This is a genomic window from Faecalicatena orotica (assembly GCF_003149245.1).
GTDB lineage: Bacteria > Bacillota > Clostridia > Lachnospirales > Lachnospiraceae > Faecalicatena_A > Faecalicatena_A orotica.
Window position 1 is genome coordinate 1 of sequence record NZ_QGDL01000013.1, and the last position, 186,749, is coordinate 186,749.

At 46.0% G+C, this 186,749-nt stretch carries 152 protein-coding genes, 1 tRNA gene and 2 pseudogenes; 113 read left to right on the forward strand and 42 right to left on the reverse strand.

Annotated features, from left to right (window positions below; translation table 11 throughout):
* Positions 1-522 precede the first annotated feature (522 nt).
* Positions 523-1,476 (reverse strand): Rpn family recombination-promoting nuclease/putative transposase, encoded by a 954-nt coding sequence (locus tag A8806_RS19040; RefSeq protein WP_109732758.1) that lies wholly within the window; start codon positions 1,474-1,476, stop codon positions 523-525.
* A 437-nt stretch (positions 1,477-1,913) separates the two neighbouring features.
* Here A8806_RS19040 and A8806_RS26670 point away from each other — a divergent pair, with 437 nt between their 5' ends.
* The 27 genes and pseudogenes from A8806_RS26670 (at position 1,914) to A8806_RS19170 (ending at position 33,754) form a co-directional block, all read left to right on the forward strand.
* The gene (locus A8806_RS26670) at positions 1,914-2,108 is read left to right on the forward strand and encodes a phage holin family protein (protein ID WP_242996197.1); all 195 of its coding nucleotides are present in this window, start codon (positions 1,914-1,916) and stop codon (positions 2,106-2,108) included.
* Between the two features lie 88 nt (positions 2,109-2,196).
* On the forward strand, positions 2,197-3,732 hold the full coding sequence (locus A8806_RS19050) for an RCC1 domain-containing protein (RefSeq protein ID WP_109732759.1): 1,536 nt from the start codon (positions 2,197-2,199) through the stop codon (positions 3,730-3,732).
* A gap of 491 nt (positions 3,733-4,223) precedes the next feature.
* Entirely contained in the window at positions 4,224-4,952 is a 729-nt protein-coding gene (locus A8806_RS19055; protein ID WP_146203314.1) for a hypothetical protein, read from the forward strand.
* The gene (locus A8806_RS19060; protein ID WP_109732761.1) at positions 4,949-6,202 is read left to right on the forward strand and encodes an Mbeg1-like protein; all 1,254 of its coding nucleotides are present in this window, start codon (positions 4,949-4,951) and stop codon (positions 6,200-6,202) included. Before A8806_RS19055 ends, A8806_RS19060 begins: the two co-directional genes overlap by 4 nt.
* A 173-nt stretch (positions 6,203-6,375) precedes the next feature.
* On the forward strand, positions 6,376-8,055 hold the full coding sequence (locus A8806_RS19065) for a trypsin-like peptidase domain-containing protein (protein ID WP_242996188.1): 1,680 nt from the start codon (positions 6,376-6,378) through the stop codon (positions 8,053-8,055).
* 66 nt (positions 8,056-8,121) lie between these two features.
* Positions 8,122-8,904 (forward strand): PP2C family protein-serine/threonine phosphatase, encoded by a 783-nt coding sequence (locus tag A8806_RS19070; RefSeq protein WP_109732762.1) that lies wholly within the window; start codon positions 8,122-8,124, stop codon positions 8,902-8,904.
* Positions 8,905-8,915: 11 nt separating this feature from the next.
* A complete protein-coding gene (locus tag A8806_RS19075; RefSeq protein ID WP_109732763.1) occupies positions 8,916-10,673 on the forward strand; it encodes a serine/threonine-protein kinase in 1,758 nt (585 codons plus the stop codon).
* Positions 10,648-11,190, forward strand: coding sequence for a hypothetical protein (locus A8806_RS19080; RefSeq protein ID WP_109732764.1), 543 nt, complete (start codon positions 10,648-10,650; stop codon positions 11,188-11,190). The genes A8806_RS19075 and A8806_RS19080 overlap by 26 nt, the downstream gene beginning before the upstream one ends.
* 22 nt (positions 11,191-11,212) lie before the next feature.
* Positions 11,213-11,698: a hypothetical protein gene (locus tag A8806_RS19085; RefSeq protein WP_109732765.1), complete on the forward strand. Its 486-nt coding sequence runs from the start codon at positions 11,213-11,215 to the stop codon at positions 11,696-11,698.
* A gap of 4,054 nt (positions 11,699-15,752) precedes the next feature.
* Positions 15,753-17,135, forward strand: a pseudogene (locus tag A8806_RS27145) (Ig-like domain-containing protein); the annotation flags it as partial.
* A gap of 972 nt (positions 17,136-18,107) precedes the next feature.
* Positions 18,108-20,003 (forward strand): serine/threonine-protein kinase, encoded by a 1,896-nt coding sequence (locus A8806_RS19095; protein WP_109732767.1) that lies wholly within the window; start codon positions 18,108-18,110, stop codon positions 20,001-20,003.
* A 4-nt stretch (positions 20,004-20,007) separates the two neighbouring features.
* Positions 20,008-20,142: a hypothetical protein gene (locus A8806_RS26785; RefSeq protein WP_278321129.1), complete on the forward strand. Its 135-nt coding sequence runs from the start codon at positions 20,008-20,010 to the stop codon at positions 20,140-20,142.
* Between the two features lie 17 nt (positions 20,143-20,159).
* Positions 20,160-21,776 carry a carboxypeptidase regulatory-like domain-containing protein gene (locus tag A8806_RS19100; protein WP_109732768.1) on the forward strand — a complete coding sequence of 539 codons (1,617 nt, stop codon included), beginning with the start codon at positions 20,160-20,162 and terminating at the stop codon, positions 21,774-21,776.
* Positions 21,777-21,793: 17 nt separating this feature from the next.
* Entirely contained in the window at positions 21,794-22,306 is a 513-nt protein-coding gene (locus tag A8806_RS19105) for an FHA domain-containing protein (protein WP_109732769.1), read from the forward strand.
* Positions 22,307-22,330: 24 nt separating this feature from the next.
* A complete protein-coding gene (gene essC / locus A8806_RS19110) occupies positions 22,331-27,058 on the forward strand; it encodes a type VII secretion protein EssC (RefSeq protein ID WP_109732770.1) in 4,728 nt (1,575 codons plus the stop codon).
* Positions 27,033-27,761 (forward strand): LytR/AlgR family response regulator transcription factor, encoded by a 729-nt coding sequence (locus tag A8806_RS19115; RefSeq protein ID WP_109732771.1) that lies wholly within the window; start codon positions 27,033-27,035, stop codon positions 27,759-27,761. Before essC ends, A8806_RS19115 begins: the two co-directional genes overlap by 26 nt.
* Position 27,762: 1 nt before the next feature.
* On the forward strand, positions 27,763-28,179 hold the full coding sequence (locus A8806_RS19120; protein WP_109732772.1) for a hypothetical protein: 417 nt from the start codon (positions 27,763-27,765) through the stop codon (positions 28,177-28,179).
* On the forward strand, positions 28,166-28,414 hold the full coding sequence (locus tag A8806_RS19125; protein ID WP_109732773.1) for a hypothetical protein: 249 nt from the start codon (positions 28,166-28,168) through the stop codon (positions 28,412-28,414). Before A8806_RS19120 ends, A8806_RS19125 begins: the two co-directional genes overlap by 14 nt.
* Before the next feature lie 1,432 nt (positions 28,415-29,846).
* Positions 29,847-30,149, forward strand: a complete 303-nt coding sequence (locus A8806_RS19130; protein WP_181368795.1) for a WXG100 family type VII secretion target — start codon at positions 29,847-29,849, stop codon at positions 30,147-30,149.
* Between the two features lie 52 nt (positions 30,150-30,201).
* Positions 30,202-30,516 (forward strand): WXG100 family type VII secretion target, encoded by a 315-nt coding sequence (locus A8806_RS19135; RefSeq protein ID WP_109732775.1) that lies wholly within the window; start codon positions 30,202-30,204, stop codon positions 30,514-30,516.
* A gap of 80 nt (positions 30,517-30,596) precedes the next feature.
* Entirely contained in the window at positions 30,597-30,959 is a 363-nt protein-coding gene (locus tag A8806_RS19140; RefSeq protein ID WP_109732776.1) for a hypothetical protein, read from the forward strand.
* A 30-nt stretch (positions 30,960-30,989) separates the two neighbouring features.
* Complete coding sequence (locus tag A8806_RS19145; RefSeq protein ID WP_109732777.1) at positions 30,990-31,292, forward strand: WXG100 family type VII secretion target; 303 nt, start codon at positions 30,990-30,992, stop codon at positions 31,290-31,292.
* A gap of 36 nt (positions 31,293-31,328) precedes the next feature.
* Positions 31,329-31,646 carry a WXG100 family type VII secretion target gene (locus A8806_RS19150; protein ID WP_109732778.1) on the forward strand — a complete coding sequence of 106 codons (318 nt, stop codon included), beginning with the start codon at positions 31,329-31,331 and terminating at the stop codon, positions 31,644-31,646.
* Positions 31,647-31,696: 50 nt separating this feature from the next.
* On the forward strand, positions 31,697-32,431 hold the full coding sequence (locus tag A8806_RS19155; RefSeq protein ID WP_146203316.1) for a hypothetical protein: 735 nt from the start codon (positions 31,697-31,699) through the stop codon (positions 32,429-32,431).
* Positions 32,432-32,477: 46 nt separating this feature from the next.
* Positions 32,478-32,786 carry a hypothetical protein gene (locus tag A8806_RS19160; protein WP_109732780.1) on the forward strand — a complete coding sequence of 103 codons (309 nt, stop codon included), beginning with the start codon at positions 32,478-32,480 and terminating at the stop codon, positions 32,784-32,786.
* On the forward strand, positions 32,783-33,346 hold the full coding sequence (locus tag A8806_RS19165) for an FHA domain-containing protein (RefSeq protein WP_109732781.1): 564 nt from the start codon (positions 32,783-32,785) through the stop codon (positions 33,344-33,346). The genes A8806_RS19160 and A8806_RS19165 overlap by 4 nt, the downstream gene beginning before the upstream one ends.
* A gap of 87 nt (positions 33,347-33,433) precedes the next feature.
* Positions 33,434-33,754: a hypothetical protein gene (locus A8806_RS19170; protein WP_109732782.1), complete on the forward strand. Its 321-nt coding sequence runs from the start codon at positions 33,434-33,436 to the stop codon at positions 33,752-33,754.
* Positions 33,755-33,791: 37 nt separating this feature from the next.
* Here the strand turns inward: A8806_RS19170 and A8806_RS19175 are convergent, their stop codons facing one another.
* Positions 33,792-35,252: a helix-turn-helix domain-containing protein gene (locus tag A8806_RS19175; RefSeq protein ID WP_109732783.1), complete on the reverse strand. Its 1,461-nt coding sequence runs from the start codon at positions 35,250-35,252 to the stop codon at positions 33,792-33,794.
* 266 nt (positions 35,253-35,518) lie between these two features.
* Here A8806_RS19175 and A8806_RS19180 point away from each other — a divergent pair, with 266 nt between their 5' ends.
* Complete coding sequence (locus A8806_RS19180) at positions 35,519-38,290, forward strand: cation-translocating P-type ATPase (protein ID WP_109732784.1); 2,772 nt, start codon at positions 35,519-35,521, stop codon at positions 38,288-38,290.
* Between the two features lie 22 nt (positions 38,291-38,312).
* Here A8806_RS19180 and A8806_RS19185 read toward each other — a convergent pair whose 3' ends face one another.
* Genes A8806_RS19185 through A8806_RS19215 form a run of 7 tightly spaced genes read right to left on the reverse strand, consistent with a single transcriptional unit; the run spans position 38,313 to position 43,265 of the window.
* The gene (locus tag A8806_RS19185; protein ID WP_109732785.1) at positions 38,313-39,368 is read right to left on the reverse strand and encodes a type IV pilus twitching motility protein PilT; all 1,056 of its coding nucleotides are present in this window, start codon (positions 39,366-39,368) and stop codon (positions 38,313-38,315) included.
* A gap of 50 nt (positions 39,369-39,418) precedes the next feature.
* Positions 39,419-39,913 (reverse strand): hypothetical protein, encoded by a 495-nt coding sequence (locus tag A8806_RS19190; protein WP_109732786.1) that lies wholly within the window; start codon positions 39,911-39,913, stop codon positions 39,419-39,421.
* Positions 39,900-40,364 (reverse strand): hypothetical protein, encoded by a 465-nt coding sequence (locus A8806_RS19195; protein ID WP_109732787.1) that lies wholly within the window; start codon positions 40,362-40,364, stop codon positions 39,900-39,902. Before A8806_RS19195 ends, A8806_RS19190 begins: the two co-directional genes overlap by 14 nt.
* Positions 40,365-40,396: 32 nt before the next feature.
* Positions 40,397-40,885, reverse strand: coding sequence for a DUF4860 domain-containing protein (locus A8806_RS19200; protein WP_109732788.1), 489 nt, complete (start codon positions 40,883-40,885; stop codon positions 40,397-40,399).
* Positions 40,886-40,887: 2 nt separating this feature from the next.
* On the reverse strand, positions 40,888-41,217 hold the full coding sequence (locus A8806_RS19205; RefSeq protein ID WP_109732789.1) for a G protein-coupled receptor family protein: 330 nt from the start codon (positions 41,215-41,217) through the stop codon (positions 40,888-40,890).
* 36 nt (positions 41,218-41,253) lie between these two features.
* A complete protein-coding gene (locus A8806_RS19210; RefSeq protein ID WP_109732790.1) occupies positions 41,254-42,306 on the reverse strand; it encodes a type II secretion system F family protein in 1,053 nt (350 codons plus the stop codon).
* Positions 42,307-42,326: 20 nt separating this feature from the next.
* The gene (locus tag A8806_RS19215) at positions 42,327-43,265 is read right to left on the reverse strand and encodes a transglutaminase-like domain-containing protein (RefSeq protein ID WP_109732791.1); all 939 of its coding nucleotides are present in this window, start codon (positions 43,263-43,265) and stop codon (positions 42,327-42,329) included.
* A 267-nt stretch (positions 43,266-43,532) separates the two neighbouring features.
* On the opposite strand from A8806_RS19215, the gene A8806_RS19220 reads away from it, so the two are divergent.
* From A8806_RS19220 to A8806_RS19260, 9 genes are all read left to right on the forward strand, one after another.
* Positions 43,533-44,891 carry a Wadjet anti-phage system protein JetA family protein gene (locus tag A8806_RS19220; protein WP_109732792.1) on the forward strand — a complete coding sequence of 453 codons (1,359 nt, stop codon included), beginning with the start codon at positions 43,533-43,535 and terminating at the stop codon, positions 44,889-44,891.
* Between the two features lie 10 nt (positions 44,892-44,901).
* On the forward strand, positions 44,902-45,546 hold the full coding sequence (locus A8806_RS19225; protein ID WP_109732793.1) for a DUF4194 domain-containing protein: 645 nt from the start codon (positions 44,902-44,904) through the stop codon (positions 45,544-45,546).
* Positions 45,497-48,859, forward strand: coding sequence for an ATP-binding protein (locus A8806_RS19230; protein WP_109732794.1), 3,363 nt, complete (start codon positions 45,497-45,499; stop codon positions 48,857-48,859). The genes A8806_RS19225 and A8806_RS19230 overlap by 50 nt, the downstream gene beginning before the upstream one ends.
* A gap of 105 nt (positions 48,860-48,964) precedes the next feature.
* Positions 48,965-49,681 carry a FadR/GntR family transcriptional regulator gene (locus A8806_RS19235; RefSeq protein ID WP_109732795.1) on the forward strand — a complete coding sequence of 239 codons (717 nt, stop codon included), beginning with the start codon at positions 48,965-48,967 and terminating at the stop codon, positions 49,679-49,681.
* 236 nt (positions 49,682-49,917) lie between these two features.
* Positions 49,918-50,904 (forward strand): ketol-acid reductoisomerase, encoded by a 987-nt coding sequence (ilvC, locus tag A8806_RS19240; protein WP_181368796.1) that lies wholly within the window; start codon positions 49,918-49,920, stop codon positions 50,902-50,904.
* A 66-nt stretch (positions 50,905-50,970) separates the two neighbouring features.
* Positions 50,971-52,305, forward strand: a complete 1,335-nt coding sequence (locus tag A8806_RS19245) for a GntP family permease (RefSeq protein WP_242996200.1) — start codon at positions 50,971-50,973, stop codon at positions 52,303-52,305.
* Between the two features lie 195 nt (positions 52,306-52,500).
* Positions 52,501-53,178 carry a TIGR00266 family protein gene (locus A8806_RS19250; RefSeq protein ID WP_109732798.1) on the forward strand — a complete coding sequence of 226 codons (678 nt, stop codon included), beginning with the start codon at positions 52,501-52,503 and terminating at the stop codon, positions 53,176-53,178.
* Positions 53,179-53,267: 89 nt separating this feature from the next.
* Complete coding sequence (yfcE, locus tag A8806_RS19255; RefSeq protein WP_109732799.1) at positions 53,268-53,822, forward strand: phosphodiesterase; 555 nt, start codon at positions 53,268-53,270, stop codon at positions 53,820-53,822.
* Positions 53,798-54,769, forward strand: coding sequence for an NYN domain-containing protein (locus A8806_RS19260; RefSeq protein ID WP_109732800.1), 972 nt, complete (start codon positions 53,798-53,800; stop codon positions 54,767-54,769). The genes yfcE and A8806_RS19260 overlap by 25 nt, the downstream gene beginning before the upstream one ends.
* Before the next feature lie 100 nt (positions 54,770-54,869).
* Here A8806_RS19260 and A8806_RS19265 read toward each other — a convergent pair whose 3' ends face one another.
* The 7 genes from A8806_RS19265 to A8806_RS19295 all read right to left on the reverse strand — a co-directional run bounded on the left by A8806_RS19265 (position 54,870) and on the right by A8806_RS19295 (position 61,699).
* Positions 54,870-56,276: an aldehyde dehydrogenase family protein gene (locus A8806_RS19265; RefSeq protein ID WP_109732801.1), complete on the reverse strand. Its 1,407-nt coding sequence runs from the start codon at positions 56,274-56,276 to the stop codon at positions 54,870-54,872.
* A 64-nt stretch (positions 56,277-56,340) separates the two neighbouring features.
* The gene (locus A8806_RS19270) at positions 56,341-57,231 is read right to left on the reverse strand and encodes a dihydrodipicolinate synthase family protein (protein WP_109732802.1); all 891 of its coding nucleotides are present in this window, start codon (positions 57,229-57,231) and stop codon (positions 56,341-56,343) included.
* A 33-nt stretch (positions 57,232-57,264) separates the two neighbouring features.
* Positions 57,265-58,431, reverse strand: coding sequence for an NAD(P)/FAD-dependent oxidoreductase (locus A8806_RS19275; protein ID WP_109732803.1), 1,167 nt, complete (start codon positions 58,429-58,431; stop codon positions 57,265-57,267).
* A gap of 1 nt (position 58,432) precedes the next feature.
* Positions 58,433-59,266 (reverse strand): (2Fe-2S)-binding protein, encoded by an 834-nt coding sequence (locus A8806_RS19280; protein ID WP_109732804.1) that lies wholly within the window; start codon positions 59,264-59,266, stop codon positions 58,433-58,435.
* Positions 59,266-60,351, reverse strand: a complete 1,086-nt coding sequence (locus A8806_RS19285) for an NAD(P)/FAD-dependent oxidoreductase (protein ID WP_109732805.1) — start codon at positions 60,349-60,351, stop codon at positions 59,266-59,268. The genes A8806_RS19280 and A8806_RS19285 overlap by 1 nt, the downstream gene beginning before the upstream one ends.
* The gene (locus A8806_RS19290; protein WP_207657872.1) at positions 60,348-60,668 is read right to left on the reverse strand and encodes a (2Fe-2S)-binding protein; all 321 of its coding nucleotides are present in this window, start codon (positions 60,666-60,668) and stop codon (positions 60,348-60,350) included. Before A8806_RS19290 ends, A8806_RS19285 begins: the two co-directional genes overlap by 4 nt.
* A 23-nt stretch (positions 60,669-60,691) precedes the next feature.
* A complete protein-coding gene (locus A8806_RS19295; protein ID WP_109732806.1) occupies positions 60,692-61,699 on the reverse strand; it encodes a proline racemase family protein in 1,008 nt (335 codons plus the stop codon).
* A gap of 570 nt (positions 61,700-62,269) precedes the next feature.
* Here A8806_RS19295 and A8806_RS19300 point away from each other — a divergent pair.
* From A8806_RS19300 to metG, 7 genes are all read left to right on the forward strand, one after another.
* A complete protein-coding gene (locus A8806_RS19300; RefSeq protein ID WP_109732807.1) occupies positions 62,270-62,851 on the forward strand; it encodes a helix-turn-helix domain-containing protein in 582 nt (193 codons plus the stop codon).
* A gap of 218 nt (positions 62,852-63,069) precedes the next feature.
* Complete coding sequence (gene nadA, locus A8806_RS19305) at positions 63,070-63,975, forward strand: quinolinate synthase NadA (protein WP_109732808.1); 906 nt, start codon at positions 63,070-63,072, stop codon at positions 63,973-63,975.
* Positions 63,976-63,997: 22 nt separating this feature from the next.
* On the forward strand, positions 63,998-65,176 hold the full coding sequence (locus tag A8806_RS19310; RefSeq protein ID WP_109732809.1) for an L-aspartate oxidase: 1,179 nt from the start codon (positions 63,998-64,000) through the stop codon (positions 65,174-65,176).
* 17 nt (positions 65,177-65,193) lie between these two features.
* Complete coding sequence (nadC, locus tag A8806_RS19315) at positions 65,194-66,045, forward strand: carboxylating nicotinate-nucleotide diphosphorylase (RefSeq protein WP_109732810.1); 852 nt, start codon at positions 65,194-65,196, stop codon at positions 66,043-66,045.
* A gap of 50 nt (positions 66,046-66,095) precedes the next feature.
* Positions 66,096-66,605, forward strand: coding sequence for a transcription repressor NadR (locus tag A8806_RS19320; protein WP_109732899.1), 510 nt, complete (start codon positions 66,096-66,098; stop codon positions 66,603-66,605).
* Positions 66,606-66,993: 388 nt separating this feature from the next.
* Complete coding sequence (locus A8806_RS26300; RefSeq protein ID WP_181368797.1) at positions 66,994-67,140, forward strand: hypothetical protein; 147 nt, start codon at positions 66,994-66,996, stop codon at positions 67,138-67,140.
* Positions 67,141-67,493: 353 nt separating this feature from the next.
* Positions 67,494-69,395, forward strand: coding sequence for a methionine--tRNA ligase (gene metG, locus A8806_RS19325; RefSeq protein WP_109732811.1), 1,902 nt, complete (start codon positions 67,494-67,496; stop codon positions 69,393-69,395).
* Positions 69,396-69,455: 60 nt separating this feature from the next.
* On the opposite strand, the gene A8806_RS19330 is transcribed toward metG, so the two are convergent.
* Both A8806_RS19330 and A8806_RS19335 read right to left on the reverse strand, forming a co-directional pair.
* On the reverse strand, positions 69,456-70,388 hold the full coding sequence (locus A8806_RS19330) for a glycosyltransferase family 2 protein (protein WP_109732812.1): 933 nt from the start codon (positions 70,386-70,388) through the stop codon (positions 69,456-69,458).
* Between the two features lie 3 nt (positions 70,389-70,391).
* The gene (locus A8806_RS19335; protein WP_109732813.1) at positions 70,392-73,040 is read right to left on the reverse strand and encodes a YfhO family protein; all 2,649 of its coding nucleotides are present in this window, start codon (positions 73,038-73,040) and stop codon (positions 70,392-70,394) included.
* 178 nt (positions 73,041-73,218) lie between these two features.
* Here A8806_RS19335 and A8806_RS19340 point away from each other — a divergent pair, with 178 nt between their 5' ends.
* From A8806_RS19340 to A8806_RS19430, 19 genes are all read left to right on the forward strand, one after another.
* Positions 73,219-73,968: a response regulator transcription factor gene (locus A8806_RS19340; protein WP_109732814.1), complete on the forward strand. Its 750-nt coding sequence runs from the start codon at positions 73,219-73,221 to the stop codon at positions 73,966-73,968.
* Positions 73,961-75,322 carry a HAMP domain-containing sensor histidine kinase gene (locus A8806_RS19345; protein ID WP_109732815.1) on the forward strand — a complete coding sequence of 454 codons (1,362 nt, stop codon included), beginning with the start codon at positions 73,961-73,963 and terminating at the stop codon, positions 75,320-75,322. Before A8806_RS19340 ends, A8806_RS19345 begins: the two co-directional genes overlap by 8 nt.
* A 304-nt stretch (positions 75,323-75,626) precedes the next feature.
* Positions 75,627-76,505: a D-psicose 3-epimerase gene (locus tag A8806_RS19350; RefSeq protein ID WP_109732816.1), complete on the forward strand. Its 879-nt coding sequence runs from the start codon at positions 75,627-75,629 to the stop codon at positions 76,503-76,505.
* Positions 76,506-76,517: 12 nt separating this feature from the next.
* Positions 76,518-78,755 (forward strand): extracellular solute-binding protein, encoded by a 2,238-nt coding sequence (locus tag A8806_RS19355; RefSeq protein ID WP_109732817.1) that lies wholly within the window; start codon positions 76,518-76,520, stop codon positions 78,753-78,755.
* A gap of 34 nt (positions 78,756-78,789) precedes the next feature.
* Positions 78,790-79,773, forward strand: coding sequence for an ABC transporter permease (locus A8806_RS19360; RefSeq protein ID WP_109732818.1), 984 nt, complete (start codon positions 78,790-78,792; stop codon positions 79,771-79,773).
* 2 nt (positions 79,774-79,775) lie between these two features.
* A complete protein-coding gene (locus A8806_RS19365) occupies positions 79,776-80,726 on the forward strand; it encodes an ABC transporter permease (RefSeq protein WP_109732819.1) in 951 nt (316 codons plus the stop codon).
* A gap of 19 nt (positions 80,727-80,745) precedes the next feature.
* Positions 80,746-82,251, forward strand: coding sequence for a sugar ABC transporter ATP-binding protein (locus A8806_RS19370; protein WP_109732820.1), 1,506 nt, complete (start codon positions 80,746-80,748; stop codon positions 82,249-82,251).
* Between the two features lie 132 nt (positions 82,252-82,383).
* On the forward strand, positions 82,384-83,502 hold the full coding sequence (locus A8806_RS19375) for a sugar ABC transporter substrate-binding protein (protein ID WP_109732821.1): 1,119 nt from the start codon (positions 82,384-82,386) through the stop codon (positions 83,500-83,502).
* Positions 83,503-83,527: 25 nt separating this feature from the next.
* A complete protein-coding gene (locus tag A8806_RS19380) occupies positions 83,528-83,845 on the forward strand; it encodes an L-rhamnose mutarotase (protein WP_109732822.1) in 318 nt (105 codons plus the stop codon).
* A 22-nt stretch (positions 83,846-83,867) separates the two neighbouring features.
* Positions 83,868-84,569, forward strand: coding sequence for a D-lyxose/D-mannose family sugar isomerase (locus A8806_RS19385; RefSeq protein ID WP_109732823.1), 702 nt, complete (start codon positions 83,868-83,870; stop codon positions 84,567-84,569).
* A gap of 1,174 nt (positions 84,570-85,743) precedes the next feature.
* Positions 85,744-89,541: a hypothetical protein gene (locus A8806_RS19390; RefSeq protein ID WP_330405409.1), complete on the forward strand. Its 3,798-nt coding sequence runs from the start codon at positions 85,744-85,746 to the stop codon at positions 89,539-89,541.
* A gap of 144 nt (positions 89,542-89,685) precedes the next feature.
* Positions 89,686-91,611 carry a 1,4-alpha-glucan branching protein GlgB gene (glgB, locus tag A8806_RS19395; protein WP_109732825.1) on the forward strand — a complete coding sequence of 642 codons (1,926 nt, stop codon included), beginning with the start codon at positions 89,686-89,688 and terminating at the stop codon, positions 91,609-91,611.
* Between the two features lie 156 nt (positions 91,612-91,767).
* Positions 91,768-93,099, forward strand: coding sequence for an ABC transporter substrate-binding protein (locus tag A8806_RS19400; protein ID WP_109732826.1), 1,332 nt, complete (start codon positions 91,768-91,770; stop codon positions 93,097-93,099).
* A gap of 58 nt (positions 93,100-93,157) precedes the next feature.
* Entirely contained in the window at positions 93,158-94,024 is an 867-nt protein-coding gene (locus tag A8806_RS19405; protein WP_109732827.1) for a carbohydrate ABC transporter permease, read from the forward strand.
* Positions 94,025-94,029: 5 nt separating this feature from the next.
* Complete coding sequence (locus A8806_RS19410; protein WP_109732900.1) at positions 94,030-94,857, forward strand: carbohydrate ABC transporter permease; 828 nt, start codon at positions 94,030-94,032, stop codon at positions 94,855-94,857.
* Between the two features lie 19 nt (positions 94,858-94,876).
* A complete protein-coding gene (locus A8806_RS19415) occupies positions 94,877-96,031 on the forward strand; it encodes an ROK family transcriptional regulator (protein WP_109732828.1) in 1,155 nt (384 codons plus the stop codon).
* 13 nt (positions 96,032-96,044) lie between these two features.
* Positions 96,045-97,253, forward strand: coding sequence for an AGE family epimerase/isomerase (locus A8806_RS19420; RefSeq protein ID WP_109732829.1), 1,209 nt, complete (start codon positions 96,045-96,047; stop codon positions 97,251-97,253).
* A gap of 1 nt (position 97,254) precedes the next feature.
* A complete protein-coding gene (locus A8806_RS19425; RefSeq protein ID WP_109732830.1) occupies positions 97,255-98,205 on the forward strand; it encodes an N-acetylglucosamine kinase in 951 nt (316 codons plus the stop codon).
* A 20-nt stretch (positions 98,206-98,225) separates the two neighbouring features.
* Positions 98,226-99,263 carry an SIS domain-containing protein gene (locus tag A8806_RS19430; RefSeq protein ID WP_109732831.1) on the forward strand — a complete coding sequence of 346 codons (1,038 nt, stop codon included), beginning with the start codon at positions 98,226-98,228 and terminating at the stop codon, positions 99,261-99,263.
* Positions 99,264-99,309: 46 nt separating this feature from the next.
* Here the strand turns inward: A8806_RS19430 and A8806_RS19435 are convergent, their stop codons facing one another.
* From A8806_RS19435 to A8806_RS19475, 9 genes are all read right to left on the reverse strand, one after another.
* On the reverse strand, positions 99,310-99,936 hold the full coding sequence (locus A8806_RS19435) for a V-type ATP synthase subunit D (RefSeq protein ID WP_109732832.1): 627 nt from the start codon (positions 99,934-99,936) through the stop codon (positions 99,310-99,312).
* Between the two features lie 68 nt (positions 99,937-100,004).
* On the reverse strand, positions 100,005-101,381 hold the full coding sequence (locus A8806_RS19440) for a V-type ATP synthase subunit B (RefSeq protein ID WP_109732833.1): 1,377 nt from the start codon (positions 101,379-101,381) through the stop codon (positions 100,005-100,007).
* Positions 101,382-101,396: 15 nt separating this feature from the next.
* Positions 101,397-103,163, reverse strand: coding sequence for a V-type ATP synthase subunit A (locus A8806_RS19445; protein ID WP_109732834.1), 1,767 nt, complete (start codon positions 103,161-103,163; stop codon positions 101,397-101,399).
* Positions 103,156-103,743: a V-type ATP synthase subunit E gene (locus A8806_RS19450; RefSeq protein ID WP_242996190.1), complete on the reverse strand. Its 588-nt coding sequence runs from the start codon at positions 103,741-103,743 to the stop codon at positions 103,156-103,158. The genes A8806_RS19445 and A8806_RS19450 overlap by 8 nt, the downstream gene beginning before the upstream one ends.
* Before the next feature lie 73 nt (positions 103,744-103,816).
* Positions 103,817-104,125, reverse strand: a complete 309-nt coding sequence (locus tag A8806_RS19455; RefSeq protein ID WP_109732835.1) for a V-type ATP synthase subunit F — start codon at positions 104,123-104,125, stop codon at positions 103,817-103,819.
* A gap of 1 nt (position 104,126) precedes the next feature.
* Positions 104,127-104,558, reverse strand: a complete 432-nt coding sequence (locus A8806_RS19460) for an ATP synthase subunit C (RefSeq protein WP_109732836.1) — start codon at positions 104,556-104,558, stop codon at positions 104,127-104,129.
* 14 nt (positions 104,559-104,572) lie between these two features.
* The gene (locus A8806_RS19465; RefSeq protein WP_109732837.1) at positions 104,573-106,519 is read right to left on the reverse strand and encodes a V-type ATP synthase subunit I; all 1,947 of its coding nucleotides are present in this window, start codon (positions 106,517-106,519) and stop codon (positions 104,573-104,575) included.
* The gene (locus A8806_RS19470) at positions 106,516-107,562 is read right to left on the reverse strand and encodes a V0D/AC39 family V-type ATPase subunit (protein WP_109732838.1); all 1,047 of its coding nucleotides are present in this window, start codon (positions 107,560-107,562) and stop codon (positions 106,516-106,518) included. The genes A8806_RS19465 and A8806_RS19470 overlap by 4 nt, the downstream gene beginning before the upstream one ends.
* Positions 107,563-107,565: 3 nt before the next feature.
* Positions 107,566-107,877 carry a hypothetical protein gene (locus A8806_RS19475; protein ID WP_109732839.1) on the reverse strand — a complete coding sequence of 104 codons (312 nt, stop codon included), beginning with the start codon at positions 107,875-107,877 and terminating at the stop codon, positions 107,566-107,568.
* A 329-nt stretch (positions 107,878-108,206) separates the two neighbouring features.
* Between A8806_RS19475 and trmB the strand changes: the two genes are divergently transcribed.
* The 3 genes from trmB (at position 108,207) to A8806_RS19485 (ending at position 109,497) form a co-directional block, all read left to right on the forward strand.
* Complete coding sequence (gene trmB / locus A8806_RS19480) at positions 108,207-108,857, forward strand: tRNA (guanosine(46)-N7)-methyltransferase TrmB (RefSeq protein ID WP_109732840.1); 651 nt, start codon at positions 108,207-108,209, stop codon at positions 108,855-108,857.
* A 161-nt stretch (positions 108,858-109,018) separates the two neighbouring features.
* On the forward strand, positions 109,019-109,159 hold the full coding sequence (locus A8806_RS26305) for a hypothetical protein (protein WP_181368798.1): 141 nt from the start codon (positions 109,019-109,021) through the stop codon (positions 109,157-109,159).
* Between the two features lie 26 nt (positions 109,160-109,185).
* On the forward strand, positions 109,186-109,497 hold the full coding sequence (locus tag A8806_RS19485; protein WP_109732841.1) for a thioredoxin family protein: 312 nt from the start codon (positions 109,186-109,188) through the stop codon (positions 109,495-109,497).
* A 48-nt stretch (positions 109,498-109,545) separates the two neighbouring features.
* Here A8806_RS19485 and A8806_RS19490 read toward each other — a convergent pair whose 3' ends face one another.
* From A8806_RS19490 to A8806_RS19500, 3 genes are all read right to left on the reverse strand, one after another.
* Positions 109,546-110,115, reverse strand: a complete 570-nt coding sequence (locus tag A8806_RS19490; RefSeq protein WP_109732842.1) for a DUF1062 domain-containing protein — start codon at positions 110,113-110,115, stop codon at positions 109,546-109,548.
* A gap of 240 nt (positions 110,116-110,355) precedes the next feature.
* Entirely contained in the window at positions 110,356-110,631 is a 276-nt protein-coding gene (locus tag A8806_RS19495; protein WP_109732843.1) for a CD3324 family protein, read from the reverse strand.
* Positions 110,632-111,001: 370 nt separating this feature from the next.
* Complete coding sequence (locus A8806_RS19500; protein WP_109732844.1) at positions 111,002-111,721, reverse strand: L-2-amino-thiazoline-4-carboxylic acid hydrolase; 720 nt, start codon at positions 111,719-111,721, stop codon at positions 111,002-111,004.
* 229 nt (positions 111,722-111,950) lie between these two features.
* Here A8806_RS19500 and A8806_RS19505 point away from each other — a divergent pair, with 229 nt between their 5' ends.
* The 10 genes from A8806_RS19505 to A8806_RS19550 all read left to right on the forward strand — a co-directional run bounded on the left by A8806_RS19505 (position 111,951) and on the right by A8806_RS19550 (position 122,504).
* Positions 111,951-113,696: a sensor histidine kinase gene (locus tag A8806_RS19505; RefSeq protein ID WP_181368799.1), complete on the forward strand. Its 1,746-nt coding sequence runs from the start codon at positions 111,951-111,953 to the stop codon at positions 113,694-113,696.
* A gap of 47 nt (positions 113,697-113,743) precedes the next feature.
* Positions 113,744-115,198, forward strand: a complete 1,455-nt coding sequence (locus A8806_RS19510; protein WP_181368800.1) for a response regulator transcription factor — start codon at positions 113,744-113,746, stop codon at positions 115,196-115,198.
* 164 nt (positions 115,199-115,362) lie between these two features.
* The gene (locus tag A8806_RS19515) at positions 115,363-116,439 is read left to right on the forward strand and encodes an ABC transporter substrate-binding protein (protein WP_109732847.1); all 1,077 of its coding nucleotides are present in this window, start codon (positions 115,363-115,365) and stop codon (positions 116,437-116,439) included.
* A gap of 46 nt (positions 116,440-116,485) precedes the next feature.
* On the forward strand, positions 116,486-117,574 hold the full coding sequence (locus tag A8806_RS19520; protein WP_109732848.1) for an ABC transporter substrate-binding protein: 1,089 nt from the start codon (positions 116,486-116,488) through the stop codon (positions 117,572-117,574).
* Positions 117,575-117,658: 84 nt separating this feature from the next.
* Positions 117,659-118,426 carry an ABC transporter permease gene (locus A8806_RS19525; protein ID WP_109732902.1) on the forward strand — a complete coding sequence of 256 codons (768 nt, stop codon included), beginning with the start codon at positions 117,659-117,661 and terminating at the stop codon, positions 118,424-118,426.
* 3 nt (positions 118,427-118,429) lie between these two features.
* Entirely contained in the window at positions 118,430-119,209 is a 780-nt protein-coding gene (locus A8806_RS19530; protein ID WP_109732849.1) for an ABC transporter permease, read from the forward strand.
* A complete protein-coding gene (locus A8806_RS19535) occupies positions 119,182-119,985 on the forward strand; it encodes an ABC transporter ATP-binding protein (RefSeq protein WP_109732850.1) in 804 nt (267 codons plus the stop codon). The genes A8806_RS19530 and A8806_RS19535 overlap by 28 nt, the downstream gene beginning before the upstream one ends.
* Position 119,986: 1 nt before the next feature.
* On the forward strand, positions 119,987-120,733 hold the full coding sequence (locus A8806_RS19540) for an ABC transporter ATP-binding protein (protein ID WP_109732851.1): 747 nt from the start codon (positions 119,987-119,989) through the stop codon (positions 120,731-120,733).
* Between the two features lies 1 nt (position 120,734).
* Positions 120,735-122,195 (forward strand): sulfatase family protein, encoded by a 1,461-nt coding sequence (locus A8806_RS19545; RefSeq protein ID WP_109732852.1) that lies wholly within the window; start codon positions 120,735-120,737, stop codon positions 122,193-122,195.
* A gap of 236 nt (positions 122,196-122,431) precedes the next feature.
* Positions 122,432-122,504, forward strand: a tRNA-Lys gene (locus A8806_RS19550).
* Between the two features lie 158 nt (positions 122,505-122,662).
* On the opposite strand, the gene glgB (A8806_RS19555) is transcribed toward A8806_RS19550, so the two are convergent.
* Positions 122,663-124,453, reverse strand: coding sequence for a 1,4-alpha-glucan branching protein GlgB (gene glgB / locus A8806_RS19555; RefSeq protein WP_109732853.1), 1,791 nt, complete (start codon positions 124,451-124,453; stop codon positions 122,663-122,665).
* A 169-nt stretch (positions 124,454-124,622) separates the two neighbouring features.
* Between glgB (A8806_RS19555) and A8806_RS19560 the strand changes: the two genes are divergently transcribed.
* Complete coding sequence (locus A8806_RS19560; RefSeq protein WP_109732854.1) at positions 124,623-125,150, forward strand: TetR/AcrR family transcriptional regulator; 528 nt, start codon at positions 124,623-124,625, stop codon at positions 125,148-125,150.
* 36 nt (positions 125,151-125,186) lie between these two features.
* On the opposite strand, the gene A8806_RS19565 is transcribed toward A8806_RS19560, so the two are convergent.
* The gene (locus A8806_RS19565) at positions 125,187-127,142 is read right to left on the reverse strand and encodes a glycoside hydrolase family 31 protein (protein WP_109732855.1); all 1,956 of its coding nucleotides are present in this window, start codon (positions 127,140-127,142) and stop codon (positions 125,187-125,189) included.
* A 184-nt stretch (positions 127,143-127,326) separates the two neighbouring features.
* Here A8806_RS19565 and A8806_RS19570 point away from each other — a divergent pair, with 184 nt between their 5' ends.
* From A8806_RS19570 to A8806_RS19580, 3 genes are all read left to right on the forward strand, one after another.
* Positions 127,327-128,220, forward strand: a complete 894-nt coding sequence (locus A8806_RS19570; protein ID WP_109732856.1) for a helix-turn-helix transcriptional regulator — start codon at positions 127,327-127,329, stop codon at positions 128,218-128,220.
* Between the two features lie 150 nt (positions 128,221-128,370).
* Positions 128,371-128,754: a DUF3796 domain-containing protein gene (locus A8806_RS19575; protein ID WP_109732857.1), complete on the forward strand. Its 384-nt coding sequence runs from the start codon at positions 128,371-128,373 to the stop codon at positions 128,752-128,754.
* A 1-nt stretch (position 128,755) separates the two neighbouring features.
* The gene (locus tag A8806_RS19580; protein WP_109732858.1) at positions 128,756-128,956 is read left to right on the forward strand and encodes a helix-turn-helix transcriptional regulator; all 201 of its coding nucleotides are present in this window, start codon (positions 128,756-128,758) and stop codon (positions 128,954-128,956) included.
* Between the two features lie 78 nt (positions 128,957-129,034).
* Here A8806_RS19580 and A8806_RS19585 read toward each other — a convergent pair whose 3' ends face one another.
* From A8806_RS19585 to A8806_RS19595, 3 genes are all read right to left on the reverse strand, one after another.
* Positions 129,035-129,622, reverse strand: coding sequence for a zf-HC2 domain-containing protein (locus A8806_RS19585; protein WP_109732859.1), 588 nt, complete (start codon positions 129,620-129,622; stop codon positions 129,035-129,037).
* Positions 129,612-130,100: an RNA polymerase sigma factor gene (locus A8806_RS19590; RefSeq protein WP_109732860.1), complete on the reverse strand. Its 489-nt coding sequence runs from the start codon at positions 130,098-130,100 to the stop codon at positions 129,612-129,614. The genes A8806_RS19585 and A8806_RS19590 overlap by 11 nt, the downstream gene beginning before the upstream one ends.
* Before the next feature lie 183 nt (positions 130,101-130,283).
* A complete protein-coding gene (locus tag A8806_RS19595) occupies positions 130,284-130,970 on the reverse strand; it encodes a D-lyxose/D-mannose family sugar isomerase (RefSeq protein ID WP_109732861.1) in 687 nt (228 codons plus the stop codon).
* A 295-nt stretch (positions 130,971-131,265) separates the two neighbouring features.
* On the opposite strand from A8806_RS19595, the gene A8806_RS19600 reads away from it, so the two are divergent.
* Genes A8806_RS19600 through A8806_RS19610 form a run of 3 tightly spaced genes read left to right on the forward strand, consistent with a single transcriptional unit; the run spans position 131,266 to position 134,823 of the window.
* On the forward strand, positions 131,266-132,177 hold the full coding sequence (locus tag A8806_RS19600) for an ABC transporter permease subunit (protein ID WP_109732862.1): 912 nt from the start codon (positions 131,266-131,268) through the stop codon (positions 132,175-132,177).
* 9 nt (positions 132,178-132,186) lie between these two features.
* The gene (locus A8806_RS19605; protein WP_109732863.1) at positions 132,187-133,059 is read left to right on the forward strand and encodes a carbohydrate ABC transporter permease; all 873 of its coding nucleotides are present in this window, start codon (positions 132,187-132,189) and stop codon (positions 133,057-133,059) included.
* Between the two features lie 27 nt (positions 133,060-133,086).
* Positions 133,087-134,823: a type 2 periplasmic-binding domain-containing protein gene (locus A8806_RS19610; protein WP_109732864.1), complete on the forward strand. Its 1,737-nt coding sequence runs from the start codon at positions 133,087-133,089 to the stop codon at positions 134,821-134,823.
* A gap of 64 nt (positions 134,824-134,887) precedes the next feature.
* On the opposite strand, the gene A8806_RS19615 is transcribed toward A8806_RS19610, so the two are convergent.
* Both A8806_RS19615 and A8806_RS19620 read right to left on the reverse strand, forming a co-directional pair.
* Positions 134,888-136,747 (reverse strand): sensor histidine kinase, encoded by a 1,860-nt coding sequence (locus A8806_RS19615; RefSeq protein ID WP_109732865.1) that lies wholly within the window; start codon positions 136,745-136,747, stop codon positions 134,888-134,890.
* A 12-nt stretch (positions 136,748-136,759) separates the two neighbouring features.
* The gene (locus A8806_RS19620) at positions 136,760-138,349 is read right to left on the reverse strand and encodes a response regulator transcription factor (protein WP_109732866.1); all 1,590 of its coding nucleotides are present in this window, start codon (positions 138,347-138,349) and stop codon (positions 136,760-136,762) included.
* Positions 138,350-138,467: 118 nt separating this feature from the next.
* Here A8806_RS19620 and A8806_RS19625 point away from each other — a divergent pair, with 118 nt between their 5' ends.
* From A8806_RS19625 to A8806_RS19670, 10 genes are read left to right on the forward strand one after another with little or no spacing between them, the layout of a single operon-like run.
* Positions 138,468-139,487 carry a Gfo/Idh/MocA family oxidoreductase gene (locus tag A8806_RS19625; RefSeq protein WP_109732867.1) on the forward strand — a complete coding sequence of 340 codons (1,020 nt, stop codon included), beginning with the start codon at positions 138,468-138,470 and terminating at the stop codon, positions 139,485-139,487.
* Between the two features lie 35 nt (positions 139,488-139,522).
* Entirely contained in the window at positions 139,523-140,401 is an 879-nt protein-coding gene (locus A8806_RS19630) for a D-psicose 3-epimerase (RefSeq protein WP_109732868.1), read from the forward strand.
* Positions 140,398-141,816, forward strand: coding sequence for an L-fucose/L-arabinose isomerase family protein (locus A8806_RS19635; RefSeq protein ID WP_109732869.1), 1,419 nt, complete (start codon positions 140,398-140,400; stop codon positions 141,814-141,816). Before A8806_RS19630 ends, A8806_RS19635 begins: the two co-directional genes overlap by 4 nt.
* Positions 141,817-141,829: 13 nt before the next feature.
* Complete coding sequence (locus A8806_RS19640) at positions 141,830-145,018, forward strand: type 1 glutamine amidotransferase family protein (protein WP_109732870.1); 3,189 nt, start codon at positions 141,830-141,832, stop codon at positions 145,016-145,018.
* Positions 145,000-146,484 (forward strand): xylulokinase, encoded by a 1,485-nt coding sequence (locus tag A8806_RS19645; protein ID WP_109732871.1) that lies wholly within the window; start codon positions 145,000-145,002, stop codon positions 146,482-146,484. The genes A8806_RS19640 and A8806_RS19645 overlap by 19 nt, the downstream gene beginning before the upstream one ends.
* A 29-nt stretch (positions 146,485-146,513) precedes the next feature.
* Positions 146,514-147,212, forward strand: a complete 699-nt coding sequence (deoC, locus tag A8806_RS19650; protein WP_109732872.1) for a deoxyribose-phosphate aldolase — start codon at positions 146,514-146,516, stop codon at positions 147,210-147,212.
* A 41-nt stretch (positions 147,213-147,253) separates the two neighbouring features.
* Positions 147,254-149,815, forward strand: a complete 2,562-nt coding sequence (locus A8806_RS19655; RefSeq protein WP_109732873.1) for a glycoside hydrolase family 2 protein — start codon at positions 147,254-147,256, stop codon at positions 149,813-149,815.
* A 16-nt stretch (positions 149,816-149,831) separates the two neighbouring features.
* The gene (locus A8806_RS19660) at positions 149,832-150,881 is read left to right on the forward strand and encodes an alcohol dehydrogenase catalytic domain-containing protein (protein WP_109732903.1); all 1,050 of its coding nucleotides are present in this window, start codon (positions 149,832-149,834) and stop codon (positions 150,879-150,881) included.
* 13 nt (positions 150,882-150,894) lie between these two features.
* Positions 150,895-152,277 (forward strand): GH1 family beta-glucosidase, encoded by a 1,383-nt coding sequence (locus tag A8806_RS19665; RefSeq protein WP_109732874.1) that lies wholly within the window; start codon positions 150,895-150,897, stop codon positions 152,275-152,277.
* Positions 152,278-152,293: 16 nt separating this feature from the next.
* Positions 152,294-154,741: a glycoside hydrolase family 2 protein gene (locus tag A8806_RS19670; protein WP_109732875.1), complete on the forward strand. Its 2,448-nt coding sequence runs from the start codon at positions 152,294-152,296 to the stop codon at positions 154,739-154,741.
* 98 nt (positions 154,742-154,839) lie between these two features.
* On the opposite strand, the gene A8806_RS19675 is transcribed toward A8806_RS19670, so the two are convergent.
* A complete protein-coding gene (locus tag A8806_RS19675) occupies positions 154,840-156,741 on the reverse strand; it encodes a DUF2961 domain-containing protein (RefSeq protein WP_109732876.1) in 1,902 nt (633 codons plus the stop codon).
* A gap of 222 nt (positions 156,742-156,963) precedes the next feature.
* On the opposite strand from A8806_RS19675, the gene A8806_RS19680 reads away from it, so the two are divergent.
* From A8806_RS19680 to A8806_RS19705, 6 genes are all read left to right on the forward strand, one after another.
* A complete protein-coding gene (locus A8806_RS19680) occupies positions 156,964-157,608 on the forward strand; it encodes a TetR/AcrR family transcriptional regulator (protein ID WP_109732877.1) in 645 nt (214 codons plus the stop codon).
* 153 nt (positions 157,609-157,761) lie between these two features.
* Positions 157,762-159,045, forward strand: a complete 1,284-nt coding sequence (locus A8806_RS19685) for an MFS transporter (protein WP_109732878.1) — start codon at positions 157,762-157,764, stop codon at positions 159,043-159,045.
* Positions 159,046-159,209: 164 nt separating this feature from the next.
* Positions 159,210-160,193, forward strand: a complete 984-nt coding sequence (locus A8806_RS19690; RefSeq protein WP_109732879.1) for a diguanylate cyclase domain-containing protein — start codon at positions 159,210-159,212, stop codon at positions 160,191-160,193.
* A 17-nt stretch (positions 160,194-160,210) separates the two neighbouring features.
* Positions 160,211-160,801 carry a hydrolase gene (locus A8806_RS19695; RefSeq protein WP_109732880.1) on the forward strand — a complete coding sequence of 197 codons (591 nt, stop codon included), beginning with the start codon at positions 160,211-160,213 and terminating at the stop codon, positions 160,799-160,801.
* A gap of 168 nt (positions 160,802-160,969) precedes the next feature.
* Positions 160,970-161,776, forward strand: coding sequence for a helix-turn-helix domain-containing protein (locus tag A8806_RS19700; protein ID WP_109732881.1), 807 nt, complete (start codon positions 160,970-160,972; stop codon positions 161,774-161,776).
* A 141-nt stretch (positions 161,777-161,917) separates the two neighbouring features.
* A complete protein-coding gene (locus A8806_RS19705; RefSeq protein ID WP_242996194.1) occupies positions 161,918-163,024 on the forward strand; it encodes an aromatic acid exporter family protein in 1,107 nt (368 codons plus the stop codon).
* On the opposite strand, the gene A8806_RS19710 is transcribed toward A8806_RS19705, so the two are convergent.
* A complete protein-coding gene (locus tag A8806_RS19710; RefSeq protein WP_109732882.1) occupies positions 162,976-163,416 on the reverse strand; it encodes a metal-dependent transcriptional regulator in 441 nt (146 codons plus the stop codon). The two genes, A8806_RS19705 and A8806_RS19710, sit on opposite strands and share 49 nt — an antisense overlap.
* A gap of 158 nt (positions 163,417-163,574) precedes the next feature.
* Between A8806_RS19710 and A8806_RS19715 the strand changes: the two genes are divergently transcribed.
* Together A8806_RS19715 and feoB are read left to right on the forward strand one after the other, a co-directional pair.
* The gene (locus tag A8806_RS19715; protein WP_109732883.1) at positions 163,575-163,820 is read left to right on the forward strand and encodes a FeoA family protein; all 246 of its coding nucleotides are present in this window, start codon (positions 163,575-163,577) and stop codon (positions 163,818-163,820) included.
* 1 nt (position 163,821) lies between these two features.
* Positions 163,822-166,005: a ferrous iron transport protein B gene (gene feoB / locus A8806_RS19720; protein WP_109732884.1), complete on the forward strand. Its 2,184-nt coding sequence runs from the start codon at positions 163,822-163,824 to the stop codon at positions 166,003-166,005.
* 162 nt (positions 166,006-166,167) lie between these two features.
* Here the strand turns inward: feoB and A8806_RS19725 are convergent, their stop codons facing one another.
* Positions 166,168-167,007, reverse strand: a complete 840-nt coding sequence (locus A8806_RS19725) for a hypothetical protein (RefSeq protein ID WP_109732885.1) — start codon at positions 167,005-167,007, stop codon at positions 166,168-166,170.
* Positions 167,008-167,208: 201 nt separating this feature from the next.
* On the opposite strand from A8806_RS19725, the gene A8806_RS19730 reads away from it, so the two are divergent.
* Positions 167,209-169,647 carry a glycoside hydrolase family 2 TIM barrel-domain containing protein gene (locus A8806_RS19730; protein WP_109732886.1) on the forward strand — a complete coding sequence of 813 codons (2,439 nt, stop codon included), beginning with the start codon at positions 167,209-167,211 and terminating at the stop codon, positions 169,645-169,647.
* 77 nt (positions 169,648-169,724) lie between these two features.
* A complete protein-coding gene (locus tag A8806_RS19735) occupies positions 169,725-171,938 on the forward strand; it encodes a glycoside hydrolase family 3 N-terminal domain-containing protein (RefSeq protein WP_109732905.1) in 2,214 nt (737 codons plus the stop codon).
* Between the two features lie 187 nt (positions 171,939-172,125).
* On the opposite strand, the gene A8806_RS19740 is transcribed toward A8806_RS19735, so the two are convergent.
* Positions 172,126-173,058, reverse strand: coding sequence for a 3-isopropylmalate dehydrogenase (locus tag A8806_RS19740; RefSeq protein WP_109732887.1), 933 nt, complete (start codon positions 173,056-173,058; stop codon positions 172,126-172,128).
* Between the two features lie 531 nt (positions 173,059-173,589).
* On the opposite strand from A8806_RS19740, the gene A8806_RS19745 reads away from it, so the two are divergent.
* The 3 genes from A8806_RS19745 (at position 173,590) to A8806_RS19755 (ending at position 176,985) form a co-directional block, all read left to right on the forward strand.
* A complete protein-coding gene (locus tag A8806_RS19745) occupies positions 173,590-174,975 on the forward strand; it encodes an MFS transporter (RefSeq protein WP_242996195.1) in 1,386 nt (461 codons plus the stop codon).
* A 78-nt stretch (positions 174,976-175,053) separates the two neighbouring features.
* Positions 175,054-176,598, forward strand: a complete 1,545-nt coding sequence (locus A8806_RS19750; protein ID WP_109732888.1) for a family 43 glycosylhydrolase — start codon at positions 175,054-175,056, stop codon at positions 176,596-176,598.
* A 69-nt stretch (positions 176,599-176,667) separates the two neighbouring features.
* Positions 176,668-176,985, forward strand: a complete 318-nt coding sequence (locus A8806_RS19755; protein ID WP_109732889.1) for a topoisomerase DNA-binding C4 zinc finger domain-containing protein — start codon at positions 176,668-176,670, stop codon at positions 176,983-176,985.
* On the opposite strand, the gene A8806_RS19760 is transcribed toward A8806_RS19755, so the two are convergent.
* A complete protein-coding gene (locus A8806_RS19760; RefSeq protein ID WP_109732890.1) occupies positions 176,982-178,100 on the reverse strand; it encodes an AraC family transcriptional regulator in 1,119 nt (372 codons plus the stop codon). The two genes, A8806_RS19755 and A8806_RS19760, sit on opposite strands and share 4 nt — an antisense overlap.
* A gap of 259 nt (positions 178,101-178,359) precedes the next feature.
* Here A8806_RS19760 and A8806_RS19765 point away from each other — a divergent pair, with 259 nt between their 5' ends.
* The 7 genes and pseudogenes from A8806_RS19765 to A8806_RS19795 form a co-directional block, all read left to right on the forward strand.
* Positions 178,360-180,048, forward strand: a complete 1,689-nt coding sequence (locus A8806_RS19765) for a glycoside hydrolase family 3 protein (RefSeq protein ID WP_109732891.1) — start codon at positions 178,360-178,362, stop codon at positions 180,046-180,048.
* A gap of 31 nt (positions 180,049-180,079) precedes the next feature.
* Positions 180,080-182,881 (forward strand): alpha-L-rhamnosidase, encoded by a 2,802-nt coding sequence (locus A8806_RS19770; protein ID WP_109732892.1) that lies wholly within the window; start codon positions 180,080-180,082, stop codon positions 182,879-182,881.
* 28 nt (positions 182,882-182,909) lie between these two features.
* Positions 182,910-183,809 (forward strand): MBL fold metallo-hydrolase, encoded by a 900-nt coding sequence (locus A8806_RS19775; protein ID WP_109732893.1) that lies wholly within the window; start codon positions 182,910-182,912, stop codon positions 183,807-183,809.
* Positions 183,790-184,422, forward strand: a complete 633-nt coding sequence (gene pgmB, locus A8806_RS19780; RefSeq protein ID WP_109732894.1) for a beta-phosphoglucomutase — start codon at positions 183,790-183,792, stop codon at positions 184,420-184,422. Before A8806_RS19775 ends, pgmB begins: the two co-directional genes overlap by 20 nt.
* Before the next feature lie 58 nt (positions 184,423-184,480).
* Entirely contained in the window at positions 184,481-185,437 is a 957-nt protein-coding gene (locus A8806_RS19785; RefSeq protein ID WP_109732895.1) for an alpha/beta hydrolase, read from the forward strand.
* Positions 185,438-185,554: 117 nt separating this feature from the next.
* Positions 185,555-186,139, forward strand: coding sequence for a VanZ family protein (locus A8806_RS19790; protein WP_109732896.1), 585 nt, complete (start codon positions 185,555-185,557; stop codon positions 186,137-186,139).
* Between the two features lie 362 nt (positions 186,140-186,501).
* Positions 186,502-186,749, forward strand: a pseudogene (locus A8806_RS19795) (PD-(D/E)XK nuclease family transposase); the annotation flags it as partial.

Here is a 186,749-nt window from a genome sequence, read left to right on the forward strand (position 1 = left end):
ATCAGTTCCTTGAAACAAAAGTCTACAGTGGGTAACATAATAAAGTTGCTTTGGGTCATAAAATGAAATCTCCTTTCCTGTGCAGAAAACGAATGTTACACATGTAAGGAGTTCTTCTGATTTACTATTATCATATCATGAAATACAGATATGTAAAAGACAGGAATCCCTTCAAAATGTAGTGCAGTGATCGTATTTGTTTTCTGCGGTTCTAATAAGTAATTAATTGGGTAAAACGGCGAATTGCCGATCGAAAAATGAAAGGTGAATACCTTTCGAAGTTTCTTGGTCAGAGTATATCATGAGATAAGGGAAAGGACAATTAGGCAATATGACGAAATTGGAGTTAGATTTTTCCCATTACTGTTAAGCGCGTGAAAATAATTTAATGGACCAGCTATCCTCTTACCAAGGGCAGAGGACAACTGGCAACTATAAATTACTACGATATCCGAAGCATGATAATCTGATGATCAAATGTCTTTTGATTTCGAAGACGTTTGCGTTTGAAAATGATAGAGACTACTCTAATATTTGCCTCACTTTGTTTATACTGATATTACAGAGAACAGCAATTTCTTCGGGAGACTTGCCCTGCATGTATAGTTTGAAAACCTGACGGGCCTCTTGGACTCCTAACTCTTTTCCTAACTCTTTGCCCTTTCGTATTCCAATCTTTTCACCAGCCTTGCGTCCAATCTCTTCGCCGGCCTTGCGTCCAATTTCCTCCCCAGCCTTGCGTCCCATCTCTTCTCCGGCTTTAAGTCCCCTCTTTTCAGCGCTGCTGATCTGGGTATTATAATCATTCAATGCCTTTTCTCTGGCTTCATATTCCAGCCGTTTCTTCTCGTCAGCACTTAGATTGAGCAATGTATTGTAAGCTTCATCGAGATATTCGTTTGTTTTAGCCATATTCTGAAATTCCTCCTTGCTTTTGCTACTGAAGAACTTCATCCATGCAAGAACATCTTCTCCGGTCTTAACCTCAGGAGGCAGTTTTTTCAGCTCCAGTATCTGAAGTTCCATTTTATCGGAATACAGTTGTGATGTCTGATCATCCCGAAAGTGAATTCTGCGGTAACACTTGTTGTCATTGGGAAAATGGATGAAGTCTAAAATACTTACATGGATACACTTCTGCAGCTTTTCATAGGACTCACCTTTACGGATCTGGCTGTCGAACATCTTACTAAGGTAGAACAAGGCGCGTTCATCCCAGTATTCAAAGTATTTGACCTGCATTTCCATGTTCATCTGCGTCCCGTCTCTTAGCAGTACCCGTACATCCATAATTCCCAGCTTGTCATCGGCCGAGTCTCTCGAAAGCAACGTGGGTAAGAGGACTGTGTCTTCGACGTCTTCTGGGGGAAGATTGAGAAGGGCTGAAATAAAGCCTTTCCTGACTTTGGGGTTCTGCATCAGTTCCTTGAAACAAAAGTCTACAGTGGGTAACATAATAAAGTTGCTTTGGGTCATAAAATGAAATCTCCTTTCCTGTGCAGAAAACGAATGGTACACATGTAAGGAGTTCTTCTGATATACTATTATCATATCACGAAATACCGATATGTAAAAGACAGGTATCCCTTCAAAATGTAGTGTACTGGTTTATTTTCTGCGGTTCTAATAGGTAATTAATTGGGTAAATCGACGAACTGCCGATTGAAAAATGAAAGGTGAATACCTTTCGAAGTTTCTGATGAGAGTATAGCATGGGATAAGGAAAAGAGCAATTAGGCAATATGACGAAATAGGAGTCCTAAAATTATGCCAGATTTTCTTGTACATTGTTATTAGGCATTTTATGTCAATCCTTATGTCAAGCAAACCGAACCATCTATCTTTGTGGCATAAAACAAAAGATCAGCAGTTTTGCTTTTCATTTAAGGAAAACAGATGCGGCTGTCAGCCTTGTGACCGTTGGAAGCCGCCAATATTATGTTTACCATTATGAAGGTGCGATTATCTTTACAGATGTTCAGACGATTCCTTTAAGAGAAACAATAATTATGTTCTATATTACGAATGAGACATTAAGCATTATTGAAAATGCCGCTTATTTTATACCAATACCAAAAAAATTGAAAAACTTATTGCTGCATATTTAGAAAAAAAGTAGAATAAAAGAAAACCATACATATAATTACCAGTTAAATTGTTATATTATCAACTCATAGAAGGGAAGGTGAAAACATTGTGTTAAAAAAATCTAAAAGGAAATATGTTGTTATAATACTTTTATCCATTTTATTATTAGTTTTGATATTATTTATATCTGCTCAAAAAACAATGAATTTGTCATATAGGGATCAAAGTGCTGCGACATTCAGGGTCAGGTCAATAGATACGGTAGATTTAGGTAAAAAGTTCAATTTATCCAATTACTATATTACAAATAAAGTAAACATTTTTAATCACTATTATATAGATAGTAATGCAGATTTTTGGGGATATGGCTACAATCAGTATGGGCAGTTGGGAAATGGAATTAACGATGATTTAGATATTTTTTATTCTGTCCCAGTAAAAATTGCCTCTGATGTTGTATCTATGGACTGTTCTGAGAATGGTTATTTTTGCATCTATCTTACTACTGATGGAGAATTATATGGAATGGGGTTAAATATGCTAGGATTGCTTGGGCAGGAGTATAGTGATAATATTTCATATACTATAGAAGACTATGTAAAAGTAGAATCTCCAGTTTTGCTGATGTCTGATGTTTCTTACGCCAGGGCTGGAAGGGAAGCAATAGTTGCGTTAAAAGAGGATGGGACTGTATGGTGGTGGGGACAGTATCGAAGCACATATAGTACGCAGAAACTGAATAAGTATGAAGATTACAAACACTATGCAGATGATGAATTGTCTTGGAAAGTTCAGGAAGACGATAAAAATCCAAAAAAAATGTTATTTCATTCACCCAAAAAAATATTAGAAGATTGTAAATATGTGACAACAGGAAATACAACAGGGGCAGCTATCAGTACAGCTAACGAGTTGTATACTTGGGGATTAAATATCTTTGGAGAGTGTGGAACAACAGTATCAAAAGACGATTATTTGAGACAGCCACAAAAAGTTCTGGACAATGTTAAAATGGTGTGGCCGGAACAAATAACTTTTAATAGCGAAGAGGATGAAATCCCTGATAGGGCACAGAGCGAAACAACATACATTTTTAATACGTTTGCATTACTCAATGATGGAACAATCATGGCAGTCGGCAGAGGACTTGGTGATAAGGAGAAAACAATCGCCATAACAGGAGATTTGGAGTTTGAAACAACGCATACTTATTCAGACATCTTTGTTCCTGTTGCTTTAGCTGAGTATTCTGAACCGGAGACCCGAAGGGTACTCGAGAAATTAAAATGGAGAATGAGTGTTAAAGAGGTAGAATATATCCTGAATAAAAATGGGATTCCATACTCGTGGATTCCGTTTGATAATAAATATTCTATAGAAATTGATTCATCTCAATATTTTTTGGCTTTTAACCAGAATAAAAAATTAACTGAAATATATTTGCAAGTTGGAGGAAGTCGAAATGAAACGTTCACTTTTGGAATGTCAATAGAGGAAATAGAAGAAAAAGCAGGTTGTGATTTAATAGCTAAAGATAATAATGTATATATATGTCAGGAACCAATTGATGGGGTATATTATGGTTTTGTAATTTATAATGATAAATTAAATGGTGTTTATGAATCTGAAACATTTCTGGAATAAAAATTAGTAAGTCAGAATTTTCACCATTTTTAGATTCCTAAAAGAGGGCTGTCGTGTTAGCGATGGCCCTCTTTGGGGAATAAGCAGCTTATCTTCCTGCTATACATAGTATGAACCTCATTTATCTGTCAAAAAATCTCCTCATCTCCATTCACATCTGCCGTTTATCAGTAAAACGGGTCATTTATCAGAAGTCGATCAAATTTCATTAAACATTATTTATAGTAGATTCAAGGCTACTATTCACGGCCAGAGGCCATGCATAGTAACGGCATCTGGTATCATTTTAAGTCGCCTAAAGGCGAGGGGGCTATGCGCCAGTGGCGCATGTTCAGCACGGACCGCAGCGAAGCGTAGATCAGATGCCCGAGGCCATCACTTTATTGGCTCGGATGCCGTGCAGCGCGGTGCACGGCCCCGTGAATAGTAATGATTCAAGGTTACCGTAACACATGCCCTTCGGGCATAGAAAAGCAGAGGTAAGAAAAGTTATGAAGATGTTAAAGAGCATAATAGCGGGGGTGATTGTAATGAGTATTGCAGCAGTGGATCTGACAGCGTGTGTTCCAAAGAGGAAGGAGCAGGAAGCACAGGCAGTTCAAATGCTGAATGAGAAGTACCATGAAGAGTTTGAAATCGAAAAGTATCTGGGGCAGGAAAGCATGAGTGATTATTATGAAGTGCTGGCATTTTCCACCGAACACCCGGATATCTTGTTTGAGGCAAAGGCGGCGGTTGACGGTTCTTTTATTACAGACGAATATGTGGCGTCGAGGGTGTGCCGTGCGGCGGAAGAGCAGATAGAAAGGAATCTGGGCGGCCTTACAGGGTACCTTCAGGTAAAGGTACAGGCGGTTAGTAAATCCATTGATTCGGTTCAGGCAGACATGAGTATGCAGGATTTTATGTCCATAAAAACAAAGAACCGTTTCGCAGTGTACCTTATTTACTATCCGGCAGAAAAAAATATAGCGCAGGCTTATCAGGCACTTGCAAATACATTTGCCGGACTGGAATGTATGAGCGGAAATTTAAAGCTCTATATAACCAACGAAAAGGTGCTAAAACAAGTACAAACTTATCTGACGGAAACCGCAAAAGTGGATTATGAATTTGACGAGGTACTGGAACATACGGAGCCTGTCACACTGCCTTTTGAAAACGGGGTGATTCAGGTGAGTGAAACACAGTTTCGTGAAATGGCAGGTGATTGGTTATGAGTTACCGGGATATTCAGATGATTATAGCATCGCAGATTGCATACATAGATTTTGACCGCGATGCAGTGGATTCCGGACAGTATACGGTAAGGGAACTGCTGGATATGGAGCTGGAGGCGGCGGAAGGGGACAGGAAAGATACGATCCAGAAGCTTCTTGACAGGATAAACGAAAACCCGGTCAGTCAGGAGTGTGGAAACTGGAAGATTCGGGATATACGGGATAACCAAAGCAGCAGTGGTATGTATGCCTGCCTGCTGGACAGTGGGGACGGCGATGCACTGGTTGCCTTCAGGGGAAGTGAGTCTGAAAGCTGGGATGACATCCAGAAGGACTGGATTCAGTCGGATATCGGACTGGCAAATAGTATACTGACGCCACAGCAGGCAACGGCACAAAAGTATATGGAGGATATTTACAGGAAGTACGGCGGTCAGTATGACAATTTTGGACTGACAGGCCATTCACTGGGAGGAAATCTGGCAGAACATGCAGCGATCACGGCGCCGGACGGGATGAGGAATAAAATCAGCCAGTGTGTAAATCTGGACGGCCCTGGTTTTTCAAAGCAGTATTTAATTGCACACGCGAATGATATTGGGAAGTCAAAGGGGATAATCACTCACTATCAGTGGAGCTGGTGCGGCGGCCTTCTCAACCGGGTTCCGGGATCTGATTTCCGGACAATAGAGGCGGATACACCGAAAGGCAAGGGGCTGTTGGAGTCCATGCTCTGGCGTCATGACACATACAATGTTGTGAAATTTGATGAAAATGGAAATGCCGTATCTGGGAAAAAAGACTGGTTTGCCTCTTTGGCAGCCCCGTTGTCAGAGGCACTCGACTATTCCCTATTTTTGATTACGGGTGGAGCAGCCGCTGTTTTATTCAATACAATTGACGCCATCAAAGATGGATTTGAAAACCTGTGGAAGCAGTGGACAGATATCCTTTCTTCAGGAGGCTGTCAGGCACAGTTCGAGGTGAATATATATGCAGTGGACCGGGAGATCGAAGAACTGGCAGAAATCAGTTCCGGTTTAAAAGAGATCAAAGAGGGAGTGGAAAAGATCCAGAGAGAGCTGGCTTTTGATTCCATTGCGGCCGGATATGTAAAGTTAAAGCTGTGGGGGTTAACAAACAGTATTGAACAGGATGCACGGAAAATGGATATTTACTGCCAGACCGGAAGGGATTGTACACAGTGTTACCGGTCTTATGAAGTTAAAATTGTGGATAATTATACCTAAAAATGGAAAATATGTGAAAAAAGTGTGTCCACAAAAGCTGCCACATATTGTAACTTGTGGTTGGCAAATATACGATAAGCATAATCATATCATATCGGGAGATTCACCATAAGATAAGGAATGGTTCATTAAGAATGGGAGATTTCCCAAAAACCATGTAGGAGGGCTAGTTTATGAAAACATTAAGAGAAAAGGCAAGACGGATTTTAACATTAGCAGTTGCACTGTGCATGATGCTGATGATGACACTTCCGGTAATGGCAGAGGATGAAACGAATAATCTGACTGCGACGGATGATCCGAGGGACAGTATCATGCTAATGACACTCGGAATCGAGGATGATAACGGAACTTACCATCCATATAAGGGCGGAACATGTTTCCTGATTAATGATGAATATGTACTGACAAATAAGCATGTTGTTACAGTATTTGATCAGGACGAACTCAATGATCTCAGGGAAATAAGCGGTATTCCTGATATGCAGGCAACTGACAGCCATATCAAATTATATCTTTATGTAAACCGTGATATGAAGGTCGCTGCAACTATGCATGACAGTGTAAACAGTTCCGATATGGATTTCGCGGCTGTAAAGCTTGCGGAAAAGATTTATGACAGAAAGCCGGTTGCACTTGGAGACAGTGATGCTATACAGACTAAAGATACTGTTTATGCAATGGGATTTCCGGCAGACTCAGTCAGCACAAAAAATTACAATACAAAAGATGATGTTTCAACAGTTGAAGGAGCGATATCCAAACTGACGGTTACAGGCAATGTGGATATTATTGAACATACAGCGCCGCTGAACCTTGGAAATTCCGGAGGCCCTCTCTTAGATAAAGATGATAATGTAGTCGGCCTCAATACATTTATTGCAGGAAAGAAAAATTATTCCATTCAGATTAATTACATAAAAAAGGGGCTGGATACATTCGGAATACCTTATGTAACGGGTCAGCAAGGTCCAGTAGAACCGATAGATCCAGTAGATCCGGTGGATCCAGCAGAGATAACCGATAAGCCCGACAACACTGCCATCCTGAATGAACTCCAATCAGTAGTGGATGAGGCGAAAGCTACAGACACAGAGAACTGTACAGAAGAATCTGTAAAAGCCCTCAACGACAGTATTGGGGCAGCTGAGGCAGTATTGGCAAACGATTCCGCAGAGGCAGCTGCAATTCAGGGCGCAACAGATGACCTGAACGATGCAATTACGAATCTTGAGGAAAAATCAGGTCCGAACATGATGATGATTATCTTCATTGTTGCCGCAGTCGTATTACTGGTTGTTATTATCATTGTGGCAGTCGTGATGTCAGGCAAAAAGAAGAAGTCTTCACAGGTTCCGAACCCGGGACCGGCATCTGGGCCAAGGCCGAATCCAGGACCGATTCCTTCAAATATGAACGGCAATGACGGATATGGTGCAGTAGACAGTTTTGCGAAGCCCGGCCCTTCACCACAGCCTCAGACAATGCCGGAAGGGGCAGGGGAAACGACGCTGCTCGACGCAGGGGCAGGAGAGACAACACTGCTGAGCAATGCCGGCAGTGCATATCTGATCCGCAAAAAGAACGGAGAGAAGATTGCAGTCAATGTACAGAACTTTAAGCTCGGAAAAGAAAGAAGAAAGGTGAATTACTGTATATCAGATAATACTTCTGTAAGCCGTGTTCATTGTGAGATAGTGAAAAAAGGCGCCGATTATTATGTAACCGACCAGGGTGCTACAAACTTTACATTTGTAAACGGGATTCAATTGAGCCCTCATAAGGAAACCTTATTATCTGATCAGTCTGTTTTAAAATTATCAGATGAAGAATTTGAATTTCATTTATCATAGGCAAAATAAGAGTAAAGCAGAAGGTACCTGTTCAAGCTTATGAACAGATACGGCAGGAGACTTTAGATGGGGTTTTTAAGTATTGCACACAGCGATGTAGGAATAAAAAAAGATACCAATCAAGATTCTGTCTTAATCAAGCAGGCATCTACAGATTACGGGGAGGTACTTCTCTCCGTCATCTGTGATGGAATGGGCGGCCTTGCAAAGGGTGAGGTCGCCAGTGCTGCTCTGATTAGGGCATTTTCTGAGTGGTTTGAAAAAGAGCTGCCTTTTATTTTATATGAAGAAAGGCAGGCAAAGGAAATTAATTACAATTCTCTGCAAAAGAGCTGGAATGAACTGATCGATCAGGTAAACCACAGGATTGCAGATTATGGCGCCGGATTTCATGCGCCGTGCGGGACGACACTGGTGGCCCTGCTGCTGATAGACCATCAGTATTATATTGTCAATGTGGGAGATTCACGGACTTATATTTTGAATGAAAGCCTGCACCAGATTACCAGGGACCAGACATATGTCCAGCAGGAAATGGACGAGGGGCGCATGACACCGGAGGAGGCGAGGAACCATCCTCAGAGGAATGTGCTGCTGCAGTGTGTGGGAGCCAGCCAGGTTGTGATTCCCGATTTTTATCAGGGAGAGTATCAGAAGGACGAAGTTTTCATCCTCTGTTCTGACGGATTCCGCCATCTCATTACAGATGAAGAATTTGTAAAAATATTAAACCCGCGGTTACTTACGGATGAAAAATCGATGCGGGATGCTGCAATCTACTGTACAGAACTGAATAAGCAGAGAAAAGAAAGCGATAACATTTCCGTAGTAATTATAAAAACGGATTAGAGGAATGAGAGATGCTTGAGATAGGCTCCATCGTAGATGGAAAATACAAAATATTAAATAAGATCGGCCAGGGTGGAATGAGCATTGTCTACCTTGCCATGAATGAGCGGGCGAACAAACCCTGGGCGATCAAAGAGATACGAAAAGACGGAGTATCAAATTACGAGGTAGTTAAACAGAATTTGATTGCCGAGACGGATATTTTAAAGAGACTGAACCATCCGAACCTGCCCAGTATCATCGACGTGATTGACTGTGAGGATACATTCCTGATTGTCATGGATTACATAGAAGGGAAGCCTCTGAGTGAAGCCCTGAACAGGGAAGGGGCGCAGCCGCAGGAAAAAGTCATCGAGTGGGCAAAACAGATCTGTGATGTTCTGGGATATCTGCACTCCAGAGTCCCGCCGATCATATACAGGGACATGAAGCCGTCGAACGTAATGCTGAAGCCGGACGGGAATATCATGATTATTGATTTTGGTACCGCAAGAGAATATAAATCAGCCAGTCTTGCGGATACAACCTGTCTCGGAACACAGGGGTACGCGGCCCCGGAGCAGTTCGGTGGGCAGGGGCAGACAGATGCGAGGACGGATATCTATTGTCTGGGGGCGACATTGTACCACCTGATAACAGGACATAACCCGTGCATGCCGCCCTACGAAATGTATCCGATCCGCCAGTGGAACCCGAATCTTTCATCCGGGCTGGAAGAGATTATTCTGAAGTGTACGCAGAAAAATCCGAATGACCGTTACCAGTCCTGTGCCGAGCTGATGTACGCTCTGGAACATTATGGGGAACTGGACCATGAATATAAAGTAAAACAGAACCGGAAATGGCGGACGTTTCTGGCTACTTCTATACTGACCGTCGTATCCCTTGCTGTATGCGTGGGATTCAAAGTGGCAGAAACATCAACGACGAAGAGCAGTTATACCCAGTATTTAAAAAATGCGGTGTCTGCCGGAACGATAGAGGAACGGATTGAAAATTATAAAAGTGCGATTTATCTGAATCCGGGGGAGGCTCAGGGGTATATAGATCTGCTGAACAAAGCATTTCTGGACGACGATAATTTTACACAGGATGAGGCCGCAAAAATGACAGAAATCCTTGGGTATAAAGGAAGCGGAAACCGGACATGTGAAAGTTATCTGGAAGCGGATAAGGAAGCGTATGACGATTTTGCCTTCCAGATGGGCCTTGCCTATTATTACTATTATGAGGGAAGCGGAAACCAGCAGATGTCTCAGGCATGGTTTGATATCGCTTCAGCCAGCGATACACTCGATAGTAATAAGGTTGAGCGTGCAAAAAGGCTCGGAAGGATTGCAGGGTACTATGCCAATCTGCACAGCAGCAACAAAGCCGGGGACAGTACAACGACTTATAAAGATTACTGGAAAGATTTAACGGAGCTTGTCAGCGGGAACCTTGTTGAAATGGATAATGTGAAGACTGCCCTTGTTATGTACAACGAAGTGGTTTATCAGATCGGGCAGAATCCATTGAGCTTCAAGGCCGCGGGTGTTACCAGCGAGGAACTTACAGCACAGTTGGACAAAACACAGTCCAGACTGGAGACAGATATTATCGTTCTGAATGAAAGTGACCGGACAGATATCGAAAATCTGAAGGAAAAAATACTGGGAAATATTGACTGGGCAAGAACACAGGTGAACATTGCGTACACAGACCGGGGGACGGATATAAATAGTAAAACAGGAGGGACAAAGGATGCAGGAACTGGAGAAAATGATTAATATTTACCATACCGGGTTTACTGTATGTCTGATCCTTGCCTGCATTTTTTTCGCAGTATCATGTGTCCTGTTTTTCAGGTTCAATATCCGTGGAATCATAGACATGAAGACGGGACGCGGGGCAAAAAAGACCATTCAAAAGATGGAAGAGATCAATGCAAAGACAGGAAAACTCAGACAGGACATGGTTTCGCACACACCGTCGTCATTGAGTCCTGAAGAGAGAATAAGCTATCCGGTGACTGCCCCGAATCTGAATGTTCAGGCAGAAGCAAGGGCGCAAGGCAGCACAGGGGTGCATCCGGAGTCAGTTCATGTGGGAGTGCAGTCAGGGCAGATTACGGAACCTCTGGGAGGGGACGGATCTCAGGAGACCACTCTTCTGTATCAGTCAGAAGAGACGACTGTACTGTCACAGAATTTACAGGCGCAGGCGGCAGAGCCGGAGGTTACATTGCCGGGGCCGTTCAAAATCATAAAAGAAACCATGTGGGTACACACGGACGTGGTCTTATAGCAGATAAAGGAGTTGGATAAGGATGAGGACAGCAAGCATAAAAAAACATTTTTTGCTAATTCTGGCGGCATTTATCATATCTGCCTGTATGGTGATACTAGTTCCGTTTTCAGCAGGTGATGAAGGGAACTTAAGTCCGATTGGCTATGTAGCCGGAATTTTATTCTGGGCAGGCCTGATAGCTGGAGTGACAGGTTATCTGTTTTTATATAAAAAGGGAAAAACACTGATAACAGAGAATATTCACGAAAAGAAGATTCCGTCTGCACTTAGGTTTTTCAGTAACCCGCCGGCGGCGGTTATGGATACTGTAATGATCCTGTCAATAGCAGGAACGGTATACTGTGCACTCCATGTAACCATAAGCCAGTATATTGCAGTGTTTTTTCTGCTGATGACACTGGCCGGAGTGTATGCACACTTTTTATTAAACGGGAAAATCTATCAATATATATGGAACTGTAAAAAAGGGCATCAAAGCATGAAACACGATGAGAGAAAGGGATAAGGACATGAAAAGTAAAGGAAAAGAATTAAAAGAAAGGGTCTGTGCGCTGCTGTTGGCAGTTTTGCTGGCATTCTCCGGAATTCTGCCGGAAGCGGTTGTTACTGTACGTGCGGAAGACGCTGCTACGGTAGATGTCGAATTTATCGTAAAAGATACGGAAAAAAACAGCATAACGGAACCTTATATTCTGGTATATAAGACCGGAGATGAGGGGAATGGGCAGACCGTACAACCCAATGATAAACAGGAGTATATCATTGGACTTGAGGCTGGGGAGGAATATTCCTACAAGATTACAAAGAGTGGATATGAGGAATATCTGGGGACAATCACCCCGGACGAAAACAATCAGGATGCAAATCTGGTGTCTGCTGAGCTGACTTTTTCAGCCATACAGGTGAGCCAGACGAACATTGAAATGGATGCAGACGGTACCGCTTCATTTGCGGTAGAGAATGTAGTAGAGAGAGCAGAATATTCTGCGGAGCCAGCAGATCCCACAATCGCATCAGTCACGAAGACGGGCGAAGGAAGCTTCACAATCAAAGCACATAAAGCGGGACAAACGGATATTACCGTTTCCAACAATAAAGGAAGTGGAAACGCCACCGTTTCAGTACAGGTTAACAAAATAGATATTGGAGATATCTCCATCAAAGTACTGCCGGAGGAACGTGAGAATCAGACAACAATAACATGCTCTTTAGAGGGAGCTAACCTGGGAAATGCGAATGGTGAAATTGTATTTGAGATTACAAAAAACAGTGCACAAGTATTTGCTCAGACCGTAACACTCCCGTCTAATAGCGTAGAGTATACCGTGAATACTGATGAATATTTAGGCGGAACATATACAGTCAGTGCAGAATTCCGTAACAGTGATAAGTATCAGGATAAAACAGTGGATCAGGTCATCGGAACATTTACGAAGAATGTGCCGCTTAAATTAATGAAAACAGAGAAAACAGTCACATTCGGGGACCCGGGCGGGAAGGAATTTACGGTTCCGGTTGATCCAGATACGGTAAAGGAAAGAACTCTTACTTATGAATCCAGCAATACGGACCTTGTATCAGTAGGCAGTGACGGCAAGGTTACTGTAAACCATGCAACTGCCGGAGAAACAGACAAGTGTGTGGTGATTAAGGTAACAGCTGCGGCACAGAATGATTACGTGGCCACAACCCCATTGGAATATAAGGTTATCGTAAAACAAAGCGAAATTACTTCTCTGAATCAATTCGACAATTGGACAAAAAGTATCGAGCGTATTTACAGTGAAGATACAGCTCTTAAAATCGAAGGTTCGTTAACAAAAAACAATAACTATAAAGTGGTACTCGACGCAAATCTGGAGGAAGCGGATGCTGGCGAAAACAAAGACTACTCTGTAGATGCTTCAAAATCTTATGACATTAAGGATGCGGCAGGACACGCCGACTATATACTAACAAAAGGATTTACAGACACGGACTCTGTAATGACTCAAGTGACAATTAAGAAACGTCCTGTTTATCTGACATTAGACAACAAGGATATAGCTGTCCAGTATGGAAGAAGCTATGATGATTTAAAGCAGGAGATTGAAAGCAAAGACGGGTTCGTTAAACTGGTTGGAAATAACGGTAAGATTGATGGAGACTCAGGATATATCGGTACAGACAAGCCAGAAAAACTTCCCAATATTACCTTCAGGGCTCCTTTCAACAGCAGTGATTTAAATGTAGGAGAAATCAGAAAAAGCATCATTGTCCCGGCTCTTTTGGATGATGCATTAAAAGGGAATCCGGGAAAAAATTATGAGTATCAGATAGAGGAAAAGGAACAGAACCTTGCTAATCTGAAGGTGGAAGCACAGAAGATCAGCGATGGAGATATCCTAAAATATATTGATGTGACATCGAGTGATTCACGGATCGATGTGAGAAGAGACAGCAGCGGAAACCCGAAAGAAATCTGGGTATCCAAAGACGCAGTTTTAAAGCTGGGTGTAAAATCGGAATATCAGGATTATTATAAGACGGTTATGGTCCAGTATGGTGAAAACGGAGTCAGGACTAATGCTTCGGATGATGGCATAACCTTCACACAACATGCAGATGAAGTACAGTACATTAACTTACAGGACGGCTCCATATGGCTGCAGAAGGGGCCGGATGATTCTGTGACACGCACGTATAGTACATCCGGTACAAATAATGAGGAGAAAGCCAACCGGTTTGACATCGTACGTGTGGATAATCAGTCTCCGGTCGTTGAGTTTACTGGCCTTAGAAATGCGGGCGTTGTAAAAAAGGCTCTTTCTGCCATTACATTTGGTAAATTCGACAACAAGACTTATGTGGAAACGATAGACATTTCTGAAAAAGATGATTCCGGAGAGGGCAGCGGAGTAAAGGAATGGAAGTACTACATCTGGAAAGCAGGCAAAGATATCACGGACGATGACCTGACAGAAGCAGCAGTTAAGGAAAAGATCAGTAGCCTGACAAGCGCTGACTGGGTGACGGGAAGCGGGAATACCATTGCGGTAGGGAGCGGCAGTTCAAAAGAAGAAATAGAAAATAATTATATCGTTTTTGTAAGAACATGTGACAATGTGAGCAACATGGACGTCTATGTATCAAACGGAATGGTCATTGAACAGGAACTTCCGGTGATCAGCCTTGAGATGGAGGAAAAGGCATATTATGACGGTGATGTTCCCTATGATCTGACGGTTACTGATAAGGGAGATTTCCTGTCAGGCCTGGGGCAGATTAAGGTAACAGTTACCTGTGACGGCAAGCAGGTTGCAGGCGGGAAGAACGGTGCAGTCTATCAGAATTCCTATACCATTGATCTGAAAAAGGATAAATATTCTATTCAGGATTTGAAAGATCTTTCGGTGATGTCACTCAAAGGAATGATTACGTCCGATAAGAATAACAGTAATCATGTTTCCATGAGGATAGAAGTTTATGATAATGCATCAAAAGGTGATCCATCTAAAGATGCAGACCCTGTTGTAGATTGTGTAAAGGATATTAAGATCGATACAGTAAATCCTGAAATTAAGGTCACATATAACAAAGAAGATGCAGAAAATGAAAAATATTATCCAATCGGAAAAGACAGCCTCATGACCATTACGTATACCGAGCGGAACATTGAAAAAGATCCGGCTAAAGACGGACTTACATTTGATGTTGTGAAAGATGGTAATCAGTTTACATGTACACTGGATGAATTAGAGGCGCTGGGAATCGAATGGGTTGACCGGAAAATTGAGGATACGCAGGAAGGAACCGAGGATAAGGACTTCACCGACAAAAGAGTCTGCAAGCTTCAGTTAAGGTTTGCCGAAGACGGTGACTACACGATTACCCCACATTGTAAAGACAGGGCGGGCAGGACAGAAGATTCCGCTGCAGTGACAGAGTTTACGATTGACCACACGGCGCCTGTTATCGATGTAATTTATACGGCAGGCGGCACAGGATTTACTACATCAGATAGGGATGGTACGGAGAATAGAACTTATAAAAACCAGACTGTGAATGCAAAGATAACAATCACAGAAAAGAACTTCTGGATGGGCGGAAAAACATTTTCAACAGATCCAGAACAGATCGATTTTTCAGTGACTAAAGGGACAGAGGCCCCAGATGGAATACTGGATTATCAGAAGCTTGCAGAGACCGGCGGTAACTGGTCCTACAATGTAATTACGGCAGAGACGAATCTTACCTTTGAAAAGGATGCCAACTATACCTTCGGTTTTACTTACAGGGACCTTGCGGGAAATGAGGCTGTATATGCACCCCATTACCTGACTGTAGACAAGACGCTGCCAAACGGTACGATCTCTATTGATAAGCAGAGTTTCTGGGATATTGTATGGAATGTCATTACGTTTAATATTTTTAAAAACAGTGCATATCAAGTGGAACTGACTTCAGATGATGTTACAGCAGGTGTGAAGTCCACAGCATATTATAAGACCGCAGAACCGATCTCACAGGCAGAGGTTGAGGGCCTTGCAGATGAGAAGTGGATCAATAGTATGGAATTCATGGTTGAGCCGAATGAACAGTATGTTGTATACGAAAGGATCATTGACAGGGCAGGCAATGTCAGATTCATATATCCGACGAACGGTGCAGTTGCAGACGATGTGAAGCCATTAATCAATATTCAGAATTTGAGTACACCGTATAAGGATGATGTATTTGGCGGTGATGTGACGCTGCATGTAGATGTGTCTGATCCGACAGAAAACGGCACATATTCAGGTTTGGAAAAAGTCTGGTACACAGTCAATGCAACAGGAAATGTTACGGAGAGCATAACGAGTACCCTGCTTGACAACAGTCAGGACAGAAGACAGGGAAATCAGGAATGGAGTGGTAATATTACGATTCCGGCCAGCCAGTTTAACAGTAATGATGTACGTGTACAGGTTCATGCACTTGACTTCTCAGGAAACGAGTATCAGAGTGAAGTGATTCCGTTAAAGATTGATATTACGGTACCGACGATTGTAGTAAAATACGATCTGGAGAATCCATCCAATGGAAAATACTACAATGCGGTAAGAACAGCCACCGTCACTGTAACCGAAAGAAACTTTGATGAGTCTGCCGTACAGTTTGATATAACCAACACAGACGGGGTGCAGCCGTCTATCAGCGGGTGGAGCAGAAGTGCGGATGCAGGGGTATCTGACTACGCGACCAATACATGTACTGTGACATTTGCTGCGGACGGTGACTACACATTGACCTTAAACTGTACAGACCTTGCCGGAAAGCGTTCAAATTACACACAGGTCGACGAGTTCACCATCGACCAGACCGCCCCGACAATCAGTGTGGCATACGACAACAACAGTGCGGCCAATGGAACCTACTACGACAAGCCGCGTACCGCTACGATCACGGTGAATGAGCACAACTTCAACGGTTCCGAGGTACAGGCAGCAATCTTGGCAAGTCTTCAGTCACAGGGTATCAGTACACCGGGAGTGAACGGATGGTCAACGAGCGGCGACAGCCATACGGCAACGATAAATTTCGCTGCGGACGGAGATTATTCCTTCACCATCAACTATACAGACCTTGCAGGAAACCCGGCAACGGCTTACACGCAGGATAAGTTTACGGTTGACCAGACGAAGCCAGAGATCGAAATCTTTGATATTAAGGATAAGTCTGCAAACAACGGCGTGGTAGCGCCGGGTGTGAAATACAGTGATGTAAATTACGATGCATCCGCGGTTAAGCTTACGATCAAAGGACCAAAGCATTCCGAGCGTACAGTCAGCGGAACGCGCTCCTCGATCCCGAACGGCGAGAGTATTAAGATGGCAGACTTCGAGCGTAAGGAGTCAGTGGATGATGTATATACACTGACCGCGCAGGTGACGGATATGGCCGGAAATACAGATGAAAAATCAGTCATGTTCTCAGTAAACCGTTTTGGATCCAACTTTATCTTCGGCGATGCTACAAAAGCATTTCTGGATCAGTACTACTCCAACCAGGAGCAGGATCTGATTGTTACGGAGATCAATGTAGATACACTGGTCCACAATGGAATCTCCTACGGACTGGACGGGGAACTGGTAAATCTTGAAAAAGGTAAAGATTATACTGTGAAGGAAAGCGGAAACGAGGCATCATGGAAGAGCTACCAGTACACAATGAAAGCTTCCAACTTCGAACGGGAAGGTCTCTATAATATTACAATTGATTCGAAGGACCGTGCGAATAATGAAGTAAATAATAAAGTAAAAGAGTCAGATATTGAGTTTGTAATTGATAAGACAAAACCAACGGTAGTTATTACCGGAGTAGAGAATGACGGTCAGTACAGGACGAACAGCCGTGACATTACGATCACTGTTGCCGATAATGTGGCAATGGACAGCCTGAAAGTAGATGTGGACGGAAAAGAGAATACCTCAAAGAGCTACAATGCGAAAGAAATCCTGAAGCAGAAGGGCGAGATTCCGTTCTCACTGACAGATTCCAGTAACTGGCAGGAGATCAGGGCATTAGCCACAGACGCGGCAGGCAATACAGCCGAGACCTCTGAAATCCGCGTGCTGATTACAGCAAACCTTCTGGTACAGTTCTACAGAAACACACCATTAGTAGTGGGCTCATCTGTCGGACTGGCAGCCCTTGTGGCCGTACTCGTTATCCTGATTTCAAGGAAAAAGAAGACGAACCGGAAACCAGCTGAAAAGTAAAATAGTTACTTCGGGAAATGACTTCCACCGCTAGGTGGTATGAAAGAATCGGGCTGCCTGAATCTAAAGATTTGGGCAGCCGTTTTTCATCTTAAGAGCATTCATTGTTACTGTGCACGCCCGTAGGGGGTGAACAGTAACCATTCATCTGGAAAAGTAAGGAGAGGACTTGACATGATTCAAGATGGTGAGATTCTGGACGGGATGTACCAGATCATCCGTGAAATAGGCCGTGGAGGGACTGGAATTATCTATCTGGCGTATCATCTGCGTCTTCAGAAACGGGTTGTGGTAAAAAAGATCAAGGACCATTTTGCAGGCCAGATCAACGGCCGTGCGGAAGTCGATATCCTGAAGCGCCTGCACCATTCTTATCTGCCGCAGGTATATGACTTTCTGGTTGTCGGGACGAGTATTTATACGGTGATGGAATATGTGGAAGGACAGGACCTGCAGCAGTATCTGGACCAGGGATACCATTTCCCGGAACAGGTGATCCGTCAGTGGCTGATACAGCTCTGCGAGGTGCTGGAATATCTGCACACGCAGAACCCGCCGATTCTTCATAGCGACATCAAACCCTCCAACATTATGATTACGTCACAGGGGAATGTATGTCTCATTGATTTTAACATTTCACTGGATGGGGAAGTCTCAAAGGATATTCAGGGAGTTAGTCCCTGGTTTGCCGCGCCGGAACAGTACCAGAAGGCGCAGGACATCTTAAATGGAAGAAAGAATACACAGCTTTTGGATGCCCGGATGGATATCTACAGCCTCGGCGCGGTTTTTTACACAGTGATGACGGGGCAGCTGCCTTCACCCGACCGGGAACAGTACGGGGATATTCTTTCTATGGAAATCCCCTACAGTGACGGCCTGAGGGCCGTGGTGGCAAAGGCGTTGAGAAAAAAGAGAACAGCCAGATTCCAGACGGCGAGGCAGATGAAGAAGGCCCTGTCAGATGTGAGCAGGATGGACCCTTTGTATAAGGGATATACGGCCGCTCAGGCAGGGAGTGTATTTGCATGGATACTGTGTGTGGTGGCCGGGGTGCTGCTGCTCTATTATGGAAACTGGCAAAATAGCGTGGAGAAGTGGCAGCAGGCATACAGACAGTTGTATGTGTCAGCAGAAAATCAGGAAGAGACAGACATCATCTCGCAGGCGACGGAAATTTTGAACAGCCGTACCTATAAAGGGTATCTTGGAAAACATGATGACAAAAAAGCCGGTGTCCTCCGCCTGCTTGGAGAGAGCTACTTCAGGCAGGAAAATTTTGAGGAGGCGGCATCCTGTTACGGGGAAGCATGGGAGCTGATGCCAAAGGACGGCGGTTTATGCAGGGATTATACTGTTGCGCTGGTGCGCAGCGGCCAGATTGGAAAAGCCAGACGGATCATGGAGTCAGCAGACGGGCTCAGGAACCTATCCGACGGAGAACGGCTGCTGATACAGGCGGAAATATCCCGGATGGCTGAGGATGACGAGCACGCGCTGGAGGAACTGGGAGAGCTGTTCGAGAGAGAATCAGACAGGGAGCTTCTGATTTCCGGATATCTTCTGGAAGCATCGATCTATGACGGCCGGGAAGAGTATGGGAACGCCGTCGCGTCACTGGAAGCGGCCAGAGAGCTGGATGGCTCAAAAGAAGTACTGCGGCACATGGGGCAGTCCGCGGTAAAGGCGGCATCCTCAGAGAGCAGGAAAGTCAATGAAAATGCATGGCTCCAGAAAGCACTGGCATGCTACCAGAGCCTGAACGGGAACGGCAGCCCGAGTTATGAGGACCGGCTGAATCTGGCACTGGTAGAGCGTGCGATGGGGAAATATAAAGACAGTAATACACACTTAAACGAGATGAACCAGGTCTACAATGAGGATTATGTGGTCCCGATGTGGATGTGTTATAACTATCTGGATCTGGCGAAGGAACAGGGGGGTTATGAAAATATTCTTGAGGAACTTAAGTTTCGTTTTCAGGACGGCATGCACCGGTACCGGTCTTTCGGGAAGACAGACCCGGATATGGAAGCGCTGGCTGAGATTATGAAAGAACTGGAGGAATAAGGGTATGAGCGGCGAACAGTATATGATCACAGGAGCTGCCATCCTTCTGCTGTCCACGTTAGGACTGGTACTCGCAGAGTGGATGCTGGGCCGGAAAAAGAAACAGATCAGGGAACAGACCTATCAGATATATGACTAAGGACGAGGTGAGGAAGAATGAGAGAAGAGAAGCAGTACCATGCAGAAAAGAAGAATCATACAAAGATTCTGCTCGCAGTATTAGCGGGATTAGCCATTATCCTGATTGCAGCCGCGGCATTTATCTTTGTCAGCGGGAAAATGAAGGAGAAAAATTACAGCGAGGCAGTCTTAAGCGCTGAAAAGTATTTGGCGGCAAATAATTACGAAGACGCAGTGATTCAGTATAAAAAAGCGATTTCCGTGAATCCAAAGGAGGAAGACGCTTATCTGGCCCTTGCTGACGTTTATGTAGAACAGGAGGAGATCTCCAAGGCAAAGGCGATTTTAAGAAAAGGGCAGAGGGAGACCTCATCCTTTAAAATCAAAAGAAAACTCGAAGACCTGAACGGGCAGTCACTCGTGGCTGTTATGAACGGGGATCAGGAAAAAGAGGAACTTACGGTGGATTTGAAGACAGCATCCCAGAACATCGCATGGAATACCTCCTTCCTGCAGAAAATCATTGATTACCGGTTTGAGGATTACAAGGACCAGTTCGGCTTTGTAAAAAGCACGAAGATGGATGAGGACGGCTATCTGGAGATTGAACACAACGGGCTCGGCGCAGTGTGCTTCTACAGGAATACAGAGACAAACAAAGAGATTGTGGACGTAAGCAGGAAAGCACCGACAGAAAAAGGGATGCCGGAAAAAATATCGCTGCATTCTCTGGGGACACTCTTTCGAAATTTTGAAGGCGGGGCCAGCTTACAGAGGTTACAGATGCTTTTTGGGGAGAAGGTTACACCGAAGACCGAAGACGGCAGATATTTCGTAGAGACAAAGACATCAGACTGCATCTTCCGGTTTGAGACGGACGCTAACGGAAATATTGTTTCTGCGGATGGGTGGAATGAGATCATCCTGCTGAATGCAAATGCCCAGAGAGATACGACGGGGCATATCTCAGGTGTCGTAATCGATGCAGTCAGCGGAGACGGTGTTCCACAGGCGGTCCTGACATTCCAGCCAACGAAGAAAGAAAACAAAGAAAAAGCTGTAAAGACAGATGCACAGGGGGTTTTCTCAGCGGATCTGGAACCGGATATTTACACGATTCTTATCGAGGCGGATAACTATATCGAAGAAGAATACATTTTTGAGATAGAAGAGGGCAGAAATTACAGCGGCGAACAGTTTAGTATTTCACCGAAGCTGAAAAAAGGAACGGCCAGAATTGTGCTGGAGTGGAATGCCGAACCGCAGGATCTGGATTCCTACCTCATGGGCAGCACGGATGACGGAAAGGAAGTATCCGTCAATTTCCGCCAGAAAGAGGCTAAGTCAGGCGGGGATGTGATTGCCGCGCTTGATCTGGACGATACGGACGGCTATGGACCGGAGACAACGACTATCTATAATCTGAACGGTGTCTACCAGTTCCAGGTGGCTGATTTCAGGAGGACGGGTACGATGAAAGAGAACGGGGCAACGGTGAAGGTATACCTGCCCGGTAAAGAACCGGTGACGATTACCATTGATCCGGGGGCAGACGTGAAGGATATCTGGATTGTATGCGAGATCGACCACGGAGAACTGAATGTGATCAATAAAGCGCCTCAGTCAGACGAATTTACGAATTCTAATAAGTAAGCGAAGGAAAGGCCCGTATGATGTGGATCATTGTAATAACGGCAGCAGTTTTTGCTGCCGGAGGGGCTGCCATATATGTGATACGAAGCAGCCGGAAGGCAGAAATGCAGAAGTACTATGATGCAGCCTACAAAATGATAAAAGAGAACTGCCTGAATAATGCCATCCGGAATCAGAGCGTCCCCGCTTACGGCGGGCTGAAGGTCATGGTTTATCTGAAATGGAAGGACAGGCAGAAACAGGGATTTGTATTTGACCCGGAACACGGCATCCGGATCGGCCGCAGCCCCGGGGAAAATGAGATATGCATCCGGGACGGTGCGGTTTCCGGGCAGCACTGTGTCATTTTCGTTTCCGGGGGCCGGCTGGCGGTGCAGGACTTAAACTCTGCAAACGGGACATGGATACAGAGGGGATTCTGGAAACATGCCGTGGAAACGGCGGAATTCCTCTGCTCCGGAGACAGGCTGGCAGTCGGTACACTGAAGATTCAGGTGACTGTATTTACATTTGACATGGCATACATATAAGGAGGAAAAGCTAGTTTGATATTAATGGTATATAACAAACAAATCTGTAAAGAGTTTCTGCTTCCAAACATACACGACGCGGACCATACCATTTATCTGCATCATGATATCTACCGGCTGAAAAAGGATCTGGAAATCCGGCTGGAGAATTCGGACCGAGGTTGGGAGATCGTAAGCACCGCAGATTATTATGTGAAAATGGCACAGGTCAGGGAAGACCGCCATATCCTGCACCATCAGGATATCATGGAGGTGAAGACCGCAGACGGGGAAAGGTTCCAGATTCTTGCGGCGGACTATATGCTTACCTTACAGGTGATGGAAAAGTATGACCTCCGTATGATGAAGCAGATTTCTATCGGAAAGACGGCAGGAAACCTGATCCAGTACCAGTTCATGGAACTGGTCTCGGCATCCCATGCGGTTCTGGACCATACTTCAGACGGCTGGTACCTGACGGATTTAAGCAGCAACGGAGTGTTCTGCCATAACATGCGGATTCAGGGGAGGCGGAAATTGGAATTTGGGGACCATATTGATATTTTCGGGCTCCATATTCTCTTTCTGGACCAGATACTGGCGGTTGGGACATATTATGGTGTACTGGCGGTGAAAGAGGATATCCTGAAACCGCTGCAGATAGAACTGGCATTGACAAGGGGAATACCGGGTAGTGAAGGGAGGGAAGAGATCTATTTTCACCGTTCTCCGCGAAACCTTCCGTCCATTTACCAGGAGGAGACTGAGATTGAGGCGCCGCCCAATCCGAAGCAGACAAAACAAAAGCCGGTATATCTGACGATCGGGCCGGCGTTTACGATGGCGATTCCGATGATGCTCGGATGCGGATTTGCCATCTTCGGCTCCCGGCTTTCCGGGCAGGCATCCAGCGCCTTTATGTACACCGGGCTGATCACGGCCATATCATCGGCCCTGATCGGGGTGGTTTGGGCAGTGCTGAATTTAAATTACAGCAAAAAGGAGAATATGGAGGAAGAGAACCAGCGTTTCAATGCTTACAGTAATTACCTGATCCAGATCGCAGATACACTCCGGGAAAAATACAGGCACAACAGCGCCGCACTCAGCCAGATGTATCCTCCGGCGGTCCAGTGCCTGAGTTATAACCGGAACAGCAGTGAGCTCTGGAACCGGAATTACTCCCACAGTGATTTCCTGTTCCAGAGGCTCGGACTGGGAGAACTGCCATTTCAGGTGGATATTCAGATACCAAAAGAGAAGTTTACGCTGATCAACGACTCTTTGCAGGATAAACCAAAGCTGATCCGTGAAGAATTCCGGACGCTCAAACAGGTCCCGGTCGGGATTTCCCTGATGGATAAGGCGCTCATCGGCCTTGTAGGCGGAGAGGGAAAGGCTGGCGCCGTTGAAATGATGCATACACTCGTTGCAGGCATCACCGCGGCACACTGCTATACGGATGTCAAACTGGTCTTCATTTACAGGGAGAGGGACAGGCGCCGGAGAGAGGACTGGGAATGCATGAAATGGTTCCCGCATGTCTGGTCGGAGGATAAACAGACACGGTATATGGCCTCCAATGAGTTGGAAACCGCAGATATTTTTTTCGAACTGTCTAATGTGATCCGCTCCAGAAGCCAGAATGAGGAACAGCCGGGCATTCGGGGGAAAAGAAGGTTTGTAAAGCCGCATTATGTCCTGTTTATTTCAGACCCTTCCATTCTGGAGGGGGAGATTCTGGCAAAGTACATATATGAGGCAAGGGCGGAATATGGGATCACGACGTTTCTGATGGTTGAGAATTTGGAGCAGCTTCCGAATGCCTGTGAGGAAGTGATTCAGAACGACCAGTACTTTCAGGGGTTTTACAACCTGCTTGATACCGGGCATGAAAAAAAGGCATTTGTGCCGGATAAGGTGTCGGCTTGGCAGCTTGCCGCATTCGGGCAGACGCTTGCCAATATCCGCGTGAATGAAATCGAAAGCAACAGCGAAATTCCGAACAGCCTTGATTTTTTTAGAATGTACGAAGTCCGCTCTCTGGCTGAATTCCGCGTAACTGAACGGTGGAGGAAAAACAGGAATTACAACAGCATGAAGGCACTGATCGGCAGAAAAGCCGGGAATGCAGACTGCTATCTGGATGTCCATGAGAAGTTTCACGGCCCCCACGGGCTTGTGGCGGGGACGACAGGGTCAGGTAAAAGTGAGACGCTTCAGACGTGGATCTTATCTCTGGCGATCAATTTCAGCCCGGAGGACGTCAGCTTTTTTATTATAGATTACAAGGGCGGGGGAATGGCGAACCTGTTTTCTGACCTGCCCCATCTGGCTGGGCAGATTTCAAATCTGTCAGGGAATCAGGTGCGGCGCGCCATGATATCGATTAAAAGTGAGAACCAGAGACGGCAGAGGCTGTTTTCAGAGTACGGCGTGAATAATATTAACCTGTATACCCGGCTCTATAAGAATCAGGAGGCGGAAGTGCCGATACCGCACCTGCTGATTATCATCGATGAGTTTGCGGAGCTGAAACGGGAAGAGCCGGAATTCATGAAAGAACTCATCAGCGTGGCGCAGGTTGGGCGAAGCCTCGGCGTGCACCTGATTCTGGCGACACAGAAGCCGGGCGGCACCGTAGACGACAATATCTGGAGTAATTCCAAATTCCGCCTGTGCTTAAGGGTACAGGACCGGCAGGACAGCAATGACATGCTGCATAAACCGGATGCAGCATTCCTTACACAGGCCGGCCGCGGTTATCTGCAGGTTGGCAGTGACGAAATTTTCGAACTGTTCCAGTCAGGCTACAGTGGGGCCGTATATGAGGCGGATGCAGGAAGAAAGTCTCAGGCGGCAGAGATGCTGACAAGGACAGGAAAGGCAGAACTGATCGGCGGACCCCACAGAAAAACGGAGAAAAAGCAGGGGGAAAATATCCGTCAGAAGACACAGTTAGAAGCCGTGATAGAATACCTGAACAAAACCGCTCAGGAAAATGGTTATGAAAGAACAACCAGACTTTGGCTCCCGGTCCTGAAAAGTGAAATCTACCTGTCAGAACTTAAGGGGTATACGGAAAGCAGTTACCATGACCATAGATGGGAACCGATGCCGCGCAAATGGGAACTGGAAACTGTTATAGGACTCTGTGATGATCCACAGGGGCAGGCACAGAAGCCGCTTGTCCTCAGTTTTTCACGGGACGGGCACCATGCGGTGTGCGGGTCCGCGGTAAGTGGGAAGAGTACCTTCCTGCAGACTCTGGTTTATTCACTGATTAGCAGGTATTCGCCGGATACGCTCTGGATGTACCTGATTGACTACAGCAGCCATATGCTTGCACCATTTGCCAATGCACCGCATGTGGGAGGCGTACTCTTTGATAATCAGGAGGAAAAGGCCAGCCGTTTTATCCATATGCTCGTGCAGATGATGGATGAGAGGAAGAAACTCCTTCAGGGAGGGAACTACAGCCAGTATGTACAGGCATACGGGATCAGGCTGCCGGCCGTGCTGGTCGTGGTGGATAACGTTGGGGCGTTCCGGGAAAAGACGAAAAATAAATATGATGATGCCCTGCTGCGGCTGGCGAGGGAAGGCGTGGGATACGGCATGTTCCTCGCGGTTACGGCAGCAGGCTTCGGGATGGCAGAGATACCGGCCAGAATGGGGGATAATATCCGTACGGTACTGTCACTGGAACAGGCAGATAAGTTCAAATATATGGAAGTCATGCGGATGACCCACCTTCACATCCTGCCGGAAACGGATATCAGGGGCCGGGGGCTTGCGGCGGTGGACGGTAATGTGCTGGAGTTCCAGACTGCTCTGAGTGTGAAGGCGGAGGATGATTTCGAACGAGGACAAGTGTTGGAGTCATACTGCGAAGGCATGGCAAAATCGTGGAAAGGAAGGCGCGCGGATGCGGTCCCGGAGATTCCGGAGAATCCAACGCTGGATACACTGGCAGAACATCCTTCTTACCGGCTGAGTCTGGAGGACAGGGGACTTTTGCCATTCGGATACGGTATGGAAGACGCATCTGTCCTGAGCCTGCATCTGATCCACAATTACTGCTGTATTATCTCAGGAAAAGGGCGTACAGGAAAAACAAACACGCTGAAAGTACTTTTGTACAGCGCATACCAGAAAGGCGGAAGAATCTGCATTGTAGAAAGAGGGACGTCGGAGCTGAAGAAGACAGCCGAAGAATACCATGCCCAATATATCACGGAGCCTGCACAGTTATTTCAATATCTGTCAAAGCTTCTGCCGGAATTTGCGGCCAGAAATAAAAAGAAACGTGCAATGATCGAGTCTGGTATGGACGAAGCGGAAATATTTGCGGAAATGAGCAGGGAGGAACCTATTTTTGTCTTCCTCGCTGATCTTGCAGAATTCTTTAAAATGGTCTACAGACCCGGGGAAGGAGTCGGCAATATGTCAGGATTTGTGGAAAACATGATCGAGAAGGGGAGCCTGCACCATATTTATTTTATCGGCTGCCTGAAACCCGAGGATCATGCTGTATTGTCGGCTTATAAAGCATATCAGGACTATATATCCTACAAAAGGGGGATCCATCTGGGGGGAAACCTGCAGGCACAGAAGGTATTCAATTTCCAAAACCTGTCCTTTGCACAGCAGTCCAAAAGCACGAAGCGGGGGATCGGGTATGTACCGGATGAAGAGGAGGAAAGCATCGGAATTCAGGTTGTAATTCCGCTCGCGAAGAAGCAGCATGATAGTAATGTTAATATCAGATGAATCCAGTAAGGAGAGGCAGTACATTGTCAGATATGCAAAGGATCTGGCGGCAAGATGGACGGACGAATACTGGGAAATGCTGCAGTGTTCGTCCATTTCGGAGTTGGAGGAGACAGTCAGCCAAAAGACAAGGACAGATATCGTCTGTGTGGATATTACGATGGAGGGGGCTCTGGAACTGACAAAGGAACTAAGAAGACTGACACCTTCATCGTACATTATACTGATTGCCAGCCCCCGGATATCCCCGGCTGTATATATGAGGCCTGCAATCGGGGCGGAATCCTTATTGCTGAAACCATTATCAGAGAGGCAGATTCAGGAGGTTCTCTCGGAAGCCATCAGAACATACATTGACAGATTTTTAAGCCCCGACGAAAAGAAAGTCTTTGTCATTGAGCATAAAGGCGGGAGGGTGTTAATCGATTATAACAATATTTATTTTTTCGAATCAAGGGAAAAACGGGTGTACCTCAATACAGAGGCAGAGGAATATGGTTTCTACGATACACTTGACGAACTTCAGGAAAAACTGGAGGATGGTTTTATACGCTGTCACAGAAGTTTCCTGATCAATAAGAGCAAGATTGTCAATGTATTTCTCTCCCAGAACCGGATCATTCTGAAAAATGAGTTTGAAATCCCGCTGTCGCGTTCTTATAAGCCGGTGATCAAAGAGTATCTGGAGAAAGGGGGAAAATGATATGGCGGAAATGATTGAGCGTGCCATCCTGTTAAGTTTTGATGAACTGCGCATCCTGCTGTACAGCATGGGTGTCCGTACACTCGAAGGCATCTATATGCCGGAGAAGCAATTTTCTGAAATGGAAGTCATACAGGCACTCCGCCATCTGTCTGGGAATGGATTTATTCTAGCAGAAAACAAACAGTTCAGCATCCGGGAGGACCTGCTTTGTATGCTGGAAATCATGGGACATCCGGCAGGAACACTGGTATGCAGCTCGAAAGATGACAGTACCCGGGAGTACTTCTGCTATATGGTCCCGGACCGGGTGGTGGTGAGTCAAAGATACTGGAAAAAGAAAGATACACTAAAGCTTACGATGCTTACAGAAGAAGAATTCAAAGTGTGGAGGTCGCAGACGGATGATCATAATTGAGATAGAAGTTCCTATGATGGGGAAACTGTATGATTTTCAGATCGATGAGAACGTACCATTATCAGAGGTCATGGACGAGGCCGCAGAAATGATCTGCCAGAAGGAGCAGTGTCCCGTGCAGGGGGACATACGGCGCATGCTGATGTGGAATGCACAGAACCGGGTGCAGCTTGCAAAAGAACGGACCGCGGCAGAGAACGGGCTTTGGACGGGGAGCAGGATTCTGCTTGTTTAAAGTAAGAAATTGAAGTAATACTTCATTGTTGGTGATTATAACTTGTGATACACTTTGGATAGAACAACCGAATACAGGGTGGCAGCCTCCCATGAAGGGAGGTGGTGTGGTTGAATTATAATTATATTACATATCAGGATTTATTCCTTTTTATAACAATGTTAATCGCACTGCTTGCCTATTTAGACAATAGGAATAACAAGCCAAAAAAATAACTGCCCCCTGTCTGGCCTGACGGAATGGGCAGTTAATTTCACCAACGGAGGCTAACCACTTTGTGGGCGGTTGTTCTCTTTGTGCTTATAATATATCATGTTCGTGTATAATCTTCAAGTATCTAAATATATAGTAAAAACTTAATATTTCTCACTTCTCCTTATTTTTTCCACAACATCTAAGCCAGTAAAGAGATGGAATTGGCCATTGAAGTAATACTTCATTGTTGGTGATTATAACTTGTGATACACTTTGGATAGAACAACCGAATACAGGGTGGCAGCCTCCCATGAAGGGAGGTGGTGCGAATGAATTATATTACATATCAGGACTGGTTCCTTTTTGTAACAATGTTAATCGCACTGCTTGCCTATTTAGACAATAGGAACAACAAGCCAAAAAAATAACTGCCCCCTGTGTCATGCCAGACTAACGGGCAGTTAAATTAATTACCGGAGGCTAACCACTTTGTGGGCGGTTGTTCCCTTTGTGCTTATAATATATCATGTTCATGTATAATCTTCAAGTATCTAAATGTATAGTAGAAACTTAATTTTTACAGCACTTGCTTACATAGATAATCATCAGAATAAAAAATAGCTATCCTCTACGGCCATAGAGAATAGCTGGTAACTATAAATTACTCTAGTAATCCGAAGTGCAATCATCAGACATACCGAAGTCTTTTGATTACTTCTAAGTAAATTATACACGGGGGGCTTGAATTTTTCAAGTCCTCTTTTTCAATGTTGCCAGCATCCAATCCATTTGTTTGCAAATAGCAATAGCCAGGGACTCATCAGCCGGATTTGAGTCCTTGGCTGCGATAGTCAGCTATGATCTCGTTTATCCAAGTGAGTGCCTCTTTAGAATTTAGCACTTGATAATACTAGACACCACCATTCATTTGAGATTTCATAATGTTTATACGTTCTTCACTAAAGCCAGTATCTTTCTTTGTATATTTATCTAAAACACAGATAATATCATAAATTGCTTGTGCACCGGAATTATTCTTTGAAGATAAAGTGATTTCTTCCTGTGTTTGTTATTCAACCGGCTCTTTAAATGTAATGCTCAAAGAGACTTACATCATCCGTTCATCCCGTGAAATGTGCCGTCCGTCAGGAATTATAAAAAGCAGATTTAAAACTGTTATGATATGTACATCAAAGAGATACAGCACTCAGATAAGTATGAAACGGAGGAATTGAAAATGTCAGATTTTACAGTATCAATCAATGATTTAAAAACAAAGGTGGATTCTTTGAGACAGTTAAATGCACAGTTTAAGAGCCAGATCAATGAGCTGGAAGGAACAGAAGCTAACTTAAACGGGATGTGGGAAGGGCAGGCAAGGGAAAGTTTCCATAATGCATTTGCCAGTGACAAGGTGCAGATGGATAACTTTTACAACGCGGTAGAAGTGTATGCACAAAGGCTGGAGGCAATCGCAGCCAGATATGCACAGGCAGAGGCAACGAATGTAGAGATCGCAAATGAGAGAACATACAAGTAAATCGTGTAACTGCTCAGAACAAACATAAAATCACAGAAAAGGAGAACTTATCATGGAAGGAATCATTAAAGTATCACCGCAGTTATTAACAAATACAGCATCAGAGTTCAGCAGCCAGGGGACGGCAGTCAATAGTCTTACAGGGGAGATGATGAATCTGATCACGGGAATGTCTTCCACATGGGAAGGCGATGCGGCAGCAGCCTATATTAATAAGTTTAAAGGACTGGAGGATGATATCCAGAGAATGGTGCGCATGATTCAGGAGCACAGCAGTGATCTCGAGGAGATGGCACAGGTATATGCACAGTCTGATTCCGCAAATGCGGATGAGGCAAACAGCCTTTCCTCAGACGTCATTATTTAGCCGGTTTGATGTAACTGTCCAGAGATTTGGACAGGAACACACAAGACATATCCGGGAGGAGAAGAGTAAGGAGAGTAACCGTGACTTATATTGATTTCAAGATTGTTCAGGCAGCCGGGGAGAGGCTGTCTGAACAGATTTCCATATTGAGGGAACTGAAAGAGGAACTGACACTGGCGGAATATAAGATCAGAGACATGGCCTATATGGATGAGACAATATATCTTCTCCGAAAGAGCAGGGATGAGCTGCAGGAGGAGATGGACACTCTCCGGTGTATGGTGCAGTGTCTGGAAGGGGCGGGAGAGCTGTTCAAAAAAACGGAGCAGGGGATTGCAGATACCTATGATCTGGAAAGGATTATTTATCCAAAGACAGTATTTGGAACGAGCCATATCTCGGGTCTGGACGGATATGAAAATCTGTTGGCATTCTACATCTGATTATGACGGAAAAATGGACGGGGGATTATCATGGGAACTTATATGAAAGTATCGACGCAGAGGCTGGAGGAGGACAAAGCTGCAATTCAGAATGAGCTAAAAGGGATCAGCCAGTCTTTGGAGGAACTGTCACAGGAAATGCAGCTTTTGGGACAGACCTGGGAAGGCCCTGCCTGGGCCGCATTTCAGAATCAGGCTGCATCAGATATCGAAAACATGCAGGCGATATATGAAAAGCTGTTTGCTTATATCAGCCATATGGAATATGCGGCAAGGGAATACCGGACATGTGAAAACCAAGTGGGAAATTTGATTGACCGTATCCGGATATAGTATCCCGGAGGCAGAAAGCAGGCAGGAGAGTGAATCATGGAGCAGATTCGTATTAAGGTGGAGACCGCTGTACTGGAAGCACGTGCAGACGCGGTGGAGCAGAAGATTAAAAATGTAAGGCAGCGGTTTGATAAAATCGGTGAGACTGTGGCAAATTCCCGCAGTTACTGGGAAGGAGACGCCAATGACGCGCACCGGAGGGAATATCAGGAGTATCAGGAAGAGATCGCGGAGGCGCTTTCCAGATTTCAGGAAAATGTAACAGACCTCCGCAGGATTGCAGGCATATATCGTGAAGCAGATCAGGCGGCGAACGAGCTGAACCACGATCTGCCGGCAGATATCATTCTATAAACAGACCGTTCATGGTGCAGGGAATCAAAGACAGGAGGAAAGGGAAGAAAATGATGAACAGAAAAAAGTGTGTAATTTATCTGACAGCGGCAGTTATGTTGTTCTGTGCAGGCTGCGGAAGCCAAAAAGAGAAACAGACAGATGCCGGGGATAAAAAAGAGGCGAGCCAGCCAGCAGAAACAGGAAATCAAGATGAGAGTAAGACAAAGCCCGAAAAGGATGCCGACACACTATCTAAGGCAAATGACATTGCAGCTATATACCGGTTTGAACTGGACGGACATACCTATCAGCTCCCATTTCCCGTATCAGAACTGGAGGAGAACGGATGGACGCTCAGGGAGGGGGATGCCGGACAGACTATGGAAGGAATGAGTTATGTTATTACATCGATGACCGATGCCAACGGCAATTCTGTGCGGCTGAACGTTGTGAATCTGACGGATCAGGAACAGCAGTTAAAAGACTGTGAAATAGGAGGTATTATGATATATGCCAAGGGTGCGTCCAATGTGCGTTTTCAGACGGCAGACGGAATTTCACTTAGCAGTACGCCCGAAGATATCAAGAAAACATATGGAACGGATGAACCAGTTTTTTCTGAATCAACATCTCAGGATGATACAACAACTATTTGGTATAAGTTCTATAAAGGACAGACAGATGATTTAAGGATGCCATCAGTTGATTCCATTCAATCAGACGAGGATACCTTAAGCTTCATCGTAGATAAAAACCAGAAGCTGACAGGGATAGAATTGCAGTATTTCGGAAGTACACAATAACTATCGCACTGAGTAATCCGGCCAGTTGTTTTTTGGGGAGAAAGATATGAGTGAACTTAAATTTGATTTTCTGACGGCAGGACAAGAGATGGAACGGCTGGGTGAAACGGCAGAAAAGCTCCGGCAGACTGCCGCAGGCCCTTATGGAGATACCATTCATGAACTTATGCAGGGCTGGCAGGGCGAAGCAGGTATAAAATTCCTACACAAGGCAGAACTCCTTAAGGATAAAATGGACAGTACGTGTATGCTTATCGTGCAGGCGAAGGAAGCCCTGCATCAGGCTGCCGTAAAGGCAGAGCTTATGGAAAAGAGAGCAAAGGAGATTGCGGAAGACCGCATAGGAAACAGATGAGCAATCAAGGATGGACAGTACTGATTTTTATACTTCTCGTTATAGTTATAGCTGTGGCATTCGTTATTTACAAGCTCGCAGCAGGCAGGGCAGACAGGCGCAGGGAGTATCAGAACCAGCAGAAGAATATTCTGGTACAGAACGGGATAGATGTAAAAAAACAGATGCTGGGCTCCGGAAAAGGGGAATATTTTTCGGGAAACTTAAGAGAGTATGATACAAATTATATCAATGGCCCCAGATATTCGACATGGAAGATTTCCTTTCAGGATATGGATACGGGCAGAATCTTTCAATATCGCTTTTCGCGGCAAATGACGATCGGGCGGATGCCGCCGACTGAAAAAGAAGATGTCTGCCTTGTACTGGAAGGTGATGGGAAGGTATCAAAAAGGCATTGCATGATTTACGAGGGGGAAGGCACTCTCTGTCTGGCAGACCAGAATTCTAAAAATCATACTTATGTCAATGGGAAAAAGGCGGACAGCCCGGTTTTTCTCCACACTGGGGATGTCATTAAGGCGGGGGAAACCAGGCTGAAAGTCGAATTCGGGCGGTAGGTTACAGACCCTCGCGGCAGTAGCCAAGGTCATGTAAACATGATTTTGGCTCGCTGCCTGCGGGAATAAAGGCAGGTGTAAGGGACAATGGCAAACAGAGATGAAATACAATTAAACTATAAAAAAACGCTGAGACAGGCCGATGAACTGGAAAGAATGGCACAGCGGATGAAAGCGCTGGCCGCACAGGCAGAGGAAGGAACGTCATCCGGAATCCGGAGTGTATGGGAAGGGGAATGTGCCGCTGATTACTGCCGGAAAGGGCAGAGAATTGCCATGCTGATGAGACAGCACAGCAATTCTCTTATGGAAACGGCAGCAGTCCTGCGCAGAGCGGCTGTCAACACATACCGGGCTGAGATGAGAAGTCTGGAGATCGCCGGAAAAAGAACATACAGGACTCTGTAACAGGTGCAGAGTCTTGTAGAAAAAGATTACAAAAGCCCTATGCGTGATTTTTCTTAATCAAGTGTAAGAGTCTGGATACAGTCTCATCTGCAGGGTAGAAAAAGTCTTCGTTCAGTGTACTTAGATAGTCATAAAACGCGAACAGAAGGCTTGGTTCTTCCAGATTCAGATAGACCAGATTGCCGTCCGCGGACGAAAACAGAAGATATCCGCTGTGCGCCGTAACATAAATGCAGAGGCTGCTTAGGGAAACGGGAGTGTCCGGTCGCAGCATACGGTACTTCTCGTTTTTGCATGCATTGACCAGGGTGCGTACGGCCAGAACCCTGTCGGAATATTCAATCGGGCTGTAGACGGCATCCGGAAGCTCAAAGATACGGCCGGTCTTCAGAAAGTGCATGACACCGGCTTCCGTAAACATGAAATGTGTGGATACCGTTTTTACGATTTCTGATTTTTGTCTTATGTACTGCTTTACCGATAAAACGAACTGATCCCGTCCCGGCAGAGCCCTTGACAGGTATTTTTCGGGAAAAGAAAGTGGAATCAGCGGTATGAGGCAGGGTTCCATCTGATAGGAATACCCTGTCTTTTCCCCGATATCAAGGTTGTCTAAATAATCAAATTGTGTGAAGACAGAATCAATCTTACATACAACAGGCGTAGTTTCTGCTTTCAGGTCATCAAAGATCGACTGAAATTTTTGAAGCGTGTTTTTGCAGATAAATAAAATACCATACTTAAGCTGCGGCGAAAATGTGATGGCATATTCAGAGGTTATGACCAGAGAGGAAAGCAGATTAAAATTGCTGTTATGCGAATTAATACTGTCATAATAGCAGAATGGTGTGTAATCACACAGGCAGGTGTAGTACATGGGTATTATCTTCTGAAGGCAGCAGAGGTTATAATCCCGTTTATCAGAAGTAATTTTATCGGTGTTATTCAGGCATATAATATGGTCTATTTTCAGATTCGGTTTATTTTTACTGATAGAGGCCAGAATTTCCATGAAATCATCAGAATCCGGCTGAAAAAGAAGCTTGATATGACCATGTTCCTTCTGTGACTCCAGTGCCATTATCGTGTATATTGTATGATATAGCTTTGTCCTGCCTGAAATAGAGCGGTTATCGGAGAACTGTTCCGGGTTCAGGTCGTTTGAAAAAAAGGAGGAGATATCAGCAATATCATCCATCTTGCCTGAAAAATTTCCGATGAAGTCCTGTATTGTTTTCCGGCGGTAATAGGTTTCGTATCCGGTAACTGTAATCCGGTAGGCCTCCACCAGTTCTCTGCATTCTGTCGGTGTCAGACGCATATAGTCAGCCATTTTATGTACCAGTTCTTCTGAACCCGGATTCCTTTTCCCGCTGATCAGCTTATACATATTGGAGCGGTCCACCCCGCAGTATTGTGCCAGCAGGTTTGTTTTTATATTTTTTGACTTAATATATTCGGATAAAATTTTTGAAAACATAGTTGGTAAATTTGTCATAAAGCGGCCCCCCTAAAAAGTATAATAAAATGATAAGAAAAAGGGCTTAAAATATCCATAATTTTCCTTAAAAATTGTTGACCACAAAGTGTGACACATTTTTTGGCTTTCCCTTTTCCGAAAAAAAGATATAGAAATTCCTGAAAACATAAAGTTTATTTGTTATTTAAAAGTTTTTGATTTCTGAAAAGAAAACAGGACTAAACCTTACCATTCCGGCATACGATACATTAAGTATTGTACAAGCGTGAAAGGGGAGGTTATTTTTGTTTGAGGAAAAGTCTGTAAAAGAGATATCGGATCTGATGCATACGGACCGGGAAAACGGCCTGACAGAGGATGAGACTCGTGTGAGATTAAAGGAGTATGGTCCGAATATCTTAAAGGAGGGGAAAAAGAAAACGCCGGCGGAGGCGTTTTTAGAGCAGCTGAATGACCCGCTGATCTGTGTCCTGCTGGTTGCTGCTCTGGTTTCCTTTCTCTTAAAAGAAGTTAGTGATGCCATTATCATCGCGGTCGTTATAATCGTGAATGCTACGGTCGGTGTGATTCAGGAGGGGAAGGCCCAGAAGGCGCTCGAGTCGCTTAAAAAGCTGACAAGCCCGAAAGCCGTTGTGCGCCGGGGCGGGATTGTACGGGAAATTCCGGCGGCAGAACTTGTAAAGGGAGACCTTGTGATTTTGGAGGCAGGCGCACAGGTACCGGCCGATCTGCGTCTTGTGAAGACGTGGAATTTAAAGATTGAGGAGTCCGCGCTGACGGGAGAATCGCTCCCGGTTAATAAGGATGCGGATTTTCAGGCGTCCGGGGCGCTTCCGGTGGGCGACAGGAAGAATGAGGCATTCATGTCTACACTTGTAACCGGCGGAAGGGGAGAAGGGATTGTCATCGGTGCGGGAATGGAGACCGAGATTGGCAAGATCGCATCCATTATCAACGATGTTCCCAGAGAGTTTACACCACTTCAGAAGAAACTGGCTGACCTCGGGAAGATGCTAAGTATCGTGTCCGTCCTGCTGTGTGTGGCGTTGTTTGTCATTGCAGTCCTGCAGAAACGTAATATTTTAGAAATGCTGATTACAGCGATTTCACTGGCCGTTGCCGCAGTGCCGGAAGGACTGCCCGCCATCGTGACAATCGTACTGGCAATGAGTGTTTCGAAGATGGTGAAGGTACATGCGATTGTCAGAAAGCTCCCTTCCGTAGAGACACTTGGTGCAGTCAATGTGGTGTGTTCGGATAAGACTGGCACGCTGACCCAGAACAAGATGACTGTTGTAAAATATTTTGTAAATCAGAATGTTTATAAAAGCAGCGAAGCGGCGCCGGATATGCCGGATGAATTTCTGGAGGGGATGGCACTCTGTAACGATGCGGTGATAACGGACAAGGAGGAATTGGGGGACCCGACAGAACTGGCGCTTTTAAGGTTTGCTGAAGGGTACCGCGCCAAAGGCGGTGCATCGGGATATACATTTGAAAATGCGGGGCGTTCGAGAAAAGAAAGTATGGAAGCAAGGATGCCCAGAGTTCAGGAAAAGGCATTTGACTCTCAGAGAAAAATGATGACTACGGTCCACCGTGGCCCGTCCGGATTTGTCTCTTACACAAAGGGGGCACCGGAAATGCTTCTGGGGCGGTGCACGAAGATTCTGGTCAACGGAAGGGCACAGACGATCACGGATTCCCACCGCAGGCAGATCCGCCGGGCAGTGGATGATTTCTCGGCACAGGCTCTGCGGGTGTTAGCAGTGGCTGTCAGGCGGGGGGAGAAAGATGTACATGAGGACGGGCTGACATTTGTGGGGCTGGCCGGCATGATCGACCCGGTCAGACCTGAGGCAAAGGCCGCAGTCGAGCGGTTTAAAGAGGCTTCTGTCCGTACTGTTATGATAACAGGGGACCATATAGATACGGCGTTTGCCATTGCAAGAGAACTGGGGATTGCAAAGAAGATAGATGAATGCATGACCGGGGAAGAACTGGAAAAACTTTCGGACACACAACTGAAAGAAAGGCTGAAGAGAACGAATGTATTTGCAAGGGTTTCACCGGAACATAAGGTAAGAATCGTGAAGGCACTGAAAGAAACGGGAAATATTGCGGCAATGACAGGAGACGGGGTCAACGATGCACCTTCCCTTAAGATGGCAGATATCGGTATTGCGATGGGGGTTACAGGGACGGATGTTGCAAAGAACGCGGCGGACATGATTCTGACGGATGATAACTTTGCTACGATCGAAAAGGCGATTGAGGAAGGAAGGGGCATCTATGAGAATATTAAGAAAACCGTCCTCTTCCTGCTTTCTTCGAATTTTGGAGAAATCATCACTATGTTTGCCGCGGTAATCATGGGAATGGCCTCCCCGCTGAAAGCGAGTCACATTCTGTGGATCAACCTGATCACGGACTCTCTTCCGGCACTGGCGCTGGGGGTTGATAAAAATGATAAAGAAGCACTTATGAAACGTCCGCCGAGAAAAGCGAAGGAAGGATTGTTTGCAAACGGCGGGATTACGTGTACGGTATTCTATGGATGCCTGATTGCGGCAATCAGCCTTACGGCTTTTTTGAAGCTGCCGTGGGAAATACTGGCACAGCAGCAGAAAGCCTTTACGCTTGCAAACATCTCGGGGGTGTTCCAGTCCGCGGAGATTCTTGCAAGGGCACAGACGTATGCGTTTACGGTTCTAGGGATGTCACAGCTGTTCCATGCGCTTGGCATGAAAGATGTACATACCTCTGTCTTTTCGAGGAAACGGGACTTTAATCCGGTTATGCTTGCCGCATTTGGCGTCGGATTCTTCCTACAGGCCGCAGTTACAGAAGTTCCGTATCTGACCGTATTATTCGGAACGGCGGCACTGTCAATAAGAGAATGGGGAGCACTAATCGTACTTGCAGCATTCCCTGTACTTGCACATGAGATTTTCGTTTTACTGGGAATCGTTGAGAAGGAGGGAGAAACAGGAGAGGACAGGGCAGATTCAAAGCCGGGCACAAGGCGCCGCCAGTTCGGGAAAGGCCTTAGATAGCCTTTCCTGCTGACAATGGCTGTTACAGTTTTTTCCCGAGCATTTCTGGATTGGAAGCGTAGGTCAGGGCGGTCTCCTTCGTGATTGTCCCGCTCTGGCAGAGCTTTAGAAGGTTGGAATCCATCGATACCATGTCCTCTTTTACGGAAGAATAGATGAGGCCGTCTATCTGGTGGACCTTATTGTCACGGATCATATTGCGGATCGCGGGGGTAACTGTCATGATCTCGAATACAGGAGTTACCTTTCCGTCTGTTGTCGGCACGAGCTGCTGTGACACAACGGCGTTCAGAACCATAGAAAGCTGGACGGCAATCTGCCTCTGCTGGTTGGACGGGAATACGTCGATGATTCTGTCGATCGTGTTAGCCGCACCGATAGTATGGAGCGTAGAGAACAGAAGGTGTCCGGTCTCCGCAGCCGTCATGGCGACTGTGATCGTTTCATAATCGCGCATCTCACCCAGCAGGATGACGTTTGGGCTCTGCCGCAGGGCGGCACGCAGCGCAGTTACATAATTATCGGTATCCACGTTGATTTCACGCTGGCTGACAATACACCGGTTATGGCGGTGGAGGAATTCAAGGGGGTCCTCCAGCGTAATGATATGTTCATCCCTCGTTTTATTAATCTGGTCAATAATGCAGGCAAGGGTAGTTGATTTGCCGCTTCCGGCAGGTCCCGTGACAAGCACCATTCCCTTGCTGCTGTTTCCGAGTTCCATGATATAATCCGGGATTCCAAGTTCTCTGTAATCAGGCAGCTGGAAGGTGATAATCCGAATGACCGCGGAGAGAGCGCCCCTTTGTTTGTAAGCGCTGACGCGGAAACGGGACACCCCCTGTATGGCGAACGAAAAATCATCATCGCCGTGTTTGTGGAGCTGACTGATATCGCGGTGCCCGGCCAGCCTGTAAATCTCATCTAATATGGCTTCTGTATCGGGCGGCAGCAGCCGGGTGTCATTCTCACGGCTGATGACTCCGTTGATCCGGCAGGATACAGGGAGGCCGGCTATGATAAAGACATCCGATGCGCCCTGTGAGACTGCCTGCTCTAATATTAATTTTGCGTCCATATATTTAATCTCTCCTTACTTCTAAAGATTTCACGGATTAAAACCCCTGCCTACTTCATCAGATTCAGGGTATCATCTCCGCTCCATTCCTGTGTTGCGACCACTTTCCACTGGCGGACCCGGCAGAAACCTTCGGAAATCCGGTCCGTGGGATTCAGTTCGAGGACAACCGACAGTGCCTGCTTTTCATCTACAGTAACCTGATACGCAACAGATGGTGTCCCAGTGGAAAAATCCATATCCAGTGTGTCCCCAAAAGTGAGCTCACTGAGGCTGCTCTGTACTTCAGCGAAATATGTGTCCGGGGATTCTTTATAAGAATGTGCAAGTACTGCATCAATCGAGTCCAGTATCTCTTCTGCCTGATTGGAGGCTGTGTAATAATCCGTTCTGCGGTCCGCCAGCTTCTGGCTGAACTTGTAATCACTCTGTGCGCTGGAAAGCGAGAGGGTGGCAAATGTTACAAGACACAGGACGAGGAAAATGACCAGCAGTGAAGAGGAACCAATGTTAACAAAAGGAGCTGATTTCTTATTCGTTTCCATTGCTGTACCTCCTTTGCAGGTGATGCGAAATATCAAGGGAATAGATGACACTGCCGTCTTTAAGCTTATTCATCTTCAGTTCTCCATTTAACATGGATTCGTCCTCTGTAAAACGGGTACTCAGACAATATACTGCATCCTTCTTTTTACAGGACTGGAAATCCTCATTATAGTATATTTCAATGCCGGAGCCGCCGGATACCTCTGATTCGGGATATTCTGCTTTGAGCAGGCTGGCAGCGGACGGGATATCATCGGATACATGGATGAGTTCTGCGGCACTGGAGACTTCCGTAACGGCAGTATTAAGTTCCCAGGCGTCCCTGCTCAACAGATGTGATTTCACAAATAATTGTACACAAACAGCACTTGCCATCGAAAAAAAGAGGATCGCAAGGATCAGTTCCAATAGGAACAGACTGGAAGATTTTGCCCGGTTTCTGCGTGTCATAATTGTCTCCTTTGATTAAAATGATCTGTTACTTAGCGGGAAGTACTGTGTATGCTGACAACACAGGAAGCCTCCTGGCCGTCCTCATCTACACAGGTAAAGGAAAACGCCTGCTTTCCGGTCTGACTCATAGTAAAGGACCTGACCGGGAGAATGGTCTTTCCGGCGGCAGCATCAGCTTCCACACCATCCTTGATAAAGATTTCCTTCAAATTCCCCTGGTCCGTGTATATATAAGTAAAATAGGTTTCCTCGTTATATTCCTGCTCGATGACCAGAGCATCATTACCGTCAAACATGCCGATCGAGACATTCCCGTCTTCGTCACCCTGGTGGATTTTCTCGCTGATATAGGACATCGAGGTTCCGGCCGTGTAGTTCAGAGAAGAATGTTCTGTCGTAGACCGGTATATATTCGTGGCAAGCAGGATGACCGTCAGTGCTGACACTGCAAACATGAAGAACAATGCAACAGGAAATAAAAAGTCAATCATATGGTTTCTTTGTGTCCGAAAGCGCATTGTCAGTCCCCCTTCTCAATAATCGTCACATCCGGCAGAATGTTTGCGCCGCTTACTCTGTAATCCACATAAAAACGGCTCTCATCGTAGGTAAGCCCGTAGTGGTCCTTCAGATAATCGAGGCTTTCCGGATAGGCGCCTTCCACGGCATAACAGTATGTAATATTTCTGTTCAGCGCATTTTCCAGACTCTCCTTCTGGCGCCTTAAGGTGCTGGACGACAAAGACTGGATTCCCTGATAAAACAGAATGATAATCAGCAGAAAAGCGCAGACCGAGAGAATAAACTTCCGGTAATTATGCTGTTTTTTCTGATATTGAAACCGGGCCATAAAGCACCTCCTTGGTATATGTGAAGTGGTCAGGATCTAGATACTGGACATAATCCCCATCAGCGGCAGCATGACGGAGAGCAGGATGACTCCAACGATCAGTGAAAGCGCAATAACAAGTGTAGGTTCCAGAACGGCAAGGGCATTGTTCATCCGGTTATCGATGTCATCCTGATAAAGCCCGGCAATCTTTCCCATGACCTGGTCCATAGAACCGGTCTTTTCTCCGATGGAGGCCATACGGGCATACATGCCGGTAAAAATTCCTGAATCGTGGAGTGCCACGGACAGGTCGCTGCCTTCATTGATAAGATTCTGGCAGGAGTCGATCTTTTTCTGGAAATGAATATCATCATTCAATGCGGTTACCAGTTCCATGCTGCGTTCCGGATTCAGGCCGCTGCTTAAGGTCAATGCCATTCCGCTTGCAAAACGGCAGGCCGCGATTTCTTCGAAGATTGCCCTTGTGAATTTCAGCTTGTACCCCAGCCTGCGAAAGGTCTGTTTTCCGTGGGCCGTCCTAGTTCCATATAAAATCAGTGCCACGATGACCGCAAGGATCACGATCAACACGATAGAATACCGGTTAATTGCATTACCCAGATTCATTAATGTTCTGGAAAACCCGGTCATTTCGGTGCCAAGCTGGATGAAAACCTGATTGAAGATTGGCATAACCTTTACGAGAAGTACGACGATAACGACGACCATCATCCCTGCCATAATCAGCGGGTAAGTGACGGCATTCTTAATACTCTTTGAGATGGAGTCCTCCCTGTCGTAGTGCTCACTTAGTGCGGACATGACCTCATCCAGTGTTCCAGTCTCCTCCCCAATCTGTATCATATGCAGCATATAGGATGGAAAGAGCCCTGTATCAGCCAGTGCCTGGTACAGGCTTCCGGTTTCCTGAATATTTTCTAATACAGTCTGAAGTATCTGCTTTTCATCAGCAGACGACGCGTCTTCCAGCATGATTGTGACGCCTTCAACAGACGAAATGCCGGACTTCAGGATCAGGGCAATCTGCCCGCAGAAAGAAGAGACCTCCATATTTGAAAATGGCTTACCCTGCACTTGTTTCTCCATTGTGTGTCCTCCATTGTTTTCTAATAAGAATATTTCACTTTATAATTGCTTCCGTCACCAATATATTTCCCCACAGATTTTGTGGAGTTATTTGCAGCAAGCGTCGGGTCCATCAGAGACCAGTCTTTGCCGTCAAATTCTATAATCTTGTCGATCCATCCCTTTTCCTTAATGTAAACACTCACCCACGCATGGTATGCTTCTCCTGAATATCCGACCTCAAGTTTTGTCGGGACAGACTGGGAACGAAGCATCGCAGCCATAAGTGAAGCATAGTCGAAACAGATTCCCTCTCCGGTGTCCAGTGTTTCATCCAGATTCGGCACATAATCTGTGGGCGTATTTTCTGCCTTTTTCTCGTCATACGCAACATTTTCTATAACGTAATGGTAAACATTTTTTACATAATCCAGATCGTCTGTAGATTTATCGGAAAGTTTCTTGCCAAGTTTGACTGACTGGGAGTCTTTCGTAAACCAGACATACTGGTTCGGATACAGAAATGGCTTGAACTCGTCGGTAATCTTAACGTCCATATCCTGCGAAAAAGCGATGGCATACTGCTTATCCCTGACATGTTCCAGTACATCCATGTGATAGCCGCCGCTGCCGCCTGTCAGGGGAAAGGTTGTTAGGGAACTGTCAGTTATTGTATAAGTATAGACCGTTCCGTCAGGGATTGTAACCTGAAGCTTCATCTTGGCGGCGTTCCCCTTGTACTGGAGCATAATATATCCGTCACTTGTATTGGAAGCATCTATAGAAACGATATCATTTCCATATACGACTTTCCCGGTGTTCTGGGGAGTCAGGATCTGCAGAGCACTCTCCCGTTTTTTCCCTTCCGAGGCAGAAGCATCGGATATGTCAGAACCGTTTCCAGAACAGCCCAAGAGAAAGGCGGACATGATGAAGGCTATCAGAGTCACACTGATAAAACGGAAGTTTCTTTTCTTCATCACATCACGCCTCCTTTTCACATTCTTCTGACGGATAAATTTCATCACTGCTTCAATTGTACCATTAATGTTAAAAAATGCAAAGTGCAAATCTGACCGCTGAATATGAGTTTACAGCATTTTTCGGTTATGTTATAATGCTCGCACTTGGCGAGGTGTTTTCGAGCCTAGTAAGACATATACCTAAATACTTAACGAGGTATTTTACGAGTTTAGTATTTATGGTACAATGGGTACAGGCTTTTAATCAGAAAGGGAAAATCACACATGCAGATGCGTTTTGAGGTCCCGGACACCTTCTGGAGTTTATTCCGTTCGGTGAACCGGGATGTTTATATTGAAGCATTACTAACAATAAATGAAGAATATCAGTACAGTAACTATTTTTTAACCAGAGAAGCATGTATCCAGGTTCTAAGTGACATGAATGCGAAGAAGCGCTTTGAACTGATGCGTGAGGAAGATGAGACAGAGTTTGATATGCTGGAGACTCCGTCATCACGTATTATAAACTGGCTGCTGCGCAAGGGCTGGCTGAAAAAGATCGAGGATTATAACACGCTGGCTACGAACATTGTTATACCGGATTATTCTGCTATTTTCATAGACGCCTTTGAACGTTTGACTTCAGAAGATATGGAGGAAACGGAAATTTATATTCAGAATGTCTATGCGACGCTGTTTTCATTTAAAAATGATTACAGGGTAAATCTAAATATGCTGCGGACCGCATTGATTAATACGAGGCGGCTTAACAAGGCGCTTCAGGATATGCTGCACAATATGGATAAGTTTTTTTCAAGGCTTCTGGACCAGAAATCTTACGGGGAGCTTTTAAGGGAGCATCTGGAAGGATATGTGGAAGAGATTGTACGTAAGAAATACCATATTCTGAAGACTTCGGATAACTTCTATATCTATAAGATGGATATTAAGAAGGTCTTAAGGGACATGCGCGAGGACGAAGAGTGGATAGAGACGGTTCGCGGGCGTTCCCGGGCGCAGGGAGATACGGGGGAAGACGTGCTGGACCTGCTGGATATGATTGAGCGCGGATTTGACGACATCGAACACCGTATATCGAATATGGATAAGGAGCATACGAAGTATGTCCGGGCTACGGTGACAAGGCTGAATTATCTGCTGAGCGGTGAGACAGATACGAAGGGACTGGTGATCCAGCTGCTGAATCAGATGGCTGCGAGTGAAGAGTATGAGGAAATGCTGCAGATTACAGGGCAGAAGATGAATCTGTCTCTGTTGGAAATCATTTCGGAGAAGTCTTTATATAAGCGGCGGAAAGGGCGGCAGGATTTCATCAGCCAGATGGCGCCGGAGGAAGTGGCAGAGGATCTGGACCGGGATGACGTGCTGAAGCTGAATAAGATTCAGGCAAGGTACAGTAAAAGCCAGATCGAGGAATTTATTGAAGAGCATATGGACGGAGAAATCATGGATGCGGCAAAGCTGAAAATTGCAGACGGTGAGGCGTTTGAGAAGCTGATACTGGCCTATGACCTGAGTACCAGAAGGAACAGTAAATATATGGTGCTTGACGGGGAACCGGATATGATCGAACATGGCGGTTACCGGTATCCGGATTTGAAGTTTGTACGCAGAAGATAGGAGATTACATATGACAGGATATTATGAAGAGCTTCTGGTGGAGGAGCAGGAGGCCGTTACAGAGGTGATCCAGCTTCTGCTGCGCCAGACATTCCTGCTGGAGCGGAAGTTTGATAAGCGCGCCGGCCGGCTGGCGTTTGTGAAGGAATACAGGACGTGCAGCAAGCATCTCGAATTTTTAACAGAGTATTTTAAGGTTGCCGGGATCGAGCTGCATGAAAATGCCCAGATGGGGCTTATCTACATACAGGGTGAAACACTCTGGGGGGAGAAGCTGCCGAGGCTTGCGACGATTTACCTGCTTATTCTGAAGCTGATCTATGATGAACAGATGGCGGCGGTATCTTCCAGCAGCCACATTGTGACGACGATGGGGGCTGTCAACGGAAAGGCCGGGGAATTTAAGGTATTGAGGGGGCTGCCCTCGCCAACGGAGATGAGAAGGACAGTTTCGCTGCTGAAGAAATACCAGATTATTGAACCTCTGGATGTGCTGGAGGAATTAAATGAACATACCCGCCTGATCATTTACCCGTGCATCAATGCGGTGCTGATGGGGGATGACATCCGCAAACTGCTGAATACGTTTAACGAGGAGGACAACATTGGAGAAGAATCAGCCGTTCAAGGCACTCTCGAAGATATGCCTGAATAACTGGCATTATATAGATAAAAAGATACTGACACTGAATGAGGGGATTAATTTTTTTACCGGACACTCCGGAAGCGGAAAGTCTACGGTGATTGATGCACTTCAGATCGTGCTGTATGCGAATACCGACGGAAGGGGTTTTTTTAACAAGGCTGCCGCGGATGACTCGGACAGGACCCTGATAGAATACCTGCGGGGGATGGTGAACATCAGTGAGAACAATGAGTCGCAGTATCTCAGGAACCGTAATTTTTCCAGTACGATTGTGCTGGAGCTGGAACAGACAAACACAAAAGAAAAGCAGTGTGTCGGGGTTATTTTTGACGTAGAGACAGCGACGAATGAGATTAACAGGCTCTTTTTCTGGCATACGGGAGGCCTGTTGGAAAACGGCTACCGGGCGGACAAGCGCTGCCTGACTACGGCCGAATTCCGCGAGTATCTGCAGAGGACATACCCGGCGGAGCAGTATTACTGTGGGCCGAGTAATGAACGGTTCAGGCGGCAGCTGTATGATATCTATCTCGGCGGTCTGGATATGGATAAGTTTCCGAGGCTGTTTAAGCGTGCGATCCCATTCCGCATGAATATCCGTCTGGAAGACTTTGTGAAGGAATATATCTGCATGGAGCAGGATATCCATATCGAAGACCTTCAGGAGAGTGTCATGCAGTATGGCAGGATGCGCAACAAGATTGAGGAGACGCTGGAGGAGATCCGGCGGCTTCAGGAGATACAGGACAGTTTCAGGAAATATCAGGAGCAGGTAAGGGAAGCCGGGGCGTGTACCTATCAGATTGATAAGCTGGAAATGCTCCAGCTGAGGGCAAAGATACAGGAACTGACGGACAGGATCGGGAACCGTCAGGAGGAAATCAGCCGTCAGGAGGCTATGAAGGTCCGTCTGGAGGAAGAGGAAAAGGGCATTCAGAAGGAGTATGAGGAAGTGCTGCTCCGGATTAATAATAGTGGATATTCGAGTCTTGAGACAGAACTTTCCGGTGTGAACGAGACGCTGGAGAGACTGGAGGGCAGCCGGGCCAGATGGATGCAGACGGCAGAGCGGCTGAACGAGTGGAAGACGAGGGATATCACACCGAATCAGACGGTATGGGATATCGAGAAGTTTGAAAAGGGGAATATTTCCGCTGAAGAGCTGACACGTTTGAAGACAAGCCTTCTGGAGCTAAAGGAAGAGCTTGAGGAAGAACGGAGGGATACCGATGCCAGACTGCGGAAGATCAAGAAGGAAGAAAACGAAGCCCGTGAGGAGCTTAAGGAACTGAAACAGGGGCGCAAGGCCTACCCGAAGGAGCTTGAGGAAGCGCGGTATGAGCTTCGGGGCCGCCTGCATGAGCGGTGTGGGAAGTTTGTGAATGTCCAGATTCTCGCCGATCTTCTGGATATCCGGGATGAATGGTGGCATAATGCCGTGGAAGGGTATCTGGGAAATAATAAGCTGCTGCTCGTGGTGGAACCGGAGTATGCGGCAGTGGCGATGGACATTTATGAAGAAATGGATAAGAAGAAATTCTTCCGCGCAGCTGTGCTGGATACGGAGAAGGTTATGGAGAGTGCTAAGAAGGGCGGCCATTCTGTCCGTCCGGGGTCGCTTGCGGAAGAAGTCACAGCGAAAGAGGAATATGTCCGTGCATATGTGGATAACTTCCTTGGCAATGTGATGAAATGTGAAAATCTCGACGAGCTGCGTACGAGCAGGGTTGGAATTACACCGGACTGCGTTCTGTACCACAGCTTCCGGCTGCAGCATATCAATCCGGAAAATTATACGAGAAGGGCGTATATCGGTGAGACGAGTATGCGGCAGCGGATCAGGCAGCTGGATGAGAAATGCCAGACCCTGCAGAAGGAACGCCTGCCGCTCATGGAGATTGTGGAGGAGCTGAAGAAGACGGGGCAGCTGGAAAGTCTGCAGCAGCCGGCTGAAGATTATCTGGAATGGCAGTCAGATATGGAAAAGATTGCGGAGAAGGAACGGCGCAAGGTGCAGCTGACCGGAAAGATGAGACAGCTGCGTGAAGAGTCTGTGTCTGCGTGGGAAATCGAGAAGCTGGAACTGATGCGTCAGCAGGAGGAGAAGAAAGCGCAGATACAGAAGGTGCAGGAGGAGATTTGGAAGAATAAGGATTTCATTAGTAAATGCAAGTCTGACAATCTGGAGCTGAACACGCAGCTGGCCGACAGGGAGCGCTATTTCCACGAGGATGCGGCCTTCGAAGAGGCGTTTAAGGCATTTATGGAGGGGCGGAAGTCGTCCAATTATGAATACCTGAGAAGGCAGCGCTTAAGTGACCGGGTTCCGATGGAAGAAAAGCTGGAACGTGCCTATCAGGAGCTGGTGGATGTGCGAAGCCACTATATACAGAAATATCCGAACCGGACATTTTCGACGAGTATTAAGGACAACAGGCCTTATGACAGACTGCTTACAAGCCTTGGCTGCGACCACCTCGAGACCTATAAAGAGGCGGCAAAGGAACAGGCACGTTCTGCGGTAGAGCATTTTAAAGATGACTTCATCTTCAAAATCCGCAGTGCCATCCGGGAGGCTTACCAGAGAAAAGACGAGCTCAACCGGATCATCAGCAAGCTGGATTTTGGCAAGGATAAGTACCAGTTCGTGATCACGAAGAATAAAGGGCCGGATGGAAAGTACTACAAGATGTTCATGGACGATTCTCTCCAGATCAACCCGTCCCAGCTGACCGACGCGATGGAGAACCAGCTTAATATGTTTACGATGGAACACGAAGACCAGTACGGCGATATGATGAACGAGCTGATCAATATCTTTATCCCGCCGGACGATGCCACGAGGGAAGAACTCGAGGAAACCAAAAAGAACATGGATAAATATGCGGATTACCGGACCTACCTGTCATTTGACATGCAGCAGATCGTGCGGGGGGAAAAAGACATGACAATCGGGCTGAGCAAGATGATCAAGAAAAACTCCGGCGGGGAGGGACAGAACCCCCTGTATGTAGCACTTCTGGCAAGCTTTGCACAGGTATACCGGATCAACCTGTCACCAAAGATCCAGAGAAACCCGACAATCCGTCTTGTCGTACTCGATGAAGCCTTTTCCAAGATGGACGCAGAAAAAGTTGCAAGCTGTATCTCACTCATACGCGGGCTCGGGTTTCAGGCAATCATCAGTGCAACCAACGACAAAATACAGAATTATCTGGAAAATGTAGACAAGACATTCGTATACGCAAATCCAAATAAGAAGCATATCTCAATACAGGAGTTCGAAAAAGGCGAATTTGCTGAACTGATTGAGGAAGAGTAGTACCGAGGTGCAAAGGGGTCAGACCCTTTTGTCCTCCATATTCAGAATATTCAGAAAACGGTGCGCAAAAGGGTCTGACCCCTTTGCACCTCAAGGAGGTAAGTTATGGATAGTAAGAAGGACAGCTGGCTGACCCCGGTCCCCAAGCAGTCATTATCGAAGATGGTTGTGGAAAAGATCAAGGAGGGGCTGATCAGCGGTGCTATTACCCCGGGTGAATTTCTGCCGTCCGAGACGGAGCTTTCAGAGAGGTTCGGTGTTGGCAAATCCAGTGTGCGCGAGGCAATCAAGATGCTGGAGGCTCTCGGGGTTGTGGAAATATGTAAGGGAAACGGCAGCAGGATCCGCACGACTGTGGATTCTTCAGTTATGAACCCGCTGATATTCCAGCTGATTCTCCAGAGCAGGGAAGAGAGCAGGGACAAGCTGGTTGAATTCAGGCGCATGATAGAAGTATCAGGCAGCCTTCTGGCTATTGACAATGCCGGGGAAGAGGATATTGCAAAATTGAAGGCGGTCCACGAGCGGACGAAAAATGATTTTAAAAAGGGTAAGGCTACTGTGGATAATGATATGGAATTCCATAATATGATATACGAAAGTACGCACAATCCATTTGTCGTGAGCATTGGCCGCAGTATTATGGAGCTCTTCCAGCCGTCGCTTGTTATTGCCAACAGGGACTATTCAAAGATTGTGACGGACAACCATGATAAAATACTAAAGGCCCTTGAACAGCGTGATAAAGCTGCAATGGAGGATGCGATTATATTATCCCTCGGGAAATGGAAAGAACCGGCACTGGATGAGTGTCTGGATTAGAGAGAAGAAGATGTGTCTGCTAATGAAAGGCGGATGCATCTTTTTTTGTACTTCTTTAAATAAAAACTGCATTTATTTGTGAAATGTGTACATAAATTAAGCGGAAAAATTGTTGAAATAGTCAAAGTTTATAAATCCTATTGACCTTTACCTGAAATAGTGCTAACCTAACATCAGAGAACAGACGTCAGATGTCTGATGTCAAAACAAAAAACAAGTTAAAAGGAGAAATTATTATGGCAAACATTTATTATGATGACGATGCAGATTTGGGGCTGGTAATTGACAAAACAGTGGCTATTATCGGTTATGGGAATCAGGGACGCAGCCAGGCGCTTAATATGCGTGATTCAGGGATTAAGAATGTGATCGTGGGAAGCAGGCATGATGAATCTTTCGATCAGGCCAACGAAGATGGATTTATGGTATACTCTATAGAAGAAGCAGCAAAAAAAGCGGATATTGTTTTCCTTCTTCTTCCTGACGAAGTGGCACCGGAGATTTATGAAGCGCAGATCGCACCATACCTTGAGCCGGGCAATATTTTGAATTTTGCATCCGGTTATAATATTACATTTAAGAGGATCACACCGGCGGAAGGGCTCGATGTAGTTATGGCGGCGCCGCGTATGATCGGCAAGGGGGTACGTGAACTGTTTGTAAGCGGAGAAGGCTCACCGGCATTCGTTGCGGTTCATCAGGATGCTTCCGGCAAGGCACTGGAATACGGAAAGGCACTCTGCAAGGCAATTGGGGCCACAAGGAAGGGAGCGATCGAAGTTACATTTGATGACGAGACCTGTCTGGATCTGATGGCAGAGCAGGGAACATGGCCAATTATTTATAATGTTTTTGTAGAGGCGTTCAAGCTTCAGGTGGAGATGGGGCATCCAGAAGAAGCTGTACTCATGGAAATGTATTTATCCAAGGAGCCGGCAGTTATGATGGAAAAAGCGGCTGAAGTAGGATTTTTCCGGCAGCTCCCGTACCACTCACACACAAGCCAGTATGGTCAGCTGATAGGTTTTAACGATGTAGATACAAGCCAGATCCGCAGTTTCTTAAAAAACCGCTATGACCGTATCAAAGGCGGGGAATTTGCGGAAGAATGGGATAAGGAGCAGCATGAAAATAATCTCAGTACGCTGAATAAGCTTGAGGAGGATGCTTTCAATTGTGATTTCACGAAAGCAGAGGACCGTTTAAAAGCCAGATTAAAGTAAAATCGATACATAAAAGTCGTTCTGCTGTGCGCAGAAACAGCAGAGAAGGAGGACATTTTGAATATCATGGTTTTTGTTTGGTTAGTCGTGGCAATTGCCATTATCCTGTTTGCGATTTTAAAATTGAAACTGAATCCCGCCATAGCACTGGTTCTCGGTAGTATTTTCATGGGGCTTGCATCAGGGCTTGGAGCCTCCAATACAATCACGACTATAGGCAGTGGATTCGGGAACCTCATGACAGGAATTGCACTGCCGGTAGGTTTTGGAGTTATACTGGGTCAATTGCTCTCGGATTCAGGCGGTGCAAAAGTGATTGCAACTACGATGATCCAGAAAACATCTGAGAAGTATGCATTGTATGCACTCGGAATTACCGCATTTCTTCTGTCGGTGCCTGTATTTTATGATGTGACTTTTGTTATTTTAATTCCACTTGCAATTGCGGTATCAAGACAGATCCACAAACCCCTTCCTTATACAGTTGGTGCGATGATTATCGGGGCGGGTGCGGCCCATACGCTGGCGCCTCCGACGCCCAATCCGCTGGCTGCAGCGGAAATCCTGCATTTTGATCTGGGGGTTATGGTCATTGTTGGAATCGTTCTGGGGCTTGTTGCAGCAATGATTGCAATGAAAATATATTTTACCCTCCTTGATAAAGGATTCTGGAATAAAGAAAAAGACGAAACCGGTGTAGAGGTGTATGAAGAACATACGGCAGAGGTTAGAAAAGCGGAACCGACCTTCTTTATGTCGATGATACCGATTCTCCTTCCCGTAGTTTTAATTCTGGTAGGGACTGTAATGGATGCCGTTCTGGAGGAAGTGCCTGAGGCAGTCATATTTTTAAGTAACAAGACAACCGCATTGCTGCTCGGAGCACTCAGTGCTTATGCAATCTCTGCAAGGGCAATGAATAAAGAAGAACGTGACCAGTCTGCAACAGAAGCATTAAAAAGCTGCGGGATTGTACTGTTAATTACCGGAGCGGGCGGCTCATTCGGGGCAATTATCAGTGCAACTGGAATGGCGGATATGCTTGCGGATACAATACAAAACATTTCTGCTTCACCGATCGTGGCGCTTCTGATTGCATTTGTCATAGCAGCGCTGTTCAGGGTGGCCCTTGGTTCGGGAACGGTAGCTTCTATTACGACCATGACAATCATGGCATCTGTACCAGCAGCTGTCGGCATGCATCCGGTCTGGATGGCAATTGCATGCCTGTCAGGGTCACTGAGCTGCGGGCATGTAAATGACAGCGGATTCTGGGTAAGCACCAATTTGTCAGGCTTCACCATTACGGGGGGACTAAAAAGCTACACACTCGGAAATGCAATTACTGCGGTTATCGCGATGTTGTTTGCGATTGTCGGATGCTTGGTAATACCGATTTAACTATGAATAGACATCCAATGATTTTATTTTTATAAAGAAGTAAGAACCGGCTGTGGATTTATGCAGCCGGTTTTTGATGTAATATTCAGCAGCACGGCCTGTTTTCAGGGAAAGTTTATGCTTGACAGCATCCCGCAGGCAAAGTAGGATGGAAGAAGAGACACGTTTACATCGACTTCAATTGGAGGTAAAGGTATGAATTACGAGATTAAGGGCGGCGCATTTCCCGTTGTGGAATGTAAACTCGAAGACCGCGAGCAGATGATTACTGAGAAAGGGTCAATGGTCTGGATGAGTCCGAATATGCATATGGAAACAGCCGGAGGAGGAATCGGCAAAATGTTCTCCAAAGCATTTTCCGGAGAAAGTATGTTCCAGAACATCTATACAGCACGCGGTGCAGGGCTGATTGCATTCGGCTCAAGCTTTCCGGGCAGGATTATGCCGGTACAGATTTCCCCGGGGCGCGAAATGATCGTACAGAAGACGGCATTTCTGGCATCTGAAAGCAGTGTGGAATTATCAATCCACTTCAATAAAAAACTGGGAGCAGGCGTATTTGGCGGGGAAGGCTTTATCATGCAGCGTCTGTCCGGCAGCGGGATTGCGTTCGTTGAAATCGACGGCGAACTGGTGGAATATGAACTGTCGGCAGGGCAGCAGATTGTCGTTGACACCGGAAATGTTGCCGGCTTCGAGGTAGGCGTCCAGATCGATATCCAGCAGGTACCCGGCCTGAAAAACAAACTGCTCGGCGGTGAAGGCCTGTTCAATACAGTCCTGACCGGCCCCGGAAAAGTCTGGCTGCAGACCATGCCGATCTCCAGCGTAGCAGCGTCTATACGGCCGTTTATTCCGACAGGGAATGCATAATGCCCGGAGCAGATATCGGCTAAATTTTAAGAATATTCTGAATACGGACCGCAAAGGGGTCAGACCCCTCTGAAGAAAGGAGTACTTACATGAGGTTCATGATTGCATCAGATATCCACGGCTCTGCCTTCTACTGCAGGCAGATGCTGGAAGCATACGAAAGAGAGAAGGCGGACAGGCTGTTGCTGCTGGGTGATATTTTGTACCACGGTCCGCGCAATGACCTGCCGAGGGATTATGCGCCGAAGGAAGTCATTGCCATGCTGAACCCGATGAAGGAGCATCTGCTTTGTGTGCGTGGAAATTGTGACACAGAGGTGGACCAGATGGTGCTGGAATTTCCGATCATGGCGGAGTACTGTTTTCTGGATCTTGACGGGCAGTCTGTGTTGGCGACGCACGGGCATGTCTGGAATCCATCCAATCCTTTGATGTTGAAAAAAGGGGATATCCTGTTAAACGGTCATACCCATATCCCGGCATGCGAGGAGAAGGATGGGTATATTTATATGAATCCGGGCTCTGTTTCGATACCAAAAGAGAATTCGGCGCATAGTTATATGATATATGAAAATAAAATCTTTGAATGGAAAGATATGAATGGAGAGGTTTACCGGACATGGAAAACAAATATGCATTGCTGATAGATGCGGATAATGTTTCTGCTAAATACATCAAGCCGATACTGGATGAGCTGTCTAAGTACGGAAATGTAACTTACAAGAGAATTTACGGGGACTGGACGAGTACGTACAGTTCGAGCTGGAAGGAGGAGCTTCTCCAGAATTCGATTACACCGATCCAGCAGTTTAGTTATACACATGGGAAAAATGCTACAGACTCCGCGATGATTATAGATGCTATGGATATGCTGTACACGAGTGATTTGGAGGGATTCTGCCTTGTTTCCAGTGACAGCGATTTTACAAAACTGGCCAGCCGCCTGCGTGAAAGCGGCAAGACCGTGATCGGTATGGGTGAGGATAAGACGCCGGCGCCGTTCCGTAAGGCATGTGATATCTTTACGGTGCTGGAGCTGCTGCTTGAGGATAACATGATCGAGAAGGAAGAGAAGCCTTGTGTCCATGCTACCGGAAAAGAAAACAAGAAGAGTAGTACAGATGTAGTGTCCAAGGCACAGATAGAAGAAGCAGTCGTAAAGATTATCACAGAGAACCAGAATGATGATAAGGAGACCGGCCTGGGGGAAGTCGGAAGCCGTCTTGTAAAATTATACCCTGATTTTGATGTGCGCCGTTATGGTTACAGCCTCTTGTCAAAGTTTCTGGAAACATTTCCGAAGCTGAAGCTGAAACAGGATGGAACGCAGGTTACGGTGACGGTTTACGAAGATAAGAGCAAGAAAGAGATGTTGGAAGAGTATGTGATCATGCTCGTGCAGAATGCAGGGGCTCAGGGTGTTTCGCTAGGGACGCTCGGCAATAAGATCAGGAATCGTTTCGGTGACTTTAAGGTGAGAGATTATGGATATTCTCAGTTCAAGCAGTATATCCAGAGCTTCTCGGATATTCAGATCAGGGATGACGGAGAGCAGAACTGGGCGGTATACAGTAAGAGCGGTGAAAAATAGTCAGAATTATCTGAAAACGGACCGCAAAAGGGTCAGACCCCTATGCAGATGACTGCATGGGGTCTGACCCTTTTGATCTTTGAAAGATCCATCCCACGGTTTATTTATCATAAATGGTTTTTATTTCCAGAAATTCCTCGTATCCTTCTATACCGCCTTCGCGTCCCAGTCCGGATTGTTTATATCCGCCGAACGGTGAGGCCTCATCCCACTGGCCTTCATTCACATACACGGTTCCGGTTTTCATTTTTCTTGCCGTTTCATTGGCTTCTTTTTCCGGCCCGTATACTGCGCCGGCAAGTCCGTAGATGCTGTCATTTGCTATTTCAATCGCTTCTTCTACTGTCTTGTAAGTCAGTACAACAAGAACTGGTCCAAAGATTTCTTCTCTGGCAATGACCATGTCCGGGGTTACATCACAGAAAATAACGGGTTTTACATTGTAGGAGCCATTATCTTCCGGTACTTCTCCTATTAAGAGGCGTGCGCCCTCGCTTATGCCTGTTTCGATATATTTCCGCACTCTGTCGAACTGCTTTCTGGAAGCAAGGGGCCCGAGTGTCGTTTGTGGATTGTTAAGTGGGCCAAAATGATATTCCGCCGCTTTTCGTTTCAGGATTTCTTCTATTTTACCAGTTTCATCTTCCGGTACGAGCATTCTTGTCAAGGCGTTGCAGGTCTGTCCCCCGTTGAGCATGACGGTTTCCAGAACCCCGTTTACCCCGTTCTCCCAGTCGCCGCCTTTCAAGAAGATGGCAGCGGATTTGCCGCCCAGCTCCAGAGCCAGTTTTTTGATGTTGCTGAGGCCTTTGATGGCAACAGCCCTTCCGGCATCGGTAGAACCTGTAAAGGAAATCATGTCTACGTCCGGGTGAGCGGCCAGTGCGTCACCCACTTCCCCGCCCCGTCCGGTTACGAGGTTGAATACACCGGCCGGGTAGCCGGCCTTGTGGATTTCTTCTGCAAGGATATAGGCGGTCATTGGTGTGAACTGGCTGGGCTTTAATACAACGCAGTTCCCGGCAAGCAGTGCAGGCACTACTTTCTTCTCAATCTGCTCCAGAGGGAAATTCCACGGAGTCAGTCCTCCGACTACCCCGACTGGTTCTCTTACAACAACAGAAGTCTGGCGGCGCTCCTCATACGGGAAGTTTTTCGCAACCTTAATATAATGTTTCGCCTCAAGGATAAACGGATCGGTATGAACTTCGGCGGACACCTTGTAAGGGGAGCCGAGTTCTTTTGTGATCGTTTCAATCAGGTCCTGCCTTCTGGATTCCAGACCGTTTACCACCTTTTCCATCAGGGCCGTCCGCTGTTCAAGCGGCGTATACTGCCAGGTTTCAAAGGCAGCTCTGGCGGCCCTCACAGCCTTGTCAACATCGTCCTTGTTGCCACGCGGGACTTGGGCGAAGATTTCATGTGTGTCAGGGTTCTCAATGTCGATATACTCATGTCCTTCTGATTCAACCCATTCCCCGTTTATATACAATTTACGAATATCCATAAGTTTTATATCCTCCTTCATCTGAAAAAAATGTTGATTCCCGTTGCATCCCGGAATTTGTGTGCTACTGAATTTTTTCCGGGGCCATTGCTCTTTCCACGAAAGCTTTTTCTTCTTTGGTGAGTTCATAGCGTGGCTTTCTGACATATCCCCCATTCAATCCTTTGCAGCCGAGAAGATGTTTCAGGGCCTGAACCGGCTTCGGGAAGGATTCCAGAACATCCAGTGACGGAAGGATTCTTTTATAGATTTCTCTTCCTTTTTCCAGATCCTTTTCCTCGCACACTGCTTCATACAAATCCACACAATCCCTCGGAGCCACGTTTGCCAGCATACAGATCCAGCCGCAGGCGCCGGCAGCAAAACTTTCGAAGGCCAGGTTATCACAGCCACAGAATACGGAAGTTGTGTCCGGGGCATCATTCAGCACCTGGGTGAGCTTGTGCATATCACCGCTGGATTCTTTTACAATTGCGGCTCTGGGGTGTTTCAGAATCTCATTGTAAGTATCCTGCTCAAGCTCCACACCTGCTGATCCCGGATTATTATAAACGACGATCGGAAAATCGGTTTCGTCCATCACATAGTGATAGAATTTCACGATTTCGTCCTGCGCCGGATGGCAGTAGAACGGAGAAAGCACCATCGCCGCATCGGCCCCACATGATTTGATATTCTGCACCAGTTTGACAACATCTTCAGGCCTTTCTCTGGAAGCCCCAACAATGACGCTTACACGGCCGTTGATATAAGGAACAATCTCGCGTACATAGTTCATATGCTCTTCGTCGGAAATGCTCTGGTATTCTCCGGTAGCCCCGAGGATGCAGACCCCGTGAACCCCGTTTTCAATCAGCCAGTCCAGATTCTTTTTGGACTGCTCCAGGTCAAACTCCCCGTTTTCCTTAAATGGTGTGACTGCTACCGCATAGATTCCTTTAAACTTTTCATTCATAGTGATATTTTCCTTCCTTTTATTCCTGCACTTTTAATTGCTAAATCTCTCGAAACTTAACGGAGAGAGGTCCATGAAAGTTTCCTCCCCTGCGATGATATCTGCCATACATTTTCCCGTAATAGGGGAGAGTCCGATGCCGTCCCCTTCGTGCCCTGCCGCAATATAAAATCCCGGGATTGCAGTGCCGGAAACGATGGGCATGTGGTCCGGGGTAAACGGGCGCAGGCCGCTGTATGCCCGGATTACCTTGATACCGGCGATGACAGGGAAGAAGCGGATTGCCCGCTCGGCCAGCGCCTGCATGACATCAATCTCACTGCGGATATCCTCCCCGACAAAACTTCTGGAGGAGCCGATCAGGAAGTTATTGGATGCCGTCGGCTCGAAAACGAAGGCCACTTCATTTCGTTTTACCCGTTCGGATACCGGTCTTTCATAGTCTCCACTCTGGAATTTTGTCAGCATATACCCGAACTCATGCACCTTTCTGCGCGCCACACGGAAGGTCTGCTCAGAAACGAGGATCTGTCCCTGCCTGGCACGGATCGGAATATCGAGTCCCGCCATTTTGCCGATTAGCGGTGCACGCACGCCGCAGGCATTCACAACATTTTTAGCCAGAATGGTTCCGTTTTCACAGGAAATGGAAAAATAATTCTCTTCCTTTTTCAGGTCCACGACCGGGTTGTGCAGAGAGAGTACGGCACCCAGTCGTTCGGCCGCCAGTGCGAAGGCGTATGCCAGTCCGATGGGATATACGGAGCCGTCAGAGATGGTCTCCAGTCCGCCGTAAATATCTTTCGCGAGATAGGGTTCGTCTTCCAGCACTTCTTTGTGGTCCAGCATTCTCATCTCGATTCCGCATTGCTTCATATCGCTGCAGAATCGGGAGGCAATCTCGAATTCTTCTTCTGTTTCTGTCAGATAAAGACTTCCTTTTTGGGTCCATTCAATGTTATAATCCAGTTCCTTTTCGAGTCCGGGAAACATATCCTGGCTTGCTTTTGCGAACAAGGCATCGAAACCCGGCTGTTTATCACATACGAGAATATTTCCGTCACTTCTGCTGCTTGTGGAATCTGCAATATCACCCGCATCTATGAGGATGACATCCGCTCCTTTTTTGGCGTTGTAGTAAGCACATGAGGTTCCGATGGAACCGGCTCCGATCACAGCTATATCATATATCTGGCTCATATCACACCTCCTTCTTTGTCCCGGCCAGTTCCCCGAACGTGGTCGGCCTGACAGGCGGTCGGTCCGTACTTCCGGTCAGGGTATCCGGAGCGCTGCCAAGTTCCTCGGCCAGAATGCGGCTGACAAGCTTTCCGCAGGTTCTGCCCTGGCAGAGTCCCATGCCGGCACGGCATCTTCTTTTTACTTCCGTGACAGTGGTCGCTTTCTTATTGCGGATCGCATCCCGGACTTCCCCGGCCGTGATCTCCTCACAGCGGCATACGATCACATCATCGTCCAGTACGCCTTCCGGCTCCACATTTTCAAAGCCTTTCCCTGGTTCCGGCAGAACGAGCCTTCTCATGGTCCTGACGTCATCCACCTTATCCGTAGGGACTGCCAGCGTAATCACAGGAGTATGGTCATTTTTCTTTGGATTCATGACTCTTACCACCGTACCTTCACAGACATATTCACCGGCCCTGCTCAAAGCCTCTGCCTTGTCTCCTTTTTCCGGGAGAGGCAGGTATTCGAAAGGAAAACTAATTAGAGCCTCCGATTCGGAATAGGTCTTATCCACAACGAAAATAGCGAGTCCGGAGCAGGCTGCCACACAGGAGCCGCAGCCGGTACAGCTGTCCTCATCGATTCTTGGAGTATTGGTGATCGGGGTTCCGATTTTAATCGCATGGAACGGACACGCCGCCTCACACGGATTACAGGGAATCTCCTGCACACATTCCGCAATTGCAACCGGGCCTCTGGCAAAACGTTCCTCACTCGGCCAGCCGTTTGCAGAGACGATTTCTTCTCTGGAAGGATAGCCGTCGTATATCAATCCTCTTTGTTTTTCCATTACATGGTCACCCCCATTTCTATCACACGGTTTTTTGCATTCATGCGCCGCTCCCCGAAGGGTCCCTGGCGCAGGGATGCGAGCCGGTCTCTGATTTCCTCTTTTTTCTGTTCTGCATCTGCCCGGTTTAAATGCCCAAGTGCACAGGAGACGGATACTGCGGCAAGGCGTCCCTCGTCCATTGCGGTGCTGGCTTCTTCCACACCCGCCGTATCACCGGCCACGTAGATGCCCTCCACACTCGTTTCCATATCTGTATTATGGATGGGCATGAAACCGCCGAGCTCCGGAATAAAGCCATGCTTTACTCCCGCCATCTGTGCAAGTTCGCTTAAGGGCCTTAATCCCACTGCAACGCAGATGGTATCGACGTCAATCTTTCGTTCCGTACCTTTTAAAATCTGTCCGTTTTCGAATCGGGCTATGACGGCTTCCTCTACCCGGTCACTGCCTCTGGCCTCTGCTATTGTATGGCCTATGAAAAACGGTACTCCGGCTCTTTTTAACTTCGCTGCATGGACACCGTATGCACCGATCCGCGGCATTCCTTCCACGATTCCCACAACATCTGCCCCTGCCTGCAGGAGCTGGTAGGCAACAATGACGCCTACATTGCCGGAGCCGATCATTAGAATTCTTTTTCCGGGCAGCACCCGGTTTACATTTACCATTGTCTGGGCCGCGCCGGCACCCATGACTCCCGGGTAAGTCCATCCCGGAAAACGAAGCGGGTTTTCCGCACCACCGGTACAGATGAGAATACTCTGAGCCTCTACTGTTTCTGTGATGCCGTTTCGCAGCACAGCAACCCTTTTTCCTGCGAAAATGCCGATCACCGAGCTCTCCAGCCAGACTTCAACGCCTAGCTCTTCGGTTTCTTTTAAGAGCTGCTTTCCGATTTCAAATCCGCGGATACCTGCGCTGTGCGCCTGTGACCCGAAAAACTTATGGAGCTGTTTGAAAAACTGTCCTCCGGCGGTCCTGTTCTCATCGACCAGAAGGACTTGACATCCATTTTTCGTCGCTTCGATCGCTGCTGCAAGACCGGCCGGGCCGGCACCGATAATTACAACTTCTCTTTTCATGGCTTCTTCCTCCCGTAACCTTCCTGTGTTTCGACGGTCATGCCATCCTCCACCGGAGTGATGCACGTCCTTACGTTTGCCTTGCCGTTTACCGTCATGACACAGTCCGTACACTGACCGATTCCGCAGAAAATACCGCGTGGTTTGTGCTCTTTTGCTGTATATCTGTGGATTTTAATCCCGTTTGCAAGCAGGACGGCCGCAATCATTTCGCCCTTCTTTGCCTGCATTACTTTTCCGTCCACGGTGATCTCTACAAATTCTTCGCAATTATCTTCACCCAGTATGGGATGATTTTTTACCCGCATTTCATCCATTTCACTGCCTCCTGTTTTATGTTTTACGCCAGCTGGTATCCCATCGGGAAAATATCTTCCGGGTCCAGCATAAATGTGTGGATTCCTGTTATAAACGCCCGTCCCCTGACTTCAGGAAGGACTGCCGGCAGACCGCCTACTTCAGCGTCATCAACATAGGTACATTCAAATCTTCCGCCGATGATGCTCTCATGGGTAAAAGACTCTCCCTTTTTGATTGCACCCTTCTTCGCCAGCACCGACAGTTTGGCGGATGTCCCGGTTCCGCACGGGGAGCGGTCGATGGCTCCGGGCGGGATTACAACGGCATTTCGGATGAGGTTCGGTTCGTCCTTGCTGTTTTCATAAAACTCTACGTGGGTCACATGATTTGCAAAAGGAATCTCAGGATGCACAACCCGGATCTGCTGGTTAATATAGCTTTTTAACAGATTTCCGGTTTCAATAATTTTTCCGGAGTTCTTCGGTTCCAGAATCAATCCTGCAGAGGCAGCGGGCAGAATCGCATAAATATTGCCACCGTATGCAATATCCAGTGTCAGCGGTCCGAATTCTTCCGTGTCAACGGTCACATTTTCTGCCATCACAAATGCCGGTGCATTTAAAAATGAAACGCTCCTGGCCTCCCCGTTTACAACTTCAATCTTGAGCCTGACAAGACCGGCGGCGGTGTCCAGAGTGACATATGTAAAGGGCTCCGTTACTTCAATCATTCCGGATTCAACGAGGGCGGTTCCGACACCGATCGTGTCATGGCCGCACATCGGCATCCAGCCGCCGACTTCAAAATAAAGCACCCCAATATCGGCTTCTTCGCGGCAGGGGGAAGTAATGATCGTTCCGGACATGACTTCATTGCCTCTTGGCTCATACGTTAGAAGCTGCCTGACCCAGTCACCTTCCGTCCTCATATACTGAAGCTTCTCCAGCATCGTATTACCCTTAATGTATGGAATCCCGCCCAATACATTTCTTGTCGGTTCTCCGCTGGTGTGAGTGTCAATCGTATGAAACGTCTTTTTAATTTTCAAAAATTTTTCCTCCTTCACGAAAATTTGTATACGATTCAATTATTTGTATACATTTATACTGTTAACTTCATTCTATCATTCTTTCTGACAAAAACAAGTGGCGAATTTCATTTTTGTGAATTATTTTTGCTTGAATGTGAAAAAAATAACTTAAAATGTTGCTCGAAATGAAAAATAAGCAATAAAAGCATCATTATTGTGAAATATTTGTTTATGTAAATGAATTTACAAGCCTAGTAAGAGATATACCTAAATACTTAACGAGGTATTTTACGAGTTTAGTATTTATGGTATAATGCTCGCACTTGGCGAGGTATTTACGAGGCTAGTAAGAAATAAACCTAAATACTTAACGAGGTATTTCACGAGTTTAGTATTTATGGTATAATGCTCGCACTTGGCGAGGTATTTACGAGGCTAGTAAGACATACACCTAAATACTTAACGAGGTATTTCACGAGTTTAGTATTTATGGTACAATAGAAAAACCGGCAGGTCCCGGGGACGGATAAGATTTCACCTTCGGGACTGCCAAATACTGAGATTTCATCCAGAAAGGAGACTATCAATATGAGTCAGGCCGATACGATCGGAGAAAAAATAAAAGCAATCCGCACCTCACAAAATCTGACATTAAAGCAGTTAAGTGAACTGACAGGATTGTCCACAGGCTTTCTGTCACAGCTGGAGAGGGGGCTGTCGTCCATTGCAGTGGACAGTCTCGAGGTGATAGCAAATGCCTTAAACGTAAACCTCGGTGTTTTTTTTGACAGCTATTCCGAAAAAAACGATGAACCTGTCATGTACAGTTTTTCACAGCGCTATAACCAGACGGCGTCCAAGATTTTTCAGGCTGTCCTGAACCACGATGTGTCATCCTTTGCAATGCTGCCAAGACTCACCCAGCTCATGCCCCAGGCCAATCTGGATGAAGAAGAGCTTGAGATGTATAACCATAAAGGCGAAGAATTCATCTATGTACTCGAAGGTACGGTCACACTCCTTTTAGACTCCCAGAGATACACATTAAATCCGGGCGACTGCGTACAGTTTTCATCCAATAAAGACCATAACTGGATGAACTGTACCAACAAGATAGTTAAACTATTAACTGTTAATATTCCGAGTCCTTTTTACGAAGAAAAAGAGTAAAATTGTGCATATTGTACAAAAATAGCAGGAACAAGGCCAGGCTCTGAGGCAGAGGGCAGGGCCTTTTTTAGTATCTGGACTGCAAAGGGGTCAGACCCTTTTGCGCTTATCTGTCTTGTCACCTGTAAACTTATATGCTATAATAGTGAAAATTTACCGCAGATTTTATCTGCAAGTGAAATCCGCCGGTTTAGCGGGCGGGGGAAGGTGTGAAAAAGATGTCTATAGTTGATGAGATTCATGCATTGAAAAAGGAAAAGAATGCAGTTATACTGGCACATTATTATGTGAATCCGGAGGTTCAGGATATCGCCGATTATATAGGGGATTCTTTCTATCTCAGTAAAGTGGCTGTCGGTTTGAAGGAGCAGACGATTGTGTTCTGTGGGGTATCGTTTATGGGAGAGAGCGCGAAGATCCTGAATCCGGAGAAGACGGTCCTGATGCCGGATGCGTCTGCTGATTGTGCAATGGCGCATATGGCCGATGAGGAGACAATTCAAAGGGTGCGCAGGGAATACGATGATCTGGCGGTCGTGTGTTACATTAATTCAACCGCGGAGTTAAAAGAACTGTCTGACGTTTGCGTTACTTCGGCAAATGCGGTGAAGATCGTGAAAGCGCTGCCGAATAAGAACATATTTTTTATCCCGGACAGGAATCTGGCACATTTTGTAGCGGAGCAGGTACCGGAGAAGCATTTTGTATACAATGAAGGATACTGTCCTGTTCATGAAAGAATGAGAATAGATGAAATTGTGAGAGCGAAGGAAGCATACCCGGGAGCGCTCGTCCTGACCCATCCGGAGTGCCCGAAAGCCATACTGGACATCTCTGATTACATAGGAAGTACAAGTGGGATTATCGATTATGCGGCAAAGAGCGACTGCGGGGAATTTATAATATGTACGGAAAACGGTGTCCGCCATAAGCTCGAACAGGACAACCCCGGAAAGAAGTTTTATTTTACGGAGACAGAGCCCGTCTGTCAGGACATGAAGACTATCACATTGGAAAAGATACGTCATGTCTTAAAGACAGGCGACAATGAAGTTCATGTGTCAGATGCACGCAGAGAAAATTCCAGAAAACCTCTGGAGAGGATGCTTGAACTGGCAAAATAGGAAAAGCTCGGGGAGGCTGGTTATGGAAATAAAGACAGACATCGTAATCGTAGGCACGGGTGTGGCCGGTTTATTTGCTGCACTGAATCTGCCGAAAGACAAGAAAATAGTCATGATCACAAAATCAGATCTGGAAAGCAGTGATTCATTTCTGGCACAGGGGGGGATCTGCGTCCTGAGGGGCGAAGAAGATTACGATAGTTATTTTGCAGACACCATGAATGCGGGGCACAATGAAAACCGCGGGGAGTCTGTGGAGATTATGATTAAAAGTTCCCCGGATATTATAAATGACCTGGTAGGCTATGGCGTTGAGTTCGAGAAAAATGGTGAGGAATTTGCCTATACCCGCGAGGGGGCCCACTCTAGGCCGAGAATACTGTACCACAAAGATATTACCGGAAGAGAGATTACAAGCAAGCTTCTGGCACAGGTAAAGAAGCTTGAGAATGTTACGATTCTGGAATACACGACTATGACAGATATTATAGAAGAAAATGAAAAATGCACAGGGATTATCACCGATAAGGGAGAGATCCGCGCAGACTTTACAATTCTGGCGAGCGGCGGGATCGGTGGAAGGTACAGGCATTCCACGAATTTTCCGCATCTGACGGGTGATGCGCTGGATATCTCGAAAAACCACGGGATCAGGCTGGAGCATCTCGATTATGTACAGATTCATCCGACAACGCTCTACTCAAAGAAACCCGGGAGGCGTTTCCTGATCTCTGAGTCAGTCCGCGGCGAAGGTGCCGTGCTGTACAACAAGGACAAAAAACGTTTTGTGGACGAACTTCTTCCGAGGGATGTAGTGACTCAGGCCATCCACGAGCAGATGGAGAAGGACGGGACAGACTATGTCTGGCTCTCAATGGAAAACATCGATACAGAGACGATCATGTCTCATTTTCCGAATATTTACCAGCACTGTCTGGAAGAAGGATTTGACGTGACAAAAGAATGCATTCCGGTGGTACCGGCGCAGCATTATTTCATGGGAGGAATCTGGGTGGATTCAGACAGCAGGACCTCGATGGAAAAATTATTTGCGGTGGGTGAGACAAGCTGCAACGGGGTGCATGGCGCCAACCGGCTGGCAAGCAATTCCCTGCTCGAGAGTCTTGTATTTGCAAAACGCGCGGCATCGAAAATCAGGGAAGAGTATCATGTACCAGAACGTTTTCCTGATAAAATGTAAAAAAGGAGATATTAGAAATGAATAAGATTACAATGACACTTCAGGCAGACAACTTAATCTTAGAAGCCTTGAAAGAAGATATATCAAGCGAGGATGTTACAACAAATTCGGTTATGAAAGAGGCCGTGAAAGGCGAAGTCGAACTGATCTGCAAGCAGGATGGAATCATTGCGGGACTCGACGTATTTAAAAGAGTTTTTGAACTTCTGGATGAACAGGTGGAAGTGGAATTCTATTGTCAGGATGGTGATGAGGTTAAAAACGGACAGCTGATGGGAAAAGTGATTGGAGATATCCGGGTCCTTTTATCCGGGGAGAGAGTTGCGCTGAATTATCTCCAGAGGATGAGCGGGATTGCTACATATACACATTCTGTTGCAGCACTTCTGGAAGGAAGCAAAACAAAGCTTCTGGATACAAGGAAAACAACACCGAACATGCGCATTTTTGAAAAATATGCCGTACGTGTCGGGGGCGGATATAATCATAGATATAACCTGTCTGACGGAGTGCTTTTAAAGGATAATCATATCGGTGCGGCAGGAAGCGTAACAAAGGCCGTTCAGATGGCAAAAGAATATGCGCCGTTTGTACGGAAAATTGAGGTGGAAGTAGAGAATCTGGATATGGTAAAAGAAGCTGTAGAAGCAGGCGCGGACATTATCATGCTTGACAACATGACGACAGAAGAGATGCAGGAGGCAATCCGCGTGATCGGTGGAAGGGCCGAGACAGAATGCTCCGGGAATGTGACAAAGGAAAATATCAGCCGGATTACATCTCTTGGTGTAGATTACGTGTCCAGCGGGGCACTGACACATTCAGCCCCAATACTGGATATTTCACTGAAGAATCTGCATGCAGTATAACAAGGGGAACCAAATTTGCAGAAAAAATCAGGAGGTGACAGCGTCAGATGATGACAGGCCCAGAACGAAGAAGTGATATAATCAGCCGTATCAAAAACAGTGCTGTACCGGTTTCCGGCAAGGCGCTGGCACAGGCTTACGAGGTAAGCCGCCAGGTTATCGTACAGGATATCGCATTGATCCGCGCATCCGGTCACGATATTATTTCTACAAATCGCGGTTATATACTCAACGCACCGAATATCGCCAGCAGGACATTCAAAGTTCAGCACACGGATGACGAACTGGAAAACGAACTATGTTCCATCGTAGACCTCGGCGGCAGGATCGTGAATGTTATGATCAACCACAGGGTGTACGGACACATGGAGGCAGTTTTAAATATCAACTCCAGACGGAAGGTGATGGAGTTTATGGAAGATATCAAAAGCGGGAAATCAAGTCCGCTTAAGAACATCACGTCCAACTATCACTACCATAAAGTAGAGGCAGAAAATGAAGAAACACTGGATTTGATTGAGGAAATGCTCATCAGGAAAGGATTTCTGATTCAGAATTAAAAAAGCCGGGGCATCTGGCTCCGGCGGAGAAAGGAATGAAAAGAAAATATATGTTAAAAAGCATCTCTGCTTTGTATGATTATAAGATAACCTTTATTTGTGATAAAACTGTGATGCCGAAATTAAGAGTTTGTAAAGGAATCATTAACACTTACTGAACTATTGATTTGGTTCCGTACGACAGGGGGGCCAGTCAGGTATTCAGCCAGATTTCCTGCTGACTTTCATAAGAACTGCCTTGACATTCCGATTTTGCTGTGATACGCTTTTTAACAGACCAAATAGAATATTCACTTGGAAAACGCAGTGACGAAGAGAGTAACCTGAAGGACATTCTACAGAGAAATCCCACATAAACCCGGTCAGGGTTCCCAGCTGAGAGGGATGAATGAAGCACAGGCGAACATGGCTTCCGAGCGGCGCACCGAACGTAGGACAGTACGAAAGAATGCAGGGCCATCATGAACGGAAGGGCCGGTTATTTGTCCTGTGCAAGGCTGCGATGGGTTCGCCCTTTACAGCGAGGAAGTGCTGACGGCATATCTAACAGATGCATACGGCACTTGCTGAGGTTCTGTCCGTGAGGAGAGAGCAAAGTAGAAGTGGTAACACGGATAACTCCGTCTTCTTAACAAAAGAAGGCGGTTTTTTTATTTCATAGGAAAGTACTCCTATGAAATAAAAAGCCCTCCGGGGGATGCGCACTGCGGCGTATAAGGTAGATGTCGCGATGCGACCGCCGCAGGCGCGAGTTTCGCAAGCGAAACTCTATTTTATTTTACAAAACTTCAAAAAGGTACAGGGCTCTCAGCGTTTTGGTACACCACAAAAGTTAATTAGGGACGTAGTAAACCTTAAAAAGATTACGTCCCCAAGGAGGGTTTTAGGATGGACAAGTATTATATTACAACCGCGATTGCCTATACGTCAGGCAAGCCGCACATCGGAAACACATACGAAATTGTTCTTGCGGATGCAATTGCAAGATACAAGCGAAGCCAGGGATTTGATGTGTTTTTCCAGACTGGCACAGATGAGCATGGTCAGAAGATTGAGTTAAAGGCAGAAGAGGCCGGAATTACACCAAAGGAATTTGTTGACGGTGTTGCCGGTGATATCAAGAGAATCTGGGACCTGATGGATACTTCTTATGATAAGTTTATCCGTACGACTGACGATTATCATGAGAAACAGGTTCAGAAGATTTTCAAGAAGTTATATGACAAGGGTGATATTTACAAGGGGCATTATGAGGGCATGTACTGTACTCCGTGTGAGTCTTTCTTTACAGAGTCTCAGTTAGTGGATGGAAAATGTCCTGACTGTGGTCGTGAGGTTCAGCCTGCGAAAGAGGAGGCTTACTTCTTTAAGATGAGCAAATATGCAGACCGCCTGATCGAGCATATCAATACACATCCGGAATTTATTCAGCCGGTATCACGTAAAAATGAGATGATGAATAACTTCCTGCTTCCGGGACTTCAGGATCTGTGTGTGTCCAGAACTTCCTTTAAATGGGGAATTCCTGTGGATTTTGATCCGAAGCATGTTGTCTATGTGTGGCTAGACGCCCTTACCAACTACATCACGGGCATCGGATATGACTGTGACGGTGAGTGTACGGACCAGTTTAAGAAGGACTGGCCGGCGGACCTGCATTTGATCGGAAAAGATATCATCCGTTTCCACACGATTTACTGGCCGATTTTTCTGATGGCTCTGGACCTTCCTCTGCCGAAACAGATTTTCGGGCACCCGTGGCTGCTGCAGGGTGATGGCAAGATGAGCAAGTCTAAAGGAAATGTGCTCTATGCCGATGAACTGGTTGATTTCTTTGGTGTTGACGCCGTGCGCTACTTTGTTCTCCACGAAATGCCGTTCGAAAATGACGGTGTCATTTCCTGGGAGCTGATGGTAGAGCGTCTGAACTCAGACCTTGCAAATACGCTCGGAAATCTGGTAAACCGTACTGTTTCCATGACAAATAAATACTTCGGTGGTGTCGTATCCGATAAAGGCGCAGCAGAAGAAGTCGACGCAGACTTAAAGGCTGTAGTTGAGAACACACCAAAGACTGTTAAAGATAAAATGGATGACCTCCGGGTTGCAGATGCGATCACAGAAATATTCAATCTGTTCAAACGCTGCAACAAATATATTGACGAAACAATGCCGTGGGTACTTGCAAAAGATGAAGAGAAAAAAGACAGGCTGGAGACCGTACTCTGGAATCTGATCCAGAGCATTTCCGCAGGTGCAGTCCTTCTGGAATCCTTCATGCCATCCACAAGCAAGAAAATTCTGGCTCAGCTCAATAACGGCCATGTAACAGACAAGCCGGAAATTCTCTTCCAGAGGCTGGACCTGGAAGAAGTAATGAAAAAAGTCGAGGAACTTCACCCTCAGGCAGAGGAAACTTCAGAAAATGCAGAGGATGAGAATGTGATCGACATCGAGACAAAGCCGGAAATCACATTTGAAGAGTTCGGTGCAATGCAGTTTCAGGTAGGCGAAATTATTGCCTGTGAAGCAGTAAAAAAATCCAAAAAACTACTTTGCTCCCAAGTGAAAATCGGAAGTCAGGTAAAACAAATCGTTTCCGGAATTAAGAACTATTACTCTCCAGAAGAAATGGTTGGCAAAAAAGTCATGGTACTTGTCAACTTAAAACCAGCCAAACTTGCGGGGGTATTGTCAGAGGGAATGCTGCTTTGTGCAGAAGATGCAGAGGGCAACCTGGCATTAATGACACCTGAGAAAAACATGCCATCAGGAGCGGAAATTCGTTAAAAACATATGTGAAAAAAATAACGGGGGACGTAGTATTTCTAAGGAAGGCTACGTCCCCAATTAAAAGCCTTTTTCTTTTTTTATGATGTAAAGTGGCCGTTTTTTTGTCTCCATGTAATCTTTTGATATATACTGTCCGAGTACGGATATGAACAGCAGCTGTATTCCATTCAGGATGAGGATCAGCAGTATGATCAGCATGACCCCGTTCAGGGCGTATCCGAAAAATATTGTGCGGACTGCGGCGGTGATTCCGAGGATGATTCCGAGGATGAGCAGGAGGATTCCCGTGCTCCCGGCCAGTCTGACCGGGGCGGTTGAGAAGGAGTATATCCCGTCCAGTGCGTATTTAAACAGGCTTTTCAGGTTCCATTTGCTGTCTCCGGCGGCCCGTTCGACATTGTGGAACGGGATCCATTTGGTGTCAAATCCGATAAAGGAGAAGATCCCTTTCATATACCGGTTATATTCCTTAAATTCGAGAATCGAATCGGCCATCGCCCGGTTCATCATTCTAAAGTCGCCCGCGCCGTCGCTCATATTGAGGTCGCACAGCCGGTTGATTACTTTATAGAAGTTCCGCGAAAGAAAATTCCGGACTTTTCCTTCGCCCTCTCGGTCTTCGCGGAATCCGGCACAGCAGTCGTAGCCTTCGTTTTTGAGGACATCGTACATTTCCTTGAGCAAGGAAGGGGGATGCTGGAGGTCTGCATCCATGAAAACGCAGTACTCACCGCAGGCATGCTGTAATCCCGCATACATGGCGGCCTCTTTGCCAAAATTTCTGGAAAAGGAAAGGTACTTGCAGCGCTTGTCCTTATAGACAAGGCTCTCCAGTATCTCAGGCGTGTGGTCCCGGCTGCCGTCATCTATAAAAATGAATTCGCACTCTGCTGTTTCGATTTCCCGTACCGCTTTTTCTGTCTCCTCATAAAAGAGAAGGAGCACCTGTTCTTCGTTGTAGCAGGGGACAATGATACTGATTCTGTCCATAAATTAATCCCTCCGTTGCATGTTTTTTGCCTGTAAATTTTTCCATCCGGTAATTACGGCCGATATTAGATAAATCAGGAAGCAAAGAATGCTAATCACATATCCGGCCTTCTGACCGGGAGCGTGGAATAGGATCCGGATATCATGTGTCCCCTTTTCCAACTTTACTCCGGCAAACGCCTGATTTATTTTTAATATAGGTACATTTTTCCCATCAACTGTAATTTCCATTCCTTTTTGAAGTGGAATTGAGGTTACAAAATATCCGTCCGCTGCGGCATCTGCAGTGCAGGATAAGATTTCGCTGCCTTCTGTATCGTGATTCTCCACAGGGGTATACTGTTTTTCCCCGAGCAGCTGCTCATCATAAAGATGCCAGGTGATATTTCTTATAAAATATTTTCCCTTCGAAAACTGGAACTTAATGTTTTTAAGCCCCTTCCCTTTTGAATCGGACAGCTGATAATGGAAGGTGTCGTTTTCATTCGGATAAGGTGCATAAGCGCCGGAAAGTTTATTTCTCATGCTGTTAATATCGATGACAACGGCATTCTTTCCATGATTTATAACGTCGAAATCGAGCAGCAGTATTTTATCTTTTAAGGTATGTTCCAGTGCTATTGTGACCGAAGTTTCTTTCTTTACGTCCAACAGGTATCCGCCGTTGGTTTTGGTGACACGGATTGTGTCGGGAAGAACCAGGTCTTTAAAAGCCGGTGCATATTCCTTCATTCCTTTCGCATAATCAGAAACGGCTGTGACCTCACCGTCAGAAACGGCTGTGGCCTCACCGTCAGAAATGGCTGTGGCCTCACCGTCAGAAATGGCCGTGTCCTCATTGTCGGAAACGACGGTTTCCTCACTGTCAGGAACAACGGTATAACGTGTAATCGCATCCAGACGGTCGTATTGGTTCAGCCTTAGAAACTGGGAATCAGTGATGCAGGAGCCGGTCACATAGGCAATCGGCAGTACGTTTTTGTTTTCTGCGAATACGATTCGGCCTTTTTTTGATTGGGATACAATCTGGTAACCACAGGGGATATTATCCTCTGTTGTCTGCAGATAGCGCACCCCGAGGAAATTCAGCAAAAAAGGATTGGCTGACGGCAGAACGGCGAGCCTGTTGTTGATCTGTACTGCGGAGTGAAAGGTATCATAGTAGAGGTTCGAATAATCCTTATTGGTGATGGAAGAGTACATTCCGCTTTTCTGCACCGTGGTATCCGAGGTAAGATTACAGGAAGCCAGTACATCTGCAAGGCTGTCATAGCGGTAGAGCGGGTCCATCACGGGGGTATCCGTATCTGAAGCAGTTATTTCCTGTTCAAATACATCGTTTTTGTCTACGAAATCTTCTGTCTGCATAGTCTGCAAAAACAGCACACACGGCATGATGCAGAGGAGAAGGTGTGATACCAGAAAACGAAGCTGATCTGTCTTTTGGCTGCATCGTATTTTCTGCCAGATTGCAACAAAGACCAGAATTCCTATGTCAGCGACAATCCATTTGATATTACCGGAATACATCCACGCCGGTAAGAAGGCTGCAATGATGAGACAGGGCCAGAGTTTCCAGTGAAGGTGTTCCTGTCCGGTATCTTCCGGGGCCGATGCGGGGTTCGGGCCGATGTCCCCCTGACGCAGCAGACTGAGGATTTTCGTACACTGCAGTAAAATAAGAGGAACAAAAGGAATTAGAATCTTCGCGCGCGCATACAATGTACCGTTAAGCACCCATGATGCAAAGAACCAGGTGGATATAATCAAAAGAAAAATACTGTCAGTCCGGTATTTTTTACTTGTAACGCCGAGAATCAGTGCATAAAGGCAGACCGCGGTCAGCCCCATCCCGTATGGACTGTAAAGGATGGACTGAAGATTCAGTGACACGCCGAATATTTCCGGCAGGCTTAAACTTGCGGACGCCCGGCGGTGTTCCAGTATGACCAGCCCGGTCGGAATCAGGAGTATGGCAGCCATCCCGATGGAAAGAAAAGCTGATTTCAGAAAGCAGGGAAATCCTTTTTTCCAGAAAGTGGGGCCTTCCTGCCTAAGCCAGTACCACCCAATTACTGCAAGGCATGCAATCGAGTAATAAAAACTATTTACATAAATAAAAAATAAAATCAACGGCAGAAACCGGAACCGTCTTTTTTTAACGGCTATTAGTGCCAGAATCAGGAAGGGCATATAATTGACAAACATGACCTGCCGGTGTGTATGGAAAAAACATGCCGCCGTCATAAAAAGCAGGCTCCCGGCAAAGGCAGATAGGCTGTCGATTCCGTCTTCTGACTTCAGGAAATAATAAAACAGCAGGACAGAGCATAAATATCCTGCCAGCATATAGCCGATTAGGAGATACACCATCGGCACTGATGGCAGCAGGCACCCGATGACGATATCCGGGCGCAGATATCCATAATAGGAAAACTGGTATCCGTTGCTCCCGGAGCCCAGCGGAAGAAAGGCAGGGACAAGCGTTTTCTGCTCGATGCAGGTATCACGTATCGTCTCGGCCAGCCGGACATGCTGGCTCAGCCAGTCCGTATAGGAGCCATAAAAAGTACCTTTTGGTATCACTGTCAATATGAACAAAATGAAGAGCCCGGTTAAAAGCACGGGGAAGAAATATTTTTTTCGGGTCATAACGCTCTCCTTCCAAATAAATTCAACAGTATTTAATATACCCGCTATTTCTTAAAGATTGCCCAAACTGAATCTGAAGAATTCTTAAGATGGAATATATTTTTTCAAAATTCATGTATAATGGTACTTATTTAGAAGTACTGTTATTAAGAAATCCGACGTAAGGGGGAGCATAGAAATGGAACCGGTGAGTATATTAGTCGTTGATGATAATCCTGAAATCCGTGAAATTATTCAGATTCTGCTTCAGGGAGAAGGATTTTCGATCGAACAGGCGAAAAATGGTATGGAGGCGCTTCAGGCCCTCGTGGGACAGGCATTTGACCTGATTATTCTGGACATTATGATGCCGGGAATGAATGGCTATCAGACATGTCTGGAAATCCGCAAGCAAAGCAATGCACCGATTCTGTTTCTGAGCGCAAAGGGGCAGGAAGGCGACAAGACACTCGGATTTTCAAGCGGGGGAGATGATTATCTTGTAAAGCCGTTTTCCTACAATGAACTGGTCAGCCGTTCCAAAGCGCTCATACGGAGGTACCAGATCTACAAAGGCAAGGATGCCGCATCAGAGACTTTAAAGCCGCAGGATAACATAAAGGGAATGGCATCGCACGGTTCTGACAGCCACACCATACACTTTCATCATTTAGAAATAGATGAGTCTGCGGAGACTGTTTTTACCGGAGGGCATCAGATCGAACTCACTGATACAGAATATGCCATGCTGCATTTGCTTGTGAAAAACCGCAGGCAGATATTTTCCGCAGAACGGCTCTATGAGGCAGTCTGGGAGGAGGAGTACTATTATGGGGCAAATAATACGATTATGGTCCATATCCGCAATCTCAGAAAGAAGATAGAAAAAGATCCGAAAAATCCGGTCATGATAAAGACTATATGGGGAAAGGGGTATCGGTGTGATTAAAAGAATGTCTGCCCGCATCCGTAAATTAAAAATCAGAACTAAACTATCCCTCCTTATGCTGACATCGGCTGTAATCAGCCTTCTGTTATTTTCATTTTTATGGAAAAACGTCGGGAACGCATGGGATTTTTTATGCAGGTATCCGGCGCTGTCGTGGGACAAGCAGGGGCTCATCGAGACGCTGAAGGAAACGGCAAAGTATTATGATGTGCCGGAGAGTGAAAAAGATAAAGAAGGGGCAGCAAAGATTGCCCCGTTTTTTGATGCAAAGGATGAATATACCGGGGTGTATATCTACGAAGCCGATGGTGACGGCCTGTACCGGACAGGCAGGTACCCGGAAATCATGGATGAGGCTGTATTTGGAAGTCTGATGGATTTAGGATACAGAGTCACAACAGGAAAAATTGAAGAATACGAGTTTATCCCGATGGAATTCCATAACGGAGAATATAATGTATACATTTACTCCTACCATGCCTTAAACATGATCTATCCTTATTTACTAATCAGTGTGCTGCTCAGTGTTGCTGTATTCCTGTCACTGACACTCATATTTATTAACCGGAGAATGAAAGCAATCCTGAACCTGAAGGACGAAATCCTGCTGATGGCCTCCGGCGAGCTGGAACATAAGATCCCGGACTGCGGAGAAGACGAGATCGGAATACTATCCGGCGAGCTGGATAATTTAAGGGTTGCCCTAAAAGAGAACATTCAGCAGGAGGAAGAAAGCCGGAAAGCCAACCAGGACCTGATCACTGCCATATCGCATGACTTAAGGACACCCCTTACAATCCTGAACGGCTATCTCGAGGTATTAAAGTTAAAAAGAATCCCCCCTGAAACAGAAGAGGAATATCTCGACCGGTGCCTTCAGAAGACGAGTGACATCAAGGAAATGACAGACAAAATGTTCGAATATGCCCTCGTATTCGAGGAGTCCGAGGATGTCAACATGACAGAAGTAAGCGCTGCATCCGTCCGCACAGTCCTCAGGGAGAACCTGGACTTCCTGCAGCTGGCCGGATTTCAGGCAGAGGCTGTGCTGGAAGAATGTACAGGCAGGATACTCGGAGACGAGACTATGCTCAAAAGAATCTTCAACAACTTATTCTCTAACATCCTCAAGTACGGAGATAAGAAATATCCGGTAAAGCTAACCTTCCAGACAGAAAAGCAACAAATCAAGGTTACATTAATCAATACTGTAAAAACAGAAAAAGACGAAATAGACAGCAACAGGATCGGACTCAAAAGCGTCGAAAAAATGGTTGGACTGCATGGCGGGACATTATACGTCATAAATCAGGCCGGGGTATATAACGTACAGATCACATTTCCAATGCTGTAAACGGACCGCAAAGGGGTCAGACCCTTTTGCGGTCCGTTTTCAGAATCGTTTATCAATTCATCTCTAAGTCTATGGGATTATTTACCTATAGAATATCTGTAAATATCAAGTGTATAGTTAAAAATATATAAAAAATCCTATTAATTTTTGAATCGTATATTGAAACGTTTCAATGAATTTGCATTTCGGAAGTATTGTATTCTCTATATTCTTCCGTTATCATTTTCATATACTAATTCCGGAATTTAATAAGTTTATTGCATCAGGATGACTTGAAAACAAATTGTCAGACAGGAGGATTTAGATGAATAAAATAGGCATACATTTTGGGTATTTCAATACGGACTGGGATACGGATTTTATCCGCCAGATTGATCAGGTGAAAAGGATCGGCTTTGATATTCTGGAAGTTGCACCGGTGCCTTTGATGAAGTTATCGAAAGAACAGCGAAGAGCGATCCGTGACCATGCAGAGGAGAAAGGGATTGACCTGACTTTCTCCGTGGGGCTGGGGAAGGAGTATGATCTTGCTTCTGCGGATAAAGAGATCCGAAAAGCTGGAATCCAATTTACGCTGGACACATTCGATATTATGCAGGAAATGGGCAGTACGATGTATTCCGGTGTAGACATCGGAGCATGGAACCAGACCTACTCATACGGTGTTATTGACAAAAGCAGGGAATGGAAATATTCAATCGAATCTGTACAGGAAATCATGAAGTCCGCAGAAGAGAAAGGAATAACATTTGCGGTGGAAGTGGTGAACCGTTATGAATCCTCACTTGTAAATACGGCAGAGGAAGCGATGGAGTATATTTCCCGTGTCGGAAGCCCGAACTGTAAGCTTTTGCTGGATACATACCACATGAATATTGAAGAAGACAGCTTCGAAAAGGCAATTCAGCTGGCGGGTGGCAGTCTTGCACATTTCCACGTAGGAGAACCGAACCGGAGACCGCCTAAGCCAGACGGAAGGATGCCGTGGGATGAGATTACAGGTGCATTGAAGTCCATTCATTATGAAGGCGCCATTGTAATGGAGCCATTCATAAAAATGGGAGGCGAGGTTGGACGTGATATCAAGGTCTGGCGGGATATCAGCAAAGGCGCCCAGACAGAGGAAATGGAAAGGCTGGCTGCAGTTTCAGTAAAAATGTTCCGTGAAAAAATGCAGCCGTAAGGGGTTAGAGTGATGTCGACAATCAAGGATGTTGCGCGGATTGCAGGGGTTTCAGTCGGTACAGTTTCAAACTTCCTGAATGGGAAGGAAAATGTGAAGGAAGAGAAAGTACAACTGATTAAGCAGGCTATGGAGAGTCTGGATTACAGGCCGAATTACATGGCGCAGAATCTCAAAGGGATGAAAAGGAAGATTATCGGAATTCTTTTTCCGAATTTAGATGAGCCCTACAACGATATTTATAAAGGACTCACCGAATATCTGGACATGAAGGACTTCATAACCGTACTGAAACTAACACAGAATAATATTGTTCTGGAAAATCAGTTTCTGGACCAGCTGGTCAATATCGGTGCAGTCGGAATCATTATGGTATCCAATGATGCCGCAAACATAAAAAAATACAAGAAAATAGAGAAAAAAGGTGTCTCCTTCGTATTTGTTGAGAGAAAAGTCGGACAGGGAAGTTTCAGCAACGTACTTTTTGAGAATAAAGATCTGGTCTATGACATAACAGCCGGACTGCTCCAGGAGAATCCAGATGTCAATATCAAGGTTCTGCTTGGCAAACAGGAATTTTCCAATGAAAAGGACTGTGCGGAGGGGTATCTGGCGGCGCGCGAATCAGGCAAAGGTGACATTGAGGTAATCAAGGAAATTAACAGGGAAGCTGTTTTCGACCACATTTACCGCTGCCTTATGTACTTTGATCCGAAGCCGGCACACGTCATAGCGTCTTCCGTTGAATTTGCAAAAATATGTGTGGAAGTATGCAACATTCTAAAGGCTGATATCTGTATCCATGCCCTTGCGGGAGAAAAATGGTACATGACGGATATCCAGAAAAATATGGTTCAATACGGCAGAAATGCAATCCTTATGGGGAAACAGGCAGGGGAGAAGATGAACGAACTGCTGTCGCACAGAAACCTTCCGGAACGAAATACTATTTATATCAAATCAAAGAAAAATTACAGTATATCCGAGGTTAGCGGGAATGAGAAATCCAGAAAAAAAATCCGGATTCTGGCCTATAAGTGTGATGCATCAAATGCCCTGAAAAAGCTGGCTGCCAGTTATAGAAAACAGTGCGGGACAGAAGTAGAGTTCCACGAACTGGGATATACAAAGCTCAGAGAACAGTTGAAAAAGGAGTTTGCAGCACAGTCCCGGGAATACGATATCTATATGTTTGACCTTCCCTGGATGGGCAGTGTGCTCTCGAAAAACGTTTTTGCTGACCTGTCTAAGGAGGTTAAGGAAGACAATCTGCTCAGGCGCTATCCAAAAACAATCGTAAAGGCATTTTACAGGTTCGACAGAGGAGTGCATATATTCCCGATCATAGCGACAACTCAGGTCCTGCTGTACCGGAAAGATATTTTTACCAACCCGGATGTAAAATCGCAGTTTATGAATATGTATGGTTACGAATTGTCTCCTCCGGGCACATGGTCAAACTTTAACACAATAGCGGAATTCTTCGACAGAAGCGTCAATCCGAGATCCCCGTTCCGATATGGAACCGCAGCGAGTGCACTGGAGCCGATCGGACTGATCAATGAATTTCTCCCCCGGCAATGGGCCTTCCACGGACAGATAACGGACCGTTGGGGCAAGGTAGTGATAGATAGTGAGGAGAATGTGAAAGCACTGGAGAATCTGACAGCTACATTCGAGCATATCCCTGAGGGCACGGAAGGCTACTTCTGGGATGAAATTTTTGAAATGCTTCTCAGAGGGGAAATTCCAATGGCGCAGGGATTCGCGTCACATTACCAGCCAGGGAAATATTCCGTCGAGGGTAATACATATGAAAAATACATAGAAGCGGTTCCGGTGCCCGGACACAGGCCAATGCTGGGAGGCTGGGCCCTGGGAATCAACAAGTTTTCAGAGAATATAAAAGAGTGCTATGAGTTCATAAAATGGAACCTGAACGATAAGACTGCAATTCTAAACATGCGTCTGTGCGGGTGTGTTCCGACAACGACCGTGTTTCAGGACGATACGCTGAAACTGAGCTATCCCTGGCTGAACATGGTAAATGAAAAAGTGGAACTGGGCCGCCTGCGGGAGGAAATCATGGACCGTGAAAAGCGGATCATCAACACAGAACTGATTGATGATGCGATATCCGGAGGGATTAAAAAAGCAGTTCTGAAAAAGGAATCGCCGCAAAAGGCACTCGGAAAAATACGAGATGAAATCAGTCAACTGATTTCGGGAAAGTCAGAGACCGCGCAGTAAGCTGCTTGCGGGAGTAAAGGAAGAGGAGTCAGATATGAAAAAAGTAAAACAGCTGTTACAGGCAGATTTGTCCAGCGTTATACTGCCAATCATTGTGATTTTTGCAATTTTGGCGGCAACGAGCGAGGGATTCTTATCTTCCTATAACATGTATTCGGTATTTCAGTCAGTTCCCATTTTTGTCATCGTGGGGCTGGCACAAATGGTTGTTTTATCACTGGGGCAGATGAACCTTGCAGTCGGTTCAATCGGAGTTCTGTCGAGTGTGGTTTTCGGAATTGCGATGCAGGAAGCCGGCCTGCCCGCTTCAATATGTATCATACTGGCATGCGGGGCGGGGCTGCTCCAGGGATTTCTGCAGGGGGTCATGGTAACAAAGTCCGGGATCAATCCATTCATCATTTCACTGGCGCTTTTGAGTCTTTATAAGGGACTGGCGCTGGTCATCACAAGCGGGCAGCCGTTTTCCCAGCTGAGTGTGGGATTTAAGGAATTCGGAAACATGAAAATTGCCAACTTATTTCCGACTACTATTTTTATAGCCATCTTAGTCAGTGTTGTTATGTACATTCTTATACGGTACCGCAGGCTTGGAAAGAAACTTCTGGCATGTGGGGCCAACGGAGTGGCGGCGGTTTATTCAGGTGTAAACTATGATAAAACGGTGATTGCCGGGCATTGTGTAAGTGGAGTGCTCTGTGCAATAGCAGCCATCCTCCAGGTGTCCAGATTTGGAAGCGTACAGCTTTCTATCGGGGATGACTGGATGCTGACTTCCTTTGTTGTACCCGTACTGGGAGGCACCCTGCTTTCAGGTGGAAAGGTAAATGTTATAGGAACCTTTCTCGGAGGTTTCCTGATGGTGCTGATCAATAATGCGATCGTTCTGTGGGGTGTAAGTTCCTACGCCACAAATGCGGCTGTCGGTATCATTCTCCTGCTGGCATACGAAGTAGACCGTATGCGGAAGAAGATGATGACAAATCAGGCGAAAAATGCTGTTGAGAGGGAGGGGTAGTTATGGATTTCAAAAAAATCAGGAAATCAAACGCATTTAGTGTATCCATCATTATCCTTTGTATGATTCTTGGAATGTGTGTGATAAAACGAAATTATTTGTCGGCGGATAACATCAGTGCACTGTTAAAGGTACTGGCAGTTACAGCTCTTGTTGGAACCTCCCAGATGATCAGTATTGCAAGCGGGGGAATGAACGTATCTATCGGGGCAACCGGAGCCATGTCAGCGATTTTCAGCGGCCTTCTGATGCAGAATGCCGGGGTGCCGGTGCCGTTGGCCATCCTGTCCGGGCTGCTGACAGGAGCCGTCTGCGGCGTAATCAACGGGCTTCTGATTTTCCGAAACGGTGGAGTCGGTGTGGCAAGCTTTTTGACAACACTTGCTACAAACTCCGTATTTACGGGAATTATTTATATGATTACGACAGGACATGGTGTCAGCAAGATTCCGCGCGCCTTCATTGCAATTGGAAACACAAAGCTGGGTGCGGTTCCGACGTCGGTGGTGATTATGCTGGTCATTTTGACTCTTGTATATATCATGTTCCGGTATACAAGCCCGGGAAGGCAGATTCTTGCATTTGGCGCGAATCCGAAGGCGGCCGAACTATACGGGATATCAAGATTCCGCACGATTCTGCTTGTGAACATTCTTGCGAGCGTGATTGCAGCAGTGGCAGGAATGCTTGTCGTCATGAGGGTAGGAACGGCACAGCCCGATATCGGTTCCGACTGGATGCTGAAATCCTTCGCCGCACCGCTGATTGGCGGAACGAGACAGGCAGGAGGAAAAGTAGTCGTATTCGGAGTTATTTTAGGAGCCCTGGTACTGACAATCATAGAAAATGCCCTGGTCCACCTGAGCGTAGATGTTTACTGGACCGAACTGATCAATGGCGTGGTGATTATCGTGATTATGGCCCTCGACCGGGTGCGTGCAGTGAGGAAGTAGGAAGGATAAGGTGAGACACATGTCTGAATACATATTAGAATTAGAAAACATCACCAAGATTTTTCCGGGTGTAAAGGCGTTGGATGATGTATCGTTCAAAATAAAAAAGGGGGAAATCCATGCGCTGGTTGGAGAAAACGGTGCAGGAAAATCGACCCTGATCAATATTATATCCGGTGTATTTGAGCCTACAAAGGGGCAGGTTAAAGTAGACGGGAAGGCAGAACACATTGTGAATCCGGGCCGGGCATTTGAACTTGGTATCGGCGTAGTGCATCAGGAAAGAAATCTGATCGATACCTTCAATATTGCTGAAAACATATGTTTTATGGATGTATCAACCGGGAAAACGAAATTCGTTGACAAAGCTGCCATGCATAAAAAGGCCCGGGAAGCGATGCAGCGCGTTGGTCTGGAACTGGACCCGGAACAGGGGGTCGAGGAACTTACCTCAGGGAAAAAACAGATGTTAGAAATCGCCAGGGCAATGTGTATGGACTCCAAAGTCCTGCTTTTAGACGAGCCGACCGCATCTATTTCACTGACAGAGGCGGAGATTCTTCTGAAAACGGTGAAGCAGCTGAGGGAGGAAGGCGTCTCTATCATCTATATCAGCCATAAGCTGGAGGAAATCTTTGAAATAGCTGACAGTATTACTGTCATCCGGGACGGCAAAAATGTAGGGCAGACGCTTCCGGCGGATACACTGGATAAGGATAAACTGATTGAACTGATGGTTGGGCGCAGGCATGTTATAGAGACTTATGCGGTGAGAGACTTCAAGGATGCCCCCGTCGTACTGGAGGCAGACGGAATCAGCAGTAAAAAGAACCCTATACCAAAATCATTTTCTCTGAAGAAGGGCGAAATTTTAGGATGGTATGGACTGGTAGGTGCAGGCAGAACGGAGTATGCACGGGAGATCATAGGCATCGACCCTGTCAGAAACGGGACATTGAAGGTGAATGGACAGCCTGTCAGGATCAGCAGTTATGAGGAAGCTTTCCGGAAGCATAAAATATGCTATATTTCTGAGAACCGGAAAGAAGAAGGACTCTTTCTGCAGCACAGCATAACCGATAATATCGGGATCATTGCCCTGAAAATGATATGCAGCAAAGCCGGATTCATTTCTTATAAAAAACAGAATGACATAACAGAAAAATACAAAAAATCTCTCAGCATCAAGGCGAAAGACATCTTTGTAGAAACGGCAAGCCTGAGCGGGGGAAACCAGCAGAAGATATGTATTGCGAAGGGGCTGTGTGTAAATCCCGAAATCATGATCATAGATGAGCCCACCGTGGGTATTGATGTCAACACAAAGGGTGAGATCCATAAACTGATTTACGGGCTTTCCAGTCAGGGGATTTCCGTCATCGTGATCTCCTCAGACATGGGGGAACTGGTGGGACTTGCAGACCGGATTGTTGTGTTTAAAGATAATGAAATCAAAGGTGAACTTGAGAACAGTAAAGATTACGGAACAATGAGCACTAAAGTAATGGGAAGTATTTTATTATAGTGATTCAGGCAGAGATGGAGGAAGAAACGGCCGTATTCCGCCATTTTGCATAGAGGAACCCGGTGTACCCGAAGATACAGCAGGCCACACCGGCGGGTATGAAGTTCAATGTCAAAGTAAAGGAGAAAAGATATGAAAAAGAGAATCATCAGTATATTATTAAGCCTCGCAATGGCAGCAACATTGGTAACAGGGTGTTCAGGCGGTAAAAATGTGGATACAGACGGCAGTAGTTCAGATTCAAAGGAACCATCAGCGGCTTATGGTGAAAGCGTCTGGAAGGATGTCGTTGATTACGGACCGGCAGACGGGAAAACGGATAAGGACTACGCCTTCGGAGGTGTATTCGGAGCCATCAATTCCTATAGTGACCCGATGCAGGGGGCCGCAGATGAGGCGGCTGAAGAACTGGGGATTCCTTCCACACAGTTCGACGCCCCCAAAGACTGGGTTCAGAATGACCAGAATACCATCCTCGACGGACTGATTGCGAAAGGACTGAAGGGCATCTACATGATGACCTCTGACCCGGTCGCCGGAAATGAGCAGATTTCCAAGATGGTTGGTTCGGGTGTGCCAGTCGTATGTGTGGGAGGTTCACCGGACACCCCTTCAGAAGCAACGCTTACATTAGCAACGGATGTTTATCAGGCATCTTATGACGGAACCATAAACCTGATCGAGGCAATGGGTGGGAAAGGCGGAGTTGTCGGCCTGTGTGGTGCGGTAACAGATACAAATACCCAGTCCAGGATGAAAGCCATAGAGGACGCTTGTGCAGAGTATCCTGACGTCAATCTTGTGCAGATTATCGGTGACATCGATGAGTCTGAAGCATCTGTGACAGCAGTAGAAAACATTCTGGCTGCTAAAGGCGACCAGATCAATGGGTTTATCAGTACATGCTATTACCCTTCCGTAGCGCTGGCAAGTATACTTTCCGAAGATAAATACAGTGAGATTCATGCCATCGGATGCGACACTGACGAAGCCGTCCTCGATGGAATCAAAAGCGGCGCACTGGACGGGACCATGTCACAGAACCCGTGGGGACAGGCTTATCTGGCAACAGTAACCCTGAAAATGCTGACAGACGGCTGGACATACAAAGACAGCGAAGAATTTCTGATTGATTCAGGCTCCTTCTATATTACTTCAGAGAATGTAGACAAGGTAGAAGAGACTCAGAAAGAAGCAACGATGGAAATCGCAAAAACATGGGCAGACAAGTTTGAAGCTCCTGCCAAATAAGCAAAGCAGACAGGAAGGAAACGTTATGAAACGTGTTGGCAGAATTGTAAAATTAAAACCACAAATGAAAGAGCGGTACATCCGGCTGCACGCCGATCCCTGGCCCGAGGTCACAGAAGCGATCCATATTTGCGGAATCAGAAACTTCTCAATTTACATAAAAGGAGAAATCCTGTTTTCTTATTTTGAATATGTTGGAAATGCATATGAAGATGATATGAAAAAGCTGGATGAACTAACCGCAGAATGGTTAAAAGAAACCGACAAGTGCCAGGAACCCGCGGATCCGGGGGAAACAGACGGACTCTGGAGCACAATGGATGAGATTTTTTATCAGGAATAGGCATATAAGGAGACATAAGTAAGTGAAAAGATCAGAGATCAATCAGGCAATAAAAACGGCAAAAGAAGCACTGGATGCGATCCATTTTAAACTCCCGTATTTTGCAGAATGGGGAGAAAAAGAATGGTTGGAGAATATAAGTAAGGCAGAAAATATCAGAGAGGTCATGCTGGGCTGGGACGTCACTGACTTCGGCAGCGGAGATTTCAAACATACCGGAGCCGTATTATTTACAATAAGAAACGGCAACCTGTATAATCCAAAGGCTGGTGTCCCATATTGTGAAAAGGTAATCGTATTTGACGATGATGAAAAACAAGTTATACCGTTTCATTACCACAATAACAAAACAGAAGACATCATCAACCGGGGCAACGGAATCATGGAGATAGAACTCTACAACTCCACAAAAGACGGTAAAATAGATTATAACACAGAAAATGTGGAAGTCTATATGGACGGAATCCTCTACACAGTGAAGGCCGGGGAAATCCTGGAGATCACTCCGGGAAACAGCATCACTCTGACCCCGGGACTGTACCACAGATTCGGTGCAAAACAGCACGCCGGGAATCTGGTAGCGGGGGAAGTATCAAAGATAAATGATGATAATCTGGATAATGTATTTGCAGAAGAGCAGAAACGCTTCTCCGAAATAGAAGAGGACGAAACTGTACTGCATCCACTGTGCAATGAATATGACAGGATAGAAAACCTGAAGTAATCGCAGCCGGACCGCAAAGGGGTCAGACCCTTTTGCGGTCCGTTTTCAGAATTGTGTTTACACTTTTTGGAAATACACAAAATCTAGATGTGGAGATGCACGTTAAATACTATCATATGTATTAATAATCAGATAATTATATACAAATAATACAATTAAAAATTTATTTATTCAAAATAATAAAAATGTGTTGACAAATAAAAACTCATATGCTAAGATAAAGTCAATCCAAAAGAGATACAAAAATAAAAAACATCTCAAAGGATATTATCTATTGAACATAAATAAAAATGTTCAGATGGATTAAAATACTAGCTTAAGGAGGCAGAGGTCCAATGGACAATTTAACATCAGTTATAATTCAATATGTTAGTGGTACGGCAGATGGAAGTTCCTGTGAAGAAGAGACCTTTACCATTAAAAGATAAAGGAATCCAGTAAAAGATGAATGAAAAGGAATTGATCGGAGAGTTCGTAAATGCTGGATGATAATAAAAAGATTTAACCATTTGCAAACGTATTGAATATAGATACCACATATAACAGAATTCCTAGTAATGTGTAAAGAAACATGAAAAAGGATGTCAGTTCATAAAAAATATACACAGTTATAGAAGAAATAGCTAAATAAGTTTTTGGAATATTGTTAAACAATACTGCGGAAGCTGAACGGTTATAGGATGAATAACTCAAGGTTATATTTTGAAATATGAACGGATACCAGGAACGAAAGGGAATGGATTCTAGTTATTCATCGATTTGTTATATTGTAAGACAGGAGGTTTAATAAGCCAGTCTTAGTGAACAGACTGAAATATCAATTAACAAAGAGGTAAAGGTCTTACAGGAACATAAATCAAAACATTCCTCCGATTTATAAAATAAATAGAATGAAAAAATTAAATAAATCTTAAAATGCATCTTCAATGTCAATTGAGGATGCATTTTTTTGACATTGAGAAGTGCTTATGGTAAACTAAGGACAGAATTATCTCAAAGTGTGCGTATACAATATCGTGCAGCCTTTACTGCACGCCCGCCCGGAGTCAGTGAATAAACGGATACGGTAAATGACTTGTGATTTTTAAAAAGTCTATGATGTTTACTGCCGACGGGGCATGAATTACGGGGTGCTTGGAGAGTATAAATAATATTACATTACGAGGTGAGTGCAGTGGATAAGTACGAATATAAGTTAAAGACAGAACAGATGCTTGAACTTATGGAAAACGGTGCATACAACAGGGCAGCGGAGATTGCGGATGCCATTGACTGGAAACGAGTCAGAAACGCTACGATGCTGACGAATGTCAGTGATATCTATGAGAAAAACGGAGATTATCAGAAGAGCTATGAAGTTCTGAATATTGCTTATCATCGTGCAGAAGGAAGCAGAAAAGTGCTTTACAGGTTATGCACACTGGCACTTAAGACCGGAAATGTTGATGAGGCGATTGATTATTATGATGACTTCATTCAGGTAGCGCCAAAGGATCCGAATCAGCATATTCTGAAATATAAGATTTTAAGGGCCCGGAGAGCTCCGATTGAACAGCAGATCGAAGCACTTGAAGAGTTTAAAAAGGCAGAGTATCTTGAAGAGTGGGCGTTCGAACTTGCCAAATTATATCAGGAAGCGGGAATGACGGCGGAATGTCTGGAAGAATGTGATGATCTGATACTCTGGTTCAGCGAAGGCAAGTTTGTTTATAAGGCGATGGAGTTAAAGATGCAGTATAAGCAGCTTACACCATCACAGCAGGAAAGGTATGACCGCAGATATGAGAAACTGGAATCAGAGACGGTAGAGATTCCTGATTTATCTGAATACCAGATGCGTAATGAAGAGAAAGAAAATACCCTGTTGGACAGGGAAGAGCTGGATAAAGAACGTGAACGTGAAATACTCCGTAAGAGAGAATTAGGCGATCAGGCACCACCGGAGGATTCTGAAGAAGAAACACCAGACGATGATGACGTTCAGGAAGAAGAACCTGAGACCGCAGAGGAGACTGGGCCGGAGGAAGCAGCAAAGGAGCCGGAGGATGCTGAACCGGAAGAGGAGCCAGAGGTAGACGAAACGGTCAAGAAACTGGAAGAAAAGGGCATTGGCAGCAGGATGAAGCTTGAGGATGCACTGAAGAGCCTGCTCCATCCAACCACCGAGGAGGCTGAAGAAGACCCGGACGAGGATGAGGAAGAAGAAATGCCTGAGCTGGAGGCTGCTATAGAAGAGATTGAGAATGTGATTGATCTGGAACTGGTTAACGAAATCACAGGAAAGCCAGAAAAAGAAGGAATCCGGTTTGATTCCGATCTGGAAGAACTAAAAGCAGAGCCATTGGAAGAGCTGCCGGATGAAGATGAGGGCGTAGGATCAGAGCCTGATGAAACCGAAGCACTTGAGGATATTCCAGATGAAGTTCTGGAAGAAATCGAGGAAGCTCAGGGTGGAATAATTGGCACATCTCAAGATACTCAGGAAGCATATGAAGAGTCGGAAGAGGAAATTTCTGAAGAAGATATTGCAGAGGCCGGAGTATTTTCAGAGGAATATTTAGTAGAGGAAGAAGAACTTCCGGAGGAGTATCTGGAAGAGGAAGAAGAATTTTCTGAAGAATATCTGGAAGACGCCGAAGAACTTCCAGAAGGAGAGGCAGAGGAGCTTGCGGATTCCGAAGAAGCAGATGACTATGATGAAGCCGAAGCGTATATAGAGGAATACCCTGAAGAAGAGGAAGAACTTCCTGATGAAGAGTATACGGAAAATATTTATCCAGAGGAAGCGCTTTCAGAAGAATATTTGGAAGATATAGAAGATTTGAGTGAAGAGGATTCAGAAGATATTCAGGAAGAAGTAGTTTATCCCGAAGCTGAAGAAGAACTTGTGGAAGAAGATTTCGAGGAAGCGGAGGAACTTCCAGAAGAGGAACCATATCCGGAGGAGAATGAAGAACTTCCGGAAGAATCTGCAGAAGAGATTGAAGAAGTAACTGATTCTTTAGAAACTGATTCTGAGCCAGTAATTGCTTCTGAGACAGAAACACCAGAAGTACCGGAAATGTCAGAAATAACGGAAGTACCTGAAATGCCAGAAACACCTGAAATACCGGAAGTACCTGAAATGGCAGAGGCGCTGGAGGGTGAAGAAGGAATAGAAGAAGTCGAAACAGCAGAAAATATAAAACCAGAAAGTAAGAAGCCGGCAGAAGAAGAACAAATAGAAGGTCAGCTCAGTATTGAGGATATTATGAATGACTTGAAAAATGAGTCGGCGGAAGAGGTAGACATGGGAGATAATAAGAAAAAGGCGGAGCCGATTTTGCCGCCTGATATCCAGCGTATGATTGATGAGATTGAAGGTGTGCTGCCGACAGAGCCAGAAGAGGAGCCGGTGCGTCCGATCAGGAGAAGGGGAGATGAACGCCGCGATAACATGGGGGCGATTACACAACAGCTCAGGATAGATGATATTGCTGATTATCTGGCCGCTACAGATGACGAGACCTATATGGACGACCTGCCGGAAGAGATTGATGCCGATGCATATGAAGACGAGTATGCTGAAGACTACACCGGTGAGTATGAGGATGAGTACCCGGGGGAGGAAGCAGCTGACGAGTACAGCGACGGGTATGCTAAAGAAGAATATGCTGACGGGTATGAGGACGAGTACGAAGAGGAAGAATACGCCGATGAGTATGAGGATGAGTACACAGAGGAAGAATATGCCGATGAGTATGAGGACGAGTACGCAGAGGAAGAATACGCCGATGAGTATGAGGACGAGTATGCAGAGGAAGAATACGCTGATGAGTATGAGGACGAGTACGCGGAGGAAGAATACACCGATGAGTACGAAGACGAGTATGCAGAGGAAGAATATACCGATGACGAATATGATGCCGCAGATGGATATGAAGAGGATTATGGTGATATAGAGGCGAGCTTCGAGGAAGAGTTCCGTCCGAATCCAAAGCATGCGAACGAGCCGGATGACAGGGAGATTCCGGATGAAGATGACGGAATGGACATTTTATCCGCTACAACGCCGTTGAGCCGTAAGGAAACAGCGAAACTGATTGCTACAGGAAAGACTTCTCCGCTCCCTCTGGATGAGATTTCAGATGCCCTCTCTTTATCAGATACAGGGTTTGTAGTTCATGGCCGTTATGATCTTGCAGCTCAGAGCGGGATCGGAACCAGGGCAGGCCTTACAGATGAGCAGAAGAAGTTGTTCTCTTACTTTGTTCCGGTAAGAGGTATGAGTGAACAGCTTGTGGATGTTCTGGAGCAGGACCGCAACTGCACGAACAGGGAGGAAACTTCCAGAACAGGAAATCTCCTGATTATTGGTAATAAAGGAAACGGTAAGACGGTGCTGGCCGTTGATGTTGTAAAAGCCATTCAGAAACAGAGAAACATCCGTCAGGGCAAGGTTGCCATTGTAACCGGTGATTCTCTGAATAAGAAGAAAATTGGCGATATCTTCGCAAAATTATACGGCGGGGCTTTGATTATTGAAAAAGCTTCTAAGATGAATGAAAAGACAGTTGCCCGGCTGAATAAGGCAATGGAACGGGACACCGGAGAGATGCTGATTGTTCTGGAGGAGCAGAGAAAGCCTCTGGACCGCCTGCTTTCTTCCAACAGAGAGTTCCGCAGAAAGTTTACAAGCCGTCTTGAGGTACCGATTTTCATCAATGATGAGCTGGTAACTTTTGGTCAGACTTATGCACAGGAGAATGGATACCGGATCGATGAGATGGGAATCCTGGCACTCTACAGCAAGATTGACACGCTTCAGAGAGAAGACCATGCAGTAACTGTTGCAGAGGTCAAGGAAGTGATGGATGAGGCGATGGCACATTCACAGAAGGCGTCTGCGAAGAAGCTTGTAAAACGTGTATTTGGTAAAAATACAGATGATGCTGACAGAATTATCCTGTCAGAAAAAGATTTTAATATTTAAGAATTTTATGGCAGGCAGACCCGTTTGGATCTGCCTGTTTTGCATATGTATTTCATTTTCCTATATGCGGCGGATTTCTCTTTCCTTTTTACTCTATTTCAAGTATAATTGTACATATAAAAATACGATTTGTGAGGTGGGCTTATGGGAAAGACAAAGACCGTACAAAAGAAGGTGCAGCCTTATGAGATTGGAGAACTGGACCAATATCTCTTCGGGCAGGGCACACACTATGAGATTTATAAGAAGCTTGGTGCTCACAAGGTAAAAGTAAGGGGAAAGGAAGGCGTTTATTTTGCAGTCTGGGCCCCGAATGCGAGACGTGTAGCTGTAGTCGGTGATTTCAATGAATGGGATTTTGAGGCAAATTATATGGAGCGCCATGATCCCGTCGGTATTTATACCTGCTTTGTTCCCGGGGTTAAGGAAGGCGAGTTATATAAATACTGTATAGAGACCGAGAAGGGCAAGCGGATATTCAAGGCAGATCCGTTTGCTAATTATGCGGAGCTGAGGCCGGGTACGGCGTCCAGAATTACGGATATTTCCCACCTTGACTGGACAGACAGCGAGTGGATGACGGCACGGGAGAAGTGGGACTGCAGGGTGAATCCGATGTCTATATACGAAGTCCACTTAGGGTCATGGATGAGACATCCGGGCCGTGAGGATGAAGGGTTCTATACATACCGCGAGTTTGCGAAGGAAATCGTGAAGTATGTTAAAGAGATGGGATATACACATGTAGAACTGATGGGGATGGCAGAGCATCCGTTTGACGGATCCTGGGGATATCAGGTGACGGGATATTATGCACCGACAGCCAGATATGGCACTCCGGAAGATTTTGCATATATGATCAATTATCTTCATCGGAATAAGATCGGTGTTATCCTAGACTGGGTACCGGCACATTTTCCAAAGGATGCACACGGACTCGCCGACTTTGACGGGACACCTGTCTTTGAGTATGCAGATCCCAAAAAGGGAGAGCACCCAGACTGGGGCACGAAGATCTTTGATTATGCAAAACCGGAAGTCCAGAACTTCCTGATTGCCAATGCGCTGTTCTGGATTGAGCACTATCATGTCGACGGACTGCGTGTTGATGCGGTAGCATCCATGCTTTATCTGGATTATGGCAAGCAGGACGGCCAGTGGGTAGCGAATAAGTATGGTGGCAACCAGAACCTGGAAGCAATTGCGTTTTTCAGACATTTGAATTCTGTTGTCCTTGGCAGAAACCACGGCGCGATGATGATTGCGGAAGAATCCACTGCGTGGCCAAAGGTAACCGGGGCGCCGGAAGATGACGGGCTTGGATTCAGTTTGAAATGGAACATGGGATGGATGCATGATTTTACGGAATATATGAAGCTGGATCCCCTGTTCAGGAAGAACGCACACTACCAGATGTGCTTTTCGATGGAGTATGCATATGCAGAGAATTATATTCTTGTGCTGTCCCATGATGAAGTGGTGCACTTGAAGTGTTCTATGATTAATAAGATGCCGGGAGTCGGGTTTGATAAGTTTGCCAATCTGAAGGCCGGATATGCATTTATGATCGGGCATCCGGGGAAGAAGCTTCTCTTCATGGGGCAGGAGTTTGCACAGCTGCGCGAGTGGAGTGAAGAGCGTGAGCTGGACTGGTATCTGCTTGCAGAAGAGCCTCACCGTCAGCTTCAGAATTTTTACCGTGATCTGCTGCATCTATATAAAAAGAATAAGGCCCTGTATGAGCTGGATAATGATCCGGACGGATTCGAATGGATCAATAAGGATGACACGTTCAGGAGTATATTCAGCTTTGTAAGGCATTCTAAGGATAAAAAGAAGAATCTTTTGTTTGTTTGTAATTTTACGCCGGTTGAACGCCCGGATTACCGGGTCGGAGTGCCGAGAAGGAAACAGTATAAGCTGATCCTGAACAGTGATGATGCCAGATTCGGGGGCAGCGGGGAAGAGCGTCCATTGATTTATAAGGCTGTAAAGCAGGAATGCGATGGCAGGAATTATTCCTTTGCCTATCCATTGCCGGGATACGGGGTTGCAGTTTTCGAGTTCTAACGAAAATTTCAGAGATTATATAACAGGAAAAAGGAATGGTGATATTTACCATTCCTTTTTTGTAGGCAAAATAACGATAGTGATTGACAAACATATAATTTATGTTATTATTTAATTATATTAATTAACAACGTTAAATATTGAAAGGAGAAGGTTATGAAAAAAGTTTTTGTGGTGTTTACTTTTGTTTTATTCGTATCGTTGTTAACCGGCTGTAGCAAAAGTAATGATTCAGGTTCTTCAAATGGAGAAAAGACTCTGACCGTGTGGTACTGGGGCGAGCAGGAAGCACCGGGGTATAAGGCCTATATGGAAGAGATGGTCAGGCGTTATGAAGAACAGAATCAGGAAATCAAGGTGGAAGCCGTTCTTCAGGAGAGCGATAACCTTTATTCCGCATTCCGTACGGCGGAGGCCGCCGGAGAAGGCCCGGATATCCAGTACATGTGGGGAGGGACTCAGGCAATGGAAGATGTCTGGAAGGGAAATGTTGCACCCCTGAGCGATTACATTTCCGAGGAAGAACTGTCTGTCATTCCAAAGTCATCTCTGGCAGAAACAAACTGGAATGGTAAGCAGTGGGGCATTCCTGCATATGGATTTACATACGGGATCGCGTATGATAAGGAAGCAATGGAGAAGGCGGGTGTGGACCCGGAAAACCCGTTTACAACGTGGGAACAATTCATGGACTGTTGTGAAAAATTAAAAAGTGCGGGAATCACACCTCTTGGGATGGGACTGAAAGACGGGTTTCTGCCGGCCTGGATCGGAATCTTTTTAGGGCAGCAGAATCTGGATAGCGTAAATGAAATGATAGACCTGATGAGCGGAGAAAAAAGTTTTACGGATGCAAAATATTCAGAATGGCTGGAAAAGATCGTGGAATTGAAAGATGCAGGATATATCAATGATGACATCTTGTCTCTGGACCTTTATCAGGGACAGCAACTGATTGAGAGCGGAAAGGCTGCTATGACGCTTCACACCCAGGCATATGCCGTATCATTGGAAAAATCATTGGGAGCGGAAAAAATAGGGTTTGCAAAAGCACCAGTGTACGGAACCGGAAAACTGGCGGCTTCTGTTGCGACACCCAGTCAGGTGTATGTGATTCCCAAGAGTGCTGCAAATAAAGAAGAGGCTGCTGATTTCCTTCTTTTTCTGCAGGAGGAAGAGAATGTAAAGTGCTTATATGAAATGGCTAATGTAATGATGCCGAATACGAATTTTAAGGAGGAGTGGGTAACAAGTGAAATTGATAAGAATGTGCTTCAATGGCAGAAGGAGGATACGAACTTTTGTTACCAGCTGTATTTTGCACCGATGTTTGAATCAGACGGACTGGTTCCCACAGTCCAGAAGATGTTTTCAGAAGATCTTCCTTATATAGATGCAGCCAAGGAACTGGATGCAGCGCTGGACAAGTGTATCGAGCAGAATCCTGAAGTACATGAGGCTTTTCTGGACTGGAGCGTAGAAGAATAAAGATTCTGGGTATCATGGGGGTGGATTATCCCCATGATATCAAAAGGAATGGGTAAATATGAAAAAAAGAAAAGCAAAGAAAATCAGTCCGTATATCTATATTCTGCCGACATTTATGATCCTGCTCCTTGTGATTGTGGTGCCTATCATCTATGTGGTTACGCAGAGTTTTTATACAACCGTGGCGGATGAAAATATCTTCGTGGGGTTAAGAAACTATCAGCTGGCAGTAAAGGATGAGTTACTGTGGATCGCTATGAAAAACAACCTGAAATTATTTTTATGTGTTCCGGTTCTGACGGTGATATCTCTTGCAATCGCTTCTGTCTTATATAATAAGATCAGGGGGTGGCGTTTTTACCGCAGTGTTATTTTTATTCCATATATACTGGCAATCCCTGTAGTCGGTATTGTATTTTCTTATCTGCTGCAGTATAACGGTGTCTTCAACTCGATATTAAGGGGAGCAGGTCTGGAAGGCCTTGCGCTGGACTGGCTGGGGAATCCGGATCTGGCGTTTCCAAGCGTAGCCGTAGTAATCATCTGGAAACAGATTGGGTTTGGCGTTGTTCTATTTCTGGCGAGAATGATGTCCATTGACAGGGCACTGTATGAGTCAGCTGATGTGGACGGCGCATCATGGCTTCAGAAGTTTTGCCATATCACGATTCCGCAGACAAAGTCAATCATTGAATTTTATATCATAATTACATTGATCGAAATGCTCAGCTGGGTGTTCAACTTTATTTATGTCATGACTGCGGGAGGGCCGGGAAATAAAACTCTTGTGCTGGAATATCTGATTTATAAGAAATCTTTTGGAGGCGGTGATTTTAATATTGCAATGGCGATCAGTGTCATATTACTGATTCTGGCAAGTATACTGATTGCAATACATCAGGTTGTGATGAGGAAAGAGGATTGATGAATATGAAACGAAAAAGAGGCGGTGGAACTGCGTCACAGCTGCTTATGATTTTACTGGTGGTTATAATTATATTTCCGCTGTATTTCATGACTGTAAATTCGTTTAAAACACATGAAGAGTATGTGAACAATATGATTGGTGTTCCCCGGACATTTACACTTCAGAATTATGTGGAAGCCTTTCAGGGAAAACCATTCGGCCAGTGGTTTTTTAACAGCCTGATACTGACGTTGGCAGCAGCCCTGGTTACCGGGGCCATTGCACTGCTTGCCGGATATGCATTTGCCAAGATGAAGTTTAAAGGCAGGGAGTTATTGTTTGGCATGATTGTGCCGCTGATGTCGGTTCCTCCTGTGGCGATGATTATTCCACAGTTCAGAATTATAAAAATAATGGGGTTAGTAAATACGCGCGTATCTGTTATATTAATATATGTAGGTATTATGCTGCCAATGACGGTTTATTTAATGCGTAATTTCATGAAGACTGTTCCGGATTCCTTGTTGGATGCGGCGAAGATCGATGGCTGTAATTCCAGAAAAGCACTGCTGTTCATTATGGTCCCGCTGTCGGTCCCGGCGTTGATCACGTCATCGCTGGTGAATATTGTCTGGGTCTGGAATGAACTGCTGATCTCTCTTGTATTTCTGCAGAAAGAAAGCCTTCGGACGCTGATGGTTGGAATTACATTGTTTAAAGGCCGCTTTACGTTAAATATACCGGTGATCATGGCCGGGCTGGTCATTGCGACAGTTCCAATTGTTGTTATATATATCTTTGCACAGAAGTATCTGGTTGAAGGGATGCTGGCAGGTTCTGTGAAAGAGTAGGAGAAAAGGAGGACATGCATTGAAGGTTTATAACCCGACAGATATAGGGGACAGGAATAAGCTCTCCATATTACATACAATTAAGAATAATGATGGTATTTCCAGACAGGAGATCTCAAAGAGGCTGCACCTGAGTGCACCGGCAGTCAGTAATAATGTTGCGGCTTTGATCGAAAACGGAATTATTTATGAGACGGGCTGTGACGATACGAGTCTGGGACGGAAACCGAGACAGCTCAGTTATAAGGGTGACCTTTATTATGTGATTTCGGTAGAACTGATGCCGAAGAAAGTGCGCGGGGGAATTGCAGATTTATACGGGAACGTGCTGTACTGGGAAGAAAAAGAGATTACGATGGATCATGGGGCACAAGGTGTTCTGATCCAGCTGGAATATGTGATTGATAAGCTGATTGAGGATAAGAACAATGATGTCAAGATTATAGCAATCGCGATTGGAGTCCCGGCCCTTACAGGGCAGAACGATTTGAATGACCTTTTTTCTGCCTATCTGGATGACTGGAAGAACGTAGATCTGGAAGAGTATATTTACAGTAAGTATCAGGTAAAGGCAATTATTGTCAATGACGTTGAACTGGCATTGATGGGTGAAAGGGAAAAAGGCGACGGGAAAGACCAGCAGAATATTATTTATATCAAATATGGGGATGGTTTTGCCGCCAGAGCCATCGTAGACGGGTATCTCTTAAAGGGACATAATATGGCGGCGGGTGAGCTGGGATATTATGCAGGTATGGAGGATGAGCTGACAGAAGGATTTGTCTGTCCGGGGCGGTTTGAGAGAGACGTCTGTGACAAGAGTTTAAAACAATATACCGGCAAAGAGAATCTGGATCTCGTAAAGCTCGAGAAGCTTGCGGCTAAAGGAGATGAAAAGGCAGCTGTAATTGTTAAACAGATTATTCGCAAGATCGCCGTTGTGATTGCCAATACGGTCCTTATGCTGAATTCGGAAGTCGTGATATTAGGCGGGATGTCAGAGGCGTTTACACAGGAGTACCTTTGCGAAATAAAAATGGTTCTGGAGAAGGTGTGCCCTTTTGTCCCTGAGGTAGTGGTGTCTAAGCTGGGAGTGAATGCGCCGGTGATCGGAGGCGTCAGGGTTGCACTGGATTATGCAGAGGAGCAGATTGTGATGCTCTGGAAATCATAAGTTGGAGGGTTCTATGGAAGGGAAGTTGAGCGGTGAGATTGCATCCTGTTATGAAAAACATATACAGGAAGAGGTGATGCCTTTCTGGGATGCAAGGTGTATTGACAAGGAGTGCGGCGGGTACCTGACCTGTTTTGACAGGCAGGGGAATCTGACAGATGATAAGAAATACGGCTGGTTTCAGGGGCGTCAGCTATATGTGTACGCACTCCTTTATAATAAGGTGGAAAAGAGGGCAGAATGGCTTGAAAATGCCAGACATGGGTATGAATTTCTAGTGAAGCATGTATACGCGGGAAACGGCCGGTGGAATTATATGCTTGACAGAAGGGGGCGGGTTCTTAGCGGGACGGTTTCTATTTTTTCGGATTTCCATATTATACAGGGAGTTGCGGAGTATTTGAAAATAGAAGTGGAAAGAACGAAGGAGGGGATGGAGCTGCTCAGTGAGTGCTTCGATGTAATGGAGCAGAACATGTTCGACCCTGAATTCAAGGACATCTATGAAAATACCTGGAGCCCTGTATTTATCTGGCATGATATGTACCTGACCTGTCTCGCGGCGACGGAAACCTGCGCGGAGGTACTGGGGCTTAAAAGAACGCAGAGGCTGCTGGGTGAATGCGTGGATAAGATTGAAAACTGGTTTGCCCGTGATCAGTATCAGGTGATTTTCGAGGCGGTGACGCGGGACAATGATATCTGTCTGGATACGGACAAGGGCCGGTTTGTGAATCCGGGGCATATGCATGAATCTGCATGGTTCTGCATAAAAGCCGGGGAGATGCTGAAGGATGAAGAGGTAGTAAGGCGTGGCGTGGAATTAGCCAGATGGGCCAACCGGGTCGGAAAGGACAGGGAGTACGGTGGAATAATTTCCTATGCAGATGCACTTGGGAAAACCCCGGAACCTATCGACTGGTTTAAAGAGACGAACTCACTGTGGAATGAGAAGGTGTGGTGGCCAAACGCAGAGGCGCTTGCTGCGTATGCGATTGCGTACAAGAGCTCGGGAGATGTTTTCTATCTGGAACAGTTTATGGAGCAGCATGAGTACTGCAGGGAAAATTTTTATGATGCCCTGTATGGTGAGTGGTATGAACGCCTGACATATGATGCCCAGGTAAAGAACAGCGATAAGGGAACCCCGTGGAAGTGTGCATTCCACCTTGTGAGGGCTCTGGTATTCGTATGGGAAGCTTTTAAAGAAATGGAGGATTAGAATGTATTTTTTAGGGATAGACGGGGGCGGTACAAAAACAGAGTTTCTTTTGGTTCAGGAAGACGGATGTACAGTGTCCCGGAGAAGAAGCGGGACGATTTCATATAAGCAGATCGGGATGGAGGAATGCATTACTCTTCTGAAGGATGTCATCGGCAGCATGCTTGAGGGGATTGAAGAAGAGGTCAGTATTTGCCTTGCTTTTCCGAACTGGGGGGAATCGAGAGAGAATGATGCGCTTTTTGCCGGAAGATTGAGTGAGATAAGCAGACATCCGATTCAGGTGGTGAATGACTGTGCAGCAGGATGGGCAGGGTCGCTTGCACTGCAGCCAGGGATAAATCTGGTTTCCGGGACCGGATCAATTGCCTATGGTGAGAGGGCAGACAGGAAGTCGGCACGTGCCGGAGGATGGAATGATGTATTTTCAGATGAAGGGTCCTGCGGCTGGCTCGGGAGGAGGACACTGGAATTGTTTTCTAAAGAGAGTGACGGCAGAGTGGAGAAAGGATGTCTCTTGAATCTGATGCGGGAACATTTTCAGCTGGAAAGCGATATTGATTTGATTGATATTTTTGATAACAGGCTGAAAGGCAATCGGACGAAAATAGCAGAACTGCAGAAGATTCTGCTTCGGGCTGCCGTGGACGGCGATGCGGCGGCACAGGGGATGTATGAAGAGGCGGCAAAGGAGCTGGCCCTGATCGTGTGTGCGGTTTATGATAAGTTAGAGTTTGAAGGAACAGTACCGGTTTCTTATTCCGGCGGCCTGTTCCATGCGGGAGATCTGGTATTAAAGCCGCTGCAGGAACAGCTTAAGGAGAAAAAAATCAGGTTTCAGATACCCCGTTTTTCACCGGCTCAGGGAGCCGTGCTTCTGGCAGCAGAGCAAGGGGGGAAGACGGAACAAGAGTTAGATAGTATTATGTCGGTTTTAGAAATGCAGGGTTAGTATACAGCGGGAGGAGAAGAATGTTTTATACAGAAAAGGAAATTATGTCACAGCATGAGGCCCTTAAAGATACATTTGTGTACTTCATGGAAGAAAAGCCCAGAATCGAGCAGTTTTTCTCAGAGAATCCGAAAAGAAAGTTTATCATTTTGGGCTGTGGTTCCAGCTATATGCTGGCGAAATCCGCCCAAAGGGCTTTATCCAGATATGAGGGGACGTCTGCGGCAGCAGTGGCAGGGGGCGATTTCCTCCTGAACAGCGACCTTTATGATGCGTCCGTGAGAGACAGTATTGTGATCACCTTGTCGCGTTCGGGAATGACAACAGAGATTGTGAAGGCAGTGGAGTTTATTAAGGAGAATTATAAGTGCCCGGTCATCAGTTTTTCCATGCTGCGGGAGAATGATCTGTCAAAGTTTAGTGATCTGGAACTGATCATGGACTGGTGTTACGATAAAAGTGTCTGCCAGACAAGAACAGTTACAAATTTATACGCCGCTGTTCTGATGCTGGCCGGATTTTACGGAAAGGACATGGACCTTGTCTATAATCTGAGGGTTACGATAGAAGAAAATGAGGCACTGAAAAAGAAATACAGGGCAGATCTGGCACGTATTGCGGAGAAAGGCTGGAAGAATGCGGCAGTGCTTGCTGACGGGGTGCCGTGTGGTATCGCACAGGAGGGGGCGCTGGCGTTTACGGAGATTGCCAGAATTCCCGGCCGGTATTCGAATGTTTTGGATTACAGGCACGGGCCGATGGTTCTGAATGATTCTGAAACATTGGATATTGTTTTGATAAAGCCTGGTAAAAATGAGATGCAGAAAAATCTGGTGGAAGACCTGAAGGCTAAGGGAGCGGTGATTGTGACGGTGTCCTGTGACCAAAGTAGTACTTATGGTTCTGACCTGCATATTTTTGCGGGGGAAAGTGTACGGTATGAGACATGGGGGATTGTGCTCATCAGTGTGATCCAGATACTGGCTTATGAAAAGGCGATTGTAAGAGGATGCAATCCGGACCTGCCGGAAGGGCTGGACCCGTATATAGTATTTTAAATCTACAGTTTAGAAAGACGCATATAAAAAGGAGCACTGATTCTGATCAGGCTCCTTTTCTCTGTTTCATACGCTTGATTACTTTTAAACGTGTAAATTCTTCACGCTCTTTTTCTTCCAGGGCATTTGTAATGCTGTATACAAGCTGTGTATACATTGGAATCGTGATATTCTGCAGGGCATTGGCGCGCTTCTGCGTTTTCTTAATATTAGATGCCAGACGGTAGGCTGCGTTCTCCACCATCGAGAGCTTGACCGTTAAGTCCTTCACCTTACGAAACGCTTCCGAGGCGATATCGATAGACTCACGCGTCGTACTGAACGAGTAGGTTGGAGTCTTGGTACCCGGAGTATATTTGACATGGGGGATTTCTGTGCCCATGATACTGCGGGTCTGAATCGTGATGGAGTTTTCTATGGGCACCGTATAGGCGAGCTGTGATACCATATTGATACCGTGTTCAATATTAGCACGCTGAAGGCATTGATACGCATAAGTGAACGTGGTGTCGATCTCGTCCTGTATATCCCGGGCCTCGTCGATCAGATCCATCAATTCCCGGATCAGGATATTACGCTTTTTGTCCATCAGGTCATAACCCTGCTTTGCCAGCGCAAGCGAATTTTTGGCAAGCATCAGGTTTCCTTTGGTAGGGAAGGTACGCGGATCCATGCAACTCCTCCTTCTTACAATTAATTAGTCAGAATATTCTGAAAACGGAGCGCAAAGGGGTCAGACCCCTATGCAGTCCGGTAATACTTATCGAGTATCTTTGTGTCGACACGGTCGAGTTCTTCTTTAGGCAGAAGCCCTAAAAGCTCCCAACCGAGGTTGAGTGTCTCTTCCATGCTGCGGTTTTCGTTTGGTCCCTGGCCGATATAATGCTCCTCGAATGCTTTACCGAATTCGAGATACTTTTTATCGATTGGTGACAATTCGTCTTCGCCGATTACGGATGCCAGGTTTCTTGCATCACCTACTTTTGCATAGGCGGAGAAGAGCTGGTTTGCCAGGTCCTGATGGTCTTCTCTTGTGTATCCGGCTCCGATACCGTCCTTCATCAGACGGGAGAGTGACGGGAGAATGTTGATCGGCGGATAGATGGACTGTCCGTGAAGCTCTCTTTCCAGTACGATCTGGCCTTCTGTGATGTAACCGGTAAGGTCAGGGATCGGGTGTGTGATGTCGTCATTCGGCATGGTCAGAATCGGAAGCTGGGTTACGGAACCATTGATTCCCTGTACGATGCCGGCTCGTTCGTATATGGTGGCAAGCTCGCTGTAGAGGTATCCGGGGAAACCTTTACGGCTGGGGATCTCTCCTTTGGAGGAGGAGACCTCACGCATGGCTTCGGCGAAGGAAGTCATATCGGTCAGTATAACAAGGATATGCATGTTCTCTTCGAATGCGAGATATTCTGCTACGGTAAGCGCTACTTTCGGAGTGATCAGACGCTCTACAACCGGGTCATTTGCCAGATTCAGGAACATGGCAACGTGGTCCGCCACACCGCTTTCTTCAAAGGTCCGGCGGAAGAAGTCGGCCACATCATGCTTTACGCCCATTGCAGCGAATACGATGGCAAACTGTTCGTCGGAGTTCTCCCCCAGGGAAGCCTGCTTTACAATCTGCGCTGCCAGCTGGTCGTGGGGGAGTCCGTTTCCGGAAAAGATCGGAAGCTTCTGCCCGCGGATCAGTGTCGTCAGACCGTCTATTGCGGATATACCAGTGTGGATATAGTTTCGTGGATACTCTCTCATGACTGGGTTTAAAGGAAGTCCGTTCACATCACGTTTCATTGTGGATGTGATCGGTCCAAGATCATCGATGGGCTGGCCGATTCCGTTAAACGTACGGCCCAGCATCTCAGGTGAGAGTGCAATCTCCATCGGGTGCCCGGTCAGGCGTGTGTGTGTATTCTTCAAAGACATGTTCTCAGAGCCTTCAAATACCTGAATGACTGCCCTGTCCTCGTAGATCTCTACGATACGTCCTATTTTGCGTTCAGTGCCGTCCACGACAAACTCTACGATTTCATCGAAAAAGGCATCCTGGACCCCTTCTAATGCGATCAGGGGGCCGTTAATACTGCTGAGTCCTAAATATTCTATTGACATACGGTAATCCCCTCCTTACGCGTTCTTTTCAAGCACACGCTGATAAAAGGCATCGATATCACGCCTGTACTGTGCGAACATTTCCAGCCTGTCATTGGGCACATCATATTTAATGGCAATGATCTTATCGAAAATGTTTTCTGACTTCAGTACTGACATCGGGTGCCCCATCGTGACGAGTGCACGTGATTGTTTATAAAGATACAAAATAATATCCATCATTAAAAACTGTTTTTCCATTGATACGCAGGTATCGTCCTTATGAAACGCATTCTGCTGCAGGAAACCGAGCCGGATGACACGTGAAATTTCGAGTACCAGTTTCTGGTCATCGGGAAGCACATCGCTTCCGATCAGTTTTACAATCTCCAGAAGGCTGCTTTCCTGATTCAGGAGGGCCATAAGGCGGTTGCGGTAATCCACGAATTTCGGTGAAACATGGTCCTGATACCAGGGGGCAAGGTCACCGAGGTACTCACTGTAGCTGGTCAGCCAGTGGATCGCCGGGAAATGTCTCGCATATGCAAGGCTTTTGTCCAGACCCCAGAAACAGCGCACGAAACGCTTTGTATTTTGAGTGACAGGCTCGGAAAAGTCACCGCCCTGCGGGGAAACCGCACCGATAATGGTGACGGAGCCGTCAGTTCCGTTTAGGTTGTGCATCATGCCTGCCCTCTCGTAGAATGCGGAGAGACGGGACGCCAGATATGCCGGGAAACCTTCCTCGGCAGGCATTTCCTCTAGACGCCCGGATAATTCACGCAGGGCCTCTGCCCACCGGGAGGTGGAGTCGGCCATGATAGCTACATCATAACCCATGTCACGGTAATACTCTGCCAGTGTCAGACCGGTATAGATGCTGGCTTCACGGGCGGCCACAGGCATGTTGGATGTATTCGCGATCAGAGTGGTCCTGTCCATCAGAGGATTTCCTGTACGGGGGTCGGTCAGCTGTCCGAACTCTTCCAGAACCTGTGTCATTTCATTTCCACGCTCTCCGCAGCCGATGTAGATGATGATATCTGCATCCGACCACTTGGCGATCTGGTGCTGTGTCATTGTCTTGCCGGTACCGAAGCCTCCGGGAACTGCGGCCGTACCGCCCTTCGCGATTGGAAACATGGTGTCGATGATTCTCTGTCCGGTAATCAGCGGTGTGGATGCCGGAAAACGGTGATGCGTCGGACGCGCCACGCGGATCGGCCAGTGCTGGGTCATGGTCAGTTTCTTTAGGGTACCGTCGGAAAGTTCCAGAGTAACCAGAACTTCGTCGATGTTGTATTCCCCGTCTTCTGCCGTATCGACAACTCTTCCTTCTAAATCAGGGGGAACCATGCATTTATGGGTAATCGCATGTGTCTCGGGAACTTCCGCTATGATATCTCCGCCGTGGAGATAATCACCCTTTGAGACTACGATGTGTGTCTGCCATTTCTTTGTGCGGTCGAGGGAGTCTACGCTGACACCGCGGGTGATAAATGCCCCGCCTGATTCTGCGATTTTCTCAAGCGGGCGTTCGATACCGTCGAAAATATTATTCAGGATTCCGGGAGCAAGGACAACCGATACTGCATTGCCGGATGCCACGACTTCCTCGCCGGGGCGAAGTCCTGTTGTTTCCTCGTAAACCTGGATTGTAGTCAGGTCTTTGTCCAGGGCAATGACCTCACCGACAAGCTTCTCTTTGCCGACATAAACCATCTCGGACATACGAAAGCCCGTATTGCCCTTCAGATAGATGACGGGCCCGTTGATTCCGTAAATTGTTCCTGTATTAAGCAACGCCGTCACCTCCTAAAAAGATAAATTTATCATATTCGTTGCGCAAGGCTGTTTTAAATGAGTTATCAATCAAAATATTACGATTCCGGATGACTGCACGGATACCGCCTGTAAAATCTTCAGCGCTGACAGTAAGCCTTGTGCCGGTTGCATCCTCCAGATCGGAACGGCGTGTTTCGTCTGACGGATTGATATAGATAACCATCGGGTCACCTGCGGCAAAAGAGATTGCTTTTTGGATACATTTGATCAGATAATCCTCATAAGCTTCTGTTTCCATAAATTTATTGACCAGATCATTTACTTCATCGAAGATCTTATCCTTCAACTCCAGCTGAACCTTGCCCTGACGGCGTTTTAACTCCAGCTGGGACCTTGCCATAGCCTGGTTTAACTGTTGCTTGGCGCTGACTGTTTCAGCCTTGATACGGGTCTCAGACTGGCGGAGCGCCTCTTCTTTATGATCTTGTAATACTTTTTCCAACGCTTCACGGTAGGTGTCAATGATGGCGTTTCCTTCAGCCCTCGCCTCTTCCATGGAGGTTGTCTGTAAGTGTGCTATTTTTTCTTCCAGAGTCAAGAGGGGTACCTCCTTCATTTATTCTTTTTTCGGAGCAGCTTTAGCTGTAAGCCCACGGTATAAAACCATGTGGCTACAGCTTCAGTCCGATTGCTTCTGTGATATAGGATGTGATAAAGTCTTTCTTACGTCCGGTTCCGTGCCTGTCAGGAATCTCAACCAGAAGAGGCATCTTCCTCTCCAGACGGAATTCATCAATGATGTCCGGGAACTCGCGTCCCAGTTTTTCAGTCAGGAGGACGATGCCTACGGTTTTGTCCTGCAGGACATCCTGAAGGGCTGTGTGCAGCTCATCACGTTCATGGACAACAACTCCGTCCACGCCTGCAAGACGCATTCCTGTATAGGTATCAACATTATCACTGATCAGATACATTTTCATCTTACAGTTTACCTAAGATCATGAAGGAGATGATCAGTCCGTACAGACATACACCTTCCGCAAGACCTACGAAGATCAGGGACTTACCAAGTACGCTGGAATCTTCGCTGATAGCGCCAAGGGCAGCGCTTGCTGCACTTGCCACGGCAATACCTCCGCCGATACAGGATAAACCGGTAACCAGAGCGGCTGCGAGATAGCCAAGTCCTGTTGCTGTAGAAGCGGCAGCGGCTGCTGTGTCAGCTGCTTCTACTTTGCCGCCGAGCATCATGATGGATGCAAGGACAAAAGCACCGAAGAAAAAGAAGGCATTTACACCAATCGTTCTTTTATAACGTTTCTTGTTCTTTTCTCCGATTAAATAGTATCCGAATGGAATGATGATACTTAAGGTTAAAGCTGCGATAAGAATGATTTTTGTTGCTAAATTCATAGTTAAGGTCCTCCCTACTTTTTCTTAGATTTTTTCGATTTTTTTGTATATGGATCAAAAGCTCTTCCGCTTCCTTTATAAAAACGGCTGAACATCTCATAATATTCCAGACGAAGTACCTGGATACCTACGATCAGCCCTTCAAAACCGCATACAAACAAGTTCCCGAGTACAATGACAACCCAGTTCGGTGACCCGCTCTCCGCACCTGCCAGAATCAGGACAACTTCCATGATTGCTGCATGGCTGACTGCAAATGCGCCGATACGCACAAATGACAGCGTGTTGGAAAAATAGCTGAGCAGTGTTTCAAATAGTTCGAAGAAGCCCTGTACAAAGAACATACCTGCGCTTTCTTCCATCTGGTCAGCACGTTTCTGGATCTTTCTTGTGATAGGTTCCTTTAATAAAATTAACAAAAGCGGTATACCAAACATGACTGCCATGACAATTCCGCCCGGTGTCTTATGTCCTGTCATGAATAATACGATCGTTACAGCGACAGATGCATAAAAAACGAGTCCGGCAACGCCGTTTGCATCAAACCAGATATTCTCCATATCATGGCTCCTGACTGCGTTGACAATGTGAAGAACCATAGCCACGAGTATGACAGCCATACCAAATGCGACCGCCACGATAAATACGGTGTTCAGCTTACCGATAAACGGCAGTGTGGTCATATGGTCGATGGGCCTCAGCCAGAGTGGCTTTATAACGTTTTCGAATCCGAATATACTGCCGAACATGAAACCGAAAATTGTGGAAAATATACCGGCTGTGGAAATAATCCCCGCCAGCGGCGCCTTTTTAAAGTAGTAGATCAGGCCTCCCCCGATTAACAGAAGAAGTCCCTGCCCCACATCCCCGAACATGACTCCGAATATGAATGAGTAGGTCAGGCCTACAAACACAGTCGGGTCAAATTCATCATGGGAGGGCAGCCCGTACATCTGGACAAACATCTCGAAGGGCTTGAAGATCTTCGGGTTCTCCAGTTTGGTCGGCGGTTCACCGAAATAAGTATCATGGTCATCCTCGACAACGACGAAAACCTTGTCATCATCTTTGATCTCATGCAGAAACTTTTCAATATCGTCTTCTGCCATCCAGCCGCAGAGGATGTAATAATCTTCCTTCTTATCCTCCATGCGTGCCGCCATCTTGCGGACATCAAAGTTATTCGCCAGCTCTTCCAGACGGTTTCTTGCAGCAATCAGTTGCGGTGCACGCCCGGAAAGCATTTCACCGGCCTGTTTGTCCAGTTCTTCGATTTCCTGGTTTGTGTTGTAAATGGCTTTTACAATCCTGCGGTATTCATCCGCGGGCGTATCCTGAAATTCCTCCGGGAGTTCTATTTTTTCAAAGTGCAGGGACCGGAACACGGCATCCACCTTCTGGGCCTCTCCGGGGGATACAAAGTAAGCACCGTATACATAGCTTTCATCACGCTCACCTTCCACGAAGATAGCGCCGAGATCGTCCATCAGATATTTGTCCATCTTATGATAAAATTCTATGGCGATTCTCCCGAAACGGTATGTGATGTATTTGTATTTCAAAATCTGGCTCAATTCACAGTCCAGAGGCCTGAAAGGCGCTATAATCTGCTGTTTCTTACGAAGATCATCGATCTTGCGTTTCAGTTTATCCTTCTTGTCCTGAAGTTCCATGTAGTCATGGTTGGCTGTTCTTACAACTTCGAACATATCGTCCAGCCCAAGGGAAACGTCCGGTTCGACTTCGTCTGCATTCTGCAGGTATCCTACGAACTGGATTGCTTTATTGAGTGCATCCCGGTATGGGTTGATTTCAACAAATGGCCTTAGATTGTCTACGGTCTTCAGCTCGGATAATGCAGATTCCAGCTGGATTTCATATCGCGACAGGTATAGGTCCGTAACACGGTCTATGTCACCTCTGGGGCCGGAGATGTTGATGAATTTCATTTTAACTATCATTGAGTTCTACCTCCAACGTATGCCAGCGTCTCACCTGGTGTAAGGCCGTAACGGATACACTCTATGGCGGTCGTCAGCTTTTTAAGCTCTTCTTCTTTCAGGAATAAATACGTATTAATCGTGGCGATGGAGTAAGGATTGCGCCTCCTGTCCACGGTATAGAGATGATAAAGGCATTCCGCATACATCTGTTCAATCGTCAGGTTCTGGCCAAAATCGTAGTGGCGGGAATAGGATGTCTTGCGCATGGCGCTGTAAAATTCTTCCTTATTAGAAGACTCAACCATTTCCTTGACCAGATCCGTGGAAATCTTGTAATGGATCGGAACCAGAAGGGAATAAATGTCAGCAGGTGCCATATCGTAATATCTCTTTGCTCGGTAGATCCATTGAAGATTCAGCATGTCGATCTTGGCGCCGCAGTCACGGGTGAAAATCTCCAGCTCTTTCTTTTTTAGAACCTTTTTTCTCTCTTTCCATACGGTAGAAAAATAATATAAGTCAAGTGTCAGGTCATAATCAAACAATGTGATTGACTGGGTGTCCCGCAGCTTTTTAAGCGGTTCATAATATTCCGTGCCCTTCAGATTCTCGACCAGTTCATCCGTCGTCCGGGAAGTGATCAGCTTCTCAATGGATATCCGGGAATAACGGTCAAAGAATGGTTTCTTGTAATTCAAGTCGAACGGCTCGGCGTAGTGGTTGATAACGATACGAAAACAGTAGTTGATCAGGTCTACTTCGTAACGCTTTAAATATAATTGCAGGAACTTGCGCTGTTCCAGACTGCAGAAGCGGTATATCTTGGTGTAGTCCTGATAAAGTGACTGGATCAGGATCTTCTCAATGTCACCGCGGTGGAGCCTGGCCTCGTCAATCTCATCCAGAACATCTGTGTAAGAAGAATTCTCCATCAAGTAGGAGACAACTTCCGGCACGTTGTGGAGATTTGCAATCTCTTCAAACTGTTCCGGCTTCAAAAGCCTTGCTTCCATAGCCCGGACTTTCGTCACAATCCCGCTGTAAACAAGTAGATTCCCCATAGACTATACCTCTGTTATCCGTTTTAAAATATTTTGTGCGTATTGTGTGTGCTTTTCCTCATACTCTCTTAGCAGTGCCTCGATGGAGTCACTGTTAGCCCCTGTCTGGCTGTCTAAAAGTCTGGTAGTGCTGCTTTCCAGCTCATCCCGTATCTTTCCGATGCGTTCTTGAGTCTTTGCCTCCAGATCCTCGTCGAACCTGCGCCGCGCGGCATCATATTCCTTGTCCAGAACAGATTTCTGCGCTTCGGCATGGCTCACGATAGCGGCGGCGGCAGATTCTATTTCCGATAATTTCCTTACAATAGAGTCCATGTTAAGCCTCCTGTTAATCATTGATAGTAGTTGTATTTATAATACACCTTTTCAAAAAAAAAGCAAGTTACGAACCGTTTAGAGACGTAATATTTCTCAGGTATACTACGTCCCAAATTAAGTTAGATGGTGTCCCAAATTGATTTAAGTGGTGTCCCAAAATGTATTTTGCCCTGTACCTTATGTTATGGTATTATAATTTGTAGAAAAATATTTCAAGTTTTACACAATAAGAGGATTGATTTTTAGCTGTTCTGTATTATACTTACCATAAATGGAAATAAAAAACGTTATTTATGGGAAGTAAGTGAAAAAGGAGTATATAGATTATGAGATTGAGAAATATACCGCGTGCGGAAGGCACGCTTCAGGCACATCCGGCAGTAATCAAACGTCCGGAGGCGCAGAAAGGCTGTTGGAGGCAGGTTTTTGGCAATAAAAATCCGATACATATAGAAATTGGAATGGGAAAAGGCCGTTTCCTGCTGAATATGGCAGTAAAATATCCTGAGATTAATTTTATTGGGATTGAGAGATATTCCAGTGTATTACTCCGGGCTGTGGAAAAGTTTGATACCGAGGAGTTTAATATGCTGAAAAATGTACGGCTTGTCTGCATGGATGCAAAGGATGTGGAAGAAGTTTTTGCACAAAACGAAGTGGAAAAAATATATCTGAATTTTTCTGATCCCTGGCCTAAAGCAAGGCATGCGAAAAGACGCCTGACTTCAACAGAATTTTTGACAAGGTATGAGAAGATTCTTGCAAAGGGTGGAAAAATCGAGTTTAAGACGGATAATACAGAATTATTTAAATTTTCGATGGAACAGGTAAGGGAAGCAGGGTGGATTCTTGAGAATTATACATATGACCTGCACCATCATGAAATAATGAATGCGGGAAATGTAATGACAGAATACGAAGAGAAATTCTCAGCAAAGGGAAATCCGATTAATAAACTGGTAGCAGTGAGAAAATAAGAGCACAAACAGGCAGAAACATTACAATTAGGTACACCACAAAAGTTAATTAGGGACGTAGTAAACCTTTAAAATATTACGTCCCCATTCACAGTTTTTTCATATTTTGCATATTATATCCATGAGGAGATATAGCCTTACACGGGCAGTTGGAGGTATGTATGAGAGGCAGAGGCTGGAAGGATTTTGTTTGTCATAAGATGTACTGCAGGCCGGACCTGAACCGCAAGCTGATGTGTCTGAAGCGTTCGCTTGACGAGGTGTGTGAGATACTGAACAGCGGGAGCTGCCGTGGTAAATAGAATATAGAGAAACGTAGGTGTTTGCTATGAAAATCAAAGTAACTGCGAAAAATTACCCACAGGAGGTACTTCGGTCAGGGATGCCTGTGTTAGTTGAATTCTTTGCTGTTTGGTGCGGGAAATGTGCAATGATGGCTGATATTGTGGATGAACTTGCATCTGAATATGCAGGCAGGGTCAAGGTGTGTCAGATTGATATTGAGGAATGTGAAATCCTGGCATCGGAATTTGATGTTGAGGTGGTGCCGACCTTTGTTCTTTTTAAAGGTGGCAGGCCGGTTTCAGCGGCCAGCGGGGTGCTGAATAAGGAAGTTCTGATAGATATGATCGAGTCATGATATGGAGGGGCGGTATGCTTTCCGGGACAGGAGGTATACCGCCGGTTTCTATTTATAGGGAGTGGACATATCTATGTACAGAGTAATTTCCTGATTTAGCTTGCATTTCTTTAGTCCTTTTAAAGAAATATTTTGTATTCTGCCGTCAGTTATTAGTTTTTCGAGTTCCCGTGAGGAGAGTCCAAGCTTTTCCCGAAGGATCTGGGATACTTTCACGGGAAGAGAATACCGGCTTGTGATCTGAAGTTCAACGGTTGTGCCGGAATCGGGATGGGGGCCAAGGATTTGATAATCGGGAAGTACGATTTCTGCGCCGTTAGTCTGGAGAAGCCAGGTGGAGAAAGCATATTGAAGGGCAAGGCTTACATCGTTGCTGTAAAATTGTTCCAGAAGGCGGTTGTCGATGCTTTCGGGTTTGATTCTGGAATAGAGGGGCAGGTTCCAGGTTGTCCGGCAGTTTTTACATTTATAGATCAGCCAGATGTCCAGATATTTACCCTGGGCATTAACCCGGAACCTGCCTGAGCTCGCATGCTCCGTTTTTTTCTGGCATTTTTTGCAGTATTTAAGTGCCAGAGGAGGGGTGCTGTACTGCACCACCCATACTATTTGTTGCATTTTTTTCGAGTCCTTTCCTGTTAATTTAGAACAAGAAAGTAATAATAGGCGGATTTTTTTCGGATTTTCTCATGATCTGGTCTCCTTTCTTATGATTGCAGGTTTTCCTGCTGTAAAAAGTGTAGCATGACAGGCAGATAAAACCTACCTAATAGATTTTTTATACTTTATTTTGCGGCGGGGACATAAGAAAGGAGACCAAACGGATGCCGGTTATTGCATGGGTTTAGTCTCCTTGTATCATTTCCTTTTCTTTTCCTGACCGATGATCCGCTGGATGCTCTTGAATGACAGAAAGTATTTTTCGGCAAGGCGGTCCATGCGTTCTCCTTTTAAGTAGTCGGCATAGATTTGTTCATTCCTGAGTCTGAGTTCCTGGCGGGTTGAAGTTCCTTCACCCCAGGACTTTTTATTGGCCGCAGCCTTGGGGATGTAGATCAGCTCGCCGTCTATATATTCCTGTATCTTTTCCAGTAAATCACGGGGCAGGATATGGTTTGCTTTCTGATAGCTCATGTTGCTCTCCTAGTTCGTTCTTAATGAAACATAGCGTTTAATTAAGTTAAAATTGTTTCAGGATCAGCAAGGGCTATTTTTGTAAATCTGAACATTCATATCCTGGCTAAAGCGTCAGTGCTTCTGCCCGCTCAGGGTATCTGTGATAAAAATTCATTTCACCGCAATAGCCTCTGCTATGCAGTCATAAAGATAGGATTAAGCATAAGTCTCAAAGGTCCTCCTTATTTTTTTGCGTGACGGAGAATCAGTAATTCCCCTGACTTGATGAAAGTATATCATGACTCCGTCAGTTATGCACCTTAAATTCTTTTTATAAACAAAGTTAAGGCTTCAAAATAAAGTGAAGCATCGATGGTGCTCCTGCAGTTTAAAGGTATTCCTGCATGGAGTGTTCTTCATAAACCTGGTCGAGTACCTCAAGATATTCCGCCCCGAATATGCGGACATATTCTTTTACAGCGCACTTCACCGCATTTCTGCCAGCATCGCCAAGCTCTTTTTCCAGCATTTTACTGATGGTATATAAAATATGTGCGGTATGATATGTAAAGTCCTTCATACAGGAAGTGCCAAGCTCTGTCTTTTTCTTTGCCAGCAGTTGGTTTTCCGCCTCTGTCAGCGGGTGCCCCCAGTCAAATTCACACCGTTCACCGCCCCAGCTTAATGGTGTGGATAATTGTGTGCATATGAAGTCACTTCGAAACCCTTGATAGACGGCGTTATCCACATTCAGGCAGTAATATTTCCCGTATTCGGACAGACCGTGTTTCTTCCAGGCGTCACACCACGCACATCTTGAGACATAGGTTCTCAGGGTGGGGGTTATACATAATTGTCCGGCGTCCATCTGTCCTTCATAATCAGGATGCCACTCCCCGTAAGCCTGGCTGGTCATTGTGGTCAGGTCGTCCCCGTGTTTTAAGGCATTTTGCGCCATACGTGCGCCGCGTTCGTTTCCATATCTTGTCATGCCTTTGAGAATCGCATCTTTTCCCTTTTCGCCGTTTTCTTTAATGGCGTATTTGGCTAAAAGGCCGAAAAGAGTGGCGTGATGTTCGATTTTACAAGCTGGCTGTGTTGATGACATGGCAGATTCCTCCTTTAAACTGGTGTTAAATAATATTCTTATGAAGTCAGTATATCAATTTATCATGAAAAAGGGTAGCATTCTGAAAATTTAACTTTAACATTAGATAATCGTAAATAGATAAAATATTGCGCTTCCTTTTTAAGTTTCAGTTGCTTATTTTAAAATTGCAGATAGAATAAAACTATAGTGTATTTGATAGTTATTTTATCCGATGGGAGAAGTTAATATGAGAAAACACCGCCGCCCCTTAAAACTGAAGACAATTCTGATTATTTTATCTGCAAGTATTATTATCTGTACGCTGGGTATCAGCGGGATTATTTCTTTCCAGATGTTTGAGAGACTGATGGTACAGAAAATTTCTAATTCCAGAGTGGATGTACTGACCCAGATTTCTGAGAAGGTTTCGGCAATTAAATCTAACGCAGAGATGTTATCGAACCTGTATTTTTATAATGAAAATCTGACAGATCTCTACCACGAGGGAAGCTATACCAGGGAAGAGCAGGAAAAGATACTGGAGAATTTCAAAAATATAGAAAGTTTATCAGGGATGACCCAGGCTGCGACAGGGCTTGATTTTTACTATTCTTTTCTCATGGAAAACGGGTATACCTACAGTACGGGGCCGGCGAAAAATGCACAGTCACTGGCAGATTACAGGAATAAGCTGTGGTTTCTCGATGTGCTGGAAGAGAAAGAAAAATGGATTTCTACATATGAGGACAGTCAGGGGAAGAGTATCGTTTCGATTGCACGGACGATGACGGATGAAAACGGGGATTTTATCGGATTATTCCTTTTTAATATATACGAGAAGAATTTCAGCCAGGTGTTTGAGTCACTGTCTGATAAAAACGATATCTACATTGTGGACAATATTGGGAATATCGTATCGCACAGGAATAAAGAACTGATAGGAATTCGTTTTTACGATATGGATGTCATGAATGAGATGTTCCGGGAGCAGAATTATAACATCATCGAGAAAAGTCAGAAGAAATATCTGTTTTCCATCTATAAAAATCAGGAGTTGAACTGGATTCTGGTGGAGGAGATTCCGCTCGAACTACTTCTGGGAGACGTGAAATCCATACAGAGGAGGATGGTGATGATTGGGCTGATCATTTTCTCGGTCAGTATGCTGGTCTGCTTCTATATTTCCCACAGGACAACAAGGCCGCTCGGGGAGCTGGTGCATGAACTGGAGAAGGTGGGGAAATCTGAAAAAAATGACCAGAAATTCGAGGCCGCGGGGTGGCGTGAGATTAACACGATCTGCGAAGAATGCAATTATATGAACCAGAGGATCAGGAGTCTTGTGACCGCGATTAAAGATTCGGAGAAAAAGAAGCGGGCCGCGGAGATGGGATTTATGCAGTCACAGATGAGTCCGCATTTCCTCTATAATACTCTGTTTTCCATCCGCTGTCTTGTGGATATGGGGAATAAACAGGGGGCGATCGGGATCATTGATGCGTTCACTTCGATTTTGAAATATATTTTGTCATATAAGAGTGAATTTGTGGATGTGTCGCAGGAGATCAAGTTTCTGGAGGATTATTCAATCCTGCAGAAATACCGGTACGGAGATCAGTTTTCACTCGAAATTATATGTCCGCAGGAACTGTATCAGAAAAAGGTACTCAGAATGATTCTGGAACCTCTTGTCGAGAATTCGCTTTTCCACGGTCTGGATGATGAGGTGGATGCGATCCACGTAACGGTCAGTTTTCAGGTGTGCGATGGCGATATGCTGATTACGGTAACGGATGACGGCGTAGGATTTACGGATGAGAATTACATGGAACTGAGCAGGAAAATCCGTTCTAAGGAGCAGTCGAACATGATCGGGATGAATAATATCCGGGAGCGGATTAAGATGAACTTCGGAAAAAAATACGGCTTAAGCATTGATACAAATTATGAGGATGGCGCCCGGATTATCGTTAAGATTCCGGTGCTGGAATAGGTCAGGGGTGTAAGGACCGGTTTTACATAAGCATGGAGGGTAAAAGGATGAGAATATTGATTGTGGATGATGAACTTCCAATCCGTGAATGGCTGAAGATGTCCATATCAGCACTGGAAGGAAATACAAATGAGGTATGTACTGCGCCAAATGGCAAGGATGCGTGGGAGCTGTTTTCAAAGGAGCCGTTCGACATGGTTGTAACGGATATTAAAATGCCAAAAATGGGAGGGCTTGAGCTTCTGCAGAAGATCAAGAATTCATGCGGGGAGACATATGTCGTGATGCTGACTTCATATAGTGAGTTTGAATATGCCAGAGAGGCGATTAAATATCAGGCGAATGAGTATGTGTTAAAAAATGAGATTACGGCAGAAGTGCTCGGGCAGATCATGGAAAATTATCACGAAAGTAAAAAGAGCCGCAAAGAGGTGGAAAAACCCCAGTACATCAAGGATCTGCTTACGACCCCGCATCTGGCAGAAACATTTCCGGTGAAAAAGAAAGAGGGAGAGCACATCTTTGCGGCTGCTTTTGCAGAGAAGGAATCGGACAAGGCGGTATTTGAAAGCTTTCTGAATGCATTTGTGCTGAGAATCGAGCCTTGTTTTTATGAGAAAGATATTTCGGTCTGGGTATGCAGCTATAAAAACAGCTATTCTACGGGGGCATGTTTTGGTGAGGCGATGGCATTCTGTAAGGATCTGGCGCTTCTGAAAGAAACAGGGGTCGGGTTTTCCGGTTTTACGGAAGAAATCCCGGAGGCATGCCAGCGTGCGAGGATGGCATTGAACCTCGGATTCTATGAGAACCGTCAGGGTGTATTTTTGTACAAGGAAGAGGATCAGGAGGCCGGTCTTCAGAAAATAAAGGGCATTCGGAAAAATGTAATATCGATGATCCGTAAAGACCGCCAGGAGGAGGCAAAGGGATATATTGCAGACCTGTACAAAGAGCTTACGAAGGCACAGGTCCTGGATCTGGATCAGGTGCGGGGATGCTTCACAGATATGGTGGATGCATACAAAGTGTCGAAGATGGAGTTCGCCGGCCGCGGGCTGGAGGAACTATGCAGAAAGACCAGGGATGGAATTGAAGGCGCCGGGAGTCTGGAGCAGCTCAGGAAAGAAATGGATACCTTCCTGCGGGAACTGAAAGGCACAATGGTAGTCGGCGAGAAAGCATACTCCGAATACGTGAAATCAGCGATTGCTTATACTGTGGACAATTACGCTTTCATCGAATCACTGACAGAAGTCGCTGATTACGTGAATATCAATGCAGACTATTTCTGCAGGCTGTTCAAGGCCGAAACAGGGTCTACCTATAATAGTTATCTGACAAACTGCCGGATTCAAAAAGCTGTGGAACTACTCACCAACACCGATCTGAAGGTATATGAAGTAGCTGAGAAGGTCGGGTACTCCAACCTGTCCTACTTTTCGAGGGTATTCAAAAAGGTAATGGGTGTGAATCCGTTCTTTTACCAAAAGAAGCGGTAAAGGGGTCTGACCCCTTTGCAGAATCCCGACAAAAAGTCGTTTTTGTGTTAATAACCAAGAAGCATTTCTTTTAAGAAGTCAGAAAAGTGCAAGATGCTTACAGTTCTGTGTGTTGGATTTTTCTGCAGATCCGGTAAGATATTATTAGAGACAGGGAGATAGAGATGAAGAGAAAAGTACTGTTATTGGGTTCTGTCATTTTAGCGATCGGAATTTTTGCATGTGGCAGGAATGTGACGGATGATATGGACCGGCAGGGCCGGCCGGCGGATAAAGAAGAGCTGGCTGAGCTTCGGGTTGCGGTACAGCAGTATTACATCAGTTCACCTGTCGGCTATATTATGGAGCATGGTCTGGACGAGGAATTTGGTTTGAAGCTGGTTCCGGTGGAATATCCGTCTGGGGCGGAGCAGATCGTGGATATTGAAAAGGATAAGTATGATGTTGCCACGACGGGCGCGGCGTTTCTGTACCCTCTGGTGGAGAACAAGGGTGTTGTGATCGGGGAACATATCCGGTCCACGGGCGGGGATGCGGTTTATGCAAGAAACAGCAGCCGGATACTGGACGTGAAAGGCTTTAACCCGACTTATCCGCAGGTATACGGGGACCTCGATACGGTGAAGGGATGCCGGATTCTGATGAAGAGCAACACGACCCAGCAGTATCTGGGGATGAAATGGCTGGAATCGATCGGAGTCAAGAAGGGCTCTGTAAAACTTGCTTACGGGGACTTTCAGGATACCTACAACAGGTTTCTGGATGGTGAGGGCGATGCGGTTGTGCTCAGCGCACCTTATTCTTATATGGCTCTGAAGGAAGGGTTTAAGAAGGTAGCCGACACCGAGTCACTGCATACGGAAATATATGAGGTAATTCTGGCGACTAAAAAGGCGCATGAGGAAAAACGAGAATCTCTGGTACGTTTTATGGAATGTCTTTTATATGCAAATGAGATACTGGAAGCTGACTCCAGAGAGAAGGCTGCCTCCGGTGAAAGCTGGTATCTGAAACAGGGACAGTCGGTTTCTAAGGATATTCTGGAGATGGAATGTAAGGACAAGATTTTAGTGACAAGGAAAAATTACGACATAGAGAAGTTTGGCGATTTTGAAATAAAATATGCGGAGTATATGGCGGCGATCGGAAATATACCGCCTCTCGGACTTCCAAATGTAGATAAAAATGTAGACCGGGAGCTGTTCCGGGAGGCATTTGAGACGCAGAACAGAGGGAATTAAACAAGAATTGTCTTGTTTAAAATAAAAGGAATAAAGGAGAAAGGTTATGAAGAAAAGAGTATTGGCGGGATTTTTGGCAATGGCTTTAGCACTCTCATGTCTGGTTGGCTGCCAGTCAGGAGGAAAAACGGAAGAAAAACAGGGGAAAACAGAGGCTTCGGATGCGAAAGAGGATACGGATTCCGGAGAACTCCCGGTGATCCGGGTGGCGGTTATGCCGTTTTATATTTCTTCACAGATCGGCTACATCATCGATAACAAGCTGGATGAGGCAAACGGATTTAAGATTGAACCTGTCATGTTCCCGACAGGGGCGCCAATGAACGAAGCGATCGCATCCGATTCCTATGATGTGGCAACAATCGGTGGAGCGTTTGTATTTGGAGTTGCCAATTTTGACGCTCATGTCATCGCGAGCCATATCAATGGGACCGGCGGCAATGAAATCTGGGCCTACAAGGATTCTGCACTCGCAGGTGTGAAGGGGACTAACCCGGACTACCCGGATGTACTCGGATCACCGGATACAGTCAAAGGAGTGAAGATCGTACAGACAACCGGAACGACCGGACAGCTCGCCGTGACAAAATGGCTGGAGGCCATCGGCGTGCCGGAGACAGACGTACAGATGGTACATATGGAATTTGCACAGTGCTATCAGGCTTTCAAGGGCGGACAGGCCGATGTGGCGGCGCTCACCTCACCTTATTGTTTCCAGACAGACGATACGATGGTAAAAGTGGCGGACCTCGACCAGTTAGGGCTGCAGCTTTATGAGGAAATCACTTTAACAGACAAGGCATATAACAATGAAGAGATTAAGGCTGTTATCCCGGCATTTTTAAAGACACTCTATGAAGTAAACGACGAACTGGAGGCAAACCCGGACAAGAAGTTCGAGGCTGTTAAGAAATGGTACAACGACAACGGCGGGTCTGCTACAGATGAAGATATCCAGGCAGAATGCGACTTAAAGCCGTTTGTGACAACAGAAGATGCAAAAGCATTAAAACTGGGCGATTATGAGGCAGCTTACGCCGAATTCATGGTATCTCAGGATAAACTCGACGGCGATAAAGTAGAAACTGTAAAAAATAACACGACTTCAGAATTTCTTGATGAAGCTTTGAAATAAAGAGACAGGATGCCGGGCATGTGAATGGTCATTTACCCGGCATCCTCCTGTAACAGACATAAAAGAAATGAAAGGCTGGATAAAATGAAGAAGAACAAAAAATATATGGTCATTTCCGCAATTTCCATGATATGCTTTTTTGTCCTGTGGGAGCTGGTGACAGACGTATTCCATTTATTCCCGGTGTACTCCATGCCGAGTCCCATCAAGACATTTCAGGCATTTTTTATCAAACTGGTAAACCCGTCCCCGGACGGCTCTGTCTTACTGGTCCATGTAGCGGCAAGCCTGCAGGTGGCCCTGACCGGCTATGTGCTCGGTGCAATCGTGGGAATCCCGCTTGGAATCCTGATGGCCTGGTATAAGCCCGTAGATCTGTTTGTAAAACCTATTTTCGATCTTATAAGGCCGATCCCCCCGATTGGCTGGGTTCCGATTATGATCCTTTTGCTGGGCATTGACCTGAAATCGAAAGCAATGGTTATCTTCGTGTCCGCGGTTATTCCCTGCATTATCAATTCCTATTCAGGCATTAAGCAGACGAGTGAAGTACATATCAATGTGGGAAAAACCTTTGGGCTGACAAAATTTGAAATCCTCCGGAAGATAGCTATCCCGACGGCACTGCCCATGATCTTTACGGGCCTGCGGGTTTCTCTCGGGGTTGCATGGATGACGCTGGTAGCTGCCGAACTCGTGGCGGCTACGAAAGGACTTGGATACATGCTGCAGATTGCAAGGACGATCGGCCGCCCGGACATCATCGTGATGGGGATGCTTGTTATCGCCGGTGTGGGTGCAATTCTGACAGGAACACTGGAATTTCTGGAAAAGAAATTCGTGAGGAGGTAGAAGATGAAGACAAAGGAAAAAAGCCTTGCCGTGGGTATTGGGGCGGCGGCGATTTTAAGCGTGTTTTTAATATGGTACTTTGCGGCCTCCTATACAAAGGTGTCGCTGTTCTTTCCGACTCCCCAGAAAGTCTTTTCCAGATTCGCCGAGTCACTGTCAGTCCCGATCGGGAAGTATACGCTCCAGATGCATGTACTGTACAGTCTGAAGCGCGTATTCGTGGGATTCGGACTGTCCTCTGTAACAGGAATTATCCTGGGGGTTGCAATGGGATACTCCAAAACAGTCAATGCAATCGTCAGGCCCATTTTCAATATTATCCGCCCGATCCCGGGACTGGCGTGGATACCGCTGGCAATCCTCTGGTTTGGAATCGGCGAGACTACAAAATATTTTATCATCTTTATGGGTGGTTTTGCCAATATTGTGCTGAACTCTTATGACGGCACAAACAAGGTCGATCAGACACTGGTCGGGGCGGCAGAACTTCTGGGGGCGAATAAGTTCCAGATTTTTGTGAACATCATCCTCCCGAGCGCCACACCATACATATTCGCAGGGCTGCAGGTTTCTCTGTCCACATCCTGGATGGCAGTTCTGGCGGCGGAGATGATCAGCTCCTATGAGGGGGCAGGATGGATCATCAACATGGGAATGAACACAGGGGATACCGTTTTGATTCTGGTCGGCATGATTTCCATAGCAATCATCGGGTTCGCACTGGCTAATATTATGAGAGTTTTAGAAAGGAGATTATGTTCATGGACGGTAAGGGGAAAGTAACAGTCAGATGTAAAGATCTCTGTAAAACTTTTTATGCAAAAAATAGAAAACAGGATGAAGTGAATGAGGTTATCCGGAATCTGAACCTTGAAGTAAAGGAAAACGAGTTTCTGGTCCTGTTCGGACCGGGACAGTGCGGGAAGACAACCATCCTGAACCTGCTGGCGGGCCTTGTAGATGCAACCGGAGGGGAGATAGAGGTGAATGGGAAAAAGGTGGACGGGCCGAGCTGTGACCGCGGGATGGTCTATCAGACAACTGCACTGTTCCCGTGGATGAGCGTTATGAAGAATGTATCTTTCGGACCAAGGATGCAGGGGGTTAAGAAGGAAGAGTGGAAAAAAAGAGCCCAGTACTATATTGACTTAGTTGGCCTGACCGGGTTCGAGGACAGCTATCCGGTCAAGCTCTCAGGCGGCATGCAGCAGCGGGTGGGGATTGCCCGTGCCTACTGCAACAACCCGGATGTGATATTCATGGACGAGCCGTTCGGCCATCTGGATGCGCAGACCAGGTATCTGATGGAGGAAGAGATTGAGAAAATCTGCTCCAAAGAAAAACGTACAGTCGTATTTGTGACGAACAATGTGGAAGAGGCAATTTATCTGGCGGACAGGATCGTTGTGCTCACAGAAATGCCTGCTTCGGTTAAGAAAGAATACATCATCGGCCTGCCGAGGCCGAGAGACTATACAAGCGAGGCGTTTCTGGCACTGCGCGAAGAGATTACACAGTGCGTGGAGGGGAATGTGGCCGAAGAGGAGGTGCAGGGTTAAAATGGATGAGAAAAGGGTGAAAGTGGAAGTAAAGGAACTGACCAAGGCATTCGGCGACCTGCTGGTACTGGACAACATTTCCTTTGATGTATACGACGGAGAATTCCTGTGTATCGTAGGGCCTACCGGGTGCGGAAAAACAACGTTTCTGAACTCCCTGACAAAGGTTTATGACATCAATAAGGGCAGTATTCAGGTAGACGGCGAGGATATCCATCCGAAGAAACATAATCTGGCATATATTTTTCAGGAGTATTCTACAATGGAGTGGCTCAACATTCAGGAAAATGTGGAATTCGGGCTGAAAGCCAAGAAGTTCCCGCCGGATAAGCTAAAGGAACGCTCTGATTATGTAATCCGGATGGTAGGGCTTGACAAATACCGGAATTATTATCCCAGCCAGCTGTCGGCGAGTATGCTCCAGAGGGTGGTTATCGCGAGAGCATTTGCCATAGAGCCGGATTTACTCCTGATGGATGAGCCATATGGGCAGCTTGATCTGACACTAAAGTATAAATTGGAAGATGAATTGCTGAAAATGTGGAAGGAAATCAGGACAACGGTCCTGTTCATCACACATAATATAGAGGAAGCCGTTTATCTGTCTGACAGGATTATCGTCCTGACAAATAAACCAACTCATATCAAAACGGAAATCATTAACGATCTCCCCCGTCCGAGAAAGGTATCTGATCCGGAATTTGTAGCACTTCGTAATCAAGTTACGGACCTGATAAAATGGTGGTAGCATGGACAAGTATAATTTAATTATCATAACCCCGGACCAGATGCGCGCCGATTATCTGGGATGCTACGGGCACAGTACAATAGGCACAAAACATATCGATGCCCTGGCACAGAACGGCGTCCGGTTTAAAAATATGTACTGTGCGGCTCCGCTTTGCGGACCGAGCAGATGCAGTTTCGCGACAAGCACGTATTTTTCAGAGCATAATCACAGAAATTACTGGTCCACGATCTCCCCGTCCGTGCCGAATATCGTCACATCACTGAAACAGGCCGGGTACAGAACAGGGATGTTTGGGAAAAACCATTTATTCACATACTCGGAACTGCCAAAGCTCTGGGACAGTCTGGACGAAGTCTGTCTGGGCAATTACGATGGACATCCCAAATATGAACATTCTTATTCCTCTTTTACTCTGGAAAAAGACCATCCTTTCAACATTACCCACAAACTGACGACAGAAGCAATTCAGTTTGTGGAAAACTCCGGGGAGGAACCGTACTTTCTGTGGATAAATTATCAGGACCCCCACCCGGCGTTTTGCTGTCCGGGCCCATATGATACCATGTTCGATCCCTCAGAAATCGAAGTGCCGGAGAGCTTCTATGCTTACGACAGTAAGAGCCAGCCGGTAAAAAATGAGGTGTTCCGTGTGCACTCGGAGATGGATCAGTGCACGGAAGATGACCTGAAAAAGGCAATCGCACATTATATGGGACAGATCAGGTATGTGGATGACAATGTGGGAAGGCTTTGCGATGCACTAAAAGAAAACGGTCAGGATAAAAAGACAGTGATTCTGTTTTTTTCCGATCATGGAGAACTGCTGGGAGACTACAGGATGACCCACAAAAATCCGACATTCTATGAATGTCTTTCCCATATTCCGGCCATCCTTGTCCATCCGGACGGGCGATGGAAAAATACCGTGTTCGGCGGGCTGAGTGAGGAAGTAGATATGGTTCCCACCCTGCTTGAAATACTGGGCGTACAGATTCCCCCGACAATGGTGGGCAGATCCTGGGTACAGGCTCTGGACGCAGGCGATGATACCGGCAGGGACACCATTCTCTGCGAGGCAGGAGGCGGATGCCCGACCTGTCAGGAACCAATCGAGGGCTTCACCATAACGGCGCCCCATGCCCCGACCTCGTTCGGGCCGGGTGCGATGATCAGGAGGGGAAACCTGAAACTTTCTGTTTATGCAGATGACCTGGGTGAACTGTACGATCTTGAGAAAGATCCGCACGAACTCCATAATCTTTACCATGACGATTCTTACCGGGCCGTCAGGGATGAAATGACACTGCTTTTGCTGAAACGCGTCATGAGCGTAAAAGTCAGAGACATCCATAAACTGGACTGGGACTATCCGCAGTATCCATATGATGTCAGGTTCGAACCACTCGAATCATTCGGGGCCGTGCTGGAAGACATCCGGGCAAGCGGTGATTATTCCTGATAGATAATATTGAAATGCTGGTGTGCGGACATCACTTCGGAAGAAGGAAGAGAGACATATAAAAGTACATAATCCGGGATGTTTCCTGTCGCCGGATAGCGGACCAAGTGATATTATATAAAAAAATTTAGAAAAAAATAAAAAAATGTTAAAAAAGGGGTTGCATTTTTATTTTTTATCATATATAATATCACTTGCGTCACAGTTAAAGGATGCAGACAAAAATTAAGAAATACGCGCGATTAGCTCAGTTGGTAGAGCACCTGACTCTTAATCAGGGTGTCCAGGGTTCGAACCCCTGATCGCGCACTTGAAGCACTGTTTTCGCGGAGTCCAGAGCCGCGGGGATGGTGTTTTTTTCGGTCAAAATGCGAAAAATAAAAATCAGAATAAAAATGTATGGAAAAGGCAGATGCAGTAGAGCACCCGCCTTTTCCTCTTTCCTATATAAAATTATGCTGAAAAACTTATTTTAAATCTAGCAGTTTTCCAGAAAATGCAGGCATTTTCAGAACAGCCTTTCCGTTTTTGATCTTCCAGCTTTGGCCTTTTTTATAAGAAGTTTCTCCGCCATAGCAGTCCATATCGCTTGCGATCAGCAGTTTCAGTTCGTGTCCTTCCCCGACCGGTAATTCGTAATCTTCGATATCTTCCCCGGAGAAATTGAATACTGCGGCGGTTTTTTCTTTTCCGTCGGAGCGCATGAAGGCATAGATGGCCTTTTCCTCCTGATGGCAGTCAAGCCACTGGAAGCCGGACCTGTCAAAGTCAAGAGCGGACAGGGACGGATGCTCCAGATAAAGCTTGTTGAGTGACTGGATGTAATGGTGAAAGGCATCATGAAGGGGATACTTGAGGATATCCCAGTCCAGTTCCCGTTTTTCATCCCACTCTCGGAACATGGCCAGTTCGGTTCCCATGAAGTTCAGTTTCTTTCCGGGATGCGTCATCATATAGAGGTACAGGGCCCGTGCCTGCGGGAATTTCCCGTCGTATTCACCGAACATTTTCTGGATGATGGTTGCCTTGCCGTGGACAACTTCATCGTGTGAAAACGGCAGCAGGAAATGTTCGTCATAATAATACTGCATGGAAAAGGTTAGTTTGTGATAGTCCCTGCCGCGGTAGAGCGGGTCTGTGCGGAAATATTCCAGTGTATCGTTCATCCACCCCATGTCCCATTTGTAATCAAACCCAAGACCGCCGTCTTCCGTCTTTTTTGTGACGCCTGCGTAAGCGCTGGAATCTTCTGCGGCCAGAATGACAGTCGGGTAAGTTTCCTTGATATAGCGATTCATGTTTTTCAGAAATTCGGTGGCATTTACGTTGATTCCCCGCTGGGGGTCGCCCTGCCAGTAAATGATATTGTTGATGGCATCCATGCGCAGTCCGTCGAAATGATATTCTGCAAGCCAGTAATTTGCGTTGGACTGCAGGAAACTCTGGACCTCACCTCTGGAATGGTTGAAGTTTTTGCTTCCCCAGGAGCTGACACTGACGTCGCTGTTCGGGTACTCATAAAGCTGTGTTCCGTCGAAATCAGCAAGGGCGTAGTTATCGACTGCAAAATGGACCGGAACGAAGTCCAGTATGACACCGATATCATTTAAATGACATTGATCAATAAAGTATTTCAGGTCGTTTACCGTTCCGTATCTGGAGGTGGGACTGAAATAGCCGGTGCCCTGATAGCCCCAGGAGTCGTCCGAGGGGTGCTCGCTGACGGGAAGGACTTCGACATAGTTGTAACCGTATTCTTTGAGATAAGGAATGAGCAGGTCAGCCGTTTCGGCATAAGTATACCAGCCATTTTCGTCATTTTTATTCATTTTCCAGGAACCGAGGTGCATTTCATAAATATTGAGGGGACTGTTCTTGCAGTCGGTTCTTTTTTTCATCCATTTTTCATCGTGGAAGGTATAACTGTTCAGGTCACGCACAACGGAAGCACTCTGCGGGCGGAGTTCCATTCCGTAGCCGTATGGGTCGCAGTGGTCTGTGCAGCTGCCGTCGTTTTTATAGATTCTGTACTTATACAGCATACCGTCTCTCATGTTGTCGAGCGTAATCTGCCAGAACTGGCCATTATAAATCTTTTCCATCGGCGTATCGGTCCAGCCATTGAACTCCCCGATCAAACTTACCTTTTGGGCCGCAGGGGCAAAGACAGTAAATACAGCTTTGTTCCCGGTGAGCCGGCATCCGAGGAATTTATAGGCATCAAATATTTTTCCCGTATAAAATCCGTAATAATCCATTCATATCCTCCCGTACTTGTTCTTTTACTATAATAGTTTAATTGACTACCGTCGTTTTTCTTAGTACTATTATCATTATAAAGGATCTAGAGATGGAATCAATCGACGATTTTTGAAAGGAGTATGTTATTCGACGCTTTCGGGATATTGTTGGATAACTGTGGAGTTTATGGACTTAAGAGTGAAGAAGACAAGAAACAGCATTATCAATGCATTTATTGAACTGCGCTCAAAAAAGGAGCTGGAACGGATTACGATAAAAGAGCTGGCAGAGCTGGCCTGTATAAACAAAGCCACCTTCTACCAGCATTATAAGGACATCTATGATTTATCGGAAAAATTAGAGCTGGAAGTGCTCACTTCGGCAATCCAGGATATGAACCATCCAGAAAATCTTATCTCAGACCCGCGGGAGGGTGTCATGGAAATTGCAAATGCCATTCTTTCCCGGCGCCCGATGCTCGACATCCTGTATTCCGGCACGAGAAGGCCGCTGCTTGTGGACCGTCTGGAACAGCTTCTGAAAGAAGTGATATACAGTAACTGTCCGGAATATCAGGGCGATCTGGAAAAGGACCTGCTGTTTACCGTCCTGATTCAGGGCACGTTCCGTGCCTTCGAACAGCATATGAACGATGAAAACGAGAAAGTATTGGAGATACTCGCAAACATCAGCGAAAATATGCTGCGAAGTTGAATTTTAAGAATATTCTGAAAACGGACTGCAAAGGGGTCAGACCCCTTTGCAGATTCCATCGTCTTCATAAAGTGCATATTCGCCGTCAGGATATCCGATTGTTTGTTTTGTGCCCATATCGATTTTTTCTACGCATTCTGCTGCATCAACTATTGGTATGTTTTTTCCGCTGCGGATGAATAAGGAAACTTCGTTTAGTGCGATTTCTACATAATGGTGGCCCTTTGGCAGTTCTTTCTCGGAGATGTTTCCGTCCGGAAGGAATTTTATGAACTTCATGTTTTCCGGGAGGTAGACGTATCTTCCGGCGGCATTCTGGGTGTAGACGGGGGCGATCATGATTTCGTTTCCGATCATGAGCTGGTCCTCGACCTGTTTTGCCATTGCATCTTCCGGGTATTCGAATGCGAGCGGCTTAAAATACATATCGTCGTTTAAGGCGGCCTTCATGTATTCGCTGTAAAGGTATGGCAGCAGGCGGTAGCGGACGGAGATTACATGCCGGAAATCTTCGATGTTTTCAAATTGGTAGCATTCCTGCTCTCTTGTCCCGAGTGCGGCGTGGTTGCGCATGAGCGGTGTGAATACGCCGAGCGCCAGCCAGCGAAGGACTAAGTCTCTTGTCGTATCGGAACCGAAACCGCCTAAGTCAGCCCCTGTATAGAGGAAACCGCACATGTTGAGGGACGGCATTATTTTCAGGTTCAGAAGGATGTGTGACCACCAGGACTGGTTGTCGCCGGTCCAGATTCCGCCGTAACGGTGCATTCCTATGTAGGAGGAGCGGGAGAACATCAGGATTCTCTTGTCAGGAACGATTTTATCAAACGCTTCTGATGCCGCGCGGGTCATGTTGAAGCCGTACAGGTTGTGGACCTTGTCATGGCGGATTTTCTTTCCGTTAACCTCATGGTAGAAACGTTTGTAATCGTCCGGATTATTGGCGAGGCCGATCACCTTGTCATTGAGGAGGAAGCCCGGTACTTCATCCTCTTTTTCAAGCAGGTCTTTAAAATAGCTCTTCAGGTCATCGACTCCTTCGGGAGTGCAGAAGATTGCCGGTTCATTCATATCGTTCCAGAATCCGTCGATTCCCTGGGAGATCAGTCTTTCATACTTGCTTCCGAACCATGCGCGGGCATCAGGATTCAGGACATCCGGAAAATGTGTCCAGCCCGGCCATACTGCGGCTACAAATTCACTTCCGTCTTCCCATTTGCAGAAGTAACCTTTTTCTTTCCCTTCCTCATAAATATCGTATCCTTCCTCAATCTTGACACCTGCGTCAATGATAGGGATCAGATGGATATTCTCCGCCTTCATTTCATCTACAAATCCTTTAAAGTCAGGGAAGTTTTCCTTGTTTACAGTAAAATCTTTATAATTGTCCATGTAGTCGATGTCCATATACAGCATATCAATTGGGATGTGGTTTTCGCGGTATCCCTTTACTACATTTTTAAAATCTTCTTCGGTTGTATATCCCCAGCGGCTTTGTCCGAATCCGAATGCAAACTTTGGCGGGATATAGCTCTGGCCGATGATTTTACGGAACTGTTTTACAATATCATAGGCGTTGTCACCATCGATGACATACAGGTCAAGGTCCGCATCTTCGCAGCTGATTTCCAGCCGGTTCTGCCTTGTATAGCCGATGTCAAACCGCATTGCGCCGGGGTAGTCGAGAAAAAGACCGAAGGTTTCTCGTCCGGAAACGATGATGAAATTGTGTGCGCCATATAAGGAATTCTTGTTTTCGGTGTGATTTGGGTCGTCGCTGCAATTGCTGATATAGAGAAAACCTCTCTTGTTAATGCCTCTGTTGGCCTCGCCCAGACCATACACGATGTCTTCCTCCTCCATTTCGCAGGTGAAATGAAAACCGTTATTTAAGGAAATGCTGCCGTGTTTCGGGGAACCTGAAGCAGGTTCTAAGGCTTCGGTAACTGCCCCGGTTTCAAATGGACTTCCATATACATACTTCTGAATCATTTTCGTGACCTCCTGATATACAATCTGTATTACTGTTTACAGGCACGCCTGTAACACTTTTTTATCAGTATAAGAAAAAAAGATTGAAATATCTTGCATTATTACTTAAAATAATAACACAATATTGAGGTTGTGGAAAATCTGCGTATGTTTCTTAAATGCGTGCAGAGACGGGAGGATTTATATGAATAAGGATCATTCTCTGGAAGAAGATGTCAGGCACGGCACACAGGAGCGGCCATTGACGGCCATGCATTTTACCACCGGGCCGGGAACGATTTACCCGGAACATTTTTATGTCGAGAGACACTGGCATCATAATGTTGAGATCTTAAAGGCCATAAAAGGAAGTTTTTTAGTCGAGCTGAACCTTGAAAATTTTGTTTTGCAAGAGGGGGAGATAGGTTTTATAAACAGTGGTGAGCTCCATCAGATAGAGGGAACCGGACAGGATACCGTGCATGACGTTCTTATTTTTAACCCTCATATACTGGAATTTACTTATCAGGATGAATTTCAAAAAGAGTTTGCGGCACCGCTGCTCGCACATGTTTCTTCGCTTCCGAGGGTGATCGGGCCGCGGGATGGGATATACAGGAAGATATCGGAATTGTTTGATCAGGCGGCAGAGTGTGGACTGGAAGAAAATGAGGGGTGGTATTTCCGGGCAAAGCTCTTTTTGCTTGAAATGATGTATGAACTGGACAGGAACCGCAGGATGGTGGCGGCAGCGAGTGTTCTGAATGCATCGGAGAAAGAGCGGATTGACCGGTATAAAAAGATTGTTTCCTATGTGGAGAAGCATTATATGGAGAAGATTACTCTGGAACAGCTGGCCGGGGAGGCGCAGTGCAACCCGCAGTACCTCTGCCATTTCTTTAAGGAGATAGCAAATATTTCGCCCGTTCAGTATCTCATCGGATACCGCATAGAAAAGGCAAAGGAGATGCTCGAGGATACGACGAAAACAGTGCTGGAGGTGAGTCTGGACTGTGGGTTTGAGAATGTGAGTTATTTCATCCGGCAGTTTAAACGGGCGGCAGGAATCACTCCGCGGGAGTATCGGAAACAGCTGTAGAAAATAAAAGATAAGAGTTTGTGATTTGCTATTGACTTTTACCTTCTTATGTTATATATTTATAACAACAAATGTGATATATTTATAACATAAAGGGCTGCAAAGAGAGCACAGTAAAATGCGGCAGGCCTGTCAGGAGGAGGGATTAGTATGACAAAAGCGAAAAAACATAATCCACTGTCTTATTTAGGATGGCTTGGGCTGGTCGGTGTAGTGGGGACCAATACAGGAGACTGGCTGCTGCAACTGTTTCTGATTTATTTCTTTTTCTTCATTTACACGAATATGCCAGCTGATGAGTTGTTTTGGATGAATGTAAGAAAAGCGGGTTTCAGGGCGTTTATTTTTGAAGTGGCAGCCAATAGCCTTATATTGGTTATCGTTGCGGTTCTCGAACATATAAAGTATATTTCGGCTGACATGGTTACGCTGGTTATGAGGCTGTATCTTATCAGTTTTGTGGCAGCGATGGCAATTTTCATTGCTATGCTCTGGCAGATCAACCGGCAGGAAAGAAAATATATGGAGGAGTAGGATGCTAAAGACAAAGATAAAAGAATACCGGCTGGCATTCGACTTAAGCCAGACAGATCTGGCGGAACGGGTGGGGGTCAGACGCGAGACGATAGGGCATTTGGAAAACGGACGTTATAATCCGTCATTGAAGCTGGCGATGGATATTGCCCGGATCTTTCAGGTTACAGTAGAAGAACTGTTTGAATTCGAGGATGAGTGAAACTGGCTGAAACAACGAATATTTTCTCCATGAAACAGAAGCGCCCTGTACCAAGCGGTACGGGCGCTCTGTCTGTGGTTATTTGTTTTTTTCCTGAATTAGTTCTCCGTTTTCGAAGTACAGAGTTTTGTCTTTAAACTCGAGTGTCCATTTGCACGGGGAATCTTTCGTCCCGAGTTCATCTTCCCATCCCATGCTGTCGCTCTCATTGTTCAAAATCCGTGTAGCTGACAGTACTTTAAAGTAAGTGCCGTTACGATTTGTTTCACCGGAAAAGACTATTTCGTGTCCCGGTTTTATGGTCATCTGGAGATAGGCCTTGTTTTCTCTTGTGCCGTAGCTTAATGTTATATCCTCATATTTTACTTCACCGTAGGTACGGGGAAGCAGTACGAAAATAGCAAGCAGCAGTACTGCGGCAGCGCCCGCGCAGGCGGCTGTGATTCTGTGTTTCCTTTTTTTCTTTATCTTCTTTATCAGGCCGGCATCTTCGATTTCCTCTTCCGATACGGCTTTAGCTTCAGGAATTTCGCCCTTCATTTCCAGATAGTAGATTCTGCATTCTTTACAACTTTTCAGATGTTTTTCGATTTCCCTGTTACTTTCTTCGCTTGTCAGACCGTCGATATACAGCGGGAGCAGGTCCCGGATCAGTTCACATTTCATATTGGCTCTCCTTTCTGATTTTCTGTTTGCCCCGGTAAAATGTTACACGTGCCCAGTTTTCGTCTTTGCCCAGAATTTCCCCGATTTCCTTAAAACTGAAATTCCCGTTTAGCCTTAAATACATGACTTCTCTCATCGGCTCTTCGAGGGCGTGAAGCAGCTTGTACAATTGAATCGTATCCATTTTCTGAATTGCGGCTGATTCCGGTGGCTGCTTTGGAGAGGGGATATCTTCTGTTAGTTCCGTGTGGTTTTCTCTCCCTCTTTGCTTCAATTCTCTGCACCACAGATGCTTCGCGATCTGGCATAGCCAGACATAAAGCTTACAGTCCCCGCGGAAACTTTCTATGGACTTCACGGCCTGGAAGAAGGTTTCCTGTGTCAGTTCTTCTGTTAGCTGGGTGTCATGGCAAAGGCTAAACAGATATTTATATACCTGCGGCATATATTTCTTATAAATCTGTTCCATGTCTTTCATGTCCTACCTCCTTGCCTATAAGTGTCCCTGAAAAGTAATTCGTTACAACTTTTTTATTTTAATTTTCCAGCTGCATTGAAGTGCTGCCACCTGATGGTGGGCTTCTATGTGGTCCATACATTCAAAGAAAAATAGTAAAAGCCCGCCTGTGCTCCTGATACACAGGCGGGCCTTAAAAACTTCTTAATCCGCATTAGGATATTCGTTACAAAGCAGCCGGTAGGCCTCTTCATCCTCTTCGATCTCCGGGAAACGTCCGATCTCTTTATTATAGAAGAAGTTATCGTTATCGTCATCATTGCACATAGAAACTTCACCCAGAAGCACCGGGCCGCCCGTCTCAGGTACGATAAAATCATGGTACATATATGGTGTAATCGTAATGCTCTGTCCCGGATGCAGGCAGACTTTTGTTCCGGCAGGTACGGATTCTGTCTTCCCATCCGAACATACGACAACATCCGTATCCAGCATTTTTTCATCCGGTGTACCGTTATATACGGTTATGTATACATCGTTGCCGCCCCGGTTGATAATATCCTCCATCTTACTTACATGAAAATGCATGGCCGCTGTCTGGCCTTCGTATAACATCAGGAGCTTTTCGGCATATGTTTTTTTATATTTCTCAGGCATCTTCAGGTTGCCGTTTCGGATCGTGAATAGTGAGAAGCCGATCTCGTCAAATCTGCCGAGACCAAAGTCTGTAATATCCCACCCTAATTTGTTGTCTCGTATCTCATCATATTCATGGCCGGTGTTGTGCCAGTCTTCGGGCGTCCAGCAGGCAAAGGGCGGCATTTCAAATCCATGCTCTTTTATCAGGCTTTCCATGTCCTTGATGACCTGGTTGATTCGGGAACGTTTCATACGGGTAATCCTCCTTGATTCAGATAATATTATTTTGAGTCTGCCGGCTTTTCTTTCCGGCCGCTTTTCCTATTTTATCATAATATACGGTTTTATGTGCAGATAACGCTATATTCAGAGAAATTTCCCTAAAATCGTATTTTTTTCCTGTTTCATATTCTATTAGAAAATCAATTCCCTGTAATTCTGCCTAAAATCATAGTTTTCTCCATTGAGGGAGGGGATGCTTTTCCCTATAATGAACACATCCTAAGAAATACGGATTCCGGAACGTATCAAGAAAAGGGGGAAGAAAATGGGCAAGAGAAAGATGGGGAAAATTAAGGCGAAATACCGCCTGTTCCTTATGGCAGTGCCATTCATAATCTTTGTGTTTGCTTTTTCCTATGTACCGCTCTTTGGATGGATCTATGGCTTATTTGATTATAAACCGGGGCTTTCATTAAGTGAGATGGATTTTGTGGGGCTGAAGAACTTTGCAAAAATCATCACAGACTGGAGTGATTTGTCCAGAGTTTTGCGTAACACTTTGGTAATGAGCGGTCTTGGCCTGCTTGCAGCGCCGATTCCAATGTTCTTTGCCATACTGCTCAATGAAATCAGAAGGCCGTTATTTAAAAAGTTTGTGCAGACCACCACGACATTACCTTATTTTATTAGTTGGATTATCGTATTCTCGTTGAGTTTCGCGATTTTCTCCAACGATGGGCTGATTTCCAACATTTTAAAGCTTATGGGTTCATCTGAAACATTTACAAGTATATTAGGAAAAAATAATGCAGTATGGATTTTCCAGTGGTTTTTAGGCATATGGAAATCTGTAGGATGGAATGGAATTATTTACATAGCGGCTATTGCGGGAATTGATGCAGAGCTTTACGAAGCCGGCCGTGTGGATGGGGCAAACAGAATACAGCTGATAAAAAATATCACAATACCGAGTTTGTATCCCACATTTTTTGTACTATTGCTGCTGAGTATAAGCAACATATTAAACAATGGATTTGAGCAGTACTTTGTATTCTTTAATCCTCTTGTTGCGGACAAGATAGAAGTTCTGGACTACTATGTATATAAAGTGGGAATTTTAATTAATGACTACTCATACTCAACTGTACTGGGCATGTTGAAGACGATTTTAAGTATAGTACTGCTGTTTTCGGCAAATAAGCTGTCGAAAAAGCTTAGGGGCGAATCAATCGTATAGGAGGAAGAGATGAAAAAGAAATTTTCAGTATTTGATGTCATAAATTATACGCTTTTTGCCCTGATTGTGATTGTCTGTATTTATCCGTTTTACTACGTTATCATTTATTCAATAAGTAATCCTGAGCTGGCTTCACAGGCAGTTCTGCTGCCAAAAGGGTTTACACTGCAGACATACAAAACGATTTTTTCATTGAATAACATTCTGGGCGCGTTCGGGATTTCAGTAGCAAGGACAGTGCTCGGAACAGGGCTTACAGTAATCTGCACTACATTTCTTGCATTTTTGATGACGAAGCAGGAGATGTTTGCCAGAAAATATGTATACAGGTTTTTTATGATCACCATGTATTTGAATGCCGGACTGATTCCATGGTATTTAACGATGAGGGCTTATGGACTGAAGGATAACTTTTTACTTTATATTATCCCAAGTGCAATATCAGCTTATTATATGATTCTGATTAAGACATATATGGAATCGCTGCCTATGTCGCTGGAAGAGTCAGCCAGAATAGACGGAGCCGGGTATTTCCGGGTATTCTGTTCGATCATTTTCCCGCTGTGTAAGCCGATTGTAGCGACAATTGCTATATATGCGGCGGTTGCACAGTGGAATAACTGGACGGATAACTATTTTTTGGTAAACGAAGAAAATTTGCAGACACTTCAGATGATTCTTTACAATTATATTAATCAGGCACAGAATGTGGCGAATGTGTCAGCCCAGACATTGTCTGATGCGGCAACGGCAGTTAAGGTTACACCGATGGCTATCAAGATGTGTATTACAGTTATTGCGACGGCACCGATCATGTGTGTATATCCGTTCCTGCAGAAACATTTTGTAAAAGGAATCATGATGGGGGCTGTGAAGGGGTAAGAACAGAAAAAAAAAGGAGAGATTAGGATGAAAAGAAGAATGAAAAAACTGACGGCAATGTTACTATGTGCAGCTATGGCAGTGTCCATGCTTGGAGGCTGTGGAAAAGGAAAAGAAGATGAAAGTGGCAAGGCTAAGAAAAGTGATGCAAAATCAGGCGAGACAGAGATTACTTTCTGGTGCAAGGATGCAATTTCGACAGGTGTCCAGGAGACGGCAGTTGCAGATGCGATCGCAGAGAAAACAGGTGTCCGCTTAAATGTTGTAAACGGAGATGCCCAGAAGTTCAAGGTACTTCTTGCAGGTGGCGACCTTCCGGGAATTGTAAATAGTAATTATGGTGACCTTGGGGTATCCTACAACGAACTGCTTCAGAGCGGACAGCTCATTGCATTGGATGAACTGATAGAAGAGCATGCTCCGAACCTGAAAGAAAAATATGCTGAAGCCATTGAATATTCCAAACAGTTTTTGAGCAGTGATGGTAAGCTGTACTATCTGCCGATTAACATCAATGAACTGACAGATACGAAAGTAGTTGACAAGACGGGGGCAAACTTAGGACTGTTTACCCGCTATGACCTGTATAAAGAGATTGGTTCCCCGAAGATTACCAATCCCGATGAATACTTAGACGCACTGAAGGCAATGCAGGATGCAGAGCCGCAGACTGAAAATGGTACAAAGACTTATGCCCTTTCCGGCTGGAGTGACTGGGGACTGTGGATGTGGACCATTCCATATCAGGCAATGAACGGCGTTATCAACTGGTCTTACGGTATGTGCTATGACCTGGAAAATAAAGTTCCTATGGCAACATATTATTCAGACCCATTTTGGGAAGCAATGGAGTTCTACAATAAAGCCTATAATATGGGAATTCTTGACCCGGAAATTTTCACCCAGAAGTATGATAACTACATGGATAAGCTGAAGACAGGACAGACGCTTGTCACATATGCGAACTGGCTGGCAACAACAGGGAATGATGCATATGCAGCAGAAGGCAATGGCGATAAAGGCTTTGAGCTGGTTCCCACCGGTATGAACTACATGTATAACGCCTATGAAGGAGATAAGCCATATGGCTGGGGACAGGATTATCCACTGGCATTGACCAATAACTGCGAGGACCCGGTCAAGGCGATTAAGATGATAGATTATCTTTTCAGCGATGAGGGCGCAAGACTTTTGAACAGTGGTGTGGAAGGTGTGCATTGGGAAATCGTGGACGGAGTTCCTCAGATGACTCAGGAATACCGTGACGGCGTAGCGGCGAGTTCAACATATACCCAAAGCGAAGGTCTGGTTTACAAAAAGCTTTCTGGATTAAGCGCAAGCCAGATTTTAGAGGATGGCTATCCGGCAGGACTGCAGCTTGCACCGGAGGAAGTAGAGAAATCATTGCACGAAGTAGATAAAGAATTTCTGGCAGACAGCGGGGTGGCTGATGCAGTATATCCCGGACAAGTAGTGGAATCAAAGATTAACTCTGGCGAATACAGGATGGTAACAGAAGTAGACCTGACTCCAAACCTGACAGCAGAACCTTCAGATGAGACGAAAAACCTGTCTGCACAGGTAGATGAATATGTGAAGGTTGGCGTTGCGGATGTGGTGATGGCTTCCAGAGAAGATTTTGAAACGAAAAAGGAAGCATTTATCAAAGCGGTAGAAGAGAAAGGGTATGCAGACGTCGCAAAAGAAATGGAAGGAATCTGGGCTGATGCACAGAAAGCAGCAGCAGACTTTGCGTCGAAATAGACAGTCCTGAAGTAATTATCGACTCGTACTGATAAGGCGCTGCCCGGTATGGGCAGCGCCTTTCTCAGCTTATAGGAAAGTGCGCCTCAGGCGAGTCAATCAGGGTTATGGTGACAGCAGTCCCTTTTCCTTCCTCGGAATCAACGGTCAGCCCATAGGCATTTCCATATTGAAGCTTGATTCTGCGGCTGATGTTCAGGATTCCGATTCCGATGCCTTCCGGCAGGGCGGAACGGTCAAGGGGAGTCGTGCAGTCGGCATGGGAAGCCAGCAGGTTCTGAAGGACTGAAAGCTTATCAGGAGAAATTCCCAGCCCGTTATCCTTCAGGAGGAGATAGATAACCCCATTCTTTTGGACACCGGTCAAAGTAATTGAGTTCTTAACGTCAGCCGAAGGGTTAGAGTAGGTGATTGCATTTTCCACCAGAGGCTGTAATAAAAGCTTGGGAACAGGGCAGTTTAATATTTCAGGGGCAATATCTGAGGAAAAGGCAATCGGCTCTCCCGTACGGTAATTCATAATACACAGATAATTGGTCAGATATTGCAGTTCTTCTTTCAGGCACCAGGTAGTTTTCGTATTACGAAAGAGAGGCTGTAGCATATTTCCAAGAGCCGTCACACATTGAGCAATATTGTCAGCCTTACTGACGATTGCCATCCACTTAATGGTATTCAGTGTATTGTAGAGGAAATGTGGGTTCAGCTGGTTCTGGAGGTTCTGCAGTGCTAGCTCATGGCGCTCTTCCTGTATGACCTGATTTTCCCTGACCAGTGTCTGGATATTCTGGGACATCTGGTTAAACTGATATGTAAGAAATCCGAAATCAGAAGACCTGGCCTCATCCATCCTGACTCCTATCTGCCCGCTTCCCATTGTCTTCATGGCACTGATGAGGGCATTGAGCGGACGGGTGATGGAATAAATCCAGAACATGCTGATAACAAGTGCCAGAATAACGAATAGAATCAAAAGCCATGCAATCAGCGCCTTAAGTTTGTTGATATCCTTGAAGAGGTCGTTGTAAGGGACCTCATGGATAATAGAAAGACCGTAATTTTCATAAGGATAGTAAATAATCTGGTTATTCTCATTAAGAGCTTTATTATCCCCCTTTTCTAAAGTAAGGGATACTGCATTTTTACTGTCCATAGACTGCATTTTAGCGGTGGTTCCTATCAGGGACTTATCGGCAGCGGAAATAATCCTGGAGTGGGCATCCAGAAGCATGCTTTCGCCGTCTAGTTTTTTTGAATCATCGTGGTAAAGGGAACGCAGATAGGATTCTTGTATGTTAACAACTACATAACCGGTGGTATTCTGGATTGTTTTTAGTTTCCGTCCAAGGGAAATATAGCGCGGCAACGCAGAATTAAAAGAGGAACCGGGAAAAAAATCTTTGTAGTTAAAACCACCGCAAAGCACGGGGCCATCCGTAGTTTTTATATCATCATAAAAGGAAGACTGGTAGAAAAAGTTGGAATGCCCCCTGTCATTTTGAAAGAAATTTTTTTGGTTGCTGGATCCGATGATAATGCCGTTATCCCCATAGTATACGATAGAATGTATGTATTCATAGTTCGTCATCAGCTCAGTAAAATAACTGTAGACATCATTCACCAGACGTACATCATCAGAACTGTCTATCTCATCCAGATTCAGTTCATCTGAAAAATAGGAGGATACAAGTATGCTGCGGCTTACGGTGTTGACCGTGTCCAGCACATGAGTCAGATTGGACTCCAGCTGGGTCAGGGAGCGCAGGGTAGACTTTTCAGACTGTTCCAAAAGTGTATTGGCAGTATAGCGGTAGAAAATAAATGCAAACAAAAGAAGGATAAATACACTGGTCAGCATGAAGGAAAGCATAAGCTTAGATTTCAGTTTGAGGCTCATTGCCTTATCTTTCAATAATCGTAACATTGCTTTTCTCCTTTATATTTTCTGCTGTAAAAACAGACAGGATTTTTTATGCTCATTTGGTGTCTTCCCTGTATATTTTTTAAATGTTTTGCCATAGTAGCCTTCATCAGAAAAACCACATTGATATGCAATCTCATAAGTTTTTAAGGATGTATTTTGTAAAAGCTCCATAGACTTTTCAATGCGGTAGCGGTTCAGATATTCGGAAAAAGATATTCCAAGCTCCTTTTTGAATACACTGCTGAAATAATTCGGGCTTAAACCTACCATGACAGCAACATCATTTACCAGAATCTGATTCTGGTAATTCTCCTGGAGATATTGAAGCGCCTGTACAATCTCCCGGCTGTATGTAGCCTGTTCAGAAGAGTGATGTTTTAATTCCACAATGCAGTCAAGCAATTTTGCGAGCATATCATGATATCCGCTGGCAGAGGCGAGCAGCTGGAGAAAATAGCGGAGCTGCTGATAGGATTCTTCTTCATTCAGCCGGAGGTTATTCAGGTAAGCGGTAAAGCTGTCAAAAAATAAGTCTCTTACTTTTTGACTGGTAAAATTGCCTGTAAAAAGTCTCTCCAGAGGTTCCAGGACGAAGTTTCTGGAATATGCATCATCCTTTAGGACAGAGAAGGCACGCCCTGTTTTGGACAGAATTGTCTGGCACAGCGTCTCCTTCCACGTATTGCTGTAGTAATTGACAGAGCCCGGTTCCATAAAAAAGCCATACTCAGAAAGAGACAGGCATTGGCTGTAAAGATTTTTCAGGCGTGTGAGGTCCTGTTCCATTGTGCTTAAGTAAAAGCGGGGGGTGATATTAAAATAATTCTTCATAATTGTCATAATCTCTTCAAGGACATCTGCTATCGGGGCGAACACACGAGTCTCCCTGGGGGAATGGAAAAGAAGCAGATAGCGGGAGGGCGTTTCGTGGATAACAAGACCGGACTGGTTTTTCGCCAGGATTTCATTGACGATATTCTGTATGGAAAATTGGATCAGCTTTCCGGATCTGTCATTGTATAAATCCTGTAAGTGCTCATACTGGTCAATATCCATCAGGGCAATGGCAAGATCATGGGAATGGATTGTGACATGATGGCTTTCTAACGTAGAAAGGCAGTCCTCAAGCACCGGCAGATTATAGGAGAGATAGCCGAGCAGGCTGCTTTCCAGAATATCGTTTAAGCTCGCAGGAGAAACGGACTGGCTTTTAGTCAGATACTCTTCGTCTAAGGCTTTACGGACAGACAAAAGAACGCTTTCCATTTCTTCAGAAGTCATTGTAAGCTTCAGGATATATCCACTTACACCAAGTCGGATTGCTTCCTGGGCAAGAGAAAAATCTTCCAGACAGGAGAGGATGATAATCTGGGCAGGGTTGCCGGTAGAACGTATATTACGGATTAATTCAATGCCGTCCATGAATGGCATTTTGATATCGGTAAGAACCAGATCAGGGAGAGTCTGCTGATAGAGTTCCCAGGCAATCTTGCCGTTGGAAGCTTCATTTACTACACACATATTGAACTTCTCCCAGTCAATAGAGGCACGGATACCGGTTCTGACCAGCATTTCATCTTCAACAATTAACACTTTATACATAAGGCAAACCTCCTGATTCTTGATGGATATATTTTTAAGTATAACAAGAAATCATGAAATAACAAGCATAAAAATATCAAAACATATTTGATAGAAAAATAAAGGAAAGGGAAACAAAATGAAAAATGGAAAAATTGGATTAGGTTTGATTGGCGCAGGGAGGGCAGGCATGATCCATGCCAGAAATTACAGATCCTCTGTCCCACATGCATATATAGCAGCAGTGGCAGATCCCTGTGAGGAGAATGTGCAGTCAGCACTTAAAGAACTGGAAATTGAAAAAGGCTATGCAGATTACCGGGAGCTGCTTGAGGATTCCGAGATTGATGCAGTCATCATTGTCACTCCTACAAAGTATCATTGTGAGATAGCTGTGGCAGCGGCAGAAAGGGGAAAGCATATTCTTTGTGAGAAGCCAATGGCAATGACGGTTTCGGAATGTGAATTGATGGAAGCAGCGGCAAAGAAGAACCATGTGATTCTCCAGATGGCATTCATGCGGCGGTTTGACAGTGCTTTTATGGCGGCGAAGGCAGTTGTGGAGAGCGGGGATATCGGTGATGTGGTTATGGTGCGCTCCAATACAAGAGGCCCCAGCATCCCGAAGCCGTGGATGTATGATATCCAAAAAAGTAATGGCCCTCTTGCGGAGGTCAACAGCCATGACATCGATACACTCCGCTGGTTTACCGGAAGTGAATTCAGGACTATATATGCAGTGGGCGGGAATTACCGGTGCCCTGATGCAAGGGCGGACTTTCCGGATTTCTACGATAATGTGATTCTTTCGGCAAGCTTTGAGAATGGGATGCAGGGGATGATTGACGGTGCTCAGGGTGTACTTTATGGATATGATGCCAGAGCCGAGATATTGGGGACAAAAGGGTGCATTTATCTTGGCAGGACACAGGAAAGGGGAATCACGGTATGCAGGAGCGATATGCGTAAGTATGATGAATTTACAAACAGTTGGAAATTTCTGTTTAAGGATGCATATTTGGAGGAAGATATTGATTTTGCAGACTGCATTCTGAATGCGCGGCAGCCGAAAGTGACAGGGCATGACGGCAAGATGGCGGTCAAAGTGGTGAATGCGGGCAATGAATCCATTAAGTCCGGTCAGATCATTACTTTGTAACAGAAGACCCGGGAATCAGTAAGGAGGAAGAGAACGTGAACAAAATCGGGATTTATTTTGCATATTGGGAGAAAGAATGGGAGGCTGACTACTGCTATTACATAGACAAGGTCAAAAGTCTGGGGTTCGATGTACTGGAACTGGCAGCCGGATGCCTGCCGGATATCGGAAGCAAAGGACGGCAGGAAATCAGGAAGCGGGCTGCGGATGCAGGTATAGAGCTGACCTACTGCATCGGTCTTCCGCCTGAATACGATCTGGCATGTGAAGAACTGTCTGTGAGGAAAAACGGGATTCAGTATGTAGGGCAGCTGCTCGACTGCATCCATGAAATGGGAGGCGATACGCTGGGAGGGATTGTCTATTCCTGCTGGCCGGGCCCGGTTGTGACATACGACGAGAAAATGCGTTCAAGAGAGCGCAGCATTGCTTCGGTGAAAGAGATAGCGCAAAAGGCAGAAGACTATGGCATTCAGTACTGCCTTGAAATTGTCAACCGGTTCGAGCAATACCTCCTGAATACTGCATCAGAAGGCGTTGATTTTGTGAAAGAAGTGGGAAGTCCCAATGTGAAGCTTCTTTTGGATAGTTTCCACATGAATATTGAAGAGGATTCCCTTTATCAGGCTATCACATGTGCAGGAGAGCGTCTGGGGCATTTCCATATCGGCGAATGTAACAGGAAGACGCCGGGACAGGGACGCATGGATTGGGACGAAATCATAAAAGCACTGGATACGATTGACTATCAGGGGAAAATCGTGATGGAGCCATTTTTAAGGCCCGGCGGTCAGGTAGGGAAGGATATTAAAATCTACCGTGACCAGAGCGGGAATGCATCAGAAGAGCAGATGGATATTATGGCGGCAAATGCCCTCAAATTTATAAGAAGAAAATTGGAGTGTGTAAAATGAAAAAGATAAAAGTAGGTATTTTAACAATGTCAGATGGCAGAGATTATCTGCATCAGGAATATGAACAGATTAATATGGAATATCAGGAGGACATCAAGGAGGCCCTGGAAGGGACGGGCCTGTTTGAAGTAGTGGCGGGGAATCAGCCGATTAACAGTAACGAAGCTGCAAAACGGGAGGCGAAGAAGCTGGAAGAAGCAGGAGTTGAAGCTACAATTTTCAATTATACGATCTGGTGCTATCCGCAGTATACGGCGGTTGCCCAGAACTTTGCCCCGGGTCCCTACCTTCTGTTCTGCAATCTCCATCCGTCAGAGTGCGGCATGGTGGGAATGATGGCGGCAGCAGGTACGCTGGAGCAGCTGGATGTGAAGTTCAAAAAACTCTGGGGCTCTGTCAAAGAACCGGAGGTTCTGGACAAAATGACAGCATTTCTGAAGGCAGCTGCGGCTGTTAAAAGGCTTAGGGGAATGACCTTCGGTAATTTTGGCGGACGGCCGCTCGGAATGTATACAGCCGTCGCGAATCTGGAACAGTGGCAGAAGGAGTTTGGCATTGACGTAGAGAATGTGGAGCAGGACGATATTATCCGTGCAGGCGAGAAGGCGGCAGATGAGAAAGTGGAACATGCATTCGCCTGGCTGAGTGAACTGACAGGAAAAATAGAGTATGACGGTGAAGGACTGACCCCGGAAAAATTGAAGCAGCAGATACGTTCCTATTACGGACTCAGAGACATCATTTCAAAACGGGGACTGGACTTTATCGGGATTAAAGCACATGGGGACCTGACAGACCGCTATGTGACGATGGACCTTGCAGAAGCGCTGTTAAATGACCCTTATGATTTTGACGGCCCGAAGGAGCCGATTGTAGCGGCTACGGAGTCAGATATGGACGGCGCGCTCACCATGCAGATATTCAAGCTTCTGACAGGAATGCCGGTTTTGTTTGCAGATGTCCGCCACTATGATAAGGAGAACGATGTCTGGTTTTTCTCCAATTCAGGAACACATGCCACATATTTTGCAGGCGCTTCTATGGATCCGGGGGAAAATCTGAAGAATGTGACATTATATCCCGAGACACACTATTATCCCGCAGGAGGGGCAAGTGTACACCATTTTGCAAAGGAAGGTGAGGTTACTTTAGCCAGGCTTGCAAGGAAAAACGGAAAATATTCCATGACAATTGTACCGGCTAGGATTGTACAGTTTGACAAAGAGAAGATGGCAGAGATGGGGAATACGACAACACCTGCATGGCCGGTTGCATTTACCAGAATTCAGGTTCCTGCAGATGAATTTATAGAAAAATTCCCCTGCAACCATATCCACGGTGTATACGGAAATTATGTGGAGGAACTGAAGCTGGCGGCAGAACTGCTGAATATGGACATACAGATTTTACAGTAAAGGAGAGAAGGTAATGTTCTTACATCATAAACCTGAAAAAATGAGAGAGTCAGATTTTCACAATCCTCCGGCAAAGTTCAGAGGCGCGCCTTTCTGGGCATGGAACTGTAAACTGGAAAAGGAGGAGCTGCGTGAGCAGATAGGCTGCTTTAAGGAAATGGGCATGGGTGGATTCCATATGCACTGCCGTACCGGGCTGGACACAGAATATCTGGGTGATGAGTTTATGGAGCTTGTGGCGGATTGCAGCGAAACGGCAAAATCGAAGGATATGCTCTGCTGGCTTTACGATGAAGACCGTTATGCATCCGGGTTTGGAGGCGGATATGTGACAAAGGATATTGCCTTCCGGGAGCGGTATCTATACTTTACTCCAGAAAAAGAAGAGGGTTTTCTGAAAAACCGGGCATCTTTTGAGGCGGCATGTGCAAAGGGGGAAGAACCAAAGGGATATTTTCTGAAAGCTTACAGGATTACTTTGGAAAACGGACTGCTGGATACATATGAGGTATTTGAGGATGAGGAGACAGAGGGCATTGGTTTGTGGTATCTGTACCTTGCCCTTGATGAAAAGTCTTCATGGTATAACAACCAGACATATGTAGATACACTCAATAAGGCTGCTTTAGACAAATTTATTGACATTACATATGAGCGTTATTACGAGAAGCTGGGAAAAGATTTTGGGGCAGGCATACCTGCTATTTTCACAGATGAGCCTCAGTTTTCAGAAATACAGCATCTGGCATTCGCGGAGGAAAGACGGGGGCTTAAACTCCCCTATACGGATGATATGGAGGAAAGCTTTCAAAAGACCTACGGAGAATCCCTGCTTGGGCATCTGCCCGAGGTGATATGGGAGAAATTGGATGGAGAGGCGGCTACGCTGCGTTACCGTTATATCAATCATCTGACAGACCGGTTCGTGGAGGCTTATGCAAAAAATATAGGTGATTGGTGTGAGGCACATAATCTGGCATTTACCGGGCATATGAAGGGTGAGGAAACACTGGCCTCCCAGACGGTGTTTGTCGGAGAGGTCATGCGGTCACTGCGGCATTTCCATATACCCGGGCATGATGTGCTCTGTGACCAGAGGGATTATCCGACTGCCAAGATGGCTCAGAGTGTGGCAAGGCAATATGGCAGATATGGCGGATTGACGGAAACCTATGGCGTGACCAACTGGGATTTTGACTTCAAGGGACATAAGATGTCAGGGGACTGGCAGGCAGCTATGGGAATTGCGGTAAGGGTGCACCATGTAAGCTGGGTATCTATGAAAGGGGAGGCTAAACGGGATTATCCGGCCTCTATCAATTACCAGTCACCCTGGTATAAGGAGTATCCGCTTTTAGAGGATTATTTCGGGCGGGTTAATGCAGCCATGACAAGTGGCACGCCGGATGTGAAAATCGGGGTAATCCATCCGATTGAGTCCTACTGGATGGCATTTGGTCCCTATGAACAGACTTATGAAAAAAGGGAGGCTATGGAGGAGCAGTACAGAAACCTCTGTGACTGGCTTACCTTTGGGCAGCTGGATTTTGATTATATCAGTGAGGCGCTGCTGGAAGAAGAAAAGGGTGCTGCCTATGATGAAAATGGATTCATTATGGGGGAGATGCGCTATCCCGTGGTTCTGGTTCCAGACTGCACGACCCTCAGAAAAAATACACTGAAACGTCTGGCAGATTATGCGGGGAATGGCGGGCAGGTTGTGATACTCGGACATCCGCCTGTCTGTGTGGATGGTATGAAGTCAGGGCAGGGAGAGGAGCTGGCAGCTCTTTGTGAACGGATTCCGTTTGAAAAGGGTACTGTCATGAAAAGGCTGGAATCCTTTCGCAGTGTGGATGTCCTTCTGGAGAACGGAGGACGCTCGGATAACCTGCTGTACCAGATGAGAAGGGATGAAGATGGGAAGTGGTTCTTCCTTGCTCACGGATTTGAAAAAATCCGGGATGGCTTTTGGAGCATGGTAGACTGCGAAGATTATCCGTATGTAGAGAAGCTCCATATACGGCTGGAGGGACTCTATGATCTGACTGTTTATGATGCGATGAGTGGGGAAAATTATCCTTTGCCGTGCAGCCACAGAGACGGGCAGACCTGGTGTGAATATAACCTGGGAGTACATGACAGCCTTTTGCTGCGCCTGCGCCCTGCCGAAAGCGGAGCGGGGGGAAGAGAGGATAAGAAAACGGATAAAAAGCAGGATACAGATCCGGAAAACAGGATGCTGGCAGAGCCGCAGTACCGGACTCGTCTTCCGCAGCCACAATCTGTTACTTTAGAAGAGCCAAATGTGCTTCTGCTGGATAAAGCAGACTACCGTCTGAATGATGGCATGTGGAAAAAAGAAGAAGATATTCTGAAACTGGATAACATCTGCCGTGAGAGCCTTGGTTATCCGCCAAAGGAAGAGGCGGGCGCCCAGCCGTGGACGGTGAAGGATCAGAAAGGATTCCCGGACACCTTGTGGTTAAGATTCAACATAGAGTCAGAGATTGATGTCCCCGCCTGTCTGGCATTGGAAAGCCGGGATGTGACACAGATCTATGTCAATGGCATTCTGGTGGATAAAGAGGCCAAAGGGTGGTTTGTGGATAAGGCCATTGAAAAGGTGGAGATCCCTGATATACATAAGGGGAGCAATACAATCGTGCTTCAGATTCCTTATGGAGAAAAGGCTAATGTAGAGAGCTGTTACCTGTTAGGCGGCTTCGGTGTAGAGGTATGTGGGAAAGAGAAGAGGATTGTCCCGTTACGAAACGAGTATGTATTTGGGGATTTAACCAGACAGGGACTTCCGTTTTACGGGGGGAACCTGACCTACCACTGTAAGTTTGTATCAGAAGGCGGGCGGACACATATCCGGGCACAGTATTTCAGCAGTCCGCTTCTGGGGGTTACCCTGAATGGAAAGAAGATGGGAAGGATTGCCTTTGCGCCATATGAACTGGATTTGGGCGTTTTAGAGCCGGGAGACTATGAGATTGACATTACAGCGTTTGGAAACAGATTCCCGACGTTTGGACAGTTACATAACTGTGATAAGAACTATTCCTGGTTTGCATCCTGCTCATGGAGAACGAAAAATGACCGCTATGCACCGGAGTATCAGATGAAAGAGACAGGAGTCTTAGTGACGCCTGAACTGATTGTACGAGAGGACAGAATATGGAACAGCATTATGTAATAGGGGTTGATATTGGGACACAAGGAACGAAAACAGCGCTGTTTTCGGTTGACGGGCAGAAAGTGGCGGAGAGCTTTGAAAAATCAGAGCTGATCTGTCCGGCTCCCGGGGAGGTCTGTCAGGAGCCAGAGGAAATATACGGCTCTGTCGTAAGGACAATCCGCCAGTCTATAGAGAGGGCAGGGGTGCCAAAAGAAAAGATTCTGGCGCTGGGCATGGATTCACAGATGGCGGGAATCATGGCGGTTGACAAGGATTTTAAAGCTGTCGGACCTTATGATTCATGGCTGGATACGCGTTGTGCCCCCTATATTATGAAGATGAAACAGCAGGCAGAGGATGAAATAATCAGAAAAACAGGAGGTCCCGTTACCTGTACACACGGTCCTAAAATCCTGCACCGGAAGTACGAGTTTCCGCAGGAATACGCCCGTATTGCAAAGTTTGTACTGCCGGGGACTTATGTGGCCGGCCGGCTTTGTGGATTAAAGGCTGAGGATGCCTATATAGACTATACACATCTGCATTTCACCGGATTTGCGGATAACCAGAATAAAAGCTGGGACAGCGGACTGCTTATGGAGTTCGGGATTGAGAAAGAAAAGATGCCGGACATTGTAAGTCCTTGGAAAGTAGTCGGGGCGCTGACAAAGGCGGCGGCAGAGGAGAGCGGACTTTCAGAGGGGACGAAAGTAGTGGCCGGCTGCGGGGACTCAGCGGCATCGGCTCTGGGCGCCGGGATTGTGGAAAAAAATATGATTTATGATGTGGCGGGGACGGCATCTATTTTCGCCTGCAGCACAGATAACTATACGCCTGATCAGAATGAGAAGACGATTTTATTCTCACGGTCTGTCATAGACGGCCTATATACGCCTCTTGCATATATCAGCGGGGGCGGGCTGTGCTTAAAGTGGTTTCTTGAGCAGCATGGGGAAAGCTATGCCTATTGGAACCGGGAAGCAGAGAAGATCGAGGCAGGAAGCCGCGGACTGTATTTTGTGCCGCACTTTTCAGGGCGGACGTGCCCCGGTGTACCAGACATGAGAGGTGCATTCAGCGGACTGTCTTTCTATCATCAGGCAGGACATATGTACCGTAGTATATTAGAAAGTATAGCCTATGAATACCACCTGTACTTTTCCATACTGAAGGAACAGAATCCGCATATAGCCCCACAGGCCATATATGGAGCAGGCGGGGGGACGAAAAGCGGAATTTTCAATCAGATTAAGGCCGATGTACTGGGTATCCCCTACCGGCCGCTGGAGGATGCGGATACGGCCGTGTATGCCAGTGCCATGCTGGCAGCCTTTGGCATCGGAAGGATACCGGATTTAAAGGCAGCAATGAAAGTGCAGTATAAGGAAGAAATCTATATGCCACAAAAAGGAAACAGCGGGCTTTATAAGGGATATGCCAAACAATATGCAAGGCTGCTAAAACTTTTGGGCGAGTTTTACTAATATGTGAAAAAGAGAAGAGGAAGACGAAAATGAAAACAAATATAACACCGAAAGAAATTGCAAAAATGATTGACCAGACTTTATTAAAAGCGTTTGTAAGTGATGAAGATTTTCGTACATTCTGTGAAGAAAGCGCCAGATATGATTTTAAAATGGTAGCAATCAACTCTGCACCAGTATTAAAATGCAAGGCATTCCTAAAAGGCAGCGATGTCCATGTTGGGGCGGCAATAAGCTTTCCACTGGGGCAGACCACGATTGAAACAAAGGTCTTTGAAACAAAAAAGGCAATCGAAGAGGGGGCAGATGAGATTGATTATGTGGTAAACATTGTAGAACTGAAGAATCGTAATCTGGATTATATCCGCAGAGAAATGGAGAGTATCGTTGCAGTCTGCAGAGAAGCAGGCGTTATGTCCAAGGTTATTTTTGAAAACTGCTATCTGACTCAGGATGAAAAAGAGATTCTCTGTAAGATTGCGTTGGAAGTAAAGCCTGATTATATCAAGACCTCTACAGGATTCGGAACTGGCGGGGCTACTGTGGAAGATGTCCGTCTCATGAAATCTCTGGTAGGTGACAAGATTAAGGTAAAAGCCGCAGGAGGAATCCGCGACCTGGATGGGGCCCTCGCAATGATTGAAGCAGGCGCAGAGCGCATCGGCACAAGTGCAGGCGTAAAAATTGTAGAAGAATTAAAGCAGAGAAGCGGCTGCGCTGAAGCATAAGCAGCTGCACAAGGAATTTATAAGTAACAGGGGGAATCGTTATGGCACGAACCATAGGTAATAGAAAATCTTTGGATGATATTGAGAGGGAAGCATGGGCGCCAAAACCGTCCATGCTTGATACACCGGCTGTGAAACTGAGCCTGCAGGATGGCCCTGCAAGGATGGAAGGATGCAAAAGGGAAAGCATCTCCCTGAATGGTGAATGGAGGATGGCATGGGGAGGCACACAAAAGGAACGGATCCAAAATGACAGCTGGGAAGACAGCATCCCCGCGCAGGTCCCATGCAGTGTACATACGGCGCTGTTGGAGGCAGGCATTATCCCTGACCCCACGGTTGGACTGAATGACAAAATAGCACGTGAGTACTGTTATAAGGTATGGTGGTTAAAGAAGGAGTTTGACATCAATCCTGAAAGCCGTGCAGTACAGCTTTTTTTTGAAGGAATCTGCCATTATGGGAAGGTATGGCTCAACGGTGTTTATTTAGGGGAGCATAAAGGGATGTTCGGGCGTCCTGTGTTCGATGTCAGTCAATATTTGAAAAAGCATAATGTACTGATCGTTAAGATTGAAAATTCACCATCGAATCCGAAGCCTATGTCAGAATATATGGACAATGATGAGGGATGGCACGACGGCGTAGTGATTAACTGTGTTTATGGCTGGCACTATGCCTGCCTGCCAAGCAGGGGAATCTGGGCTCCGGCTGGCCTGGAGGAAAAGGAGGGAGACTTTTGGAGTGAAAAGCCCTTTGTTTCCTGTGGGGATGCTAAGAAGGGAATTGTGGATATCTGTCTTAAAATTCATGGGAAATGTGGAAAAACTACAATTACAGGGAATATTATGGGGAAAAACCATGAGGGAGAGGGTGGCAGCTTTTCCTATGAGTGTGACCTGACAGAGGAAGAACAGGTCCTGCACCTTCAGATAAGAATACCAAACCCCCGCCTGTGGTGGCCCGTAAATCATGGCGAACAGAATCTATATACACTGCAGCTGTCTGTCGTATCAAAAGGCAGGAATTCACAGCAGTTTGAAACAACATTCGGTGTCAGGACGATTGAGATGGGCCCTTTGCCGGGGGGACCATATGAAGACAAACATAACTGGACATTTCTGGTGAATAAAAAACCTATTTTTATAAAGGGGACGAATTGGTGTACACTGGATGTCTTGTTAAGATTCAAAGAGGATAACTACCGACGTTTTTTAACTCTTGCAAAAAACCAGAATATTCAGCTTCTCCGGGCATGGGGCGGTGGTATGCCTGAAACGGATATCTTCTATGAACTGTGTGACGAGCTGGGAATTATGGTTATGCAGGAGTGGCCGACCTGTTGGGACAGCCAGAAGGAACAGCCTTTTGAGGAACTGGAAGAGACTGTGCTGGTACATATGCCAAGGCTTCGCAACCATCCGTCATTAATCATGTGGTGTGGAGGTAATGAATCTGCCAGGGCTGACGGTGAAGCGATGGATATGATGGCAAGATATGCATTTGAACTGGATGGCAGCCGTGGCTTTCACAGGACATCCCCGTGGGGAGGGGCGCTCCACAATTATTCGACCTACTGGGATATGCAGGATATCGATGTATCCCTAAATTTAAAATCCCATTTTATGGGAGAGTTCGGCATGGCATCTGCTCCTAATCTAAACAGCGTGAACCGGTATGTGCCAGAAGAAGAGAGGGATATCTGGCCGCCTGAGCGTTTTGGTTCCTTTGGCCATCATACGCCCCGTTTTAATCAGCTTGAGCCAAATGATATGGAGCACTTGGGCAAAAGAGTCCCGGAATTCTGTGCAGGAGATACAATGGAGGACTTTATCTGGGGAACACAGATGGCACAGGCCACGGCTGTCAGGCATACATTGGAATCCTACCGCTGCAGCTGGCCGTATTCCACCGGAATTTGCTATTACAAGCTGACAGATGTGTATCCGGCATGTTCCTGGTCTACAATCGATTATTATGGGGTCCCAAAACTTTCCTATTATGCAGTTCAGGACAGCTACGAGCCGCTTCATGCCTGTATTTTGTTGAAATCAATGCGCGCAGAAGAGGATCTGAAGCTTCCCGTCTATCTGTTAGACGATGCCGGTGCTCTGAACGGCCTGGCGTGGAGAGTGGAGGCAAAGGCGTACGATGAGAACTTACAAGTAATCAGTCAGGAAGTATTCGAAGGGCAGACGCGGGCAGATGTTACGTTCTTAGGGCATCTTGCAGTGAAGAAAGCTTTGGCGGGAGATGGTCCTGTCCTCCTGACGACAGAAGTCTGGGCAGGGGATGAGAAGAAGGACCAGACATTTTATTGGATTAATTATCAGAAAAAACAGGGCTGCCTGAAAAATCTTCCTAAAACGTCCCTGAGCCTGAGGACGGAGGATAAAGTGGCGGTTATCAAAAATACAGGCAATGTGCCTGCGGCAGGTGTTATATTAGAATGTCTGCCGAAGGATACGACTTTTGTAGCAGAAGATGGCTTGTTCTGGTTAAATCCGGGGGAGATTAGACGGATAGCTGTTACAGATACGCAGAACCTGACAGTGAGCGCATGGAATCTAAGCCATGTGGCAGACGAAAAAATTGAAAGATAAAATAGGAGTGAATAAGATGAAGGCATTGCAGTTTTACGGAAAAAATGAATATTCGCTGAATGAGATTCCCATTCCGCAAATAGGTGATGGGGAGCTGCTGCTGAAAGTGAAGGCAGCGGCGGTGTGCGGCAGCGACTTGCGGATGATACAGAATGGCTATAAGGATGTATCCAGAGAGAATCCAAGAATTTACGGACATGAGATTGCAGGTACCATTGAAGAAGCCGGAAAGGCAGTAAAAGGGTATCAGCCGGGAATGGATGTGGCAATCGCCCCGAACATGGGCTGCGGCATCTGCGATGCCTGTGTCTCCGGCAATACACATTTGTGCAGTGAGTACCGGGCTTTCGGAATTAATATGGACGGAGGATTTGCAGAATATATGGTAATACCGGAGGCGGCGGTGATTCAGGGGAATGTTGCCCGGGTTGAAATCAGTGAAGAAATGACTTTTGCAAAGGCGGCAATATTGGAACCACTGTCATGTGTGTATAACGGATTCGAGCAGGCGGCGATTGGTCCATGCGATACCGTGCTGATTATCGGTGCAGGTCCAATTGGCATTATGCACGGTATGTTAGCTAAGATGGCAGGTGCGGCAAAGGTCATGATTACAGATTTGAATGAGAACAGAATCAACATCTGCAGGGAATTCGATTCGTTTTTTAAGACCTATGCAGGAGATGATCTGAAAGCGTTTGTGATGGAAGAGACTGGTGGGAAAGGGGTATCCGTATGTATTACAGCCTGCCCCTCCCCACAGGCACAGGAACAGGCATTGGAGCTGCTGGCAATGAACGGAAGAGTGAATTTCTTTGGGGGACTTCCCGCCGGGAAAAGCCAGATTACGGTAGATACGAATCAGATTCATTACAAACAGCTCATACTCACCGGAAGCTGCCGGGCCAGCCTTACCCAGTACCGTAAGTGTATGAAACTGGTAGAAGCCGGCGTACTGGATATTAACCAGATTGTATCTGCCACATACAGGCTGGAGGAGTATGAAACGGCCTTTGAGGCTGCCAGAGAAGGAAGAAATCTGAAGAATATTTTTGTATTTGATTAGATAGGGGGACAATATGGCTTTTCAAAAAGATTTTTTATGGGGAAGTGCTACTTCATCTTATCAGATTGAAGGCGCAGCATATGAAGACGGACGGGGCATGACTGTATGGGAAGACTTCTGCTCCCGTCCGGGAAAGATAATGGAAGGACATGACGGCGATGTGGCGTGTGACCATTATCACCGTTATCGTGAAGATATCGCGTTGATGGCTGAAATGGGCATCAAGGCATACCGATTTTCAATAGCATGGTCGAGGATCCTCCCGCAAGGCACCGGGAAAATAAATGAGAAAGGAATGGCTTTCTACAGTAATCTGGTGGATGAACTGCTTTCCTATGACATTGTACCGCTTGTTACATTATTTCACTGGGATTTGCCATATACGCTGTATCAGAAGGGCGGATGGCAGAACCCGGAGAGTGTCGGCTGGTTTGCAGAATATGCATCGGCTGTTGCCAAAGGTCTTGGGGACAGGGTGAAACACTTTATCACGTTCAATGAACCGCAGTGCTTTATCGGTCTGGGACATGTGACGTGTGAACATGCCCCGGGAAACAAGATGTCAAAAAGGGCGGTTCTGGAAATGGCACATAACGTCCTGCTGGCTCATGGAACTGCCGTACAGGCAATACGGAGCATAGTACCGGATGCGAAGATTGGCTATGCACCGACTTCAACGGTTCCGGTTCCCGTGAGTGAAAGTAAGGAAGATATAGAGGCGGCAAGGAATGCATATTTTGGATTTGGTGCAGATGCTGACAATTATGTGTGGAGTACAAGCTGGTGGAGTGACCCGGTTATACTTGGGCACTATCCTGAGGAAGGACTGCGTCTGTTCGAAGAAAGCCTGCCGCATATCGGACAGGATGACATGAAGACGATCTGCCAGCCGTTGGATTTTTATGGGCAGAATATCTATCACGGCTATCCGGTCGGCTCAGACGGAAAGGGTGGATGTATCAGGGAAAAGCGCAAAGCAGGGTATCCGCGCACAGCTATCGGCTGGGCAGTAGTGCCTGAAAGCCTTTACTGGGGACCTAAATTCCTGTATGAACGCTACCACCTCCCGATTATCATTACAGAAAACGGACTGTCATGCCATGATTGGGTATCGGCAGACCAGAAGGTACATGATCCGGCACGGATTGACTTTATGTACAGGTATCTGTGGGAACTGAACAGGGCATCGCGGGAAGGCGTTGAAGTGGCGGGGTACTGCGCATGGTCATTTATGGATAATTTTGAGTGGGCAAAAGGATATACCGAGCGGTTTGGGATGGTCTATGTAGATTATCAGACGCAAAAACGTATTCCTAAGGATTCTGCATACTGGTACAGGGATCTGATCCGTTCCGGCGGTGCACTGCTGGATGGTCAGAAGCCGGAAGGGTTTTAGTTTTTAGGAGGTTGTTATGTATAAACAAAATTTGAATGAAAACTGGACTTTACAGATACTGGGTGAGTCAGAAAAAATCCCGGCGAGGGTGCCGGGCTCCGTTTACGGTGACCTGCTGGAAAATAAAAAAATTCCGGACCCATTCTGGCGGGATAATGAAGATCAGGCGCTGGAACTGATGGAGAACGATTTCATATATGAGACTACATTTGTACCGGATACAGAGCTTTTGGAATGCGAAAATATCATGCTTCAATGTGAAGGGCTGGATACGATTGCAGAGGTGTATCTAAATGGGGAACTGGCTGGCAGTGCGGACAACATGCACCGGATATGGAAATTTCCGGTAACTGGGAGAATCAATGCAGATGAGAATCACTTGAGAATCCATTTTCACTCACCAACCAGATTTATCAGGGAGAGATTCGCCGAATGTGTGACACTTGGCTCTGAGCACAGCCTGGACGGCTTCCCACAGATCCGTAAGCCACACTGCATGTTCGGATGGGACTGGGGGCCAAGGCTTCCCGATGCCGGAATCTGGAAGAACATATCCTTGGCAGGATTCGGGCAGTGCCGTCTGGACTCGGTTTATGTGACACAGCAGCATATGGAGGATGCGGTGAGGCTGCAGTTCCATGTTGAGACAGAGGCTTCGGATACAGATGTTCAATACAGTGTGTCAATCACTGCACCTGATGGCAGCAGGACTACAGTATGGGATTCTCCGGATTCAGTGACAATTGACAATCCACGGCTGTGGTGGCCGAATGGATTTGGGGAACAGAACCTGTATGAGGTGAAGGTGGTCTTATATACCAGAATAAGTGAGGCAGATCCCCATTATATTGAAGCAGACTGCTGGGAAAAAAGAATTGGGCTTCGTACCATGACTGTAAGCCGGGAAAAGGATGAATATGGGGAAAGCTTTGCCCATGAGGTAAATGGTGTCCGCATTTTTGCTATGGGGGCAGATTACATTCCCGAGGATAATCTTTTTGGCAGGATTACAAGGGAGAGGACCAGAGATTTGCTGCTGCAGTGCAAAAGGGCGAATTTTAACTGCATCCGTGTATGGGGAGGCGGATATTATCCTCATGATTATTTTTATGATTTGTGTGACGAACTTGGGTTTATTGTATGGCAGGATCTGATGTTTGCCTGTGCAGTATATGAATTGACAGAAGATTTTGATGCGAATATCCGTGCAGAGATCAAGGACAATGTGCGCAGGCTGCGCCACCATGCAAGCCTGGGATTATGGTGTGGAAATAATGAGATGGAGATGTTTGTAGATGAGGGCACATGGGTCAATACTCTGAAACAGAAGGCAGATTATATCAAGATGTATGAATATATCATCCCCCAGGTGTTGAAAAAGGAGGATCCGCAGACCTATTACTGGCCCGCAAGCCCATCCTCAGGCGGCAGCTTTGACTTTCCGAATGACCCGAATCGGGGGGATGTCCACTATTGGGAGGTATGGCACGGAGATAAGCCATTTTCCGAATACAGGAAACATTATTTCCGGTATGCCAGTGAATTTGGATTTCAGTCGTTCCCCTGCAGGAAGACGATAGAATCCTACACGCTCCCTGAGGACCGGAATATTTTTTCTTATGTAATGGAAAAGCACCAGAGGAATGATGCGGCCAATGGTAAGATTATGAATTATATGTACCAGACATTTCTTTATCCGACGGATTTTGACACTCTATTATATGCATCTCAGCTTTTACAGGGGGAGGCAATCAAATATGGGGTGGAGCATTTCAGGAGAAACAGAGGGCGCTGCATGGGGGCAGTGTATTGGCAGCTGAATGACTGCTGGCCCGTGGCTTCGTGGTCATCAATTGATTATTATGGGCGGTGGAAGGCGCTGCATTATTATGCAAAGCGCTTCTTTTCCCCACTTCTCCTGTCCTGTCAGGAGGAAGGCGTCCTGACCCAGAATACAAATGTAAATGCACAGCCGTTCCATTTAGATAAAAGTGTTACTTTTAATGTGTCAAATGAGACGATGGAAGGGCATAAGGTACAGATTATCTGGGCAGTAAGGAAAAATACAGGAGAAGTTATCCGTGAAGAAAGGGAGCAGTTATATGTGAGGCCGCTGAGCAGTATATGGACAAAGAAGATTGAACTGCCCAAGCTTTCCGTGCGGCAGGAATATGTAAGCTTTGACTTGTATGAAGAGGGCAGATGGATATCCGGGTCCACCGTAATTCTGTCGCTGCCGAAGTTTTTCCATTATGTAGATCCGAAGCTTACGGTGACTGCAGATGGCGGGGATATTCTGGTAAGGACGGAAGCCTATGCGAAAAGCATTGAGATACAAAATGAAAACGAAGATTTGATTTTGGAAGATAATTATTTTGACATGAACGAAGGGGTACGGAGAATCAGAGTGCTTCAGGGAGATGTCAAAAAACTGCATGTCAGAAGCGTGTACGACATCAGATAGAACTTAATAAGTGCTGTGTGCCAGTGGCGCACGTTAAGCACGGACTGAAATGGATGTAAACAAAAGACCCCACAGCTCTCGCTGCGAGGTCTTTGACTTTATCTCAAAGAGAATATCTGGTAGCCGAATTCATTCCAGGTTATCTTATTTGGAAAATCGGGGTCGCATGGCTGCGGGGTTATGGTAACGGTTACGTGGGATTTTCCTTCCAGATACCTGTGGGGGATGATGAATTCATCTTCCAGCCAACGCTTATAGGGATTGAAATCAGGGAAATACCAAGGATATTCCTCTATTTCAGCTCCATCTATAAAAACGGAAGCCCTCTGGCGCCCCTGCTTTTGATCGCTTACTCTTCTGAGGACTAAGCTGGAAGCATTTGGGGGGATCTGGATTTTAAAATGTCTGCTGCATACTGCGTAATGTCCGGTAAATGTAACCGGCAGATGGTCATCATCGCCCTCGAAATAGGAAGTAAGTGTGGTAAGCGCCAGAGGTTCTTTGCACTGATAGTCCACGGCTGTCAGTGTATCAGGATCATCAAAGTTGATATCCAGCAGTTTTCTAAGCAGTATATCATCGCTGCCGTAATAGAATATCATGCCGGAATGCTCCATATATAAGTCATTGCTGCCGCCGGATTCAATGCCGAACCGAAAGCCTGAATGGAAGGGATACCAGTCACCCATCAGGGAGCGATGCATGGACCAGTCCTTGTGCCCGTGCCCGTCATACCCGCTTGCCGGATTATATTCCTGAGGAGTCTCGAACCCCCAGCCATAGCAGGAATAGCTTTCTGAACCATCGCTTTCAATCTGCGGAGTACGGATTCCATCAAAATGGATGCGCACATCTCCCTCACAATCTGCCCGGGATTCGGGTGTTTCGCCGAAGCCGGTAATAATAGAAGAGACAATGTGGCCACTGCCGGAAACCTCTGCCAGTATACTGTCGGCGCCTTCGGTATGCTTTCTTGTATAATAGGGAGTGCTCCGGTAATATAGGAAACCATTTTCGTTATAGTAATCATTCCATTCCATCGTATATGATATTTCACAGAAGGGGATGGATACAGGAGTCTTGCCGCTATTTTTTATGAACATGCTGCATTCTTTGGCAAAAGGCATCGGATAGAAATTATAGTAGCCGCCAAGTGTATCCATGCCGGAGAGGAGATAACGTACACTGTGATATCCAAGCTCGTTCGAGAACAGGCATCCAAAGCTGGCATTCAGATCCGGCAAAGCATGGCCATCCCAAAATGCCTGCAGAGAGAGGTCGTGCAGATGAGATGGGTGATAGTCTTCGGTAAGAAAACGAATACCTGTGATCGCTGCTGCTGTATTGAGGGAACATATCCGGTAAGACTTCCCAGGCTGTAAAATGAACGAATGATGTCTTTGATATTTTGGATGCTCCAAAGTATGGACATTACTTCCTGCCTGTTTCCAAAGTGAGATTAGCTTCCCGATATAAGGACTTTCATCCGGGGTAAAGGTTTCGATATCATCAGCGTTTTCATATGCATGGTATACAACATGCCCCCATCCGCCTTCGTTTTTGTTACGGTCACAGCCCTCCAGCCGGATTGTGCTGGTTACTTTACAGCTTTTTTTGTAAGGCATGGGTACGAAGCTGCGTACAACGCGGATTGGACCGCGCCCATTATCATAGGGACCTATGTAGCGGGAGGAAATGGGTTCCTGTAAAGGGTATTTTTCACCAAATTCAGAATGGCGGATTGTAAAACGTGGAGTTTCTTCACCATCAAAATAAAAACGGAATTCAGGTTCATCACAGCTTGGATACCGGTGCTGAACAAAATTATAGATGCATCCCGGTCCAAGATGCTCGAAAAGAACCCATTCCTGATTGGCATCCTGATATAGGGACCAGTCCCAGTCTGCATTCAGTCCCTGCTTGTCTATGCTGCCTTCATAGTGTGCCCGGCAGCCCTGTTTTGGTACCGGAAGCGCTTTAAAATCTAACATTGTATTCATGAGGTTCTCCTTATTTGCTTGTTGGGTTAATTAGTTACTGTTTATGCTCTTGAACAGTTACGTTAATTATAAGAAAAACAGGAAAAATCACAATGGAGAAAACTATGATTTATAGGAAAAAAGAAATGAAAAGGAATTACATACACAATGTATTTATTACTTGACAAGGCCGGAACCATCTGTTAAGTTAAACATACAAACTGTATGTAAAGAGGTGATAATATGCCGAGAAATAAATACCCGGAAGAGACGGTTCAGAAGATTCTGGAGGTTTCTATGAAGCTGTTTATGGAAAAAGGCTATGAGAATACGACCGTGCTTGATATCGTAGACAATTTGGGAGGGTTGACGCGGGGGGCTTTCTACCATCATTTCAAGTCAAAGGAGGAAGTGATTGATGCCCTGACGGATCAGATGTTCCGTGAAAACAATCCATTTGAGAAGGTGAAACAGCAAAAGGAGCTGAACGGGCTTCAGAAACTGCAGCAGATCATAAAGGACACTACGGTGGAGACGGATTATCGTAAATTGAGCGGGCAGGCCGTATCTCTGTTGGAGAATCCGAAGTTTTTAGCCGAGTTTATCGAGAGTAACCGGGATGTGCTTGTTCCGGCGTATCAGGAACTGATCGAGGAAGGCATCCGGGATGGGTCTGTGAAGTGCAGGCATCCGAAGCAGATTGCTGAATTATTTACTTTTCTGACCAATTTCTGGATGGTGCCGACCATATTTCCTTTCACCAGGGAAGAGGGGCTTGCAAGGCTGGAGATGGTAAAAGATTTGAGTGCCTTTCTGGGGGTCCCGCTCTTGGATGATGAAACTTTTGCCCGGCTGGAGACAGTTCTTGAGACTGCAGGGGAAGAGTGATAAGGAGTCCTGCGGTCAGGAACCGCATTGCAGCGTAAGAATTATATGCTGCAGTGCGTCCTCCTCGGCATCGTGAATATTCAAACAAGGCAGGCAATATTTTTTTAACTAAATACATACATACAACATGTATAAATAATAGGAGGAAATTTTATGAGTCAAATGAAAACAAATACAGAGGGAAAATTATTCAGTAGAAATTTTACCCTTCTGGTCTTTGGGCAGGTAAGTTCTCTGTTCGCCAATACGATTCTCAGGTTTGCGTTATCCATGTATATACTTGATCTGACGGGTTCTGCGTCTATATTTGCAGGGCTTCTGGCAGTCTCCATGATTCCTACGGTGATACTGTCCCCGTTTGGCGGTGTTCTGGCCGACCGGGCCAACCGGAGAAACATTATGGTGGGACTTGATTTTCTGTCAGGGGTAATCGCTGTGTTTACGATGCTTACGATTCGCGAATCCAATGCTGTTATCATTGTAGGAACGGCGCTGACTGCATACTCCATACTTGCGGCATTCGAATCCCCGACTGTGCAGGCCGCGGTGCCACAAATGCAGACAGGGGACAACATCATCAAGGCGAATGCGGTTGTCAACCAGGTGGCGGCACTGGCTGCGCTGATCGCCCCGTTTATCGGGAGCGCATGCTATACTGCTTTCGGTGTAAAAACAGTTCTTGCTGTCAGTGTCCTTGGATTTTTCCTGACTGCATTTCTGGAAATTTTTATCAGACTCCCGTTTACAAAAGAAACTCTTCATGAGAGCTGGATACGTGTAATAAGAAACGATTTCAAAATCAGTTTCAGCTTTATTACAAGAGAAAGGCCCGAGATCATGAAGATCCTCCTTGCAGCATCTGCAATCAGTTTTTTCATCATGGGAACGGTAAACGTAGGCATGCCCTTTATGATACGGACGATTCTGGGACTGAATGCGGAATATGCGGGGGCGGCGGAAAGCGTTTGCGGTCTTACAGCTATTTTAGGGAGTGTCATTGTAGGAGTCGCCGCAGGACGGCTGAAGGCTGATAAGATGTATCAATACCCTTTGGCAGTGGGGATATGTATGATTCCGATGGGAATGGGGTTTTTGCTTGATAATGAAAAAATGATTTACCTGATTATTTTACTCTCAATTGCAGTTATGCAGGTACTGGTCAGCATTTTTTCCATTTATTGCGTATCACTGATTCAGCAGAGGACACCGAATGAGCTTCTGGGAAAGGTGATGGCATATGTTGCAACAGTGACCTTGTGTGCACAGCCGCTTGGGCAGGTTATATATGGCGTACTCTTTGATGCATTCAGAAATAATGTGATGTGGATTATGGTCGGATCGGCTGTATGTATCATTCTGCTAAGTGTAGCTGCCAGACCGGCCTTTTTGGGTATAAAAGATCTGGAACAGGGGGAGGGAAACCTGAATATGGAATAATGCGAAGGCATCGGAGTATTCGGTTCAAAGGGGTCAGACCCTTTTGCGGACCGTTTTCAGAATTTTCTGAAATTAAGGCTGGAAATGCAGGCAGAAATAAAGTCGACAATGCAGGCGTTTTTATGTTATGATGATTTCAGAATTTTAGGACACGGGAGGCGGATATGAAGGATTCGATATGCAGGGAAGCCAGCCTTTTGACTGGACGTGTGATGGAGAGTTATATATCGGGCGATCCGGTAAAGATTGAAAGCATGATTCCGTATTTTTCTCCTGATATCATTGTGATTGGAACAGGAAAGCATGAGTTTTATCATAATCTTGAATCACTTTTACAATGGCTGGAGAAGGATCAGGAAGAAGCCAGCGGGATTGAGTTTACGATCAAGAGGCAATGGTTTGAGGCGAAGCAGATTACGGAAGATGCATGTGTGGTATATGGGGAGTTTGAGGCCTGTGAGACGAATACTGAGGGAAAACAGGTGATCATCAATATGGATACGAGAATTACGGCATCGGTGCACAGAGAAGCCGATGGGAAACTGATGATTGACAGTATTCACCAGTCTGTGCCATATATTTACCAGCAGGAGGGGGAATATTACCCGAAGACGTTTGCTAATCTTGCAGAAAAGGCTCTGAAGAGAAGCGCTGTTCTGGAGAAGAGCATCCAGCTGGATTCGATGACCGGGCTGTATAACCGGCAGTATACAGAACTGCATATTAACAGGCTGCTGACAGAAGATAAAGCTGGAGGACTGATGTTTGTGATTGACCTGGATGATTTCAAGCATGTGAATGACTGCTTTGGACATCTTGCAGGGGATGAATTACTCAAGAAAGCATCCCGCATACTGGCAGACAATGTAAAGTCCCCGGAAATTGCGGGAAGGGTCGGCGGTGACGAGTTTATGATTTTTCTTCCGGGAGAAAGGACGAAGGAAGAGGGAGAAAAATTCGCGGAAAGATTGATAAGCCAGATCAGTGAGGTGCTTGGTGAGGTACAATTCGAACAAAGCTGTTCGATCGGGATTGCCTGTGCGAAAGCCTGGCAGGCAGACTTTGAAGATCTTTATTATAAGGCAGACCGGGCCCTGTACATGGCGAAAGCCTCCGGTAAAGCTAAATACTGCTGGTATCATGATTAAGAAAGGTGGAAGAGAAAATGAAAAGTAAAATCACAAGGGAAGATGCATTAGAGTTGCTTAAGAAATATAATAAAGAACCGTTTCATATTCAGCATGCGCTGACGGTAGAAGGTGTAATGCGCTGGTATGCAAATGAACTTGGTTTTGCGGACGAAGATGATTATTGGGCAATTACCGGGCTTCTCCACGATATTGATTTTGAACTTTATCCGGAAGAGCATTGCCAGAAGGCACCGGAACTGCTGAGAGAAGGCGGTGTGGGGGAGGATATGATCCGTTCCATTTGTTCACACGGATATGGGATCTGCAGTGATATCGAACCGGAGCATGAGATGGAGAAGGTATTGTTTGCCGCGGATGAGCTGACAGGGCTGATCGGTGCAGCTGCCCTGATGCGTCCTTCAAAAAGCGTAATGGATATGGAAGTATCCAGTATAAAGAAAAAATTTAAAGATAAAAGATTTGCCGCCGGATGTTCCAGAGATGTGATCCGCGAGGGCGCCCTGAAGCTTGGATGGGAATTGAACGATCTGTTTGAAAAGACCATTCTGGCGATGCGCTCCTGTGAAGAAAGTATCAGCAAAGCGATGGAAGAATATAGTGCTTAAACCACAGTTCTGCGGCCCTGCAACCTCTGGTTGACAAATTGCAATGCAGCATGTTCTTGTCAGATTTAGCAGGATGGTTTAGGGTATGTTTAATGATTCATTGCATTGGTGCACATGAACATCAGACATACCCTTTCATTCATTTAAAGAGGAGATCAGGAGGCGGACATGAGATTTGATGAAAAACTAATTACATTGAGAAAGCAGCGGGGGATGTCCCAGGAACAGCTTGCGGACCGGCTTGGAGTCACAAGACAGTCCGTGAGTAAATGGGAATCAGGACTGGCATTGCCGGAGTTGATGAAAATAATCACCCTGTCGGAGATATTTGATGTAAGTGTGGACTATCTGGTAAAGGATTATATTGAGAATGAGACAGAAAGAGATGATTCCGGTGACGGGGATTCAGACAGGAAGAATGGTTATGATGCTGCAAGACTTGAGGAAACAGTGGATGAAATCCGAAGCTATATGAGAGGATACGAGTTTACAAGCAAGACGAAGATTGCCGGGATTCCGCTCGTTTCTATAAGGCTTTCGCGCAGATTAGGGAAAGGCTCAGTCGCGAAAGGGATAATCGCAATCGGTAATGTTTCTGTAGGGGTGATTAGCATAGGAATCTTATCCACAGGCATATTTTCGTTTGGCTGTCTGGCACTGGGAGCGCTTGCACTTGGTGTTATTTCGGTGGGAATTGCGGCTCTGGGGGTCGTGGCATTCGGATTACTGGCATTTGGAACCGCGGCAGTCGGAGTCTATGCAGGCGGTGTTGCGGTTTACGGAAGCCAGATTGCGGTCGGTGTTGCGGCAGGAGGAAAGACGGTCATCGGGGAGAGCACCCGCGGAATTCATGAGCTGACGTACTATGACGGAATTGCAGAAACCACGATACGGAGATTCCTTTTGGAACATCATCCCGGATTATGGAAACCGCTGCTGGACTTTTTTACTATGATCGGAATGAATATAAAATAAAAAGACGCTGCAGAACGGAGAAAGTCTCTCAGTCTGCAGCGTTTTTCAATACCACTGGTGGGTGTCCTGAATGGAGTCTGCGATACGTCAGGATAGTCTGAAAGAAAAGAGGACATGATATGGAAAGAAGGGATGACGGATATGGAAAATTTAAAGTCGAAGATGAAAAGAATACAAAAAAGAGACAAAATGCCGGCTGCGGATACAATCGTACAGGCAGTCAGGATTGCAGCGGGAAGCGGCGCGGCGATGTTTGCGGCATCGGCGCTCAATCTGGAATTTGCCGCGTCGGCCGGGATGGTAACATTGCTCACAATTCTTACGACGAAATGGGAAACACTGAAGCTTTCGGCCGCGCGTATTATCACGTTTTTCATGGCGGTTCTCCTGTGCTGGATAATATTTACGCAGGTTAAGAATGAGGGGGCCGCATTCGGAGTGTTCGTATTTTTCCTGATTCTTGCAAGTGAATGGATTGGCTGGAGAGTGACCGCGTCCGTAAATGCCGTGATCGGGACCCATTTTCTGGCTGTACGTGACTTCAGTTTCTCTTTTATTATGAATGAGTTTCTGATCATACTGCTGGGGATTACCATAGCTGTCATCGTAAACTTGTTTCAAAATAATAATTTACAAAGAAATAAAATAATTGCAAATATGCGATATACAGAAGGTGCCTTCCAGAATATATTGAATGAACTGTCCTGGTACCTCCTGCATTCGGAGAACCGGGAAGGTCAGAAGGAGGGGACAGGCGCGGATGCCGTATGGGAAAAACTGGAACTGCTGACAAAAGATCTGGATGATTTTATCCAGCAGGCCCGGGTATACTATAATAATACTTTTCAGCCCCATACGAGTTATTACGGCCGTTACTTTGAGATGCGGGAAAAGCAGTGTGAAGCTCTTCATAATCTGCATTATGAAATGGAAAAGATTAAGCAGGTGCCCAGACAGGCAGCCGTGATCGCGGAGTATATCCACTATCTGTCCCGGCATGTGACTGAGATGAATGACCCTGAAAATCAGTTGAAAAGGCTGGAACAGCTGTCAAATGATATGAAAAAAGAGGAACTTCCGAAGACCCGGGAAGAATTTGAAAGCCGTGCGGTGCTCTATCATATCTTGATGGATCTGGAAGATTTTCTGAATTATAAGCGGCAGTTTGTGGAGCGCATTGATGACACACAGTTTCAGATTTACTGGAAAAAAGAGGTCGAAGATTTCAGTTCTCCCAGTAACATCTGAAGATTATGCACGGTCCTGCGGTCTATGTAGTGCTCAATTTTTTCAACCTGTTCCAGTTCATTATCAGAATGATTTAGCAGACAAAGAAACTCATGCAGGACATCGTGACGGTAAAGTAAATAATTTCCTGCATCAAGTCCTTTCTCCGTGGCAGTCAGATAACCATATTTCTGAAAGGAAATATACCCTCTGTCCTTTAAGGCGGTTACCATCTTAGAGGCCGAGGAGGGCTTGACGTGCAGATTTTCAGATAAGGACTGTATCCTTACCACATCGTTTAATTTCAGCATCCGGCATATCATTTCCAGATAATCTTCCATAGAAGCAGTTAAATCATCTGTACTGTGAAGTTCATATCCTTTTTGTGTATAAAAATCATTTCTATTGTCCATTAAAATATTTCTCCCATTCATCATAAATCTACGTTTGTAATTCCATATTTAATTATGAATTTCTCAGAGATTAGTAACACAATGAGAATCATTTAATATTATAGAATCAGGAAAGAAAGTTTCCTTCTCCTAAATTCTATGTTAAGGCGGTGGCGCTTATGAAAAAGGAATTCTGTTTAAATGATATACACCCGGGACAGAAGGCAGTCATCAGAGAACTAAAGGCTGACGGGAGTATCCACAGGCGGCTTCTGGATATCGGCCTGGTGAAAGGGACAAAAGTGGAATGTGTGGGCAGAAGCCCCGGCGGGGACCCCTGTGCATTCTTGATCCGCGGTGCGGTGATCGCAATCCGTTCAGAAGACTGCGGGAATATTATGATTCAGCTGCCGGAAGGAGTATAGTATGGACAGAGAACGCGTTGTTGCGATTGCGGGCAACCCGAATGTAGGGAAAAGTACGGTTTTTAATAATCTGACGAACCTGCACCAGCATACAGGAAACTGGCCGGGAAAAACGGTTGTGAACGCAACGGGGTACTGCAGTACCGAAAAATTTTCTTACAAAATGGTGGATATACCGGGCACTTATTCTCTCATGGCACACTCTGCGGAGGAGGAAGTCGCCCGGGACTTTATCTGTTTTGGTGACGCAGATGCGGTTGTCGTAGTGTGCGATGCAACGTGTCTGGAAAGGAATCTGAATCTCGTACTCCAGACTATGGAGATTACAGGCAGTGTCATAGTATGTGTGAACTTGCTGGATGAAGCAGCAAAAAAGGGGATTCATATTGATCTGGATGCCCTCTCAAAGGAACTGGGGGTTCCCGTCATCGGCATGGTCGCCCGTGACGGGAAGGGAATTGATGAACTTTTAGATACACTGGACGATATGATGGACAGTGAAAGGATTACCGTGAAGGCTGTAGCTGTCTGCTGCGCAGACGACGGACGCAGGATGTATGATTCTGACGGGAGATACCGGATATGCTATCCGGATGCGGTTGAGCAGGCAATTGCCATACTAGAACCTGCGGCAGAGGCGGTGCTGGAAGAGACTGCGCTTCAATATGAGAAATGCAGGATAGGGCAGAGGAAACTGAAAGGCCCGGGACCCAGATGGCTTGCACTAAAACTTCTGGATTATGATAGTGCTCTGGATGAAGGGGTGCGTACATACCTTCAGAAGGACATCTGTCAGGAACTGCCTGTCAGAGAGGCACTGCCTCGTGCAGAGAAGCTTCTGGCACAGGCTGGTCTGGACCAGAAACGGCTGGAGGAAGAGATCGTCTCTTCCGTAATGGCCACGGCCGAAGAAATCAGCCGGGCAGCTGTAGCAAATGAAAAAGAACGGTCTGACTTAAAAGACAGAAAGATCGATCATATACTGACGGGAAAATGGCTTGGATATCCGATTATGGCGGTTCTTCTGATGGTGATCCTGTGGCTTACCATAACCGGGGCAAACTATCCGTCACAGATGTTGTCAAAAGCACTGTTCTGGGTGCAGGACCGGCTGACAGAGTTTTTCCGTTATATGGGGGCGCCGGCCTGGCTGCATGGGATGCTTGTGCTGGGCGTATACAGAGTGCTGGCGTGGGTCGTTTCAGTCATGCTGCCGCCGATGGCAATATTTTTCCCATTATTTACCCTGCTTGAGGATGTGGGGTATCTGCCGAGGATTGCATATAATCTGGATAAACCGTTTAAAAAATGCTGTGCCTGCGGGAAACAGGCATTAACACTCTGCATGGGATTCGGGTGCAACGCTGCGGGAGTCACCGGATGCCGGATTATAGACTCCCCGAGAGAACGTCTGATCGCCATTCTGACCAACAGCCTTGTGCCGTGCAACGGGAGATTTCCGACCCTGATTGCGATCATTACGATGTTCTTCATAGGAACGTCAAAAGGGGCAGGTACGTCACTGCTATCCGCCATTTTACTGACTTTATTTATCATGCTTGGGGTCGGTATGACATTTTTAGTGTCGTGGCTTCTCTCGAGAACGATCTTAAAAGGAGTGCCGTCCTCCTTTACACTGGAACTTCCGCCATACCGCAGACCACAGTTCGGGAAGGTCATCGTCAGGTCTATTTTCGACAGAACCCTGTTCGTACTGGGGCGTGCGGTAATGGTGGCAGCTCCAGCCGGTCTATTCATCTGGGCCGCCGCAAATATTTTTGTCGGTGACCAGAGTCTTCTGAATTACTGTGCTGCCATGCTGGACCCGTTTGCTAGACTGTTCGGGCTGGACGGTGTGATTCTGATTGCCTTCATTCTTGGACTTCCGGCCAATGAAATCGTTGTTCCAATTATCATCATGGCTTATATGGCACAGGGGAGTATTCTGGAAATGGATAGCCTGACAGAGATGAGAAATTTGTTTGTCAGCCACGGGTGGACCTGGGTCACGGCAGTCTGCACGACGCTGTTTTCACTCATGCACTGGCCGTGTTCTACGACACTGCTGACCATAAAGAAAGAGACCGGAAGCTGGAAATGGACATTTACTGCACTGGTAATCCCCACACTGGCGGGTATGGTCCTGTGCTTTATCGTGGCACAGACGGCGTATCTGTTTATATAAAGCGTCTCCATTCACGGCCAGAGGCTATGCATAGTAACAGAAAAGCCGCTAATGTCAGGCAGCCCTGAATCGCTGCCCCCGGGAATAAAAAAGCTATACAGGACAAAGCAGCCCTGTATAGCTTTTAAATATACGTGCCGCATTGATGCAGCGCGAACTCATCTATAAAGTCTGATATTCTAAAGGAACTTCAATCTTGTCACAGTCATTTCCTGACTTTATATAACCTGTTACAATCTCCTTTGACGGGACATTTTTTTCAGCACAGATCCCCTGATTGGCAGCGGCAAGGGTGTAATATGTAAATGTCGTGTCCAGCGTGTTGTCATATTCCATCTTGAGCAGACGAGAGTCTTCTTTGGAAAACCAGAAGGTCCATTCCTTTTCTTTCATATTCATATAATTATCGTGAGCAGCCTTTAGTTCCTCCTGATAAACGTCAGAGACAACAGCCTGTGCATATAGTTTTGAGAAATCACTGGAGTTCTGGATACGGGGGAAATCACGGTCCGTCACAAGAACTTTGACGGCGTCGGTCCCGTCGACTGTCTCATTTCCCAGAATTTTGGCTTCTGCTTTATCCGAGAGGATTATATACATAGAGTTAAAAGCATTGTTTATGAAGTCTGTGTTGATTTCTGTTTTGTAAAAAGTCTCCTGTGTGTCATATTTGTAAATGTCATAACCTTTCCCGTCTTTGAGCATCATGTAGTCACGGGTATATAAATGATAATTGCCGGGTCCTTTTTGTACACAGTTCATATACACGATGTCATTATTGGAGTCTGAAATCAGGATCTGCGTCTTTTCATAGGTACCGGCTGCTGTTTCTGTGATGATGGTTTTACTGAACTGTTTTACCCTGTCCTGATTATAAGTGTGGATGGAGTTGAATACCCATTCGGTATCCTCCTCCTGCTTTGGAGCCTTTGCACAGGCGGCAGAAAACAGGGTGACAAATATGCATAAAACAGCGAGGGACATTTTGTGGGATTTCATCATGGGTATGGCCTCCTTCCATCAATACTCGTTTCTCTTCTTCTTTAATTTTATTATATCATGTTAAAAGAAATCCCATGCATAAAAGTGCTCTTGTATCGATCATCTTATAAAATGTCGGATTTCCATAAATTTATGAAGTGGTATTTCAGGAAAAACACTTTTAAAATAAGGGTAGCAGAAAGAAAAGGAAGAGGAGAAAAAATGTTTGAACAAAAATTTAATGATAACTGGAAATTCTGGGTGGATAAGGACTCGTTTGCCCTGGTGTGGAACATACCTGATATTGCGTCAGATGTGACACTGCCGCACGATGCAATGATTGAGAAGCCCGCACATGCGGAAAGCGAAAATGGAGGCAATACCGGATACCGGGACGGTGATATTTATACCTATGTTAACTTGTTTCAGGCTCCGGCAGAGTATAAAGATAAGGTCGTTATGCTGAAATTTGAAGGTGTTTATATGAACGCCTTTGTCTATGTTAACGGGCAGCTTGCAGGAAAGAACCCGTTCGGGTATACGACATTTTATGTGGCTCTTAACGACTACCTGAGATTTGGTGAGGAAAATGAAATCCGTGTCCAGGTCAGGAACGGCGCGATGACAAACAGCCGCTGGTATTCCGGGGGCGGCATCTACCGTGATGTATATCTGCTGGTATCCGGCCTTGTACATATTGTACCGGAAGGGGTGCAGATTAAAACAGAATCGGCGGACAGGGAATACGCAGTACTGCATATAAATACAGAGCTGCAAAACAACTGTCATGGAGCATCAGAACTGACATTGGAAACGGTGGTCAGGGACGCAAAAGGCCACGTTGTATCGAGTGAAGTGACACCTGTTGTGCTCTTTTCTCAGGAAACCCGGACGGTATCACAGCGGGTGACCGTGGAGGCGCCAGAGCTCTGGTCAGAGGATCATCCTGCACTGTATACCTGTACGACACGACTTCTTAACCAAGGAGGTGTACTGGATGAAAGCAAGGAACAATTCGGGATCAGGACGCTTCAGCTGGATGCAAAAAGAGGGCTGCGCGTAAACGGAAAAACAGTAAAATTAAGGGGGGCGTGTATCCACCATGACAGCGGGCTGCTGGGAACTGCCACGTATGAACCTGTGCAGTTCCGTGAGATCAGGAAGCTGAAAGAAGCAGGATTTAACGCGGTCCGCATGTCCCATCACCCGATGGCCCCAGCCATGCTCCGGGCATGCGACGCTCTCGGGATGTATGTCATGGATGAGACTTTTGACATGTGGAACCGGTGCAAGTCCAATTATGATTACGGTTTGTATTTTCAGGAATGGTGGGAAAGCGATGTGACGGCTATGGTAAGAAAAGATTATAATCATCCGTCCGTCATCCTGTATTCTGTCGGCAACGAGATTCCCGAGATCGGAACGGATCACGGGGCAAAAATCTGCAGTGACCTGAGCGGGAAAATAAAAGAGCTGGATGATACGAGATACACACTGGCATCGATCAATGGTGTGTTTGCAGCCGGAGACCAGGTGGACAGGATTGTGTCTGATGTTGTATCTGATCTGAGCCGGGAAGGAAAAATCGACGGAAATGTGAATGATTTCATGACACTGATGGATGGGCATCTGGATGAAATCGTGGTTCATGAGGCGATCACAGAGCGTCTGGAAAAGGCATGTGCAGGCGTGGATATTGCAGGCTATAATTATATGACAGCCAGATATGAGATAGATGGGGAGAAATATCCGAACCGTGTTATTGTGGGAAGTGAGACATACCCACCTGAAATTGCAAGAAACTGGAATCTGGTTGAGAAGCATAACCATGTTATTGGTGATTTCACATGGACCGGCTGGGACTATATTGGCGAAGCAGGTGTTGGTGTACCCGCCTATCAATGGGGAGAAGGCGGATTTGGTGCCGGATTCCCGTGCCAGCTTGCGTATCCGGGAGATCTGGATATTACGGGTTACAGGAGGCCCGCATCTTACTTTCGTGAAGTTGTCTTTGGATTGAGAAAAGATCCTTATATTGCAGTGCAGGACCCGAACCGGTATGGACAGAAGCTGATCAAAACACCGTGGGTCATAAGTGACACGGTATCAAGCTGGACATGGAGAGGCTGTGAGGGACAGCCTGCCATAGTGGAGGTATATTCACCGGGAACCGAAACAGAATTGCTGGTCAACGGAAAGTCCTGCGGCAGAAAGACGGCGGGAAAGAAAGCTGGATTCAGGACACTTTTTGAGACCATTTATGAGCCGGGCACGGTAACCGCGGTTTCCTATGATGAGAACGGGAATGAACTGGGAAGAATGGAGCTTCATACTGCGGCAGAGGAGTACAGGATTGTAATGGCGGCCGAACCGGAGATGAAGGAGGATTTCTTCTATATCGACGTGCTGCTTAAGGACAGTACGGGGAATCTGGTAACAGACCGGGATATCCGGCTGAGCCTGCATGTAGAGGGCTGCGCGGTGGCGGCGGGCTTCGGCAGTGGGAATCCGAAGCCGTCATATAATTTTAACGAAGGTGTAACAGAAACATTTCATGGACGGGCCCAGATTATTCTTATGAGGACAGGTTCCGGTGAGATAAATGTCCAAGTCAGTTCAGAGGACGGAAAGCATGCAAAACTAAACCTGATGCCAGAATAGGAGTACTGTGCGCACCAGAAAGGTATGCACAGTAACGAATAGGAAACATGTGCATGCAGGTTTCGGAGGTGTATTTAATGAAGAAAAATTATGATGAGAGAATCAAAAGCCTGATGTCTCAAATGACACTGGAAGAAAAAATCGGACAGCTCCGGCAGTGTGGTCCTTCTTTAGTCGGGGCTTTCGAGGTTAGTTTTGAAGAACTGCTGGATATGATGTTTGACGGGCGTATCAGTGAAGAGGAATTTGGCAGACTGATGAGTACTGCGGAACAGGATTTTCACGAAGATGACCTGAAAGCGGGCAGGATTGGATCCTATAATGGCGTAGGCGATGCGAAGACTGCAAACAGACTGCAGAAAATAGCCGTGGAAGAGACAAGACTTGGTATTCCCCTTTTGTTCGGGTATGATGTAATTCACGGTTTTCGCACAGTAACCCCGATCCCGCTGGCGGAAAGTTGTGCGTGGGACCCCGGGCTCTGGGAGCGGACGGCCAGAATGGCGGCCGAAGAAGCGACCTCCGGCGGTGTCCATATGACATTTGCCCCGATGGTGGACGTCGCAAGGGATGCACGCTGGGGACGCATCAGCGAGGGGGCAGGGGAAGACGTTTTTCTAAATTCTGCATATGGTACGGCCAAGGTTCGTGGATTTCAGGGGGCAGACCTTGAAAAAACAGATTCGATGGCTGCCTGTGTAAAGCATTTTGCGGCATATGGGGCCGTGGAGGCGGGAAAAGACTATGGCCGTGTGGATATGTCCATGCAAAAGCTGTTCGAGGAATATCTTCCGCCGTATAAGGCATGCGTGGATGCCGGGGCGCGGGCAATCATGCCGGCCTTTAATGACATAAACGGTGTGCCCTGTTCTGTAAATGGCTGGCTGCTGAAGCATGTGCTGCGCGAACAGTGGGGATTTGACGGGATGACCATCAGTGATGCCAATGCCATTGCGGAATGCGTGGAACATGGGATTGTCCCGGATAGAAAAACGGCTGCAAAGGCAGCCCTGGAAGCGGGCATGGAGATGGATATGACCTCAAATGTCTATGCCGGGGAGCTTCTAAAACTGGTGCAGAATTCTGAGACAGAAATTGAAACTGTAGACCGTGCCGTGGAACATATCCTCAGGGTGAAGTTTGAACTGGGACTGTTTGACAACCCATACCAGACGGATGAAGAGCGTGAAAAAAGTACATTATTGAAAACAGATCACAGAGCGCTGGCAAGAGAGGCGGCAGTAAAGTCGATGGTGCTCCTCAAGAACGACTGCATGCCGGATAAGGATGGTACCCGGAGAAAATCTGATGCCGGACCGCTTCTTCCTCTTCAGAAAGGCACATGTCTCGGCATTTTCGGGGAACTGGCTGAAGACAAGAAAGAGATGACAGGCGCATGGGCCATTGGCTCCAATCCGGAGGATTGTGTCAGTATTCTGGAGGCATGCGAGCTAAGAGGGATTACGTATAACTACAGCCGTGATGCTGAGAATATAACGGAAATGGCGGCGAAGTCAGATGTTTTCCTTGCCGTGCTTGGTGAAAAGAAAGATGAAAGTGGAGAAGCGGCCAGCAGGGCCGATATCACGCTGCCCGGAGAGCAGATTGCGCTTGTGGAAAAACTGATGGCATCAGGAAAACCGGTGGTCGCGATACTGTTTAATGGCAGACCTCTGTCCATTCCGCATATTGCAGAAAAGGTCCCTGCGATTCTGGAAGCATGGCATCCCGGTACAGAAGCGGGCAGCGCAGTGCTGGATATCCTGTTTGGAGATGCGAATCCAAGTGGAAAGCTGACTGCGACGTTTCCATATGCGTCGGGACAGTGCCCGGTATATTACGCACATATTCAAACTGGACGGCCGGGTGGAAAGTCAAAATTCACTTCCAAGTATATAGACACCCCCCTTGACCCGGTCTATCCCTTCGGATATGGACTCAGCTATACAAAATATGAATACAGCGGTCTGCAGGTGAGATGTGAGGAGTCTGCATTCAGAATCCATGTTAGCGTAAAAAATGTCGGGTGCCGGGACGGAGAAGAGATCGTGCAGTGCTATGTCCAGGATAAAACTGCAAAAAGAGTACGGCCCGTAAGGCAGCTGAAAGCGTTTGAGAAAGTTCTATTAGAGGCAGGAGAGACAAAATCGGTAGAATTCATCATACCATTTACAGAACTGGGATATTATGACTGGAACATGAACTATGTAATTGACCCGGGAGAGTTTGTATTCTATGCCGGTGGAGACTCAAACTGTTCCTTGTGTGAAAAAGCAGTACTACGGGTCTAAGAAAAAATCTCGTAACTGTTCAAAATCTTGAAAAGCTACAAAATATCCACATAAGATGAAAGCTTACTGTTGATATCTTATGTGGATAACTTGATGTAATGCCGGGTCCGATGTGGACGCTTACCCGGTATCTTCATATTTAATTATGGTAAATGCAAAAAATAAATTATATGTTCCAAATCACTGCTCACAAGCCTGTCTGTAAACAGGCATTTTTGCCCTGTACCTGCCGTATGTAATCCTGAATATCCGCTTTCTGAATGTGAAACTTCTGATGTAGTTTTTCACAGACGGTGGATTCCCCGTATCCGTCTTCAAGCAGAATTTCAACAAAAAGCAGGATATCATTGTGGGTAACTTCTTTGGTAACTTCTTTGGTAACTTCTTTGGTAACTTCTTTAGTAATTTCTTTAGCAATTTCCTTAGTTGCCTTTTCCAGATCATCAGCCCATAATTCATGCAGCGCTTCGCACATTGATCTCGCCTCCTCCATTGCCGCGGGGTTAGCCCGCACTATTAAATCCATAGCAGCCTGATAGAGTTTAGAATCTTTATGCTGCTCATAGTCTTCAAACAAAACATTCAGACTCTGGTCAGGCTGTAAGTCTGTACGCAGACTGCCCAGCCATCGGTTCTCTTCCGGGGATAATTCTTTTGATATTAAAATTTGTATTGGAAAGGGGTCACCCTCCAGATAATAAATTCCCGGGGCAGTCTTTCGGACTTCAAGTTTTCGAAAACGTGTAACTTCTTCCAGCATTTTACGCGGATACCTGCTGCAGACGAATGTTATAGTGATATCATCCTGTTTAATTGCATTCGTTTGCTCTGAATTGGACTTGTAAAAGCAGGCATAGCCATAAACCTTATAAAAATCATCAATATTCAGGGTGTCTTCCGGGCTTTTATATTCGAAGATATTATGTCCCTTTAATAATCGGCCCATATTCTTTTTCAACGGTTCAGAGCCGCTTTTTTTAATGACCAGTGCGTCAATCCGCATGGGCATCTTGTTTAATTCCAACTCGGAAAGAAAAATAAGACGATCAGCCTCCTCTCCAAAGTCAATCTGCATGGCGGCAATAAATGCCGGGTGCCATTGCAGCCTTTTATCTGTCATGTATTACACCTCCATTATAGCATGTGAAATGTACGGAGTATATCTGTTTGTAACTTAAAAAGAGCGTCTTACGGTATAAATGGATATGTACAGTGCTCTCTTTGCTATTGTCCACAGTCAGGCCTGTAAACTGTGGGTTCTGTTTCTAATACAGCTTTATTCAATTGTGAAATACAAATCTGGATTTTTTGACGAAAGTCAGAAAATATAATATTCCGGAAATAAAGATTTGTATGGTCAGGATAGCATTGCCAGATAGTAATTTCAATGTGTTTATTGTTGAAAAATCAGGGTATATTGTTGATAATATAAAAAGATGAGAAGTATGGATTCCTGTTCTTCAAAAGGCAACGAATTGAGGTTGTCAAAAGATATGTCGGGTTACGAATAAAAAAAGCCGGATGCAGAAAAGTGATATGAAAAAATGTCGGATTTGGGGTAATTTATAACATGGATTTATACACTGTGCTGCGCTAAACTATAACTATCTTGAACGAAGGTGAAAATAGAACAGGAAAAGGAGAGAGAAAAATGGAAAACGAAATGACGGCAGGTGCTGCAGCAGTTCCGAAGAAAAATAAGGAAGTTACGACAGCATTTAAATGGTTCCATGCAACATCTGTTAACGGCGGGGCTATGTTAATTGCGGCAGTGATAGCAAGCTTTTTTTCAGTATATATGACTGATACCCTGAAGATTCCGGCAGCAGCTTGTTCGATGATTATGTTTGTTGCAACTTTATGGGATGCGATTAACGATCCGATGATGGGAGTGATCGCCGACAGGACACATACAAAATGGGGACGTTACAGACCTTACTTTATTGCGGCCCCCATATTGTTAACATTGTTTTCAACATTGCTTTGGATCGATTGGGGATTTTCAACAACAGGGAAAATTATTTATATTCTGGTTGTTTATGTTGGATATGGAATGACGGTCACGATGTATACAATGCCTCAGGTAGCGATTCTTCCTGCATGTGTTAAGAATAATCAGCAGAGAAACATGATCATTACGATGGGTGCCGGTGTCTGTGCATGTGCATTTACAATTGGAAATACATTTACACCTCAGATCACAGGGTTCTTCCAGGGGATTGGACTCAGCAACGGTTATGTACCGCTTATGCTTATTTGCGGTGTCTTCGCTTTCATATCCTTCTGGGGATTGTTTGGTACTTCAAAAGAGAGGTACTTGCAGCCGGTAGAAAAAGGAACTGCATTCAGAGATATGAAACTTGTTTTAAAGCATAAAGAGTTGTTTCCGAATATCATTGCATGGATCATGGCATCAATGGGATACGGTATGATGTTTTCTACCTCTGTTTACTACATGAAGTACTATTATATGAGGCCTGATCTGATTTCTGCTTACATGGGTGTTATTTCTATAGGCGCTCTGGTTTCTATGGTTGTTTTGATGCCTATTGTATTGAAGATTTGTAAAACCGGGCAAAAAGCATTAATCGTATCTCAGGTGGCTTCTATTATATGCTATGTAATTTTATTCTTCTTTGGAAAATCAAGCTTTACGTTTTTATGTGTAGTGACATTTATTTCATCCTGCTTCTCAGCAATGCAGAATGCACTTGTGAATGTACTGGTAAATGATTCAATTGATTACATACAGTATAAAGAAGGTTTATCGGCAAATGGCGTAATCTCTTCTATCAAGGGATTTGCCCAGAAATGCGGAAATACAGTAGTTAGTTCCGGCATATTGGCCGTTCTTTCAGCATCCGGATATATTGCAGAGGCAATCGGCGGACAGCCTGAATCTACAATGTTTGCATTGAATTTCCTGAAGTTCGGCGCACCGTCCCTGACGGGGATTATCCTGATCATCTGTGTATTCTTTAATCCGGTAGAAAAGTACAGTGCGGAAATTGAAGAGATGAAATCAAAAATGGAATAGTATAGTAAGATATAACCGGACTCCCTGCTTATTGGGGAGTCCCGCTGTATATAGAATGATAAGCAGGGAGGAATTATAATGAAACAGGCAGCAGTCAATCCTTATCTTCCGTTCTGGGAAACAATTCCGGATGGAGAGCCGCATATATTCGGGGACCGGATTTATATTTACGGTAGCCATGATAAATTAAACGGAACTTCTTTCTGTGAGGATGATTATGTGTGCTGGAGTGCACCGGTAGATGATCTTGGAAACTGGCGATGTGAAGGAACTATCTATAAAAAGGAGCAGGACCCGATAAACGGGGCACCGTATGACGGGGGCATGCCTTTGTATGAGCCTTCCTTTACAGGGGAGAATACACGTTTTTTATATGCACCGGATGTGACTCAGGGGCCGGACGGAAGATATTATCTTTACTACGCCCTGGACACGGTTAATGTGATTTCTGTTGCGGTGTGTGATACCCCTGCCGGGACATATGAATTTCTGGATTATGTCAGGCGGGAGGACGGAAGTATTCCCACGGTCGGAAGATGGTTTGATCCCGCGATTCTGTGTGAAGAAAGTGGAAACTACCTGTATTATGGCTTCTGCCCGCCGGTGCGTTTTCCGGGGATGGAGGATGCAAATTACCCGGGGGCGATGATGGTGAGGCTGAAGGATGACATGCATACGATCATAAGTGAACCGGTCTGCGTGGCAAACGGGGTGGACACTGCGTCAGGTACTTCATATGAGGAACATCCGTTTTTTGAGGCATCCAGTATCCGTAAAATAGGAAACTGGTACTATTTCGTTTATTCCAGTCTGCAGGGACACGAACTGTGTTATGGGATGTCTAAGAGTCCGGAGGGACCTTTTGCATTTAAAGGTGTCATTGTATCCAACGGCGATATAGGATATCAGGGAAACACGCTGCCGGTCAACTACACAGGAAACAATCATGGCGGATTGATAGAAATAAAGAAGGATATCAAAAATGTGTCGGGCGAAGAAATGGCCGGAAATGAGCAGGCTCGTGAGATCTATATTTTCTGGCACAGACATACACACGGAACAGCATTCAGCCGTCAGGGCTGCGCTGACCGGGTTCAGATTTTGGAGGATGGAACAATTCCGCAGGTTGAAATCACGAGCTGCGGCCTGAATGGCCGGGCACTTCCGTCTAAAGCATCCTACAGGACATATATTGCATGCCATCTGACGGAGGGAGACAGGACAAAGGTAGGGCAGGTCATAATGAGCATGCCGGGACAGCCCCTGCCTCCTCTCCCGGAAGAAATGCCTTATATCACAGAAGAACTGGACCGCAATGCGGAACATGGACTATACCCTTATATACACAATATGCGGGCAGGCGCTGCGGCGGGGTTCAAGTATTTCCGGTTCGACGGTAATGAGAAGTCTATACGGCTTACACTGCGGGGCAGAGGAGTCATGGAAGTCCTGCTGGATTCTTTGGAGGGGCAAAGAATTGCCGGGGTTCCAGTTGGCGGGCCAGAAAGCAGTGAAGCATGGACAGAAGTATCGGCGAACATGGAGAGGGTCGAAGGGGAGCATGCATTGTACTTCAGGGTAAAAGAGGGGAATTTGGATTTCGCGGAATTTAGAATACAATAGCATTAAAGATTGATAAAGGAAAAGGACCAGCACTTACGGCAGGTCCTTTTCTATTGCAATCACTTAGAAATGATGAAAACAGCGCAGTTTTTTCTTGAGAAAAGTACAGAGAACCCGATAGATTATGTGGCAAAATATAAAGAGGAGTTATTCGAAGAGACAGAATGTGAAGATCCGGGGAAAAGCGAAGAACCTACAGATGTGGAGCCTGTGGAAGCAGAGGAAGAACCTTGTACTGATGTTTTGTGTCCGCGATGCGGGGCGGTCATGGTAAAACGCACTGCGGCAAAGGGGAAAAATGCAGGCAGGGAGTTTTACGGATGTTCCCGATTCCCGAAATGCAGAGGGATTGTGAATTTAGATGAAAAAGAAGGCTTCCGGTCCTAAGTAAAGGGCCGGAAGTCTTCTTTTTCCCCTGCGTGCACCTTCCGGTACTCCTGAGGTGACATATGGTAAGTCCCCCGGAATACCCGGGAAAAGTGGTCCGCGGAGTTATAACCGATCTGTTCGGCAATCTCGCTTATCTTCTGGTTTGTATTCGTCAGATAATCTACGGCGTCAGCCATCCGCAGTCTTTTGATCAGTTCTGTAAAGTTATGCCCCGTATTCTGCTTAATCAAAGTACAAAGGTGAGGCTCGCTGTAGTGGAACATTTCCGCCAGCGAGGACAGAGTCAGTGTCTGGTAATTATGCTGGATATACTGCAGTACGAGTGAAAAATCTGATCCCATCTGATAATTATAAAACTGAAGAGTTTTACTGTAATTTCTCAGTAGATTGGAGAATAGCAGGTTAATCCAGCTGATGCAGCAGGTATTGCTATAAACATCATTCTTGTAGCTCTCTCCCATAGCATTGCGCACGATGGTCTTGAGCCATGTATTATTTTCAGCAAAGAACAGGAGATAATTCGCGTGGGAATCATCCTGCAGAATCGTGCGGAAAAAGTAGGAAAGCAGGTCTTTTCTGGACATTAGTGAGAAAAAGGTTGTGTCAAACGTACTTTTTCTGAGCATGATACAGAACACCGTGGAATCATCGTCAATGACCAGGTCATGTTCCGAAGAAGGTGCGATAATACACAGCTCTCCTTCGCTGAGTACCCGGTTTGTTTTCTCAAACACAAAGGTGCAGGTTCCCTGTGCCACATAGTTAATCTCAAAATAGTTATGAGTATGTGTGGATGGCCTTGTATAACGGGGATGCCGGATGATAAAAGCATCCCTTGCCGTAGGGAAGATATCTGTCTCGGCAACCTTGAAATTCAGAGTCTGGCTGGGATTCAGAGTCAGTACCATAGAATCTACAACGCGGTTAAACTCATCATCTGTCATGCTTCCAAACAATTCACTCGAAGCAGGGGATTCAGGGGACGTTTCCAGAAGGAGCCCCTTTTTATATAAATAGTCGGACATCTCCGGGAACTGCATCCTGTTTCCGGTCCGCAGATAATAGTCTTTCATATGCTTCTGAAATTCCCCGTAGGTAATGTAATATGGCATGTCTGTCCTTCCTTTCCTGATTACCAAAAGTATAACAAATGCCGGATTTATATTCAACAAAATAAGCAGGGATATTCAGGAAATTAAATAAACCGTATATATGAAAATAGTTGTGGACATTCAAGAGGGTGACACAGTAACTGAAAATAAGTCGGATAATAAAAAAAATATTACATGGAGGTTATGGTGCGGGTACACTACAATAGTAAGTAGAAAAGGAAAAGAATACAAAATGTGTATCAAAAGGAGAAAAGAGAGCATGATCAGATATAAGGAAAAACCATTTTATTTAACAGACGAACAGGTGAAATGGGTGCATGATACATATGATTCCATGAGTTTTGACGAGCGGATCGGGCAGTTATTCTGCCCCATTGTCTTTACGAAAAACGAAAATGAATTAAAGGAATTAGTGGAAACGAAACATATCGGAGGTATGCTGTACAGAGAGGGGCCGGGAGAAGAGATCAGACAGGCCCATAAAGTACTGCAGGACACATCAAAAATCCCGCTTTTGACAGCCTCCAACCTGGAGTATGGCGGAAATGGTTCGGCAATTGAGGGAACTTATTTTGGCAGGGAAATGCTTGTGGCGGCATCCGGGGATGAAAAAAAGGCGTACCAGCTCGGCAGGGTAAGCTGCAGTGAGGGAGCGGCGGTCGGCGTAAACTGGTCTTTTGCACCTGTTGTGGACCTTGATTTTAATTACCATAACCCGATCACGAATGTCCGTACCTTTGGCTCGGATACGGAAACTGTCATAAAGATGGGGAAAGCATATCTGGAAGCGGCAAAAGAACAGGGAGTGGCAGCTTCGGTAAAGCATTTCCCGGGGGATGGGGTCGATGAGCGTGACCAGCATCTCGTGACAAGTGTCAACTCCCTTTCCTGCGCTGAATGGGATGAGACTTATGGAAAGATATACCGCGAAATGATAGAGGCAGGCACCCTGACAATCATGGCCGCACACATTGCCATGCCTGCATATGAGGAATATTTCGACGGAAAAAAACCGGAAAAAATAATTCCGGCCACATTGTCACCAAATCTGTTGAAACGTCTGCTGCGGGAAAAACTTGGTTTTAACGGACTGATCTCCACAGATGCGACCCCGATGACAGGCTTCTGTGCTGCATGCGACAGGGAGACAGCGATTCCGCTGAGCATCGAAAATGGATGCGATGTCATTCTGTTTAACAGGAACATGGAAGAGGACTTCCGTTTCATGCACAGGGGATATGAAAAAGGAATTCTGTCAAAGGAGCGTCTTGAGGAGGCTGTAAAAAGAATACTTGCAGTAAAAGTATCAATGGGACTCATTGAAAAGCAGAAAAACAAAACCCTTGTACCCGGACCGGAAGCCCTGGAGATTCTGAACTGCGGATTACACGATACATGGGCGAAAGAATGTGCTGACAAGGGTGTGACACTTGTAAAGGATACGCAGAGTTTACTTCCGATCAGCCCGCAGAAACAGAAAAGAATCCTTCTGGAGATGATGGGGGACTTTCCGTCCAATGAAAGAGTCTGCTCGTCCTTCACGGAGAAGCTTGGGAAAGAAGGTTTTGAAGTTACGGTATATGAACCAGAAGGCTTCGAGGTCATGGAAGACTCAGTTACCGCTTTTAAAGACAGGTACGATCTTGTCCTTTATATCGGCAATGTTGAGACCGCCTCCAACAAGACGGTATCCCGCCTGAACTGGCACACGATGTTCGGGCTTGGCAACAATATGCCGTGGATGGTACATGAGGTTCCGGTCATGTTTGTCAGCGTCGGAAATCCGTATCATCTTCTGGACGCACCGATGATAAAGACGTACATTAACGGATACTGTAATTCAGAGTACGTCATCGAGGCAGTTGTTGAAAAAATACTGGGCAGAAGCAGCTTCAAAGGGGTATCACCTGTGGACGCTTTCTGCGGCAGGGAGGACTTAACATTTTAAGATTCTAGGAGTGCAAAGAAAGGAATGGAACATGAGAATTACGAATATAAGGATCAACGGGATCGACAATCCGGCCGGATTTCTCTATGAGAAGCTCATTTTTTCATGGAATGTCCGTGATACGGCAAGTAAAAGACAGACAAATGCAGTGATCGAGGTCAGTGACAGCAGAGACTTTAAAACGATACTCTGTAAAAAGGAGGGGCCGGATTTAAAGCAGGGCGGTGAAAGGCTGGATATGGACCTGAGGCCGCGGACAACTTATTTTTACCGTATTGCGGTAGAGGGCGATGCCAGGGACCGCGCGGTCAGTGATATTTGCACTTTTGAGACGGGGAAAATGGATGAGTGCTGGGATGCCGACTGGATCAGCACGGAAAAAGAGGATACCTTCCACCCTGTCATGACGAAATCCTTTTCCGTTTCCAAAAAGATACGCCGTGCCAGATTATATGCGGCCGGAGTGGGCTTGTTTGAGGCATATATAAATGGGAAGAAACTTGGGGAGGAATATCTGGCCCCCTACGTGAACAACTATGAGAAAACTATTCAGGTCATGACCTTCCCGCTCGATGGCATTCTGAGGGAAAACGGTGGGAATACGCTGGAACTGCTGCTTGGAAAGGGATGGTACATAGGGACCTTCGGGCTGGAAATGCAGAAGGAAAACTACGGGGACCGCATGGCTGCGATTGCAGAGCTGCATCTGGAATACGAAGACGGGACGCACGAATGTATCTGCACGGACAAAAGCTGGAAATATTATGGCTCTGATATCGAGGAATCCGGCATTTATTTCGGGGAGATTCTGAACCGGATGCTGTGGGAGAAAAAGGAAAATCCGCACCGCCCGGTACAGGTTTTGGAACATCCGGAGGATGAGGAAGGGACAAGAAACCTTGCCAAGTCCCATCTGACGGACCGCATCAGCCTTAAGGTTCTGGCAAAGGAAAGAATCCCGGTGCAGGAGGTCCTTCGTACTACGGCGGGGGAGACCGTGCTGGATATGGGGCAGAACTTCGCTGGATATCTCGAATTCAGGGCAGATTTCCTAAAAGGGACGAAGGTCGTGCTTGATTTTGGGGAAATCCTGCAGGGAGGTAATTTCTACAACAAAAATTACCGTGAGGCAAAATCACAGTTTGTTTACGTTTCCAACGGATGTAAAGAGACTGTGCGGGCACATTTTACTTTCTTTGGTTTCCGCTATGTGCGTGTGACGGGATGGCCGGGAGCATGTAAGAAAGAAGATTTTACAGGCCGGGTACTCTATTCAGATCTCCGCAGAACTGGTTATATCACTACTGGAAACGAGAAAATTAACAGATTATATAAAAACACTATATGGGGATTGAAATCCAACTTTATCGATATGCCTACGGACTGTCCACAGAGAAGCGAGCGCCTCGGATGGACCGGAGATGCACAGGTTTTTGCGCCAACCGCAAGCTACCACATGGATACACGCGCCTTCTTCCATAAATTTGTGAAGGATTTGAGAGATGAGCAGCAATATCTGGAGGGCGGGGTTCCAAACTATCTGCCGAATATCGGGCACAAAGAGGATGTAGGAAGTGTATGGGGCGATATCGCCACATTTCTTCCCGATACGCTTTATACATACTATGGAAATCTGGATGAGATGGAGTACTGCTATCCCCTGATGAAAGACTGGGTAGATTATATTGACAGAAAAGATTCCATGAGGGGAAATAGGCAGTATCTGTTCAACTTCGGATTCCATTTCGGAGACTGGCTTGCGCTGGACGGTCCTACCGAATCCAGTTTTAAGGGAAGTACAGACGATGACTATATTGCATCCGTTTACTACTACCGCTCCGCGCAGATTGTGAGAAAGATGGCTCAGAGGCTGGGGAAACAGGAGGATTCAGAACATTACCTTGCATTGGAAGAAAAAATTAAACGGGCAGTTTTACATGAATTCTTTACACCCGGCGGGCGTCTGGCCGTGGATACGCAGGCGGCTTATGTCATTGCTCTGAAGTTCGGACTGTATGTTGACAGAGACAAAACGATAGAACAATTTAAAATACGGTTGAAAAAAGACTGCAACAAGATCAAATGCGGCTTCGTTGGTGCACCTCTGTTGTGCACGGTTCTGGCTGAAGCGGGCCTGTACGAAACCGCATATGACTTCTTGTTTCAGGAAGGTTTCCCCGGCTGGCTGTACAGCGTCGACCTCGGGGCGACTACAATCTGGGAACGGTGGAATTCGGTTTTACCGGATGGAACGATCAGTGATACGGGGATGAACTCTCTGAACCACTATGCGTATGGTTCCGTCATGGAATTTGTCTACGCATATGCGGCAGGAATCCGCCCGATGGAACCCGGTTTTAGGAAGGCTGTAATCGCACCGCATCCGGACATACGTCTGGGAAGTCTGGAATGCCTCTACGATTCTGTAAACGGCCTGTATGTCAGCAAGTGGAGCATTGAGGAAAACGGAACACTTAAGGTGCATATTGAGGTCCCGTTCGGCTGTGAGGCCGAGGCCTGCTTGCCTGGATATCCCGGAGGAAAACAGCTTCTGGGAGCGGGAAGTTACGATTTTGCTTATCAGCCAGAGAAAGACTTGAGAAAGCCGTATCATAGCAAAACCACACTTTCTCGAATTGCAAGGGATGAAAAAGCGATGGAGGTACTTGGCAGATACGCGCCGGCAATCGCAGGAATGGCTGCATCCGGCGATCCGGAAATGGGGGCGAATACACTGGAAGATATTTCGAAGATGGGGTATCTGCCGTTTGAACCAGAACAGCTGAAAAAAGCCATTGAAGAGATCAGTGAACTAAAGGTGGTCGATAAATAAGAGATAAAAATTGGAAGGAGACAGCAGCATGGAACCAACACTGGAGCAGATTTTCGGGACATATATGTCATGGAAGATAGACGATACAACATGGGTGATTAACTTCATGAACGGGACAGAAAACATGTATCTATTGGAAGGGGAAGAAAAAGCCCTTCTGCTTGATACAGGATACGGGGCCGGCAATCTGAGGCCGTATGTGGAACGGCTGACAGAAAAGCCGGTCATTGTGGCAAATACCCACTATCATCCGGACCATTCAGGGGGAAACGGAGAATTTGAGGAGGTTTATGTAAGCAGGGGGGAAAGGATTGATGCTCCGTCTGTTGAAACTCCCGGTGCGGTCCCCTTTGATCTGACACTCCTTCCGTATCCAGATTATAAAAAAATATATATCGGTGAGGGAGATACAATCGAACTGGGCGGCCGGACCGTAGACGTGCTGGATGTCAGACCGGCGCACTGTAACAGCAGCCTGTTTTATCTGGACAGAGGGCACCGAATGCTGTTTAGCGGTGACGAGCTCGAGGCCGGACAGGTAATGATGTTTGATAATTCCAGAAACCCGGAAGCTCCGTATGACGTGGAAGAGAGACTGAAGAACTTTAAAGAGAACTTCCTCAGGCTGAAAGACATGTCAGATTGTTTTGATTACATACTCCCGAACCACAATGGATATCCGATTGCAAAAAGTTATCTTGATGATTATGCAGGGCTTGTAGACAGTATATTTGACGGAACCGCAGCCATAGAGGATAAATTAAACCATCCATTTGTAGAAATGGACCCGGGGGCAGAGAGATTATGCAGGGTGAGATACAGAAATGCAAGTATTTTCATCGAGAAAAAGCAGGTCATGAAAGTGTACGGCGTGAAACCAACCGGTACAAGGATAAGGGAGAAGAGAAGTGAAAGCATTTATATTTGATTTAGACGGTGTGATTGTATTTACAGACAAGTTCCACTATCAGGCGTGGAAGAAGATGGCGGATGAGTTGGGGATTTATTTTGACGAAACTATCAACAACCGGCTCAGGGGTGTGAGCCGTGCGGAAAGTCTGGAAATTATTCTGGAAAAGTATGAAGGAGAGCCGTTGTCCGGTGAAATAAAGGCACAGATGATGGAACAGAAGAATCGCACCTACCGCGAGCTTCTCGCAACAATGACTCCGGATGATGTGACGGAAGAAGTGAGAGAAACGCTGAAAAGACTCCGCGAAAGAGGCCATAAGCTTGCAATCGGTTCTTCGAGTAAAAATGCCGGATTTATTCTGGATAAGGTGGGGCTTACAGATGCGTTCGACGCTGTTTCAGACGGAAATAATATTACCCGTTCGAAACCGGACCCGGAGGTGTTTGTGAAGGCCGGGGAGTTTCTTGGAGTGAATCCCAAGGAGTGTATTGTTGTAGAAGATGCGTATGCCGGGATAGATGCTGCAAAGGCAGCGGGCATGGCATCGGTCGGGATTGGAGATGCATCGGGATATGAGAAAGCAGATTACAGGATAGAAACATTCGGTGAACTGTTGGATATTGGTTGATGTTCATTGGTAAAAAAGTGGTATAATCAAAGAAGTATTTTTTAAGGAGGCAAAAGTTATGTTAACTGAAAAAATTAAGCTTTATGAGGATCGCGATAATGTCACTTTAACAACCTATGTGACAGCAGAGGAAGGGGAAATGAGGCAGCAGGGAAAGCGTCCTGCTATCCTGATCTGTCCCGGCGGCGGATATTTCAGCTGTTCAGACAGGGAGGCGGAGCCGGTTGCACTGAGGTTTGTGTCTATGGGGTACCATGCATTTGTCCTGAGATATTCTACATATGATGACGGAAAAAATACATTCCCAGATCTTTCCAGGCCAGTTGTACCGAAAGAGGATACGAAACATCCGGCGCCTGTCCGTGATATTGGGAAGGCCATGCTCTATATCCGTGAACACGCAAAAAAATGGCTGGTTGACATGGAACGCGTTGCAGTGTGCGGATTTTCCGCGGGCGCCCATAATTCGGCCATGTATTCCGTTTACTGGAACAGCCCCCTGCTGACAGAGTATTTCGGGGTGGAGGCGAATATGCTGAAACCTGCCGCGATTATTCTGGGATATACGCTGAGTGACTATACTTTTATGGAAAAATTTGAAATGAATGAGATGGATACAGCATTTTTTAAGGGGTCAAACACAGCTTACCTCGGCGAGCCTGAACCTTCTGAAGAAAAATTAAGGGAAGTTAGTCCTGCACTGAATGTGACTGAACATACTCCTCCTACATTTTTATGGGCCACGTCCGCAGATGCAATGGTTCCGGTTCAGCACAGCCTGCGTATGGCACATGCCCTCGCAGACCAGAAGGTTCCGTTCGAACTGCATATCTTCGAAGAGGGGGACCACGGCTTAAGTCTTGCTACCCAGGCAACGGCAATATCAAAAAAGATGATAAACAAAGATGCGTCAAAATGGATTGAACTGGCAGAGTGCTGGCTGGAAAAACGGTTTGCGCTTGATCTTCCGGAGAAGACGGAGTTTGAGCGGATGATGGAATTACAGCAGCATTAACACTGAATTGAAGTCCTTCCAGAACTTGATTTTATGTGGGGAACACGGTATGATAGAAAAATGATTTTACCACTAACAGTTACCATATAAGTGTTTTATACAAAGGAAGTGACATAAATGTTCAAGAAATGTATGTTGTTAATATTAAAACCGCTGTCTTTTTTACCGGCGATCCTCATGATGCTGGTCATCTTTAACTTTTCAGCCCAGACAGGGGATGATTCCGGAAATTTGAGCTATACGGTGAGCCACAAGATTGTTACATTTGGGAATGAAGTTCTTCAGAAGAATATGGAGGACTGGGAGATAGATGAGAAGGCCTATGAAATCGAATATCCGGTCAGAAAGCTGGCCCATATGACGGAATATTTTATCCTTGCCGTTACGGTATCTCTTCCCTTCTATGTATATGGTCTGAGGGGCTTTGGACTCATGATCGTTGCAGGGCTTATCTGTGTAGGATTTGCCTGCGGGGATGAGTATCACCAGTCTTTTGTAGACGGCAGGGGACCTTCTGTGAAAGATGTCGGGATTGACAGTATCGGTGTCTTTTTTGGTATTATGGCCGTACGCATCTGTTGCTGGACGTTCCTTGCCCCGGGAAGAATGATGGAGCGCAGCAGGCGCAGATGGGAGCGGAAGAGGGCAAGACAGAGAGAACGGGAAAGAGAGATGCAGCGGCAGAGAAGACGCGGACGCTGATGCGGTATTGGTTAAATAGCAAATATAGATAATCCGGCCACTAAAAAAGTAGCTCCACGGGAATCTTTGTTTTAAGCAGCATGGATTTCTGTGGAGCTATCTACTTCCCGGTATTACTATGCATGGCCTCTGGCCGTGAATAGCAACACCGGCAGAAATTCTTATTTAAATTTAATAGATTATTTATTGAATTCTCATTTTGGATATGATACTCTTAGTCCATCAAAACGGCAGGCGATTCCGCCGGCTCAGAGCCGTTTGACATCTCATTTCGGCGTTTCACTATCGAAACTGTATCCGCGAATGAAAAAACCAAAATAAAGAAGAAATCAGTGTAGTACGCAAAGAAAGGAGCATTGCCTATGCAAAAAGGGCTAAAAAAGTATTTTCCACTAATCAGGACACGAAAGGAGGTGTTAGATGAGATTAACCGCAGTCCGGTATGTTCGTGGCAGTTTGCCCAGTGGAATGATGAACAGAAAAAAGAATTTCTGGATGTATGCACGGGTGTGCGGGGAGTAAAAATGACATATGATTCATTCTTTAAAGAAATTATGAATCCCGATGTTCATCCGGAACGTCTGGAAGAACTGCTTTCCTTATTACTGGG

Coding starts and splice junctions, on each gene's coding strand:
- A8806_RS19765 (WP_109732891.1), top strand. CDS start 178,360: ATGATCAGATATAAGGAAAAACCATTTTATTTAACAGACGAACAGGTG.
- deoC (WP_109732872.1), top strand. CDS start 146,514: ATGAAAACAAATATAACACCGAAAGAAATTGCAAAAATGATTGACCAG.
- A8806_RS26305 (WP_181368798.1), top strand. CDS start 109,019: ATGAGAGGCAGAGGCTGGAAGGATTTTGTTTGTCATAAGATGTACTGC.
- A8806_RS19405 (WP_109732827.1), top strand. CDS start 93,158: ATGAAAAAAAGAAAAGCAAAGAAAATCAGTCCGTATATCTATATTCTG.
- A8806_RS19055 (WP_146203314.1), top strand. CDS start 4,224: ATGAAGATGTTAAAGAGCATAATAGCGGGGGTGATTGTAATGAGTATT.
- A8806_RS19610 (WP_109732864.1), top strand. CDS start 133,087: ATGAAAAGAAGAATGAAAAAACTGACGGCAATGTTACTATGTGCAGCT.
- A8806_RS19640 (WP_109732870.1), top strand. CDS start 141,830: ATGTTCTTACATCATAAACCTGAAAAAATGAGAGAGTCAGATTTTCAC.
- A8806_RS19725 (WP_109732885.1), bottom strand. CDS start 167,007: ATGATGAAATCCCACAAAATGTCCCTCGCTGTTTTATGCATATTTGTC.
- A8806_RS19435 (WP_109732832.1), bottom strand. CDS start 99,936: ATGGATCCGCGTACCTTCCCTACCAAAGGAAACCTGATGCTTGCCAAA.
- A8806_RS19270 (WP_109732802.1), bottom strand. CDS start 57,231: ATGAATGAAAAGTTTAAAGGAATCTATGCGGTAGCAGTCACACCATTT.
- A8806_RS19340 (WP_109732814.1), top strand. CDS start 73,219: ATGGAACCGGTGAGTATATTAGTCGTTGATGATAATCCTGAAATCCGT.
- A8806_RS19175 (WP_109732783.1), bottom strand. CDS start 35,252: ATGACAAATTTACCAACTATGTTTTCAAAAATTTTATCCGAATATATT.
- A8806_RS19520 (WP_109732848.1), top strand. CDS start 116,486: ATGAAGAAAAGAGTATTGGCGGGATTTTTGGCAATGGCTTTAGCACTC.
- glgB (WP_109732825.1), top strand. CDS start 89,686: ATGGGAAAGACAAAGACCGTACAAAAGAAGGTGCAGCCTTATGAGATT.
- A8806_RS19625 (WP_109732867.1), top strand. CDS start 138,468: ATGAAAAATGGAAAAATTGGATTAGGTTTGATTGGCGCAGGGAGGGCA.
- A8806_RS19165 (WP_109732781.1), top strand. CDS start 32,783: ATGAGCAATCAAGGATGGACAGTACTGATTTTTATACTTCTCGTTATA.
- glgB (WP_109732853.1), bottom strand. CDS start 124,453: ATGGATTATTACGGATTTTATACGGGAAAAATATTTGATGCCTATAAA.
- A8806_RS19660 (WP_109732903.1), top strand. CDS start 149,832: ATGAAGGCATTGCAGTTTTACGGAAAAAATGAATATTCGCTGAATGAG.
- A8806_RS19065 (WP_242996188.1), top strand. CDS start 6,376: ATGAAAACATTAAGAGAAAAGGCAAGACGGATTTTAACATTAGCAGTT.
- A8806_RS19460 (WP_109732836.1), bottom strand. CDS start 104,558: ATGAATTTAGCAACAAAAATCATTCTTATCGCAGCTTTAACCTTAAGT.
- nadC (WP_109732810.1), top strand. CDS start 65,194: ATGAATAAGATTACAATGACACTTCAGGCAGACAACTTAATCTTAGAA.
- A8806_RS19560 (WP_109732854.1), top strand. CDS start 124,623: ATGGACTTAAGAGTGAAGAAGACAAGAAACAGCATTATCAATGCATTT.
- A8806_RS19375 (WP_109732821.1), top strand. CDS start 82,384: ATGAAAAAGAGAATCATCAGTATATTATTAAGCCTCGCAATGGCAGCA.
- A8806_RS19570 (WP_109732856.1), top strand. CDS start 127,327: ATGAATAAGGATCATTCTCTGGAAGAAGATGTCAGGCACGGCACACAG.
- metG (WP_109732811.1), top strand. CDS start 67,494: ATGGACAAGTATTATATTACAACCGCGATTGCCTATACGTCAGGCAAG.
- A8806_RS19160 (WP_109732780.1), top strand. CDS start 32,478: ATGAGTGAACTTAAATTTGATTTTCTGACGGCAGGACAAGAGATGGAA.
- A8806_RS19755 (WP_109732889.1), top strand. CDS start 176,668: ATGATGAAAACAGCGCAGTTTTTTCTTGAGAAAAGTACAGAGAACCCG.
- A8806_RS19680 (WP_109732877.1), top strand. CDS start 156,964: ATGCCGAGAAATAAATACCCGGAAGAGACGGTTCAGAAGATTCTGGAG.
- A8806_RS19490 (WP_109732842.1), bottom strand. CDS start 110,115: ATGCAACAAATAGTATGGGTGGTGCAGTACAGCACCCCTCCTCTGGCA.
- A8806_RS19735 (WP_109732905.1), top strand. CDS start 169,725: ATGAAGAAAAATTATGATGAGAGAATCAAAAGCCTGATGTCTCAAATG.
- A8806_RS19105 (WP_109732769.1), top strand. CDS start 21,794: ATGATGTGGATCATTGTAATAACGGCAGCAGTTTTTGCTGCCGGAGGG.
- ilvC (WP_181368796.1), top strand. CDS start 49,918: ATGGCAAACATTTATTATGATGACGATGCAGATTTGGGGCTGGTAATT.
- A8806_RS19145 (WP_109732777.1), top strand. CDS start 30,990: ATGGGAACTTATATGAAAGTATCGACGCAGAGGCTGGAGGAGGACAAA.
- A8806_RS19740 (WP_109732887.1), bottom strand. CDS start 173,058: ATGACAGATAAAAGGCTGCAATGGCACCCGGCATTTATTGCCGCCATG.
- A8806_RS19665 (WP_109732874.1), top strand. CDS start 150,895: ATGGCTTTTCAAAAAGATTTTTTATGGGGAAGTGCTACTTCATCTTAT.
- A8806_RS19730 (WP_109732886.1), top strand. CDS start 167,209: ATGTTTGAACAAAAATTTAATGATAACTGGAAATTCTGGGTGGATAAG.
- A8806_RS19370 (WP_109732820.1), top strand. CDS start 80,746: ATGTCTGAATACATATTAGAATTAGAAAACATCACCAAGATTTTTCCG.
- A8806_RS19410 (WP_109732900.1), top strand. CDS start 94,030: ATGAAACGAAAAAGAGGCGGTGGAACTGCGTCACAGCTGCTTATGATT.
- A8806_RS19455 (WP_109732835.1), bottom strand. CDS start 104,125: ATGAAAATGTATCTGATCAGTGATAATGTTGATACCTATACAGGAATG.
- A8806_RS19285 (WP_109732805.1), bottom strand. CDS start 60,351: ATGAAAAGAGAAGTTGTAATTATCGGTGCCGGCCCGGCCGGTCTTGCA.
- A8806_RS19115 (WP_109732771.1), top strand. CDS start 27,033: ATGATAGTAATGTTAATATCAGATGAATCCAGTAAGGAGAGGCAGTAC.
- A8806_RS26785 (WP_278321129.1), top strand. CDS start 20,008: ATGAGCGGCGAACAGTATATGATCACAGGAGCTGCCATCCTTCTGCTG.
- A8806_RS19615 (WP_109732865.1), bottom strand. CDS start 136,747: ATGTTACGATTATTGAAAGATAAGGCAATGAGCCTCAAACTGAAATCT.
- A8806_RS19060 (WP_109732761.1), top strand. CDS start 4,949: ATGAGTTACCGGGATATTCAGATGATTATAGCATCGCAGATTGCATAC.
- A8806_RS19475 (WP_109732839.1), bottom strand. CDS start 107,877: ATGGACTCTATTGTAAGGAAATTATCGGAAATAGAATCTGCCGCCGCC.
- A8806_RS19380 (WP_109732822.1), top strand. CDS start 83,528: ATGAAACGTGTTGGCAGAATTGTAAAATTAAAACCACAAATGAAAGAG.
- A8806_RS19265 (WP_109732801.1), bottom strand. CDS start 56,276: ATGGATATTCGTAAATTGTATATAAACGGGGAATGGGTTGAATCAGAA.
- A8806_RS19495 (WP_109732843.1), bottom strand. CDS start 110,631: ATGAGCTATCAGAAAGCAAACCATATCCTGCCCCGTGATTTACTGGAA.
- A8806_RS19310 (WP_109732809.1), top strand. CDS start 63,998: ATGGAAATAAAGACAGACATCGTAATCGTAGGCACGGGTGTGGCCGGT.
- A8806_RS19355 (WP_109732817.1), top strand. CDS start 76,518: ATGTCGACAATCAAGGATGTTGCGCGGATTGCAGGGGTTTCAGTCGGT.
- A8806_RS19635 (WP_109732869.1), top strand. CDS start 140,398: ATGAAAAAGATAAAAGTAGGTATTTTAACAATGTCAGATGGCAGAGAT.
- A8806_RS19645 (WP_109732871.1), top strand. CDS start 145,000: ATGGAACAGCATTATGTAATAGGGGTTGATATTGGGACACAAGGAACG.
- A8806_RS19275 (WP_109732803.1), bottom strand. CDS start 58,431: ATGAGCCAGATATATGATATAGCTGTGATCGGAGCCGGTTCCATCGGA.
- A8806_RS19575 (WP_109732857.1), top strand. CDS start 128,371: ATGACAAAAGCGAAAAAACATAATCCACTGTCTTATTTAGGATGGCTT.
- A8806_RS19300 (WP_109732807.1), top strand. CDS start 62,270: ATGAGTCAGGCCGATACGATCGGAGAAAAAATAAAAGCAATCCGCACC.
- A8806_RS19620 (WP_109732866.1), bottom strand. CDS start 138,349: ATGTATAAAGTGTTAATTGTTGAAGATGAAATGCTGGTCAGAACCGGT.
- A8806_RS19770 (WP_109732892.1), top strand. CDS start 180,080: ATGAGAATTACGAATATAAGGATCAACGGGATCGACAATCCGGCCGGA.
- A8806_RS19425 (WP_109732830.1), top strand. CDS start 97,255: ATGTATTTTTTAGGGATAGACGGGGGCGGTACAAAAACAGAGTTTCTT.
- A8806_RS19760 (WP_109732890.1), bottom strand. CDS start 178,100: ATGCCATATTACATTACCTACGGGGAATTTCAGAAGCATATGAAAGAC.
- A8806_RS19535 (WP_109732850.1), top strand. CDS start 119,182: ATGTTCATGGACGGTAAGGGGAAAGTAACAGTCAGATGTAAAGATCTC.
- A8806_RS19440 (WP_109732833.1), bottom strand. CDS start 101,381: ATGTCAATAGAATATTTAGGACTCAGCAGTATTAACGGCCCCCTGATC.
- A8806_RS19335 (WP_109732813.1), bottom strand. CDS start 73,040: ATGACCCGAAAAAAATATTTCTTCCCCGTGCTTTTAACCGGGCTCTTC.
- A8806_RS19500 (WP_109732844.1), bottom strand. CDS start 111,721: ATGTCATCAACACAGCCAGCTTGTAAAATCGAACATCACGCCACTCTT.
- A8806_RS19785 (WP_109732895.1), top strand. CDS start 184,481: ATGTTAACTGAAAAAATTAAGCTTTATGAGGATCGCGATAATGTCACT.
- A8806_RS19655 (WP_109732873.1), top strand. CDS start 147,254: ATGGCACGAACCATAGGTAATAGAAAATCTTTGGATGATATTGAGAGG.
- A8806_RS19670 (WP_109732875.1), top strand. CDS start 152,294: ATGTATAAACAAAATTTGAATGAAAACTGGACTTTACAGATACTGGGT.
- A8806_RS19320 (WP_109732899.1), top strand. CDS start 66,096: ATGACAGGCCCAGAACGAAGAAGTGATATAATCAGCCGTATCAAAAAC.
- A8806_RS19185 (WP_109732785.1), bottom strand. CDS start 39,368: ATGGACGCAAAATTAATATTAGAGCAGGCAGTCTCACAGGGCGCATCG.
- A8806_RS19225 (WP_109732793.1), top strand. CDS start 44,902: ATGACAGGATATTATGAAGAGCTTCTGGTGGAGGAGCAGGAGGCCGTT.
- nadA (WP_109732808.1), top strand. CDS start 63,070: ATGTCTATAGTTGATGAGATTCATGCATTGAAAAAGGAAAAGAATGCA.
- A8806_RS19605 (WP_109732863.1), top strand. CDS start 132,187: ATGAAAAAGAAATTTTCAGTATTTGATGTCATAAATTATACGCTTTTT.
- A8806_RS19360 (WP_109732818.1), top strand. CDS start 78,790: ATGAAAAAAGTAAAACAGCTGTTACAGGCAGATTTGTCCAGCGTTATA.
- A8806_RS19070 (WP_109732762.1), top strand. CDS start 8,122: ATGGGGTTTTTAAGTATTGCACACAGCGATGTAGGAATAAAAAAAGAT.
- A8806_RS19040 (WP_109732758.1), bottom strand. CDS start 1,476: ATGACCCAAAGCAACTTTATTATGTTACCCACTGTAGACTTTTGTTTC.
- A8806_RS19155 (WP_146203316.1), top strand. CDS start 31,697: ATGATGAACAGAAAAAAGTGTGTAATTTATCTGACAGCGGCAGTTATG.
- A8806_RS19505 (WP_181368799.1), top strand. CDS start 111,951: ATGAGAAAACACCGCCGCCCCTTAAAACTGAAGACAATTCTGATTATT.
- A8806_RS19125 (WP_109732773.1), top strand. CDS start 28,166: ATGATCATAATTGAGATAGAAGTTCCTATGATGGGGAAACTGTATGAT.
- A8806_RS19085 (WP_109732765.1), top strand. CDS start 11,213: ATGAGGACAGCAAGCATAAAAAAACATTTTTTGCTAATTCTGGCGGCA.
- A8806_RS19200 (WP_109732788.1), bottom strand. CDS start 40,885: ATGCGCTTTCGGACACAAAGAAACCATATGATTGACTTTTTATTTCCT.
- A8806_RS19540 (WP_109732851.1), top strand. CDS start 119,987: ATGGATGAGAAAAGGGTGAAAGTGGAAGTAAAGGAACTGACCAAGGCA.
- A8806_RS19120 (WP_109732772.1), top strand. CDS start 27,763: ATGGCGGAAATGATTGAGCGTGCCATCCTGTTAAGTTTTGATGAACTG.
- A8806_RS19195 (WP_109732787.1), bottom strand. CDS start 40,364: ATGACACGCAGAAACCGGGCAAAATCTTCCAGTCTGTTCCTATTGGAA.
- A8806_RS19465 (WP_109732837.1), bottom strand. CDS start 106,519: ATGATAGTTAAAATGAAATTCATCAACATCTCCGGCCCCAGAGGTGAC.
- A8806_RS19365 (WP_109732819.1), top strand. CDS start 79,776: ATGGATTTCAAAAAAATCAGGAAATCAAACGCATTTAGTGTATCCATC.
- A8806_RS19205 (WP_109732789.1), bottom strand. CDS start 41,217: ATGGCCCGGTTTCAATATCAGAAAAAACAGCATAATTACCGGAAGTTT.
- A8806_RS19715 (WP_109732883.1), top strand. CDS start 163,575: ATGAAAAAGGAATTCTGTTTAAATGATATACACCCGGGACAGAAGGCA.
- A8806_RS19600 (WP_109732862.1), top strand. CDS start 131,266: ATGGGCAAGAGAAAGATGGGGAAAATTAAGGCGAAATACCGCCTGTTC.
- A8806_RS19235 (WP_109732795.1), top strand. CDS start 48,965: ATGGATAGTAAGAAGGACAGCTGGCTGACCCCGGTCCCCAAGCAGTCA.
- A8806_RS19430 (WP_109732831.1), top strand. CDS start 98,226: ATGTTTTATACAGAAAAGGAAATTATGTCACAGCATGAGGCCCTTAAA.
- A8806_RS19710 (WP_109732882.1), bottom strand. CDS start 163,416: ATGGACAATAGAAATGATTTTTATACACAAAAAGGATATGAACTTCAC.
- A8806_RS19130 (WP_181368795.1), top strand. CDS start 29,847: ATGTCAGATTTTACAGTATCAATCAATGATTTAAAAACAAAGGTGGAT.
- A8806_RS19075 (WP_109732763.1), top strand. CDS start 8,916: ATGCTTGAGATAGGCTCCATCGTAGATGGAAAATACAAAATATTAAAT.
- A8806_RS19330 (WP_109732812.1), bottom strand. CDS start 70,388: ATGGACAGAATCAGTATCATTGTCCCCTGCTACAACGAAGAACAGGTG.
- A8806_RS19565 (WP_109732855.1), bottom strand. CDS start 127,142: ATGATTCAGAAGTATGTATATGGAAGTCCATTTGAAACCGGGGCAGTT.
- essC (WP_109732770.1), top strand. CDS start 22,331: ATGGTATATAACAAACAAATCTGTAAAGAGTTTCTGCTTCCAAACATA.
- A8806_RS26300 (WP_181368797.1), top strand. CDS start 66,994: ATGAAGCACAGGCGAACATGGCTTCCGAGCGGCGCACCGAACGTAGGA.
- A8806_RS19590 (WP_109732860.1), bottom strand. CDS start 130,100: ATGAAAGACATGGAACAGATTTATAAGAAATATATGCCGCAGGTATAT.
- A8806_RS19245 (WP_242996200.1), top strand. CDS start 50,971: ATGGTTTTTGTTTGGTTAGTCGTGGCAATTGCCATTATCCTGTTTGCG.
- A8806_RS19210 (WP_109732790.1), bottom strand. CDS start 42,306: ATGGAGAAACAAGTGCAGGGTAAGCCATTTTCAAATATGGAGGTCTCT.
- A8806_RS19250 (WP_109732798.1), top strand. CDS start 52,501: ATGAATTACGAGATTAAGGGCGGCGCATTTCCCGTTGTGGAATGTAAA.
- A8806_RS19220 (WP_109732792.1), top strand. CDS start 43,533: ATGCAGATGCGTTTTGAGGTCCCGGACACCTTCTGGAGTTTATTCCGT.
- A8806_RS19685 (WP_109732878.1), top strand. CDS start 157,762: ATGAGTCAAATGAAAACAAATACAGAGGGAAAATTATTCAGTAGAAAT.
- A8806_RS19580 (WP_109732858.1), top strand. CDS start 128,756: ATGCTAAAGACAAAGATAAAAGAATACCGGCTGGCATTCGACTTAAGC.
- A8806_RS19215 (WP_109732791.1), bottom strand. CDS start 43,265: ATGAAGAAAAGAAACTTCCGTTTTATCAGTGTGACTCTGATAGCCTTC.
- A8806_RS19170 (WP_109732782.1), top strand. CDS start 33,434: ATGGCAAACAGAGATGAAATACAATTAAACTATAAAAAAACGCTGAGA.
- A8806_RS19095 (WP_109732767.1), top strand. CDS start 18,108: ATGATTCAAGATGGTGAGATTCTGGACGGGATGTACCAGATCATCCGT.
- A8806_RS19080 (WP_109732764.1), top strand. CDS start 10,648: ATGCAGGAACTGGAGAAAATGATTAATATTTACCATACCGGGTTTACT.
- A8806_RS19470 (WP_109732838.1), bottom strand. CDS start 107,562: ATGGGGAATCTACTTGTTTACAGCGGGATTGTGACGAAAGTCCGGGCT.
- A8806_RS19525 (WP_109732902.1), top strand. CDS start 117,659: ATGAAGAAGAACAAAAAATATATGGTCATTTCCGCAATTTCCATGATA.
- A8806_RS19290 (WP_207657872.1), bottom strand. CDS start 60,668: ATGGATGAAATGCGGGTAAAAAATCATCCCATACTGGGTGAAGATAAT.
- A8806_RS19775 (WP_109732893.1), top strand. CDS start 182,910: ATGGAACCAACACTGGAGCAGATTTTCGGGACATATATGTCATGGAAG.
- A8806_RS19510 (WP_181368800.1), top strand. CDS start 113,744: ATGAGAATATTGATTGTGGATGATGAACTTCCAATCCGTGAATGGCTG.
- A8806_RS19150 (WP_109732778.1), top strand. CDS start 31,329: ATGGAGCAGATTCGTATTAAGGTGGAGACCGCTGTACTGGAAGCACGT.
- A8806_RS19595 (WP_109732861.1), bottom strand. CDS start 130,970: ATGAAACGTTCCCGAATCAACCAGGTCATCAAGGACATGGAAAGCCTG.
- A8806_RS19485 (WP_109732841.1), top strand. CDS start 109,186: ATGAAAATCAAAGTAACTGCGAAAAATTACCCACAGGAGGTACTTCGG.
- A8806_RS19135 (WP_109732775.1), top strand. CDS start 30,202: ATGGAAGGAATCATTAAAGTATCACCGCAGTTATTAACAAATACAGCA.
- feoB (WP_109732884.1), top strand. CDS start 163,822: ATGGACAGAGAACGCGTTGTTGCGATTGCGGGCAACCCGAATGTAGGG.
- trmB (WP_109732840.1), top strand. CDS start 108,207: ATGAGATTGAGAAATATACCGCGTGCGGAAGGCACGCTTCAGGCACAT.
- A8806_RS19745 (WP_242996195.1), top strand. CDS start 173,590: ATGGAAAACGAAATGACGGCAGGTGCTGCAGCAGTTCCGAAGAAAAAT.
- A8806_RS19700 (WP_109732881.1), top strand. CDS start 160,970: ATGAGATTTGATGAAAAACTAATTACATTGAGAAAGCAGCGGGGGATG.
- A8806_RS19790 (WP_109732896.1), top strand. CDS start 185,555: ATGTTCAAGAAATGTATGTTGTTAATATTAAAACCGCTGTCTTTTTTA.
- A8806_RS19100 (WP_109732768.1), top strand. CDS start 20,160: ATGAGAGAAGAGAAGCAGTACCATGCAGAAAAGAAGAATCATACAAAG.
- A8806_RS19260 (WP_109732800.1), top strand. CDS start 53,798: ATGGAAAACAAATATGCATTGCTGATAGATGCGGATAATGTTTCTGCT.
- A8806_RS19400 (WP_109732826.1), top strand. CDS start 91,768: ATGAAAAAAGTTTTTGTGGTGTTTACTTTTGTTTTATTCGTATCGTTG.
- A8806_RS19515 (WP_109732847.1), top strand. CDS start 115,363: ATGAAGAGAAAAGTACTGTTATTGGGTTCTGTCATTTTAGCGATCGGA.
- A8806_RS19690 (WP_109732879.1), top strand. CDS start 159,210: ATGAAGGATTCGATATGCAGGGAAGCCAGCCTTTTGACTGGACGTGTG.
- A8806_RS19530 (WP_109732849.1), top strand. CDS start 118,430: ATGAAGACAAAGGAAAAAAGCCTTGCCGTGGGTATTGGGGCGGCGGCG.
- A8806_RS19280 (WP_109732804.1), bottom strand. CDS start 59,266: ATGGAAAAACAAAGAGGATTGATATACGACGGCTATCCTTCCAGAGAA.
- A8806_RS19420 (WP_109732829.1), top strand. CDS start 96,045: ATGGAAGGGAAGTTGAGCGGTGAGATTGCATCCTGTTATGAAAAACAT.
- A8806_RS19350 (WP_109732816.1), top strand. CDS start 75,627: ATGAATAAAATAGGCATACATTTTGGGTATTTCAATACGGACTGGGAT.
- A8806_RS19585 (WP_109732859.1), bottom strand. CDS start 129,622: ATGAAATGTGAACTGATCCGGGACCTGCTCCCGCTGTATATCGACGGT.
- A8806_RS19695 (WP_109732880.1), top strand. CDS start 160,211: ATGAAAAGTAAAATCACAAGGGAAGATGCATTAGAGTTGCTTAAGAAA.
- A8806_RS19675 (WP_109732876.1), bottom strand. CDS start 156,741: ATGAATACAATGTTAGATTTTAAAGCGCTTCCGGTACCAAAACAGGGC.
- A8806_RS19190 (WP_109732786.1), bottom strand. CDS start 39,913: ATGGAAACGAATAAGAAATCAGCTCCTTTTGTTAACATTGGTTCCTCT.
- A8806_RS19705 (WP_242996194.1), top strand. CDS start 161,918: ATGGAAAATTTAAAGTCGAAGATGAAAAGAATACAAAAAAGAGACAAA.
- yfcE (WP_109732799.1), top strand. CDS start 53,268: ATGAGGTTCATGATTGCATCAGATATCCACGGCTCTGCCTTCTACTGC.
- A8806_RS19750 (WP_109732888.1), top strand. CDS start 175,054: ATGAAACAGGCAGCAGTCAATCCTTATCTTCCGTTCTGGGAAACAATT.
- A8806_RS19545 (WP_109732852.1), top strand. CDS start 120,735: ATGGACAAGTATAATTTAATTATCATAACCCCGGACCAGATGCGCGCC.